The following is a 220,228-nucleotide window of genomic DNA, read 5'->3' as shown; positions in this document are numbered from 1 at the left end:
CGCGCGAGCAGGCGATTGCCCGCATGAAGCGCGCGCTGGAAGAGACGGTCATCCAGGGACCCAAAACCACCATCCCGCTGTACGTGAAGATCATGGACAACCCTTTCTACAAGCGCGGCGCGGTCATGACGAACTTCCTGAAGACGCGGATGGAAATGTAGGAGCCGATGGCAGATGGTCGGAGGCAGATGGCTGGGGGGCTCCCGGCGTCTGCCTCTGACCGTCTGGGGGCGCGGGATGCGTGGCTCTCGCGCCTGTGCGGGCGCTCCTGGCCGGAGGGGGTGCTGCTGGACGCGCTGAGCCTCTCCCCTACCCTGGACGTGCTGGATGTGGGCGCGGGGGACGGTCGGCTGGTGCGCGAGCTGGCGCGGCGGGGGCACGCGGGCCGGGTGGTGGGGGTCGATCCCACGCCGGGGCCGGACGTGCAGCCCGCGCACGCGGAGGCGCTCCCGTTCCCGGACGCGAGCTTCGACGTGGTGCTGTTCGCGCGGGTCCTGGCGCACCTGCCCGATCCGGCGCGGGCGCTGGCGGAGGCACGGCGCGTCCTGCGGCCCGGCGGACAGGTGTGGGCGGCGGCGCACGGTCCGGCGCACCTGCGGTCCACCTGGGCGGCCCTGGGGCAGTCCCTCCCACCGGGGGACGCGCCGCCGGAATCCGCGTCGACCGTCACCTGCCCGCTCACGGTGACCGCTGACGACGCCCGGTTCATGCTCGGCACGTATGCCAAAGAGGCGGAGGTTCCCCCCCACCTCTTCCCCGTTCAGGACGCCGCGCAGTTGCTGGTCTGGTGCCTGAACCCGTGAGGTCAGCTGGCCAGTCGGGTGCGCCACGCGGCCAATTCCGCCCCGGAGCGGCTGAGCGCATGCTGCGGGCATGCTTCCTGCCGACCTGCACCGGGCGCTGCGGCCCCTGCTTCCGGAACTTCATACGGATTCCGTTTGTTTCGCTGACAATCCGGGACTTCACCGGATTGCCAGCTCCACGTCCGGAACCCGCTTTGCTCCTTCTCGCATCCGCTCGGGTTGAAAGATTTTGCAAACCTTTCAACCGGAGTCCGTATCAGACCCAGCTGCTCGGGGAGTGCCGTCCGGACCCGCTGCGGCACCTGGACATTCAGGTGTCCGCGAAACCCAGCGGGATCGTCACGTTGACGGTGCGGGCCGCGCATGGCGGGGCGCGCTGGGGCCGCACGGCCAGCGTGGACCTGCACCCGCTGTGGTGCGGGGATCACCTGGAACTGCGGGCGGACGCGCCCGAGTACACGCTGGGCGCCACCTGAACTCATACGGATTCCGTTTGTTTCGTTAACAGATCGGAAAATCACCGATCTGCCAACTCCACGCTCGGAACCCGTTTGTCTCCTACTCGCTCCGCTCGGGTTGAAAGTTTTTGCAAACCTTTCAACCGGAGTCCTTATCAGCAGGAGGCCGCGACACCCCGGCTCTGGCGGTGTCGCGGCCCCCTGTCCGGCGTTACACGGGTGGGGTGGCGGCCAGCCGGTCGAGCACGCCGGGGTCTTCCAGGGTGCTGGTGTCGCCCTGGATGGCCTTTCCGGCGGCGATCTGCCGCAGGAAGCGGCGCATGATCTTCCCGCTGCGGGTCTTGGGGAGCGCGTCGGCGACGTAGATGGCGTCGGGGCGGGCGAGCGCGCCGATCTCGCGGCTGACGTGGGCGCGCAGTTCCTTGGGGTCGACCGTGAAGCCGCTCTGAGGGAGCACGAACGCGACGACGCTCTCGCCCTTCACGTCGTCGGGCTTGCCGACCACGGCGGCCTCGGCGACGCTGGCGTGGGCGACGAGGGCGGATTCGATCTCCATGGTGCCCAGGCGGTGGCCGCTGACGTTCAGGACGTCGTCCACGCGGCCGATGACGGTGACGTAGCCGTCGGCGTCGCGGCGGGCGCCGTCCCCGGCGAAGTACACGCCGTCGATCTCGCCCCAGTAGGTCTTGCGGTAGCGCTCGTCGTCGCCGTACACGGTGCGCAGCATGCTGGGCCAGGGGCGTTTGATGACGAGCAGGCCGCCGTCGTCGGGCCCGAGTTCCTCGCCCTGGTGGGTCATGATGGCGGGGTCCACGCCGAACATGGGGAGGCCCGCGCTGCCGGGTTTGCTGGCGTGCGCGCCGGGCAGGGTGGTGAGCATGATGCTGCCGGTCTCGGTCTGCCACCAGGTGTCCACGACGGGGCAGCGTTCGCCGCCGATGGTGCGCCAGTACCACATCCACGCTTCGGGATTGATGGGTTCCCCGACCGAACCGAGCAGGCGCAGGCTGCCCAGGTCGTACGCGGCGGGGATGGCGTCGCCCTGGCGCATGAAGGAGCGGATGGCGGTGGGCGCGGTGTACAGGATCGTGACGCGGTGCTTCTGGATCAGCTGCCAGAAGCGGCCCCAGTCGGGGTGGTTGGGCGCGCCCTCGTACATGAGGACGGTCGCGCCGTTCAGGAGGGGGCCGTACACGCTGTAGCTGTGGCCGGTGATCCAGCCGACGTCGGCGGTGCACCAGTAGATATCGTCGTCGCGCAGGTCGAAGATGGTCTGGGTGGTGAGGTACGTGCCGATCATGTACCCGCCGGTGGTGTGCTGCACGCCCTTGGGTTTGCCGGTGCTGCCCGAGGTGTACAGCACGAACAGCGGGTGTTCGCTGTCCACGGGCAGGGCGTCGTGCTCGTCGCTGGCGGCGTTCAGGGCGTCGTGCCACCAGACGTCGCGGCCCTCCTGCATGGGGGCGTCGCAGTCGGCGCGGCACACCACGAGGATCTTCTCCAGGCTGGGGGTGAGTCTGGCGGCCTCGTCGGCGTTCGCCTTGAGGTTCACGAGTGACCCGCGCCGCTGCCCGGCGTCGGCGGTGATCAGCACCTTGCTCTGCGCGTCGTTGATGCGGTCGGCCAGCGCGCTGACCGAGAACCCGCCGAACACCACGGAGTGCACCGCGCCGATGCGGGCGCAGGCGAGCATGGCGATGGCCGCCTCGGGCGTCAGGGGCAGGTAGAGGGTGACGCGGTCGCCGGGCTGCACGCCCAGGTCGGTCAGGGCGTTCGCGGCCTTCTTCACCTCGCGCAGGAGTTCAGCGTAGGTGTAGGTGCGGACCTCGCCGTCCTCGGCTTCCCAGATGATCGCGGTCTTGCCGCCCAGGCCGCGCGCGACGTTGCGGTCCAGGGCGTTGAAGGCGATGTTCGTCTGGCCGCCCACGAACCACTGCGCGTGGGGGGGCTGCCAGTCGAGCACCTGCGTCCAGGGGCTGAACCAGTGGAGTTCCCCGGCGACTTCCGACCAGAAGGTGTCGGGGTCGTCGAGGCTCTGGCGGTAGCGGCGCTCGTAGTCCTCGCGGGTCACGCGGGCCTGCGCGCGGAAGGCGGCGCTGGGCTCGATCACGCGGTTCTCGTGGAGCATCGCGTCGATATGGTCGCTGGCCGGGTGGTCGCTGGGCTGGGTGGGAGTCTGGGTCATGGGACACCTCCGGGTGGGTGGAGCGGGGGCCGCCGTCAGGGCGCCGGGCGCGGGTTCTGGGCTGTGGTTGTGTGTCCACTGTACTCGCGTGAAGGTGGGATTCCGGGTGGGCTGACTGCGCGGGTACCGCGGCGGTACTGCACCCGGTTCAAGCGGTCAGGTTCGGCCTTGACACGAGAAAGCGTCGTTGCGGAAAATCAACGCATGACCACGATCAGCAACTCACCGGGTGTCACGGCCGAGCAGGCGGCCGGACGGCTGGCCCGGCAGATCACCGCCGAGCGGGAGGCGCGCGGCTGGACGCAGGCGACCCTGGCGGGGCGCGCCGGGGTGTCGAAGGCCGCCGTGAGCCGCATCGAGCGCGGTGAGATGAGCCCCACCGCCGTCACGCTGCTGCGCCTCGCCGGGGCGTTCGACCTGACCCTGGCCGGTCTGCTCCTGCGCGCCGAGGGGGGTGGCGGGGGGCGCGAGCACGAACGCCTGTCGCGCGCCGCGCAGCAGCCCGGGTGGCGTGACCCCGACACCGGCTACACCCGCCGCCAGCTGTTCGCCGCGCCCACGCACCCGCTGGAGGCCGTGCAGGTCACCCTCCCGGCCGGGGCGAGCGTCACGCTGCCTGCCGGTTCATACGCGCACATTGTGCAGGTGCTGTGGGTGCAGTCGGGTGAACTGCGCCTGACCGAGCACCGCGCGCCCGACCTGACCTGGATGCTGGCGGAGGGCGACTGCCTGGGCTTCGGGACGCCCTGCGACGTGACCTTCGAGAATCCTGGCACTCAGCCCTGCACGTACGCCGTCTTTCTCGCCCGGAGGTAAGCCATGACCGACACCGTCCGTATCGAGCCGCTGGGTGACGCGCCCGCCACCCTGGACGCCCTGAGCGACCTGCTGATCGCCACCGTCGCCGCCGGGGGCTCGGTCAGTTTCATGCACCCTCTGGCCCCCACGCAGGCCCGCGCGTTCTGGGCGGGTTCGCTGACGGCCGCCGCGCGCGGCGAACGCGTCGTGCTGGGCGCGTGGCAGGGCGCGAGGCTGCTCTCGACCGTCACGCTGATCCTCGACTGCCCGCCCAACCAGCCGCACCGCGCCGAGATCGCCAAGATGATGACCGCCCCGGACGCGCGCGGGCGCGGGCTGGCCCTGACCCTGCTGCGCGAGGCCGAGGCCCTGGCCCGCACGCACGGCCGCACCCTGCTCGTGCTGGACACCGCCAGCGAGGGCGGCGCGTCGGGCCTGTACGAACGCGCCGGGTACATGTTCGCCGGGGAGATCCCAGGATACGCCCTGAAACCCCACGGGGGCCTGACCGGCACGCGCCTGTACTACCGGCGGCTCTGACCGCAGTGGGCCGGTGTGCCGGAGGGGGAGCCCACCGGACTCTGGCCCCCTCCCCCCCCCCGGCGCCGCGCGCCCGCCCCCCTTCCCGCGCGTGCGGGGCGGCCCGTACTGTGAGGTATGCCCACCGTCCTGCGCGCCGGGAGACCCTGATGGATCTCCCGCCCCACCTGCACCCCTTCGAGGCGCTGCTGCCCCAGGAACCCGGCCCGGCGCGGGTGGACGCGCTGCTGGCCCTGTCCGCCGATCCTCACCCCCTGCCGGAACAGGTGGCGCTGGCCGGGCAGGCCCGCGCGCTGGCCGCCAGCCTGAACGACCCCGCCCGCACCGCCCGCGCCGAACTGCGCCTGGGTACCCTGCAGGGCGGTCCGGAGGCGCTGGAGCAGGTCCGGTCGGCCGCCCGGCGGTTCGAGCAGCTGCGGGACGCGCCGCAGGAACTCGCCTGCGCGGTCCGCGAGGCGGCGCTGCTGGACGACCCGCTCGCGCGGCTCCCGGCGCTGCTGCGCGCCGCCGCGCTGGCCGCCGAGACCCCGCACCCCCTGACCGAACTGGCCGTGCAGGTGCAGCTGGGGACGCTGCTGCGCGACCTGGGCAGCGCCGCGCAGGCCGCCGCGGCGTTCACGCGCGCCACCGAACTGGCCGCCACGCACGACGCGCGCGCGCAGGCGACCGGGGCGCTGCTGGGCCTGGGTGAACTGCACCTGGACGCCGGGGACGCGCAGGCGGCGCTGGAGCCGCTGCGCGCGGCCGGGCACCTGACGCACGGCGAGGGCACCGCCGCGCAGGCCCGCGCGCTGGGCGGCCTGGGCCGCGCGTACGCCGCGCAGGGGGACCCGGCGCGCGCCGCGCGGTTCCTGGACGCGGCGCTGCCGCTGGCCGAACGTCACGGCGAGCCCGCGCTGCTCGCGGGCCTGCTGGACGCCCGCGCCGCCACGCACGACGCGCAGGGCCAGCCGGGCGAGGCGCACGCCCTGCTGCGCCGCAGCCTCACGCTGACCGAGCAGGACTCGCCCGGCGCGCACGGGCGGACGCTGCTGGCGCTGGCCGCGCACCTCGCCGCGCAGGGCCGCGCCGCGCCGGCGCGCGAGACGCTGGTCTGGGCGCTGCGCTTCGACCTGGACCACGGGCAGGGTGACCTGAGCGCCGCGGCGCACCTGGCACTGGCGGACCTCGCCGAGGCGCAGGGCGACCCGGCCGAGACGGCCGCGCAGCTGCGCGCCTGGGCGACCGGTCTGGACGCGCAGCGCCGCCGGGACGCCGCGGCGCGGGACGCGCAGGTGCAGGAGGCGACCTACGCCGCGCGTGAGGCGCTCGCGCAGCGCGCCGCGCGGCGAGACACGCTGCACCTCCTGGAGGGCACCGTGCAGGACGCCAGTACCCGCCTGGCCGCGATGCAGGTCATGCTGGAACGCTGGCGCGGCACGTCCATGCTGGACACCGAGAGCGGCGCGCACTCGCGGCCGTTCGGGCTGGAGGTCCTGACGCTGCACTTCAACCGCTGCGTGCGCCTGCGCGCCCCGCTGAGCCTCGCGGTGGTGGGGGTGGAGGTCCACGCGCCGCCCACCGACGGCCCGGCGGACCTGTTCGTCAGCAACGTCCTGAGTGCCGTGAGTCGCGTGCTGGAGGGGCAGGTGCGGGCGATGGACACGGTCGCGCGCTTCGACCGGTTCAAGTTCATGGTGATCTTCCCCGAGACGGCGCCGGACGGCGCGACGCACCCGCTGGAACGGGTGATCGAGCAGGTCCGCACGTACGACTGGGGCGTGCCGGGCATGCAGGGGGCGGTCAGCGTCGGGGTGGGGCTGGTGGGGCGCGGGTTCGTGCAGGGCGTGAACCTGCTGATCGACGCGGCGGACGCCGAGTACTACCGCGCGCGGCGGCAGGGGCCGAACACCCTGAGCATCACCCGGTAGCGGTCCCCGGCGCCCGCGCCAGCCGGGTCTGCACGCGACCTTCGAGCGCCAGCAGCAGCAGGGCGGCCAGGAGGGCCAGTCCGGCGATCACGACCCACATGCGGCCCGCGCCGAGCGATTGCAGCAGCGCGCCGCCCAGCAGCGGGGCCAGCAGGGTCGCGAGGCCCGCCATGCTCCCCACCAGGCCGATGTACGTGCCGCGCTGCGCGGGCGGGCCGAGTTCGCTGATGATCGTCTTGCTGATGCCGTACGCGATGATCTCCCCCACTGTCCAGACCGCCACGGCCAGCATGTGCGCCCACAGCGTGTGCGCCAGGGCGTGTCCCAGGAAGCCCGCGCCCAGCAGCGCGGCGCCCAGTGCCTGCCAGCGGGGGTGGCCGCTGCGGGCGATCAGGTGCCCCAGCGGCAGGCCCAGCAGGACGACCAGCGCGCCGTTCACGGCGAGCACCTGGCCGTACTGCGCGGCGCTGAAACCCTGCTGCGCGAACACCACGGCCAGCACCTTGTAACTCTGGTACGTCAGGCCGAACAGCAGCGAGAAGAGGCAGAACTGCCACAGCAGCGCGTCGCGCGGCAGCAGTCGGCGGGTCCGGGCGTCGCCCTGCGGCGCGGCGCGGGGCGCGCGCGGGTACAGCAGCGTCAGCAGCAGCGCGAACGCGGCCATGGTCGCGGCGTCCAGCCAGAACAGCAGCCGCAGGGACCGCCCGGCCAGCCAGCCGCCCAGCAGGGGCGCGGTGGCGGCCCCGACGTTGATCGCCCAGTACAGCAGGTTGTACGCGCGGGTCCGCTGCGCACCCTGCGTGAGTTCCGCGATGGCGGTACTCGCGGCGGGTTTGTACAGCGCGGACAGCAGCGAGAACCCCAGCACGCCCGCCGCCGTCCACCAGAACCCCTGCGCGAAGGACAGTGCCAGGATCATGACCGCGCCGCCGGTCAACGCCACGATCATGGTGAAGGCCGGGCCGCGCCGGTCGGTCAGCGGCCCGCTGAGGCCCTCGGACACGAAACGGCCCAGGCCCAGCATCGCCAGGATCACGCTGACCTGCGTGACGCCCAGGTGCGCGTGCGCGGTCAGGTAGAAGCCCAGCAGCGGCACCACGAACTCCCCCAGGCGGTTGATCAGCGTGCCCCACCACAGCACCCAGAACCCGGTCGGGTAGGCGGCGGCGCGGGTCGGGGCAGTCACGCGCGCCATGCTAGGTCAGGTCACGGGCGGGTGCATCCGCCACTCAGCGGAGGGACCCGGACGCGACTCGGCATCCGGGTCCCCTCTCGTGTGCGGGTCAGTCGTGCGCGGCGACGGTGCCGTCCACGCCGGCGCCGGTGTAGGCGCGGAACTGCATGTCCTCGAAGACGCGGTCGTCTTCGGGGGTGTGGCGGCGGGCGCCGATCAGGGTGCCCAGGTACGCGAACAGGAATCCGGCGGGGATGCTGATCAGGCCGGGGTTCTCCAGCGGGAAGATCGCGTTGGCCTGGATCAGGTGGCGGCCGGTGGTCAGGGTGTCCGGGTCGATCTTCATGATGTTGGGGCTGATGGCGATGAGCAGCAGCGTGAACAGGATGCCGCCCACGATGCCCCACATGGCGCCGGTGGCGTTGAACTTGCGCCAGAACAGCGTGAACAGGATGACCGGCAGGTTGGCGCTGGCGGCCAGTGCGAAGGCCAGCGCGACCAGGAACGCGACGTTCTGGGTTTTGGCGGCCAGGCCCAGCAGGATCGCGGCGACGCCCACGGCGACGGTGGCGAGGCGGGCGACGCGGAACTGGTCTTTCTCGCTGGCCTGTCCGCCTTTCAGGACGCCGTTGTAGATGTCGTGCGTGAAGCTGGTGCTGGCGCTGATGGTCAGGCCCGCGACGACTGCGAGGATGGTGGCGAAGGCGACGGCGGTGACGAACGCCAGGCCGAACTCGCCGCCCAGGGTGCCCGCCCCGCCGAAGAGGTTCTCGGCGAGCAGCGGCGCGGCCATGTTCCCGGCCTTGTTCGCGGCCTCGATGGCGTCCTTGCCGAGCAGGGCGTTGGCGGCGTTGCCCATGAAGGCGGTCATGACGTAGAACGCGCCGATCAGGGCCATGGCCCACACGACGCTCTTGCGGGCGTCCTGCGCGGTGGGGACGGTGAAGAAGCGCACGAGGATGTGCGGCAGGCCAGCGGTGCCGAGCACCAGCGCGAGGCACAGGCTGATCAGGTCGATGGGGTTCTTGTACTTCACGCCGGCGCCGAGGAATTCCGCGCCGTTCTTGGCTTCGACCTGTCCCAGCAGGTTCGAGAAGCTCCAGCCGAAGCGGTTCAGGATCAGGACGGTCATGACGATGGTGGCGAACATCAGCAGCATGGCCTTGATGATCTGCACCCAGGTGGTGGCGAGCATGCCGCCCACGACGACGTAGATGATCATCAGCACGCCGACGAGCGGAATGGCGAGGTCGGCGCTGATCGCACCCCGGGAGAGCAGGCTGATCAGGCTTCCGGCGCCGACGACCTGCGCGATCATGTAGAAGGTGCTGATCACGATGGTGCTGACGGCGGCATAGGTGCGCACGCGGGGGTCTTTCAGGCGGTACACGAGCATGTCGGCCAGGGTGTACTTGCCGAGGTTGCGCAGCGGTTCGGCGACGATGAACAGCACGGTCAGGTACGCGATGAACCACCCGACCGAGTACATGAAGCCGTCGTAGCCGTTCAGGGCGATCAGGCCGGTGATGCCCAGGAACGACGCGGCGCTCATGTAGTCCCCGGCGATGGCGATGCCGTTCTGACTGGCGCTGATGCGGCCGCCCGCGACGTAGAAGTCCCCGGCGCTGGTGTTGCGGCGGCTGGCCCAGAAGGTGACGGCCAGCGTGACGGCCACGATGATCGCGGCGAGTAGGAAGGTCACGCGCGGGCCTCCTGTGCTAGCCGGTCGAAGGTGCGGGCCTTGACGACGTAGAGGTACGCCATGACCCAGCCCATGATGAATTCCGCGAAGGCCAGGAGGTACCCGAAGGTGACGTTCCCCAGGACCTTCTGCGCCATCAGGGGTTTGTTGTACCCGGCCAGGACGGGCAGCAGGAAGTACAGCACCAGGAACGTGACCGTCATGGTGAGGGTGAAGGCGTTGCGCTGCGCGACCAGTTGCTGGTACGCGGCGTTACGCGCGGTGGGTGGGGCGCTGGATACCGTCATGACGACCTCCGGGAGTGGGGGTGCGGTCGGTCGCGGCCGGCCGCGCGGGGCTGGGTTGTGGACGTTGCGTTCAGGGTAGCCGGACGGTGGGGCGGCCGCAATGCACCGGGTTCAAGCTTTGCGTCCCTGTGAACGGTACAGCCGGGTGCGGGGCGGGCGAATGCGAGGCGCCCCGCCAAGTTCCCACCCGCCGCCCGCTATCCTGCGGGGTAATGCTCGACCTGCTGGGAAGGCCCCTGCGCGACCTGCGCATCAGCGTCACGGACCGCTGCAACCTGCGCTGCACGTACTGCATGCCGGCCGATGTGTTCGGACCGGACTACGCCTTCCTGCCGCGCGCCGAACTGCTGAGCTTCGAGGAGATCGAGCGGCTGGCGCGCGCGTTCGTGGCGCTGGGCGTGCGCAAGCTGCGCGTGACGGGCGGCGAGCCGACCCTGCGGCGCGACCTGCCCACCCTGATCGCGGCGCTGGCGGCCATTCCGGACGTGGAGGACGTGGCGATGACCACGAACGGCCTGCTGCTGCCGCGCGTGGCGGCGGACCTGAAGGCGGCGGGGCTGCGGCGGGTGACGGTCAGCATCGACAGCCTCGACCCAGAGGTCTTCGGGCGCATGAATGGCCTGGGGACTCATCCGCAGAAGGTCATGGACGGGATTGAGGCGGCCCTGAGTGCCGGGCTGGGCGTGAAGGTGAACACGGTGGTTCAGCGTGGCGTGAACGACGCGGGCCTGCGCGAGTTGTGGCTGGCGCTGCGTGAACTGGCGCCGGTGCGCTTCATCGAGTTCATGGACGTGGGGAATCACAACGGCTGGAATCTGGACAGCGTGGTGCCCAGCCGTGAGGTGCTGGCCCGACTGGGCGGGGAGGTGGGGGCCGCGCACTTCCAGCCGGTGCGAGCGGACTACCGGGGCGAGGTGGCCTCGCGCTACGCCGACCCGCAGGGCCGCGAGGTGGGGCTGATCAGTTCCGTGACGGCGCCGTTCTGCGGGGACTGCTCGCGGGCGCGCCTCTCGGCGGTGGGGGTGCTGTACACCTGTCTGTTCGCGTCGGGCGGGACGGATCTGCGCGCGGCGCTGCGGGGTGGGGCCTCGGACGCGGCGCTGCGGGACCTGATCGCGGGCGTGTGGGCGGGCCGGAACGACCGCTACAGCGAGGAGCGTGGCGAGGCCACGGCGGCCCTGCGTCCGAAGGTGGAGATGTCGCATATCGGCGGCTGACGCCTGTCAGATGACAGGTCAGGGGTGGCCTGGGCGTGCCTAACGCTCGTTGTCTCGGGTCGCGTGACAGCTAGACAAGCTTGTGTACTCTGGACACTAAACTTAAGATGACAGAAGGCACCGCCCGCCAGCGGAACGCCCGGAGGGATGCATGGCGAAGTACCCGCTCATCAAGACGACCCTGAAAGACCGCCTTCTCGGCGGCCACTACGCCGAGGGGCTTCCCCTGCCCAGCGAACCGCAGCTCGCCCGCGAATTCGAAGTCTCCCGCATGACCGCCCGCCGCGCCATCGACGAACTGGAACGCGAAGGCTACGTCTACCGCGTCCAGGGCGCCGGCACCTTCCCCACCGGCAAACGCTTCCGGCAGGGCATGTTCCGCGTCCGGCCCTTCAAGGAATGGGCCCGCCACCCCGACCACCGCACCACGGTCCTGCGCGCCATGCAGATCGAGGCCACCCCGGAAATCGCCATCGTGCTGCAGATCCAGCCCGGCGACCCCGTCATCTTCGTGCACCGCCTGCGCACCGCCGGGGACGAAGCCCTGGTGATCGAGAAGCGTTACATCAACGGCAACCTCGTCCCGAACCTGCTCGACCACAACCTGGGCGCCGAGAGCATCCACGAGATCATGATCGGCCTGGGCGTGCCCCTCCAGCGCGTCGAGCAGAACCTCGAGGCCGTGAACCTCCGCCAGGAGGAAGCCGACCTGCTGCGCGTGCCGCTGGGCACCGCCGCGTTCCTGCTGCGCCGCACCACCTACAGCGGCCAGAAACGCGCCAGCTACGTCAACTACTGGGTGCGCGGCGACCGCTACGCCTTCCAGGACACCTTCGAACCCTGACAATCTTCTGAAAACGGGCTGCCACGGATTCGTCCTGGCAGCCCGTTTTCAGCTGGCGCGGTGAGGCAGCTTGCGTCCATAAGACAAGTCAGCTTGACTTCTGGTCGAGCGTCCTTTACCTTTGAGTCAAGCAAGCTTGACCGGAAGACAAGGAGAACAGACATGAACACACTGACCCCCGCCACCACCCAGCTCCTCGCCAGCGTCGCCATCGCTGCCGCGCCCCTGACCCTGCTCGGCTCTGCGGCCAACCACCCGCACGCCGGCCTCATCACCCATCTGATCTACGGCCTGGCCCTGATCGTCGCCCTGATGCTGCTCATCGTCGCCGTTCTCCACGTCCGGCGCGACCTGCGCCAATGACCCGCACCCGCCGCCACGCCCGGCACCAGACCCTGCTGGCCACCCTGACCGGCGCGTGCGCTCTGGGCATCCTGGCAGCCCTCATGCTGGGCCCACGCGGACAGGTCAACCTGACCGCCACAGCCCTACTGGCCGCCATTCCCCTCCTGGACGCCGCGCGCCTCACCTTCCACTACCGCGACAGCGACGAGTACGGCCGTCATGTCCTGCTGACCGCTGCCGCCGTGGCCCTGGGTGTCACGTTGACCGCCCTGACCCTGACCGCCCTGATCAGCGCCGCCACGCCCCACGAAACCGTCCCAGCCACCGCCCTCGTCGGCCTGGCCTACCTGGGCTGGCTGACCCTGGTGGTCACACACGCCGCGCGCACCCGGCGCGACGCCCGTGACGACACGTGAACAACCGGCTGAAAGTCCTGCGTGCCGAACGCAACATGACCCAGGCCGCGCTGGCCGAGGCGCTGGACGTGTCACGCCAGACGATCAACGCACTGGAAACCGGAAAGTACGACCCGAGCCTGCCCCTGGCCTTCAAACTCGCGCGGCTGTTCGGCGTGCCCATCGAGGCCATCTTCCAGGACGACCCGGATCAGCCCTGAGGGCAGCAAAGAAGGCGCCACCCCCAAGGCTGGGGGTGGCGCCTTCGTGCTGGTCTTACTTGGCGTTCTTGGCGGCGTCCACGAGGGCCTTGAAGGCCTCGGGTTCGCGCGCGGCGATGTCGGCCAGGACCTTGCGGTTCAGGTCGATGTTCGCCTTCTTCAGGCCGCCGATGAAGGTGCTGTAGTTCATGCCGTGCAGGCGGGCGCCGGCGTTGATACGCTGGATCCACAGGCGGCGGAAGTCACGCTTCTTGTTGCGGCGATCGCGGTACTCGTAGGTCGCGGCGTTCAGCAGGGTCTGGAACGCGTTGCGGTACTGCTTGCTGCGGGAGCCCCAGAAGCCCTTGGCGCGCTTCAGGACCTTCTTGTGACGGCGGCGACGGATGATACCGGTTTTGGCGCGAGGCATCTACTTCACTTCCCCTTCGGCAGCATGAGTTTCATGCGGGCCCATTCACTCTTGGCGAGGACGAAGCCCTTGCCCTTGCCGCGGATTTCGTTGCCGCTCTTGCCGGTGTTCTGGTGGCGCTTGCCACTCTTGAACGCCATGACCTTGCCGGTTCCGGTGATCTTCACCCGGCGGCTGGCCGCTTTCAGTGTCTTCATCTTGGGCATGTGAGTGCCTCCTTCGTAGTCCGGTCGCTCGTCTGGGACGGCTTCCGTCTGGGGTTCGGGCCGCCTGGGCGGGCGCGTACGCGCCGCGATAGGCTGTTGGTCGCCCTGCCCCGCTTGACCAAGAGAGAATTCTACGCGAAAGCGCCAGGGCTGGTCAAGGCGCAGAGGCGGCAGGGGCGCCGAAGTCCAGCTGCGTGGACACCAGCCGCGCGCCGTGGCGTTCAAACAGGCGGCGCATGGCGTGATTGTCGGCTTCGGTGCCGCCCACGTGCGTACCGAAGGTCTGCGCGGCCAGATGCAGCAGGTGCGCGTGCAGTCGAGCCCCGAAGCCCTGGCCGCGCCGCGGGGGCAGGACGCCGATCAGGTCGATCCCGGCCGTGTCGGGCGGCCCGCTGGCTCCCAGGGCCGCCAGGGCCACCACCTCGCCCGCGTGGGTCAGGGCGTGCAGGGTCCAGTCCTCGCCCGGCGTCCAGTCCTCGCGGCCCAGCGCCGTCAGGGCCTCTGCCACGCCGGGGTCATGCACGGTCACGGGCTGAACGTGCGGATCGGCGGGGTACGCCCGGGCGCGGAGGTCGGTCGTCTCGTACACGACGTTCGTCTCCTGCAAGGTCCACCCGGCGGCCTCGGCCTCCTCGCGGCGGAGTGGGGCCTGGGTGGATACGAGGATCAGGCGGGGGGTCGCCGCGCGCAGTTCACGCAGGAAGGCGAGCAGCGCGTCGGCGGGCACGTCCTCCCGCAGCCGCGGCAGAAGGGGAATCTGCGGGCTGGAGGGACGCAGGCAGACGCCCTCCACCCCGCGGGGCGACCGCAGGAGGAGGAACTGCTCGGGGCGGAGCGCTCCGGCCTCGACCCGCGAGCGGGTGAAGGTCAGGCGCCGCCCGGCCTCGGCGGGATCGGGAATCAGGGCGACGACATCGGCCAGCGTGTCGTGCGTGGCCGCTTCAAGGGTGTAGGTGTTCACGTGGGGAACCTCGGCGTGAGCCGGGGCGTCCGCCGGTTATCAGGCGTGGGCCCCGGTGGGAACGATCAGTGCAGCAGGCAGGATTCGGTTCATGGGACCTCCGGGGAACAGCGGGAATACGGCACGCTAGCACCCCCGCAGTCTGTGGGGTGCCGCAGGTGCCCGCGTAGGCCAGAGGGCTTACCGGGAGCGGTCGCGCAGGTACTCGTCACGCACGCGGCGCAGCAGGTCCGCGCGGCTGGCGTCCGGGTGGCGGAGGCGCTGCGCGGTCACGCCCCGCTCGATGGCGCCGCGGTTGCCGCGGGTGAGGCGCAGGAGTTCCTCCTCCAGCGCCCGCTCGGCGCGCGGTCCACTGCCCCGCGGCCCCGATCGGACGCCGCGCAGGTGCCGCGTGACATGCAGCAGCGCCCACACGAACGCCGCCAGCAGCAGGATCAGCAGCAGCGCGTCCACGCGGGGCCTCAGCCCATCTTGATGAACATGGGGGGTTTCACGCCGATCATGCGGGCCATCAGCCACACCTGCCCCTTGTGGTGCGCCTCGTGCGTGATGATCGTGTCGATCAGCGCCGCGACCGGCATCTCGCGGCCCCCGAAGGCGGGCACGCGGCGCGACAGGTCCTCGTCACTCAGAGCGCTGATGGCGCTCAGGGCACGTTCCTGCGAGTCCCACAGGCGGCCGCGCGCCTCGGTCAGCGTGGCGCTCGGCTCCGGCATCGCGCCGGGCGCCTGGCCCTGCACCATGTTCAGGAAACGGTCGGCGCTGGCGGACAGGTGGTCGGACAGCCCGATGAAGCTCATGCCGCCGTCCCACGCGGCGAACGTGCCCTGATCCTCGGGGAGCTGCTCGAGGAGGTCGAGCAGGGCGGAACGGTGGGCCTGGAAGGTGCGGGCGAGGACGGCGCTGCGGTTCATGTCCGGCAGCATACCCACACCGCGCCGGGCGGGGCGAGTGGGCGGCGGGGGAACCCTCACGTTTCCTTCAGCGGGCCTCACGCAGCGTCAGCTGCCATGGCGAACAGTGGATGGCATGACCCTGCGCATCCTGCTGACCGCTGCCGTCCTGACGTCCTCGCTGGCCCAGGCGCAGACGACGATCTTCACCATCCCGGCCCTGCCCCCGAAGAGCAGCGCGGCCACGCCCACGCCCCCCGCGCCCACGCCGACCACCCCGGCGCCCGCCACGCCCACCACCCCGGCCAGCGGCAGCACCCTGCCCATGACCAACCCCATGCTGAGCACCGCGCACAGCGCCAATCTGAATGGCCCGGGCAGCCTGCGCGTCGGGCAGGCCACCACCTGGACCTTCACCCTGACCAACCAGGGCGAGCAGGCCATCGACCTCCAGCACGGGGCGTGCGACGTGCGCTTCGAGGTGCTCGACGCCGCCGGGAAGGTCGTGCGCGCCAACCCCACGAACACGGTGTGCACCATGCAGCTGGTCATCACGGACGTCGCGCCGGGCGAGACGATGGACGTGCAGGACATCCGCTGGGACGGCCGCGACAGCGCCGGGAAGGCTCTGCCCGCCGGGGAGTACACCATCCGCGCGGTGTTCAGCGGCGCCGGTGTGCGGATCATGGCCGAGGAGTTCCCCGTCACCATCGAGAACTGAGCCTGGCAGAAGGGGCGCGGCGTGCTGTGCCGCGCCTCCTCCCTGGTTCAGCCGCGCAGCCGGGCGAGTTTCACGCTGTCCCAGCGCTGGCCTGCCCACGCCCGCGCCTGCGGGATGCGGGCGCACTCGTGGAACCCCACGCGGGCCGCCGCGCGGATCATGCGCTCGTTGCCGCCCCAGGTGGTCAGCGTCAGCACGTGCGCGTCCGTCTCGGCGAACGTCGCTGCCGCCCACAGGTCCAGCGCCCGCGTGCCCAGGCCGCCGCCCCAGTGCCGCGGGTCGAAAATCAGGATGCCCAGGTCCCACCAGCCGCCGCCCGCCGGGGCTTCCTCGTGTCGGCTGACCTGCCCGATGCACACGCCGTCCAGCGCGATCACCCGCAGGTCGGGACTGACGGGGCGGGCCAGGGTCTGCGCGCAGTACGCCTCGAACGCCAGCGGCTCGCGCGGGGGCTGGCCGGTGTGGAAGTACGGGGCGTCCCAGCGCTGCCACTCGGGGTCCGGCTCGGCGTGCAGCCAGCGCCAGAGGACCGGCAGGTCGTCCGGGAGACGCCCACGCAGGGTCAGGTCGGGCAGGGTCGGATCGGGGGCATCGCGCATCGGCCCCCAGCGTAGCGGCGTGCCCCACCCGTGGGATGCGCCTTTTGCCGGATGCAACCCCGCCCGCGGGGGGCGCGTAATGGGGGGTATGAGTGATGGAACCCCCGGACCGCTGACGCCGCCCGACTCGATGCTGAAAGCGCCGGAGGCCGTCCCGAGCGTGCAGCCCGTGCAGGCGCCCGAGATGGTGCCCCTGTCGCCTGAAGACCGCGCGCGGCTGGAGGCGATGGCGCAGGCCTTCGCGCAGGACGTCCTGAGCGCGGGCGCGCACAGCCCGGAGTTCAAACGCAAACTGGACGCCGTGCATGAACTGGGCCTGCCCGAGCAGCGCGCCGCGGCGCAGAGCAGCAACCGCATGCTGGACCGCCCGCTGCGCGCCACGCGCGCCGGGGCGCTCACGGAGGGCAGCAACATCCTGCGCGGCCTGACCGACCTGCGCCGCACCGTCGAAGACCTCGACCCCAGCCGCGCCCCCACGCCGCGGCGCCTGTTCGGGAAGCTGCCCGGCGGGAAGAAGGTGCAGAACCACCTCGACCGCTACCAGAGCGCGCAGTCGCACCTGAACGGCATCCTGGAGGCGCTGTACCGCGGGCAGGACGAACTGCGGCGCGACAACGCCACCATCGAGACCGAGAAGGTCCACCTGTGGGACACCATGCAGAAACTCCGGCAGTACGCGCACGTCGGGAAGGCCGTGGACGAGGCCCTGACCCGCCGCCTGACCGAGTTGCAGGTCACCGACCCGGAGAAGGCCCGCATGGTCAGCGAGGAACTGCTGTTCGCGGTGCGTCAGCGCGTCACGGACCTCCTGACTCAGCTGGCCGTGAGTATCCAGGGGTACCTCGCGCTGGATCTGGTGCGGCGCAACAATATGGAACTCATCAAGGGCGTGGACCGCGCCACGACCACCACCGTCAGCGCCCTGAAGACCGCGCTGATGGTCTCGCAGGCGCTCGGGACGCAGCAGGCGGTGCTGGGACAGGTCACGGCCCTGAACGACACGACGGGGCGCATGATCGGCTCGACCGCGCAACTCCTGAAGCAGCAGAGCACCGAGATCCAGCGGCAGGCGGGCAGCGCCACCGTGGACCCGCAGATCATCCAGGCGGCGTTCCGGGACGTGTACGGCGCGCTGGATGCCATCAGCGCGTACCGCACGCAGGCGCTGGACCGCTTCCGCGAGACGATGACCGTGCTGGACAAGGAGGTCGCGCAGGCGCAGACGTACCTGGACCGCGAACGCCAGAACGCCGCGCGGGAAGTCGCGCAGGGCCTGAACGTCACCGAGAAAGGCGACCTGAAACTCTGAACGCGCTGAACACGCAGCGTCCCGCTGAGGCACTGGCACGGGAGGTGCTGGGGCCAGCGGCATGGTTCCTGGCGCGTGGCGCGACCTGCGAGGTGTTCACCGACGGCGCGCGGGTCCTGCGAGTGGCGCTGGACGACGAGGCGCGGTTGACCATGCAGGCCCAGGTGCAGCGGGCGCTGGGCGTCCCGGCGGTCCCCGTGCTGGATCAGGGGGCCGCACTGGATGGGCGGGCCTGGGTGCTGGAACCTCACCTGCATGGAGATGACATTCCCCCGGGTCCAGCGGGGTGGGGGGATCTGGGTCGCGCCCTGGCGGCCCTGCACGCGCGGCCCGGCACAGGCTGGGGGCGGGCTCATGGATCGTCCCGGGTCGCTGGTGGGCGAGGCCGACACGCCGACGGAAGGGGTACGCACGCGGCTACCGGACGTGTGGCCGCTGGGACCGACACCCTTGACCGATCAGGCGCTGGTGCGGGCCGATCCGGCACTCCTCGGGCCCATGCAGGAGCAGCGGGACGCGATCCTGACGGCCATCCGTGAACCGGCCGGGGCGCTGCATACCGACCTGCACGGCGGACAGCTCCTGTGGCGCGGCGGGCGACTGCTGGCGCTGCTGGACTTCGGGGACGCGGCGCGCGGCCCGCTCGCGTGGGACCTCGCGAGCGTGGCGTTCTTTCATGGCTGGGCGGTGGCCGACCACGTCGCGGGCGGCGCAGGCATCCGGATGGGTGCAGAGGCGGCGGCATTCGGGCTGCTACTGGCGCAGCATCGCGCCCGCCGCGCGCAGGACGAGCAGAAAAGGGCGCGCGCCGTGGCGTTCGCTTGGCACTGCATAGAGCAGCTGGGCCGGGTAAACCCAGGTTGAAGCCTCAGGTTTTCGAGGTGAAGGCGGCGTTCAGTGCTGGTCGGCGCGGACACTCTGGGTGTCGCTCATGTCGTCGGCGGGGCTGAAGGTGAGGCACTGGGCGGTCTGGCCGCTCATGCTGATCTCGACCTGTCCGGCGGTGCAATTCGTGTCGTCGTTGAAGCGGCAGGTGGTGGCGTCGCAGCGGCTGACCATGCTCTTGTCGTCGTCCATGTGAACCTCCGTGACCGTCAGCGTGCCTGCCCAGGCGTGGGTGGAACGTGAGGCGCGCTGCAAGGTGAAGGGAGACTTCAAAACCGCAGTGACCCGCTCCAATTACGTGGCGGCGAGGCTCAGAGAATGTGCCCATAGGGGTCGGGCCGCGAACCGCGCGGCGACCGCCCTCAGCCGCCCCTCACCGCCGGGACCGGCTCAGTTGAGCAGTGTGGCGCGGATGCCCTGGGCGCAGGCGACGCGATGCGCGACCTGCGCGGCGTCCAGTTCGCCGTGTTTGCGCAGTCCGGCGGCGATGACCTGCACCTCGCTCCAGGCGCGGCGAAGCCTCGCGCGGGCGCGGCCCTGCAGGACGCTCAGGTACGCGTCGAGGGTCTCGCGTTCGTCCGGGTCGGTCAGGGCGCAGTCCAGCAGCATGCGCGCGTCGCGTCCGGCGCTGGGGGCGGGCGTGCCGATCAGGGCGGCGGCCTCGCGGGCGGCCAGGGCGACCATGACGACGTCCTCGGCCAGGGCGCGGTTCAGGCGCAGCGCGGCGGGGTCGGGCGCGCAGGCATACGTGACGCCGCTCAGGGTGACCCGGTCCAGGCGCAGCGGCGCGCGGGGGTGGGTGTGCGCCAGGTAGGCCTCGGCGGCCCAGGTCAGGGCGGCGGCCGTGGGGTCGGGCGTGAGGGCGTCGGGCGCGTGGGGGGTGGGGTGGGGGCTGGTCATAATCCTGACTTCCGGACTCAGGATAGGCCGGGAGGCATGAGACGCATGACCCGCTGTCCAGAACAGTGGGACCCCGCCATCAGGCGCGCGGGGTCAGCCGCCCTTCGCCTCCACCTCGGCCTGCTTGGCGCCCCAGGCTTCCATCTTGGCTTCCAGCTGCACTTCCAGGTCGTGCGCGGCCTGCCCCAGCGCCACGAAGTCCGCGTCCGCCGGTGCGGCGCTCAGCGCGGCCTGCGCGGCCTCCAGTTCTCCCTCCAGACGGGCGATGTCGGCCTCGATGGCCTCCACCTCGCGCTTGAGGTGCCACAGGCCCTTGCCCTTCGGCGCGGCAGGTTTCGCGCTGACCTTCGGTGCGGCGGCCAGCGCCTCGGCCTCCAGTTCGGCGGCGGTGCGGTGCTTGGCCTTGTAGTCCTCCCAGCCGGGGTACTCGAAGAACTGCCCATCCTCGATCAGCCAGATGCGGTCCGCGAGGCCCTCGATGAACGCGCGGTCGTGACTGACCATCACCAGCGTGCCCGTGAAGTCGTCCAGCGCGGCCTCCAGCGCCTCGACCATCTCCATATCCAGGTGGTTGGTGGGCTCGTCCATGATCAGGAGGTTGTGGTCCTCCTGCGCGAGTTTCAGCAGCGCCAGCCGCGCCCGCTCGCCGCCCGAGAGGATGCGCGCCTGCTTGTCGTGCTGGTCGTACGGGAACATGAAGGTGCCCAGCAGGTCGTGCGCTTCCGGGTCCTTGTGGGTGTACGCGCGGGCCACGTCGTACAGCGTCTCGCTGGGTTCCACGCCGCGCAGCGCCTGATCGTAGTACCCCACCGTGACGCGCGCCCCGGTCAGGATGCGGGTGCGCGGGTCGTCGCCGGGTTCCAGGCCCAGCAGGGTGCGCAGGAAGGTGGTCTTCCCCGCCCCGTTGCGGCCGATGATCGCCACGCGCTCGCCCTGGCGGATCTGCACATTCACGTCCCGGAACAGCTGCCGCCCGCCGGGCAGCACCCGCGTGACGTGCCGGGCGTCCAGCACGACCTCGCCGCTCTCGGGCGCGTGGAAGGTGATGCGGGTGGTGCGCTGCTCGGGCGGCGGGGCGCTCGTGGCGCAGGCCTGCATGCGGTCCACGCGCGCCTGCATGGCCTTGGCCCGGCGGGCGAGCTTGCTCATGCCCAGACCCCAGATCTTCATGCGGTCCGCGCTGGCCTGCAGGGACGCGATCTGGCGGCTTTCCACCGCGAAACGCGCCGCCTGCTGCTCCAGCTCGGCGGCCAGCGTCTCGCGGAAGGTCGTGTAGTTCCCGGCGTACACCTTCATGGTCCCGCCGCGCAGGTACGCGGTCTCGCGGGTGACGGTGTCCAGGAACGCGCGGTCGTGGCTGATGACCAGCACCGCGCCGGGGTAGCGGCCCAGGAAGCCCTCCAGCCACTCGACCATCACGATGTCCAGGTGGTTGGTCGGCTCGTCCAGCAGCAGCACATCCGGGTTCTCCACGAGCAGCGCCGCCAGCCCCAGCCGCGTGCGCTCGCCGCCGCTGAGGCTGGCGGCCAGGTCGCTCTCGCGGCCCCGGAAGCCGAACGCCAGGGTCACGGCGTCCTTGCGGCTGCGCCGCTCGAAGCCCCCGCGCCGCTGGTAGTGCTCCAGCACGGCCTCGTGGTGCAGGATGCTCTCGGGCGTGCCGCTGCCCATCGCCTCGGCCGCCGCGTTCAGTTCCGCCTCCAGCTGATCGAGGTCGTGGAAGGCCGCGTCGAGCACGCTGTCCACCGTCGCGCCCGGCGGGAAGACCGGGTCCTGCTGTAATGAACGCACCCGCACGCCCGGCGCGCGCTTCACGACGCCCCCGTCCGGCAGCAGCTGCCCGGTCAGGAGTTTCAGCAGCGTGCTCTTCCCCGCCCCGTTGCGCCCCACGAGGCCCACGCGGTCGCCGGGCTGCACGGCGAAGGTCACGTCCTGCAGGACGGTCAGCGGTCCATATTCCTTACTGGCGTCCACGGCGGCAACAAGCACGCCCCGCAGTATAGGGCGGCGCCGGAAGACACACCGGCACCCGCGCGCGGCGCAGAAGATATGAATAATGTCAGATTTCTCTCTTACACTGTGGGGTGATGATGCGCGCGGCCCCCGTCCACCACGCCCTGACCCTCACGCTGCTGCTCGGCGCGACCGCACTGGCCGCCCCGGTGCTGGACAGCGCGCAGGGCAGCGTGGAACTCCAGCAGGAGGGCGGCACCTGGACGCCCCGCGCCGCGGGCGGCGAGATCACGCTGGGCCTGCGGACCGGCGCGGGCCGCGCCGAGATCCGTGACGGTGCCGGGCGCGTCACGGTCGGCAGCGCCTCGCGCCTGCGCCGCTACCTGGACGAGGTGGACCTGCAGCAGGGCCGCTTCTACCTGCGCGGCCCGGTCGCCGTGCACGTGCAGGGCCAGCACCTCGTGATGGACGGCGCGGGCAGCCTGCGCGTGGATCTCGACGGGCCGGTGCGGCGCGTCGCGGTTCTCGGCGGTCAGCTGCGCATCGACCGCAGTGGCCGCGTCACGACCGTGCGGGGCGGGCAGCAGCTCGACCTGCGCAGCGGGCAGCTCGGCGCGTTCCGCGAGACCGACCCCTGGTACGCCGCGCAGTTCCGCGGCGAGGGCAGCGCCAGCGTGCAGGCCACGCGCGGCGCGGTCACCCTGGGCCGAGCCGGGCAGGCGCGCGGCGCGGTCATCGGGGACACCCTGGAGATCGGCGCGACGCTGAACACCGGCGCGGGCGCCTGGGCCGAGGTGGGCTTCACGGGCGGCGGGTACCTGCGCCTGAACGAGCAGAGCGAACTGAGCGTCCTGAGCGTGGACCGCACCGACCGCGGCCGCGAGGTCCTGCTGAAACTCGCGCGCGGCACCGCCTGGAACGTCGTGCAGAAGGGCCAGGGCGGCTACCGGATCGACACGCCGGTCGTGAGTACCGCCGTGCGCGGCACGGTGTTCCGCGTGGACGCGGACGGGCTGGTCAAGGTGTTCGAGGGTCAGGTGGCACTGCCCAGCAGCGCCGATCAGGCGGTCAGCGCCGGGCAGCAGCGCAGCGAGGCGGGCACCGTGGGCACCCTCGTCCCGGACGCCACGGACCGCTTCAATCAGGCGCGGGACGCCGAACGGGCCCGCCCGCTGAGCCTCACGCTGCCCCGCGCGCCCCTGACCCTGAACGACCTGATCCTGAGTGCCCGCAGCCTCCCCGACGCGACCCTGAGCGCGCAGGTGGCCGGGCAGCGCGTCCCGCTGAACGCCGACGGCGACACCTTCCGCCTGGAGCGGCTGGCGGCGCCGCTACCCGAGGGCACCTACCCGGTGACCGTGACCGCCGAACGCTTCGGGCAGACGCTGACGCGCACCGTGACCGTCACCGTGGACCGCAGCGCCCCGCAGGTGGCGCTGCGCGCCGAGCGGCGCGGTCACCTGCTGCTCCTGAGCGGCGCCGTGACCGACGCTGTTCCCGGCGCGCTGACCGTCACCGTCCGCATCGGCCCGCGCAGCTACACCCGGCGCGTGACGTCCGGCGAACCGCTGAGCTGGGCGCTGCCCCTTGCCGACCCGACCGCGCCCGTGCAGGTGAGCGCCCGTGACGCCGCAGGAAACGAACGAGATGCCGCGCTCCGCTGAGCGGTCCCTGGCCCTGATCACCGCGCCCGTCGCGGCGCTGCTCGCGGCGCTGCTGGCCCTGCTGATGCCCGCCAATCCGCGCCTGGGCGACGCGCTGAACCGCGCCCTGCCGTCCGAGACCGACCGCCGGGTGGTGCTGGTCGGCATTGACGACGCGTCCCTGCGGGACTACGGCCGGGTCGGCACGTGGCCGCGCGAACTGTACGGGCAGGCGCTCGGCACGCTCGAGCAGGCCGGGGCGACCGCGGTCGGTATCGACGTGCTGCTGACCGACCCCAGCCAGAACGACGAGCGCCTGAAGGACGCGTTCAGCCGCGCGAACGTCGTGCTGGCCACCGCGCCCGGCGAGTCCACGCTGCTGGCCAGTCCCGAGTGGCGCTCCCCGACGGGCGTCAGCGCGCTGAACGTCAGCGGTGACGGGATCGTCCGCACGTTCCAGACCGCGTACCCGGACGCGGCCGGGACGCTGCAGCCCAGCTTCGCGCGGCAGCTGGCGGTCGCGGCGGGCAAGAGCGTGGACCTCAGCGATCAGCCGCGCGTGCTGCGCTACGCCGCGCCGGACCGGGACCGCCTGCCGGTCATTCCGTTCCGGGACGTCGTGAACGGCAACGTCCGCTACGGCGACATTCAGGGCAAGATCGTCCTGATCGGCCTGACCGCCAGCGGCACCGGCGTGGGCGGCGTGCGGGACGTGACGGGGCAGACCGTGCCCGGCACGGAACTGCAGCTGCGGGCGGTATCCAGCCTGCTCAGCGCGCCCTTCACGACGCTGCCCACCTGGCTGATCGCGCTGCTGTCGGCCGTTATCGCCGTCGCGGCGGTCCTGGCGCGCGGCCTGTGGGGCTTCGCGCTGGCGATGGCGGCGCTGCTGGCCGCCGCGCCCCTGTGGCTGGGGAACATCCTGCTGCCCGGCGTGACGCTGTCGCTGGCGGCGATCATCGGCACGGCGCTCGTCGCGGCGGAACGCTGGTGGAACCTGCGGACCCTGGCGCTGCGCGACCCGCTGACGGGCTTCGGGAACCGCGTGGCGTTCACGCGCGCGCTGGAGCAGCGCTGGGCGACCCGGCAGACCCGCCCGCTGGGGCTGCTGCTGGTGGACCTGAGCGGCTTCCGGAAGGTGAACGAGGTGTACGGTCCGCACGCCGGGGACGAGCTGCTGCGCGACCTGTCCGGGCGGATCATGCAGCAGAAGCGGCGCGGGGACCTGATCTTCCGCTGGGGTCCGGACGAGTTCGCCGTGCTGCTCGATCAGGCCAGCGCGCACGAGACGGCGGACGTCGCGCGGCGCGTGCAGGAGTCGCTGGACCGCATCAGTTACCGCGATCTGCCGCTGCGGGCCAGTGTCGGCGCGGCCCGCACCGGCGAGGACATCCAGACCCCGGTGGATCTGGTCGAGGCGGCCAGCCGCAGCCGCTACCGCGTGAAGTACCAGCGCGAGCAGCGGGGGTAGTGGGGAGTGGCGCATCCGCCAGACGACTTAGACTGCCATCTATATTGACAACTGCCTATATAGATGGCAATCTATGAATGTGCCTGATGGACCCCCGTTCGACCTGCTCCTGAGCCGCCTGCGCGCCCTGGGCGACCCCACGCGCCTGCGCATCGTGCAGCTCATCGGCCAGTCGGACCCCGACCACCCCCAGGCACGCCCGGACGCCGGCAGCACCCCCCCGATCAGCATCTCCGCCACCCTGGGCCTCACGCAGCCCACCATCAGCCACCACATGAAGGTCCTGATCGAGGTCGGCCTGATCACCTCCGAGAAGAAGGGCACCAAGGTCTACTACAGCCTGAACCCCGACGGGTTCCGCGACCTGACCACCTTCTTCGAACCGCTCGCGACCCCCTGCACCGAACCCGACCTGCCCTGAACGCTCCTCTGCTGCGCAGCTCTACGAGTCGCATCCGCCCGGATGGAACGGCTTCATAGGCTATTCCATCGGAGTCCCTCTCATCCTCCGGAGGACCGCATGCACGACCTGTACCTGAAGGAAGTCGTCGACGCCCGCACCGCCCAGTACGAACAGGTCCGCGACCAGCTGGCCCTGGAACAGCAGTTGCGCGCCGCCCAGCCGCAGCGTCCCACCCTGCGCGCCGCGCTGGCCACCCGTCTGCGCCGCCTCGCCGATCAGCTCGACCGGCCCGCCGCGCCCAGCTGCACCTGAACAGGACCCACCCCTCCCGGCTCCCCGCCGGGGACAGCGAGAGGCCCGACCTGATCCCGGTCGGGCCTCCTCGTCTGGTGCTTCCGGTCAGCGTCCGGCGAGCATCGCCCAGATGTCGGGGTGCGCCACGAACGCGTACCAGAGGTTCGGGAGCAGGCCCAGCACGGTGACGCCCGCCACGCCCAGCGCGACGGCCAGGGTGGTGGGGGGGCGCTGGCCGAGGCCGTACTCGCGCGCGGGGGTGCGGTCGGGCATGAACATCAGCATGGCGGGCCGCAGGTAGTACACCAGCGCGGCGACGCTGGTGAGCGCGGCGAGGATGCTGATCCAGGCGTAGCCGTTCTGGAAGGCCGCCTGGAACACGAGGTACTTCCCGAAGAAGCCCGCGAAGGGCGGCAGGCCCGCCAGCGAGGCGAGGCACACGGCCAGCGCGACGGCGTAGCCGGGGTGGCGGTAGTACAGGCCGCGCATGTCGGTGATGCTGAAGCCGTCCTCGCTGCGTTGCAGGGCGGCGACGATGGCGAGCGCGGCGGCGGTCATGAGGGTGTACACGAGCAGGTAGTACCCGAGGGCCGCGCCGCCCGCGGCGGGCGTGCCGAGCAGCGCCATGCCCAGGAAGCCGGTGTGCGCGACGGCCGAGTACGCCAGCATGCGTTTGAAGTTCATCTGGCGCACCGCGGCGAGGTTCCCGACGATCAGGGTCGCGGCGATCAGGACCGCCAGGACGGAGTGCCAGCCGGGGGCGTTTTCCAGCGCGCCGGAGAACACGCGGAGCATCCCGGCGAACGCGGCGACCTTCACGACGGTGCTCAGGAACAGGCTGACGCTGGTGGGCGCGCCGCCGTACACGTCGGGCGTCCACTGGTGGAAGGGTGCCAGGGCGACCTTGAAGCCGAAGCCGCAGAGCATCAGCAGCGCGCCGCCGACCAAGATGCCGGTGTTCTCGGGGTTCAGGGTGCTGGTCTTCTCGGCGATGACGGCGTAGTTCAGACTGCCGGTCGCGCCGTACACGAACGCCAGTCCGTAGATCAGCACGGCACTCCCGGCGGCGCCGAGCAGGAAGTACTTCAGGCCGCTTTCCTCCGCGCGGCGCGAGCCCTGCAGGGTGGCCAGGACGTAGCCGCTGAGGCTCATGATCTCCAGGCCGATCAGCATGACGATCAGGTCCCCACTGAAGGCGATCAGCAGGCAGCCGGTGACGGCGTACATGAGCATCGCGTCGAATTCGGGGAAGGACACGCGGGCGCGCCACGCGGTGTCCAGCGTGACGAGCAGCGTCATGAGGGTCCCGGCGAGGATCACGAAGCCCAGCAGCAGCGCGGCGTGGTCGGCCCGCAGGCTGCCGCCGAAGGCGGACAGGTCACGGTTCCACAGCCACCCGAGACTGACCGCCGACGCGATGACAGCGCCGATATTGATGAACGTCAGGGTGCGGCGCTGGACCCAGAAGCCCAGCAGGGTGCTGCTGATCGCCCCGGCCAGAATGAGCAGGACGGGCAGCAGGGGCAGGAGTTTCACATCGGGCGGCTGGAGCATGTCAGTTGCCTCCCAGGGCGCTCAGGACGGCGCGCACGGCGGGCTGCATGAGGTTCAGGGCGGGGGTGGAGTACACGCCGAACAGCACCAGGATCGCCAGCGGGATGCCCAGGATCAGCCACTCGGTGTGCACGAGGTCACGCACGCCGACGGACCCGGCGGGCCGCGCCTGCCAGAAGGTGTGCTGGAAGGCCGTCAGGGCGTACGCGGCGGCGGCGATGGTCGTGATGCCCGCGATGAAGGTCAGCCACGGGGACACCTGGTACGCGCCGAGCAGGATGCTGAACTCGCCGATGAAGCCCGCCAGACCCGGCACGGCGATGCTGGCGAACCACAGGGCCATGGTCAGGCCGCCCAGCGCGCCCGCCTGGGTCATGACGCCGCCCACGCGGGTGTCCAGGCTGCCGATGCGTTCCTGCAGCATGCCCACCGAGAGGAACAGCGCGCCGGTGTAGAGGTTCTGGAAGGCCAGCAGGTACATCGCGCCGATCACGGCCGTCTCGTTCAGGGAGAACACGCCGAGCGCGACGAAACCCATGTGACTGAGGCCCGCGTAGGCGAGCAGGCGTTTCCAGTCGGTCTGCCGGAACGCGATCCACGCGGCGTACAGTGCCGTGAACGCCGCGAGGCCCATCAGGATGGGGCGCAGTTCCAGGCTGGCGTCGGGGAACAGCGGGATGGCGAAGGTGAAGAGGCCGTACCCGCCGACCTTGTACAGGGTGCCCATGACGTCGGGCACGCCGCTGTCGTGGTTCTGCTCGTGGAAGTCCGGCAGCCACGCGTGCAGCGGCCACAGCGGCAGCTTGACGGCCATGGCGGTCAGGAAGCCCAGGTACAGCCACGTCTGCGCGCTGCCGGTCACGAGGTTCTGTTTCAGGTCGGTCATGGCGAAGCTGGGGCTGCCGCCCAGGTACCGCACGCCGATGATGCTGACCAGCATCAGCAGGCTGCCGAACAGCGTGTACGCGGCGAATTTCGTGAGGGCCGCCATGCGCCCCGACTTGCCGTACATGGCGAGCATCAGGAGGGCGGGAATCAGGGCGTCCTCGAAGAACACGTAGAACAGCATCAGGTCCTGCGCGGCGAAGATGCCGATCAGACCCGTCTCCATGGCGAGGATTAGCGACAGCATCGGACCGGGGTTGGGGATGCGGCGCGCGGCGTACAGGATCGCGATGAAGGACATCAGCGCCGTGACGAGCGCCAGCGCGAGGCTCACGCCACCCAGCTGCACGGAGTACGTGATGCCCAGCGGGGGAATCCAGTCCCAGCGGAACAGCTCCGAGCCGCCGCCGCGCCAGATGGCGAGGCCCGCGCCGAGCGTCAGGGCGGCGATGAAGCCCGCCACCTCATCCCGGAAGGTTTTAGGCGTGACGAGCAGCAGCAGGCTGCCCGCCAGGGGCAGGAAGATCATGAGGGTGGGGAGCCAGTCGGTGAAGGAGTTCATGCGCCGCTCCCGATGGTCTTGAGGGCCCAGTAGCCGATGATGGCGGCGGTGCCGAGCAGCATGCTGACGGCGTAGGCGCGCACGAAGCCGCTCTGCCACAGCGTGAACAGCCCGCCGGGGCCGCTGGCGTTGCGGGCGACGCCGCTGAGGGCGTCGTCGGTGCCGCGGTCCACGGTGTCCAGCGCGCCCGCGATGGCGCGGCTGGGGGCGGACACGACGTTGTCGTACAGCGCGTCGAGGTACAAGCTGTTGCGGCTGAGTTCACCCAGCGGCCCGGTCGCCAGGGCGCCGCGGCGGTGCGCCAGGAATGCCCAGCCCAGCCCGATCACGCCCGCGAGGACGGCGAAGACGGTCAGCATCCACTCGGTGCTGGCGGGAATCTCGTGCGCGTGGAGTGGGATCGCCCGGCCCAGGTACGAGTCGAAGGCATGCCCGCCACCCAGGAACGTGGGGATGTTCAGGAACCCGGCCAGGGTTGCCAGTGCGGCCAGCACGCCCAGCGGGATCTTCGTGAGGGTGTCCGCCTCGTGCGGGTGGCCGTGCCCGCGGTACGCGCCGCGCCACACCAGGAAGTACCAGCGGCCCATGTAGAACGCGGTGAGCAGCGCCACGCCCAGCCCGATCAGGTACAGCGGGAGGCTCTGCTCGTACGCGGCGGCCAGGATCGCGTCCTTGCTGAAGAAGCCGCTCCAGATGGGAATCCCGGCGATCGCCAGCACGCCCGCCACGGACACCAGATGCGTGAACGGCATGAACTTGTGCAGGCCGCCCATCTTCCGGACGTCCTGCTCCTCGTGCAGCGCGTGGATCACGGCGCCCGCCGCGAGGAACAGCAGCGCCTTGAAGAACGCGTGGGTCAGCAGGTGGAACACGCCCGCCGAGTAGGCGTGCAGGCCCACCGCGAGGAACATGTAGCCCAGCTGCGACACGGTGGAGTACGCCAGGATCTTCTTGATGTCCGACTGGTTCAGCGCGGACAGCGCGCCGTACAGCGCGGTCAGGCCGCCCACCCACGCCACCCACAGGCTGGCGTTCGGCGCGAGGTCGTACAGGAAGTGACTGCGCGCCACGAGGTACACGCCGGCCGTGACCATGGTCGCCGCGTGGATCAGCGCGGAGACGGGCGTGGGGCCCGCCATGGCGTCCGGCAGCCAGGTCGTCAGGGGCAGCTGGCCGCTCTTGCCGACCGCGCCGACCAGCAGGAACAGGCACGCGAGTTCGATGCCCGCCTGCGCCACCTGCGCGCCCTCGACCCGCTCGGCGAGTTCGGGGATGCTCAGGGTGCCGTACAGTTTGAACAGCAGGAACATGCCCAGCATGAAGCCCAGGTCCCCGATGCGGTTCATGATGAATGCCTTGCGCGCCGCGTTGGAGTTGCTGACGGCCTCGGCGTCGCTGGCGGCGCGGACCTGCGCGTCACTGGCCTCGCTGTTGCGGCCGTTGAACCAGAAGCCGATCAACAGGTACGACGCCATGCCCACGCCCTCCCAGCCGACGAACATCAGCGGGTACGAGTCGGCCAGCACCAGGATCAGCATCATCGCCACGAAGAAATTCAGGAACGCGAAGAAGCGCGTGAACTTCGGGTCGTGCCCCATGTACGAGATCGAGTACAGGTGAATCAGGAAGCCCACGCCCGTGATGATCAGCGCCATCAGCGCCGACAGTTGATCGAGCCAGAAGCCCACCGACAGGTTCGCGTTCAGCGCCATGTTCGGCAGCCACGCCCACAGCACTTCATGGGCGGGTGCGCCCTGGTTCAGGTAGCGGATGAAGGCGACGACGAACGCCGCGCCGACCATCCCGGTCGCCAGCCAGCCCCCCGTCTTTCCGGGGAACAGGCGGGGCAGCACCATCAGGGCCGTGAAGCCCAGCAGCGGCAGCAGGGGCAGCAGGTACAGAGCAGGAAGACTATCCACAGGTTGCCACTCAGCCTTTCAGTGCCGCGAGGTCGTCCACGTTCGTGGTCTCGCGTTTACGGAAGATCGCGACGATGATCGCCAGCCCGATCGCCACCTCGGCGGCGGCCAGCGTCATCACGATGAACACGGCCGTCTGCCCGGTCGGGTCGCCCCACGACCGCGCGAACGCCACCAGTGCGAGGTTCGCGGCGTTCAGCATCAGTTCCACCGACAGGAACACCATGATCGCCGTGCGGCGCGTCAGCAAGCCGATCATGCCCAGCGCGAACAGAATCCCGGACAGGGCCAGGTACGAGGTCGTGGGCACCATCAGGCACGCACCTCCCCTTCGCTCATGAGGGCCGGGGCGGCCCCGCGCGGCGCGGCGACCCGCTCCTCACGCGCGGCCCCCACCGGTTCCTCCAGTTCGTCCGGCACGCCGTCCGGCTGCGCCGCCGGGCGCTGCACGAGCGCCACCGCACCCACGATCGCCACGAGCAGCAGGATGCTCACCGCCTCGAAGGGCAGCAGGAAGCGGGTCAGGAGGGTCTCCCCCATCACCAGTGCGGAGCCGCCCCGCAGCGCCTCGGCACTCTCGGCCAGCGGACGCGGGTCCTTGTACGTGAAGGCCAGCACCACGAACGCCCCGGCCAGCAGCGTTCCGCCGATCCCGGCGAGTTCGCGCACGTACGGCACCGGGTCGCGTTCCGTGACCGGCTGGTTCGCGTTCAGGAGCATGATCACGAACAGGAACAGCACCATCACCGCGCCCGCGTACACGATCACCTGCGTCGCCGCCAGGAACGACGCGTTCAGCGTCGCGAACAGACCCGCCACGCACAACAGCGTCCCCACCAGCCCCAGCGACGCGTGCACCGCGTTCTTCGCGGCAATGGTGATCACGCCGCCCACGATCGCCAGCGCGCCCAGCAGGATGAACGCCAGCATCATGGGCGGCCTCCGGCGCTCACCAGTCGAAAGGTCGAAGGGTCAAAGGGTCCAGGGAGCGCAGGATTTCTCAGACACTGAGACCCTTGGACTGTCAGACGGTTCATCCAGACTCTCACTGGTACTTCACTCCTTCCAGTTCCGCGCGGGGCTGCCCGCCGTCGAGCTGGAAGCCCAGGCGGACGGGTTTACCCAATCGAGTGGCCTCGCGGCGCTGCGGGACGCTGCCGGTCACGCCGACGAGCATGTCTTCCTTGGCGTACACGAAGTCGCGGGAGCGGTAGTCGGCCATCTCGAACTCGTTGCCCAGCACGACCGCGCCGGTCGGGCAGGCTTCCTCGCACATGCCGCAGAAGATGCAGCGCAGCATGTTGATCTCGTACACCTTCGCGTAGCGCTCGCCGGGCGACACGGGCGCGGCCGGGTCGTTCTCGGCGGCCTCCACGTAGATGGCGTAGGCGGGGCAGGCGGCGGCGCACAGCGAGCAGCCGATGCACTTTTCCAGCCCGGTGCCGGGGTGGCGGGTCAGGATGTGCCGCCCGCGGAAGCGGGGTTGCAGCGTGGCGCGCTGTTCGGGATAACTGACAGTCACGGGCTTCTGGAACAGTTTCCCCAGCGTGACGCCCATGCCCTTGGCTATTTCAAGAACGCCCATGGTTGGCTCCTGTGGTGGGGTGAGGGGAGGCGCGCATCAGTCGCCTCCGGCGCGGACGATGTCGCCTTCGGGGCGGATGCTGGACTGGTTCCACAGGACGCGGACGCGGTCGCTCAGGACGAGCAGCGCGAGCACACCGGCGAGGCTGAGGACGCCCAGGAACCACAGGCCGCCGGAGCCGCGGAAGGCGAGGAACGCGGCGGTCATGACGGTGTTGGCCAGCGCCAGCGGGAGGACGAGTTTCCAGCCGAAACGCATCAGCTGGTCGTAGCGCAACCTCGGGAGGGTAGCGCGCACCCAGATGAACAGGAACAGGAAGAACGCGATCTTCACGATCAGCCAGATCAGTGGCCAGTCTGAAATGCCGGGGATCAGGCCGTTGAGGAACTGCGGGCCCTTCCAGCCGCCGAAGAACAGGGTGGCCATGACGGCGGACGCGGTGATCATGTTCACGTACTCGGCCATCTGGAACAGCGCCCATTTGATCGCGCTGTACTCGGTGAGGTACCCGGCGACGATCTCCTGCTCGGCTTCCGGCAGGTCGAACGGCGTGCGGTTGGTTTCCGCGAAGGACGAGATCAGGAACAGCACGAAGCCCAGCGACTGGAAGAGGATCATCGGGCCGTTCTGCGCCTGCCAGCCGACAATGCCGTGGAAGGAGGTCGTGCCGACGATCATCAGCAGGCCCAGCAGGCTGAGGCCCATGCCGAGTTCGTAGCTGATCATCTGCGCGCTTGACCGCAGGCCGCCCAGGATCGGGTACTTGCTGCCGGACGCCCAGCCGCCCAGGAAGATGCCGTACACGCCCATGCTGGTCAGGGCGAGCAGCGCGAGGATGCCGGTGTCGAGGTTGTACACCCAGGGGTTCTCGCCGAAGAGACTCCCGGCGGGACCGGCGGGCAGGCCCCCGAACGCGGTCAGGGCCATGCCGATGGCGACGATGGGCGCCAGGGTGTACACCAGCTTGTCGGCCAGGGTGACGGTCAGGTCTTCCTTGAAGATGCTCTTGATGGCGTCCGCGGCGGGTTGCAGCAGGCCCATGGGCCCCACGCGGTTCGGGCCGGGGCGCAGCTGCATGCGGCCCAGCAGGCGCCGCTCGATCAGGGTCATATACGCGAAGGTGGTCAGCAGCCCCAGGACGACCAGCACCGCCTTGAGCAGCGAGATGAGCAGGGTGGCGAGCCAGTCGGGCATCAGTCGTCCCCTCCGGGTTGAGGTGCCGCCGGTGCGACCGGCAGCGTCCAGCCGCCCTCCACGAGATCCTGGATGCGCTCCACCCAGTCGCGGTCCCGGGAACGCATGCGCTCGGTCCAGAGTTTCGGCGTGTGGGGCGCGGCGGGGGCCACGAACGTACGGGCGAAGCTGTGCAGCGCGCCGCCCGCCTGAATCCCGGCGGTGTTCACGCCCACCCGTTCGGTCAGCAGGGTCTGCGCGCCGCGCTGCCCGCGCGCAGGGGCCTTCACGCCCAGCGCCTCGGCCAGCGCGGTCAGGGTGCGGATCAGGTCGGCCGCCTCGCCGCTCTGGATCGCGGCGGGATTCAGGGGCAGCAGGCGACCTTCGAGGTTCTGGACGGTGCCGCGCTTCTCGTAGTTCGTCACGGCGGGCAGGACCACGTCTGCCAGCTGGGCGGTGGCGGTCAGGTGCGTGTCGTGCACGACCGTGAAGCCCACCGCGCGCGTGCCCAGGTCCAGACGGCTGATGAACGCGGCGGGCACCTCGCCCAGGCGCTCGATCCCCAGCCCGCCCGTGCGGGGCACGAGGTTCAGCGCGGCCAGCCCGTTACTGTTCGGCCCGGCGGGAATCGCGATGACCTTCGCCCCGGTGCGCGAGGCGAGGTCGGCCAGCAACGCCGCTGCCGAGCCGCTCGCGCCGCGCAGGGCATCCGCGCCCAGGATCAGCACGGGGCGCTCGGCGCTGTCCAGCAGGGCGCGCACGGCCTTCAGGTCGTCCGTGTCCGGGCGGGCGAGGCGGGTCAGGGCGTTCTCACCGTTCGCGCTGACGCGGTGCCCGGCGTGCCCCCACAGGCGCGACTCGCCGCCGATCACGGCCAGCCGCTCGGGCCTGCGGGCGGGGCGCTCCACGAGGCGCAGGTCGGCAATGGCGGTGCCGTGCGCGAACTCGGCGGGCAGCAGGCCGCCGCGCAGCATCTCCAGGATGCGGAGTTCCAGCACCGGCGCTTCCTCGCCCAGGTCCGCGCCCAGCACGACGACGGCGTCGGCGGTCGCCACGTCCGTCAGGGTGGCGGTCGGCGCGATGAACACCGAGTGACGCGGGAAGTGATCCACGTGCCGGGCGTTTAGCGCGTCCGCCAGGGCCGCCAGAGCCGCACCCTCCTCCAGCGTGGCGTCCGCACCCACGAACAGACCCAGGTCCGCCAGCGGCAGGCCCAGCAGGCCGCGGTTGATCGCGGTGATCGCCTCGTCCCACGTGGCGGGCACCAGCGCGCCGTCCTCATTGCGGATCAGGGGGGTGGTCAGGCGTTCCTCGCTGGCGAAGGGGTGACCGAAGCGGCCCGCGTCGCAGATCCACGCCTCGTTCACGTCGCGGTTCTCGCCCGCCACGATGCGTTCCAGGCGGCCGTTGCGGGCGTCCACCGTGATGCTGCACCCGACCGGGCACAGCGTGCAGGTGGTCGGCGTGTGGTCGTACTCCCAGTTGCGGCCCCGGAAGCGCGCCACGTTGTCCAGCAGCGCCCCCACCGGGCAGATGTCCGTGATGTTCCCACTGAAGCCCGTGGGCAGCCCGCCCTCCTCGGTGTCGATGAAGGTGTGCCCGCCGCGCTCGATGAAGTCCAGCACCTCCTGGCCCGGCACCTCCTCGAAGTACCGCACGCAGCGTTTGCAGTGAATGCAGCGCTCCTGATCCAGGATCACGAAGTCCGACAGCGGGTAGTGCTTCTCCGCGTGGCGGCGGTCGAAGCCGAAGCGGCTCGCGCCGTACCCGTACTCGAACGCACGGTCCTGGAGCTCGCACGCGCCGCCCTTATCGCAGGTGGGGCAGTCCAGCGGGTGGTTCAGCAGCGTGAACTCCATCATGCCCGCCTGCGCCTTCGCCACGACCTCCGACGTCTTCGCGGTGCGGATGTGCATGCCCTCGGTCGCCTGCATCGTGCAGGACGCCATGGGTTTGGGGAACCAGAAGATCTTCGGCGTGGCCGCGTCCCCCTCCCCTTCCATCACGAACGACCCGTCCGGATTCTTCCGGGGCGACCCGGATTCCACGAGGCACATGCGGCACGCGCCCACCGGCGAGAGGTACTTGTGCGCGCAGAAGTACGGCACGTCCCCGCCAGCCGAGAACACCGCGTCGATGGCGGACGTTCCGGCGGGCAGGTCGATGCCTACGCCGTCGACAGTGACTTTCACAGCGAACCTCCAGTCAACGTGGCGGCCAGTCGCGGCCAGCCCACGATCAGATCAAGCGTCGAGACGCCCAGCAGCAGCGCGAACAGCTGCCCCTGACTGCGCCCGACCAGCGCCGCCCCGCCCCGCACGGCGTCCGCGATGTCCCGGCCCGGCAGGGACCGGCGCGCGAGGTACCCGGCGGCGAAGTCCCGCAGGGTGTACAGCCAGAAGTCCGTGCGGGACAGCAGGAACACCGTCAGCACGAATGGCCGGGCGACCGCCGGGGTCAGGCCCAGCACGAGCAGCAGCCCCAGCCCCTCGGCCAGCAGGCGGGTGAACAGCGGCCCGGCCAGCGCGACCTTCACGCCCGGCCAGGAGTCCGTGTCGGCCAGGGTCGTGTGGGTGGTCGCCACGATCCACGCTCCGTTCCGGCGGCCCAGCAGCGTGAACCGCGCCGAGCGGTCCCCGTAGCGCCGCGCCATCAGGACGTGTCCCAGCTCGTGCAGGCACACGAACGTCACCAGTCCCGCCAGAACCTGCGCGGCGATCAGGACAGCACTCATGCGTCCTTCCAGCGCTTACGCGCGGGGTACAGGGGCTGCTGGGTGCCAGCCAGGGCGTCGTATTCCTCGCGGAACAGCTTGATGGAGCTCAGCACGGGGCCCAGGCACGCGTCGGCCAGCGCGCAGAAGCTGCGGCCGCCGATGTTGTCGCTCATGTCCAGGATGAGCTGCACGTCGCCGGGCTGCCCGCGTCCGGTGACGAGTTTCTGGTACATGCGGGTCATCCAGGAGCTGATGCCCTCGCGGCAGGGCGTGCATTTGCCGCAGCTCTCGTGGCCGTAGAAGCGCACGAGGTTCCAGGTGGCGTTCACGATGCAGTCCGCCTTAGGGATCAGGGTCACACCGCCGGTGCCGAGCATGCTTCCGGCGGCCGCGACGGATTCGTAGTCCATGGGCGTATCCAGGATCGCGTCCGTCCAGGGCAGCATGGGGCAGCTGCTCCCGCCGGGGATGATGGCCTTCATCTCCTCCAGGGGGCCGCCAGCCCAGTCGTAGATGAGTTCGCGGAAGGTGGTGCCGAGCGGCAGTTCGTACACGCCGGGCCGCGCGACGGGGCCGGAGATCTGGAAGAGTTTCATGCCCTTGCTCTTCTCGGTGCCCATGCCCGCGTGCCAGTCCGCGCCGTAGCGGAGGATCTGGGTGGCGGCGCAGAACGTCTCGACGTTGTTGATGGTGGTGGGTAGCCCGTACAGGCCCGCCGCTGCCGGGAAGGGCGGTTTGAGGCGCGGGTTGGCGCGCAGGCCCTCCAGCGAGTTCATCAGCGCGGTTTCCTCGCCGCAGATGTACGCCCCGGCGCCCCGGTGCACGTACAGCTGGAAGTCGAACCCGCTGCCCAGGATGTTCTGCCCGAGCAGTCCGGCCTCGCGCGCCTCGTGAATCGCGGCCCACATGCGTTCGGCGGCGTGCACGTACTCCCCGCGGATGTAGATGTAGCCCACCGAGGCGCGCATGGCGTAGCCTGCGATGATCATGCCCTCGATCAGCTGGTGCGGGTCCTCGCTCAGCAGGTAGCGGTCCTTGAAGCTGCCGGGTTCGGACTCGTCCGCGTTGCAGATGATGTAGTGCGGCTTGCCGTCCTTCAGGGGCATGAACGACCACTTCAGGCCGGTCGCGAAGCCCGCTCCTCCGCGCCCGCGCAGACCGGACTTCTTCACTTCCTCGATCACGGCGTCCGGGCCCATCGCGAAGGCGCGTTTCACCGGTTCGTACCCGCCGTTCCGGCGGTAGTAGTCGAGCGTCCAGCTGTCTGCCTGCCCGACGTGCGCGTACAGCGTCGGCGCGAAACGCGGGTCCTTCGCACTGGTGATCGGTTTGGGTGGTGTCGGTGCGGTGGCGGTCATGCCTCACCCCCGGCCTGTTCCGGCAGGCGGTGCAGGCCCGTCACGCTCGACCCGATCGCCTGACCGGTCGCCAGCACCTGCCGCCCGTCCGCGCCCACCGTCACCGGCACCGGGTTGTCCGGCAGCGGCTGAAGATCGTTTCGCAGCGACGCCAGAATCCGCGCGCACTTGCCCGGCCCCACGTTCTCGTAGTACCCGTCGTCGTTGATCTGCATCATCGGCGCGGTCCCGCACGAGCCCAGGCACTCGACCTTCTGCACGCTGAACCGCCCGTCCGCGCTGACCTCGCCCGGCTGCACGTCCAGCGTCTCCACGAGGTGATCCCACAGCTCGTCCGACCCGGCCAGCGCGCACATCAGCGTGGAGCACACCTGCAGGTGGTATTTGCCCGTGGGGAGCGTGTGGTACGTGGAGTAGAAGCTCATGACCGAGCGCACCTCGGTCGCGGTCGTGCCGCACAGCGCCGCGATCTCCGCCATGCGAGATTCGGACACGAAGCCTTCCGCGTCCTGCACCTCGCGCAGCAGCGGCATCAGCGCGCTGCGCCGCCCCTGCGGTGAATCCGGGTAACGGCTGAAGATATCCGCCACCAGTGGTTGTTTCTCAGCGAAGTAACTCAAGATATATCCCCTTATTCCACTTCGGTGTGCATGAATTGACCTTGGAAGTCGAGCCAGCCCTGTAATTCAACTGAGTCAGGAAGCAAACTTTCATAAGTGAGGATGTAGCCCCACAAACTGCTTTCATTCGTTGACGTAACCACCCAGCGCAACTTCATAGACTCATACAACGCTTCGAACCCAGGATTCTCGATGCCACACCAATTCGACCAGCGATCATCAACCACAAAGTCATGTGCCACAAGTGTTCTGTACCTGTTTTCAGAAGATTTGATCTGAGCAAAGACCTCCTGAATTTGCGCTAACTTCGACTCCAAGAGACTGCTCGCACGAATATCAAAGTCGACTTCCTCTCCGGCCACAAATTCAGTCGTGCGCCAGACTCCTGGCTCAACACGCTGAAAACCGAATGCGTTCACCGGTCCACGTCGCCCAGCACGGGGTCAATGGTTGCCAGGATCGTGATGAGGTCCGCGAACTGCGCGCCGACGCAGGCGTACTCGAGGGCCTGGAGGTTCACGAAGCTGGGCGCGCGGATCTTCACGCGGTACGGCATGCTGCCGCCGTCGCTGACGATGTAGTACCCGACCTCGCCGCGCGCACTCTCGACGGGGACGTACACCTCGCCGGTGGGCGGGTGGAAGCCTTCCGTGACGAGTTTGAAGTGGTGGATGACCGCTTCCATGCTCGTTTCGAGTTCGTGGCGGGGTGGGAGGCTGATCTTGCGGTTGGGGTCCTTGACCGGGCCGGGCTTGAGGCGCCTGAGGCCCTGGCGGACGATCTTGATGCTCTCGCCGAATTCGAGGAGGCGCATGTTGAAGCGCGCCAGACTGTCGCCGTCGGTGCTGGTGATGACGTTGAAGTCGTAGGTCTCGTAGCCGCAGTAGGGGTTGTCCTTGCGGTGGTCGAGGGGCACGCCGCTGGCGCGCAGGTTGGGTCCGGTGAGGCCCAGGTCGAGGGCGACCTCGGGCGGGATGACACCCACCCCTTTGGCGCGGTCGAGGAAGATGGGGTTCTGCGCGAACAGGGTGGTGTACTCGGTGACGCCGCGTTCCATCTGGTCGAGGAACTTCTCCACGCGGGGTGCCCAGTCGTCGGGAATGTCGCGGTACAGGCCGCCGACGCGGAAGTACCCCTGGTTCATGCGGTAGCCGCACACGGCCTCGAAGAGGTCCTGGAGGGCTTCCTTCTCGCGGAAGGCGTAGAAGAACGGCGTCAGGGCGCCCAGGTCGAGCAGGCCGGTCCCGACGAACACGAGGTGGCTGTGGATGCGCCCCAGTTCGTGCAGGATGACGCGCACGGTGGTGGCCCGCTCGGGCACGTCCGCCTGCAGCAGTTTCTCGACGCTGAGGACGTACGCGAGTTCATGCCCGAAGGAGTGCAGGTAGTCGGTGCGGGGCGCGTAGGTCACGCCCTGCTGGTACGTGCGGTTCTCGAAGGTCTTCTCGAAACCGGTGTGCAGGTACCCCATGTGCGGGGTGACCTTCACGACGTACTCGCCGTCCATGTCCACCACGAGCCGCAGCACGCCGTGCGTACTGGGGTGCTGCGGCCCGACGTTCAGGCTCATGATCTGCGTGTGCATCTGCCCCTCGGGCAGCGCGCCGGGACGTTCAGGTGCCGTGGTCACCGCGCACCTCCGGTGAGGGTGATGGGTGAAGGGTGATGGTTGATGGGGAGCGGCAGGACCTCGCGGGCCTGTTCCATCAACTGGTTTCTTTCCACCATCGACATCACTTGGGCCCTCCTTCCGGCATGACGGGCGGCAGGCGGTCCTCGCCGCGTCCCCGGCGGAGTTCGCCGCGGTACCCGGTGAGGCCCGCGTCGCGCCCGGTGAGGCCCGCGCGGAACGCGGCCGGGTCGAGGTGGCGGCCCTCGCGGAACAGGGTGGGCGTCTCGCCCAGCGGGAAGTCCTTGCGCAGCGGGTGCCCTTCGAGGTCGTCGGGCGTGAGGACCTTGCGCAGGTCGGGGTGCCCGGTGAAGGTGACGCCCATCAGGTCGTACACCTCGCGTTCCAGGTAGTTCGCGGCGCGCCAGATGGGGTACAGGCTGGGCAGCATCTCGCCGTCGTCCAGCCACACGCGCAGGAAGAGGCGGCGGTGGTCGCGCGGGTGGTAGATGTTGTGCAGCACCGCGAAGCGTTTGGGTCGGGCTTCGGTGTACGTGCTGTAGTCAATGCCGACGGTGTCCATCAGCATGAACCCGTGGTCCTTGAGGGCCTGCGCAGCGCGGTGCAGGTCGCCGGGCGTGACCAGGGCGGTGGGTTCAGCGGCGTGGTCCTCGGTCAGGCCCAGCTCGGCGATCAGGCCGGTCACGTCGCGGCTGGGCGCCGCCGGAATCACCGGGACCGGGGACGGGACGACCGGCGCGGCGCTGGTGCTGGACTGCGCGACGCCCTCGCGGCCCATGGGTTTCGCGTCTGCGGGTTTCAGCGGGTCCATGCGTCCACCATCGGCAGCTGCTGGCCCAGCCCGTCGAAGGCCTCGCCGCGCACCTTCTTCTGAAGCTGCATCACGGCGTAGATCAGCGCCTCGGGGCGCGGGGGGCAGCCGGGCACGAAGATGTCCACCGGCACGACGCTGTCCACGTTCTGCACGATCGCGTAGTTGTTGAACATGCCCCCACTGCTGGCGCAGGCGCCCATGCTGATCACCCACTTCGGGTCGGGCATCTGGTCGTACACGCGGCGCATGACCGGCGCCATCTTCTTGCTCAGGCGCCCCGCGACGATCATCACGTCCGCCTGCCGGGGCGACGCGCGAAACACCTCACTCCCGAAGCGCGCCAGGTCGTTGCGGCCGTCGGTGGAGCTCATCATCTCAATGGCGCAGCACGCCAGCCCGAACGTCGCGGGCCACAGGCTGTTACTCCGCCCCCACGCGACTAGCTTCTCCAGGCTGGAAAACAGGATCCCCTCGGACTCCAGTTCCTGCCAGTCCTTCTCGAACAGTTCCTTCAGTGGCATGGGCGCACCTCCGGTGCAGGTCTGAATGTCGAAAGGTCAAAGGGTCTCATGGAGGAAGCCAGCCGCGTCCCAGCGCTCAGACGTTTGGACGGTTCGACCGTTAGACGGCGATCGCAGCGAGTCCTCACGCCCACTCCAGCACCTTCTTCTTCAGGATGTAGACGTACCCGACGAGCAGCAGGAGCACGAAGGTGACGGCCTCGAAGAAGGCGAAGGGGATGAGTTTCTGGTACGCGACGGCCAGGGGGTAGAAGAAGGCGGTTTCGATGTCGAAGATGATGAACAGCATGGCCACGAGGTAGAAGTGCACCGGGAAGCGCTGGCCGGTGCCGACGCCGCCGCGTTCGGGGTCGTTGCCGCTTTCGTAGGCCATGAGTTTGGTGCGGCTGGCCTTTTTGGGGCCCAGCAGGGCGCTGGCGAGCACGGCGACGATGCCGATGCCGAGCGCGACGAGCAGCATGATGACGAAGTTGGCGTATTCGATGGTCGGTCTCCTTTCTGCGTCTGCGCCGCCCCTCACCACATACTGCTCGTGAAAAACGGCACTAGGATCTGGAAAAAAAGAGAAGTCCTGAAACGAACTGCACTTCATAAAACTGTTGGTACGCCCCTGTTTTATCACGGTTCACACGACACGCAGCCACGAACAGCCCACCACCCACCCGTCAGGCACAGGTATGGTCATCCCACATGCCCGCACCCCACCCGACCGCCGAGCAGGCCGCCCTCGCAGAACTCCGCTCACCGACCTGCGCCACCACCATCCAGTTTTTTGCTCCGCACGTTCTCGAATCCACCGACGGCGAACCACGCGTTCACGGCGTCCTGCTGGACGGTGACGTGCAGCAGGTGCACTTCAGGCCGCAGGGCGAGGACTATTTCCTCGTGGTCATGGTGCGCTCCACACCGGACGGCTGGGACATCCTGGGCGCGCGAGCTTCAGCGCGAGCGCGGGTGGCGTTGTCCATCGTCAGCGAGACCCTCAGCGCCGAAGACATCACCCGTGCCACCGGTCTGGACCCCACGGATGCCTGGAGCGTCGGGGACGAATGGACACGACCCGGCTTCAGCCCATCACGCCGGACGTTCACCCGCTGGACCCTCTGCCCCGAAGGTGACCGCCCCGGCGAGTTCGAGGACAAGCTGACCCGCCTGCTGGATCTGACGCAGGAGGCCGCGCCGCGCATCCGGACACTGGCTGATACCTGTGACGTCAGCGTGACGGTCGGGTACCGCGGTTACGCGGAACAGATGTGGGGCATACCGATCGAGCGGGAGGACCTGAGCCGACTGGCGGCGCTCGGCGCGGGCCTGGACATCGACCTGTACGCCGGTGGTCCAGCCCTGGCCGAGGTGCCCTGAGCGGCCGCCTCTCCCCTGCCCGATTACACCAGTTCGACGAAGTCGTCGTCCTCGGCGTCCTGCGCCAGCGGGAGCGTGAAGTAGAAGGTGGCGCCCTTGCCGCGTTCGGATTCGACCCAGATCTGCCCGCCGTGTTCCTCGACGGCCAGTTTGCAGAACGCGAGGCCCATGCCGGTGTCGAAGCGGCCATGCAGGGTCAGGCGGGACTGTTCGAACGCGGCGAACAGGTTGGGGATGTCGTCGGCGGGGATGCCTTCGCCGTCGTCGCGGACGGTGACCTGCACGGCGTCGGGGGTGCCCTTGACGACGACGAGGATCAGGCCGCCGGTGGTGGTGTGTTTCAGGGCGTTGCTGATCAGGTTCGCCAGGACGCGGCGCAGGATTTCCGGGTCGACGCTGGCGGGGCTCAGGTCGGGTTCGACCTCGACGCGGATGTGGCGGTCGCGCAGGCCGCTGCCGACGTCCCCGCGGGCGAGGTCGACGACCTCACGGAACATTGGAGTGAACATCAGTTCGCGTTTCAGGTTCATCTTGCCCGCCTGGATCTTGCGGACGTCGAGCATGTTCACGGTGAGGTGCAGCAGGTGCTGGGTCTCGTCGCGGGCGACCTTGAGCAGTTCGCGGTTGTCCTCGGGCACGCGGGGGTCGTCCTGCACGATCTCCAGCAGGCCCATGACGGCCGCGATGGGGTTTTTCAGGTCGTGGACGAGCATGTGGACCAGCTGGTCGCGGACGCGTTCCTCGTGCTCCCAGGTGTCCATGCGGCGCTGCAGGGTGGCGACGCGGCCCAGCGTGTCACGGAACTGTTGCGCGCGGCCCAGCAGCGCGCGGACCTGCAGCGCGAGGGCTTCGGGGGGCGTGACGTCGCTGATCAGGGCGTCGGCGCCCGCGCCGAGCATCTCGCCCAGGCCCTGGGAGCCGACGGCGAGCCAGTGGGTGCCGCCCAGTTCGGCGCGCTGGCGGAGCATGGGCAGCACCTGGTGCAGGGGCACGCCGTGGGTGTCGGTGTACAGCAGGGCGACGTCGGGGATGGTGACGTGCGATTCGCGCATCAGGAATTCGGCGTGGGGGGCGTGGACGACGTTCACGCGCGGCAGGTGGGCCCGCAGCGCGTGCGCGCGGGCTTCCTGGGACGTCACGACAAACACGGTGGGCGGTTCGGGAGTCGTCATGAACTGCTGTCCAGTCTACCCCGCGCGGGCGGGCGACCGTGACGCGCTTCCCTCTTGCGTGTGTGCGCGCGGCTCTAGACTGTGGGGATGCTGCCCGCCCGCTCTCCCTTCGCCCGTCTGGAGGGCTTCCTGCGGGACACGCTGGGGAGCGGGGCGACGCGCCTGCACGAGGAGTGGCCGCAGGACGCGCGGACGGTGGCGGCGTCGGGGCTGGGCTGGAGCGACGCGGTCACGCGGGGCTTCGGCTTCCCGGAGGTGTTCGCGCATCAGGCGCGCACGTACGAGCTGATGCGGGACGGGCGGCACGTGATCATCACGACGCCCACCGCGAGCGGCAAGACGGGCGCGTTCTTCCCCGGCGTGTTCGACCGGCTGGAACGCGACCCGCGCGCGACGGCGCTGTTCGTGTACCCGCTCGTGGCGCTGGGGCAGGATCAGCGGGACAAGCTGCTGGCCTTCCGCGAGCGCGGGGGATTCCCGTGGGAGGTGGCGGCGTTCCAGGGCAGCGCGCAGGGGTCGGTGGTGTTCCGGCCCGGCGTGCGGATGGTGACGGCCACGCCGGACAAGCTGCACTGGTCGCTGACGCAGCCGGGCGTGCGGGAGTTCCTGCGCAACCTCTCGTTTCTGGTGCTGGACGAGGCGCACACGTACCGGGGTGGGTTCGGGAGCGAGGTGGCGGGCATGCTGCGCCGCCTGCTGGCGCTGGCGCGGGCGCTGGGCGCGGACCCGCAGGTGATCCTGAGCACCGCGACCATCGGGAACCCGGCGGAGTTCGCGCGGGAACTGACGGGCGTGGACGCCGTGGAGGTCAGCGAGTCCGGCGCGGCGCGGCACGGCAAGCGGTTCGTGCTGGCGGATCACAGGGGGCAGCCGAGGCGCTTCTGGAACGCGGTGATGGACGCCAGCGAGCGGTACGACCTGAAGGTGCTGGCGTTTTTCCGGGGGCGGTCGCGGGCGGCGCGCCTGTACTCCACGTACCGGGCGCAGCCGCAGTACGCGCGCCGGGCGCACCTGTACATGGCGGGCACGAGTGACCGCGAGGGTCGCCTGTCGGAGTTCCGCCGCGCCAGGAGCGGGGTGATGTTCGCCACGAACGCGCTGGAGGCCGGGGTGGACATCGGGGATCTGGAGGTCGTGATCATCGACGGGTACCCGGGAAGCCGCATGGCGTTCCGGCAGATGGCGGGGCGGGCGGGGCGGATCGCGCCGGGGCTGGTGCTGTACCTCCCGGCGCTGAACGAGCAGGGCGTGCCGCAACCGGCGGACGCGTTCTACAGCAACGCGGGGAACTTCCTGGAACTGCTGACCGGCCCGATCGAGAAGGCGGTCGTGGAGGCGCACAACCCGTACCTGTCGCCCCGGCACGCGGCCCGCGCGAACGACGAGTTCCACGCCGCCGGACTGCCGGAACCGCACGAGGCGCAGCCCAGCCCGCGCTACTGGAACCTGCGCGGCGAGGGCAGCCTGAAGTTCGCGGTGGTCGAGGCCGCCGAGTGGGAACGGCACGGCGCGCGGGCACTGGACGCCCCGCTGGAGAGCCCCAGTCAGCACTACGCCCTGACCGAGAAGCACGAGGGCGCGGTGTTCACCCTGGACGGGCAGGGGTACAAGGTGCTGCGCTGGGAGGAGCACCCGGCGGGCACGGCGATCCTGGTCGAGAAGCACGACGCCGCGAACCTGTTCACGCGCGGTCTGTACGCCATCGAGGTCACCCCGGCCCGCATGGGCGAGTGGGAGCGGCGCGGCCCGCTGGCGTTCCGGCACGGCGAGGTCGTCATCCGGCGGCGCTACACCGGGTACCAGATGCTCCGGCAGGTGTTCGAGCGGGTCTGCGTCGGCTGCGACCGCGAACCCGGCGAGACCGAGCGCAGCTGCGCCCGCTGCGGGGGCCGCATCCAGGACCGCATGCAGGACCACAAGCTCTCCGAGCACCTGTACGAGCAGCCCACCGAACTGCCGCCCTTCCGCACGAGTGCGCTGGAGGTCGGCGTGGACCCGCGCGCCACCGAGCGGCCCACCGCCGTGGCGCACACCCTCAAGCACCTGCTGCAGAAGGTCACGCCCGAACGCGTGGCCTGCGACGAGAACGACCTGGCGGGCGCGTTCCGCGAGGGGCGCGACACGTACTTCTTCCTGTACGACGACTGGCTGGGCGGCCTGGGCGTGGCCCGGCGGGCGTTCGAGCACATGGACGACCTGCTGCAGCGGGCGCTGGACCTGACGAGCAAGGCGTGCTGTCAGCAGGCGCAGGGGTGTTTCGAGTGCATCGCGGTCAGCCGCTGCTTCTCGCCCACGCTGCCCAGCGGCGAGCGGCGCCCCACCGACAAGCTCGCCACCCGCGCGTTCCTCCAGAGCGTCCCGGGCCTGACCGTCCGCCCCGCCGAGGTCCCGGTGCCCGATACGGACGACCTCCCGCCCACGCGACCGGACAGCGCGCCGCTGCCGGACGTTCCGGCGCTGCCGCCCAGCTGGCCCACGCAGGCGCGCGAACTGCTGGACCTGCACGGCCTGTCCCTGCCGGAGGTCAGCGCCCGCCTGGGCATCCCCAGCCGCGAGTTGCAGCGCGCCGTGAGTACCACCCAGCCGCTGCGGCTGCGGCACCCGAAGTTCGGCGAGGGCGTGTTCATGCAGGGCTTCCATCAGGGCGAGCGGCGCGAGGTGCTGCTGTACTTCCCCGGTGTGGGCCAGAAGCGGCTGCTGCTGAAGTTCGCGGGCCTGACCGTCATCGAGGCGGCGCCCACACCCGTATCTTGACCTGCGGCGCCGGGCACCCCTATACTCGTACCCGCCTGAAACGCATGTTTCGGCAGCAGTACAGGGATATGGTGTAATGGCAGCACAACAGATTTTGGATCTGTTTGTCTAGGTTCGAATCCTAGTATCCCTGCCAGATTAGGCGGCCCCCGGAGCGATCCGGCGGGCCGCTTCTGCTGTCCCCTCTGACCCGGCCAGCTGAATTCTGATCGGCCGATCATGAGCCGGGCCACGTTCCAGCTCATGTTGAGTCAGCCTGCCTTCACCGCCCGTCAGGTGACCTTCCTTACCATTCAGGGCAGGACAACACCCCCGGTCTCCACGCACTCCCGCACGGCGAGAATCACCGCGCGGCGGAGATCCGGCCCGTCCCCTGGAGCCCCCCATGAAGAAGCCCGCCCTGCTGCTCGCCCTGACCGCTTCCATCCTCGGTGCCGCCACCCCCGCCCTTGCCGCGCCCAAGCTGAGCGCGCAGAGCATCATCGTGAACCCCGTCCCCACCGACCTGAGCGTGAAGGTCTGGGTGGACCGCGACACCAGCGGCGACCGCACCCCCGTGTACCGCGTCGGCGACCGCATCAGCATCGGCACCACCGTGAACGAGGACGCGTACGTGTACCTGTTCAACATCAACCCCGACGGCACCACCGACCAGATCCTCCCCAACCGCCTGAGCGGCAGCGCCTACGTCCGCGCCGGGCAGACCCGCACCTTCCCGGCCCAGGGGGACAACTTCGTGTTCAACATCAGCGGCCCGCGCGGCATCAACAAGGTCCTCGTGATCGCCAGCCGCACCCCGCTCGACCTCGACCAGCTCAGCAGCTACCGCCAGGGCGAGACCTTCGCCACCGTGCAGCCCAGGACCCAGGCGGGCTTCGCGCAGGCGCTGAGCATCGTCGTGAACCCCGTCGAGCAGCCTGTGCCCCAGCAGAACTGGACGAGCGACACCGTCCGCTACAGCGTCGGCCGCTAAGACCAGCACCCGGCAGCGCGCCCCCCGGTTCACACGGGGGGCGCGGTTTCGTCGGTCCCGTTTCCGTCCGTGCAGGCGCGGGGTCGCTGGTCGACTCCGCGCACATGTCCAGCCGTACCGACGCCGTTCAGGAGGCCGTCACGCACATCCAGGCGTGGCTGGCCCACGCTCCCCCGCCCGGCGAGGCGATCGTGCGGCAGGCCGTCGTGCTGCGGCTGCTGCACGCGGCGGGGTTCGACATCTGGAACCCGGCGGAGGTCGTGCCGGAGGAGACGAACGGCGCCGGGCACCGCGCGGACTTCCTGATCCGGGCGGGCAGCGGCACGTTCGCGCTGGAACTCAAGGGCATGACCGTCACGCTGGGCCCGCGGGACTACCAGCAGGTCGTCACGTACGCCGCCAGCGAGAAGACCCCCTGGGCGGTCCTCACGAACGGGCGGGTGTGGGCCGTGCTGGACCGCCTGCACCAGCCGGGCGGGACCTTCGAGGAACACGAGGTGCTGCGTCTGGAACTGGGCCGCGAGCCGCAACCGTTCGCGGATGATTTCGCGCTGCTGTTCGACCCGGCCGTGTGGCGTGCCGATGGGGCGCGGGCGGCGGTGGCGCGCGTGCAGGCGCAGCAGCAGCGCCGCCTGGACGAGGCGCGCATCCTGCGCGAGAAGACCCCGGTCGTGGCGGACGTGCAGCGGCAGTTCGGGATCGCGTCCTTCGCGCTGGCGGCGCAGGCGGCCGCCGAGATGAACCGCGTCATACGGATTCCGTTTGTTTCGTTAACAGATCGGAACTCCACCGATCTGTTAACTCCACGTCTGGAACCCGCTTCTCTCCCGCTCGCTCCGCTCGGGTTGAAAGATTGTGCAAACCTTTCAACCGGAGTCCGTATCACGCAGCAGGAACGGGACGTGCTGCTGGGCGCACAGACCCCTGCAGGCAGCGCAGAGGCGGCCGGGGGTGTGCGCTTCACGTTCCGCGCGCTGGGCTGCGCGGCGCAGGCCCTCTACCTGCCGGGCGGGACGTGGCGGCTGCTGGCGGGCAGTCAGTGTGCGGCGCGCCGCCGGGACGAGCCGGGCTGGCAGAAGTTCATGGCGCGGCGGGACGCCTGGGTGGCCGACGGAACGCTGCGCCCCCTGGACGACGCCCGGCTGGAACTCACCCGCGACCTGGACCTGAAATCCGCCTCGGAGGCCGCCGCGATGGTCTGCGTGCGGCCCGTGAACGGCTGGGACGCCTGGAAGGACGCGCAGGGCCGCCCGGCGCAGCACTGGCGCTGATCCTCAGCGGTTCGTGTCGCTGCTGTGGTCGTAGCGGCGGTAGATGAGTTTCTGCACGACCGCGTCGCCCAGTGCGGGGAACAGGCCTTCCAGCCATACGAGGGGGCGGTACAGGCGCGGGACGATGGTCTCGGCTTTCGGTTGCAGCAGGACGCGGGCCACGGCGCGGGCGACCACCTCGGGGCCGGGCATGGGGAGGCGGGCGCTGGCGGTCATCTCGCTTTTCACGAAGCCGGGGGCGACCAGACTGACGTGCACGCCGGTGCCGAGCAGTTCGCGCCGCAGCGCGAGGCTGAAGCCGCGAATGCCGAACTTGCTGGCGGAGTACATGCCGTTCGTCGCGGCGCGTCCGGCGACGGACCCGATGTTCAGGATGTGGCCGCTGCCACGCGCCTGAAATTCCGGCAGGACCAGCCGCGTCAGTTCGATGGGGGCTTCCACGTTCACGCGCAGGACGCGCAGGGGGTCGGTGTCGTCCCACCACCAACCCTTCTCGATGGTCACGCCCGCGTTGTTGATCAGGACGTCGATGTGCCCGAAGTGCGCGTGGGCCGCCGCGATGAGCGCGCGGCGCGAGGCGTCGTCGGTGACGTCGGTGGGGACGGCCAGCACGCGGGTACTACTGGGGTCCAGTTGCCGCGCCAGGGCGTGCAGGTCGTCGGCGCGGCGGGCGGCGATCACCAGCGCGTAGCCCAGGCTGGCGAGTTCCGTGGCGGTGGCCCGGCCGATCCCGCTGGACGCCCCGGTCAGGAGCACGACGGGCCGCGCGGTGGGGTGGCTGGGGGCAGGCTGGGTCATAGGGGTGATGGTATCCCCAAGGGCCACTCAGGTGCGCGTCAGCGGCGCGCCGGACACTGGGGGGATGATCCGCCGTCACCTGCCTCACGCGCTGCTGGGAGGCCTGCTGCTGGGCTCCGCCCTGGCCGCCACGTCCATTCCCAGCCTGCCCCCCTCGCCCGGCTTGCCTGCCCCCGTGTCCCCGGCGCCGCTGGAGGAGATTCCCCCCCTCTCGCCCCTGACCCCGGCGCCGCGCCCGGTCACGCCCGCGCCCCCCACCGTTCAGGCGGTGACGCCCGGCGATCCGCTGTTCCCGCAGCAGTGGAACCTCGCGCTGATCCGTATGCCGCAGGCGTGGGCGCTGGAACGCAGCGCGCCCGTGATGGTCGCCGTGCTGGACACAGGATTCGTGCGCAGCGCGGAACTGGGCGCGCGGGCCGTGAACGGCTACGACTTCGTCACGGACGCCGGGCGTGCCGGGGACGGCAGCGGGCGGGACGCGGACGCCAGCGCCGTCGGGACCTTCGCGTACCACGGCGAGGTGATCGCGAACCTGATCGGCGCGGCGCACGACGGGCGCGGCATGGCGGGCATCAACCCGGCGGCGAGGATCGTGCACGTGCGCGTGGCCGACACCGAGGGCACCATCACCGTGCCGGACCTCGTGGATGGCCTGAAGTGGGCGGCCGGGATTCCCGTGCCGGGCGCGCCCGCCAACCCGAACCCAGCGAAACTGCTGAACCTGAGCCTGTTCGCGGACTTCATTCCGCTGACCGGCTGCGACGCGCGCGTGCAGGCTGCCGTGGACGCCGTCACCGCGCGGGGCGCGCTGGTCATCGCGGGGGCTGCCAACGACGGCCAGGACGCCGGTGGGTACTCCCCTGCGGGGTGCCGGAACGTCCTGACCGTCACCAGCGTCAGCGAGGCTGGTCAGCGGCCCGCGTACGCGAACTGGGGCCGCAGCGTCGCCCTGGCCGCGCCCGGCGGCGACCCTGCGCGCGGCATTCCCACCGTCAGCGTCAGCGGACCCGGCGGGCAGCGCGCCCCGAACGGCACGAGTTTCGCCGCGCCGCACGCGACCGGCGTCGCCAGTCTGCTGCTGGGCGTCCGGCCGAAACTCAGCCCGGCGCTGCTGCGCTCGTACCTGACGGGCAGCGCCACGCCCTTCCCCGGCGGGCGCTGTGATCCGCAGCCGGGCCACACCTGCGGCGCGGGCACCCTGAACGCCGAAGGCGCCCTGAAACGTGCCCTGGCCTCCAGCCTCGGGAAATGAGATGAACGGTGAGGTGGGAGGTGACGCGGGACCACCGGCCCCCCACCCGCCCCGTACCCTGGGGGCATGAGGTTCCTGCGATGAACGCGCCCGCGTGGCGCATCTGGCTCGTGACCGCCCTGGTGATCGGCTGGGGCATCCTGACCATCCGTTTCGCCAGCAAGCAGGAGTGGCCCATGGCCCTGCTGTGCGTCGTCCTGCTCGTCAGCAACGGCGTCACCCTGTACCGCCTCACGAAGAACGGCAAGTAACCCGGTACAGCAGAAACCCCCGCGCGCGGCGGGGGCTTTTGTCTGTGGTGTGCCCGAAGGGATTCGAACCCCTGGCCTTCTGATCCGTAGTCAGACGCTCTATCCAGCTGAGCTACGGGCACGTCCTGTGTGGTGCGGAGCTTGTTGCTCAGCCGAAAGAGATTACAGGGTCGGGGCGGAAATTGCAAGTGGGCGTGAACGGGCCTGGGCAGGAGTGCTCAGGTGGGGTGAACACAGCGAACCCCCGCGCGCGGCGGGGGCTCTTGTCTGGTGTGCCCGAAGGGATTCGAACCCCTGGCCTTCTGATCCGTAGTCAGACGCTCTATCCAGCTGAGCTACGGGCACATCCTGTTGGCTGCATTCAACGTGTGGCGCGTTGAATGGTGGCGAAGAGGGAGGGATTCGAACCCTCGATACCTTGCGGTATACACCCTTAGCAGGGGTGCGGTTTCAGCCACTCACCCACCTCTCCAGTCCGGTTGTCATGTGTTGGCGAGGGGTGAGGGATTCGAACCCCCGGTAGGTTGCCCTACTACGGTTTTCAAGACCGTTGCCTTCAACCACTCGGCCAACCCCCCCTGCATGGCGGGGCGCGCCGTCGCTGAACTCAGGCGCGAGGGGAAGTATAAGAGGGGGGGCGCGTCCTGTCAAATGCCGGTCAGGGGCGGCGGCGCAACCACGTGAGGAGGGGCAGGGCCAGCAGGGGCAGCGCGGCCAGTGCCCAGCGGCCGGGGTGGGGGGCGCGGGCCTCGCCGCGCAGTAGGGCTTGCAGGGCGTCCTCGTGCGGGGTGTGGGGCGGCGCGGGGCGGGTGGCGGGCGGGAGGGTCAGGTCGGCGTGCAGGGTGTCCTCGCGGTACCGGTTTTCCAGGGGGTGGCCGCTGTGCGCGGCGCGGTCCAGTCCGGCCTGCCGCAGTTCGTCGGGGGTGCCGTCCGTGACCCAGGGGGTCAGGGCCAGGAAGCCGGGGCGCGGGTCGGTCAGGACGTAGCTGCGTAGGCCGGGGGCTTCCTCGGCGGGGCCGGTGATGCCGCTCTGCCCGTCGAAGGTCAGGTCGAGGAGGTTCCCGACGACCATGGGGTTCACGGCGTACGGGATCTGGCGCTGGGCGGTGACCTGCCAGCTGCTGTCCAGCCACGCGACGGGCTGGTCGCGCAGGTGCGCGGGGTCGGGTGGGAGGCCCTCCTTGGCCGTCCAGGGGGAGCCGTTCGCGTCGGGTTGCAGCAGGACGGTGCAGCCCTGCGCGGCGAGTGACCCGATGACGTCCGCGCGGAATGCGTCGAGGCTGATGGCGACGCCCAGGTCCCCGGCGGGCGTGGGAAACACCCGCAGGTCATTGAGGTGGCCGGGAGTGAGGTCCACACCTCCGGCCTCCTCGTCGGGCGTGAGGTGCACCTTGTCGGTCACGCCGATCAGGTCCCCGTGTGGGTCGAGCAGGACGGTCTGGTTCGTCAGGACGCCGGGCGCGCGGCGCAGGGTGTTCCCGTGGCGCGCATAGCGGGGCATGGGCGCGCTGCCGCAGCAGAGGTACACGCCGTACTCGCGGGCCAGGTCCCGGCAGGTGTGCAGGTACAGTTCGGTGTTCGCGTCGATGCCCGCCAGTTGCAGCGCGCGGATGGGCGACACCCGCTCGCGCAGCAGGACCGGCAGGGCGCGCGGCAGCCGCGCGAGGAACAGCGCCAGCGCCACCCGCTCGAAGGTCTGCAGGCGCAGCGCCCACCCGCCGCCGCGCAGCACGAGCGGCAGGCCGTTCAGTTCGGTCAGCACGACGAGGTTCACGCCGCCCGGCTTCAGGTGCGGGCGGGCCATGTCCAGCTGGGCGCGCATCCAGCGGCGGAACGCCTCGGGGGTCGTGAAGTCGCGCGCACTCCAGTGGGGTTGCACGGCGACCGCGCGGACGTGCCTCGGGGGCTGCGGGGTGGGGGCAGTCATGATCCGCAGCGTAGCGGGTGCGGCGGGGAACGCGGGGCGCGAATGCGTGAGGCGGGGTGGCTGCTCAGGTGTGTGGCTGCACAGCGGCCCGGCGCGGCCCCGCGCGGGTCCGTATGCTGGGGCATGCCTGCACCCTCCGGCCCGGACCTGCCGACCTTCGAGTGGCTGGGGGACGCCGCGCTGAACGTCCGCACGCCCCTGGCCCGCGAACTGTACGCCAGCCTGCGCGCCCACCCACTGCCGGGCGTGCAGGAGGCGGTGCCCGCGCTGGACCTGCTGACCCTGCTGCTGGACGCCCCCACGGCGGGCGAGGCGGTGCAGGAGACCGTGGCGGCCCGACTGGCGACCCTGACCCCGGCGCCGGGCGGGTCCGGGCGGCGGGTGGTGGTGCCCGTGACCTTCGGCGGCCCGGACCTGGACTGGTGCGCGGCGCACGCGGGCCTGGACCGCGCGGCCTTCGTGGCGGCGCTGTGCGCGGCGCAGCTGGAGGTGGCGTTCCTGGGCTTCACGCCGGGCTTCGCGTTCCTGACCGGCCTGCCCGAGCCGCTGCGGATGCCACGCCTGGACGCCCCGCGCGAGCGGGTCCCGGCGGGCAGCGTCGCGCTGGGCGGCCCGTGGGCGGGCGTGTACCCGCGTGAGACGCCGGGCGGCTGGCGGCTGGTGGGCCGCACCGCCATGAATTTCTTCGACCTGTCCCGCGCGGCCCCGGTGCCGTGGCAGCCCGGTGACCGCGTGCAGTTCGAGGCGCGCGCGTGACCGCCCCCCTGCCCCGGGCGTCCCGGCCGGTGGCCGGCGGGCCGCTTGCCACCGGCGCGACCGTCCTGCGTGCGGGCGTGCAGACCACCGTGCAGGACGCCGGGCGGCGCGTGCGGGCGCTGGGTGTCCCGGCGGGCGGCGCGGCGGACCCGGTCGCGCGGCGGCTGGCGAACGCCCTGGTGGGCAACGCGCCGGACGCGGCGGGCCTGGAGGTCACGCTGGGCGGCCCGACGGTCCTCTTTCACGAGGCGGCGCTGGTCAGTCTGTGCGGCGCGCCGTTCGACGCGACGCTGGACGGCGCGCCGCTGCCGCTGTGGCGGGCCGTTCCGGTGCAGACCGGGCAGACCCTGACGGTCGGCGGGACCGCGCGGGGCCTGCGGGCGTTCCTGGCGGTGCGCGGCGCCCTGCACGGGCACGAGGTGTTCGGCAGTCGCGCCACGGACCTGCGCGCGGGGTTCGGCGGGGTGCAGGGGCGGGCGCTGCGGCCCGGCGATCACCTGACGTGGTCTCCCCTGCCCGCGCAGGCGGCGCGGCGGGCGTTCATCGCGCCGGACCTCCGCACGCCCACCGGGCCCCACCACGAGTTGCGGGTGCTCGGCACAGGCGACCTGACGGCCGACCTGCGCGATTCGCTGCTGGCGCGGCCCTTCACGGTCAGTCCGCAGGCGGACCGCATGGGCGCCCGCCTGACCGAGTCCGTCGCGGCCCCGCGCGACCCGACGCGGCCCAGCGTCCCGAACGTGCCGGGCCTGCTGCAACTGCCGCCGGACGGCCGCCCGATCCTGCTGCTGCCCGACGCGGGCACGCACGGCGGGTACCCCACGCCGCTGGTCGTGATCACGGCGGACCTGCCCCGCCTGGGCCAGCTGCGCCCCGGCGACACCCTGACCCTGCGCGAAGTGACCCGCGAGGACGCCCACGCCGCGCACCTCGCGCAGGAACGGGCGCTGCGGCAGGCGGAGTGGATGCTGAGACAGGCAGTGGTGAGTGGGAAGTAGGGAGTGGGACAGACGCCGTTCCACTCCCTACTTCCTGCTTATTTCAGTGCGGCTTCCAGGGGCAGGTCGTGCCCGTGGGCGAGGGCGCGCAGGTCGTCCGGGGTGACGGGAGCGGGGGTCACGTCGGGCGTGAGGGGCTGGCCGCGCAGGTCGTTCGCGCGGCCGATGGTGACGCTCAGGCCCCGGTCACCGCTGATGGCGCCGATCACGGTGACGGTGTTCCCGACGCCGTAGCTGCGTTCCCCGGTCAGGATGGCCCCGGTCTGTGCGGCCAGTTGCGCGACGATCTCGGAGGCGCTGGCGGACCCCTCGTTCACGAGGATGGTCAGTCGGCCCGCCCAGCGGGCGGGGGTGCCGACGCCCAGGACCGGGCTGGTCGGGGCGCAGTTCACGCCCGCGAGCACCTGACCGTTCCGGTACGCGTAGGTGACGTCCTGCCCGTCCAGGGTCTCGATGGTCTCCCCGGCGCGGTCGCCGACCAGGGCGCCCGCCACGCCGATCGCCTCGGACAGCAGACCGCCGCCGTTGCCGCGCAGGTCGAGGATCAGGTGGGTCGCGTCCGCGCGCTGCGCGCCCCCGATCAGGGTGTGCACCTGCTGCGCGACGCCGGACGTGGCGAAGGTCGGCAGGCGCAGCAGCACGGTGCCAGGGGCGACGGTGCGCGCGTACGGCAGGGGCGCGCTGCTGAGGACCCGGGGCGTGACGGTCGTGCTGGCGGTCGTCTCGGCGCCCGCCTGCGCGCGGCGGTACGTGACGGTCACGGGTGCCCCGGCGGCGCTGGCCTGTCCCAGCAGCGTGCTCAGGCGCGCGGCATGCGCCGCGTCGCTGTCCCCGGGCTGGCGGGTCAGGGGCTGCCCGCCGATGCTCAGCAGGGTGTCGCCGCGCGTCAGTCCGGCCTGCGCGGCGGGCCACTCCGGGAACGCGTCGAGCAGCACCGCGCCGTCCTCGCCGGGCACCGCCGCCCAGCGCACGCCCAGGCGGGGCGTGGGGGTGGGCGCCGCGCTCAGGCTGTCCCGGAACGCCCTGAACCCGGCGGCGTCCAGGAAGTAGGTGTGCCCGTCGCGCACGCCGTCCACGTAGTCGTTCATGAACGCGTCGGTCTGCGCGCTCAGCGTGGCGGCGCGCAGGTTCCCGAACGCTGTGCGGGCGCCCGTCTCGGCCTGCTCGTGCAGCGCCTGGAGGTCCACGCCGGACTCGCCCCAGTAGCTGCCGTTGATGGCCTCGCGCACGTCCAGCAGCTGGTCGAACAGGCTGGGGGTCGCCTGGGCGCCCAGTGGCGCGGGGCGCAGGTTCACGCCCATCAGCCCGGCCGGGCCGCCCAGCGCGGACAGCCACGCGGGATTCAGGACGCAGCTGGGCCGCGCGGGCCGGGTGGCGCGCGGGACGGTGGGGACGTCGTCACCCGGGACGGGCGGCGCGGGCGTGGGCGTACAGGCGGCCAGCAGCAGCGGCAGCAGCAGGAGTCGGGCGCGGGTCACGCCTGCATTGTCACGCGGGCCGGGTGACTACACTGGAAGACATGACCAGTATCGACCTGAACGCCGACCTGGGCGAGGGCAGCGCGCACGAGGAGACCGTCATGGCCGTGGTGAGCAGCGCGAACATCGCCTGCGGCGGGCACGCCGGGGACGCCGGGACCATGCGGGACTCGCTGCGGCTCGCGGCGCGCTTCGGGGTGGCGGCCGGGGCACACCCGGGCTTCCCGGACCGCGAGGGCTTCGGGCGGCGCGAACTGCACTTCCCCCCGGACGAGGTCCGCGCGTTCGTGCGCGAGCAGATCGAGGCGCTCAAGGCCGTCGCGGCGCGCGAGGGGGTCCCGCTGCGGCACGTCAAGCCGCACGGGATGCTGTACAACATGGCCGTGCGGGACGAGACGCTGGCGCGCGCGGTGGCGCAGGCGGCCGCCGACAGTGGCGTGCCGCTGTACTTCGGGCTGGCGGGCGGCGGCAGCGTGATGCTGCGCGAGGCGCGCGCCGCCGGGCTGCGCGAGATCGGCGAGGGCTTCGCGGACCGCGGGTACGCCCCCGACGGGAGCCTGTGGCCGCGCGGACAGGCGGGCGCGCTGCTGCCCTTCGACGCCGCGACCGCGCAGGGCGTGCGGATCGCGCGGGACGGCGTGACGACCGCCGTGACCGGCGAGCCGGTCGCCGTGCCCGCCCGGACGCTGTGCCTGCACGGTGACGGCGCCGAGGCCGCCGAACTGGCCCGGACGCTGCGCGCGGCGCTGGAGGCGGCGGGGCTGCGCGTCGCCGCCCCCTGAATGCCTGCCCGGCCCGTCCCGCCGGGTGGCTCGGACCGGTCGCTCGGGCCGGGCCTGCGCGGGCGCAGCTGACCCGGCGGGCACTTCCTGTCAGGTCTGCGTGAGAGCCGCCGTGCTGCAATCGACCCTGAGATGCTGCCCGACTTCCGCCCCGGTTCCCTGAGTGCGTCCGCCCGCGAAGCCCGCGGCGGGGTGTTCCGCACCACCCTGGACCGCCGGGCGCTGAACCAGCGGGTGCTGGGCGGCGTGCTGATCGCCACGCTGCTCGCCGCGCTGTACCACCAGCACGACCCCTTCGAACGCGTGGCGCTGCCCGCCATGGCCGTCCTGCTGGGCGCGCTGCTGGCCACGCTGTCGTTCACGCGCGTGCCCCTGCTGGTCACGCAGACGGCCGGGCTGCTGGGCGGCTGGGTGTACCTGCTGGCCAAGGTCGCGTACGTGCTGTTCGTGATGGGTGACGCGGGCCTGCCGATGCTGCTGAATCTCGCGCCGTGGGGGGGGGTGCTGCTCGCCTCGCACCTGTGGACGCTGGGGCCGCAGGGCAGCGCGGGCCTGAACGTCGCGGCGCTGGGCAGCCTCGCGGCGCTGCTCGCCACGAAGGTCGCGCTGGACCCGGCGTCCGCGCAGGCGAACGTGACCGGCACCGTCCTCCAGATGCTGCTCGCGGGCGGCGTGCTGCTGCTCGGGCAGCGCGGCGCCGCGCACCGCATGACCGGCGACGTGCGCCGCGCCGTGCTCGGCCAGGACACCCCGGGCCTGGACGCCCTGACCGGCCTGCCCGACCGCGTCACGCTGGAACGCCAGCTGGAGGGCGCGTACCGCCAGTCCCCCGAGCATCTGGTCGTCGCCGCGATCGCCGTGGACCCCCAGGAGCCGCCCGACCTGAGCGGCCAGAACTTCCAGGTGCGGCTCTCCGCGCACGTGTCGCGCGTCCTGATGAGCACCGTGCGCGACCAGGACCTGCTGGGCTGCCTGGGGGACGGTGTGGCCGCGCTCGTCATGCGCGCCCCGGACGCCCGCTCGGCACGCGCCGCCTGCGAGCGGCTGCGCGTGCGGGTCGCGTCCCGCCCGCTGGACGGCGTGAACCCCACCGTGACCATCGGACTGGTGTACGCCGACGGGCAGCTGGAGCCGCAGGCGCTGCTGCGCGCCGCCGAGGACACCCTGGGCGCGGCGCGGCAGCTCGGCCCGAACCGGGTGCTGCTCGGCCCGGCCCGCCCGGACGGGAACGCGGAGAACCTCGACGCGCTGTTCGCCTGACCGGGCGGGCAGCGGCGCCCCTCCCGGCGCGCGGGCTTTTGCGGCACAATCGGGAGGCACTTGCCACCCGTCCGCTTCCGGCGGCAGAAAGGACCTCTGATGAAAAGCAAACAATGTCTGGTGATCGGCCTGGGCCGCTTCGGCACGGCCGTCGCGACCACCCTCTACGAGATGGGGCACGAGGTCGTCGCCATCGACCAGCACGAGGAGAACGTCGAGCGGGTCATGAACCTCGTGACGCACGCCGCGATCGTGGACGCCAGCGACGAGCGGGCCCTGCGCGCCCTGGGCGTCGGGGATTTCGACGTGGTGGTCGTGGCGATCGGCACGGACGTGCAGGCGAACATCCTGGCGACCATGAACGCCAAGAGCCTCGGCGCGCCGTACGTGGTCAGCAAGGCCATCGACGAGATGGCCCGACGCGTCCTGGAGCGCATCGGCGCGGACCTCGTCATCCGGCCCGAGCATGACATGGGCGTGCGGCTGGCGCGGCAGATCGCCACGCCGAACATCGTGGACACCCTGGACCTGGGCGGCGACTACGCCATCGTGGAGATCGAGGCGAACGAGCGCCTGAAGGGGACCCTGCGCGACCTGAACCTCACGGGGCGCTTCAACGTGCAGATCATCGCGATCAGCCGCGCCGGGAAGATCGAGGTGACCCCCCGCGCCGAGGACGAACTGCGGCCCCACGACAAGCTGGTCGTGATCGGCACCAGCCACGCCATCGACGACCTGCGCCGCTACCTGGGCGAGTGACGACCCGCCGGTCCGCGACACCCGACCCTGATTGACGCCCGGGTTGACGCCCGGGTTGACGCTCAGCGGTGGTTCAGTGCGACGACCATCGCGGCCAGCAGCGGCAGCAGCGCGCTGACGCCCCACACGACCATGGGGCGCGCCGCGCCGGGCCGCAGCAGGAACAGCAGCAGCAGGGCCGCGCAGGCCAGCGTGACGATCAGGTACAGGGCTCCCATGGCCGTCAGGATACTGCCGTCAGGGTCATCCCGGAGGCGTCACAGCAGGTGGACGGGACGCACGCGACACCACTGGCTTCCGCTTCTGTGTTCCGTCAGCGATCCGCGCGGGCCTGGGCGGCGTCCAGGGCGGCCTTCGCGCTCAGTTTGCCGGTGGTGGCCTGCGTGATGGCGTCCTCGATCAGGGCGGTCCACGCGGCGTACTCGGGCGTGGTGGGGCGCGGCACGGCCCGGCTGATCTGGGCGTGCGCGGCGCGCAGCTGTGGGTTCTTCGCGTACCAGTCGTCCAGCAGGGGCACGGCGGCGCGGCGCGGCGGGACGTACGCGGTGGTCTTCACCCAGTCAGCCAGCCGGGCGGGCTGCATGAGGTACTGCCAGAACGCCACGGCGCCCGCCTGCTCGGCGGCCGGGGTACCTTTCGGGATGGTCAGGGTCGCGCCGCCCAGCGGGACGGTGCACGCGCCCTCCTTCTCGCAGGGGAACGGGGCGACGCCCAGGTTGAAGAAGGGCAGCTTGCGCGCGTCGATCCAGTTGGCGACGCTGGCCAGCACGAAGGTGTTCTGCCCGCGTGCGAAGTCGAACGCGGCGCGGGTCGCCTCGTTCAGGGTGCGCGGCTGGGCCTGCCCGGCGGCGCTCATGCGGGCCAGCTGGGTCAGGGCGTCCACGGCGTCGGGGCTGTTCAGGCGGGGGCGTTCGCCGCCCGTCAGGGTGCCGCCGCGCGACAGGACGTTCGCCTCGAAGGTCCACGCGTCGGCCGCGGCGACCAGCGGGCGGCGGCCTCCGGTGGCCAGGGTGCGGCTGGCACCTTCGAGTTGCGCCCAGGTGTCGGGGGCGTTCAGGCCCGCTTTCTTCAGGGTGCCGGCGTTGTACATCAGGACGGGCACGCTGACGTTCCACGGGAGGCCGTAGGTGCGCTCGCCCAGCTGGCCGGTCTTCCACACGGCGGGGTAGATGTCGCCGCGCAGCGCGCCGGGCAGGTCGTCCACGCGGGCACTCAGGTCGGTGAGCTGCCCGGCCTGGGCCAGGGTGGGGAACTGCGTGAATTCCAGTTGGGCCAGGGCGGGCGCCGAGCCGCTGCGCAGCGCCGCCTGGAGTTTGGGCAGCAGTTCGCGGTAGTTGCCCTGGTTGATCGGGACGATCTCGTAGGCGGTCTGGCTGGCGTTGAAGTCGCGCGCGTAGGCCTGCACGGTTCCCTGGACGCCGCTCATGGCGTGCCAGAATTCCACGCGGACGGGCGCGGCGTGCGCGGCGGTGGCGAGCAGCAGGGCGGTCAGGGGCAGGGCGGAGGCGCGCATCGCGCGTCAGGATAGCGGGCCGGGCTGACCCGCGTCTGTTCCCGGCGGGCCCCGGTCAGGGCAGCACGGGGTACAGGTCCACGCGGCTGCCGGGGCGGACGTCGGTGCGGGCCGCGATGCCCACCACGGCGACGTTCCCGCTGCGGTCGTTCAGGCGGGTGATGAGCGGCACGAGTTCCCCGACGTCCAGGCCCTGCACGTACTCGCTGGGCACGCCGCGCGTGGTGAGGTCCAGCGTGACGTCCTGCACGAGTTCCCCGATCTGGTCCTGCATGCGGCGCAGGTCACCGAGCGTGACGGTCGAGCGGCGGATGACCTGCCCGGCGCGGTACAGGACGGCGTTGGCGCGCGCGTCGCAGCTCAGGTCGACCGGGAAGCCCACGGCGGCGTTCTGCGCGGCGCGGCACTGCACGAAGGCGCTGACGTTCAGGCCGCGCAGTTTGGTCTCCAGGGCGCCGCGCGCGGCGGGGGTCAGGCGCGCGGCGGGCGTGCCCCGGGCGCCGCGGGTGGCGGCGCTGCGCGCGGCGTCGAGCAGGAACTGGTCGAGGTTGCGCACGCCGGGCACCACCGCGGCGTACACGAGGTCGTTCCTGGGGTAGGCGAGGTCGGTGTTGCGCGTGGCGCTCAGTTCGGCGCGACTGCTGGAGTACTCGTCCTGCAGGCGGCCCAGCGTGGCGCGCAGGGCGTCGTTGCTGTCGCGCAGCTGCTGCTGCTGGAGTTGCAGGGCGCTCAGGTCGGCCAGGATGCGGGTGCGGTCGCGGGCGGCCTGGTCGCGGGCGGTGATCAGCGCGGCGCGTTCGCTGCTCAGGCGGTCGCGTTCGGCGCGCAGGGCATCGCGGGCCTGTTGCGCGGCGCGCTGCTGCGCCTGCGCGTCCTGCAGGGCCTGCCGGGCAGCGCTCAGGGCCTGCTGGGCGTCGCGCAGGGCGCGGTCGGCCTGCGCGCGGTCCCGGGCGAGCGTGTCGATCTGCGCGCGGGCCTGCTGCGCCTGCGTCTGGGCCTGCTGCGCGCGGGTCTGCGCGTCCCGGGCGCGGGTCTGGGCCTGCTGGGCCAGGGCCTGCTGCGCCTGCGCGCGGGCCTGCGCGGTCTCGGCGGCCGTCTGCGCGTCGCGCGCGCGGTCCTGGGCGCTGCGGGTCTCCTGTTCGGACAGCGCGATGCGCGCGCCGAGGTCCACGACCTGCGCGTCGAGGTTCTGCGCGCGGGCCTGACTGGCGGTCAGGGAGGTTTCGGCCGCCTGGAGTTTCGCGCGGGTCTGCGCGGCGCGCGCTTCCAGGGTGCGCTGCGCGGCGGTGAGTTCCTGCACGCGCTCTTCCAGGGTGCGGGCCTGCGCCTGCACGCGGGCCTGCGCGGCGCGGGCGTCGGTGAGGGCCGTCTGCGCGGCCTTCAGGGCGCTCTGGGCGGCCGCCTGCTGTTCACGCAGGCGCGCGGCCTCCTGCTGGGCGCGGTCGCGGTCGGCCTGCGCGGCGCGGATGTCTCCCCGCAGGGCCTCCAGCTGGGGGCGCAGCTGGTCGGCCTGCGCGATGGTGTTCACGGCGCTGCTGTTCAGGATCAGGAACGCCGCGAGGCTGGCGGCGCTGATGCCCATGCCGGACAGGACCGCCACGACCAGGGCGGTGGTCTTGGGGCGCATGCCGAACCAGCGCAGGTGCTTGCGTCCGGCCTTGCGGGCGATGGTGTCGGCGGCGTACGCGACGACCCCCGAGAGGATCACCACGAAGGGCAGGAACAGCCACAGCACCTAGCAGACTCCCCGGGTCACAGTTCGAAGTCGTCGCCGAGGTAGTGGGTGCGGGCGTCCTCGTCCTGCGCGAACTGGGCGGGGGTGCCCTCGAACTTCACCTCGCCGTCGTACATCAGGTACACGCGGTCGGTCAGGGCGATGGTCTCGCGGACGTTGTGGTCGGTGATGAACACGCCCAGGCCGCGGCGGTCGCGCAGGTCGCGGATCAGGCGCTGGATCTCGCGGATGCTCTTGGGGTCCACCCCGGTGAACGGTTCGTCCAGCAGCAGGTAGTCGGGGTCGGTGGTCAGCGCCCGGGCGAGTTCCAGGCGGCGGCGTTCCCCGCCGGACAGCTGGTACGCGAAGCTGCCCGCCAGGTGCGTCAGCCCGAATTCGGCCAGCAGGGCGTCGGCGCGGGCCTCCTGCTCGGCGCGCGGCAGGCCCTGGTATTCCAGGATGGCCAGCAGGTTGTCGCGGGCGGTCAGTTTGCGGAAGGCGCTGGGTTCCTGCGGCAGGTAGCCCAGGCCCAGGCGGGCGCGTTCGTGCATGGGCAGGCGGGTCAGGTCGCGCTCGCCCAGGGCGATGCGGCCCGCGCCGGGGCGGATGAAGCCGACCAGCATGTAGAAGGTGGTGGTCTTGCCCGCGCCGTTCGGGCCGAACAGCGCGACGATCTCGCCGGGCTGCACACGCAGGTTCACGTTCCGCACGACCGGGCGGCGCCCGTAGGTCTTGCCCAGGCCCTCGGCGTGCAGGTCCGGACGCCCAGGCGTGACAGCCGGTTGCAGCGTGGAGGTGGTCGCGGTCACGTCCGGCAGCGTATCACCCTGGGGGGGCGCGCCCCGTGAAAGAACGGTGATGCGCGGCCCTGCGGCGGAACTGACAGCCCGTCAGAAGAACGTGACAAATTCGACATTAAGGTAAGAGTCGGGGGACCGTCTGCACGTCAGAACGACCACGTCAGAAGCGGCAGCGCCGCCGCCCGACACCCCCTACACTCACCGGAGACTTTCATGACACGCGCCCGACTCGCCCGCCTCCTGCCAGCCCTGCTCCCCAGCCTGATGCTCAGCCTCGGCCTGCCGGCCGCCGCCCAGACCGTCTGCGCGCAACCCGCCGCGACCGGGAACGTCAGCGGCCTGACCGGGGTCGTGAACACCTACTTCCCCGGACCGGGCGCCGACACCACCCTGAGCGCCGGGACGACCGCCGTCACGTTCGGCACGGTCCGCCGGGGCGCGGCGCAGCCCGTCGCCGCCGGGGACCTGCTGCTGCTCATGCAGATGCAGGGCGCGGACATCGACGCGACGAACACCGACAGTTACGGGGACGGCGTGGCGGGCGGCGCGGGCAGCGGGCAGCTGACCAGCAACCTGTACGCCGGACGCTACGAGTTCGTGACCGTCACCGCCGTGACCGGCGCGGGCAGCGTCACGGTGCGCGGCCAGGGCGCGGGCGGCGGACTGGTGAACACCTACGTGAACCGCGCGGCGACCGCCACGCAGGGCGCCGCGCGTTACCAGGTGATCCGCGTGCCGCAGTACGGCAACCTGACGCTGGGCGCCGCGCCGGTCACGGCGGACGCCTGGGACGGCACGGACGGCGGCGTGGTCGTCCTGGACGTTGCCGGCACCCTGAACTGGAACGGGGGCAGCGTGAACGTGAACGCCCTGGGCTTCCGCGGCGGGGCGGGCCAGGGACTGGGCGGGGTGGGCACCGCGACCGGGTACACGAACCTCGACTACCGGAACCTGACCGCCGGAGCCACGCACGGCAACAAGGGCGAGGGCCTGGCGGGCACGCCACGCTTCGTGCTGGACCCCGCCACCTCCACGTTGCTCGACACGGGCGCCGAGGGGTACCCGAACGGCAGCCGCGCACGCGGCGCGCCCGGCAACGCGGGCGGCGGCGGCACCGACGGCGCCGTGAACGTCAACTCGCAGAACAGCGGCGGAGGCGGCGGCGCGAACGGCGGGGGCGGCGGACAGGGCGGCAACAGCTGGAGCAGCAAGCTCGCCATCGGCGGGTTCGGCGGGAAGGCCGCACCCGCCAGCCTGAGCGCCCTGTTCCTGGGGGGCGGGGGCGGCGCCGGGTCACGCAACAACGGCAGCGGCGTGCAGAGCAGCGGCGGCGCCGGCGGCGGGATCGTGATCATCCGCGCCGGGCAGACCAGCGGCAGCGGCAGCGTTACCGCGAACGGCGCGGCGGGACTGGGGGCCGACAACGACGGCGCGGGCGGCGGCGGGGCGGGCGGCACGGTGATCGTCATGACCGGCGGGAGCAGCCTGAGCGGCCTGACCGTCACCGCCAGCGGCGGGAACGGCGGGAACGCGTGGCCCGCGCAGGCCGCCGGGGCGAACAACGTGAACGCCCACGGACCGGGCGGCGGGGGCGGCGGGGGGATCGTGTACACGAACGTGTCCGGGGCCAGCGTCACGGCCGCGAACGGCGCGAACGGGACGTCCACGTCGTCGGTCGTGGCGTTCGGCGCGCAGCCGGGCGTGACGGGCACCATTCCCGGCGGCAGCCTGACCGGCCTGCCCGGCACCCGCGAGGGCGCCGCCTGCCCGGTCCTGAGCGTCAGCAAGTCCACGAGCACGCCCGCGGTGTGGCGCGGCGCGAAGGCCACGTACAGCGTCACGGTCACGAACTCGGGCGGGGCCAGCAGCACCGTGCGGGTGCAGGACACCCTCCCGGCGGGGTTCACGCTGAGCGGCACGCCGGTCGTCACCCCGGCGGCGGCGCGGGTCACGACCGCGGACGCCAGCACCGCGACCGCGCTGGACCTGAAGACCTTCCGGCTGGGGTACGGCGAGTCGCTGAACGTTACCTTCGACGCGCTGACGCCCACCGACCCGGCGCTGCGCGGCACGGTCTTCCAGAACAGCGCGGCGGCCAGCACCACGGACGCCGCCGGGAACGCCGTGACCGGCACGTACCTGGGCAGCAGCAGCGCCGCCGAGGACGTCCGCCTGCTGTTCCCCAGCCTGAAGGTCACGAAGGCCGTGCGCAACGTCACGCGCAGCACGGCGTTCGGCACGAGCGGCGGCGGGTACCCGGGCGACCGCCTGGAGTACTGCCTGACGTACCTGAACGACGGGGACGGTCCGCTGAACGGCGTGAACCTCACGGACAGCATCCCGGCGAACACGGCCGTCCTGACCGGCGCGTACGGGGCGGGCCTGGGCGTGCAGTTCACCCCGGCGTCCGGCACGGCCGTGACGTACACCAGCGCCGCCGACGCGGACGCCGGGCGGATCAGTCAGGCGGGCGGGCTGCTCGTGGCGCTGGGCAACGTGGCGCAGGGCGCGAGCGGCACCGCCTGCTTCCAGGTGAGCGTCCGCTGATACGGACTCCGATTGAATGGGCTGCAAAGCCCGCTGGGTCCGAGCGGATGCGACTCGTAGAGCTGCTCTGCAGAGGAGGAGAAAAACGGGTTCCGGGCGTGAAGTTGGCAGATCGGTGGTGTTCCGATCTGTGAACGAAACAGACGGAATCCGCATGAAGCGCCCGTCCGCGGCGGGCAGGCGCACGCGGGGCTAGACTGGGGGCATGTTGCTGACGATTGTCGTGCTGGATTCCGTGGGCGCGGGCGAACTGCCCGACGCCGCGAGCTTCGGGGATGCCGGGGCGCACACCCTGAACCACACCCTGAAGGCGGCGCCCGCGCGCCTGCCGAACCTGGCGGCGCTGGGCCTCGCGCAGGTGCCCACCATCGAGACCGGGGACGCGACCGTGCCCGCCGGACCCGCCGCCGGTGCGTTCGGTCGCCTGCGCGAGGTCAGCCCCGGCAAGGACACGAGCACCGGCCACTGGGAGTTCATGGGCATCCAGCTGGAGCACGCCTTCCAGGTGTTCCCGGACGGCTTCCCGCCCGCCGTGATGGACCGTTTCGACGCGGCGACCGGGCGCGGGCACCTGTGCAACAGGCCGTACAGCGGCACGGACGTCATCCGTGACTTCGGCCCGGAGCACATGACGACCGGCGCACCCATCGTGTACACCAGCGCGGACAGCGTGTTCCAGATCGCCGCGCACGAGGACGTCGTGCCGCTGGAGACGCTGTACGCGTGGTGCCGCGCCGCCCGCGAGATCCTGCAGGGCGAGTTCGCGGTGGCGCGCGTGATCGCCCGGCCGTTCCGGGGCGAGTTCCCGTTCGAGCGGGCGAACGAGCACCGCAAGGACTTCAGCCTCGTGCCGCCGCCCACGGTGCTGGACGCCGTGAAGGCCACCGGGCAGGCCGTGGTGGGCATCGGGAAGATCCCGGACATCTACGCGAATCAGGGCTTCACCGAGGAGATCCACACCGACGACAACGCCGACGGGATCGCCAAGACCCTGGCCCGCATGCGCCAGGCCGCGCAGGACGGCACCTCGGGTCTGATCTTCACGAACCTCGTGGATTTCGACAGCAAGTTCGGCCACCGCCGCGACCCCGAGGGGTACAGCGGCTGCCTCGCGGCGTTCGACGCGGCGCTGCCCGACCTGATCGCCGCCGTGCCCGAGGATGGCGCGCTGATCATCGTCAGTGACCACGGGAACGACCCCACCTGGAAGGGCTCGGACCACACCCGCGAGCACGGCCTGCTGCTGGTGCACAAGGGCGGCGCGGCGGGCGTGGACCTGGGCGACCGCGCCACCTTCGCGGACGTGGGCGCGACCGTCGCCGAGGCGCTGGGCGCGGCGTGGGACGGGCCGGGTGAGAGCTTCTGGACACAGCTGACCTGACCCCCGAGGCGTTCAGTCTGACCCTGTCGCTGGGCGGGCGCTACGCGGGCGAGCAGCAGTGGGCGCTGCACGGCGAACGCAGCGCCCTGGTGGCGCGCGTGCAGACCGATTTCGGCGGGGTGCTGCCCGGCGTGCGGCGCGTGCAGACCAGCCGCATGCACCCCCGCCTGCTGACCAGCCTCGGGTACGCCGAGGGCGACGGACGCGGCCGGCCCGGCTTCGAGGTGAGCTTCGACCGCCGCGTGGGCCTGATCACGCTGCGCCAGGGCCGCGACGAGGCCACGCAGCCCCTGACGACCGAGTACCACGACCCGGTCAGTCTGCTGCTGTGGCTGCGGCAGCTGACCGCGCAGGACGGCGGCGGCCCCGAGCGGACGCACGCCCAGCTGACCGGCGGGCGCGTCCTGATCCAGCGCCTCGCGGACGCCGAGGTGGACGGCACGCCGTGCAGCGGGTACTTCCTGCGGCCCGGCAACGCCTACGTGTACGTCGAGCAGGCCGCGCCGCACCGCCTGATGCGCCTGATCCAGCCGACCGATTTCGGTCCGGTCGAGGCGAACGCGCAGCCCGCCGGGCGCCGCACCGTGCAGGGCCGCGAACGCCGCCGCCGGGTGTGAGCCGGGATGAACATGACTCGATTCCCACGTGATCGCCGTCCGTTTTCCCCTCTCCCCCCGTGGGACTCGCAGAGCTGCTCCGCAGAGAGGGAGGGACTCGAAGAGCTGCGCAGCAGTGGAGCGGAGCGACGGAAGGCTGAGGGGGCCACCGGGCAGCCCTGACTGGTATGAAATCCCGTGACTCGCGTGTGAAGCCCGCTCCTGAGCCGTCCCTGCCGTCCGGCCTGCCCAGACCTGTGGGTGGGCCGCGCCGGGCGGCAGGTGCCACGATGGACCCCGGCCCGCCCCGCGTGTGGGGCGCCGCTTCCCCCACCCTCCTCTCCCCTGTCTACTGGAGTGACGATGCAAGTGCTGCAAGGCCAAGAGGCCCGGTCCGCCCTGACGCGGACGTTCAATGAGATTCCCGTTCCCGACGCCGTCCTGGCCCGTATCGAGGCGACCTTCGGCGAGGCGCTGAGTCCCGCGCAGGTCGTCGAGCGCATCCTGAGTGATGTCCGCGCGCGCGGGGACGACGCGCTGCGCGACTGGACCGAGCGGCTGGACGGCCACCGCCCCGCCGAGTTGCGCGTGCCGGAGGCGGAACTGGCCGCCGCGCAGGTCGCCCCGGACCTGCATGAGGCGATCCTCACGGCGATCCGGCGCGTGCGGGCCTTCTACGAGCAGCAGCCCGCGCACGGGTTCCTGAACCACGGCCCGGACGGCGCGCTGGGGCAGCTCGTGCGGCCGCTCTCGCGGGTGGGCGTGTACGTACCGGGCGGGCTGGCCCCGCTGATCAGCACGCTGATTCACACGGCGGTGCCCGCGCAGGTGGCGGGCGTGCCGGACATCGTGGTGACCACGCCGCCCGCGCGGGACGGGAGCGTGCACCCGGCCATCCTCGTCGCGGCGCGCGAACTGGGGATCACGCAGGTGTTCCGGGTGGGCGGCGCGCAGGCCATCGCGGCGCTGGCGTACGGCACGGCGAGCATCGGCGCGGTGGACAAGGTCGCGGGTCCCGGGAACCTGTTCGTGGTGATCGCCAAGCGGATGGTGTACGGCCAGACCGGCATCGAGAGCCTGCCCGGCCCGACCGAGACGCTGGTCGTGGCGGACGACAGCGCCGACCCGCGCTTCGTGGCGGCCGATCTGCTGGCGCAGGCGGAGCACAACGGCGCGGAACCCGTGCTCGTCTCCACCAGCCGCGAGCTGCTGATCCGGGTGCAGGCGGAACTCAGTGGGCAGCTGGAGGCCCTGCCGGAACCGAACCGCGGCTGGGCGCGCGACAGCGTGCAGGCCCGCATGAAGGTCATCCTGGCGGGCACGCTGGAGGAGGCCGTGGAGCTGGCGAACCTGTACGCCCCCGAGCACCTGTGCCTCCTAACCCGTGACCCGTGGAGCCTGCTGGGCCTCGTGCAGCGCGCCGGGGGCGTGTTCGTGGGCGAGGCGAGCATGGAGGCGCTGGGCGACTACGTGGCGGGCCCCAGTCACGTCATGCCGACCGGCGGCACGGCGCGCTTCATGAGCCCGGTGAACGTGCGGGACTTCCAGAACATCATCTCGGTGGTGGGCCTGAACGAGGGCGCGCTGCGCCGCATCGGTCCGGCCGGGGCGACCCTGGCCCGCGCCGAGGGCCTCGAGGCGCACGCCCGCGCGATCGAAAGCCGCCTCTCGTGAGTGCCGCCGCTGCCACGCCCGCCGCGCGCCTGACGCCGCTGGTGCTGCTGTGCCTGGGGCTGGTGTACGTCGTGTGGGGCAGCACGTACTTCGGGATCAAGGTCGCCATCGAGACGCTGCCGCCGCTGGGCATGCTCGCGGCGCGCTTCATGGTGGCCGGGGCGCTGCTGCTCCTCGTGCTGCGCGCCCGGGGCGCGGCGCTGCCCACCGCGCGCGAGTGGCGCTCCAGTGCCCTGGTCGGCACGCTGCTGCTGGGCGGCGGCACCGGGCTGGTCACGCTGGCCGAACGGGACGCGAGCAGCAGCGTCGCCGCCATGGTCATCGCGGTGTCCCCACTGTTCGCGGCGCTGTTCGCGCGCCTGTGGGGCGAGCGGACCGGCGGGCGCGAGTGGCTGGGCATCGGCGTGGGCCTGATCGGCATCGCGCTGCTGAACATCGGCGAACTGCACGCCACGCCGCTGGCAGCGCTGCTGCTGATCCTCGCGCCGCTGTGCTGGACGTTCGGCAGCCAGTGGTCCCGCCACCTGCCCCTCCCGCAGGGACTGATGGGCTCGGCGGCCGAGATGCTCACCGGGGGCGGCGTCCTCCTGCTCCTGAGCGTCCTGATGGGCGAACGCTGGGGCGCGCCCAGCGCCGCGAGCCTGTGGGCGCTGGCGTACCTCACGGTGTTCGGGAGTCTCGTGGCGTACAGCGCGTACATGTACCTCGTGGCGCACACCCGCCCCGCCCTGGCGACCAGCTACGCGTACGTGAACCCGGTCGTGGCTGTCCTGCTGGGCGTCGGCTTCGGCGGCGAGCAGCTGGGCCCGCTGGGCTGGGCGGCGCTGCTCGTGATCCTCACGGGCGTCGCGCTCGTCGCGTGGCCGCGCCGCGCCCCGGACGCGGAGGCCGTATGAGCGAGCCGCTCCAGTTCGAGGGGCATCAGCCCAGCGACCCGGTCAGTCTGGTCGTCCGCCGCCGCATCCGCCCCGGACAGGAGGCCGCGTACGAGACGCTGCTCGCCGAGGCGAACGCGCTGCTGGCCCGCCTGCCCGGCCACCGGGGCACCGGCGTGATCCGCCCCGTGCCGGGCGAGCAGGAGTACACGCTGCTCGCCCGCTTCGACACGCTGACGAGCGCCGCCGCCTGGGAACTGTCGCCCGAGCGGGCGGCGTGGCTGGACCGCATCGCGCCGCTGGTCGATGAGCACGTCAGTTTCGAGAAGCAGCCGGGCCTGGACTTCTGGTTCACGCCGCCGGCCGCCGCGACCCTGCGCCAGCCGCCCCGCTGGAAGATGGCCCTGCTGACCCTGGCGGCGCTGTACCCGGTGAGCGTCAGCACGTCCTGGCTGTTCGGCGAGGCCCTGAAACCCTGGCTGGGCCACTATCCCATGCCGATCCGCGCCATTCCGCAGATGATCGTGGTCGTGCTGCTCATGACCTACGTCGTGATGCCCGCCGTGACCCGCTGGGCGACGCCGTGGCTGCGCGGCGGACGGTAACGCCGCAGGCAGGGGCCCACCTCCAGGTCAGAGGTGGGCCCTGTGCTGCCGGGTTCAGTTCAGGCGCTTGTCCTTGGGGTTCACGCCGTACACGGCGCCCCAGGGTTTGTAGACGCTCTTGAGGGTGTCCTTGCTGACGACCTTCCCGCCGGCCTTGACGGTGCGGGTGATGACGCTGGTCATGCCCTGCATGGGCGTGTCGAGCAGGCGGCGGCCGCCGGGCGCGACGCGGTCGTCGGGGGTGTAGCTGGGGTCGGCGGGGGCCTTGAAGTTGGTGATGACGGGCTTGCTGATGTTCACGGTGCGGCCGGTGTTCGCGCCGAACACGTCGAAGCGCAGGGTCTGGGCGCGGGTGTCCCAGGCGGCCTGGATGAACAGGTGCTTGCCGGTGTCGTTCTTCATGCGCAGGTTCTTGCTGGGGGCGTACACGGTGGCCTCGAAGCCGACCGGGTCGTAGTACTTCACGCGGTGGCTGTGTTCGTGCCGTTCGGTGATGGGCAGGCCCGCCGCGTACAGCGCGCGGAAGATGGTGGTGCTGACCTGGCAGATGCCGCCGCCGTCCTCCTTGCTCAGGGTCCCGCCGCTGATCACGAAGCCCTTCACGAAGCCGGTGCTGGCGTCGATCTGCCCGATCTCCTCGTTGAAGTTGAATTCGTGGCCGGGCGCGATGAAGAAGTTGTCGAGTTTGCTCGCGCCGACGAGGATGTTCTTCTCGCGGAAGTCGGGGCTGCCCGCGTAGTTGCTCGTGCCGGTCGCGACGTGCCACAGGACGCCCCGCTGGGCGAGGAGTTTCACGCTGCGGTCGGGGACGGCGCGCTTGACGACCACCTGCGCGGTGTCCTTGCCGCTCAGGATGGCTTTCAGGAGGTTGGCCTTGGTGGCGGCGCGGTCCAGGGTCCAGCCGGTCTGGTCGGTGGCGACCCAGCTACCGTTTACGTTACGGAACACGGCGGGTTTGGGCTTGCGGGCGTCGATGGTCTTCTGCATCCGGTCGAGGATGGGCGTGATGGTGGTGCTCAGCCGCTTCACCTTGCGAGTCGCCTGCACGCCGGCGGCGGGCACCGCCCAGGATTTCACGATGTCCGTGGTCTTCAGCTCACCCTTGCGGATGGTGCTGACCTCGTCTTTCAGGATCAGTTTGAAGTCGGCCGCGTGGGCGGTGGCGACCAGGGCAAGGGTCAGGGTGGTCAGAAGACGCTTCACAGTTCTCAGCGTAGGCAGGGGCGCCTGACGGGCCGTGAGCGGAGGTTGCGGGAACCCTGACCTGCCTTTACGGTGCGCTTAGGGAACCAGGGGTTCCAGGCTGGCCAACCGGGCCCGCAGCGTCTCGGGATCCGGCGCGACGAGGTTCACGTGCCCCACCTTCCGCCCGTGGCGGTGGGCCTTGTGGTACAGGTGCACGCGCGTGCCCGGCGTGGCGTCAATCGCGGCCCAGTCGGGTTCCAGGGCCTGCCCGTCCGGGGCGTCCACGCCGACGACGTTCAGCATGGCGGTGGGGTGCAGCGGTGCCCAGTCGCTCAGGGGGAGGTCGAGCACGGCGCGCACCTGCGCCTCGAATTGGCTGAGGCCGCCGCCGTCCTGCGTGAGGTGCCCGCTGTTGTGCACGCGCGGCGCGACCTCGTTCACCAGCAGGTCCCCGCCGGGCAACTGGAAGAACTCCAGGGTGATCAGGCCCTCCAGCGCCCAGGCGTCCGCGACGGCGCGGGCCAGCTCGCGGGCGCGGGCCCCGGTGCCGTCCGGGACGTGGGCGGGGTACACGCTGGTGCGCAGGATGCCGTCCCGGTGCACGTTCTCGACGAGCGGCCCGAAGGCCACCTGCCCGGACGGTGTGCGCGCCACGGCGAGGCTCACCTCGCGCTCGAAGGTCACGAAGCCCTCCAGCACGCACGGCACGCGGCCCAGGTCATTCCAGGCGGCGCGCAGGTCGGCGTCCGTGTTCACGCGGGCCTGCCCCTTGCCGTCATAGCCGAGTTCGCTGGTCTTCAGGATGCCGCGCCCACCCACGCGCGCCAGGGCGCCGTCCAGGTCCCCCTCGGTCTCGATGATCTCGAAAGGCGCGGTGGTGGCCCCGGCCTCGCGCAGGGCCTGCTTCTCGCGGGCGCGGTGCTTGCTGCGGGCCAGCAGCGACCCCGCCGGGCGCACCGGCACGCGGCCCTCCAGCGCGGCGAGGGCCTCCACGGGAATGTTCTCGAATTCCAGCGTGACCGCGTCGCACGCGGCCAGCTCATCCAGCCCGGCCGGGTCGGTGTACGGGGCGTGCAGGTGGCGGGCGCACAGGCGCGCAGGGGCCTGCGCGTCGGGTTCCAGGACGGTCACGCGCACGCCCAGCGGCAGCGCGGCCAGCGCGAGCATCTGCGCCAGCTGCCCGCCCCCCAGGATGCCCAGCGTCAGGTCGCGGCCCAGCGTGGTGCCGGATGTAGGCGTATTCATGCCTCACCCGCCTGGGGGTGCCCGTCGAAGTGCGGGTCGTCCAGCACGCTCTGCGTCTGCGCGGCGCGGAAGGCGTCCAGCCGGGCACGCACGGCCTCGTCGGTCGTGGCGAGCATCGCGGCGGCGAACAGCGCGGCGTTCTTCGCGCCCGCCGCGCCGATCGCGAAGGTCGCCACGGGCACCCCGGCGGGCATCTGCACGATGCTCAGCAGGCTGTCCTGCCCGCTCAGGGCGCGGGACTGCACGGGCACGCCCAGCACCGGCACGCGCGTGAACGCCGCCAGCATGCCCGGCAGGTGCGCCGCGCCGCCCGCCCCCGCGATGATGCACGCGAAGTTCAGCCGCTCGGCGCGCGCACCGTACGTGGGCAGCAGCGCCGGGGTGCGGTGCGCGGACAGCACCCGCACCTCGTACGCCACGCCCAGGTCACGCAGGACGTCCAGCGCGCCCCCCATGGTCTCGAAATCGCTGCGGCTGCCCATGACCACGCCCACCCGGGGGGCGGCGTCGGTCACGGGGGTCGGGTCGGCGGCACTCGTCACGCCCCGCAGCTTACCGGGGTGCCCGGCCGCGCCGGGCGGGGCCGTCCAGAAAAGCGGCGCGGCCCAGGCATGGACCCGGGCCGCGCCGACAGGAACGGCTTCAGCTCTCTTCGCTGGCGTCGCGGTTCTCGCGGGCGCGGCCGTCGTCGGCGTCGTCACCGGACTCGATGAGCGCGTCAGGGCGCACGGCGGCGATCACGCCGCTGCCCGTGCCGGTCACCAGGGCGGGCACGACGGGCGCCTCCTCGGCGCGGCGGGCTTCACCTGTGGCGGGGCTGTTCACGACGTTGCCGCTCTCCTGCTCGATCTCCTCGACGCTCTTGCCCAGGGGCGCGTCCCCGTACCTGTTGTCGGTCATGCCGCCCAGTCTGGGCCGCGCGGGCGGGCGGCGGGGTGAGAGGCGCGCGCGGCGTCCCTTCACGTTGAGTGGCGCGGTTCCGCCGCGCCGGGCGCTGCCCGCTATGCTGTGACGCAGTGAAGCGCGCCGGACGTTCCGGGCGCCGAGGAAGGAGCCGATCATGACCCAGCCCAGTGACCGCGCCGCGCAGACCCTGCGTGACCTTGGATTGACCGACGCCCCCCTGAGCGCCCTGGAGCGCGAGGACGCCCTGTTCGTCCTGACGCCCGACACGCTGCTCTTTCAGGATGCGGGCGGCACGCGCCGCGTGACCCTGCGGGACCTGACCCGCATCCACAGCGATCAGGAGGGCACCCTGCGGGTCGAGACGCCCGCCGGGACGGCCCTGAGTGCCAGCCTGCTGGGCTTCGATCCGGGCGCGGTGCAGACCTTCTTCGGCGGGGTGCGCGACGCGACCGCCCGAGCCAAGGAGCAGCCGACCTCGCCGCTGCCGCAGCCGGACGCCGCGAAGACCTTCGCCCCGGCGCCCACCCCCGCGCCCGCTCCTGCCCGGGCCGCGACACCGGCGCCCCGAACGGCCGAGCCGCAGCCGGAACCGCAGCGTCCGGCCCCGCAGCCCGCGCACGCGCCCGAACCGCAGGTCCTCCAGTCCCCGGTGCACACCGACCCGGCCCCCACCCCGGTGCCGGACGCCCCGGCCCCGGCGGTGCAGGAGCGGCCCGCGCCCACGCCGGTCGTGATCTCCTCGTCGGCGTTCTCCCCCACCCGGCCCGACCCGAAGGGACCCGACCTGAGCAGGGCCCCGGAGGCCCGGCCCGCGCCCGCCCCGGCCACCACCTCGGCCCCCCCGGCGCCGGTCACGGCGGCCACGGTGACCCCGGTGGCCCCGACCCTGCGGGGTTCGGCGGGCGCGGCGGCGACCCTGGCGCGGCAGGCGGACCTCGCCTCGGGCCTGCCTGGGCGCCTGCGGGTGCTGGGTGTGGTGCTCTTCCTGGGCGCGGTGGCGCTGGCGGTCTTCCAGTTCACGGGCGGCGAGCGGACGGCGGGCCTGTGGACGCTGCTGGCGGGCGGCGTGGGCACGATCGCCCTGGTGAGCCTCGCGGACATCGCGCGCCTGCTCGTCAGCCTCGCACACGCGGTCGGGGACGGCTCCGGCGTGATGGACGTTGACTGACGGTGCCGTGCAGGACGCCCGTGACCTGCTGATCCGCGCGGTGGAGATCCCCTCGCTGTCCGGGCAGGAGGCCGAGGTCGCGGCGTTCCTGCAGGGCTGGATGGCCGCGCGCGGCTTCGAGGCCCGCGTGGACGAGGCCGGGAACGCGGTGGGCGAGCGGGGGCGCGGGCCGCTGACGGTGGCGCTGCTGGGCCACATGGACACCGTGCCGGGCGAGATTCCCGTGCGGGTGGACGACGCGGGCGTGCTGCACGGGCGCGGCAGCGTGGACGCCAAGGGGCCGCTGTGCGCGTTCATGGCAGCCGTGGCGACCCTGCCGGACGAGGCGCTGGCGGCGGCGCGGTTCGTGGTGATCTGTGCGACCGAGGAGGAGGCGCCCAGCAGCCGGGGCGCGCGCCACATCCGCACGGTGCTGACGCCGGACGTGGTCCTGATCGGCGAGCCGAGCGCCTGGGAGGGCCTGACCCTGGGGTACAAGGGGCGGCTGGTCGTGAAGGCGCAGGCGGTCAAGGAGAACTTCCACACCGCCGGGGACGGCAGCAGCGCCGGGGACGACCTGACCGAGGCGTGGTTCCGCGTGCGCGCCTGGGCGGCGGGGGCCGGGGAGTCGGGCGGCGTGTTCGGCGGCGTGCAGGCCACCATTCAGGACCTGGGGGCGGGCACGGACGGGCTGCACCAGCGGGCGTGGGGCACCTTCGGGCTGCGCCTGCCGGTCAGTGTGAGTCCCGCGCAGGCCGAAGACGAGATCCGCGCGGCGCTGGCCGACCTGGATGGCCTGGAGCTGACCTTCGTGGGGCACGAGACGGCGGTGCGGCACCCCAAGGACAACGCGCTGACGCGGGCGTTCCGCGTGGCGATCCGCGAGCAGGGCGGGAGTCCGGTGTTCAAGGTGAAGACCGGCACGAGCGACATGAACGTGGTCGCCGCCCACTGGCCGGTCCCGACCCTGGCGTACGGTCCGGGGGACAGCGCGCTGGACCACACGCCCGAGGAGCGGCTGGATCTGGCCGAGTACGACCGCGCGGTGGCGGTCCTGCGGGGCGCGCTGACGCGATTGGCGCTGGGCGCGGCCAAGGCGGATTAAAGAGACCTTCATGCGGGCCACCCGGCGCGGCCCGCATGATCGGGGGCGATGACCCCTCTGCCCTGTCCGCTCCTCCCGTCACGCCTGCGGGGGCGCTGACGTGGATCCCGTCACGCTGATCCTGATCCTGTTCGTGGTCGCGCTGGTGCTGTTCGCCACCGAGTGGCTCCCGGTGGACGTCACGGCGCTCGGCCTGCTCTCGGCGCTGCTGCTGTTCGGCCTGCTGAAGCCCAGGGAGGCCTTCGCGGGCTTCGGCAGTGACACGGTGCTCACGCTGGCGTCGCTGTTCATCCTGACGCGGGTGCTGCTGCGCGCCGGGGTGATCGAGTGGATCGGCGCGGCGCTGGCCCGCCGCTCGCGCAGCGCGACGGGCACCCTGCGGGCGCTGCTGGGCACCGTGGCGGGCGTCAGCGCCTTCACGAGCAACACCGCCACCACCGCCGTGTTCCTGCCGGTCGTGGCGGGCATGGCGCGGCGCGCGGGGATTCCCGCCAGCCGCGCGCTGATGCCGCTGGCGTTCGCGAGCATCCTGGGCGGCACGATCACCCTGATCGGCACGAGCACGAACCTCGTGGTGTCCGGGGCGCTGCCCGCCACGGGGCAGAAACCGCTGGGTTTCTTCGAACTGGCCTGGGTGGGCGTCCCGGTGGCGATCATGGGGCTGGCGTACCTGTTCTTCGTCGCGCCGCGCCTGCTGCCCGCGCGGGACGCGCAGCTGGAGGACTCGCTGCGCGCGTACCTCGCGGACCTGACCGTCGCGCCCGGCAGCGCGCTGGAGGGCGTCACGCTGCGGGAAAGCGGCCTGGGCCGCGACCACGGCCTGACCGTCGTCGCGGTGCGCCGCGGCGAGGACACCGTGTACGCCCCGCCCGCCAGCTTCCGGCTGCTGGAGGGCGACACCCTGACCGTCGAGGGACCCACCGAGCGCATCCTGGCCGGGAAGAACACGCTGGGCATCGTCAGCAAGAGCGAGCAGAAACTCCAGACCGGCGGGGACGTTCGGCTGGTCGAGGTGGTCGTGATGCCCGGGTCGCCGCTGCTGGGCCGTACGCTGCGCGAGGCCCGCTTCCGCGAACGCTACGGGGCGTCCGTGCTGGCCCTGCACCGCCGCGCCCGGCAGGTCGAGCGGCTGGGCCGCCTGCGGGTGCAGGTCGGGGACGTGCTGCTCGTGCAGGGCGGCGCCGAACGCATCGACGCGCTGGGCGACCATCTGGTCGTGCTGGGCGACCTGACCGAACGCCAGAGCGACCTGAAACGCGCCCCGCTGGCCGTGCTGCTGTTCGCGGGCGCGGTGCTGCTGGGCGGGCTGGGCGTCGTGCCGCTGGGCGTGGCGGTCGTGGTCGCCGTCGCCCTGAGTCTCGCGCTGCGCCTGATCACCCCCGAGGAGGCGTACGGCGCGGTCGAGTGGCCGGTCATCGTGCTCGTGGCCTGCATGCTGGCCTTCGGCACGGCGTTCGAGACGACCGGCGCCGCGAAGGTCCTGACCGGCGCGCTGTCCGGCGTGCTGGAACCCCTCGGACCGTACGGGCTGCTCGCGGCGCTGTTCGTGGTGACGGTCGCCCTGACGCAACCCATGAGCAACCAGGCGGCGGCCCTCGTCATGCTGCCCCTGGCCATCGGCACTGCCAAGGCGCTGGGCTACGACCCCCGGCCGTTCATCATCGGGATCACGGTCGCGGCCAGCAACTCCTTCATCACGCCGCTGGAACCGTCCTGCATGCTCGTGTACGGCCCGGGCCGCTACACCTTCCTGGATTTCGTGCGGGTCGGCGCGGGCCTGACCCTGCTGACCTTCGTGGTGTCGCTGCTGATCATCCCGCGCATCTGGCCGTTCTAGAACCCACGAATGCCAGCGGGGCACCACCTCTGACGTAGAGGGGTGCCCCGTTCAGGTGCCGCGCTCAGATGAACAGCGGCGCGTCGGGATCGTCGGGCAGCGGGCGGTCCTTGCGGGCCAGCAGGGCGGCGGCGGTGCCAATCCCGATGATCGCGCCCAGGGCAATCACGATCAGCGCCCAGGTCAGCGCGTGCGACGTGTCAGGATTGCGGTCTGAAGCCATGCGCGCAGGATACCAGCCTGCCGCCCGCGCGGTCCTTACACCGCGTTCAGGGTTCCGCGTGGGCGGACGGACCTCCGCTGGCAGGCGCGGGCAGATTGGCCGGTGCTCAGGCGGGGAGGGACCGGGCCGCCACCTGAAGCAAGCGGTCCCGCTGCCGCCCCCCCAGCCGGGTCTCGTCCCATTCGGCCGCCGCGAGGGCACGCAGCAGGATGTAGAACGCCACCAGCGTGTCCTCCTGCGCGTTCAGGGTCGCGTACCCGGCAGCACGCCCGGCAGCGTGGCGGGCTCGTGCAGGGCGATCACGGCGAGATCCATCAGGCCGTCACCCGAGCGCAGGTCCTCCACGTCGATCAGCGCGACCTGATCGTCGCCTGTCACCAGCAGGTGTTCGGGCTTTCCGTCGAACAGGATGGTCTGTCGCCCCCGTGAGGCCAGCAGCGGCTCCATGGTCCGCCACCAGCGGCTCAGCCGTCCGGCGGCGTCCTGCGGGGCCAGCCCGGTGCCCAGCCAGTACGTCAGGGCGTGCCGCAGCCAGCCCAGCATCCAGGCGTCCCAGGTCTGCTGCTGCGGTGGGGGCCGCTCGCCGGGCACGGCATGCAGCCGGGCGAGCAGCGCGCCTGCAGCCCGCTGGGCCGCCAGGGGACTCTCGCCTGTCAGGGGCAGTCCGTCCACCCACGGCAGCAGCAACCATGTCCAGCCGTCAGCGCCACGGGCCACGGGCGCCGCCACGGGAAAGCCTCGCGCCCGCAGGAACGTCCGCGCGGCCACCTCGCGGGTCAGGCCATCTCCGGCCTCCTCCAGCTTGAGGACGAACCGGCCTCCAGTGGTGGTCACCTGGAGTGCCAGTCGGTCAGGTCGCGACATCAGGACCCGGTGACCGTGGATGGGCGCCGCCAGGACTACTCCGGCCAGTCGCGCGGCGGTGTGGACGTTCATACCCGGTTGTATCCGGCATGAGGTCCGGCGCGCATGGGCCCAGTGGCCTACCGGGTCCTCACCGACCCTGCCTCTCAGGCCGGACCCGCGAGTCGTGTCATACGGATTCCGTCTGTGTCATACGGATTCCGTCTGTGTCATACGGACTCCGGTTGAAAGGTTGGCCAACCTTTCAACCCGAGCGGACGCGAGGAGGAGAAAAACGGGTTCCGGACGTGGAGTTGACAGATCGGTGGTGTTCCGGTCTGTCAATGAAACAAACGGAATCCGTATCAGTCGTCTCCGGCGGGTTTGTCGAGCTGGCGGGGCAGGCGCGTCCACAGGAGCAGCACGGCGATCAGGCCCAGGGCGGCCAGGGTGATCAGGCCCGCGCGGGGGCCGAGGATCCAGTCGCGGCTGATCAGGGTGCTGGCGATCAGGGCGCCGGGGGGGCCCATGCCGACGAGCACGAAGGAGTACAGGCTCATGACGCGGCCGCGCAGCGCGTCGGGGATGGTGAGCTGCACGGTGCTGTTGGCGCTGACGAGCAGGCTGAGCATGCCGAACCCGCACGCGGCGAGGACCGGGAAGGCCAGGGTGGGGCCGGGGGTGAGGGCCAGCAGGACGGCGCTGGCGATCAGGATGAGCGCGCCGAGGCGCAGGTTGCGCAGGGGGTTGGGGCGGCTGGCCTGCCAGAGTGCGCCGGCCATCGCGCCGATGCCGAACGCGGCGGACAGCGCGCCGAAGGTCGCCTCGCGCGCGCCGAAGACCACGCGGGCGTAGTAGGGGATGATCACGTTGAAGTTGATGATGGTGAGGCTCAGGGCGCCGACGAGCAGCATGACGTTGCGCACGGCGGGCGTGGCGCGCACGTAGCGCAGGCCTTCTTTCACGTCGCCGAGCATGCTGCCGCGCGGCCCGAAGTCGCGGGCCGGGAAGGGCAGCGTGGCGATCACGTACAGCACCACGAAGAACGACGCGACGTTCAGGTAGAAGGGCAGCGCCAGCCGCGAGATATTCTCGCTGTTGCCGCCCGCGAGCAGCGTGACGCCCAGCGCGGCGACCACGCCGAACAGCGCCTGACCCAGCGTGCGGCTCACGTTGAACGACAGGCTGTTCAGCGCCACGGCGTTCGGGACGTCGCTGCGGGGCACGAAGTCCACGACCATGCTCTGGCGGGCGGGCATGTCGAAGGCGTTCGCGGTGCCACTGATGAACGCGATCAGCATGACGAGCGGCAGAGTGACGGCGCCCAGATGCGTGGTGACGGCCAGTGCGGTGGCGGTGACCAGCAGGGTCAGCTGCGTGGCGAGCAGCACGCGGCGGCGCGGGACGCGGTCGATCACGGCCCCGGCGAACAGCGAGAGCAGCAGGCTGGGCAGGAACTGCGCGACCGTCACCCAGCCCAGCGCGGCGCTGCTGCCGCCGGACAGTTCCAGCACGAGGTACTGCTGCGCGGTGGCCTGCATCCACGAGCCGACCAGGGAGAGCAGCTGCGAGAACCAGTAGCGGCGGTAGTGGGGGTGTCGCAGGGCGCTGAAGGTGCGCGCGCCCCACGCCTGGGTGCGGGCGATCACCCGCCCACCATACGCCCGCGCCTGGCCCGGCCCATGTGGGCGTTCCCACTGGCGGGACTGCGCCCGGGGGGCGGGCCGGTCGGCGGGGGTGGTCTTGCAGGCCCGGGGGGGGCGTGTTACGGTGCGCGGAGTTCCCGCTGCTGTTCACCGGTTTCTCACGGTGCGCCCTGTTCTCATGCCTGATTTCCGCTCCCTGCCCGTCTGTCTGCTGCTCGGCGCGCTCCTCGTGGGCGGCGCGGACGCTCAGGCGGTCTTCACGGACGCCACCTCGGCGCCCCTGGCCGTAACGGGCGGGCCGGACACCGTCACGGTGCAGCCGGGCGACACGGCGTTCAGTCTGGCCCGCCGCGCGGGCCTGAGCGTCGCGGAGCTGCTGGCCCTGAACGGCCTGAGCAGCCCAGAGCTGCGGGTGGGGCAGGTGCTGCGCCTGCGCCTCCTGCCCGTCACGTATGCGGTGCAGCCCGGCGACACGCTGTACGCCCTGGCGCGCCGGTTCGGCGTGACGGTGGACGCCCTGAGTGCCGCCAGCGGCCTGACACCCGGCGCGTCCCTGCGGGCCGGGCAGGTCCTGACCCTCCCGGCGGGTGCGCTCGCGGCGCCGCTCTCCCCCACCCCGGCGCCAGCGGCAGCACCGGCCGGCGCGTCGCCCTTCCAGCCGGTCAGCCCCGCGCAGGTCACGCCGGTCCTCCAGCCGGTCAGTCCCATGCCGCGCTCGCAGACCCAGAGCAGTCCGCCCCAGGTCGCTCAGGCTCAGTCGGGGCAGTCCCTGCCCGGTCAGGCTCCGGGGGGGGCGCCCACCCTGGCGGGCGACTGGCGGACCGCCGCGCTGAGCCTGCTGAACACCCCGTACGTGTTCGGCGGCGTGACCCGCGCCGGGACAGACTGCAGCGGTCTGGTGCTGCAGGTGTTCACGCCGCTGGGCGTGACCCTGCCCCGCACGAGCGCCGAGCAGGCCCGCGCGGGGCTGGCCGTTCCGGGCGACGCGCTGGAGGCGGGCGATCTGGTGTTCTTCGATACCGAGGGCGCCGGACGCGTCTCGCACGTGGGCATCTACCTGGGCGAGGATCAGTTCATCAGCGCGAACTCGTACCAGGGGCGCGTGACGGTGGATCGCCTGCGTGCCGACCGGTACTGGGGGCCGCGGTTCGTCGGGGCGCGGCGCGTGCTGGGCCTGAACGCCCTGGCGCCCGCCCGCTGACCACCCCAAGCGCGATCTCTCCCCGGAGCACCGCTGGCAGCATTCAGAGGTCCTGAGGGAGTCCTTCAGGCCCGCCGAATCGGGCAGAGCGGACACCTGACAGCGGTTGTTTACCGCGGCCACACGCTCCTGCGCCCATGTCATACGGATTCCGGTTGAAAGGTTTGCAAAAACTTTCAACCCGAGCGGAGCGAGGAGGAGAAAAACGGTTTCCGGGCGTGGAGTTGGCAGATCGGTGATTTTCCGATCTGTTCAAGAAACAAACGGAAACCGTATCATACGGATGCCGTTTGTTTCTTGAACAGATCGGAACCCGTTGTTCTCCCACTCGCTCTGCTGCGCAGCTCTGCGAGTCCGCTCGAACCCAGTGGCTTTGTCAGCCATTCACTCGGAGCCCTTGTCACGCGGCTGGGCCGCGCCGCCCGGGGGTCCCTGGGCGTGGCGCGGCCTGCCGGGGTCAGGTGTCGTCGGCGACGGAGTCGTGTTCGAGGATGGAGCGGTACTGTTCGAGGTTCTCGCCCTCGCCGAGTTCGCGGGCGATCTTCTCGATGGCCAGCCGGACGACCTCGCTCTTGCTGATCAGGCGTTCGGGGCTGGACAGTTCGTAGGCGGTGCGGGTCAGCAGGGCGTCCTGCTCGTCGCTGATCACCACCTGGAGCCGTTTGCGTTCCTTCTTGGGCATGCCTCTCCTGAAACGGGGCCACGCCGCGCCGCCGCGGGGGGCGGCAGTGGTGTGGCCGAGTCCGTGCGGGCAGCGTAGCACGCTCCCCGAAGGCCCCTCAACATGAGCCGCACGTGACTCCAGGCGCACCCCGCCGCTCATCCAGCGTGCCGGGGTGGCCTGTATGGTCAGTATGGACGACCGGTGAGCAAGATGTGTAACATGCACCCATGCCGCGCACTGTCCGGCCCACTCCACCGACCCCCACGGCGCGCCCGGCGCGGCCCGCCTGCTGAAAGGAACCAAGATGCACCTGACCCCACTGCACGTCCAGGGCGGCCGCCCACTGAGCGGCCAGATCACCGTTCAGGGCAGCAAGAACGCCGCGCTGCCCGTCATCGTCGCCACCCTGCTGACCCGCGAGAAGGTCACGCTGCACGGCGTGCCGCGCCTGAGCGACGTCCGCACCATCCTGGACCTCATGGCGCACCTGGGCACGCACCACGCCTGGGTGGGCGAGAACAGCCTGGAGCTGCACACCCCGGAGATCCTGCATACCGACGCGCCCTACGCGCTGGTCAGCAAGATGCGCGCCAGTTTCATCGTGATGGGCGCCATCCTGGCCCGCGCCGGGCGCGCCACCGTGTCCATGCCCGGCGGCTGCGCCTGGGGGCCCCGCCCGGTCGACCAGCACGTCAAGGCGCTGCGTGCCCTGGGCGTGGACGTGCACGAGGACAACGGTAACTTCGACGCGCAGCGCACGGGCAGCCTCAGCGGGCAGTTCATCTTCGAACTGCTCACAGTGGGCGGCACGCACAACGCCATCCTGGCCGCCACCCTCGGTGACGGCGTGGTCACGCTGGAGAACGCCAGCATCGACACGGACGTCGTGGAACTCATCGAGTTCCTGAACCACCTGGGCGCCGATATCCAGGGGGCGGGCACGCACACCCTGACCATCCGGGGCGTCGCGGCGCTGCGCGGCGGGGAGTACCGCGTGATTCCCGACCGCATCGAGGCCGGGACGTTCATGCTGCTGGCCGCCGCGACCCGCAGCCGCTTCACCGTGAACAACGTCCGCACCGACCACCTGCGCGCCGTGATCGGCAAGCTGCAGGAGATCGGCGCCGACGTCACCGAGGACGGCCTGAGCGTCACGGTGGACGCCAGGGGGCGCGACCTGAAGCCCGTGAACATCACCACCCAGAGCTACCCGGGCTTCCCCACCGACCTGCAACCCCAGATGAGCGCGCTGCTGGCCACCATTCCCGGCACCAGCGTCGTGCAGGACCCCGTGTACCCCGACCGCCTGACGCACGTGGCCGAACTGCACCGCATGGGCGCGACCATCACGGTCAGCGGGTACACGCAGATCATCCAGGGCGGCGCGCTGCGTTCCGCGCCCGTGAAGGCCGCCGACCTGCGCGCGGGCGCGGCGCTGTTCATCGCGGGCCTCACCTGCGAGGGGGACACCGTCATCGACGGCGTGCAGTACCTCAACCGCGGCTACGAACGCCTCGCCGAGCGCCTCCAGGGCCTCGGGGCGCACGTCACGCAGCGAGAGGCGGAACTCGTCCCCGCCGCCGACTGAACAGCGCCCCAGAACGCCGCCCCGGGTGACCTGGGGCGGCGTTCTCCGTTGATGGCTGATGGCTGATGGCTGATGGTTGATGGTCAACAGCATCTGTGTGGCGCACCCGCCCGCGTCAAGGCCACCCACTCCCCACAACCCACTTCCCCCCTTCACATCACGCTGTCGCTCTCGCGCAGCAGCAGGGGCGCGGTGAACGCGGCGGGGCGCCAGTGGGTCTGGGCGTGGATGGCCTGTGGGGGGCAGGAGTGCAGGCAGGCCATGCAGCCGGTGCAGGCGCCGAGGTTCAGCAGGAGGTGCACGCCGCCGTCGGGTTGCAGGTCGCGGGTGATGGCGTCGGTCGGGCAGACGTTGGCGCAGACGGGGCAGTCGATGCAGGTGTCGTCCACGAGCGGCGCGGGCCAGGGGATGGCGGCGCCCTCGGGCGGGGTGGGTTTGAGGCTGCGGGCGCGCCACGTCCATTCCTGGGGGGTGCGGTCCTCGGGGACGCTCCAGTCCACGAACGGGAGGGGACTCTCGGGGATGCCCTGCGCGAGGTGCTGCTTGCCCACGCGGAACAGGGCGCCGAACGCGCCGCGCCGCGAGACGGTCAGGGAGCGACTGGCGTCCTCCGGCGTGGCGGGGCGGACGGTGACCTGCGCGGGTTTCCGGGTGGGGGCGCGCAGGGCCTGCGCGGTGTCCAGCACGCGTTCCAGCCGTTCGGGCACGTCGGGAGCGCCGACGGGGCACGCGGCGCAGTCCCCGTGGATGAGGGCCAGGGGCGCGCCCCACGCACCGGCGGCGGACAGCAGGGCCGGGGTGACGCGGCCCAGGCACGGCAGGCTGGGGCCGCCGGCGCCGCTGCGGGCGCAGGTGAGGCTGGCGTCCGGCGCGGCGCGCTGCGCGAGGTCCTGCTGGTCACGCACGCTCTGGAGGGCCGGTTCGAGGTTGTATTCCAGGGCGCCGCTGGGGCAGACCTGCACGCACAGGCCGCAGCCGGTGCAGAGGTCCGGGTCGATCTGGATGCTGCTGCCCAGCATGCCGAACGTGATGGCGTCGTGAGGGCAGGTGGTATGGCAGGCGTCGCAGCCGCCCACCGCCTGCCGTTCGAGGAGGCAGCGGGGCGCGGTGAAGCGCGGCACGTGGTTCCCGGCGTCGTCCAGCCGGGCGAGGACACCCTGAAGCATGCGCCGAGTCTACGCGCCGCGGGGCGGGTCGCGGCGCGTGGGAATCTTCATGGTGATGTACGCCACGCCCGCCAGTCCCACCAGCACCCACGCGACCTGTCCGATCAGGACGGGAATGCGCGGCAGGCTGAACGCCACCGCCACCGCGATGCAGGTGCAGGCGATCCACTTGGCCCGCAGCGGCATGCCCAGCCCCGCGCGGTAGTCGCGCACCAGCGCGCCCACGACGGGGCGGGAGAGCAGCCAAGCCTCCCAGCGGGGGTCGCCCCGTGAGAACGCGGCGGCGGCCAGCACGAACCACACGGTGCCGGGGAAGCCGGGGAGCAGCAGGCCCAGCACGCCCAGTCCGGTCAGCAGGAACCCGGCGGCCACCCACAGTGGGCGGCGGCGGGGCGGCGCCTCGGGACGCGGGGTGGGGTCGGGGGCGGTCATGCCCGGCAGCGTACCGCGTGGCGCGCCCCCGGGTGTCCCCGTCAGGCGGGGAGGATCAGGATGCCGTCCTCGTCGGCGTGGACGGCGTCGCCAGGGTGGATGGTCACGCCCGCGAAGCTGACGGGGACGTCGCGTTCACCGAGGCGCTCCTTGCCGCTGCGGCGCGGGTGGGCGGCCAGGGCGCGCACGCCGAGGTTCAACTGCGCCAGTTCGCTGGTGTCGCGCACGCAGCCGTTCACGATCACGCCCGCCCAGCCCCCCGCGACCGCCAGTTCGCCCAGTTCCCCGCCCAGCAGCGCGCAGTCCAGGTTCCCGCCGCCGTCCACGACGAGCACGCGGCCCTCGCCGGGCTGACCGAGCACCTCGCGCACCAGCGGGTTGTGGCCGGGCACGCGCAGGGTGACGGCCGGACCGTTGAAGCGCGGGCGGCCCCCGAACTCCCGGAAGATGGGCGCGAGGATGGGCGCGTCGGGCCGCAGGTCGCTGAGGTCCGTGACCGGCAGGTCCTCGGTGGGCAACGTCTCCGTGGACAGCTCCAGTTCGGGGGTGGTGTCACTGGTTGTGCGGGTCATGCCGCAGTACAGCAGCCCCCCGGCGGGCAGGGTGTTTACCGCGTGGGGGACGTTCCCGCGCCGGTGACGGGTTCCGGCCCGGCATCCAGGGGCGGCGTGACCGGGTGCGTGGGTTCGTGGTGGATGCGGCCCGCGTGCCCGCTGAGGAACGATCCGTCGTACCCGCGCCGCCACGCCATGAGTTCCGCCAGGATGCTCAGCGCGACCTCCTCGGGGGCCTCGGCGCCCAGGCGCAGGCCGATCGGGGAGCGCAGGCGTGACAGTTGCGTGGGCGTGAAGGTCACCCCCTCTGCGTCCAGGGCGCTCAGGAGGTCCAGCGCGCGGCTGCGCGGCCCCAGCACGCCCACGTACGGCGCGCCGGACTGCAGCGCGTGCGCGAGGCACACCCGGTCGCGGTCGATGTGGTGGTTCATGACGATCAGGTGCGCCCGCTCGCCCGGCGTGAAGGCGCCCAGATCCTCGGGGGCCAGGGCGTGCAGGGTCGCGCCGGGAAAGCGGCCGGGCGTGAGGTACGCGCCGCGCGGGTCGATGACGTGCACGTCGTAGCCCAGCGCGTGCGCCTGCGCCGCCAGGGGTATGGCGTCGTGCCCGGCGCCGTACAGCACGAGCTGCGGCGGCGGGGTGCTGACGTCCACGAACACCGCCGAGCCGTCCGGTGCGGTCAGGGTCGCGGCGCGCGGTTCCAGGTGCGTCAGGCGCTCGCGGGCGGCGGCCAGCGCGAAGGGCCGCAGGTCGGCCCGCAGGTCCCCCAGCGCCGCCCCGTCCGGGGTGACCAGCAGGCGCCCCGCGCCGGGGCTCAGGGGCACGATCAGCGCGGCCTTCTGCCCGGACTCCAGCGCCCCCAGCCACGCCGCCGTGACCGGGTCGTCCGGGTCCACGCGTTCCACGCGGACGTCCACGCTGCCGCCGCAGCCGATCCCCAGGCCCCAGGTGGCGTCCTCCGACAGGTCGTAGTGCGTCAGGGCGCTGTCGCCGGTGCGGATCACGTCCAGCGCGACCTCGACCACCTCGGCCTCCAGGCAGCCGCCGGACAGCATGCACACCTGCGCGCCGTCGTCGAGGATCAGCATGCGGGTGCCCTCGCGGCGGTAGGCGCTGCCCCGCACGCCCACGACAGTGGCGATCGCGGCGCGCTGGCCCCGGGCGTGGGCGGCGCGCAGGGCGCCCAGCAGCGCTCTGGTCTCGGCGGCGTTCATGATGCGTCCACTCTAGCAACGCGCAGGTTGGCAGAAGGTGGAGGGACACCCAAGCCGGGCCTCACCCCTGCCGCCCGCGCGGCGGTGCAGACTGGTGGGCATGCTCGACAACATTCTCAGCACCGTGAAGAAGGGCGCCGAGCGGGTACAGCGCCGCGGCGAGGAGGTCGCGTCCACCACGCGGCTGCGCGTGGAGATCTTCAGCCTGGGCCGTGAACTCGACGCGCTGTACGGCCGCCTGGGCCGCTCGTACCACGCCGGGGCCGACCAGGACGTCCTGAGAGGCGTGCAGGACGACATCCGCCGCGTCGAGGAGGAGATCCGCGCCCGTGAACGCCTGATCGAGGAACTCGGCGAACACGACGAGCCCGCCACGACCCCGGGCGCGCCCGCGGCGACGACGCCAGCCCCGTCCTCCGTCACGCCGGCGGCGCCCACGGCCCCCGTCACCACCCCCGTCGCGCCCGCCGCGGGCAGCAACTGGCCCACGTTCACGTCCAGCCCGGCCCGCACGGAACCCACCGTGCCCGCCAGCGTCCCCCACCCCACCCAGACCCCGGAGGTCCACATGAGCGACGACCGCACACCCACCACGCCCGACCCGACCGTGCAGCACAGCGACGAGAAGATCGTTCCCGGCGACGCCACCGCCAGCATGGGCAACGAGGCCGCGCGCGACAGCATGGCCCGCCACGACAACATGATCGAGGAAGGCAAGGCCGCCAGCCGCAACCCCGACCCGCTGGAGAAGTGACCGGGTGATGGGTGATGGTCAGCAGCGTCCGCGCGAAGACCCCACCCACTCCCTCCTCCCCACTTCCCCCTTACTTCGCGTCCCGCACGAACTGCGCGGGGCGTTTTTCCTTGAAGGCCGTCACGCCTTCCTCGTGTTCCCAGTGGTCCCCGGCGATCTGTTGCAGCGCGGCCTCCTGATCCAGGGCCTCGTCCAGGGTGCTGGTCTGCGCGAACACCAGTGCCTGCTTGGTCAGCTTCAGGGCGTTCGCGGGCCGCGCGGCGAGGCGTTCGGCGTAGGCCTGCACGTCCGCGCGGAAGGTGTCGTCGGGGAAGACCTGTTCGCACAGGCACAGGCGCAGCGCGTCGTCGGCGCGGACGCGTTCGGCCAGCGCCATGAGTTCGAAGGCGCGGTGGTACCCGACGAGGCGCGGCAGGAACCACGTGCTGCCCGAGTCCGGCACCAGCGCGATGTTCGAGAACACCTCGATCAGGCTGGCGCCCTGCGCCCACAACCGGATGTCCCCGGCCAGGGCGAGGCTGGCCCCGGCGCCCGCCGCGACGCCGTTCACGGCGCTGATCACGGGTTTGTTCAGCCTACGGATGGTGCGGATCAGGGGGTTGTAGGTGTGGTTCAGGTGCTCGGTGAAGGTCATGTCGCGGCCCGACACGTCCCCGAGGTCCTGCCCGGCGCAGAAGCCCCGCCCGGCCCCGGTGATGACGACCACGCGCACGCTGTCCTCCGCGTCGGCGCGGCGCAGGGCGTCCGTCAGGGCCAGCAGCAGGGCGTCGTTCGCGGCGTTCAGTTTGTCCGGGCGGTTCAGGGTCAGGGTGCGCACCCCGGCCTGGGTGGTTTCGGTGATCACGGCTTCGCTCATGCCCATCAGCCTAACGCGCGTTTGGCCGCCGGGGGCCGTTTGCTACACTCCGGCGCATGAGCGCTCCCACCCCCGACGACGCGCAGGGTCCAGCGCCGACCACCGTGCCGGTCACGCTGGCGCTGGACGTCAGCAAGCACCGCATCGGCTTCGCGGTCAGCGCCGGGCGGCTCGCCTTCGGGCGCGGCAGCGTGGACCGCAAGCGCCTCCCACTGGACCTGAAGGCCGTGCGGCTGAAGGTCGAGGAGACCGGCGCGCAGCAGCTCGTGCTGGGGCTGCCGCTGCGGACCGACGGCGCGCAGAGTCCCAGCGCGGACCGCGTGCAGGCCTTCGGGCGCGTCCTGACCGAGAAGGGCTACCGCGTGATCTACCAGGACGAACGCTTCACCACCCGCCGCGCCCGCGACCTCGGCGCGCAGGACGAGGACGAGGCGGCCGCCGTGCAGATCCTCGAACTGTACCTGCTGGGCCAGTAGCCCGAGAACGCCGACTCGGTGGTCCGGGCAGCGCCGCAGGGGCACCCCGGAGGCGGGGGGCCAGGGTACGGGTCACGGACATGGACGGTCGCCGGAGCCGCCGCCCCGTTCGTGGCACCCCGTGGGCCTGCTGACTGAGCCGGGTTCAATTTTGCCTATACTTCCGGCATTCACAGTGAACCGGTGGGCCCGGCGGTGAACCTGTCACCGCGTTCTCGGGCGCATCACGGAGGTGTTCATGCAGGGCAACATGATGGACGTTCAACTGACCGTGCCGACCATTCTGGAACGCATCCGCACGCAGTACGCCAGCCGCGAGGTCGTCAGTCTCCTCGTGGCGGGGCGCGACGAGCAGGGCAATCCCGTGCCGCACAAGCACCGCACCACGTACGGGCAGGTCGCCGACCGCGCCCGGCGCCTCGCGGGGGGCCTGCTGGGCCTGGGCCTCGGGAAGGGGGACCGGGTGGCGACGCTGGCCGTGAACTCCTTCCGGCACCTGGAGGCGTACCTGGGCGTGCCCAGCGCGGGGCTGGTGCTGCACACCGTGAACATCCGCCTGCACCCCGAGCAGATCGCCTGGATCCTGAACCACGCCGAGGACCGCGTGCTGCTCATCGAGAACGTGTTCGCCGCGATGATCCCCGCCCTGAAGGCCGCGTGCCCGCAGCTGGAGCACATCCTGGTGCTGGGGCCCACGCCGCAGCCCATCCCGCTGCCGGGCGTGCAGGACTACGACACCTTCGTGCAGGAGAGCGAGGCCCTGACCCGCTACCCCGACCTGGACGAGCGGGACGCGGCCGCCATGTGCTACACGAGCGGCACGACCGGCAACCCCAAGGGCGTCGTGTACACGCACCGCAGCACGGTGCTGCACTCGCTGGCCAGCGCCCCGAAGGACGCCCTGAACGTCGGTGAGGCCGACAGTGTCCTGCCGATCGTGCCGATGTTCCACGTGAACGCGTGGGGCCTACCGTACACCTGCGCGATGTACGGCGCCAAGCAGGTGTACGCCGGGGTGTTCGCGGACGGCCGCAGCGTCGCGACGCTCCTTCAGGACGAGGCGGTGACGATCACGGCGGGCGTGCCCACCATCTGGATGGGCCTGCTGGCCGAACTGGACCGCGCCGCGCAGGCCGGGCAGCCGTACGAACTGGGCGGCCTGGAACGCCTGATCGTGGGGGGCAGCGCCGCGCCCGAGGCGATGATCCGCGCCTTCCAGACCCGCCACAATCTGGCGCTGCTGCAGGCCTGGGGCATGACCGAGACGCACCCCCTGGGCACCGCCAGCGGCGTCCCGCACGGCGTGGACCCCAGCAGCGACGAGGGCTTCGCCCTGCGCGCCAAGCAGGGCCGCACCGTGCCGCTGATCGAACTGGACGTGCTGGACGACCAGGGCCAGCGCCTTCCGCACGACGGGAAGACCATGGGCCGCCTGATCATCCGCGGGCCGTGGGTGGCCAGCAGCTACTTCAAGGGCGAGGGCCAGAGCAACTTCTTCGACCTGGACGGCCAGCAGTGGTTCGACACGGGCGACATCGCCACGCTGGACGACCGCGGATACATGCACATCCAGGACCGCGCCAAGGACCTGATCAAGAGCGGCGGCGAGTGGATCAGCTCGGTGGACTTGGAAAACGCGATCATGGCCCACCCGGCCGTGAACCTGTGCGCCGTGATCGCCATGGACGACCCCAAGTGGGACGAGCGCCCACTGGCCGTCGTGACGCCCAGGCCCGGCCAGAGCGTCACGCACGACGAACTGATCAGCTTCATCGCGCCGCGCTTCGCGAAGTGGTGGCTGCCCGACGCGACCGTCCTGACCGACAGCATCCCCATCGGCGCGACCGGCAAGATCCTTAAGCGTGAGCTGCGCGACCAGTACCGCAGTTACAGCAGCACCCAGGGGCTCGTGACGCCCGCCGCGCCCGACCGCAGCGAGTGATTGGGGAGTAGGCAGTGGGGAGTGGGCTGGCGTGCATGACACGTCGGCCCGCTTCCTTTGGTGTGCAAGTCAAAGCAGAATTCAGGAGTATTGAAGGTGCCCTTCAATACTCCTGAACGAGCGGAGCGAGCACCTGACAACACCAGCGGTTGGAAGTGGAATTGAAGGGCGTGGTGTTGGCCCTTCAATGGAACTGGAAACCGCTGTCAGGGCCGACGTGTCACCTCCATCACGCACGACTCCACTGCCCACAACCCACTGCCTACAACCCCCTCGCCGTACACTTGCGGGCATGGCTGTTTCGGTGGATGGGCAGTGGGTGACGTTCTCGCCTCCGGCAGGTGCCGCAGGGCTGATCGGGGACGTGACGGACTGGCGCAAGCGGGAGCCGATCCCGGTGGTGGACGGCGCGCCGCTGCGCCTGAGGCTGCCGCGCGGGGCGTGGGTGGAGTACGCGTGGGTGGACGCGGCGGGTGAGGCGTTCGCGGACCCGGACAACGCGCAGCGGTCGCTGAATCCGTGGTGGCCGTACCCGCGCGCGGCAGTGGTGGGCGAGTACGCGCGGCACCCGCTGTGGCAGGCGCCGGACGCGACCCTGAAGGGCACGGCGCACCGCCTGACCTGGGAGGGCACGGTGTTTCCCGGGACGCGCCGGGTGATCGTGTACACCCCGCACGGGTACGCGGGCGGGCCGCTGCCGGTGTACTACGTGCAGGACGGCGTGGCGTTCTACCGCACGGGGAAGCTGGGGGACGTGATGGACCGCGCCGTGGAGGCCGGGCTGGCGCCGGGCGCGGCGTTTGCGTTCGTGGAGCCGGGCGACCGGAACGAGGAGTACTACCTGAACCCCCGCTACCTGGAGTTCCTGACGACCGAGGTCATGCCGCGCGTGGAGGGCGAACTGGTCACGGCGTCCGTGCGGGGCCTGTGGGGCGCGAGCCTGGGCGGCCTGATCAGCCTGTTCCTGGGCGCGCGGCACCCGGAGCTGTTCAGTCGCGTGGCGGCGCACAGCGGGGCGTTCATCGCGCGGCCCGGCGCGACCCGGGACGGGGTGATCGACACGACCACCGCCGGGGAGTGTCTGCTGGACGAACTGCTCGCGAATCCGCCCACGCACCTGACGACCAGCCTGGACACCGGGACGCTGGAGTGGCTGACCGGCCCGAACCGCCGCATGGCGGCCCTGTTCGCGGACCTGGGCCTGGAGCATCAGTACCGCGAGTACCCCAGCGGGCACAACTGGGTGACGTGGCGCGAGGCGCTGCCCGAGGCGTTCCTGTACCTCCAGGGCGGGTAAGGGAAAACCGGAGCTGGAGGATGAACGTTGCCCCCATCCTCCAGCCCTGCTGTGCGCCCTGCATCAGTCGGCGGCCTGGGCGGCGCCACGGGTGCGCCAGAGGCTGACGAGCACGCCGCCCGCGAGGATCGCCAGGGTCACGCCCAGGCTGATGGCCGGGTCGAGCTTGCCGTAGAACTGGTTGTAGAAGATCTTGCCGCCGATGAACACCAGCACCAGCGCCAGCGCGGGCTTCAGGGCGCTGAAGCGGTGAATCAGCGCGTCCAGCGCGAAGTACAGGGCGCGCAGGCCCAGGATCGCGAAGATGTTGCTGGTGTACACGATGAACGGGTCCTGCGTGATCGCGAAGATCGCGGGGATGCTGTCCACGGCGAACACCAGATCCGCGAACTCGACCATCAGCAGGGCCAGCAGCAGCGGCGTGGCGTGCACCCGGACGCGACCCTGCGCGTCGGGCTGGCGGGTCAGGAACTTCTGCCCGTCCAGGCGGGGACTGATCGGCATGACGCGCCGCAGGGCCCGCACGACCGGGTGGCGGTCCAGGTCGGGCGCCTGGTCGTGGCCGCCCTTCGTGAACAGCAGTTTCACGCCGGTCAGCAGCAGGAACGCGCCGAAAATCCACATGATCCAGTCGAACTGCGTGACGAGCGCCGCGCCCAGACCGATCATGATGCCGCGCAGGACGATGACGCCCAGGATGCCCCAGAACAGCACGCGGTGCTGGAGGTGCCGGGGGATGGCCAGCGCCGCGAAGATGATGCTGATCACGAACACGTTGTCGAGCGCCAGGGCCTTCTCGACGGCGAAGCCGGTCAGGTACGCCATGCCGCTCTCGGCACCCAGCGTGGACCAGATCCACGCGCCGAAGATCAGCGCCAGGACGATGTAGAAGGCACTCAGTTTCAGGCTGCTGGCGACGCTGATCGTCTGCTCCTCGCCCTGCTCGGCGGCGCGGCGGGCGCGGCGGCGCGTCAGGACGCCCAGGTCGAAGGCGAGCAGCGCGGCCACGACGGTCAGGAACATCAGCCACATCCAGGCGGGTGTGCCGAGCCAGGGGGTCATCAGGATCTCCACGGGGAACCTCCGGGGTCCACCCGTGCGGCGCGGCTCAATGCATGAAGACCGGCAGCGCGCACGTGGTGGCGACTGCCGGGTCTGGCCTTTTGCTGCTCCTGACCGGGTTCCCTTTGGGTTCCGGACTGACGATCAGGTGCTCCCTGTGCGGGCGGCGTACTCCCCCGGTATGACGATCAGGATGCCGCAGCCTCCCTCCTCCGCTGATGAGGGCAGTGTCAGGGGACGTTCATGGTTCAGGCAAGACGGCGACGGGCCTGCCTCCACGACTGGCGCAGAGACAGGCCCGGGACCTGAGAAGGTCAGGGGGTCTTCAGGGCGTACCCGATGCCGCGCACGGTGCGGATGATGCCGTACCCGTCGAGGTCGCGCAGCTTGGCGCGCATGTTCGCCATGTGCACGTCCACGACGTTGCTGTTGCTGGGCAGTTCGCCGTTCCAGACCTCGCGCTCGATCTCCTGGCGGGAGTACACGCGGCCCGGCTGGCGGGCCAGGAAGGTCAGCAGGTCGAATTCCTTCGGGGACAGGCGCACCTCGTGGCCGTTGTAATGGCACAGGCGTTTCTGCGGGTGGATCTCCAGCGGGCCGATGCTGATGACCTCGCCGTGCTGCTGGTGCCGCAGCTGGACCTTCACGCGCGCCACGAGTTCTTCCGGGTGGAAGGGCTTGGTCATGTAGTCGTCCGCGCCCGCTTCGAGCAGGTTCACCTTGCGGTCCACGGCGTCCATGGCGGTCAGGATGATGATCGGCACGCTGCTGGTCTTTCGCAGGCGGCGGGCGATCTCCGCGCCGTCGAAGTCCGGCAGGCCCAGGTCCAGGATGACCAGATCCGGGGTGTGCTCGCGGGCGGCGGTCAGGCCGGTCACGCCGTCGGGGGCGGCCAGCACGCGGTACCCGGCCTGTTCCAGTTCGTACTGCACCACGCGGGTGATGTCCGGGTTGTCCTCGATCAGCAGAATGCGTTGCTCCATGTGACTGTCTCGTCTCCTCAGCCCCGGCTGTCGGGGCGCTCGGGGCTCCCGGGGCGGGGGCCTTGCGCGGCGCGGGGGCCAAAGTGCGCCTCTGTACTTGCGGCCCATCGTAGGGTGCGCGGTGTCCAGTTGGGCAAATGCCGCTGTTTATGGTTCATTAACAGCCCGTCAGACTCCCGGGACGTGCACGGTGTCCACCTGAACGCCGTAGCGCAGGAGCACCGTCTTCAGGCGCTGCATGGCCCCGAGCGCCAGCTCCCGGTCGGCGGGGTGGAAGACCAGCGTCAGGCGGGCGCTGCGCCCGGACTGCGGAGGCTGCGCCTGCACCTGCAGGGGCCGCGCGAACGCCGGGTCGGTCCGCAGGTCGCGCAGGATCTGCGAGAAGGTGGGGCCGTCCACGCCCTCCAGGGTGAAGGCGATGCCCTGCACGCCGGGATCGCCCGGCGGCGAGGAGGAATCGGATGGGGTCATGCGCACAGGGTCGTGCATGCCGCACGTGGCGCGCAACCGTGCCCTGCATCCGCCGCGCCGCCGCGCCCGGCCCCTAGAATGGCGCGCATGACGGGCCTGAACGCAGACGATCACGACTTCACGGACTTCGGGGACGGGGACGTTCACTTCGAGCATCTGAACGGCGCGGACCTGCACTTCGAGGTGCAGGGCGACCCGACCACCGAGCCGCCGGTCGTGTTCCTGCACGGCGGCCCCGGGTACAACAGCTACTCCTTCCAGGCGCTGTTCGGCGAGCGCATCGAGCGCCCGGTCGTGTACCTCGACCAGCGCGGCTCGGGGCGCAGCGGCCCGCTGGAGGACACCGAGCAGGGCGCCGACACCCTGGACCTCGACACCCTGGTGGGCGACGTGGAGGCCCTGCGGGACTTCCTGGGGGCCGAGCAGATCATCCCGCTGGGGCACGGTTTCGGCGCGCTCGTGGCGCTGGAGTACGCCCGGCGTCATCCGACCCGCACGGCGCGCGTGATCGCCGTGAACCCCTGGGTGCACTTCCCCGACCTGGCCCGCACGCTGCTGGAGGAAGCCAGCGCGCGGCGCGGCGTGGCCTTCACGGATCCCGCCGACGACCTGCGCGCCGCCACGCCCGAGGGCGAGCACCCGCCCGTGGGCGGCGCGCGTATCGAGGCGGCGTTCGCGCTGCTGAACGCCCGCGACCTGCTGAACGCCCTGCAGTTCCGGGATCAGGCCAGCCGCATGCGCCTGGAATTCGCGGACGCCGAGGGGCAACTGATCGGCGGCGGCGAGGTGCAGGAGGCGCTCGTGAACCAGGGCCTGTGGGAATTCGAGTACCCGCAGTTCCTGACCGAACTGCGCCGACCGGTGTTCGTGATCACCGGCGCGCACGACCGCACCAGCTACCCCGAACAGGTGCAGTGGGTCGCGGACCTCGCCGACGCGGACGTGACGGTCCTCGACGCCGGGCATTACCCCTGGCTGGACGACGAGGACGCCTTCGCCGAGGCGCTGAACGACGCCCTGACCCGCTGATGCCCGGCGTGCACCGCCCCTCACCGGGGCGCGGCGGCACCTGCGGTCACGCGGCGCGGCCCCGGACCCCTATACTCCCCCCACACCCCATGACCGCCGCCCCCGCCCTGCCCCGCCGCCGGAGTCACCCGTGAAAGGGTTGATCCTGGCCGCCGGCCGCGGCAGTCGCCTGCTGCCGATCAGCGCCACGCGCCCCAAGCACGCCGTGCCGGTCGCGGGCGTGCCGATCATCGCGCGGGCCGTGCAGGCGCTGCGGGACGCGGGCGTGCAGGACATCGGGATCGTGACCAGCCCGTCCAGCGAGCAGGACCTGCGCGACGCCACGCAGCACAGCGGGCACCTGACGTTCATCCGGCAGTACGATCCGCTCGGCACCGGGCACGCCGTCCTGACCGCCCGGCATTTCCTGGAGGGCAGCCCGACGCTGCTGTACCTGGGCGACAACCTCTTCGAGGACAGCCTGACGCCCATGCTGAGCGCCCTGCGCTACGGGGACGCCGCGATCGGCGTGAAGGAAGTCCCGAACCCGCAGGCGTACGGCGTGGCGGTCGTGAAGACCGGGCGCCTGCTGCGGCTCGTGGAGAAACCCCGCACGCCCGAGAGCAACCTCGCCGCGTGCGGCGTGTTCAGCTTCAAACCCGCCCTGATCGACATCCTGGAGGACCTGCCGCACAGCACCCGCGGCGAGATCGAGTTCCCGCAGGCCCTCACGGCGCTCCTCGCGCGCGGCGGGCAGGTGCGCGCCGTGGAGTTCAAGGGCTTCTGGAGTGACGCGGGCGCGCCCGACGATCTGCTGAGCGCGAACACCCATTACCTCGCGCAGCTGCGGCCCCGAGTGGACGGCCGGGTGGAACGCAGCACCGTCAGCGGCCCGGTCGTGATCGAGGCGGGCGCGCTGGTCGAGGACAGCGTCATCCAGGGCCCGGTGTGGATCGGGCCGCACGCCGTGGTGCGCGGCGCGACCCTCGGGCCGTTCGTGAGTGTGGGCGCGCACGCCCGCGTGGACAGCGCCCAGGTGACCGGCACGCTGATCGACGAGTTCGCGCGCGTCCTGCACCCCACCCGGCCCATCCACCGCAGCCTGATCGGCCGCCACGCGCTCGTCACGGCGCCCAGCGACACCGGACTGCAGATGGTCATCGGGGACCGCAGCGTCATGCGCATGTGACCCGGCCGCAGCGTCATGCGCACGTGACCCGGCCGCAGCGCCATGCACACGTGACCCGGCCGCGCCGTCCCGGCTGACCCTTGAGCGTCCCCACACCCGCACCCCTCCGGCGCGGGCGTACGCTACGGGGCATGACCCAACCTGACGGGACGGCCCCCACGCCCCCAGCGTCCGCACCGGCGGGCGAGGTGCTGATCAGCGGCCTGGACACCGGCCCGCACGCCGGGGACCGGGAGAACCTCTCCCCCACCGACAGCCACGCCCGGTTCCTGCCCAGAGACCACCCGGCCCAGGAACCCACCGACGAGGACGGCTGAAGGCGGCCCCGCGCACCCCTGCGCTAGAATGCTCCCTGCACGCGCCCCCGACCTACCGAGTGGGCGCAGTTTCACGCAAGGAGACGTTGAACATGGCCGGTCACAGCAAGTGGTCTCAGATCAAGCGCAAGAAGGGTGCCAACGACAGTAAACGCAGCGCGATGTACAGCAAACACATCCGCGCCATTCAGGCCGCCGTCCGTTCCGGCGGCACCGGCGACCCCGCCGGGAACCTCAGCCTGAAAAACGCCATCGCCGCCGCGAAGGCCGCCACCGTCCCCGTGGACAACATCGACAACGCCATCAAACGCGCCGTCGGCGCGGGCGAGGGCGCGGCCGACTACAAGGAACAGACCTACGAGGGCTACGGCCCCGGCGGCACCGCCATCTTCATCGAGACGCTGACCGACAACGTCAACCGCACCGTCGCCGACATCCGCGCCGTGTTCAACAAACGCGGCGGCAGCCTCGGCACCAGCGGCAGCGTGGCGTGGCAGTTCGAGAAGAAAGGCGTCCTGCTGCTCACCGACACCAGCGAACAGGCGCAGGAAACCGCCATCGAACACGGCGCCGAGGACATCCAGGAATCCGACGAGGGCCTGGAAATCAGCACCGGGCCCGCCGACCTGTACGCCGTGCAGGACGCCCTGACCGCCGCCGGGTTCGCCATCGAGAGCGCCCAGATCACCATGATCCCCAGCAACACCGTCGCCGTGAACAGCGACGACGCGAAGAAACTCATGACCCTGATCGACGCCCTCGAGGACCTCGACGACGTTCAGAACGTCTACAGCAACGCCGACCTCCCCGACGAGGAATAAAGGTCGATCGTTGAAAGTTGATGGGTGATAGAGGTGCGTCCTCCATCACCTTTCAACTTTCGACCATCAACCCTCCAGCACCAGGGCCTGGGCGTTCCCGCCGAGGCGGTCCCAGAGGGTGAAGGCGGCGCGGGCGCCGGGGCGGATGATGCCCTCATCAATCCAGCCGGCGGCCAGGGCGGGGCCGCGCGTGTGGGCCCACAGGACGTCGTGTTCGGTCAGGGCCTGTTCGGGGGCGAGGCGCGCTCCGCTGTCGTCCACGCGGGTGATCGCGGCGGCGAAGTTCGCGCGGTACTCGGGCGGGGCGACCGGGGCGTCACTGCCGAACGCGAGGATCGCCCCGGCGTCCCGCAGGGACCGGAAGGCGTAACTGAGGCCCTCCAGGTGCGGCATGAGGTCGCGGATCATGGGACCGTCCGCCTGGAGGTGGATGGGCTGCACGCTGGCGGTCAGGCCCCGGAAGCGCGGGAGGTCCTCGGCGCGCAGGTGCTGGGCGTGTTCGACGCGCAGGCGGATGCCGCGCGCCTCGGCATGGGGGCGCAGGCGGTCGTAGGCGTTCAGGACCTCGGTGTTCGCGCGGTCCCCGATGGCGTGCGTGACGGGCGTCAGGCCCAGCTCGATCGCCTCGCGGCCCAGCTCCGCGATGAGGTCCGGCGGGTCCAGCGGCATGCCGGTGCCGGAGCCGTCCGCGAAGCCGGGCGCGTGCAGCCACGCGGTGCGGCTGCCGAGCGCGCCATCCGCGAAGAACTTCACCCCGCCCCACTGGAACAGGCCACCGGGCGCGCGGGCCAGTCCCAGGGCGCGGGCGTGCCCCAGCCGGTCGTGCGGCAGGCACGCCCACACCCGCAGCGGCAACTCGCCCTGCTGCGCCAGCGTCTGGATGGCCCGGGGCGCCTCGGGCGACTCGAAGGCCATGGTGTGGGCACTCACGTACCCGCGCGCCGCCAGATCCGCCGCGCCCGCCCGCGCCGCCGCGAGGTACTCCGCCCCGGTCGGTTCCGGAATCACGCGCGCCACGAGATCCGACGCGTGCTCCAGCAGGCAGCCCAGGGGCCGCACGATCCGCCCACCCTCCGGGTCCGGCGTGCCCTCGTGAATCCCGGCCAGCCGCAGCGCCGCGCTGTTCGCCCAGCTCAGGTGCAGGTCCCGCGAGTACAGCAGCACCGGATGGTGCGGACTCACCTCGTCCAGCAGCGCCGCCGTCGGGTACTCCCCCAGTCCCAGCTCCGACAGCAGGAAACCCCCACCGCGAATCCAGGTGCCGGGCGGCGTGTTCATCACCTGCTGCGCCACGCGCGCCTGCACCTCCGCCACACTCCGCGCGCCGTGCAGGCCCACCTGCGACAGCGAGAACCCGTACGTCACGAGGTGAATGTGCGCCTCCGCCAGCCCCGGCGTGAGCAGCGCGTCCCGGTGATCCAGCACCCGCGCGCCCGGCGCCAGCGCCGCCACGTCCTCGCGCGAGCCCACCGCCAGCACGCGCCCGCCCCCCACCAGCACCGCGCCCACCTCGGGCCGCGCGTCATCCAGCGTCACCACGCGCGCCAGCACCACCGTCAGATCCTGAGTTCCCATGCCCGCCCAGCCTACGCCACCCAACCCGGACGGGGGGCACGCACCCCAAACCACCCCCGGGGCACGCACGCGCCTGTTAGACTCAACGCATGCCCCGCATCCTCGTGGTGGATGACGACGCCGCCATCCTCAAGCTTGTCAGCGTGATCCTCTCCCGCGCCGGGCACGAGGTGCGCACCAGCACCCACCCCGTCGAAGCCCTCGACCTCCTGAAAGTCTTCACGCCGGACCTCGTCATCAGCGACGTCGTCATGCCCTACATGACCGGCCTGGAATTCCTGGAGAAAATCCGCGCCAACGAACAGATGGCCAGCCTCCCGTTCATGCTGCTCTCCAGCCACGCCGAACGCGGCGACGTCCGGCGCGGCATGAACCTCGGCGCGGACGACTACCTGCCCAAACCCTTCACGCCCCAGGACCTCACCAGCGCCATCGACGCCCGACTGCGCCGCGCCGGACTGAACCAGCAGAACGAAAACCAGATGCAGGCCAAAGGCCTCGGCACCGCCCAGGTCATCTGGAAAGGCAGCACCGTCACCTGGGTCAGCCGCAAAGCCCTCGAACTGTTCTTCTACCTCCTAGAACACAAGGAAGTCACCAGCTGGGAAGCCGCCGAAGCCCTCTGGCCCGAAAAGGACGAAGCGCGCGCCAGCAGCCTCTTCCACACCACCCTCCACCGCCTGCGCCGCTCTCTGAGCAACGAATCCGTCGTCAGCACCAACCGCCGCTACGCCCTGGCCAGCGACCTGAACCCCGAATACGACGTGCAACGCTTCGAACTGCTCGCCGCGCAGGCCGAACAGGGCAGCCTGGGCCTCGAAGAACTCCGCGAACTCGTCGCGCAGTACGGCAACTACCTCCCCGGCACCGACAGCCCCTGGGCCGACGACGTCCGCGCCCGCCTCGAACAGAAACAACTCACCCTGCTCGGCATCGCCGCCCGCGCCGCCACCGCCGCCGGACGCGACCGCGACGCCGCCCAGTTCCACCAGCGCGCCCTGGCCATCGACCCCATGAGCGAACACGACTGGCAGGGCCTCGCCAAAGCCCTCGACACCATCGGCGACCCCCGCGCCCGCCTCGCCGCCCAACGCGAAGCCTGGTGGGCCGTCGACCTCGACTGACACGCACCACACCAGCAGGCCCGGCACACCCGTGACCGGGCCTTCCACATGTGCGGCACCACCCCACCCGACCACCCGGTACGCTAACTGAACCGGAGGTCACATGTTCGACACCAGAGAGCCCCTCACCGGCAAACCACCCCAACCCAGAACCCCCACCCCACCCACACCCCGCCCCCTCAAAGCAGGCACCCAGACCTGGCAACGCACCTTCCGCGGCGCCGCCAACGGCATCACCTTCCAACTCCGCATCATCCGCCAACCCAACGGCCACCTCACCGCCCGCTACCAGGCCACCCCCGGCCAGAGCAGCGGCTGGCACCTCGAAGGGCAACTCCGCGACGACAACACCTTCACCCTGAAAGGCACCCAGAACAACGCCGAATTTCAGGGGAAAATCAGCCCAGACGGCAAAACCGTCACCAGCAACTTCACGAATCAGACTTCATCTGGTGCGTTCCAAGCCCCAAATCTGACCCTTTCAGCTATTCCAGTTGCACTTCCCCGGCCACGAACGCCTGCTGCAGGTGCGGTTCAAACACCTTCCGCCGAAAATCCCGAACATGAAACGCAGACTTCACACATAGATAGATCCAGCATCCCACAAAATACAATCGCTTCCCTTAACTCTTCAAACTATACGCCAAAAACAATGAGCAAGAGAGATAGGCACGAAGTATTTTTCAACATTGTTAAATCATTTCGGAGCTTGGGGGTTGCACACCCAGAACTGATTGCCGCCCAGTGGGCTACTGAGTCCGGATGGGGTCGATCACATTCAGGAAAGAATAATGTATTTGGGATCAAGGAATTTGACCCGAGCAAGCCAAGAACTTTTGCACCCACAAAGGAATGGGACCCAAAACTAAAACGACTAGTCGATAAAATGGAGCCTTTTGCCGATTACAAGGATTATGCAGACGCATTTATAGCTCGCGCAAATTTTACTATAAATAATCCAAGATATGCCAAGGCTGGATATTTTGAAGCTAAAAATTTGAGAGAGGCCGCCTATGCCATAGATAGGGCCGGGTATGCCAACACAGGCAAACCAGGATCATATGCAGAAAGCCTAATCGCGATTATGAGAGGGTGTGGAATTGATGTTGAGAAGGAAGCATCTATCTCTACAATCACTCCTCAAACACACACACCAGAAGAGGGAACACAAAACGCGCATTCTTCAACGCCTCCAGATCAACTAGACAAACTCATCAATCTCAAATCATATAAAAAGATCTATACCATAAAAGAAATAAATTTGGCTCGCTCATTAATAGTTAAAATACTAGATAGTAAGATTAAAGGAGATTTATTTGAAATACTTCAATCTAAGATACCCTATCGCAATCAGAGAAATAATCAATCGATCGGACTGCAGTCCGATCGCTGGTCATACAAAGGCAAAGATGGAAAAACCCATTGGGTAGTTTACACTGGCAAACCCATAGGCGATATCATGTGCAATTTAACTTCCCTCACAATGGTTTTGGAGACATTAGGGATTGAGAATCCGTCCGATGGCCAGTATGAAGATTTTTTAGAGAACGTAAGACGTAAAAATAGCCTACCGCCTAGAACAACCGAGGGCGGTTGGGCAGGCGTGGCCCGACAACTTAAAGCGCGTAAAGTAGTTCGTAAGGATAATTTTAGAGGTGATTATAATGTGTGGAAGGATGAGATTCTTGCGTATTTGAGAAATGGTAATGGAGTTATGATGAGTCTAAACGGCCACATCATCAGACTGCAATCAATAACAAGCAACGGCATTACGGTAGACGACCCTTACGGCAAACTGCCCAGTCTTTTAAATTACAACCCAGGTAATGTTACTGGAAGCTACAATGGAAACCTTAATACAAGAACCAAGGAGGCGGGAATCGGTGAGGATGCAGTTTTTCCCTGGAGTCAGGTTAGCAAATTTACATTTCTTTGGATTGCCGCATTTGAAAGGAAGTAAATGAAAAATTTTACCGTTATCTTGTTGATATCTACCCAGTACTCAATTAGCAATGCAGCCAGCATAGACTCCGTATGGCAGTATCTACCCCTATATGCCCTACCTACTTTGAAGTACGACCCCGAAATAAAAAAGTTGCAGACTTTAACACCATTATCCAGAGCTAAATTACTTAACTCACCGAACAGTATAGTAGATCACAAAAACCAGTATGCGATTCTCGACCTTACCGAAGGCGGCTACCTAGAATTCACCGTCTGGAATGGGAAAGGTGGACTTGGTGCAGTGGGCCTGAACCGTTACCGTGGGGATGAGGACGTACAGGCGCTGTATCTGTTTGATTCCGCGTTTAAGTTGCGAAACATCACCAACATGCTGCGGGTTTCTCCTATAGATGCTGGGACGTTCTATAAAAAGATAACGGGGGTCAGTCCGAAGGGGCCGGTGCGGACGGCTGTGAATCTGCCGAGGTTCGGGACGAGCATCGTGATCTCCCTGAAACCAGATGACTCCCGGCTGCTGGCAAAGTGTACGGTTTTAGCGAACAACGACTACACGTGTGGGGATCGTCTGGACGTGTTGAAGCTGGTGTGGACTGGCTCGGGGTTCAAACGGGTTCCGTTGCGGTAACGTTCTGTCGGCTTGCGCCTGGGCGTTCTGCCTGGGCGCGTTTTGCTGTCTGGGTAGGCCAGTCGGCGTGCGCCCGGGCCGGCTGTTTCGCGGGGTGCCCGGTCTGGGTGGGCGCGCTAGACTTTGCGTTATGACGGTTTCGCTGACGACGGCGCAGATTCGGGAGAAGTACCTGCAGTTCTTCGAGGGGAAGGGGCACCTGCGGTTGCCGAGTTACAGCACGGTCGCGCCGGATCCGACGACGCTGTTCACGGTGGCGGGCATGCAGCCGTTCAAGGATCAGTTCATGGGTGCCCCGGCGGTGTTTGATGGCGTGGCGAACAGGCGCGTGACGACGGCGCAGAAGTGCCTGCGGATCGGGGATATCGAGAACGTGGGCCGGACGTTGCGGCACTGCTCGCTGCTGGAGATGCTGGGGAACTTCTCCTTCGGGGATTACTTCAAGCAGGAGTCGCTGACGTGGGCGTGGGAGTTCCTGACCAGCCCGGAGTGGCTGGGGCTGGACCGCGCGCGGCTGTACGTGACGATCTACGAGGAGGACGAGGAGGCGTTCCGCATCTGGACCGAGGTGAACGGTCTGCCGGCGGATCACATCCTGCGGTTCGGGGCGGATGAGAACTTCTGGCCGGCGGACGCGCCGAAGGAGGGGCCGAACGGGCCGTGCGGGCCGTGCAGCGAGATCTTCTATGATCGCGGTCCGAAGTACGGGAATGACACCTGGGCGGAGTACGCCGAGACGCGTGAGAGTGCGCGGTTCCTGGAGATCTGGAACAACGTGTTCCCGCAGTTCGACCGTCAGGATCCGCTGCCGGACGGCACGCCGGTCCTGAAGGACCTGCCGTTCAAGAACATCGATACCGGCATGGGCCTGGAGCGCATCGCGACCGTGGTGCAGGACGTGTACGACTTCTACAGCAACGACGTGTTCGCACCGATCGTGGCGAAGGTCGCCGAGATGAGCGGGCAGGCGTACGACGGGCCGCAGAGCGTGTCCCACCGTGTGGTGGCCGAGCACATCCGCAGCGTGAGCATGGTGATCGCGGACGGCAGTGTGCCCAGCAATACGGGGCGCGGGTACGTGGTGCGGAAGATCCTGCGCCGCGCCTGCCGTCACGCGTACCTGCTGGGTCTGCGCGAGCCGAGCCTGTTCAAGCTGGTGCCGATCGTGGCCGAGCGCATGGGCGATGCTTACCCCGAATTGCGCGAGAACCTCGCGAAGATCGGGGCGACGGTCCAGTCCGAGGAGGAGCGGTTCCTGAAGACGCTGGAGGGCGGCATTCAGCGGCTGGGTGGGTTGCTGTCGGGCATGGAGCGCGGCGCGGTGCTGTCCGGTCAGGACGCGTTCGTGCTGTACGACACGTACGGTTTCCCGGTGGATCTGACGAAGGAGATCGCGGAGGAGTACGGCATCACGGTGGATGAGGCCGGGTACGCGGAGAGCCTGGAGAACGCGCAGGAGATCGCGCGGGCCGGGAGCAAGTACGGCAAGAGTGAACTGTTCGGCGGGAATCAGGAGGCGCTGGAGGGTCTGCCCCGCACGGAGTTCGTGGGGTACGACGAGCTGAGCGTGGACGCGGACGTGGTGGCGCTGGTGGGCGCGGGCGAGCGCCTGAGTCACCTGCCCGCCGGGTCGGAGGCGACGGTGGTGCTGTCCCGCACGCCGTTCTACGCCGAGGGTGGCGGTGAGGTGGGTGACACGGGTCGCCTGGAGTGGGAGGGCGGCGCGGGGGTCGTGCGTGACACCCGCAAGACGCCGCAGGGCGTGTTCCTGCATGACGTGCTGGTCGAGGAGGGCGAGCTGCGCGAGGGCGTCCGCGTGCGGGGCGTGGTGTCCGGCGAGCGCCGCGCGACCGAGCGGCACCACACGGCGACGCACCTGCTGCACGCGGCGCTGCGGGCGGTGCTGGGGGATGGCGTGGCGCAGAAGGGGTCGCTGGTCGCCCCGGATCGCCTGCGCTTCGACTTCTCGCACGGGGCGGCCCTGACGGCGCCGGAGATCGCGGCGGTGGAACTGCTGGTGAGCCGCTGGGTGAGTGCGAACTTCCCCGTGACGTGGCAGGAAATGCCCATCGCGGACGCGAAGGCGGCGGGCGCGACCGCGCTGTTCGGCGAGAAGTACGGCGAGACCGTGCGCGTCGTGCGCGTGGGTGGCAGCGTGGAGTACGCCGGGCAGTCCGTGAGCAGCATGGAACTGTGCGGCGGGGCGCACGTGCGCCGCACCGGGGACATCGGCGCGTTCGTGATCCTGGGGGATGAGAACGTGGCGGCCGGGGTGCGCCGCATCGAGGCGCTGGCTGGGGACGCCGCGACCGCGTGGGTGCGCGAGCGTCTGAACGCCGCCGCGAAGGTTGCCAGCCTCCTGAATACGGGCGTGGACGGCCTGGAAGCCCGCGTGAGCGGCCTCCAGGCGCAGCTGAAGGCAGCCGAGAAGGACATCGCGGCGGTCAAGCGGCAGCTGGCTGAGGCGCAGATGGGCGGCGGCAGTGGTGGCGCCGCGCAGACGCGCGAGCTGGGCGGCTTCAGGGTCGCCGCGCTGAAACTCGCGGGCCTGGAAGGCAACGAGCTGCGTGGCGCGGCCGACAGGCTCCTCGACCAGAGCGGCGCGGACATGGTCGTCGTCGCGGGCGAGAAGGGCCTCGTCGTGAAGGTCACGAAGGACGCCGTGACCCGCGGCGCGCACGCCGGGCAGCTGATCGGCAAACTCGCCGCCGCGGGTGGCGGCAAGGGCGGCGGCCGTCCCGACATGGCGCAGGCGGGCGTGACCGACGCCGACGCCGCGCTGGGCGCGCTGGACACCGCGTTCTGACAGCGGTTTCCAGTTGCATTGAAGGGCCAACAGCACGCCCTTCAATTCCACTTCCAACCACTGTCCTTCAGGCGCTCGCTCCGCTCGATTCATAGGCATCGAGGTATACCCTCAATGCCTCTGAATTCTGCTGTGAACTGAACAGCATACCAGCAGAGGCGGGGGCGTGATGCTCCCGCCTCTGCCCTGTCGGGTTACCGGAGTTGTTCGAGGATGGTGGGGTCCTGGATCTGGCGGTCCTGGGCGAGCAGGAGGGCCTTGCTGATGACCTCGGCGGTGCGGGGATCGGGGTCGGCGAAGGGCAGGAAGAGGCGCCCCTGGTGCCCGTTGTGGACGGGGATGATGCACAGGTACCCGCCGGGCTGGCGGTGGACGGTGCCGCTGCCGAGGTGCAGGGTGTAGCGGGCGTGGTGGCCTTCGATCAGGGCGTGGTCGTTCTGGATGCGGACGTTGGTGAGCTTGAGGAGGCGCAGGGTCTCGCGCAGCAGGGCGGCGCGCATCCCGGTGGTGCTCTGGGTGGCTTCGGGGTCGACGCCGCCGACGTGGGCGACGGAGACGATCAGGTCGAGGTCGCGCAGCGTCTCGCTCAGGAGGCGAGGGGGCACCTCGGACAGGGGCAGGGGTTCGGTGGCGTCGCGGCGGATGAAGTACGCGGCGTTGACCGGGGTCCCCTCGACCTCGTTCGGGGTGCCGGAGCCGACGCTGGTGTCGAGCCAGACGTTGATGCCCTCGGCGTGCCAGGTCTTGCGGACGCCTTCCTCGGGGACGGTGATCCAGCCGCGCGTTTTCAGGAGGGCGGCGGCCTTGCCGGGCTGGACGTGCTGGTCGGCGTAGCGGGTGACGCGCCGCGCGTCCCGCTCAGGCGCAGTGAGGGGGTAGTACTCGCGGAACACCTGCTTGAAGGGCTGCGTGACGTGGCGGTCCATGACCTGCGCCTGGAAGGTGGGCCAGTGCCCGCTGGTGAAGAGGTCGTGCGGGTGCGCGAGGCGCAGGGCGTGCTCGCCTATGGACTGCGGCCCGCCGGGCGTGTCGAGGGTGTCGCCGGTCCACCAGCCGAGGTGCGTCTCGTTCATGACCCACACGAGGCTGCGCAGCATGGGCGCGATGACCGGGTGCGCGGCGAGCTCCGTGAGTTCCTGCGGCTGGAGGTGGTCGCCGCGGATCATGGTCTCCTCCAGCGCGGCGCGCATGCGCTTTCTCGTGGCGCTCAGTTCTTTCGCGGCGGCCTGGAGGGCCTGCACGTCCGGGCGTTTCTTCAGGGCGGGCGGCAGGGCCTTGAGGACCCTGTCGCCGCGGGTGACGGTCAGGCTGGCCTCGCCGTCCGGGCCGAGGTGAATGCCCACGCGGAGGTCGCCCTCGGTGACGGCTGCCGTCCAGTCGGGGGCGGTGCGGGCCTCCATGGCCCACATCAGGCGCTGCGGGTCGGCGTACCCGGCGCTGCGGGCGAGGTTGAGCAGGCCGATGTCCGCCGCGCGGCGTTCACTGGCCTGCCGCTGCGCGCCGAACTGCCGCGCGCCGACGCGGAAGTCGCTGATGAGGCGGTAGCGGCCCTCCAGTTCCCGCGCGGCCTTCCCCCTGGCGCGGGCGAGGGGCAGCAGGCCCAGGGCGCGCACGGCGTCCTGGTTGCGTTTCTCGGTGATGCGGGTGGTCAGGTCGTCTTCCTTCAGTTCGCCCAGGATGGCGCGGGCGTACGTCTCGGCGCGTTTGTGTCCGCCGCTTGAGGAGGCGTACTTGGCGGCGTCCAGCAGCGCGCTGAACCTCGCCCCGCCGAGTGCCTTGAAGGTCTGGCGGAACCACGCGACGTCCACGGCGCCCTCGGTCAGGTCGGCGGGGCTCAGGGGGGTACGCTCGCCGATCTCGGCCTCCCAGGCGTCACGGACCTCCTGCGGGACGCTCCAGTTGCTGTCGCGGGTGTGGGCGTGCAGCCAGTACACGCCGTCCTTCAGGCCGCGCCAGCCCAGCGCGCCCGCGACCAGCGGCGCCCACTGCGGGGCGAACATGGCGAGGTCCAGCAGGCGGGTGTCCGGGAGGCCCAGCGCGGTGGCCTGCACGCGGAAGGACTCGGGCGTGTCCCCTGGCTGTGGGAACGCCACGCGGATCAGGTGGCTGAAGGTCACGTCGCGGCTCTCGTTGTGGCCCTGGTAGCCGCGCTTGAGGGGATTCTTCCCCAGGCCCGCCAGCAGCCGCAGGGCCAGGTCCGCGCCGTGGACGCTGCGCAGCGCCAGGGCGGGCGCGGTGGCGGGCGTCTCCAGGTCGCCGCGGGCCAGTTCGACCTCCAGCACCCGGTCGCGGACGCGGTTCACGGCGGCCTCCCAGTCGGGGTGGGTGGGCCACTCGGGTTTCAGGGTGCGGCGGGTGTACTGCGACAGGTCGGAAAAATCGTTGCCGTAGGAGTACCGGCCGCGTTCCGGGCGTGGGCCGATCAGCATATCCAGCAGGTCGTCGGTGGTCGCCCAGCCCTGCGCGGACGCGTGCAGCAGCAGGGGCGTGTTCACCCGCTGGCGGGGCAGGTTCGGGTAGCCCGCGCCGCGGTGCAGGTGCAGGTTCCAGAAGCGCCGCTGCTGCGCGGGCGTCCAGGCGCGCCAGTCGCCCTGCGGCATGACCGGGTTCAGCAGGTCGCGGGGGTCCTCCTGCCACCAGGAGCGCAGCGGGTCGGTCTGCATCTGCACGTCGCGCGGCAGGTACGCCAGCGCGGTCTCCCAGGCGTCCAGGGCGAGGTCCGTGTCCAGGGGCGTGGCGTACGCGCCATGCAGGGCGTCCACGATCACGCGCGCCAGGTCCGGGTGTTCCAGCCGCAGGGTGACCAGCGGTCCCAGCGTGCGGTGCAGGGTGCGGCGCAGCAGGTCCTGCCGGATCTCGGCGGCGCTGCGGGCCGCCTGATGCTCGGCGAGGTCGTCCGCGTCCGCGTCGGCGAGCAGGTCGTCCAGCCCTTCCTGATCGAGGCCCAGCAGGTCCAGCACGGCCGTGTCGAGTTCGGCCGTGTCGAGTTCGGCCGCATCGAGTTCGGCAGTGTCGGGCGCGGCAGTGTCGGGCGCGGCGGGCTGCGCGCCGTTGCCGTCCAGCTCGTCCTGAAGTTCCGCGTCGGTGGTCTGCGTGCGGTTCACGAAGTGGTTCAGCGCCCAGTGCAGCCGGGTCAGGTCGCCGTCCTGCGCGTCCGGGCGACCCTGCCACCAGCCGGTCCAGACATCCCACAGCGGCATGGGCTGTCCGTCCCGGCCCGGGCGGAGCTGCCAGGGGCGCACGTTGCCCAGCAGCACCGTCTCCTGGCCGTCCCAGCCGGGGCCGGTCAGCGGGGTCTCGCGGTGGGCGACGAGCAGGGCGTCCAGGTCGCGCAGCAGGGCCGCGCCGCGCGTCACGTCCGCGGGGTAGTCGCGCTCCCGGGGCTGCGGCGCCTGCGGCCGGGTGAGGCGCGCGGGGTCGAACAGGCCAAGGCCGTCCTCCAGGGTCAGTTGCGTGCCGGGGTCGGTCAGGCGGGCCAGCAGGGTCGCCTCGGTGACGTTCTTCGCGCCGAAGTCGGCGGGCGGCGTGCCCCCGGTCTCGATCAGGAGTTGCAGGCCCGCCTGCCGCTGATCGGTGTTCGGGCCGCTCAGCAGGGCGGCGGCGCTGCGCTGCGCCTGCGCGGGGTCACTGGCGAGCAGGCGGATCAGGCCGCGGCGCAGGTCGGCACTCTTGCGTTTCAGCAGGCCGTGCACGGCCTCGACCTCGGTGGGGTCGGGCGTGAAGTGCGCCATGACGGTCACGGCTTCCTGTGACACGCTGCTGTTGCGGTCCTGCAGCAGCGTCAGGAGCAGCGCGCGGGTGGGTGCGTCCAGCGGGTTCGCCGCCGCGTGGTCCTTCAGGCTGCGCAGCAACGAGGTCTTGCCGTACACGCTCAGCCCACCCAGGTGCGGGGTCAGGGCCGTGAAGGGCCGCTCGCCGCGCAGAGCGGGCAGGGCGTCGAGGGCGTCGGCGTGGGCGGGCACGTGACCCAGCCAGGGGAACAGCAGCGGGTCGTGCCGGGCGCTGTCCGGGAGGCGCAGGGCGTACGCCTCGAACTCCTCGAAGGTGAACAGATGCGGCTGGCTGCCCCAGCGGTTCACGGCGCTCCCCGCCAGCACGGCCACGCGCAGGTCGGCGTCGGTCAGTAGGGCGCGGCGGTCGTCGTCGGTCAGCAGCTCGGCGGCCGTCAGGAACTGCGCGGCGGCCATGCGGCGGGCCGGGTCGGTGTCCGTCAGGACCGTGCGGGCCAGTTCGGCGGCCTGCACGGCGTCGCACATGCCCAGCGTGAACAGCGCGAGGTACGCGTCCACCCCCTCGCCGCCCTGCACGGCCTCCCGCGCGGCCTCGGGTTCTTCCAGGAAGGTCAGCGCGCGGGTGAGGTGCGCCCGGACGACCTTCAGGTCGGTCACGTCGTAGTTCAGGCCGAACCACACGCACGCGGCGCGCAAGGTGGCGGCGAAGCGCAGCAGGTCCTCCCCCAGGATCAGGCGCAGCGTGCGGGTGAAGGCGTCCGCGCTGGCCTCGTCCACGGTCTCCAGGATCACCTGCCGCAGCCCCTCCTGGCGCTGCGCGGCGAGCAGCAGGCCCTCGGCGAGCGTCCAGGCGTCCTCTCTGGTGCTGCTCAGCAGGGCCAGGGGCACGTGGCGGCCCATGCGGGCGACCGGGTGCTGCGTGCCCGCCGTGTCGCGCAGGATCTGGTAGACCTCCTCGTCCCCGTCGCTGATCGCCTGACCCAGCAGCAGGCCCAGCCCCTGGGATTCCCAGGGGTTCAGGAGGCCCGCGTGCACCGCGAACCACGAGGCGGGCTGGGGGTAGTCGCGGGTGGTGTGCCACGCCTGCCACAGCCAGTGCGCGGCGTGCGCGGCGGCCAGCCGGTGGCCGGGGGCGCGGAAGGCGCGGCGGGCGTAGCCCAGCGGGTACGGGTGGCGGGTCAGCAGGGCATCCAGCGTGCGGGCCGCGAGCGCCGGGAACTGCGGGAACAGCGCGGCGGCCAGGGCTTCGCGGTCGGCCGGGGTGCTGGCGTGCAGGGCGTCCGTCAGTTCGTCCTGAAGGCGCTGGCGTTCCTGATGATCACGCCCGCCCTTCACGTGCGCCCCGATCAGGGTGGCCCACGGGGCGGGCAGGGCCGCCACGCGCGTGTCGAAGCCGGGTTTCCAGGGCTGCTGGAAGGTCCGCAGGTGGTCCTGAATGTCCATGGTCAGCCGCCTGCCAGGGCGGTCAGGCGCAGCAGCAGCAGGGTGCTGTCTGGGCGCAGGGTGACGGGGGCCGAGAGGTCGGTCAGCTGCTCGTCGTCGAGGAACACGTAGTACAGCCCGTCGCGGAAGGCGGTCAGGGCGGTGCGGACAGCGTCCTCGGGCGCGACGGTCGCGGCGCGGTCCTGCGGGGCAATAGCCACGCGGCCGGTCAGGGCGGCGTCCGCCAGTTCCCGTTCGGTCAGGACGCGCAGGACGCCCACGCCTGATTGCCGCTCGTGGTACGCGGCGAGTTCGTGTTCGACGAGCGCGGTCAGCAGACTCTCCAGGGTGTGGGTGTCGCCGGTCAGGGCGATGGGGCGGCGTTCGAAGGGCGTGCGGCGGCCCAGGAGTTTCGTTTCGACGATCATGCGGGGGTGACCTCCCGTGGAGTGGGGGCGGAGGGGAATGGTGCTTTGTTCACCTTCGACTCTACCCTGCCCAGGAAGTTATGTAAAGGGCGTAATTGATCGGCGGGTTTTCACCTTTCATGGGTACGCCGACCAGCTGCCCGGCCCACCCCGCACCCCGGCATGACGACCGACGTGGGCGTGGACCTCCAGCGGGACCGACGACACGGCCCGGAACCCCGCGGTCAGTCCGGGCGACTCAGGCGGATCAGGGCCAGCTGCCCGGCGGCGAACCACGCGCACAGCAGGGTCAGCAGGGCCGCGCCGCCCACTGCCAGCAGGGTCAGGCGCGTGGACAGGGCGCGCAGCTGCGCCTGCCACCCCTGCACCTGCGCGCGGGCGTCGGCCAGGGCGGGCCACGCGCCGCGGTCCTCCAGCGCCCTGCGCCAGTCGTGGGCGGCGTCGGCGCTGCGGGTCAGGGTGCCATCCGGGAACAGCGTGGTCAGCAGCGGCACGGTCCGGGCGACCTCGCTGAGGCGTTCCAGGGTACGGGCGGCCTCCAGCGCCTCAGGGCGGGCCAGGACGTCCAGCGGCGCGAGGGTCCCCTGCACGCTCGCCAGCTCCCCGTCCAGCCGCGTCAGGGTCGCCTGCGCGTCCCGCAGCGTCGCCCGCGCCGGGGCGAGCGTCGCCCAGACGCCCAGCCACGCGCCCAGCGTGAGCAGCCCCGCCAGCCACAGCCCGGTCAGGCCCAGGCGCCGCGCCGCCCGGTCCCGCCGCCGGACGGAAGGCGGAGTGGTGTCGTGGCGATCCTGCCCCCTCACAGGCCCAGGTCTCTACGCTGCGCGCGGGTCAGGCCTCCCACGACGAGCGCGTGACTGCCCACGATCAGCTCACGGATCAACTCCGGCGGCACGCGGCCGTCCAGCGTCACGGTCACCCAGTGCCGTTTGTTCAGGTGGTACCCGGGCGTGATCGCGTCGTGCGCGGCGCGCAGCTCGTCGCCCCGTTCGGGCCGCACCTTCACGGACACGGTCACGGGGTCGGCCTGCACGTCGGTCAGGGCGTACATCTTCCCCGCCCCGGCGGGACCGACCTTGAACACCAGGGTCGTGGCGCCAAACGGGAACGTCTCGCGCGAGTGCGGCAGCGCGGCGCACAGGGCGCGCAGGTCGGCGATGGACTGCATAGGCCCAGCCTACGGCTCATCCGGACTCCGGTGGACTGGTCTGGAAAAACCGTTCCATCCGGGCGGACGCGAGTGGGAGGGCACCCGATTCCGGGCGTGGAGCTGGCCGTCCGGTGGTGTGCCGGATGGTCACCGAAACGGACGGCAGCCGTGTCAGCTCTCGCTGGGGTCGTCCAGGTGCTCGGCGCCGGCCAGCGCCTCGTTCGCCTCGGCGCGGCTGGCGTCCCCGCCGCCGATCAGCGTCGCGATCTCCTGCGCGTTCAGGCCGTCCGTGCTGGGCGTGGGAACGGGCGGGGCGTCCGGGAGGGTGTCCGGCATGGGGCCCGGCCCGGCGTGGGTGTCCGGCGCGGTGGGCGGCGTGTGGGGGGCCAGGGTGGGGTTTACGGGCAGCGTGTCGTCCGGGGTCATGCTCCAGCGTGGCGCGGCGGTGCGTGGGGCGGCTGATGATTCGCTCAAGAAGCCGTGATGAACTGCCCCGGATGCGCCGTCTCGTGCTCCTGCTGCCGCTGCTGCTCTCGGCAGCTCCCCTGCCGCCGCCTGCCCAGCCGGTGCGGCTGGCGATCCTGGGGGACTTCAACGGCCCGTACGGCAGCACGACATACCCCGCGCCGCTGGCCCGCAGCGTGGCGCGCATCGTGAACGAGTGGCGGCCCGACGCGGTGCTCTCGCCCGGCGACCTGATCGGCGCGCAGAAGGCCAGTCTGGGGGACGCGCAGGTGCGGGCCATGTGGGCGGCCTTCGACCGGGACGTGCGTGCGCCCCTGAGCCGCGCGGGCATTCCGTTCGCGTTCACGCTGGGCAACCACGACGCCAGCCCCCGCAGTCCCCGTGACCGGCGCGAGGCCGCCACGTACTGGGCCGCGCACGTGCCCCCGCTGGCGTTCGTGGACCGCGCGGCGTTCCCGTTCCGGTTCAGTGTCACGCTGGGTGGCGGCGCGGTGTTCATCGCGTCGCTGGACGCGAGTGGGCCGGACGTCTCCGCAGGGCAGCGGGCGTGGCTGGCCGCGCAGCTGGCCTCACCGGTCGCGCGGGCGGCGGGCGCGCGGCTGGTCGTGGGGCACCTGCCGCTGGCCGGGGTGAGCGCCGAGAAGAACCGCTCCGGCGAGGTCCTGCGCGAGGCGGGCGCGCTGCGGCAGGTCATGGAGGCCGGGGGCGTGCTGGCCTACGTGCACGGTCACCACGCGGCGTTCTACCCGGCGCGGCTGGGCCGCCTGAACGTCCTGTCCGCCGGGGGCATCGGCGGGCGGGACTACGTGGGGCATCCGGGCACGGCGCGCAGCACGGTGACGCTGCTGACCGTGTGGCCCACGCAGGGCCGCGCGACCTTCGAGACGGTGGACGCCGCGACCGGCCAGCCCGTGGACCCGGCGAGCCTCCCGGCGCGGCTGGACGGCCTGAACGGCCCACTCGTGCGCGTGACCGACTTCCGGTAGGACGAGCGGAGGCCGCGCACCCGCAAGGTGGCGGCCTCCGGACGGGTGGGTTTTACAGCTCGGCGGCGTCGTCGAGTCCGGTGTCGTCCAGATCCTCGAGGTCGGGCGCACCGGCCTGCGCGGGGGTGCTCTGGGGGCGCACGAAGCGCATGTAGTCCAGCCAGGGGGGCGTGTGGCCCAGCTGGCGGATCATCAGGGCGATCTGCGCGGTGTGGCGCACCTCGTGGGTCATGACGTTCCACATCAGCTGGTCCAGGGTGACGGTGTCGCTGGCGGGGTCATCCTGCACGAGTTTCACGCTGCGGTTCAGGTCAGGTTCGCTGTCCAGGAACGCGCAGGTGCGGCGGGTGACCTCGCGGCTGTAGTCGAGGATCCACGCGAGGTCGTACTGCTGCGCCTGGGGCCGCACCCAGTCGTGCGGGTACAGGCCCTGCACGCCGTCCCCGAGGACGATGCCGTGCACCCAGTGGTCTTCGACGTCCGTGACGTGCAGCAGCAGGTCCTTGATCGAGTGGAAGCGGTCAGCGTCCTCGATCAGGTTGCGGTCCAGGTCGGCCTGCGGCAGGGCGCGCAGGTAGTTCCAGAGCTGCTCTCGCGCGGCGGTCAGGTAGGCGTAGTACTCGCGGACGTTCATGAATGACTCACAGCATACTCCGCCGGGCGGGCCGGGGTGACGTCGGGACCGTCCTCACCCAGCAGGGGGGCCAGGACCCGGCGGACATCGGCCGCAGTAAGCACCTGCGTGAGGTCCTGGCGGAGCTCCGGGAAGTCCGGCAGGTACTGCGGGAGGACCTTGCGCAGCGGGCGCAGCGTCAGGCGGCCCGTGTCGTCGTCGTAGAAGCGTTCCTGCAGTTCGGCGTGCCGCAGGGCGGTCCGGGCGCGCTGCCAGGCGCCGGGCCAGGCGTCCTCGCCGGTCGCCAGGGCGCGGAAGATCCAGGGGTTCCCGACCGCGCCGCGCCCGATCATCACGGCGGCCACGCCCATGCGCCGGCGTTCGCGGGCCAGTTCGGGCGTGGTGATGTCCCCACTGCCCACCACGGGGACCTTCACGGCGGCGGCCACGCGCGCGATCGCGTCCCAGTCGGCCTGCCCGGTGTACCGCTGGGCGCTGGTGCGGCCGTGCACGGTGATCAGGGCGGCCCCGGCGGCCTCCAGGCCCTGCGCGACCTCCACGCTGCGGTCGTGGTCCCAGCCCAGGCGGATCTTCGCGCTGACGTCCAGGGTGGTTGCCGAGCGCATGGCCCGCACGAGATCGTACGCCGTCTCGGGTGTCTGCAGGAGGCACGCGCCGCCCTTCCCGCGGATCTTGGGGACGGGGCAGCCCATGTTCAGGTCGATCGCCGCCGGGCTGAACCACGTCCCTACGCGGTCCACCGCGCCCGCCAGGACGTCCGGTTCGGCGCCGAACAGCTGCACCACGCGGCCCTGCTCGCCGGGGTAGGGGCGGCCGAGGTTCAGTTTCTCGGTGTCCCCGCCGCCCATCAGGCCGCGCGCGCTGATCATCTCGCTGACGGTCCACAGGGCGCCCTGCTCGGCGGCCAGCTGCCGCATGGGCGCGTCGCTGTACCCCGCCATGGGGGCGAGCACCGCGCCGGGGCGCTGCAGGCGGGACTGGTAGAAGCCGGGGCCGTTCATCCCGGCAGGGTAGCGCACCCCCCCTCCCCGGCGGGTGAAGCGCGCCTGAAGTCCACCCGGCGGCGGGATTCATGGCGTGCGGGGCGGGGTTCGGGTATGCTCGGGTCAGTCCGGTTTCCTGCGTCTGCATCCTTCTCGCCCACCTTCGCCGGACGGGGGAGGCCTCTACTTTGAACGTCACGCCGCTGGCGCTGCATCACGCGCCGCTGCTTCACCAGCTGTACCGGGCCGCGCCCGGTTACTTCGCCCTGCTGGGCACCCGCCTCCCCTCCCAGAAGGACGTCGAACGGGACGTCGAGATCGCGCTGCTGGACCCCAGGCGCAGCCTCGAACTGCTGTACGACGACCACGGCGAACTGTTCGGCAGCCTGGACTGCAAGCACGACTACCCGGAACCCGGGGACCTGACCATCAACCTGCTGCTGATCCGCGAGGACCGCCAGTCGCAGGGCCTGGGCGAGCAGGTCGTGCGGCACCTCGAGGACCGCGTGCCGGGCGGCACCACGCGCATCCTGGCCAGCGTACTGGGCGAGAATCCGCGCGGGGCGCGCTTCTGGGAGCGGCTGGGCTACACCTTCACGATGGACGCCCGCCCGGTCATGAGTTGGTACGCGCGTCCCCTGACGCCGCCACGCACGCAACCGGCCAGCGGTGTGCCCATCGCCAGCGACTGACTGTCCCCTCGGCCGCCCCCGGCAGGACTTGCGCGGCATGGGGGGGCGTGCTACTATCCCTCTCGCGCCGGAAACGGCCGCCACAGCAATATTCGGCAGTAGCTCAGTGGCAGAGCATCCGACTGTTAATCGGACGGTCGTTGGTTCGACCCCAACCTGCCGAGCCAGATCAGAACCCCCTCTTCGGAGGGGGTTTCTTCGTTGTCGCCCGTCCGCAGGCGTGGTCCGCGCCCGGCGACCTTTCAGGGCCGCGTGTTCTGCTAGCGGTCGCCTTTCATTTCGCAGGGCTGGCGGGCCGTGCAGTTGGCACCTGCCGGGGGAACTGCGGGGCCGATGTGTGCCAAAGCCGATTGACACCCCTCGGGGCGCATGCCAGCATGAACGGCACGCACAACTTGAACTGTGTTCAGCGAATCTCAGGGCACCGGGCCCGGGCGCGCTGAATGAGCGGGAGGTCGTATGAAGAAACGGTTCCTCTTCCCCACCCTGCTCGCCCTGGCGGGCAGCTCCGCGCTGGCCGACAAGGTCGTGAGCATCGGGTACTCCGGCCCCCTGTCCGGCGGCGCGGCGTTCTACGGCAAGGACGTCCAGAGCGGCATCGACATGGCCATCGCCGAACTGAACCGCTCGGGCGTGACCGTCAAGGGCGAGAAGGTCACGTTCAAGCTGGTCGCGCTGGACGACCGCTATCTGCCGAACGAGACCGCCACGAACGTCAAACGCCTAACCAGCCAGGGCATCGACGTGATCTTCGTGCCGCACGCCGGGGGCATCCTGACCGTGCAGCCCCTGACCACCCGCGACCCGGAATTCCTGCTCGTGGCGTACTCCAGCGAACCGAAGATCCTCGAGTCCCGCAACCCGCTGACGTTCATGCTCCCGCCCCGCTACGATAACTACCTGCAGCCCTTCGCCGCCACGCAGATGAAGGCCTTCGGCAAGCGCCTGGGCCTGATCGGCACGACCAGCGCGTACGGCAAGCAGTGGACGGACGCGATCAGCGACGAGTGGAAGAAGCAGGGCGGCACGGTCCTGTCGAACAACGGCGTGGACTACAACACCACCGTGGACTACTCCAGCGCCGTCACGAAGGCCCTGGCGGAGAAACCCGACGTGCTGTTCATCGGCGGGCCCAGCCAGCCCACCGCGCTGGTCGTGAAGGCCGCGCGCGAGCAGGGCTTCAAGGGCGGGTTCATCGTGATGGACCAGGCGAAGTTCGAGCAGATGGACCAGGTCATCCCGCGCAACTACCTGGACGGCAGCGTGGGCGTGCTGCCCACCAAGGAGTTCCCGGGCACACAGGTGTTCGTGACGCTGTACCAGCGCCTGTACAAGAAGGTGCCCACCAGCGAGGCCGCGCTGAACTACATGGGCATGAACATCATCGCCAAGGCCATGGAACTCGCCGGGACGACCGACGACCCCCAGGCGATCCGCGCGCAGCTGAACGCCGCCTCGAAGGCGCTGCCGCAGAGCAAGACGGTGTACAAGCTGTTCGGCGTGACCGAGAAGGGCCACGTGGACGCGGAATTCGTGGTGGCCAGCGTCAAGGGCGGGCAGTACACCCGCCTGCGCCTGATCAAGACGTTCAAGTAAGCGCCGGGCGGACCTTCAAGAACCGATCACTGTGCGCGCCGGGCGAACGTGTGCCCGGCGCGCCGTTTCATAAGGGCTCCGGTTGAAAGGTTTGCAAAAACTTTCAACCCGAGCGGATGCGAGTGGGAGCAAAACGGGTTCCGGGCGTGGAGTTGACAACCCGGTGATGTTCCGGGTTGTCAACGAAACAGACGGAATCCGTATCACACGGCCATTTCAAGCGGTCAACCGGGGAGGAACGGGTTTTGTCGACGGTGCTGCAACAACTGTTCAACGCGCTGGCGCTGGGGGGCGTGTACGCCCTGGTGGCGCTGGGGCTGACGCTGGTGTACGGCGTGATGCGCGTCCCGAACTTCGCGCACGGCGGGCTGTACATGCTGGGCGCGTACCTGACGTACGCGGCGCTGACGGGTCTGAAGGTGGGGTTCCTGCCCGCGCTGCTGCTGTCGGCGCTGGGCGTGGCGCTGCTCGCCGCGCTGATGGAACGCGTGATCTTCCATCCGCTGCGGAACGCCCCGCACGTGCACCCGATGATCGCGGCGATCGGGGTGCTGTTCTTCCTGGAGGCGCTGATCTCGCACCCGCGGGTGTTCGGGCCGGATTTCAAGCAGATCGCCGAGCCGCTGCCCGGCATCGTGAACCTGGGCGGCGTGACGCTGACGTGGCAGCGGCTGCTGATCATCGCGGCGAGCGTGCTGGTGATGCTGGGCCTGAACTACTTCCTGAAACGCACCCTGACCGGCGCGACCATCGAGGCCATGAGCCAGAACCGCGAGGGCGCGCGGCTGGTGGGCATCAACACCAACCGGGTGGGGATGCTGACCTTCGCGATCAGCGGGGCGCTCGCCGCGACCGCCGCGAGCCTGATCGCACCGATCAACGCGGTGACGCCGGGCATGGGTGAGGTCATGAACCTGAAGGTGTTCGCGATCATCATCCTGGGCGGCATGGGCAGCGTGCCGGGCGCGATCGTGGGCGCGTTCCTGCTGGCGTTCACGGAGGTGTTCGGAGGGTTCTACATCAGCCTCGACTTCGCGGACGTGATCGGCTTCGCGATGCTGGTGCTCGTGCTCGCGCTGCGCCCGCAGGGGCTGTTCAGGAAGGGCACGTGAGCCGGTTCGTGTGGCCCGCGCTGTTCGTGCTGGCGGCCGCCGTGCCGTTCCTGCATCCCAGCGGGTACCTGCTGGACGTCGGCGTGAACATCATGCTGTGGGCGGTCCTCGCGTACGGCCTGAACGTCATGCTGGGGTACACGGGACTGCTGCCGCTGGCGCACGCGGGCTTCTTCGGAATCGGGGCGTACACGACCGGCATCCTGACCCTGAAGGCCGGGTGGAGTTTCTGGCTGGCGTGGCCCGCCGGGACCCTGCTGGCCGCGCTGGCGGGGCTGCTGCTGGGGCTGGTGGCGTTCCGCACGCGCGGGGACGCCTTCTCGATCTTCACGCTGGGCGTGGGCGTGATCATCACGCTGGTCATCAACAAGTGGGACGACCTGACCGGCGGGAACGACGGCCTGAACGGCATCCCCGCCCCCGCCGGGCTGGAGGAGGCCTCGCGCGCCATCGGCCTGAAACTGTCCGGGGGCTTCTACCTGCTGGCCCTGCTGACGCTGGCGCTGACGGTGCTGATCGTGGCGCGCGCCCGCGCGAGCAGTTTCGGGCTGTCCCTGCTCGCCATCCGCGGTGGCGAGGACCTCGCGCGCAGCGCGGGCGTGAACGTGTACACCCACAAGCTGCGCGCCATGATGCTCTCGACGGCGCTGGCCGGACTGGCGGGCGGGCTGTACGCCACGTACGTGGGCTTCCTGGGTTCGGCGGTGACCGGGCCGACCACGACCTTCACGGTGCTGCTGTACCTGCTCGTCGGGGGCCTGGGGACGCTGGCGGGACCGCTGCTGGGCACGGCATTGATCTACAGCCTCACCCAGACGCTCAAGGGGCTGCAGGACTACCAGTACATCGTGTTCGGGCCGCTGCTGGTGCTGCTCGTGATGTACGCCCCGCACGGCCTGGCGGGCCTGTGGACGCGACTGCGCGCCAATCGCCCGGCCCGCGCGGCGAAGACCAAGGAGGTCAGCGGTGCTTGACGTCGAGAACCTGGGCATCCGCTTCGGCGGGCTGCACGCCGTGCGGGACGTGACCGCCAGCATCCCCGCCGGGCAGATCACCGCGATCATCGGGCCGAACGGGGCGGGCAAGAGCACGTTCTTCAACCTGATCAGCGGCTTCTACCGCCCCACCACGGGCGCTGTCCGTTTCCAGGGCGAGGACCTGACCCGCCGCCCCACCCACGAGGTCGTCGCGCGCGGCGTGGCCCGCACCTTCCAGACGACCACCATCTACCGGGAACTGAGCGTCCTGGAGAACGCCATGATCGGCCACCGCGTCCGCACGCGCGCCGGGCTGCTCGACGCGCTGCTGCGCACGCCCCGCGAACGGCGCGACGCGCAGGGGAGCCGCGACGGCGCGCTGCGCGCCCTGGAACGCGTGGGGCTGGTCCGGCAGGCGCACCTGCCCGCCGGGGCCCTGACGCAGGAGGGCCAGAAGCGCGTGGGGATCGCCATGGCGCTCGCCAGCGAACCGAAACTGCTGCTGCTGGACGAACCAGCCGCCGGGATGAACCCCGAGGAGACCGTGAACCTCATGGCCCTGATCCGCGACCTGGTCGCGGGCGGCCTGACCGTCGCGCTGGTCGAGCACAAGATGAGCCTCGTGATGGGCCTCGCGGATCACATCCTGGTGCTGCACCACGGGCAGCTGATCGCGCAGGGCACCCCGGCCCAGGTCAGCCGCGACCCGACCGTGATCGAGGCGTACCTGGGCTCGCACGCGCACGGCGGGCAGATGGGCCAGGGCGCGCAGGGCGGGGAGGCCGCACATGCTTGAGATCCGCGACCTGACCGTCCGCTACGGCGCCTTCACGGCGCTGCACGCCCTGAACCTCAGCGTGCAGCGCGGCGAGATCGTCGTGCTGCTCGGCGCGAACGGCGCGGGCAAGAGCACCCTCTTCCGCACCCTGAGCGGCCTGCACCGCCCCGCGGGCGGCAGCGCCACCTGGAACGGCACGAGCCTCACCACCGGCCGCCCGGAGCAGAACGTCGCCAGCGGGGTCGCGCAGTGCCCCGAGGGTCGCCTGCTGTTCCCGGAACTGAGCGTCGAGAAGAACCTGCGCCTCGGCGCGTTCGTGCACCGCCGCGACCCGGCCGGAACCGCCCGCGAACTGGACCGCGCGTACGACCTCTTCCCCGCTCTGGTCGAGAAACGGCACGCGCCCGCCGGGAGCCTCTCGGGCGGGCAGCAGCAGATGGTCGCCATCGCCCGCGCGCTCATGGCGCGCCCGCAACTGCTGCTGCTGGACGAACCCAGCCTGGGCCTCGCGCCGCTGGTCGTCGAGCAGGTGTTCAGCGCCGTGCAGCGCGTCAACGAGACCGGCGTGACCGTCCTGCTGGCCGAACAGAACGCCTTCGCGGCGCTGAGCATCGCCCACCGCGGCTACGTCCTCGAAGGCGGGCGCCTGACACTGGAAGGCACCCAGCAGGCCCTGATGACCGACGACCGCGTCCGCAGCGCCTATCTGGGCGTGTAGACGGGTCCTGGAGGACGGAGGCCGGGTGATCGCCCGGCCTCCACGCCTGTGCTCAGCGGGTGCTTACACCGCTCCGCTACACTGGGTCTCAGTCGCCCCACACGGGGCAGCGGCGTTCCGTTCCGTGCCTGGGGGCCACATCACCCCACCCACTGCACGCCACGCCGCTGCAGGTCTGGGTTACTCGCTCCGCTCGGGTCAGGTTCCTCCGGGAACAGCGCCCGGCAGCACCCTGACCACCCGTGGGCCGCACTCCGGACGAGAGCACCGCCGTACCCGGTCACGACAAGACGGCGAGACACTGGAGGTGTCCCGTATGGCATGGACTCTGCTCATCATCGCCGGACTGCTCGAAGTCGGCTGGGCCATCGGCCTGAAGTACACCGAAGGCTTCACCCGTCCCGTCCCCACCGCCCTGACCCTGCTGAGCATGGTCGCCAGCATGGGCCTGCTGGGCCTCGCCGCCAGGACCCTCCCGATCGGCACCGCGTACGGCGTGTGGGTCGGCATCGGCGCGGTCGGCGCGGCCATCCTGGGCATCGTGCTGTTCCACGAGAGCGTCACGCCCGCCCGCATCGCGTTCATGGTCCTGATGATCGTGTCCATCATCGGCCTGAAAGCCACCAGCGGCCACTGACCCACACCAAGTGCAGGGGGCAGAGGATTCACTCCTCCGCCCCCTTGCCGTTCGAGCGTTCAGCCCGCGGTGCCGACGGCCTCGCGGACGTGCGTGAAGCCGTCGCGGGCGAGCAGGCGGGCGAGGCCGGTGTTCAGGTCGCGGACGAGGCCGGGCCCTTCGAAGATCAGGGCGGAGTACACCTCGGTCAGGGTGGCCCCGGCGCGGATGCGGTTGTACGCGTCCTGCGCGGTGAAGATGCCGCCCACGCCGACGATGGGGACGCGCCCGCCGGTCTGCCGGTACGCGGCGCGCACCAGTTCGGTGGCGCGGCGCGTGAGGGGACGACCGCTCAGGCCGCCCGTTTCCTCCTGGTTGGCGTGGGTCAGGCCGTCGCGGGAGAGGGTGGTGTTGCTGATGATCAGGCCCGACGCGCCCGCAGTGACGGCGGCGTCCACGCTGGCCTCGAAGTCGGCGGGGTGCAGGTCCGGGGCGAGCTTCACGAGGACCGGCGGGGCCTTCAGGGTCCGCACGCGCTGCGCCTCGACTTCCTGCATCACCTCGCGCACCAGGGCGCCCAGGTCGTCCGCGCCCTGCAACGCGCGCAGGCCGGGCGTGTTGGGACTGCTGACGTTCACCACGAAGGCGTCGGCGACGTCCTGCAGCGCGGCAACGCAGCGGCGGTAGTCCTGCGCGGCGTCCTCGTTCGCGGTGACCTTGTTCTTCCCGATGTTCACCCACACCGGCGCGGGCCGCGCGCCCAGCGCGCCCAGGCGGGCGTGCAGGTCGGTCATCCCGGCGTTGTTGAACCCCATGCGGTTGATCAGCGCGCCGTCCTGCGGCAGGCGGAACAGGCGCGGGCGGTCGTTGCCGGGCTGCGGCAGGGGCGTGACGGTCCCGACCTCCAGGAAGCCGAAGCCCAGCGCGGTGAACGCCGGGACGGCCACGCCGTTCTTGTCCAGGCCCGCCGCGAGACCCACCGGGGACGCGAACCGTTGCCCCCACAGGGTCTGCTCCAGCATGGGGGACGCGGGCGCCGTCACGCGCCGCGCCAGGGCGGGCCAGGCGGGCACGCGGGACGCGGCGTCCATCAGGCCGATCGTGAGGTGGTGGGCGTCCTCCGCGTCCAGGCGGAACAGCAGCGGCTTGATCAGCGAACGGTACACGGCCTTCAGGATAGAGGATGGGCAAAAGTCGATGGTTGACGGACGCGCGGTTCCATCAACCATCAACTGTTCACCATCACCCCAGATGCGGGTAGCTGGGGTCGATCTGCACGAGGCGGGCGTGCTGCTGGCGGTTGCTGTCCTCGATCAGGTCCGCGAGGGTGGTGCCGCCCAGCACGTCGCGCAGCGCGGCGTCCACGCGGTACCAGAGGCTCTGGGTGCCGCACACGTTCTGACTGTCGCACACGTGGTCGTCCTCGACGCAGGACACGGGGGCGATGCTGCCCTCCATGGCGGTCACCACGTCATACGCGCTGATGTCCCGCGCGGCCCGCGCGAGGCGGTAGCCGCCGTGCGCGCCGCGGATGCTCTTGATGAACCCGGCGCGGCGCAGGTTGCTGGCGATCTGCTCCAGGTAGTGCTGGCTGATGCCCTGGCGTTCGGCGACGTCCTTGAGGGGCACGGCGCTGCCGTCGCCACGCGCGATCTCGATCAGGGCGCGCAGGCCGTACTGAGCTTTGGTCGACACCCACATGGACCGCATTCTACCCCGCAATTCCGGGCGGAGTGTAAGGAATTCAGGAGTTATTGAGAAGCATTCTCAGCAACCGACAGCGGGGCGTCCCCGGGCGTGACAGACTCGGGCATGCCGGTCACCCTCCAGTCCTTCCAGCCGGGTCACGCCGCTGCCCTGCGCGCCCTGACGCTTCCCGCCGCGCAGGCCGACTTCACCACCCACCCGGCCGAGCTGCTGGACAGCGTGCCGGGCGACCCGCAACGGCAGCTGATCACGGTGCTGCGCGGGGGCGAGGTCGCCGGGGCCTTCGTGCTGGCGGTCGGGGCGTCCCGCGACCGGTACCTGACGGCCCCCGACCCGGACGCGGTGGCCCTGTCGTCCCTGAGCGTGGACGCGGCGCAGCAGGGGCGCGGCGTGGGCACGGCCGCCATGCGGGCCCTGCCGGGACTCGTGCGGGCGCTGTACCCGCAGGCGCGGCGGGTGATCCTGGTCGTGAACCAGCGCAATCCCGGCGCGCGGCGCGTGTACGAGAAGGCGGGCTTTCAGGTGACCGCCACCCGCGAGGGCCGCATCGGGCCGCAGTGGGTCATGACGCTGCCGCTGGACTGACACGGCTTTATAAGCCATTCAATCGGAGTCCGTATGAACGCCCCTGCAACGCCTCCGCAACGCCTGCCCGCCTACGCTGCCGGGCATGACGACTTCCTGTGTCCGCCGCGCGCTGCTGACCGTGGCGCTGCTCGCCCCGCTGACTGCCGCGCCCGCGTACGCCGACTGTTTCCTGATCGTCTGTGGTCTGGAGGCCGAGGGGACGCTGGCGACGAACGGGCAGGTGGACGGGGTGTACCGCGAGGTGTTCGGGCGAGGCTCGACCCTTCAGGAGCGGAGTGACTGGGCGAAGCGGGGGTTCCGGGACGACGGGCTGAGCGGCGCGCAGCAGGGGCAGTTGCGGGCGGCGCTGCTGGGGCAACTGCACGGCAGCGCGGCGCAGCTGGCGGAGGTGGTCACGCGCGTCACGCAGACGTCCATGGGGGTGCGGCTCAGTCCGAACAATCCGTTCTTCAAGCTGCTGACGAAACTCAGCCAGCAGCCGGAGAGCACGTACGCCAGTCTGGTGGCGTTCACGCGGACGTATCTGCAGGACGCGCAGGTGGGCGGGGTGCGCGCGGCGCTGATCGAGCGGGCGTACCTGGACAGCCTGGGCCGGGCACCGTCGGGTGGGGACACGGCGTACTGGCAGGCGCAGATCGTGAAGACCGGCGCGAACTACGCGGACATCCTGCAGGCCGCCGGGGAATGGGTGCTGTCGGCGGGGAACGAGGCGGAGTTCGCGGCGATGATCCGCCGGGCCTTTAAGCTGAGCGGGCGGCCCCAGCCGACCATGGACAAGGTCGCGCAGATCCGCGTGAAGAGCGGGACGACGCTGCGGTCGTTCGCGGGCTGGAAGGCGTTCATTCAGGCGTTCTGAGCGTCTGCGCGGCGAGCAGTGCCTCGGCCTGCGCCAGGGCGTCCGGGGTGTCCACGTCCAGCAGGAGCCGCGCGGGGAAGGTCAGGGTGACGGCCTGCGCGGCGTGCGCGCGGATCAGGTCGCGGGGGCCGTGGTCGGCGTCCGGGGTGTCCTGCACGGCGCGCAGAAGGTCCGCGCGGAACAGGTGTGGGGGCGCCCGGACCGGTTCCGCGCCGGGGTCGGCGTAACGGGCGAGGACGACCGGCGCGCCGCTCTCGCGGAACGCGGCGATCAGCGCGGCGTGCTGCGCGCCGCCCAGCAGCGGCATGTCCGCCAGCGCGAAGTTCACGGCGGCCAGCCCGCCGTCCAGGCCGCCCGGCAGCGCGGCGACGGCGGCGCGGAAGGAACTGCCCAGGCCGCGCGTGGGGTCGGGGTTCACCACGAACGTGAACGGCAGTCCCGTCAGGGCCGCGCGGATGCCGTCCCCGACCGTGCCGGGCGGGATGACGCACAGCAGCGCGTCGTGCCCGCCGTCCGCGAGGGCCTGCGCGGCGTGCCGGACCAGCGGCTGCCCTGCCAGCGGCGCGAGCTGTTTGGGGCGGCCCATGCGGGTGCTGCGCCCGGCGGCGAGCAGCACGCCGACGACCGGCGCGTGGGGTGGGGTGGGCATGGTCTGCATGGTAGGCCAATCTTTCTGCAACCGGGCGCGGCTTACACTGGGCAGCGTCATTCCATCAGTTCAGGGGCCGCCGCGTGGGCGGCGCTCTGTCAGGAGGTCAGGTCATGAAACTCAGTTACTCAGGTCAGGAGAAGGTGCAGGCGCCGCCCGCCGCCGTGTGGGCGTTCGTTCAGGATCCCGAGCGGGTGGCGCGCTGCCTGCCGGACGTGCAGGAGGTCGTCGTGCACGACCAGACGCACATGGACGCCACCGTGCAGGTGGGCGTGGGCATGGTGCGCGGGAAGTTCAAGTTCAAGATCGAGGTGCTGCCCGACGCGGCCGCGAACCGCGTGAACGTGAAGGTGCAGGGCGGCGGGCTGGGCAGCGTCGTGGACCTGACGGCGGGCGCGAACGTCGTGGACAACGGGGACGGCACGACCACCCTGGACTGGACGGGGGACGCGACCATGCGCGGCCCGGTGGCGACGGTGGGCGGGCGGCTGCTGGACTCGCAGGCGCAGAAGCTGATCTCGAAGACCTTCGAGAACATGAGCGCGAACGTGGGCGCGTCCGCCGGGACGCTGGCGTAGGGCGCGTGAGCGGCGACCGGCGTCACGCGGGGCACGTCGCCCCGGGGACGCCGGTCGTGCCGTCAGCGGTCGGCCGGGCCGGGCAGCGCCTGCGGGGCGCGGGTGGGCGCGGCGCTCACCACGCCGTGCGGCGAGACGGCCAGCACCCCGGCCTCCGCGAGGGTCCAGATGGCGCGGTGGACGCTCATCTCGCCTGCGGCGTCCCCGCCGGGCGCCAGGCGGTCGAGCAGCTGCGTGTACCGCAGTTCGCCGGGCACGCCACCGGCCCAGGGGGTGACGTCCAGCACGGCGCGCAGCACCTGCCGCTGCGCCGGGGTGTGGGCGCTGCTCATCAGGGTGCGCCGGGCGTCCTCCTGGCGGGTGCGGGCCTCGCGGGCCGCGCGGCGCTGCTCGAGCAGGGCGAGCACCTCGGGGTTCTGCTCGCCGCGGCGTTCGGTGATCAGGCGTTCCAGGCGTTCGTCGGCGCGCTGCGAGGCGCGGTCGCGCAGGTCGCGGGCGCGGGCACGCAGTCCGGCGCGGGCCTCGTGGACGGGTTCACTCAGGGCCTGCACGGTGCGGCGGGCGACCTGCGCGGCGTCGCGGGCGGGGTCGGCGTCCGGGTCGGTCAGGGCGCGGCCCAGGCGGATCAGGGTGGTCAGGGTTCGGCGCTCGCTCATGGGGACTCCGGTGCCCCGGCAGGGGCGGGTGAGGTCAGCTTAGCGGGCCGGGCGGCGCGGACGCGTCCGCCGAAAGGTGCGGTGAAGTCCGGCCCGGACGCACGGCAGGCAGGGACGCCTGAACCCCAGTACGGGGCGGCGTCCCTGCCGGTTGCGCTGACGGTCCTGACTGTTGACCCGGTTTCAGGCGGCCCGGTTTCAGGCGGCCTGGGGCAGGTCGTGGTCGCCCAGCGGGGCAGCGGCGCGCGCGGCGGGCGTGGGCCACAGTGCGCCCAGCGCGAGGCTGATCAGGCTGGTGGCGGACACGGCCAGCCACAGCAGGCCCGCGGCGGTCGGGTCGAGCAGGACGGTCAGGACGATCAGCGCGGTGGCGATGGCGCCGTGCGCGGTCACGGCGGGCAGCAGGCTGCGTCCGGCGCGGTGCGCCTGCGCGAAGCGGTGCCCGAAGTGCAGGCCGGAGGTCAGGGCGATCAGGGTGCACAGGAGCAGGGGCAGCGTCATGCCGTTCAGGGTAGGCGCGCGCCTCTCACCGGAGCGTCACGTGGCGGGCGCGGCCCGGACATTAAGATGAGCGGAGGCGGGCTGTTTTTCCGCCCCAGGAGCGCAGATCATGACTTGTAAGAACGGCTGTCAGAGTTCCGGGTGGGTCTCATGATCCCGGCGGTGAAGGACCTTCAGGCGGCGTTCCAGGCGCGCGGGTACGTGGCGGGGGACGCGCTGGCGACGGCGCTGCGGCTGGTGGTGGGGCTGGGCAAGCCGCTGCTGCTGGAGGGTCCGGCGGGCGTCGGGAAGACCGAGGCGGCCAAGACCCTGGCGGACGTGCTGGGCACCCGCCTGATCCGGCTGCAGTGCTACGAGGGTCTGGACGCGCAGTCGGCGCTGTACGAGTGGAACTACGCGCGGCAGCTGCTGCACCTGCGCGCGGCGGAACTGCGTGGCGAGGCGGTGGGCGACGACGACCTGTACGGCGAGACGTTCCTGATGCCCCGGCCGCTGCTGCAGGCGATCCGCGAGCCGAGGTCGGCCGTGCTGCTCATCGACGAGATCGACCGGGCGGACGACGCCTTCGAGGCGTTCCTGCTGGAACTGCTCGCCGAGTGGCAGATCACCGTGCCGGAACTGGGGACCCTGCCGGCGGTCAGTCGCCCGCACGTGATCCTCACGAGCAACCGCTCGCGGGAACTGAGTGACGCGCTGCGCCGCCGCTGCCTGTACCACTGGACGGAGTACCCCAGCCGCGCGCAGGAACTGCAGATCGTGCTGTCGCGCCTGCCGGGCATCAACGAGACGCTGGCGCGGCAGGTGACGGACGCCGTGCACGCGCTGCGGGCGCTGCCGCTGGGCAAGACGCCGGGCGTCGCCGAGACGCTCGACTGGGCCGCGGCGCTGGTCAGCCTGCACGCCGATCACCTGGACGCCGAGGCCCTGCACGCGACGCTGGGCGCGGTGCTGAAGCTGCGGGAGGATCAGCTGCTGGCCGCGCCGACGTTGCAGGGGGTGGCGGCGCAGGCGCAGGCGCGTGGCTGAGAGCGCCAGGTCCGAGGTCGCGGGCACGCCCGCCGCGCTGGCCGCGCAGGTGACGACCTTCGCGGGGCGGCTGCGGCGCCGCCACGGGTTCCTGATCGGCCCCGGGGAGGTCCGGGACGCGCTGCGCGCCCTGGAACTCGTGGACCTGCTGTCGCGGCGCGAACTGCGCGGGGCGCTGCGGGCGGTGCTGACCGCCGGGCCCGAGCAGGGCCGCCTGTTCGACCTGGAATTCAACGCGTTCTTCCGCGCCGGGGGGCAGCCGCAGCCCGAGTTGCCGCCCCTGCTGCCCGAGACGCCCGCCCCCGCTGAGCCCGACCCGGACGGGGACCAAGCGGACCAGCCGGACCGGGAGCAGGGCGACCCGGAGACGCGGACGGAGCAGGCGCCGAGCCCGCAGGCGGGGAGCGATCCGGGCGGCGAACTCCCGGACGGGGAGGCCCTGCAGGACGGGCAGGACAGCGAGGGCGACGAGCAGGACGCCCCGGTCATGCAGGCGCGGGTCAGTCCGAACGCCGCGCCGGGCGAGGCGCTGCGCGTGGACGCCGGGGACCTGGGGGGGCTGCTGCGCGCCGCGACGGGCCTGATCCGCGCGCTGGAACTGGGCCGCGCCCGGCGCCTGCGGCCACTGCCGCGCGGCTCGAAGCTGGACGCCCGGCGCACCCTGCACGCCGCCGCGCGCACCGCCGGGGACGCCGTGCACCTGCGCTGGCTGGGCCGACCCCGGCGCGCGCCGCGCTTCCTGCTCGTGCTGGACGGCAGCCGCTCGATGGGCCGGGATGGGGCGCTGCTGCTGCGGTTCGCGCAGGCGCTGCACCTGCGCTCGCGGCGGGTGGAGGTCTACGCGTTCAGCACCGGCCTGACCCGCCTGACCCCGCTGATCCGGGGCGCGGCGCCGGGGCAGCCGCTGGCCCTGCCGGACCTGGGGGACGCCTGGGGCGGCGGCACCCGCATCGGGGAGAACCTGCTGCGCCTGGCGCGGGACGAGCGGGGCCGTGTGAACCGCGACACGGTCGTGCTGATCCTGAGTGACGGGCTGGACACCGGCGACCCGGCGCTGGTGGGCCGCGCGCTGCGGGACCTGCGGCGCCGCTCGGCGGGCGTGGTGTGGCTCTCGCCGCTGGCGGCCACGCCCGGGTACCGCCCGGTGCAGCGGGCGATCGCGGCGGCGCTGCCGCACCTGGACGCGCTGCTCCCGGCGGGCGGCCCGGAGGACCTGCACGCGCTGGGACGTCGTCTGCGTGCGGCGCGGCTCACGCGCGGCGCGGCCGTGGCGAGCCCCGACCCGGGCGGGGTGCGTTCATGAACGGCGCGCGCCCGGTGTCCGGCGCCTCCCCCGTTCAGGGGCAGTCGGGGCCGAACCGGTGTCCAGGCGCGGCCCGGCGAACCTGAAGACGCCTTCACCGGGCGGGGCGGTAAGGGCCGGGTGAGGCCCGGCGCGCTGCAATGCACGCATGCGTTCCCTCACCGCACTCCTGACCGCGCCGCTCCTCACGGCGGCGCTGCTGGCCTCCTGCGGGGCCGGACCCGCCACGCCCGCCGCGGGCGCCCCGACCACCCCGCCCACCACCGCGCCCGCCAGCCTGACCGTCCGCCTGGAGACCCTGGCGGTCACGGGGGCGCTGAACGTGCCGGGCACGCTGCGCGTGAACGGGCGCGGCCCGGCGGACCTGACCGTCACCGCTCACACGCAGGGCGCGCCGGTCAGCGTCACCCTGAACGCCAGCGGGGGCGACACGCTGATCGGCGTGACGGGCACGGGCGCGGCGCGCGGGCCGGTCACGCTGAGCGTGCAGGCCGGCGCGGCGCGCGCCAGCGTGACCCTGCCGCTGCTGCGCGCCAGCGCGGCGCCCATCACGGGCGGCACGTACCAGGCGGGCGGAGCGGTCCCCTGGCAGGGCGGGGTGCTGCTGCGCGCCGTGGCGAACGCAGGCGCGGACGCCCGCCACGCCCTGATGGGCAGCGCCGGGGCCGAGGTCACCGCCCTGCCCTTTCCCGTGAGCGGGCTGGACACCATCACCGGGCACGCCGTCGCGCCCGACGGCAGCGTGTGGGTGGCGGTGCGCGGCGCGACCGCCGCGGGCAGCGAACTGATCCGCCGCGCGCCGGACGGCACCCTGACCCGCGTCCCGGCGGGCACCACCGAGACCCTCAGCAGCCTGGGCGTCACGCCGGACGGGCGCGTGTGGGCGGTGGTGTACGGGCAGGCGCGACTGCTGAGCGCCGCGCCGGACGGCACGCGCGGCGAACTGCCGCTGGGCAGCGTCCCGGACGCCCTGACGGTCGGCGCGGACGGCGCGCTGCTCCTCACGCGGCGCGGGGACAGCCCGGCGGTGCTGCGCGTGGACCCGGCCAGCGGCGCGGTCCGCACGTACCCGGTCGGCACGCCCGGCGTGAGTGTCCCCGCCGCGCCCACGCCCGCCCCGGACGGCACGCTGCTGTTCACAGAGACCCGCGCGGGCGGCGCGTGGCGGCTCGATCCGCGCAGCGGCGCCCAGGTGGCCCTGCCCCTCCCGGCGGGCGCGCGGGCGGGCGCGCTGGCCGCCGCGCCGGACGGCAGCGTGTGGGTCAGCGATCCGTCGGCCGGGACGCTGCTGCGCGTCGCGGACGGCGCGGCGGCGCAGGTGACCCTGGGCGGCGCGGCCCGCGCGCTGACCGTCACGCCGGACGGCCGGGTGTGGTTCGAACTGGGCGGGCAGCTGATCACCCTGGACTGAGGCTGGAACAGCGTGAGGCCGCCCCGGGTTCAATCCGGGTCGGCCTCAGCTGCGACTGGTCACACGGGTTCCGTTTGTTTCGTGAACAGATCGGAACACCACCGATCTGTCAACTCCACGTCCGGAACCCGTTTTGCTCCTCCTCGCGCTGCTCGGATTGAACGGCTTTGCAAGCCATTCAATCGGAGTCGGTACTACAGGTCGCGGCGGCTGAAGCGCCACATGGCGCCCGCCAGTCCCAGCCCGGCCAGGGCGGCGGCCCAGACGACCAGCAGCGGGTCGACCGGCACGGAGCTGGTGAAGGGGTTGGCGCCGCGGCTGACCTCGCCGACCTGCCGCATGATCTCCGGCTGGAGGTGGTAGCTGGCGCCCAGCCACAGGGCGTTGGTGGGCATCAGGGCGTTCGCGACGCGGCCCAGGGTGGTCAGGGTGGGCGTGTCGGCCAGCGTGCCGATGGCGCTGAGGATCCCGCCGGTGAAGCCCACGCCGTACAGCACGAACACGCCGATGCCGTTGGCGAGCGTGGTGAACAGCGTGCTGCCCAGCACCGTCAGTGAGGTGAGGACCGTGACGGCCAGCAGCAGCAGGGCCGCGGCGGGCAGCGCCTCGGGCGGGGTGTAGCCGGTGATCAGGCGCACGCCACCGAGCAGTCCGGCGGCGAGCAGCGCGACGTACGCGACGTTCACGGCCGTGAAGCCCAGCCAGCGGCCCGCGACGAGCTGCGCGCGGCTGACCGGGCGGGCGATGACGCTCTGCATGACGCCGTTCTCGATGTCGCCGCTGACCGCGCCGACGGTGGACAGCACGCCCATCAGGGAGCCCAGGAAGTACACGAGGTACATGCCGAACAGCGCGCTGAACATGACGGGCAGGTTCGCGGCGCCCGTGGGGCTGCGCCCGTCCAGTCCGGCGTCGACCGCGCGCTGGTCGAGCGTGAGTTCCAGGCGGTACACGCCGAACAGGAAGAACCCCAGGAACAGCGCGGAGAGGACCAGCAGGACGCTCACGAGGCGTTTGCGGGTCGCCTCGCGCAGCGAGAGTTCCGCGATCAGCAGGACGTTACGCACGGGGAACCTCCGCGCCGCTGCGGGCGGCTTCCGGGGTGTCCTCGATCAGGTCGAGGAACATGGTTTCCAGGTCGGGGCGGCGGGGCGTCAGGGCGTACAGGCGCGCGCCGGCGGCGTGCACGGCGTCCGCCACGGCGGGAATCTGGTCGTCGTGGGTGAGCCACAGTTCCACGTCGGCGCGGCCCGGCGTGTTCGTGTCGGTGCGGCGGACCTCGCCCAGCCGCGCGAGGGTGTCGAGCAGTCCGCCGGGCAGGGTGTCCACGCGGAGGTCCACGGGCAGGACGCCGCCCATCAGTTCGCGCATGCTGCCCTGCGTCAGGACCCGGCCCCGCTTCACGAACGCCACGCGGTCGCACACCTGTTCCACCTCGCTGAGCAGGTGGGAGTTCAGGAACACGGCCGTGCCCTGCGCGCGCAGCCGCTCGATGATCTCGCGCACCTCGATCCGCCCGATGGGGTCCAGGGCGCTGGTGGGTTCATCCAGGAACACGAGCTCCGGGCGGGCCAGGATCGCCCCGGCCAGCCCGGCGCGCTGCAGCATGCCCTTGCTGTACCCGCCGAGCGTCTCGTGGCCGCGCCCGCCCAGCCCGACCTCGTCCAGCACCGCGGGAATGCGGGTGCGGCGCTCGGCGGCGCTCAGGCCCGCCAGCCTCCCGTGGAAGTCCAGGAATTCGTGGCCGGTCATCCAGGTCTGGAAGCGGAACTGTTCGGGCAGGAAGCCCAGCCGGGCGCGCACGGCCGGGTCGCTCGGGTGCCCGCCGAGCACGCGCACCTCGCCGCCGCTGGGGTGCACGAGGCCCAGCAGCATCTTCACGGTGGTGCTCTTGCCCGCGCCGTTGGGGCCCAGGAAGCCGAAGACCTCGCCGCGCGGGACGGTCAGGGTCAGGCCGTCCACGACCGCCCGGCCCCGGTACGTCTTGCGCAGGTCGCGCGTGTCGATCGCCGCTTCGCTCATGCCGCCCAGCATAGGCGCGCCGCTGCCGGGCGGGCGTCCTCCTTTTGGCGGCCGGTCGCGGGCGGGCCGCTGCACCGCCGCCGCACCGCCACTGCACCGTCACTGGCCGGTCGCGGGCGGGCCGGGCCGGGGGCACAGCCCACCCCCCCAGTTCCCCCAGTGTGTGGTGAGGGATAGCCCCGCCTTCCCCGCCCACTTTCAGGGAGAATGCACCCCAGATGCCTGCCTGCCCCACGAGGGACCACCTGGACGTGCTGCTGCCCGCCGACACGCCCGCCGACCTGACCGCGCGCCTGCGGGCCGCGCCGGACGGCGAGGCGCGCGCGCTGGCGCTCGTGGCCGTGGCGCGCCACACCCGCGAGACCACCCTGAGCGGCGCGCAGGCCCTTGGCGAGGCGGCCCTGAGCGAGGCGCTGCGCGCCGCGTCCCCGCGCGCCGCCGTGGAGGCCCTGCTGGGCCTGAGTTTCGTGTCCGCCAGCCTGGGGCAGCAGGAGCGGGCGCTGGACACCGTGGCGCGCGCGCAGGCCATGCTGGAGGAACACAGCCTGACGGACCTGCTGTCGGCCGTGCTGAATACCCGCGCCCTGACCCGCCTGACCGGCGGGGACGTCACGGGCGCCCGCCAGGACCTGCAGGACGCCGTGGACCTCGCGCGGCACGCCCGGCACGCCGGGGATCAGGGCAACGCGCTGGTGAACATGGCGTGGCTGGCGTGCAGCGCCGGGGACCCCAAGGACGCCCTGCACCACCTGAACCTGCTCGAGGAACTGATCCACGCCCTGCCGGACGAACCGCAGACCGAGGAGTTCATCCTGTGCCTGCACGAGGGCCGCGCGCACGCGTACGCGCTGCTGGCCCGGCAGGCGCAGGAACTGGGCCGGGACGACGCGCAGCGGCAGGCCGCGCAGCAGGGCCTGATGGTGCTGCGCGCCGCCCGCGCCGCGCTGCAGGCGACCCCCAGCCTGACGAGCGAACTGCTGTGCGCCGCGCACGAGTCCACGCTGCTGCGCCTGCACGGGGACCTGAGCGGCGCCGAACGGCTCGCGCGGCGCGCGGCGCAACTGAACGCCGTCCTGAAGCAGCAGCTGTACATCGAGCCGCAGCTGTGCCTCGCGGAGCTGCTGCAGTCGCGCGGGGAGTTCGACGCGGCGCTCGCGCAGTACGCGGCGGCGCTGGACATCGCGCGGCGTCAGCACCGGCACCTGGACATCCAGCGGCTGCTGAGCGCCGTCGGGGCGCTGCACGAACGGCAGGGTCGCCTGCGCGAGGCGCTGGACGTGACCCGCGAGGCGCTGCACGCCGCGAACACCGCCATGGACCGCGTGAACGGCGCCGCCGCCCGCCACCTGCAGCTGGACCGCGAACTGCGGCAGGCCCGCGCGGACGCGAGTTCCTGGCAGGACCGGCTGCGGCAGGCCGAGGTGCAGGCCCGGCAGGACCCGCTGACCGGGCTGCTCAACCGCCGCGGACTGGAAGAGGGCCTGCAGGCGCTGCAGTTCCCCGGGGACGCCGGTCCGCGCCCGGCCGACTGGGCGCTGCTGGCGGTGGTGTTCGTGGACGTCGATCACTTCAAGCACGTGAACGACCGGCACTCGCACGCGGTGGGTGATCAGGTGCTGCGCGCCGTGGGGAGCCTGCTGGCGTCGCAGGTGCGGGCCGGGGACCTGCTGGGCCGCTACGGCGGCGAGGAGTTCGTGCTGGTCACCCCGGTCCGCACGCGCGGGCGGGCGCACGGTCTGGCGGAGGCGTGCCGCCGCGCGGTGGAGGGCCACGACTGGTCGGGCCTGCTGCCGGACATGCGCCTGACGGCCAGCGTGGGGTACGCGGTGACCAGCCCGGACCGGTTGCCGCAGGCGCTGCGGGTCGCGGACGATCACCTGTACCGCGCGAAGAACGCCGGGCGCAACCGCGTCTCGCCCGCCGCACCCTGACCCGCCCAGTCGCCCGCTGCACCCTGACCCGGCCCAGTCGCCCGCTGCACCCTGACCCGGCCCAGTCGCCCGCCGCGCCCCGAGCTGAGGGCGGCCGCGCTACACTCCGCGGTGGATGCCGCTGGAACCGGGAACGCAACTCGCCGCGCGTTACGACCTGCTGGCCCTGCTGGGCGAGGGCGGCAGCGCCCGCGTGTTCCGCGCCCACGATCAGCTGCTGGGCCGCGAGGTCGCCGTGAAGGTCCAGCACGCCCACGTGCCCGACAGTGACCGCGAACGCTTCCTGCGCGAGGTCCGCACCCTGGCCCGCCTGACGCACCCGGGCGTGATTCCCGTGCTGGACCTGGGCACCGACCCGGAGGCCGGGCGGCCCTTCTTCACCATGCCGCTGATGACCGGCGGCCCGGTCACGGCGCTGGGCCCGCTGGAGGACGCTCCGCTGCCCCTGGCGAGGTTCCTGACGGCGGCGGCCGCCGCGTCGCGGGCCCTGCACTTCATTCACGCTCGCGGCATCACGCACCGCGACCTGACCCCCGGCAACGTCCTGCTGGACGACGCGTGGATGCCCCGCATCATGGATTTCGGGCTGGTGGCGCTGACCGAGCAGACCCGCCACCTCACCCGCAGCGGCGTGACCCTGGGCACCCCCGCGTACATGGCGCCCGAGCAGGCGCGCGGCGTGGGCGTCGGCCCGCTGAGCGACCTGTACGCGCTGGGCGCCGTGCTGTACCGCGTGGCGTGCGGCAGCCCCCCCTTCGTGGGCGACAGCGACCAGAGCGTCCTGTACCAGCACGTGTACGAGGCCGCCCCAGACCCGCGCGACCTGAACCCCGCCGTGCCGGACGCCGTGGCGCGCGTCCTCTTGAGCCTCCTCGCGAAGAAACCCGAGGACCGCCCCCCCAGCGGCGAGGCCCTGGCGCACCTGTGGGCGCTGGGGCGGCGCGACATCTGGACGTCGCACGCCCGCGGGCAGTACCGGGGCGGCCGCACCCGCAGCGGCGAGCACCCCGACGGCCCCGCCCAGGTGGCGACCCTGCGCGAGGCCTGGAGCGTGCCGCTGCCCGGCGAGGTCACCTGGCCCGCCGCCGTCATGGGCGACGGCGATCTGGTCGCGGTGGGCACGCGCGGCGGGCAGCTGGTCCTCACGCACGCCTCCGGCCGACCGTTCGCCACGTACGCCGCGCGGGACGAGGTCACCGCGCCCGCCACCTTCCACGGCGGACACGTCCTGTTCGGCGCGTGGGACGGCACGCTGCGCCGCGTGGACCTCATGAGCGGCGCGCAGGTGTGGCAGCACAAGGCCCGCGCGGAACTCACGGGCGCCCCGACCCTCTGGCACGACCAGGTGCTCGCCAGCAGCCGCGACGGCCACCTGTACGCCCTGGACGCCCGCAGCGGCGACCTGAAATGGGCCTACCGCACCGGCGGGCCCGTCGCCGCCAGCCCCCTGGTGTGGGCGGGCGCGGCCCTGGTCAGCGACGAGAACGGCTGGCTGCATGCCCTGGACGCCCGCAGCGGCCACGGCCTGTGGAAGGTCGAGGTGGGCACCATGCACGGCACGCCCGCCCTGATCCCCACCGCGCCGGGCACCGCCACGCTGGTCGTCGCCACCTGGGAAGGCGAGGTGCACGCCCTGACCCTGCGTGCGACCACCGGCCGGGTCAGCGTGGACCCCGACCCGATCCTCTGGACGTACGACCTGGAAGACGAGGTGTGGGCCTCCCCCGCCCTCACCCTGTCCGGCGCGCCGGGCGGCACCGCCATCCTCGCCGGGTGGGGCGGCGAGGTCCGCGCGCTGGGCCTGAAAGACGGCGAGGACCTCTGGACGCACCGCATGCAGGGCCGCGTCACCGCCAGCCCCGTCATCAGCGCCGGACTGGTCTTCCTCGCCTCAGAGGACGGGGAACTGTGCGCGCTGGACGTCCGCAGCGGCGCCGTCCGCTGGACCCACCAGGAGAGCACCGGCGTGCAGGCCACCCCCCTGGCCGCCGACGGCACCCTGTACGTCGCGTTCATGAACGGCACCCTGCGCGCCTACCGCGCCCGCACCACCTGACCACCCCCTGACCCCCGGCACCCCGGTGCGGGGCAGGCATGACATTTGCTTTAACCGGCGCGCCTACACTGGACTCAGTTGAACGCCGCCTCCCCCGGGCGGCCCCCAGGAGGAACGAACCCCATGCCCAACATCGGACCCGCTGAACTGCTGGTGATTCTGCTCGTCGCACTGGTCGTCTTCGGCCCCCGCAAACTCCCCGAACTCGGCAAGAGCCTCGGCGCGGGCCTGCGCGAATTCCGCAGGAGCACCCAGAGCCTGAAAGACGACTTCGAAGGCAGCGTGCGCGACACGCCCCCCGGCCCCGCCCCCGTGCAGACCATCCACGCCCCCGCCCAGGCCGTCGCCGCCGCACCCCAGCCCGCACCGGCCCCCGCCGTCACCGCCCAGCCCGCCCCGCAACCCGTCACGGCCGAAGCGGTCACCGCGCAACCCGTCACCGCCGACACTGTCGCCGTTCCCGCCAAAGAACAGGCGTAATCGATCACCGACGCCCCCCGGACAGCCGCTCATGTGGCGCTGTCGGGGGGGACACTCTTGTTAGCCTGCGGGCCACATGTGACGTTCTGGGAGTCGGTGAGTGCTGGTAAGGGTGCAGAGCACGGCGCTGTTCGGGGTGGACGCGGGGACGATGGAGATCCAGGTAGACGTCTCACCGGGCCTGCCTGCGTTCACGATTCCCGGCTCGGTCCACCAGATCATCCGCAGGCGGGACGTGGATAAGGAAAAACGCCCCCATCCCAGCGCAGGCAAGGGTGGGGGCATAAGGTTTAGTTGAGGCGCTGGGCGCTGTCCTCGCCGTCCTCGTCAGGAGTAGGAACGACGGGAGCAGACTCATCAGAAGGTGCGTAAAGTGGAGCCAGTTCCACAGTGGACCGTGTGATGTCCAATGCCTGGATGTCAGACCCTGACAAAAAATTAGTAATTAGGCGCTTATCACCAGTAATGAAGCCGTCAATTCCCATCACTTGTGCTTGGACCACCATCATTAGATCCACAACCAATGCCGTCCTATCCGGCTTCTTCTGATCGTATATCCAATGATGTTTTTTAGCCGCTTCTGGATACGCTGCAGCGTGCCTGAAGTCGTAACTTAACAATCTCGCGCCCGTCATATCAATGACGACTTCAATATCGCCGCGAAATTGATACTCGCTTACGGCAAGGGTTGAAATATACAGAGTAGTGCTGGGGTTTTTTATTAGTCCGAAGTAGCCAAGAGCGTGAGCATGGAACTTACCAGTAGTGTCCATGAGTTGGATCATAAACGAGGTATCCAGCATAACTCGCTTGGGTATTTTAATGCTCATTCAGCCCCCCGACGCAATTCCTCTAACCACTTCATAGAGTCGCCACCAGCCCATTTAGGACCCTCAATGGCGATAGCCTCTTCGAGAGACGTCTCACCACTGGCTCTAATGGCGCGCACGAACTTCAGGGCTCCAAGCTGTGGTGGATTCTCAAGCAGAATTGGGCCTTCAACCTCGAAGTTGTAGTACTGATACAGCTGTAAGCTTCGGATGCTCCGCTGATCGATATCGATCCGAACCCGGCCGTATTCTTCGGTTTCGACATGGATATTGGGATTCTTGCCGCCCATGTTAAATAGGAAGCCATAGATCATCATGCTTGTATGAATCCATTTTCTCTGTGTGATAGTCAGAGAAGCACCACGCTCTGGCGTTATCCGAGTCAATTCAGATTGATCTTCGTAGACTGAATACGTGAGGCCGCTTTGTGATGCCGCCCGCTCCAGGGTGCGAACAAACTCGGCATAGGGGTCAGATTCAGACAGGGTGCGTTCGCGCGTGCTGCGTCCCAGCACGACAGCAGCATCAGTTGGCAAATGCGCTTCTACGCATACAGAGCCTTCGACCAAGCTGACCGAAGTTTGGTCAGCCATGTTAGATGTGCGCGCCAGCAGTTTTTTAAGAGCCTCAAAGGAGGTGGTCATGGCAGCCAGAGGGACGTTGGAAAGGCTAACCTTGCGCCCGTCAAATTCCCCTTCTACTCGGATCTTTAGGGTCTCCATGACAGCACCTCCTTTTGCTTGAGTTGACATGGAAGGGTCATACCACACTCTTGAGCGTCTCCCCGTCCCAAGGCCTCAAGCTTATCCAAGTCATTATGTTTTTGTCTAACCGATTTGCCACAATTACGCCAGCCGGGTCAGCGTTGTCCGTACCTTACCCGCCCGGGAACAGCCGCTTGAAGGCCATCTCGACGAGCAGGACCGCGAAGGGGCTGTCCGGCTGTATGCGCAGCCACTGGGCAATGGGGGAGGCGAACTCGCGCACCAGGTACTGCACGACCGCCAGGACGAACGCGGCGCGGGCTGTGCCTGCGAGGACCGGCTTGAGTTCCTGAGCAGCCTGCACCGCGGCTTCCAGCAGCGCGCCGACCTCGGTCCACGTCGCGCCGTCGCGCAGGGCCTGCGCCTTGCTGACGAGGTTGGGCAGGTGCTTGTCGAGCCAGGGCTGGACGGTAGGCGCGTCGAGGGCAGCGCCGGAGCGGGTGGCGGTGCTTGATCCGTCTCTCCCCCATTCACCACCCCCATTGCTGCGCTGATGTGCGGTCCGTTGGGGGTTCCGGGCTTGTTAGCCTGCGGGTCACATGTGGCGTTCTGGGGGTCGGTGAGTGCTGGCGCGGGTGCGGAGCGCGGCGTTGTTCGGGGTGGACGCGGTGCCGGTGGAGGTCGAGGTGGACGTCTCGCCGGGCCTGCCGGCGTTCACGGTGGTGGGCCTGCCGGATCAGTCGGTCAGTGAGGCGCGGGAGCGGGTGCGGGCGGCGGTGCGGAACGCGGGTCTGCCGTTTCCGGCGGCGCGGATCACGGTGAATCTGGCTCCGGCGGATCTGCGCAAGGAGGGGCCGTTGTACGACCTGCCGATCGCGCTGGGGGTGCTGGCGGCGCAGGAGGTGGTGCCGCTCTCGGCGCTGGCGGGGACGCTGGTGGCGGGTGAGCTGGCGCTGGACGGGTCGTTGCGGCCGGTGGCGGGCGCGGTGAATCTGGCGCTCCTGGCGGGGTCGCTGGGCGCGGAGGTGCTGCTGCCGGAGGGGAATGCTTCAGAGGCGGCGATGATTGAGGACGCGCGGGTGTTCGGGGCGGCGTCGCTGCTGGACGCGGTGCGGCACCTGACGGGGCAGGCGGTGCTGGAGGTGACGCCGCCGCCGGTGCCGGACGCGCCGGATGGCGAGGCGCTGCTGGATCTGGCGGACCTGAAGGGCCAGTCGGGGGCGCGGCGGGCGCTGGAGGTCGCGCTGGCGGGGGGGCATAACCTGCTGCTGGTGGGCTCGCCGGGGAGTGGGAAGACGATGCTGGCGCGCCGCGCGCCGGGGCTGCTGCCGCCGCTGACGCGGGCGGAGGCGCTGGAGGTGACGCGCATCCACTCGGCGGCGGGCCTGCTGACGGCGCGGGGGCGCCTGAGCGTGCAGCCGCCGTACCGCGCGCCGCACCACACCGTGTCGGACGCGGGCCTGATCGGGGGTGGGGGCGTGCCCCGTCCGGGCGAGGTGAGTCTGGCCCACCGGGGGCTGCTCTTTCTCGATGAATTCCCGGAGTTCAGCCGCAAGGCGCTGGAAACATTGCGGCAGCCGCTGGAGGACGGGCACGTGACGATCAGTCGCGCGCGGGCCAGCGTGCAGTACCCGGCGCGCTTCCAGCTCGTCGCGGCGATGAACCCCTGCCCGTGCGGGCATCACGGCGACCCGGAGAAGGCGTGTGCGTGCACACCGGCCGAGCGGACGCGCTATGCGGCGCGCCTGAGTGGGCCGCTGCTGGACCGCATCGACCTGCTGGTCCGGGTACCCCGTCTGACCGTGGATGAGTTGACCCGCGCGCCGGAGCCGGAGGGGTCGGGGCCGGTGCGGGCGCGCATCCTGGCGGCGCGGGCGCGGATGCTGGCGCGGCAGGGCGCGCGGAACGCGGACCTGAACGGGCAGGCGCTGCGGCGCGCCGCGCCGCTGGCGGCCGGACCGGAGAATTTCGCGCGGGCGGCGGCGCGGCAGCTGGGCCTGACCGGGCGGGGGTTCGACCGGGTGCTGCGCGTGGCGCGGACCGTGGCGGACCTGGCGGGCAGTGACGACATCCGCGAGGCGCACCTGGCCGAGGCGGTGACGTACCGTCCGCGTGACCTGGGGAGCGGCTGACCGGTACCCTGACCGGCGTGAGTGCCTCGTCTGTCCCGGATTACGAGTGGTTGTTCGCCCGCACCCGTGCGGGGCGTGAGCGGGGGCCGGGTGCGGCCCGGGCGTTGCTGGACGCGCTGGGCCGTCCGGACACGCGGTTCCGGAGCGTGCGGGTGGTGGGCACGAACGGGAAGGGCAGCACCTGCGCGATGCTGGACGCGGGGCTGCGCGCGGCGGGGGTGCGCGCGGGGCGGTTCACGAGTCCGCACCTGACGCACTTCGAGGAGCGGGTGCGGGTGGACGGCGACCCGATCCCGCCCGCGGAGACGGCGGCGTTCATCGCGTGGGCGCGCGCGCACGGGGGGGACGCGGCGTTCTTCGATCTGACGCTGGCGCTCTCGGGGCGGGTGTTCGCGGCGCGGGGGGTGGAGGTCGCGGTGATGGAGGCCGGGGTGGGCGGCGCGACGGACGCGACGCAGGCGCTGGAGAACGTGGCGGCGGTGGCGTTGACGAACGTGGCGCTCGATCACGTGGGCGTGCTGGGGGGAACGGTGACGCAGATCGCGCGGGACAAGGCGGGCGCGGCCCGGCCCGGCGTGCCGCTGCTGACCACCGCCGCAGGGGAGGCACTGGACGTGATCGCGGAGGTCGCGGCGGGGGTGGGGGCGCCGCTGCTGACGCCGGACACGCACCCGGATCTGTTCGCGCTACCGCACCCGCCGAGGCTGGAGGGGCCGCATCAGGCACGGAATGCCGCGCTGGCCGCCGCGACGCTGCGCACGCTGGGATACGGGGCGGGCGTGGAGGGCGCGCTGGCCGCCACGCATCCGGGCCGCCTGGAACGCTTCGAGGTGGACGGGCGGACGGTCCTCGTGGATGGCGCGCACAATCCGCACGCGGCGCAGGCGCTGGCCGTGGCGGTGCCGCATGCGGACGTGCTGCTGTTCGGGAACCTCGCGCGCAAGGACACGGGGGCGACCCTCGCGCCGCTGCTGGCAGTGGCGGCGCGGCGGGTGTTCACCGCGCCCGGCGACCTCGCCACGCCCCCGCAGGACCTGGCCGCGCAGCACGGCGGGGACGCCGTTCCCGACCCCGCGCTGGCGCTGGCGCACGCACTGGACCTCACGCCGCCCGGCGGGACGCTGCTGGTCGCCGGGAGCCTGTATCTGGCCGGGCAGACCCGCGTGCTGCTGGGGGGCGCTTGACAGGTTTCGGGTGCGCCCTTATACTTCTTCTCGCTCTGGATCGTTAGCTCAATTGGCAGAGCAGCTGACTCTTAATCAGCGGGTTGTAGGTTCGATTCCTACACGATCCACCACACCGAGAAGCCCCCGCCCCGCGCGGGGGTTTTTCCTGTCGCCTCTCCCCCGCCTGTCGGCGCGCGGGCCGCGCGCTGCTCCGGGCGCGTACACTGGCCTCTATGTTGCTGTACGGGCGGAATCCGGTGCTGGAAGCGTTGCAGGACGGACGGGTGTCCGAGGTGCTGGTCGCGCGTGGGGTGGAAGAGGCGTTCGTGGCGCAGCTCAAGGCCACGGGTGTGCGGATGAAGTTCGCGCCGCGCATCGAACTCGATCAGCTGGCGGGCACGACGCAGCATCAGGGCGTCCTGGCCGAGGTGGAGGACCTGGAGTGGGCGTCGGTGGACGACATCCTGGATCTCGCCGAGAAGCGCGGCGAGGACCTGCTGATCGTGCTGCTGGACGGCATCACGGATCCGCGGAATTTCGGGGCGATCATCCGCAGCGCGGAGGTGCTGGGCGCGCACGGTGTGGTCGTCGAGGAGCGCCGCAGCGCGCCGCTGTCGCCGGTCGTGGCGAAGACGGCGGCGGGGGCCACGAGTTACCTGCCGGTCGCGCAGACGAAGAACCTGCCGCGCCTGATGGACGCCCTGAAGAAGGACGGGGTGTGGGTGTACGGCGCGGCGGGCGAGGCGGCGCAGGACGTCCGGAAGGTGGATTTCAGCGGGAAGGTGGCGCTGGTGATCGGCGCGGAGGGCGAGGGCATGCGCCGCCTGGTCCGTGAGAAGTGCGACGCGCTGGTCAGCATTCCGGTGCGTGGGCGGGTGCAGAGCCTGAACGCGTCGGTCGCGGCGGGCATCCTGCTGTTCGAGGCGTCGCGGGGCCGCGCGTGAGTGACCGCCGGGTGGAGGTCCTGCGCGGTGAGCAGCTGACGCTGGAGGTCCTGCCGGAGGTGGGGGCCAGCGTGCTGAACCTGCGCGCAACCTCGGGCCGCCCGGTCCTGCGCCCCGTCGAACTGGGGGGCGTGGAGACGAGCAGCCAGTGCGCGAGCTTCACGCTGATTCCGTTCAGCAACCGCGTGCGCGACGCGAAATTCGTGTTCGGGGACCGTGAGATCCAGTTGCGCCCGAACACGAAGGACGGACTGGCACAGCACGGCGACGTCCGCAACCGCCCCTGGCACGCCGAGCGGGTGGACGACACGCACCTTCGCTGCACCTTCGACTCGCGCGAGTTCGCGGACGTGAACTGGCCGTGGGCGTTCACGGCGGGCATCGAGTACCGCCTGCACGGGCCGCACCTGGACATGACGCTGACCCTCACGAACGAGGACACCAGCGACATGCCCGCAGGGATGGGGCTGCACCCGTACTTCGCGCGCGTGCAACCGGACCTGCCGGGCGTGGACCCGGCCCTGACGGTGGGCGCGGAACTGATCTACGACACGGACGAGCGCGTCCTGACGGTCGGCGCGGCCCGCGATCTGCACCCCGACGAGGACTACCGCACGCCTACTCCGGTGGGGGGGCGGGAGATCAACACGACGTACACGGCGTGGGACGGCGTGGCGCGGCTGGACTGGGGCGCGCGGGCACTGACGGTCACGGCGGACAACGTGTACTCGCATCTGGTGGTGTTCACCGCGCCGGACGGCAGCCTCGCGCTGGAGCCCGTGTCACACGCGACGGACGCGTTCAACCTAGCGGGGCAGGGCGTGCCGGGCGTGGACCTGCGGGTGCTGTCGCCGGGGCAGACGCTGGCCGGGACCGTGCGCCTGACCCTCGAAGGCGACTGGTAGGCCTCTCCCCTACCCGGTGGCGAGCAGTGCCCCGCGTCCGTCGCGCAGTTCGAACTCGTGGCGGTCGCGGGCCTGCATCCAGCGCAGGGCTTCGAGCAGGTCGTCGGTTTCCTTCAGGACCTCGGGGGCGTCCGGGTCGCCGGTCCACACCACGCGGTAGGCGCGCGGCGGGGCGGGCGGCGTCCAGCGCTGTCCCTCATCTTCTTTCACGAATGCTCTCGACATCCCTCCAGTCTGGCGGGCGCGGCTGAAGCGCCGGTGGGTGGAGGGTAACCTCTGCTTTACTCCTGCAGGTCGGGCACGCTGGCTTTCGGCACGAGCGTGATGCGCGCCTGCCGTTCCTGATCGTCCCGCAGGTAGGTCAGGGTGACGGTGTCGCCCACCTTCGCGCGGCGAATCGCGGTGATGACCTCGTTCGCGTCGCGGGTCCGCTGGCCGTTCACGCGCAGGATCACGTCGCCCAGGCCCGTCAGGCTGCCCTGCCTGTCGAAGGTACTGCCGCGCAACCCGGCCTGCTCGGCGGGGCTGCGGCGGGCGACCTCGCGGACGATCGCGCCGGGCGGGTCGGTCTGCCCGCTGTGGACCGAGTCGAAGATCAGGCCCACGACCGGCACGTCGTTCGTGATCCCGGCGCGCAGGTCGCTGATCAGGTCGTTGCCCTCCACGACCGGCACGGCGTAGCTGCGCCGCGTCTGCCCGCTGCCGTCCAGGCTGATGTAACTGACCACCCCGATCGCCTGCCCGTTCCCGTCGATGATCGGCCCGCCACTGTCCCCCGGCGCGAGGGGCGCCGTCATCTCCAGCGTGCCCTGCGGGAAGTCCGCGCGGCCCGCCTCGGCGTTCAGGCGCAGCAGCCTGCCCCGGCGGGGTTGCAGGAAGTCGCCGCCGCTGTTCCCGATGGCCAGCACCGTCTCGCCCGGGCGGGGCGCGCGGGTCGTGAGGTTCAGGAACGGGAAGTTCGTGCCGCGCCCGTTGACCTGCAGGAGCGCCACGTCCGCGGAGGCGTCGAAGGCCACGACCCGCGCGCCATAGCTGCGGCCCGAGAGGGTACTCACCTGGAACAGCTGCCCGCCGCTGACGACGTGGTACGCGGTCAGGAGCTGCCCGCCCGCGCTGATGAAGAAGCCGGTGCCGATCCCGCCGGTATTGCGCTCGGTGTTCACGCTCTCCACGCGGACGGTGGCGGGGCGGGACTTGTCGAACAGCGCGCGGGCGTCCTCCGGCAGGGTGACGGGCGGCGTGGGCGCCTGCGTGTCCACGCGGGGCGCCACGTTCACGCGCGGCAGGAACGGCACGTCCGCCTCTGGCAGCAGGTACGCCGCCAGCGCGAGGATCAGCAGGACAGGAAGCCAGGGCGAGGCGCGCACGCCGTCAGTCTAGGGCGCCCCGCACGCGGGGACGGTGGCAGAGGGAACCGAACAGGCCGGGTGATGCCCTAGGCTGGGCGTCATGCGTTTCTGGCTGTTGAAATCGGAGCCCGACGTGTTCGGCTTCGCGGATCTGGTGCGGGTGGGGCGGGAGCCGTGGAATGGCGTGCGGAACTATCAGGCGCGGAATGTCCTGCGCGAGATGCGCGAGGGGGACCTGTGTCTCTTCTACCACTCGAACGCGAAGCCGGTGGGCGTGGCGGGCGTGGCGCGGGTGTGCCGCGCGGCGTACGCGGATGACCTGCAGTTCGACCCCGGGAGCAGGTATTTCGATCCGAAGTCCACGGTGGAGGCGCCGCGCTGGAGCATGGTGGACGTGGAGCCGCTGATCGCGTTTCCGCAGGTAGTGTCGCTGGAGGCGCTGCGGGGGCTGCCGGAATGGGACGGCTCGGCCCTGACGCGCAAGGGCTCGCGCCTGAGCGTGCTGCCCGTGGAGGCCGGGGCGTTCTGGGCGACGCTGGACGCGGCGGGCCTGAGCCTGGAGGAGGTGGCGGGCCTGGGTTGACAGGGTGTGATACGGATTCCGTTTGTTTCGTTAACAGATCGGAACACCACCGATCTGTCAACTCCACGTCCGAAACTCGCTTCTCTCCTGCTCGCTCCGCTCGGGTTGAAAGATTTTGCAAACCTTTCAACCGGAGTCCGTATGAGTCTGGCGGGGGTGGGGTTTTGACAGGATTCCTGGGTGGTGGGTATGGTGGTGAGGTTCGACACAACCCACCTGTCTTCATATGATCTTGAGATGTTTTTCATGGCCGCTCTACCGGCTGTGACCTTAACGTCAGATAAAGAAAAGGAGAATCCACCTATGGAACTACTTCTGGCTGGTCTGGTCATCGTGGTATCCCTGCTCCTCGCGGCGTGGCAGGAGCGTCCCGGCAGAGTGCGCCGTCACCGCCGCTGAGCGTGGCCGCCCTGGCCACCCCGGCGCCGCCCGTCGCTCCACCGGGACAAGATGCTGGGCTGTCCCCTGCGGCACGGGACGGTTTTTCTGGACCGCGTTCAAACCCACGGGCAGGACCATGACACCCCGCTACGCTGCACGGTGATGTCTGCTCTCTGGCCCGGTCGCCGTCCCACCCTGTTCTCCCGTCTGGCACTGACCGCCATGCGCCTGGTGGGCTGGCGGCCCGTGCTCGCCCCGCCGCCCGGACCAAAGTTCGTCGGTGCCGTCGCCCCCCACACGCACAACGCGGATTTCTGGCCGGGGCTGTTCTTCATGTGGTCCACCCGCTCCCCCGTGCGGTTCGTGGCGAAACACCAGCTGTTCACGTTCCCGCTGGGCCTGTTCATGCGCGCGGTGGGGGGCCTGCCGGTGGACCGCCGCCGCGCCGGGGGGAACTTCGTGGACGGCGTGGTCACCCTGATCGACCGTGAACCGGAGATCATGCTGGTCGTCGCGCCCGAAGGCACCCGCAGCCGCGGGGAGTACTGGCGAACCGGGTTCTACTACATGGCGCTGGAGGCAGGCGTGCCCATCGGCGTGACCGTCCTGGACTGGGGCCGCAAGCAGGTGGGCGTGATCGGGTACGTGACCCCCACCGGGGATATCGAGGCGGACTTCGCCCTGATCCGCGAGATGCTCCGGGACGTGCGCGGCCACACCCCTGCGAACGAGACCCCGGCGGTGCCGCGCCCCGCGTCGGCGGGCGGCCCCAGTAAGAGCTGAGCACCGACGCCGGGACGTCACCTGCCCCGTCGTCTGACCTGCAAAGACACGCCCCCTGTCCGCGGGGTGGGGGGGTGTTACCGTGAGGTCATGACCAGCACCGCCGAACCCACCACCGCCCGTGACACGGCCCTGTTTGACCTGATCGCCCAGGAGGCCGAGCGGCAGCGCCTCGGCCTGGAACTGATTGCTTCCGAGAACTTCACGTCGGCGGCGGTGCGCGAGGCGCAGGGCAGCATCGTGACGAACAAGTACGCCGAGGGCTACCCCGGCAAGCGCTGGTACGGCGGCTGCGAGGTCGTCGACCGTATCGAGCAGCTGGCCATCGACCGCGTCCGGGAACTGTTCGGCGCGGCCTGGGCGAACGTGCAGCCGCACTCGGGCAGCAGCGCGAACCTCGCGGTGTACAACGCACTGATCGAGCCGGGCTCCGTGGTGCTGGGCATGGACCTCAGCCACGGCGGACACCTGACGCACGGGAATCCCGTGAACTTCTCCGGGCTGCGCTACCGGATCGTCAGTTACAAGGTGAACCCCGACACCGAACTGATCGACATGGAGGAAGTCCGCCGGCTGGCGCACGAGCACCAGCCGAAGATGATCATCGCGGGGGCCAGCGCCTACAGCCGCACCATCGACTTCAAGGCGTTCCGCGAGATCGCCGACGAGGTGGGCGCGATCCTGTTCGCGGACGTGGCGCACATAGCGGGCCTGATCGCGGGCGGCGTGCACCCGAACGCGCTGCCGCACGCGCACGTGGTCGCCAGCACCACCCACAAGACCCTGCGCGGGCCGCGCGGCGGGATCATCCTGTCCAACGACCCGGAACTGGGCGCCAAGATCGACCGGGCCGTGTTCCCCGGCTACCAGGGCGGGCCGCTGGAGCACGTGATCGCCGCGAAGGCCGTCGCGTTCGGCGAGTGCCTGACCGACGAGTTCAGGGCGTACGCCGCGCAGATCATCCGCAACGCGCAGGCGCTGGCGAAAGCCTTCCAGGACAAGGGCTACCGCGTGGTGTCCGGCGGGACCGACAACCACCTGTTCGTGCTCGACCTGCGCCCCCAGGGCCTGAACGGCACCAAGGCCACGCGCCTGCTCGACGCGAACCACATCACGATCAGCAAGAGCACCCTGCCGTACGACACCGAGAAGATCCTGCACGGCGGCGGCATCCGCATCGGCACGCCCGCCGTCACCACGCGCGGCATGACGGAAGCCGACATGCTGACCGTCGCGGACCTGATCGACCGCGCCCTGAAAGGCGAGGACGTCAAGGCCGAGGTCCACTCCTTCGCGGGCGGCTTCCCGATTCCCTGAACCGGGTTCACGCAGTGGGGGCGCATGGGGGGTGCAGCGGCACTCCCCTCACCCTTTTATGTGAACTTTTACACGCCCGCGTGCGATAGTGAAGGTCCGATGGACACCGGCCCGCTCCCCAGTGATCTCACCCTGCACCTGACGCAGGTGGGCCTCACGGCCAGCAGCCTGCCCGGCGCGCTGAACCCGGTCCTCCAGACCATCACGGGCCACACCAGCGCCAGCGCCGCCGCGTACTACCAGCGCCGCGACCACCCCGCCTCCAGCCGCGCCGTCCTGACCACCGAACCCAGCTACCCCGCGCGGATCAGCCGCGGCCCCGCCCCGCTGCCCACCCTCCCGCCGGACCTGCTGCGCCGCCTGACGCACGAACCGGACCTGCTGAACCTGCCCGCCACCGCGCACCACCCCGCGCTGCTGGCCGCGCCCATCCGCGAGCGGGGCGGCGAGCTGCTGGGCGCCCTGCTCATGACCCGGCCCGACAGCGGCCCGTGGCGCCCCGGGGACTGCCACCTGCTGCGCACCCTGGCCGGGCTGGTCACGCTGGTCGCCGCGCGCCTGCACGCCGAGGAACGCGAACGCGACGCGCACGAACACGCCCTGCGCGCCCTGAGTCTCGCGCTGGAAGCCCGCGACCACGACCTGCGCGGCCACACCGACCGCGTCACGCAACTCGCCACGCTGGTCGGGCAGGCCATGCACCTCGCGCCCGACGCGCTGGGCGCCCTGCGCTGGGGCGCGTACCTGCACGACATCGGCAAACTGACCCTCCCAGACGACGTCCTGCACCACCCCGGGCCACTCACGCCCGCCATGCGCGAACGCATGCGCCAGCACGTCGACGAGGGCCTGAACCTCGCCCGGCAGCTGCCGTTCCTGCCGCCCGAGGCGCTGGACGTCATCGCCGCGCACCACGAACGCTGGGACGGCAGCGGCTACCCGCGCGGCCGCAGCGGCACCGCCATTCCCCTGACCGCCCGGATCTTCGCCGCGTGCGACGTGTTCGACGCCCTGACCAGCCCCCGCGCGTACAAGGCCGCCTGGACGCCCGGCGACGCCCTGCACTTCGTGCAGCAGGGCAGCGGCACGCACTTCGACCCACAGGTCGTGCAGGCCCTCACGCAGGTCCTCGGGCACCACGCCGCGTAAGCAGAAAACATAGTCAGGATAGCCTATTCCGCCCACACACAATCAGTGGTACGGTAGTCCATGCCACCCGAACACCTCCTCCAGGCCTACGCCGACGCCGTCCACGCCCGCGACGCCGAGGCCCTGCTCGCCCTGTACCACCCCCACGTCACCGTGTACGACATGTGGGAACACTGGCAGTACGACGGCCAGCAGCAGTGGCGCGGCATGATCGAGAGCTGGTTCGCCAGCCTGGGCGACGAACGGGTGCAGGTCACCTTCGACGACATCCGCACCCACGTCACACCCGACATGGCCCTCGTGCACGCCTTCGTCACCTACGCGGGCCTCAGCGCCAGCGGCGAACGCCTGCGCACCATGAACAACCGCATCACCCTCACCCTGACCCGCAGTGGCGACGGCTGGCTGATCCTCCACGAACACAGCAGCGCCCCCGCCGAATTCAGCAGCGGCAAGGTCAACCTCCACCGACCAGCCTGATCAGGCCACCTACACTGCAGTCGTGAATCGCCTTGAGCTGAACGATCCCCGCTGGGCCGAACTGCACGGTGGATACCGCACACCAGAACACTTCACGGAACTGCTGCGGGACCTGTCCGGCGCGCCGACACCTGAACTCTGGGACGCCCTGCACCACCAGGGTGACGTTGATCTGGGTTCCTACGCCAGCCTCCCGTATCTGCTGGACGCGGCGGAGAATGCCGAGCCGGAGGACCGTACCGATTGGATTCTCCTGAGCGCACTGATCCTGGCCCTGCGACACACGGAGCGGAATCCGGAGCCTCCCACATGGCTGAGCGAACAACTCGCCGAAAGTGAAACCCGTCTCCTCCCCCTCGCCCTGAGTGCGCTGACGGTCACAGACGACTTGGATGAGGACACGCTGGCTGGGCTGCTTGGGGCCGTGGCCGTCGCGCGGGGTCAGGCACCGTTGGGGCGGGTCTTTCTGGACTGGCAACCCGAGGGGATCTGCGAGGCCTGCGGAGAGACGGTGACGGTCGCCGGATACGACGCCTGAAGCCCCCGCAAGAGAAGGCCGCGCCTCTCCCCTGCCTGGGGCGGCGCGGCCTTCTGGTCTTGTTTTCAGCGGGGCAGCACCGAGGTGCCCATGAGGTGCTGGTCGATGGCGCGGGCGGCCTGGCGGCCCTCGCGGATGGCCCACACGACGAGGCTCTGGCCGCGGCGCATGTCCCCGGCGGCAAAGACGCCCTGCACGTTGGTGTGGTAGCCGCCCTCGTCGGTGTGGGCGTGGGCGTTGCCGCGCGCGTCCTTCTGAATGCCGAAGGCGTCGATGACGCTGCCGACGGGGCTGACGAAGCCCATGGCGAGCAGGACGAGGTCGGCCTTGTGGATTTCCTCGCTGCCGGGGATTTCGGTCAGCTGTCCGTCCTTGAATTCCATGCGGACGGTCTTGACGCCCGTGACCTTGCCGCCCTTGCCGATGAATTCCTTGGTGGCGATGGCGAATTCACGCACGGCGCCTTCCTCGTGGCTGGTGCTGGTGCGGAGTTTCATGGGCCAGTAGGGCCACACGAGGGGTTTGTTCTCCTGTTCGGGCGGCTGGGGCATCACCTCGAACTGGGTCACGCTGGCGGCGCCGTGGCGGTTGCTGGTGCCGACGCAGTCGCTGCCGGTGTCGCCCCCGCCGATCACGATGACGTGCTTGCCGTCGGCGCGCAGCTGCTTCTTGAGTTTGTCGCCGGCGTTCACGCGGTTCTGCTGCGGCAGGAACTCCATGGCGAAGTGAATGCCGTCCAGGTCGCGTCCGGGAGCGGGCAGGTCGCGGGGCTGCTCGGCGCCGCCCGCGAGGAGCACGGCGTCGAATTCGGCTTTCAGTTCGTCGGGCGTGACGGTCTGCTTGCTGAGGTTCGTGACCCGGCTGGCGTCGGGCCACGCACCCACCAGCACGCCGGTGCGGAAGGTGACGCCCTCGGCCTGCATCTGTTCGACGCGGCGGTCGATGTGGTGCTTGTCCATCTTGAAGTCGGGGATGCCGTAGCGCATCAGGCCACCCACACGGTCGTTCTTCTCGAACACGTTCACGTCGTGCCCGGCGCGGGCGAGCTGCTGCGCGGCGGCCAGTCCGGCGGGGCCGGAGCCGATCACGGCGACTTTCTTCCCGGTCTTCACGGCGGGGGGTTGCGGCGTGACCCAGCCTTCCTGCCAGCCGCGTTCGATGATGCTCAGCTCGATGCTCTTGATGCCGACCGCGTCGCCGTTGATGTTCAGGGTGCAGGCGGCCTCGCAGGGCGCGGGGCAGATGCGGCCCGTGAACTCGGGGAAGTTGTTCGTGGAGTGCAGGGTGTCCAGCGCGCTGCGCCAGTCGTCCTGGTACACGAGGTTGTTGAAGTCCGGGATGATGTTCCCGACGGGGCAGCCGTTGTTGCAGAACGGAATGCCGCAGTCCATGCAGCGGGTCGCCTGGAGGCGGGCGGCGTCGGGCGCCAGGGGGAGCAGGAACTCGTGGTAGTGCTTGAGGCGCGCGTCGACCGGGGCGTACTGGTCCTTGATGCGCGGCTGGTCGAGGAAGCCGGTGATCTTGCTCATGCGTGCTCCGGTGGTGGGCAGCGCCCGCCGCCTGGGTTGGGCGGGCGCTGGGAGGGGGCTTCGACGGAACTCATCCGATTCCACACCATGTCAGAAGGGCGCTGCCATGCTGTTCCATCTCCTGAGTCCCGTCCAGACTCGTACTCGCATCCGCTCGGCTCCGTTCAGCACGGCACTGAACGGAGCGGAGTGTTACTTGGTCAGCGTGCCCTGCGCCGCCACGGGGTTGCCGGGCTGCGCGGTCTGCATGCTGGTGGTGTCGGCGGCCTGGACCGTTCCGGCCTGGGCGCGTTCGCGCAGGGCGCGCTGGTACTCCTTCGGGAAGACCTTGACGAAGCGTTTCAGGGTGTTGTCCCAGTCGTCGAGCAGTTCGCTGGCGCGCTGCGAGCCGGTCCACTTGTGGTGGCTTTCCAGCAGGCGGCGCAGGTGCGCCTCGTCGCTCTGGCCCAGGTGCAGGGCGCCGCCCGTCTGGGCGAGCTGCTGGTCCTCGGGCAGCAGGGGGTGCAGGTCCACCATGCTGGTGTTGCAGCGCTTCTCGAAGCTGCCGTCCACGTCGTACACGTACGCGACGCCGCCGCTCATGCCCGCCGCGAAGTTGCGGCCGGTCTGGCCGAGCACGACGACGGTGCCGCCGGTCATGTACTCGCAGCCGTGGTCGCCGGTGCCTTCCACGACGGCCTCGGCGCCGCTGAGGCGCACGGCGAAGCGTTCGCCCGCCACGCCCCGGAAGAAGGCCTCGCCGCTGGTCGCGCCGTACAGGACGGTGTTCCCGACGATGATGTTCTCCTCGGCCCGGCCGCGGAATTCGATGCTGGGGCGCACGGCCACGCGGCCGCCGGAGAGGCCCTTGCCAGTGTAGTCGTTCGCGTCGCCGATCAGGTACAGGGTCAGGCCGGGGGCGAGGAACGCGCCGAAACTCTGCCCGCCGGTGCCTTCCATCTGGATGAACACGGTGTTGTCCGGCAGCCCCTCGGGGCGCACGCGGGTCAGTTCGCCGGACAGCATCGCGCCGACGGTGCGGTTGACGTTGCGGACGTCCTGCAGGAAGTGCACCTTCTCGCCCTTCTCGAAGGCGGGGCGGCACTTCTCGATCAGCTGCAGGTCGAGCGCGCCGCTCAGGCCGTGGTCCTGGGTGTGGAGGTGGCGCACGCCGACTTCCCCGGGCACCTCGGGGCGGTAGAAGACGCGGCTGAAGTCCAGGCCCTGCGCCTTCCAGTGCTCGATGCCCTTTTTCGTGTCGAGCAGGTCGGCGCGGCCGATCAGGTCGTCGAAGGAGCGGATACCCAGGCTGGCCATGATGGCGCGGACTTCCTCGGCGATGAAGAAGAAGAAGTTGATGACGTGCTCGGGTTTGCCCTGGAAGCGGGCGCGCAGCACCGGGTCCTGCGTGGCGACCCCCACGGGGCAGGTGTTCAGGTGGCACTTGCGCATCATGATGCAGCCCTGCGCGACAAGCGGCGCGGTGGCGAAACCGAACTCGTCGGCGCCGAGCAGCGCGGCGATCACGACGTCACGGCCGGTCTTGAGCTGCCCGTCGGTCTGCACGCGCACGCGGTCGCGCAGGCGGTTCAGGACGAGGGTCTGCTGCGTCTCCGCGAGGCCCAGTTCCCACGGGCTACCGGCGTGCTTGATGGAACTCCAGGGGCTGGCCCCGGTGCCGCCGTCGTGTCCGGCGATCACGATGTGGTCCGCCTTGGCCTTCGCGACCCCGGCGGCGATGGTGCCGACGCCGACCTCGGAGACGAGTTTCACGCTGATGTCCGCGCGGGGGTTGACGTTCTTCAGGTCGTGGATGAGCTGCGCGAGGTCCTCGATGGAGTAGATGTCGTGGTGCGGGGGCGGGCTGATCAGGCCCACGCCGGGGACACTGTGGCGCAGGAAGCCGATGTACTCGCTGACCTTCCCGCCGGGCAGCTGGCCGCCCTCGCCGGGCTTGGCGCCCTGGGCCATCTTGATCTGGATCTGGTCGGCGCTCGTCAGGTAGTTCGTGGTGACGCCGAAGCGGCCCGAGGCGACCTGCTTGATCTTGCTGCGCAGGGAGTCGCCGGGTTCCAGCGGGTAGTCCACTTCAACCCTGCTCTCGCCGAGGATGCTGGCGAGGGTGTGGCCCTCCCCGAGGGTCTCGCCGCGCATCTCGCGTTCGTAGCGGGCGGGGTCTTCCCCACCCTCGCCGGTGTTGCTCTTGCCGCCGATGCGGTTCATGGCGACGGCCAGGGTGGTGTGCGCCTCGGTGCTGATCGAGCCGAGGCTCATGGCGCCCGTGGCGAAGCGCTTGACGATCTCGCTGGCGCTTTCCACCTCGTCCAGCGGGACGGGGGTCACGCCGTCGGTCTTGAATTCGAACAGGCCGCGCAGGGTCATGTGCCGCCTGCTCTGGTCGTTGATGATCCGGGCGTACTCCTCATAGGTGGCGTAGTTGCCGCTGCGCACCGAGTGCTGCAGTTTGGCGATCGAGTCCGGCGTCCACATGTGCTCCTCGCCGCGCACGCGCCAGGCGTACTCGCCGCCCGCGTCGAGGTTCTGGGCCAGCACGGGATCATCGCTGAACGCGCCACGGTGGTTGCGCAGGGCTTCTTCCGCCACCTCGAAGATGCCGATCCCGCCGACCTGGGTGGGCGTGCCATAGAAATACTTCTGCACGAAGTCGGTCTTCAGGCCGACCGCCTCGAACAGCTGCGCGCCGCAGTAGCTCATGTACGTGCTGACGCCCATCTTCGACATGATCTTGCTCAGGCCCTTGCCGATCGCCTTGATGTAGTTGTAGATGGCCTTGTGCGCGTCGATGCCGGCCAGGGCGGGCATGCCGGGCACGTCGGTGTGCAGGTTGATCAGCGTTTCCAGCGCGAGGTACGGGTGGATGGCCTCGGCGCCGTACCCGGCGAGCGCGGCGAAGTGGTGGACCTCGCGGGCGTCGCCGGTCTCGACGACCAGACCGACCTTCATGCGCAGCCCCGCCTTCACGAGGTGGTGGTGGATGCTGCTCAGGGCCAGCAGGCTGGGAATCGCGACGCGTTCGCGGTCCACGCGGCGGTCACTGATGACGATGATGTTGTGGCCGCTCTCGATGGCGTCCACCGCCCAGGCGTTGATGGTCGCCAGTTTGGCTTCCACGCCGCGCGCACCCCACTCGGCGGGGTAGGTGATGTCGAGGTCGTACGCCTTGAACTTCCCGCGGGTGTGTTCCTCGATGTTGCGCACGCGGGCCATGTCGTCGAAGTCCAGGATGGGCTGCTCGACTTCCAGGCGCAGCTGCGGGTTCACGGCGTTGATGTCCAGCAGGTTCGGGCGCGGCCCCACGAACGACACGAGGCTCATGACGACCGACTCGCGGATCGGGTCGATGGGCGGGTTCGTGACCTGCGCGAACAGCTGCCGGAAGTAGTTGAACAGCGGCTTGTTCTTGCCGGACAGCACGGCCAGCGGGCTGTCGTTGCCCATGCTGCCGATGCCTTCCTCGCCGGTCAGGGCCATGGGGCCCATCAGGAACTTCAGGTCCTCCTGGGTGTACCCGAAGGCCTGCTGGCGGTCCAGCAGCGACTCGCGGAACTGCCCGACGGTGCCGGTCTCCTCGCTGTCGTCCAGGCGGAAGCGGGTGTTCTCCACCCACTGCGCGTAGGGCTTGGCGGACGCGAACTGGTTCTTCAGTTCGTCGTCCTCGATGATGCGGCCCTGCTCGAAGTCGATCAGGAACATCCGGCCGGGTTGCAGGCGCCACTTCTTGACGATCTTGCTCTCGGGGACGGGCAGCACGCCGGATTCGCTGGCCAGGATGACCAGGTCGTTGCGGGTCTGCACGTAGCGGGCGGGGCGCAGGCCGTTGCGGTCCAGGGTCGCGCCGACCTGACGGCCGTCGGTGAAGACCATCGCGGCCGGGCCGTCCCAGGGTTCCATCATGCTGGCGTGGTACTCGTAGAACGCGCGGCGGCGGGGGTCGAGGTGCTCGTTCTGCTCCCAGGCCTCGGGGATCATCATCATGGCGGCGTGCGCCATGGGGTACCCGGCCAGCGTCAGGAGTTCCAGGGCGTTGTCGAAGGTGGCGGTGTCGCTCTCGCCCTCGAAGGAGATCGGGTAGAGCTTCTTCAGGTCGTCGCCCAGCACGGGCGAGGCCATGATGCCCTCGCGGGCGCGCATCCAGTTGAAGTTCCCCTTGACGGTGTTGATCTCGCCGTTGTGCGCGACCATGCGGTAGGGGTGCGCCAGCGGCCACTCGGGGAAGGTGTTCGTGGAAAAACGCTGGTGGACCAGGGCCAGGGCGGACACGACGCGGTCGTCCTGCAGGTCGAGGTAGTACTCGCCGACCTGCGTGGCGAGCAGCAGGCCCTTGTAGATGACCGTGCGGCAGGACATGCTGGGCACGTAGTACTCGGCGCCGTGCGTGAAGTTCAGCGCGCGGATGGCGTTGCTGGCCCGGCGGCGGATGACGTACAGCTTGCGTTCCAGCGCGTCCGGGACCAGCGTGTCGGGCCCGGCGCCGATGAACACCTGCCGGATGACGGGTTCCTTCTCGCGCACGGCGGGGCTCATGGGCATCTCGCGGTTGACGGGCACGTCGCGCCAGCCGATCACGACCTGACCCTCGGCGACGATGGCGCGTTCGAGTTCCTGCTCGCAGGCGCGGCGGGAGGCGATCTCCTTGGGCAGGAAGATCATGCCGACGCCGTAATCGCCGGGCGGGGGCAGGGTCACGCCCTGCTGCGCGAACTCGGCGCGGTAGAACTCGTCGGGAATCTGGATCAGGATGCCCGCGCCGTCGCCCATCAGGGGGTCGGCGCCGACCGCGCCGCGGTGGTCGAGGTTCTCGAGGATCTTCAGGCCCTGCTGGACGATCGCGTGGTTCTTGCGGCCCTTGATGTGGGCGACGAAGCCCACGCCGCAGGCGTCGTGCTCGGCGGCGCTGTACAGGCCCTGCTCACGGGCGAGTTTGAGTTCCGCGCCGCTCGCGGGGGTTCCAGGGGTGTGCGGCGCCTCAGCCGGCGTCACCCGGTTGTCTGTTCTGTTCATGTTGACGCTCCCATCTCGCTCGTGACTCGCATCCGCCTGCGGGGTGCAGGCTGCTGAGATCACGATACAGACGGACGCATGTCTATGCAGGGTCGTTGTTTATAACGGGTCCAAAGGTGGCCCGCATCATTTTCCGACCAAAGTGCATGATTTGAGCGAAAACCGGCAACAAATGACAGCTGTTCATGTCATCTGCGCAATGGGCTCGCGTCACCGGGCGGCCGCAGTCACTCACCCGCGCAGTGCGCTCCGCTCTGTATCAATCATCTGGAAGCGCTGCCATACACAAAATACGGCGCCCCGCAAGCCCCCATCCCACCCTGCGCGGTCAGGCGGGCGACAGCTGGAACAGCGCGATCTCCGGTTCACACAGGTTCCGGACGGGCAGGCCACTCAGGCCCAGGCCCCGACTCACGTACGCAGGGGTGTCATGGGCGCCCGTGACCCAGCCCATCGCGTACCGCTGCCCGAAGGCACTGGGAACCTGTAACGCACCGACCACCGGCAACCTCACCTGTCCGCCGTGCGTGTGCCCGCACAGCACCAGTCCCGCCGGACGCGGCAGCGCAGGCAGCAGATCCGGGTTGTGCGTGACGAGCAGCGTCGCCCGCGCGCCCGCGCCCGCCAGCGCCGCCGTCACGTCCGGCTGCCCGAACCACAGGTCGTCCGTACCGCCCACCCACAGGTCGGCGCGCAGGGACCGACCCTCATCGCGCAGGACCGTCACGCCCGCGCCTGCCAGCTGCCCCGCGAAGCGTTCGCGGCGCGCCGCCCAGTCCGCCCGGACCGGGCCGTAATGACGGCTGGCGTACCGTCCGAAACTCCCGTAGTCGTGGTTGCCCCACACCGAGAACGTCCCCAGCGGCGCCCGCAGCCGCGCCAGCTGCCGCAGCAGCCCGGGCGGCACGTCGTTCAGCCGAGCGTCGAGCAGATCGCCCCCGAGCAGGACCACGTCCGCGCGCAGGTCGTTCGCGGCGTCCACCCACGCCGCCACGCTGCCGTCCCCGATGAACAGCCCGTGGTGCAGGTCCGTCAGGAACGCGGCGCGCAGCGGCGAGCGCAACCCCGGTAGGGCGCGGGCGTGGCGGGTCACCCCGAAGCGGTATCCCTGCGCCACGCCCACCCCGCCGCCCAGCGCCAGGGCGCCGCCCCCGCCGAGCAGGGACCGCAGGACCGCGCGCCTCGTGACCATGAAGCGCACCCTACACCGGCGGCCCCAGCACGGGTCGTCCGCCGGAAGGTGCAGGCGCTAGACTGCCCCGCATGAACGTGCCGCCTGAACTGCTGGTCATCGACGTGCTCGACGAGGACGCGGGCCTCGCTGACGTGGAGGACAGCCGCGGCCGCACCTACCAGCTGCCCGCCGAATGGCTCCCGGACGCCAGCGACGGCGCCGGGTACCGCGTCACTCTTGAAGGCGGCCACGTGACGTTCACGCCCGACGGGAGCGCCGCCGCGCAGCTGCGCGAACGCAGCAAGCAGACCCTGCTGGACTTCAGCGATGAACACGACGGCGAGCACGACGGCGACACCCCGGAGGACCGCGCTTGACCCGGCAGGTGCTGATCATCCCGGACCTGCATGGCCGACCCGACCTGCTGCGCGCCGCGCTGCACCAGTACCCGGACGCCCACTACCTGTCCCTGGGCGACGCGATCGACCGCGGGCCGCGCTCCATGCCGGTCGTGGAGACCCTGATGGACCTGCACCGCGCCGGGCGCGCCACGCTCCTGATGGGCAACCACGAACGCATGATGCAGGAGGGCGTGAAGTACTACCGCCAGTACCTCGGCACGCACGACCTCGGGGACTACCGCCGCGCCATGGAGGGCTTCCAGTGGTGGATGCGCGCCGGGGGCGAGACGGTCCGCGCCGAGCTGGGCAGCCTCACCCTGGAGAAGTTCCCGCCGCTGCTGGAGGAGTACCTGGGTGTCCTGCGGCGCGTCGTGTACGTCACCGCCGACGGCGAGATCCACGACCACCCGCCCAGCCACCCCAGCGTGCTCGTGTCGCACGCCGCGCCGCCCGTCAAGCACCCGCAGCACCCCAACCCGCTGTCGGCGGCGCTGTGGCTGCGGCCCTTCGAGGGGCCCTTCCCGCTGCCCGAGGGCGTCACGTACTCGGTGCACGGGCACACGCCCGTCCCGATCCCCTGCCGCCTGGGCCGCCACCTGTACCTGGACCTGGGCGCGTACGACACGGGACGGCTGGCGATCGCCGAGGTGAACGTGCACGGCCTGCCGACCGTGACAGTGCTGTGCGGGCGCGGTGATCCCACGCGGGGCCGCAAGTACGCCCGCTTCGGCGAGCCGGTCCCGGTCCGCCCGGTGGACCTGCCCGGCGCGCCCCCCCGGTAAGCGCCCCAGGTCAGCGCCGCCCCGGTCTGCGCGGGCTGTCGTCAACGGTGCGGACACTGTTCAAACGCCAGAGGGGACAGGCACGGAAAACGTCGTCCATGACGCCATGCCTGCCCACCCCCTCCCGGCCACCCCCATCAAGGGGGAGGAGTCAACACGGCGTGTTCATCGCTGGTCCGCCCTGAAGGGATGAACCTCTCCGCCCCACCCTCATACGCCCCTCCTCTGCCGCGCAGCTCTACGAGTCGCATCCGCTCGGACCCGGCGGCTTTATAAGCCATCCAATCGGTATCGGTATCAGCCCAGGGGCTTCAAGTCGTCCTGCCGGTCGGACAGCCACTGCGGCTGCCCGTCACGCACCACGACGTCCTCCTCCAGTCCGATGAAGCCGTGGCCGGGCACCATGACGCCCAGTTCCAGGGTGTACACCTCGTCCGCGCGGACGGGTCCCTCGACGGTCTGCCCGTAGCGGGGCCAGCGGGGGCCCAGCAGGGTGCCGCCGTCGTGCGTGGCGCGGCCCAGGCCGTGACCCAGCGCGTGCTGGTACTCGGGGTACCCGGCGGCGACCAGCGCGGCGCGCGCGGCGGCGTCCACGGCGTGACCGGGCGTGCCGGGGCGCAGGGCGTCCGCCCCCGCCTGGATGGCGTTCCAGCAGGCGCGGAAGGCGGCCTGCACCTCCCTGGGCACCGGGGTGCCGTCGGGCAGGCGGTACACCCGCTGGATGTCCGAGCAGTACCCGTGGTTCAGGCGCACGCCGTAGTCGATGTGCAGCAGCGATCCGGGGCGCAGGGCGTGGTCGCCGGGCGGCGCGTGCGAGGGGCGGCTGTCCGGGCCGATGTGCACGTTCGGGCAGGCGTCCCAGCCCCAGGAGGGCTCGGCGCCGTCGCGGCGGCACAGGCCGTGCAGGAACGCCGCGACGTCCCGTTCCGTCCAGCCGGGGCGGGCGGCGGCGGCCATCTCGCGCAGGTGCGCCTCGGCCAGGTCGACCGCCTCCCGGATCGCGGCGTGCTCCTCGGGCGTCTTGACGGACCGGAGCTGGCCCAGCAACGGCGCGGCGCTGTCCCACTCCAGATCGGGCAGGTCCGCGCCAGTCAGGTCTGGGCCGGGTTCCAGCCAGCCGCGCACCCGGCGTTCCAGGCCCGACGTCAGGCCGTCGCACAGCGGGTCGTCCTCGCTGATGTTCAGCAGCACCCGCCGCGCGGCCAGGCGCGTCACCTCGGCCCGCAGCAGGGCGCGCAGGTCGGCGTCGTAGCCGTGCACGGTCCAGCCGGGCGGCACGGCGTCCGCGTCGAAGCGGCCCACGATCGCCACCGCCTCGCTGCGGGTCAGCAGGAAGAGGCTGTCCCAGGTGACGTCCACGCCCGCCACGAGCGTCAGGGCCGGTTCCGGGCGCACGCCGGACTCGCGCGCGGCGATCAGCCAGACCTCGCCGTCCCGGAGCAGGGCCTGCGCCTGCCGCCGCTTGCCGTCCTGAAGGGCGTTCACTGCCGTGTTGGGGGCCATGCGCCAGGATACCGGTAGCATGGGCGGCATGCCGGTTCTGTTCGTGCATGGCGTGGCCGTCCGCGAGGAGGGCGACCTGGGCTGGGAGGACCTGCACCGCGCGACGCAGGGCGTGGACTGGCCCGGCGTGCAGCGCCTGCTGCGCGAGCACGTCGCCCCCACACTGAACCCGGACGCGCCGGACGCGGTGCACGTCGAGCGGGTGTACTGGGGGGACCTGGGCGCGCACTTCACGCAGGGTGGGCAGTTCCGCGCGGCGCGCGAGCGCGAGGTCGCCCCGGAACCCGACCCGCTGGCGCTGGACGGGGACGCGCTGGGCGAGGCGCTGGAACGCCGCCTGCGCGCCGCGCATCCAGTCGCGGAGTGGCCGGGCGTGATCCGCGTGGCGTGGGGCGTGGCGCGCGACGCGCGGGTGCGGGCGCTGCTGGCGGACCTGCCGCCCGCCGAACGCTGGGGCCTGCTGGACGCGGCGGCGCAGGCGCGCCTGCCGGGCCGGACGCGGCGGCTGGAACCGCACCTGCCGCCCGGCCTGATGCGGGCGCGGCGGCGGAACGTGAAGCGCGCCATGCGCGAGGTGCGCCGCCCGCTGGAGGCGTTCGTGCCGCTGTTCATGGGGGACGTCTTGGCGTACCTGAACGGGCGCGGCACGCCCGAGGCGCCCGGCGCGATTCCGCAGCGGGTCCTGGCCGGGCTGCGCGCGGCGCACGCGGCCCGCACCCACCCGCACGAGCCGCTGGTGGTCCTGACGCACTCGATGGGCGGGCAGCTGATCTTCGACGCGCTGCACGCGTTCCTGCCCGCCGATCCGGACGGCGCGGGGGTGCGGGTGGACTTCTGGTGCGCGTGCGCCAGTCAGGTGGGCGCGTTCCACGAACTGGGCTTCACGCTGGGCGGCCCGACCCCCGACCCTCACGCGGGGGGACGGCTGGGGTACTTCTGGAACGTGTGGGCGTACACGGACCTGCTGAGTTTCCGCGCGCAGGGCATCGCGCCCGGCGCGCACGACACGGCCTTCCCGCTGTCCGGGCTGGTCCGGTCGGATCATCTGGCGTACCTGCAACAGCCGGACTTCTACCGCACCCTGGCGGCGAAGGTCGCGGTGCACGCGGGGCCGCGTGAGCCCTCAGACACCCCGCTAGAATCCGGCGCGTGAACGCGAGCCCGACCTCCTCCCCTGCCCTGCCCATGCTCAGTCCGGCGGAGGTGCTGCGGCGGGTGCGCGCGGCGGGCCTGCCGGGCGCAGTGCTGCTGGAATCGCTGGGTCCGGTCGTGGCGTACGGCGCGCAGTCGTTCCTGAGTGCCGCGCCGGTGCGGGTCACGCCCGACCTGCCGGACCGGCCCGCGGGCGGCGCGGTGTTCCCGGCGTGGCTGGGTGGCCTGAAGTACGAGGCGGCTCGGACCTTCGGGCTGGCCGCTCACGCGCCCCGGGGCGAGGCGATGTGGTGGGGCGAGTACCCGTCGGGCCTCGTGTGGGACCGCGCGGCGGGCACCCTGAGCGTGGTGGGCGAGCCGCACCTGGACTGGGCGGCGCTGCTGGGAGCGCCGCTGCCGCCCGAGCCGACCCTGAGCGTGGGGGCGTTCGGCGCGGACGACGTGGACTACCCGGCGGGCGTGCGGGCCGTGCAGGAGCTGATCCGCGCGGGCGAGGTGTATCAGGTGAACCTCTCGCGCGGCGTGCGGGCGGCCGCGCAGGGGGACCCGCTGGCCGCGTACCTGCGCCTGCGCGACGTGAACCCCAGTCCGTTCATGGCCTTCGCGGACCTGGGGTCGGAGGTCGTGGTGTCGTGCAGTCCGGAACGGCTGGTCCGCTGGGCCGGGGACGACCTGAGCGCGCGGCCCATCGCCGGGACCCGCCGACGCGGCGACACGCCCGAGGAGGACGCGGCGTTCGAGGCGGAACTGCGCGCCAGTCCGAAGGAGGTCGCGGAGCACACCATGCTGGTGGACCTCGTGCGGCACGACCTGGGTCGCGTGGCCGCGCCGGGCAGCGTGACCGTGCCGGACCTGATGCTCGTCGAGCGGTACAGCCACGTGATGCACCTCGTGTCCGAGGTCCAGGCCCGCGCGCGCACTGGGGTGACGCTGCGGGACGTGCTGGCCGCCACCTTCCCCGGCGGGACGATCACCGGCGCCCCGAAGGAGCGCGTGATGGAGGTCACCCGCGACCTCGAACCCGGCCCGCGCGGCTGGTACACCGGCGGGCTGGGCATCGTCAGCGGGCCGCTGGTGGACGTGAACATCCTGATCCGCACCGCCGCGTTCACCCGCACGGAGGGCGGCTGGACGGTGGAGGTCCGCGCGGGCGGCGGCACCGTCATCGACGCCGACCCTGCCTGCGAGGCACAGGAAACCGTGCACAAGGCGCAGGCGCTCCTGAGCGTCCTGGCGGGCATGCCGGGCCGCCCCGCGCAGCCGCCGCAGCCCCCGGTGCCCGGCACGCCCTGGGCGCCACCGCCCGCCACGTCCCGCACGGGCGCGCGGGTGCTGCTGCTGGACAACCGCGACTCGTTCACGTGGAACCTCGCGCACGACCTGCTCGCGCTGGGGGCAAAGGTGGACGTGCGCGGCCAGCACGAGGGCCTCGAGGACCTGCTCGGCACGAACCCCGACGCCGTGCTCGTCGGCCCCGGCCCCGGCACGCCCGACACCAGCGGGGTCACGCTGGCCCTGACCCGCGCGTGCCTGGACCGGCGCATTCCGCTGCTGGGCGTGTGCCTGGGGCATCAGGCGCTCGGGCAGGTGCTCGGCGGGCGGGTGGAACGCGCCCAGCCCGTCCATGGCCGACCCGAGCACGCCCGGCACGACGGCACCGGCCTCTTCCGGAACGTGCCGCCGGACGCGCCGTTCGGGCGGTATCACTCGCTGGTCGTGCGCGGCCTGCCCCCCGAACTGGTCACCGCGACCAGCCGGGACGGCGAGGTCATGGCCCTGGCCGTCCCCGGCGTTCCCGCGTGGGGCGTGCAGTTCCACCCGGAGAGCGTCCTGAGTCCAGCCGGCCGCACCCTGCTGGGCAACTGGCTGCGCCTGAGCCAGGAGTGGCCGCAGCCGTGACCGAGTTGCCCAGCACTCTGAACGACCCAGCCTGGAACGACCCCGCGTGGCTGCACGGCGCGACCGCCTTCACCACCGTCCGCACCCGCCACGGGCAGCCGCTGCTGTGGGCCGCGCACATCGAGCGGCTGCGCGTCACCTGCGACTTCCTGGGCCTCCCCAATCCCGACCCCACCCCACCTACGCTGGACCCGCACCCCTGGGGGCTGCTGCGCGTCACCGTCACCGCCCACGGCACCCTGCACACCCACCGGCCCCTCACGCCCGGCCCCCGCCCCCAGTCGGGCGTCAGCGTGCGCGTCACCGACCTGCAGATCCACCCGCAACTCGGCGCGCACAAGACCGGGAACTACCTCCCATACCGCCTCGCCGCCACGCAGGCCCACCCGCACTTCGAAGGCTGGCTTCAGGACATAGGCGGGCACGTCGTGGACGGCAGCCGCACCTCCCCGCTGCTGGAGATCGGCGGGGACCTCGTCGTTCCCGAAGGCGGGCTGCCCTCCGTCACCCGCGCCGCGTACCTCACGGGCCGCCCGCACGACACGCGGCCCGTCCACACCCGCCAACTCGCCCACGTCACCCGCGCGTGGCTGTGCGGCAGCGGCACCGGCCTCGTCCCCATCCGCCGCATTGACGGCCACACCGACGACCTGCCCACCCACTGGCCCGCACCGGACGATCCCGTCCTCGGCTGGCCGGACGGGGACTGAAGGTCTAAGGGTCCGAAGGTCTAAGCGTCTAAGGGCTGTCCAGCACGCACGCCTCAGCCGCTCGGACCCTTGGACCCTCGACCTCAATTCAGGTCGGGCCGCCCACCTGGGGGCCCACGTACCCGGCGTCCTCACCGTCGCCGATGCCCTGCATGGCGCGGTTCAAGCGGTCCTGCCGGCGAGCGGCGACGAACATCACGGCGAGCAGCGGCACGAACACACCCAGCATCATCAGACCCATGACTGCCTCCTGCCCGCAGGGTACACCGGCCGCGTCAGGCTGGTGTGCGCAGATCGTCAGTCCTGTGGATCGGCATCTGGTTCCGTCCAGGCGAGGATCGCGGTCGGCAGGAAGGGCAGGGTGAGCAGGACCAGCAGCATGAATCCCTGGACGGCGTCGATGCGGTCATGCAGGGCGCTCGTGTTGATGCCGAACAGCACCACGAGTTCAGCGGCGATCAGCACGGTCAGAGCCAGGGCGCGGTACGCGGCGCTGTTCGCCTGCGCGACCCGCAGGACCTGCCGTTCGTCCAGGTCGCGCGTGTGGCCCTGTGGGAGGCCCAGGCGGGCCGGGAAGGCCAGGTGCAGGACACCGTACAGGGACGCCGCGGCAGCGAGCAGCAGGAGGATCAGCAGAGGGGCGCGCAGTTCGGGTGGGGTGGCGTCGAACGTGCCGATCAGGCGCAGCAGGAAGATGGTCCCGGCGGTGAGGAGTCCAGCGGCGTACACGATCACGATGTGGCGGCGGCGGGTCTGGGTGGGCAGCGGGCGGGGGGCGGTCAGGGCGTTCATGTGGGGCCTCCGTACACGGTCTCGCTGAGTGGCGTGAAGGGCGTGCGGCTGAAGATCGCCTCGATGGGCAGGCCGAAGTACTCGCTGAGGCGGAAGGCGAGGTCGAGGCTGGGGGCGTATTCGCCGCGTTCGAGATAGCCGATGGTCTGGTAGTTCACGTCGACCGCGGCGGCGAGATCCTGGCGGCTGAGGCCCCGTTCGGCGCGCAGGACGGGCAGGCGGTTGTGGAGGGGTGCGGGCGTGGGCCGCCGGTTCGTTTTGGCAACCATGCTGCGTATTGTTGTATTTCTACAACATTTTGTCAATATGCTCCTTCATCACCTGCCCGGCTGAGGATCACGCCCTGCAACTCGTCGAGTTCGTACCCGCAGGCCTCGTAGAACGCCCGCGCCTCCTCGCTGTCTGCCGCGACCCACACGCTGCCGATCCCGTGCCCCCGCATCTGGGCGTGCAGGGCGTCCACCAGGGCGCGGCCCACGCCCCGACGCCGCCAGGACCGGCGCACGCCGATCTCCTCGAACATCACGTCCAGCGGCTCGCCGTGACGGCGGCGGTGCACGTACGCCATCAGGAAGCCCACCGGATTGCCGCCTGCGTCCTCGGCGTGCCAGTGCCACACGCCCGGGTCACTCAGGTATGCCCGGGCGGCGTCCGGGGTCAGGGGTGGGCTGGGCGGTTCGTCCGTGAAGTCGGTCTCGTCCCGCGCGACCTGCGCCAGTGCAGGCCCGTCCTCAGGTCCGAGGCGGCGGATCGTGAATGAGGTCATGGGTCATCATGCACCCGCCGGGGGCGCGGGCACCTGAGGCAGCGCGGCGTGCAGGCGGCCCGTAGCGTGCGGGCATGACCTGGCCTGAAGACACCATCCGCCCGACCACCGCGCCCACGTCCCGCAAAGCCCCGAATCTGGCTGTGGGGTACCTGCTGAACGTGCTGCTGCCCGGCGCGGGGTTCACGTACATCGGGCTGGTGGGCTGGCACGTCGGGTGGGTCGGTATCCTGCTGGCGCTGAACCTGACGGGGGCGTTTCTGGTGGGCCTGACGACCGTTCCCGTGTTCGGGGTGCTGCCGCTGGTGGGCTTCGTTGCCCTGCTGGTGCACTTCGGGCAGGCGTACGCCCGGCGGGCCGCGCAGCAGTTCCGTCCGGATCTGGAGGCCGGGGTGAAGATCGGTCTGATCGCCGGTCACGCGGTCCTGAACGTCGCTGCGGTGGGTCTGCTGGCGGCGGTGCTGATGCCGGGCCTGCTGGAGGCGCGTGAGCGGGCCAGCGCGGCGGGTGAGCGGGCGGCGGCCATGTCGGCGTACACCATGGTAATCGCGGCGCAGTCGGGCGGCACGCTGCGTGACGGGCCGTGCCCGTTGGAGAACGTGAACTACCGCGACCGGATCGCGACCTGCACCGTGTCGGGTGCGGCGACGACCGATCCGCAGGTGACGGTGACCTTCACGAACGGGAGGACCGTGCAGCTGCCCTGAGCGTCCCTGCGGCGCGGTCCGTTCCCGGTGGGGGCGGGCCGCTTCTGCGTGCGGGGTGACGCTCCGGGAGCGGGGTGGCGTGCGAGACTGCGCGGGATGCCGGATTTCGACGTGATCGTGATGGGCGCAGGCCACAACGCGCTGGTGACCGCCGCGTACGCCGCGAAGGCGGGCCTACGGGTGGGCGTGTTCGAGCGGCGGCACATCGTCGGCGGGGCCGTGAGCACCGAGGAACTCGTGCCGGGGTACCGCTTCGATTACGGCGGGAGCGCACACATCCTGATCCGCATGACGCCCGTGGTGCGGGAACTGGAACTCACGCGGCACGGCCTGCACTACCTGGAGGTCGACCCGATGTTCCACGCGTCGGACGGGGAGACGCCGTGGTTCATCCACCGCGACGCGGGGCGCACCGCGCGGGAACTGGAAGCCCTGTTCCCCGGTCAGGGCGAGGCGTACACGAAATTTCTGGACGACTGGACGCCCTTTGCGCGCTCCGTGGCGGACCTGTTCAACTCCGCGCCAGGACCGCTGGACATGGGCAAGATGGTCGTCAGCAGCGGGAAGGGCAAGGACTGGATGGAGCAACTGCCCCGCATTCTGCGCCCGTACGGGGACGTGGCGCGGGAGTACTTCACCGAGGAGCGGGTGCGCGCCCCGCTGGTGTGGATGGCGGCGCAGAGCGGGCCGCCCCCCAGTGACCCGCTGAGTGCACCGTTCCTGCTGTGGCACCCCCTGTACCACGAGGGCGGCGTGGCGCGGCCCAAGGGCGGCAGCGGCGGCCTGACGAAAGCCCTGAAGCGCGCCATCGAATCCGACGGCGGGCAGGTGTTCGTGAACGCCCCCGTGAAGGACATTCTGGTGAAGGACGGCAAGGCGCAGGGCGTGCGACTGGCCAGCGGTGAGACGTACACCGCGCGGGCCGTCGTGTCCGGCACGCACGTCCTCACCACGGCGGGCGCGCTGCCCGACGAGTACGTCCCGCCCGCCGCGCGGCAGGTCCGGGTCGGGAACGGCTTCGGGATGATCCTCCGCCTCGCCCTGAGCGAGAAGGTCAAGTACCGGAACCACACCGAACCGGACAGCCGCGTCGGCCTGGGCCTGCTGATCAAAAACGAGGGGCAGCTCATGAAAGGCTACGGCGAGTACCTCGCGGGCGAACCCACCAGCGACCCGCCGCTGATCGCCATGAGCTTCAGCGCCGTGGACGACTCGCTGGCCCCTCCGGGCGGGGACGTGCTGTGGCTGTGGGCGCAGTACTACCCCTACGAACTGAGCAGCGGCTCCTGGGAAACCCGCACCGCCGAAGCCCGCGAGAACATCCTCAACGCCTTCGAACACTACGCGCCCGGCACCCGCGACACCATCGTCGGGGAACTCGTCCAGACGCCGCAGTGGCTGGAAACGAACCTCGGCCTGCACCGCGGGAACGTCATGCACCTCGAAATGAGCTTCGACCAGATGTTCTCCTTCCGCCCCTGGATGAAGGCCAGCCAGTACCGCTGGCCCGGCGTGCAGGGCCTCTACCTCACAGGTGCGAGCACCCACCCCGGCGGCGGCATCATGGGCGCCTCGGGCCGCAACGCCGCGCAGGTCCTCGTGAAAGACCTGACGCGCCGCCGCTGGCGGTGAGGCAGTTGATGGTTGATAGAGGATGGAGGATGGATTGTCTTGCTCCCTCTCCCCCCGTGGGCCTCGTAGAGCTCCGCAGGAGCGAGGGTCGGGGCGAGGGGGCGCGTCCGCCGCGCTCCCGCCTGATTCACCGGAGGCGTCCTTGATCCGCCGTATGGGTGCAGGCGTTGCGGTCCTGCGGGGTGAGGAGGTGCTGCTGGTTCGCCGGGGCGATAACGCCCTGTGGGACGTGCCGGGCGGCGGCGCGGACGCCGGGGAGTCACGCGAGGACACCGCGCGGCGAGAACTGCGCGAGGAGACGGGCCTGAGCGTGGGCGCGCTGCGCTCCCTGGGCGTGTTTCCACACCGGCACACGTACCCGGACGGGAACGTGGTCGCCTGGGAGACGCACGTGTTCACGGCGGACTTCGCGGGTGGGGTGCCGCGCGCCTCGGATGACGCGGCGGAGGTCCGCTGGTGGCCCCTCTCAGCCCTGCCGGTGGACGTGTCCGGCGCGACCCGCGCGTACTTCGCGGCGTTGACGGCGGTGCGGGCGTGAGGGTGTCCCTCTCCCACACCGTGTGGCGGGCCGGCTTGGCGTTCGCGGCGCTGGGCGTGGCGTTCCTGGGGGCGCTGCTGGTCATGTCCGGTCTGGCGGTGGGCTGGGCGCTGATCGCGCTGGGGCTGCCGCTGGCGGGCGTGCTGGCGCTGGCGGGGGACGCGCTGGGCCGGGACTTCGCGGGGGTGCTGGCGTCGCGCTTCGCGGGGCTGCTGGCGGTGACGCGCCCATGGATGTGGTTCGTGGCGCTGTACGTGGCGCTGAAGATCCCGGTGCCGCTGTGGCCGGACGGCTTTCCGGTGCTGGGGCTGGCGAGCACGGGCGCGCTGTTCGTGGCGGCGCTGCTGTTCGTGTGGGAGCGCGAGAACGCCTGGAAGGCGGGGCTGATGGCGCTGGTGGCGTTCGTGCTGGGCCTGGGCGTGGAGGTGCTGGGGAGCCGCACCGGGATTCCGTTCGGGCTGTACTCGTACGCGACCGCGCCGGGGCCGCTGCTGCTGAGCGTGCCGCTGATCGTGCCGCTGGGCTGGTTCGCGCTGACGCTGACCGCCACGAGCCTCTCGGGCGGGCGGCCCTGGCTGGCGGGGCTGCTGATGCTGCTGTGGGACGTGGGCCTGGAGCCGCTGATGACCGCGCAGCGCTACTGGCTCTGGAGTGATCCGCTGCCGCTGTGGGCGGGCGCGCCGGTGCAGAACTTCCTGGGCTGGTGGGGGGTGGGGTGGCTGATCTCGTGGGCGTTCACGGGCCTCGCCCCGCGGCTGTTCGGGCTACGGCGGGAGGAGTGGGCGTGGGCGCTGCCGTGGCAGGCACGGGACTTCCCGCCCCACCGGGGGCCGAGCCTGAGCCTGCTGCCGGGCCGCGCGGCGCGGGGCGCTGATTTCCGCGTGGTGTACCCCATTGAGGCGTTCTTTCTGCCGGGCGGGCTGGTGCTGGTGGGCCGGTTCGTTGAGGCCGGGGTGACGCTGGCGGCGATGCTGGGGGGCCTGTGGCTGGCGCGGCGGGTGACGCGCTTTGACCGCCCCTGACATCCCGCAGCGGCACGCCTGGGCGACCGGGCTGCTGTCCCTGAGCGTCCGCCGCAGCGTGCGGGGCTCTCTGGGCGGGGTGTGGGTGCGCGGCCCACTGCCGGGCGGCGGGGCGGTGCTCGCCCCGAACCATCACAGCTGGTGGGACGGGTACGTGCTGCGCGAGGTGGCCCTGGCGTGCAGCCAGCCGTTCAGCGTGCTGATGACGGGACGGCAGCTGGCCCGCTTTCCGTTCCTGCGGCGGGTGGGGGCGCTGCGTGCGGACGAGGTGAGGGCCGGGGTGCGCCGCGCCCGCGCGGGCTGGCTGGTGGTCTTCCCCGAGGGCGAACTGCACCCGGCGGGGCCGCTGCGGGGCGTGCAGCCGGGCGCGGCGTGGATCGCGCGGCATGCCGGGGTGCCGCTGGTGCCGGTGGCGCTGCGGGTGGTGCTGCGCGGCGCGCAGTTCCCGGAGGCGTTTGTGCGCGTCGGGCCGCCGGTCGCCGCCGCTGAGCTGCCGGGTGCCCTGGCGGCGCTGCTGGCCGAACTGGACGCCGACCTGCTGGGCAGCGACCCGGAGGCCCCGCTGGCCGGGTACCTGCGGCTGGTGCCGGGCCGCGCGAGCCGCTCGGACCGGGTGGACTGGCCGTCGCGGCTGCTGGCGTGGCTGACCGGGGACCGCGCATGAGCTCACGTCCTGAACCGGACTGGGCGCGGGCGTACCGCACGGTCACCGCCGTGTGGCTGCTCGGCAAGGCGCTGACGCTGGCGGTGAACGCCGTGACCTTCCCCCGCCTGCGCCCCGCCCCCGTGCCGCCGGGGGGGCCGCGCGTGTCCATCCTGATTCCCGCGCGGAACGAGGCGGCGAACCTCCCCGTCACGCTGCCCGGCGTGCTCGCGCAGGGCGCGCACGAGGTCCTCGTGCTGGACGACCGCAGCGACGACGGCACGGGCGACGTGGCCCGCCGCCTGGGCGCGCGCGTCATTCCCGGCGTGGCGCGGCCAGACAGCTGGCACGGCAAGCCCTGGGCGTGCCAGCAGCTCCTGCGGGCCGCGAGTGGCGACGTCCTGATCTTCACGGACGCGGACGTCACGTGGCATCCGGGCGCGCTGGGCGGCCTGCTGCGCGAACTGCACGCGTCGGGCGCGGACCTGCTGAGCGTGCAGCCGCGCCAGTCGAACGTCACGCCCGGCGAGCGGCTGCTCACGCCGCTGGTGGACGCCGCCGTGCTGTCGTACTTCCCGTTCCCGCTGCTGCGCATGACCCCGCCACACCCGCTGGCGACCATCGCGAACGGGCAGGTCATGGCGTACCGCCGCGCCGCGCTGACCCGCGTGGGCGGGTACGCCGCCGTGCGCGATCAGGTGCTGGAGGACACCGTCATGGCGCGCAAGTTGGGCCAGCTGGGCCTGCGGGTCTCCACCGTGATGGGGCAGGAGTGCATCGGCGTGCGGATGTACCGCTCGTACCCGGACTCCGTGGCGGGCTTCGGGAAGAACGCCCTGCCCATCCACCTGAACTCGCGGGCGTTCATGCTGGCCAGCGTGGCGCTGCACGTCGCGGGGCACACGATGCCGTGGCTGCTGCCCCTCCCGAACCGCAATGCGCTGCGGGCCGCGAGCCTGCTGGAACGCCTGGCCGTGAACCTCATCGCGGGCCGCCGCACGCCCGCCGATCTGGCCGAGGGGCTGCTGGGGCCGGTCACGCCGCTGCTGGCCCTGCCGGTCATGGCGCGCGCCCTGCGCCGCCGCGTGAGCTGGAAGGGCCGCCAGTACAGACAGTGATGCCACACCGACAGTGGACCCCTTTCCTGAATGCGCGGCAGGCGGGACTTCATGAGCGGCTCAGGGCCCGGGCGGAGGCTCGGGGCATGTCCCGCACGCGTGTCCGTCTGGCCGCCGCCATCGTCCTGTCCTCTGTTCCCCTGGCGTCCGCGGCGGGCTTCACCGAGGCGTCGTTCGCACAGGTCGGCGCGGGCGTCTGGAAGCCGGTGCGCTTCTGGTGCGATGCGCCGGGGCGGGTGCTGGCGCTGTCCAGCACGGGGGCCGGGGCGGGCACGCTGACGCAGTGGGTGGGTGGCGTGCGCTCGCAGGTGCCCGTGACGGTCGGTGCGGACGATCCGGGCGCGGGGCAGGTGTACACGCCGCTGACCTTCGCGGGCCGCACGGCCCCGGCGCCGGGGTTCTTCGTGCACAGCAGCAACGTGGAGAACGTGCAGGATCCCGCCTACCGCCTGACGCACGTGAACGAGTTCCGGGTGCCCGCCGGGTCGTTCGGGTGCCGGTACGTGCCGCAGGCGGCGGTGCTGGCCTCCACCGCGAAGCACAGCGTGCTCGTGTGGGAAGCCGGTGGGCGGGTCACGTACGCCAGCCGCAACCGCGACGGCACGCCGGGCGTCACGATTACGGGCGGCACGCGCACCACGCGGGATGGCCGGGCCGAGTACCGCTGGAACCGGGGCGGGTACGGCTACGTCCTGGTCGTCGGTCCGGTCGGGCGCGCGGGCGGCGAGTTGCGCGTGGAGCGCGCCGGGCGGGTCCTCAGCCGCGAATCGCTGCTGGCGTACTCGGTCAGCACGCCCCGCTGAGCGTGCCGGAGCGTGTCGTTTCCGACCCTGCGGGGCGTGGGGGGTGCTCTATGCTCTGCCTCGTGACCCGTTCAACCATCAGCCCGCAGGGGGCGCGGCCGTGAGGCGCACGCCGCAGCACGTCGCGGTGATCGGCGCGGGCTTCGCGGGGCTGGCGGCGGCGCTGCGGCTGGCCCGGGCGGGCGCGAGGGTGACGGTGCTGGACGCCCTGGACGGCCCGGGCGGGAAGGCCGCGCTGGGCCTGACCGAGTTCTCCAGCGGGCCGACCGTGGTGACGATGCCGCAGGTGTTCCGCGCGCTGCACGCCCGCCTGGACCTGCCCCTGCCGGAGCTGAGCGCGGCGCGGCCCACCACGACGTACCACGCGCCGGGCGGGCGGCTGTTCGCGCCCGAGGCGCTGCACGTGGCGGGCAGCCTGGAGCCCACGCTGGCGCAGCTGTCCCGCGTCGAGGGGCGGCGCTACGCGGCGCTACTCGCCTCGTCACGGCGCATGTACCTGGACGCGCAGGACACGTTCCTGTTCGCGCCGCCGCCCGGCCCGGCCCGGCTGGCCCGCTACGCGCTGACGCGGGGGCGGCGGGCCGCGCCGCTGTCGCCGCTGCACCGCCACGTGCGGTCCGGGCCGTTCATGACGCCGTTCTGGCTGCGCTTCGCGACGTACCTGGGCGCCGATCCGTACCGCGCACCCGCCGTGCTGCACAACATCGCGTGGGTGGAACTCGGGTACGGCGTGTGGCACCTGCGCGGCGGCCTGCTGGATCTGGCCCGCACCCTGCACGCGCAGGCCGAGGCCCTGGGCGTGCGCTTCGAGTTCGGGACGCGCGTCACCAGCCTCAGCGCACACGGGGGCCTGATCCTCGGCGCGCACACCAGTCAGGGCGCGTTCGCGGCGGACGCGTGGGTCAGCGCCGCCGACCGGGCGTTAACGCTCTCCTGGCTGGGCAGCGCGGAGAAACCCACCCCGCGCGGCGTGAGCGGCTTCGCGCTGCAACTCCAGCTCTCGGAGGACCGGGGGCAGGCGCACCACATCTTCTGGCCCGCCGAGTACGCCCGCGAGTGGCGGGACATCCGCGCCGGGGACCTCCCGCGCGACCCGACGCTGTACCTGCACCTGGACGGCACGCGGGCGTTCCTGCTCGTGAACGCCCCGCCCGATCCCGGCGTCACCGACCGCCCCGAGGAGTACGGCGCGTGGCTGCTGGCCCGCCTTCAGGAGCGGCTGCGGGACACGCCGGGCGGCCCGCTGCCCGTCGCGGACTGGCGGGCCCTGTCCCCGGCGGAGTATGCCCGCACCGCGAAGGGCGGCGCGCTGTACGGCCGCGCCCCGCACGGCCTGACCGGCAGCCTCCGCCCCGGCTGGCAGCTGCCGCACGCGCGGAATCTGGTGCAGGTGGGCGGCACCGTCCACCCCGGCGGCGGCGTGCCCCTGAGCGTCCTGAGCGGCTGGAACGGCGCCGGGCAGCTGCTGGGCCTGCCCTTCGATGACCTCGATGGCCGTCAGGTACCGCAGGGAACGGAGGTGTGGCCATTCGGGCTCTGAGCACGCTGCCCGAGCCGCCGACCCGTCCGGGGAACGGGCACCTGCAGGACTGGGCGCTCTCGCCGCTGCCGCTGATCGAGGAGGGCGCGGCGCGGGCGCGCGCGGCGGGTGGGGACGTGTTCCGGTTGCGGCTGGGCCTCCCGGCGGTGGTGGGGGTGGGGGCGGCGTGGAACCGGGCGGTACTGACGGACCTGGGCACGTTCCGCAGTGCGGGGAGCCTGTCGCGGATCGTGCCGTACCTGTCGGGCGGGGTGATCCTGTCGGACGCGCCGGGGCACGCGGGGCGGCGCTCGCTGATGAATCCGGGGCTCGGGCGGGCGCACCTGCTGGCCCTGCAGGCGCGGACGCGGGCGGCCCTGCCGGGCGTGCCGGTGGGGGAGTTCGATGCGCTGGCCTGGGCGGACGGCGCGGTGCTGCGCCTGCTGAACGCGGCGTACTTCAGTGGGGCGTTCGATGAGGGGCTGCTCCACGCGTTCCTGGCGCCGCTGCGCCGTCCGTTCCCGGTGCCCGCCATTCCGCGTCCGCTGCTGTTCGCTCGGGTGGACGCGGAGGTGCGCCGCCTCGCGCACGCGCGACTGCGGGAGCGCGGGCACGACGACCTGCTGGCGGTGCTGGCCCCCCTGCCGGGCGGGCTGGAGGAGGTGCGGGTGTCGCTGGCCGCCGCGCACGACACGACCACGCACGCGCTGGCGTACGCGATCTGGTTCCTGGCGCGGCACCCGCAGTGGCACGCGCCCGAGCACCACGCGGCGGTGCTCAGGGAGGTGCTGCGCCTGTACCCGCCGGGCTGGATGGGCAGCCGCCGCCTGAGCCGCGACCTCGACTGGCACGGGCTACGGCTGCCGCGCGGGGCGCTGGCGCTGTACTCCCCGTACCTGTCCGGGCGGGACCCGGCGGTGTGGGACCGCCCCGCCGAGTTCGATCCGGGCCGCTGGGCGCACAAACCCCCGGCCTGGGCGTACCTGCCGTTCGGGGGCGGCGAGCGGCTGTGCCTGGGCATGCACCTCGCGCAGCTGCTCATTCACGACGCGCTGGCGGCGCTGCCGCCTCTGCATGCGGTGCGGGGCGACGCGACGCCGCTGCCGGGATTGACCCTCGGGCCGCGTGGGCCGCTGATCGTGACCGCTGCGGGTGATGCCCGGTCAGTGGCCCCCGGTCCGCGTTAACCTGCCGGGAATGACCGCGCCCGAGCCTGCCCCTGTCCTGCCGCCCGATCTGGCTCCGCCCGCGCCGGAGCCAGCGCGCGACACCGGGCCGGTGCGGGACCGGGCACTCCTGCCGGACGTGCTGCGCGGCGTGGCGCTCCTGGGCATCCTGATCGTGAACATGCAGGACTTCGCGGGGTTCCTGGAGTGGCAGCAGGTGGGCGTGGACCGCGCCGCGCAGGTCGTCACGGACGTCTTCGCGAACGGGCGGTTCATCTCGATCTTCGCGATGCTGTTCGGGTGGGGTGCGGCGGGCATCCTGGCGCGGCGGGGCGCAGGCGTGTTCCTGCGGCGGCACGCGGCGCTGCTGGTGGTGGGGGCGCTGCATTACGCGCTGGTGTGGCACGGGGACATCATCAGCAACTACACGACGCTGGCGCTGGCGCTGCTGCTCGTGGCGCGGCTGTCCGCGCGGGCGCTGCTGGGCACCGCCGGTGCGCTGGGCGCGTGGTGGCTGGGACTGGCGCTGCTGGAGGCCGCCGCGACCGCCAGCCGCACCGGGCCGCGCTTCGCGTTCCTGCCGGACCTGCTGCCCACGTACGCGGCGAACGTGCAGGAGCGCGCCGCGGAGTTCTGGCCGCTGCTGCTGCAGGGCAACCTGTTCAACGGCCCGTGGCTGGTGGCGCTGTTCTGCCTGGGCGCCGCCGCTGGAAAGGCAGGGCTGCTGACCCGCCCGGAGGAGCACCGGCCCCTGCTGCGGCGGCTGGCGGTGGGGGGGCTGGGCGTGGGGTTGCCGCTGGGGGCGCTGCTGGCGTACCTGAACACCCGCGCCGATTACGCGGCGGGGACGCTGGCGCTGCCGGTCCGCATGGCGGGGGGGCTGGCGGGCGCGCTGGGGTACGTGGGCGTGCTGGGGCTGCTGGCCGCGTCGGGTCGGCTGGGCGCGTGGCGTTTCTTCGCGGCGAGCGGGCGGATGGCCATGACGAACTACCTCACGCAGAGCGTGATCATGACGCTGATCTTCTACCCGTACGGACTGCATCAGGGGTTCGGCTGGGTGTCGGGCGTCCCGGCGGCCGGGGCGGGCGAGGCGTTCCCGTACAGCGGCGAGTTCGCGGCGTGGGGCGCGGCGCAGACGCTGGCGCTGGCGCTGCTCGTGGGGCTGGCGCAGCTGCCGCTGAGCGCGTGGTGGCTCGCGCGTTTCGGGCGGGGGCCGGTGGAGTCGCTGGTGCGCCGGGTGGCGTACGGGCCTGCGGCCCGGCAGAATCGTGGGCATGACTGACTCGAAGCCGCTGCGGGTGCTGGCGCTGTGCCTGGGGAACATCTGCCGCAGTCCGCTGGCCGAGGCGCTGCTGCGCCGTGAACTGGAGGCCGCGGGCGTCCCGGCGGTCGTGGACAGCGCCGGGACGGGCGCGTGGCATGTGGGCGAACTGGCGGACGCGCGCAGCCGGGAGGTCGCGGCCCGCCACGGCCTGACCCTGGACGGCCGGGCGCGGCAGCTGGACGCCGCGGATTATGACGAGCAGGACGTGATCCTGGCGATGGACGCCTCGAACCTGTTCGACGCGCGTCGCCTGAGTCCGCCGAACGCGGAGGCGCGCCTGACGCTGATGCGGGCGTTCGATCCGCTCGCGCCGGGCGCGGACGTGCCGGACCCGTACTACGGCGGCGCGGACGGCTTCGAGGCGATGTACGAGATGCTGGAACGCAGCGCGCGGGAGTTCGCTCGGCGGGCGGCGGCGGGGGCACTGGGGGGGTAACCGGGTGGGAGGTCCGTGAGAATCGCGCGCTAGACTGCGGGGCATGGATAACCGCACGAACCTGGACGACTACCTCGCGGGGCTGGGCATCAGCGACGCGGACGAGAGCGAGCTGCCGCCGCCCGCTCCCGACGCCACCCCCAGCGCCCCCACGCTGGAAGCCGCGCCGGAAGACCCTCGCGCGGCGCTGGAACGCTTCCTGCAGGGCCTCGTGACCCGCATCGACCCGGACCTGTCCGTGACGGTCCGCGAGGCCGAGGACGCCCTGGAAGCCGAGATCACCGGTGAGCACGCCGCGCGCCTCGCCGGGCGCGACGGGCGCACGCTGGGCGCGATCGAGGTGCTGGCATACACGGTCCTCGCCAAGCAGGAGGGCCGCGGGCACCTGCGCGTCCGCGTGGACGTGGGCGGCTTCCGTAAGCGGCAGGCCGACACGCTGACGAAACTCGCCGAGCGGCTCGCGGTGCAGGTCGCCAAGAGCGGCGAACCGCACGAGCTGCAGCCCATGCCGCCCGCCGAACGCCGCGTGATCCACATCGCGCTGAAGGAACACCCGGACGTCATGAGCGAGTCCGTGGGCGAGGGCGCCGCCCGGCGCCTGATCATCAAACCCCGGCACGGGTGAGACATGACGCTGCGTGACCTGCTCCGGCGGGGCGCGGCGCAGCTGGGCGCGGCGGGCGTTCCCTCTCCGGAGGTGGACGCCCGCGCGCTGCTGCTGCACGCCCTAAACCTGTCGCCTGTGTCCCTCCTGACCCGCGCCGCGTCGGAGGTCGCCCCGGCGGACGAGGCGCACTTCGAGGCGCTGATCGCGCGGCGCGCGGCGCGGGTGCCCCTCCAGTACCTGCTGGGCGAGGTGGAGTGGGGCGGCGTTCGATTGCGCTGCGACGCCCGCGCCCTGGTGCCCCGCCCGGAGACCGAGTGGCTGCTGCACCTGACCCTGGAGGCCCTCGCGCCCCTGCCCGCGCCGCGCGTGCTGGACGTGGGCACCGGGACGGGCGCGCTGGCGCTGGGCGTGAAGGCCGCCCGCAGCGGCGCGCAGGTCAGCGCGACCGACCTCAGCCCGGAGGCCCTGACACTGGCCCGTGAGAACGCCGCGCTGAACGGGCTGGACGTCACGTGGGTGCAGGCCGACCTGCTGACGGGCGTGCCGGGCCCCTTCGACCTGATCGTCAGCAACCCCCCGTACCTGCCCGACACGGACCGCGAGGACGTGCAGCCGGAGGTCACCCACGACCCGGAACTCGCGCTGTACGGCGGGCCGGACGGCCTGACCCTGGCGCGGCGGCTGGCGGCGCAGGCGACCGGCGTGCTCGTGCCGGGGGGGCGGCTGCTGCTGGAACTCGACCCGCGCAACGCGACAACTTTCGCCGCCGAGCTGCGCGCCCAGGGCTGGGCGGCAGGCACGGCAGCGGATCTGACGGGCCGGGAACGCTTCGTGGTCGCGCAGTGGGGGCAACGCTGAATCAGCTCTGGGCGTCGAGCTGCCCGCCCCGTTTCCGCGCCAGGGCGTCGCGCATGGCGCTCAGGCGCGCGCCGTGCAGGGGGTAGAAACTCAGGATCGCCAGGGCCAGCAGCGCGCCCGTGATGGGCGGGACGGTCATGAAGAAGCGGAAGCCGTCCGCGACCGCGCCGGGCTGCACGGTCAGTGTGGGGTCGTAGCCGCTGGCGCGGGTGACGGCCCCGAACACCTGGGAGGTCAGGGCGGTGCTGAGGGTGGTGATGAAGCCCGCCATGCCGTAGTACATGCCCTCGCGGCGCTGCCCGCTGCGGAGTTCGTCGTCGTCGATGACGTCCGCGAGGATCACGTCGCCCATCAGGATCAGGCCCGCGAGGGCCGCGCCGAACAGCACGGTGGTGATCGCGGCGCCCACCAGCGAGTTCACGAGGGCCAGCGGGATCAGCGAGACGGCGGTCAGGCCGAAGGCGAGCATCAGCGTGCCGCGCGGGCCCAGGCGCGGTGCGATGAAGGTCCGCCAGGGGTACAGGGCCAGTCCGGCGGTCACGAACGCCCCGGCGAGCAGGATGGTGGTGGCGGCGCCGCCCTCGATCCCGAGGCTGTAGCGGACGTAGAAGCCCATCCCGGCGGCCAGGGTGCCGGTCGCGAAGAAGCGCATGGTGAGGGCCGCGACGACGATCAGGAACGCGCGGTGCGTGAACGTGGCGCGCAGCGCGGTGAGGAAGCCCAGTTCACGCCCGGCGCTGCCGGGCCGTTCGAACAGGCCGCCCAGCCCGGTGAAGATCGCGGCGGCGGCCAGCGCGGCGAACACCCAGGCCATGGCGGTCCAGCCGATCATCCCGGCCAGCAGGGGCGGCAGCGCCAGCCCCACGAGCAGACCGAAGATCTGCACGGCGTTCATGCGCCACGCGACGTCGGTGCGTTCGCGGTAGGTGCGGAACATTTCGGGCAGCAGCGCCAGGTAGCCGGTGCCGACGGCGGTGGCGAACCCCTCCCACAGGATGAACATCACCACGAAGTACACGAGCAGCGCGACCGGCTGGTCGGTGCCGCTGAACGGCGCACTGAACAGCAGGCCGAACAGCAGCAGGCTGGGCAGCGCCCCGAAGCGCACGTACGGGATGCGGCGGCCCCAGCGGCTGCGGGTGCGGTCGCTCAGGAAGCCGATCAGGGGGTTGTTCGCGGCGTTGTACAGCGCGAAGATCGTCATGGCGGTCGCGGCCCAGCCAGGGTTCAGTTTCAGGTGGTCCACGTAGTACAGCAGCAGGAAGCTGGTGGTCTGCGCGGGGATGGTCAGCCCGAAGTTCATGATCGCGTACCGCCAGCGCTGCGCGGTGGTGGTGTCGGGCGTCAGGTCGGCGGACCCGGCGGTGGGCACGGTCACGCCGGCTCCCGCAGGGTGCGTTGCAGCGCGCGGTACGTGGTGGTCTTCACGCCGCTGCGCGCGAGCACCGCCGGGAAGTCCGGCGAGAGGAACGCGGCGTGGTTCGCCACGCGGCCCGCCCAGTCGCCGCAGATGGCGCGCAGTTCGGGCGTGTCCCGCGCGGGGTGCAGGATGAAGTGCGTCAGACCCGCCGGGAGGCCCGTGAGGATCTCCTCGATCAGCGGCAGGTGGTCGCCGCCCACGTGCAGCGGCAGCATCACGAGGTGATCCACGAGCGGCACGCCCCGCGCCGCCAGCGTGCGGGTCAGCGCGGCCATCTGCGCCGCCTCGGCTTCACCCAGCCCGTGCGAGCGCCAACCGGCCTCGTCCAGGCGGGGCAGCATCGGCACGATCCCGCGGGGCAGGGCGGCGTCCAGGCACGCCTGGAGGAACTTGGGGTGCGCGGCGGCGCCCATGTGCGCGTCCACGTGCGAGACCTCGATGCCCCAGTCCAGGGCGCGGCTCACCTGCGCGTCCAGTTCGGTGCGCGCGGCGGCCGGGTCCGCCTGGGCCTGCACGGCCTCCACGCTGGCGTGCATGAAGCCCTGCGGGTCGATCAGGCCGCTGGCGGGGTCGCGGGTGCTGACGGGCGCCCAGCGGTAGGCGCGCCACTCGCTGTTCAGGGTCAGGTGCACGCCCAGGTCCGCGCCGGGCAGGTCGCGGGCCAGGTCGGCCGCGGCGGGCGCCCACGCGCAGGGCGTCATCACCGAGGCGCTGCCCAGCGTCCCGGCGCGGAACAGGTCGGCGCAGCCGCTGACGGTCGCCTCGCACATGCCCAGGTCGTCGGCGTGGAAGATCACGACCCGGTCGCCGGGACTGAACCCCAGGGCAGCCAGGGCCGGATTGAAGGAAGCGGTGGTCATGACGGTCTCCTTGAAAGGGGCGGCTGGACTGGACGGTGCCCCCAGCATGCCACGCCCCCGCGCCCCGCGCGACGAAAAACCCGCCCCGGGGCAGGGGGCGGGCGTCCGTTGCAGCTCGCTCGGTTCAATCGTCGGCGGCGCTGGAGTCCGTGCGGGGCACCTCGGGGTTCTCGATGAACTCGGTCGGGTCGATCGCGTCGAAGCCGATCTCCTTCTCGTAGTCCTGGATCTTCACGTGCAGGCGGCGCACGTCGCCCTCGACGGCGCCGTAGTCGAAGGTGTCCCAGATGGCGGTCGTCTTGAAGTTCCCGCCGTCGAAGTCCGGCACCTCGCGCGTCCGGCGGATGCCTTCCTCCAGCGCCTTGCGGCTCTCGATGCCGAGGTTCCGGAACGCGACCTGCATCACGTCGCGCTGGAAGTCGCGCGGGCCGTAGATCCCGGCGCGGTACACCGTCTCGAAGAAGTGCTCCCAGTTCGGCACGAGCTGCGCGGCGGGCATGCTGAACTGGCTGATCACGTTCTTAATGGCGCTCAGGGTCTGCTCGGGGTAGTAGTACAGGTACATGCGCACGCCTTCCAGGAAGAAGTTGTAGTGCGCGGCCTCGTCCACCGCGATGGTCTGCGCGACCTTCGCCAGCACCGGGTCGGAGACGCCTTTCAGGTGCGGCTTCTCGCTCTTGCCCTGGGCGATCTTCATCATGTTCAGGTAGTTCAGCTGCGTGGCGCGCTCCTGGAACACGGTGTACACGAGGTTGTGGATCGCGTCCGGGAACGGCAGTTCCCACGTCTGGGATTTCAGGCGGTCCTTGTACTCCTCGACCCACTGCGGGCTGCGCTGGCCGCTGAACAGCACGGCGTTCTCCCAGGCGTCCGCGTGTTTTTCCTCCTCGCTGCCCCAGCGGAGCTGGAAGTGCGAGCGGCCGTGGCTGCGCCGCACGAGGTGCACGAGGTTACTCGTGAAATCCGGCGCGTACTGCTCGACGGCGAAGAAGCCTTCGAGGACCGTGATGACCTCGGGCGGCAGGTTCTTGTTCAGGCTCCGCCAGTCGAAGCTGCGGTCCGGGTTCCAGTTGCGGGTCTCCTGGCTGCGGGCGGTGTACCAGCGGTACAGACCCAGGAAGCCGCGTTCGATCAGGCGGTCCTTCTCGCGGTTGCTGAGCAGCCCGGCGGGGGTGCGGGGGCGCTCGTTGAGCATGTTGGGGGGCATCACATCGGCCATGGGTTTTCCTCCTCGGATGGCGCGCCGCCTTGCCGCGTGGGAAGCTGCGCGGGGCAGACGGCGGGGACGGTACCCGGTCAGGCTACGCCCGTCCCCGGCCCAGCAGGCGCATCACGGGACTCGGTTCAACATGAGAAACCGTGTCGGGCTGCGCCGCGCATGCCGGGGCGCGCCCGGTACACTGCCGGGCATGAGCCTCGTCGGACAGCCCGCCCCGGACTTCACCCTCCCCGCCTCCACGGGCGAGCAGATCACCCTGAGCAGCTACCGCGACCAGCAGCACGTCGTGCTGGTGTTCTACCCGCTGGACTTCAGCCCGGTGTGCTCCATGCAGCTGCCCGAGTACTCCGGCCGTCAGGACGACTTCGCGGACGCGGGCGCCGTGGTGCTGGGCGTGAACCGCGACAGCGTGCACGCGCACAAGGCCTGGGCGGCCGAGTACGGCATCGAGGTGCCGCTGCTGGCCGACATGAAACTCGACGTGGCCCGCTCGTACGGCGTCGCCATCGACGACCGCGGCATCAGCGGCCGCGCCGTGTTCCTGATCGACCGGAAGGGCGTGGTGCGCTACCAGCACGTCGAGGAGAAGACCGGGGACTACACCGTGCGTCCCGAGGCGGTCCTCGCGAAGATCCGCGAACTCTGATGGCCCCGCACGTCCTGAGTTTCATCAACCTCAAGGGCGGCGTCGCCAAGACCACCGCGACCGTCCAGCTGGCCGACACGCTGGCGTTCATGAAGCAGAAACGCGTGCTGGTCCTCGACCTGGACCCGCAGACGAACGCCACCCTCGCACTGATCGGCGAGCAACGCTGGGAAGAAGCGGACGAGGCCGGGCAGACCCTCGCGCACCTGTTCCTGGACCTGCTGCGCGGCGACGGCACCTTCACCTTCGACGCCACGCGCGCCATCCTGCGCGGCGTCAGCAACCTCAACCGCGTCCCGCCCGAGATGATCGACCAGCTGCCCGAAGGCACGCGGTACGGCCGGGTGGACCTCCTGCCCAGCTCCATCCGGTTGATCGACGTGCAGGACCGCATGCAGGACATCGCGGGCCGCTCGCACTACTCGGTCGGCCCCATGGAAGCCGTGAAGAAGTTCGTCGCGCCGGCCTTCAGCTCGTACGACTACGTCCTGATCGACTGCCCGCCCAACCTGGGCTTCGTCACGCAGAACGGCCTGGAAGTCAGCGACCACTACCTGATCCCCACCATTCCCGACCGACTGAGCACCTACGGCATCCCACAGATCGCCACGCGCATCGCTCAGATCCGCCGCGCCCGCGACCTCAGACTGCGCTGCCTGGGCGTCCTGATCACCAAGTACCAGAGTCAGAGCGCCCAGCACCGCCAGGGCCTCCAGCGCCTCCCGGAGGACCTCAGGCGCGCCTTCGACGCCACCGGGGAGGGCACGCCGCCCATCCTCACCACGGTCCTCCCGCAGACGAACGCCAGCGCCGAGGCCATGACCAGCGACCGCACCCCCGCCAACTACCGCGAGAAGTACGGCAGCGGCGTCGTCGCCGGGCAGGGCGCGTACAAGTACGGCCTGGACCTCGCCGACGAGATCGAGGACCTCCTGAGCGGCCAGCCCCGCACACCCAGCCCCTTCAGCCAGTGGGCCCAGGACATGAGCAACCGCTGAACCGTTACCATGCCTGAACGCCCGGAGCTCTCGCTGACCCCAGACGACGTGTGGAACGGCGACGGCAAGGGCGACCAGCGGATCGCGGAGCTACTGATCGCGATTCACGCTCTCCAGGCCAGCCATACCGCTGCAGAAGCGCAGGAACTGTACGGGAAGATCGACAACGTCGCGGTCATCCAGGGCTCGCTGTACCCGGCTGGCCCGAAGGTGCTGCCCGTGCTGCTCGCTGGACTGGGCTCCGCCACTCCGGCAGGCCGTCCCCTGCTCCTCGACGCGATCCACGAGATCGCCAGTGGCTCACCCAGCCACCGGCTGTCCATCCACGAACGGGAACACATCCAGATGAACCTGATTCAGAGCGTGGACGCGGTGCGTGCTGTCCTGATCGAGATGCTGTTCCACGGCAGCGACCACGAAGCGCACACCGCCGCGGACCTCCTGGCGTTGATCTTCACCGCGCCGCAGCGGTTCGTCATGCCGCCTCTGATCGACCCACAGGAATTTCAGGATCTTCTGACGGCCCTGAGCAGCCAGCCTGCACGGCAGCACCACCTCGCCAGAAACGTCGGTCTGACCGTTCCCAGATAAACGAAGGCGAATCCCTTCTTACAGCGTCAGTGGGTCGACCAGCAGGGCATCCTCCGCCTCGAAGGCCTCGGCGTAGCGGACGCGGGCCATGGTGCCCCAGTACGTCATGCGGGCGCGGCGGCGCTCCACGATCTCCGGCGTGACCGTCTCCGAGATGGCCGCGCCGGAGAACTGACTCTCGTGCGCCAGCACCGACTGCGCCCACACGTCCTGCACGTCCGCCACGTCGATCAGCACGTTCGGGGTGATGTCCGCGTTCCCCTGGTACAGCAGCACCCGCCCCACTCGGTGAGGGTCGCCCGGCAGGTCCGCCTTCGCCAGCTGCGCCAGATGCACCGCGCGCTTGCTCAGGTGATACGACCCGAAGTGATCCGGGTGCCGGTCCCGGTGGTGCGGAACGACCAGCACCCGGGGCCGCACGGCGCGCAGGACCGCCGCCAGGGCGTGCGCGCCCTCCAGCGTGTCCCGCAGCTCCCCGTCCGGCAGGCCCAGCTGCCCACGCCACGCCAGCCCCATGATCCCGGCCGCCCGCGCGCACTCCGCCACGCGCACCTCCGGCGAACCCTGCGTGCCTCGCTCCCCGCGCGACAGTTCCAGGATGCCTACCGCGCGGCCCGCCCGCGCCAGGCGGATCAAGGTGCCGCCTGCGCCGATCTCCGCGTCATCCGGGTGCGGGGCCAGCACCAGCCACTCCAGCGGCTGCACCCGCCCATGAATCGTCTCGAACACCGTCAGCGCGTCACTCATGGCCCGCAGCATAGGCCCCCGCCCCGCCCGGCCCGCGCGCCTTGACACCCCCCGCCCCCCTCCCTATACTTTTTGAGCTTCCCGTAGGAAGCCCCGACCCGTAGTCCGCCAGTGTAGCTCAGGGGTAGAGCAACTGATTCGTAATCAGTAGGTCGTCGGTTCAAATCCGACCTCTGGCTCCAGGTGAAAAGCCTCCGCTTCGGCGGGGGTTTGTTCGTTTACAGGTCGGCCACCATGTCCACGCGGTGCAGGCCGGGGCCGTAGCCGTCGGGGGTGCGCTTCACCTCGCGGAAGCCCAGGCGGGCGTAGAACGGCGCGGTGTGCTGGCTGGTGTCCAGCGTGGCGTGCGGGACGCCCAGGGCGCGCAGGCGGTCCAGGCGGGCCCGGGCGAGGGTGTGGCCGTGGCCCTGCCGCTGCCGGGCGGGGTGCACCATGCCCCACGCGAATCCGGCGGGGCGGGTGGGGTCGGGGCTGAACCACAGGCCGCCGCAGGCGATGATGTCGCCCTGGTCTTCCATGACGAGGTACTCGGCGGGGCCTTCCTGACCGTCCAGCCATCCCTCGAAGTCGGGGCGTTCTTCGGGCAGGAAGGAGTGGGGGGTGTTCGCGTCGAACAGGTGCAGGCACGCGGCCCGGTCGCCGGGCTGGTAGGGGCGCAGGGTGGGCATGGGGTCACTGTGCCATGCCGTTGTGCTTTGGGGTCGTAGAGTGGGCGGATGCGGGAAGGTCTGGGGTTGGCGGTGCTGGGCGGGCTGGACGTGCCGGTGTCGGCGCGGCTGTCGCCCCTGCTGGCGGACGCCCTGGCGGGGCTGGAGGCGGACCGGGTGGACGTGGCGTACGTGCGGTCGGCGGCGTTCCGGGCGAACGTGATACAGGCGAACCGCGCAGCGGAGATCGCGGAATCCGACGGGAAGCTGGCGCTGATCGCGCGGGCGCTGGCGGGCTGCGCGCGGCTGCACCCCTCCCCCACCCCGGACCGCTTCCAGGCCCTGCGGATCGTGGAGGGCCTGTCCGCGCGGGAGATGGACGCGCTGGGCGAGGTATTCGACCTGCTCGATCCCATCGAGCCGTTCGCGGACGCGCTGCCCCTGCGCGGCAGTGTGCCGCTGGGCTGGTCGCGGCTGGAGTTCGAGGGGGCGCTGGGTGGACTGGCGGGCCTGGGCCTGCTGACCCGCGAGGACCGATCCGATAGCCGGGGCGACCCGGAGCGGGTGTGGGTCCTGACGCCCCTGGCGCGCGGCGTGGCGACCCTGTGCGGCTTCTTCGGTGACGCCCTGTGAGCGGCCGCTGATCTTCCGCTGGACTGAGCGGGGCGCAGGCGGCAGAGTGACGGCATGACGGAACCGGGCGGGGATCTGAACGGGCGGGTGCATCTGGAGCGGCTGGTGGCGTACCGGGCGGACGGGTCGGTGTCGCCGGTCGTGGTGGCGGGTCGCCTGTCGCCGGACGGGGTGTTCGGGTGGGAGGGGCAGCCAGGGCCGCCGGTGGATGGCGCGGGCGTGCAGGAGGGCGTGGCGTTCGCGGCCTCGCTGGTGTCGGCGCTGGGGGGCCTGACCGAGTCGAGTGACACGGACGCGCCCTTCGTGCCGTTCGTCCTGCCGCGCGCGTTCACGCCCGAGGAACTGGCGCACGTCGACTGGCTGGGGCTGCTGCCCCTGCCGACCGGGGAGGTCGAGGTGGAGGTCGTCCCGTCCGCGTTCCGGCTCGCGGAGCGCCTGTCGCGGCGGGAGGCCGAGGGGAACGCGGCGGACTTCTACGCGCCGGGTGAGCCGGAGGCGATCCGCGCGGCGGCGGCGCTGTTCGCGTCGGGTGCGGACGGGCGGCTGGTGACGGTCACGGCGGGCCGTGTGGCGCTGCTGCTGATCGACGTGGTGCGCCTGCCGCGCGGCGCGTGGGCGGGCGTGGCGACCCTGCGGATCGATACGTGACCGGCGACCGCGTGCGCGCGAACGAGGCGCTGTTCGACGCGGTGGCGGAGCGGTATGACGCGGTGGGCTTCCTGGCGCAGGCAGCCCGCTTCGTGGCGGACGCGGCGGCCGTGCAGCCGGGCGAGGCGGTGCTGGACGTGATGACCGGCACGGGCGCGGTGGCGGCGGAGGTCATGGGCCGCGCGGGCCGCGTGGTGGGGGTGGACGTGTCGGCGGGCATGCTGACGCTGGCCCGCGCGCGGGTGCCGGGCGCGGCGTTCGTGCGGGTGGACGCGGCGGCGTTGCCGTTCCCGGACGGTGCGTTCGACGTGGCGGTGTGCGCGGCGGGCGTGTTCTTCCTGCCGGACATGCCGGGCGGCGTGCGCGAGTGGGCGCGGGTGGTGCGGCCCGGCGGGCGGGTGGTGGTGTCGTCGTTCGGGGCGGGACTGCTGGGGCCGCTGCCGGGCCTGTGGCGCACCCGACTCGCCACGGTAGGCCTGAAGCCGGGCGCGCCGCCGCTGGGTCGCCTGCCCACCCCGGAGGCCCTGGCGGAGGTGCTGCGCGCGGCGGGTCTGACGGACGTGCAGGCGACCCTGCATCCGCTGACGTACACCCTGCCGGACGTCGGGGCGCGCTGGGCCGATATCCGCGCGGGGCTGGAGGGGGTGCCGCTGGCCTCCCTGCCCCCGCAGGAGGTGGCGGCGCTGGAGGCCGCGCACCACGCCGAACTGGCACCGCTGTTCGGTGAGGGGCCGCTGACTGTGCCGCTGCCCGTCATCGTCGCGTGCGGGCACGTCGATATCGTCTGACGGATGAAACGGCCCGCGTGGGAATCGCGTACTGTGGGGCATGACCAACCCGGACGACAAGCAACCCGACGCCTCCAGCAACGCGCCGTCCTGGGTGGACGAGGTCCTCGGCGGGTCCAGCGCCAGCCCGGCCCCCAGCCCGACCGCTGCCCCCACCGCTGCGCCGAAGCCTGCCGGGGCGGACGACCTGCGCATCCCGGACGCCGCCCCGCGTGCCGCCGCGCCCTCCTGGGTGGACGAGGTCGCGGGCGCCGCGCCCGCCACCCCGGCCCCCCGCCCGGCCGAGCCCGCGCCCGCTCCGTCGTGGGTGGACGCTGCCGTGGGCACCTCCGGCACGACCGCTGGCACACCCGTCAGCACGCCGCCCAGCCCTGCCGCGCCGTCCTGGGTGGATCAGGCGGCCGGGAGCAGCGCCGCGCACACCCCGCAGCCCCAGCCTGCGCATCACGTGCCGCCCGCCCCGGTCGCCCCGACGGTCGTGCCCCCGCCGCGCCCCCCGGCGGACGACGACTGGGTGGCGCGCGCCACGGGCGGCGCGAAGAACCCCAGCATCCCGCAGGGGCCCGCCCCCATGCACCACGCGCCCAGTCAGAGTGGGAACTTCGACGATCTGGAACGGCAGGCGCGGCAGGCCATCAACCAGTTCACGCAGGGCGTCCAGAGCGGCGACGTGGCCCAGAAGAAACTCATCGCGGGCCTCCTGGCGATCTTCCTGGGCGGCCTGGGCGTCCACAAGTTCTACCTGGGCAACACCCAGCCCGGCGTGATCATGCTCGCCGCGACCATCGGCGGGTGGTTCCTGGGCATCATCGGATCGTTCATCATCGTCGGCGCGGTGTTCTTCCTCGTGCCGTTCCTGGTCGGCCTCCTCGGTCTCGTCGAGGGCATCATCTACCTCACCAAGAGCGACGCGGACTTCCAGCGCGAGTACATCACCGGCAAGAAAGCCTGGCTGTAAGGGGTTGATAGGAGAAGGTTGATGGTTGATAGAGGGGAGATCCTTCCATCAACCATCAACTTTCGACCTTCGACGTTACAACGCCTGTTCGATGTCGGCCTGGAGGTCGCGCAGGGCTTCCACGCCGACGCTCATGCGGATGGTGGTGGGGGTGACGCCGGCGGCGTGGCGGGCGGGTTCGGGCACTCGGCCGTGCGTGGTCGTCCAGGGGTGCACGACGAGCGTGCGGACGTCCCCGAGGTTCGGGGCGATGCGCAGGACGCGCACGCGGGACAGGAACGCGCTGGGGTCCGGCACCTCGAACGTCAGGACCGCGCCCTGACCGCCGCGCAGGTACGTCTGCGCGAGGTGGTGGTGCGGGTGGCTGCTCAGGCCGGGGTAGCTGACCTTCCCGACCTTCGGGTGCGCCTCCAGCCACTGGGCGAGGGCGAGGGCGGTGGCGCTCTCGCGTTCCAGGCGCAGCGCGAGGGTCTCCAGGCCCTGGGCGATCAGGAACGCGCTGTGCGGCGCGAGGGTCATGCCGAGCTGGTGCGCGCCGAACCAGCGCTGCCGCCACGCCAGGGCCGCGTCGCCCCGCACGCTGAGGATGCTCTGCTCGCCGCCGTCCGTGTAGATCGGGTTGCGGGTCAGGTCATGCCCGGTGCCGACCGTGACCGCGCCGCCCAGGACGCTGCCGTGCCCCCCGGCCCATTTCGTCAGGGACTGGCTGACGATGTCCGCGCCGTGCTCCAGCGGGCGACACAGGAAGCCGACACCCCCGCAGGTGTTGTCGATCGCCAGCAGCGCCCCGTGCTCGTGGGCGATATCAGCGAACGCGCGGATGTCCGCGATATCCCCGGCGGGATTACTGATCATTTCGGCCCACACCAGCCGCGTGTTCGGCTGCATGGCGGCCCGCACGGCGTCCGGGGTGTTGTCCACGAGCGTCGCCGTGATGCCCATCAAGGGCAGGATGTTGCTCAGCATCCCGGTCGTCCCGCCGAACAGGCTGCTGGCCGACACGACGTGATCCCCCGCGCGGCACACGCTGAGGATCGCCGTGAGGGTCGCCGCCTGCCCGCTCGCCACCGCCACGGTCGCCGCGCCGCCCTCCAGGGTCGTGATGCGGTCCTCCAGTGCGCGCACCGTCGGGTTCTGCAGGCGGGCGTAACTCAGGCCGGTGTTCTGCTGGAATTCCAGTTGCGCCTCCTCCAGCGTGTCGAACTGGAACGCGGCCGCCGCGTGGATCGGGAAACCGATGGTCTGCCCCAGCCCACGCGGAATGCTGCTGTGCACCGCAGTCGTCTCATACGTCCACCCCTGGGGGTGCGTGGTGTCGGCCGGCGTGTCGCTCATGCCCCCACGCTACGCCGCGCCGCCCGGGCACGCGCGGGCCATGTCCGACCCGCCCGGATGCAGGCCGGTGGGGTGTGCGTCACATGCGGACGACAGACGAATGAAGGTTCCCTAAGGTGACGGTGTGAAACGTACCACTGCCCTGCTGACCGTCGGCGCCCTGCTGCTCGCCTCCTGCGACCGGACCGGCCGCACCCCCACCGATCCTGCCCAGCAGGAACCCGCTGCGCCCGTCGTCGGGAAGAGCCTCGACCTGCAGAAGGCCCCCGAGACCGCCGCCGCCGCCGCGCAGCAGTTCAACACCCTGACGAACCCGGCCAACCCGGACCTGGACCCTGACCTGAAGACCCTGATGGGGCTGTTCATGCCGCAGAGCGGCCCCATGAGCCTCAGCCTGGACCGCCCCACCCAGATCGGCCGTCAGCTGCTGGGCCGCGTGACGGGCCGCAGCCAGCTGAGCAGTCAGAGCGTCGTGGTGGGCATCCGTGAGGCCCTGCCCACCGGGACCGTGACCCTCAAGACCGACGGGACCGTCAGCGAGTCCGCCACCCCCACCGACGGCGCGGTCATGATCAACGAGGCCACCGGCGTGCGCGTCGAGGCGAAGTGGCGCGTGAACGGCGCACCCACCGTCTGGGTGGACAGCGGCACGCGTTACGACTCCATGCAGAACACCTGGGTGCCCGTGCAGACCGAGGTCCCCACCAACGCCAGCGGCACCATCACCGAGAAGGGCACCGCCCGCGCCGGGGCGACCTTCACCATGACGCCCGGGGGCTGCCTGAACACCTTCGGTCCCGACGCGCTGAAGCTGAACGCCTGGGCGGGCCGTCAGACGAACGCGCCCCTGAGCATGAACCTGGAGTACAACTGGGGCGCGCAGGGCCTGAAACTCAAGGCCGACGCCAAGCACACCACCACGAAGAACACGGGCAGCGTCAGCGTGGACTTCAGCCTGGACGGCGCCACCGCGAACCGCTGCACGGACACCCTGACCTTCACGCCCAGCGGCGCGACCCTGACGGCCGACCTGACCCTGCCCAACCACAAGGTCGCCAGCGCCGTGTACCTGCGTGACGTGAAGAACATCGTGATCAGCGACGCCGAACTGAAGAAGGAGAACTTCTTCCGGAACGTCAGCGGCACCCTGAACGCCGCCCTGAGCTACAACGACAGCAACGTCCTGACCGCCAGCGGCTCCATCGCCGACGGGAACGACATGGACTTCGCGCCCGGCGATCAGGTGACGGTGAAGTACGTCCGCGACGGCAAACTGATCGAGAAGAAGCTGCCCGACGCCCTGAAGGACCTGAGCACCCTGCTGCCCCAGTAAAACTTCCCTCGTTCCGGACGCACCCGCCCATCCCGGCGGGTGCGTCCCTGCCGTGCGGCCGCATGCGCTAGTGTGACCCATGCACATTCAGGGGATGAACTGGGGCATGGTCGAGGACCTGCTGACCCGCGAGGACCGCTGCGTCCTCCCGCTGGGCTGCACCGAGCAGCACGCGACCCTCAGCCTCGCGACCGACACGCTGCTGGCCGAACGGGTCGCGCGTGAGGCCGCCGACGGCAGCGGCGTCCCGGTGTTCCCCGCCCTGCCGTACGGCATCACGCCCACGTTCGCGGCGTACCCGGGCACCCTCAGCCTGCGGGTGAGCACGTACCTGAATCTGCTCGACGACCTGCTGAGCGGCCTGCACGAACAGGGCTTCCGGCGCATCCTGATCGTGAACGGACACGGCGGGAACACGCCCGGGCAGGGCTGGCTGGGCGAGTGGCTGGCCCGCCACCCGGACGCGCGCGTGCAGTGGCACAACTGGTGGAACGCCCCCCGCACCTGGGCCGCCGTGCAGCGCGTGGACCCCCTGGCCAGCCACGCCAGCTGGATGGAGAACTTCCCCTGGACCCGCCTGGACGGCGTCCCGGCCCCCGAGGAGCGCAAACCCATGGTGGACGTCGCCGCGCTGCGCCAGCTGCCCCCCGCGAAGGTGCGCGAGGTGCTGGGCGACGGCAACTACGGCGGCCTGCACCGCCGCCCCGACCGCGAGATGCAGCTCATCTGGCAGGAAGCCGTCGCCGAGACCCGCGCGCTGCTGGACAGCGGCTGGGCCTGATCAGGACTCCGGTTGAAAGGTTTGCAAAAACTTTCAACTCGAGCAGAGCGAGGAGGAGAGAAACGGGTTCCGGACGTGGAGTTGACAGATCGGTGGTGTTCCGATCTGTCAACGAAACAAACGGAATCCGCATGACGGGCACGGGGCACGGGCCGCAGTCTCCCCCACCCGCGCCCCGCACTGCCCGCTTACCCGATCTGCCGCAGCAGGTTCACGGTCTCGATCATCGCCAGCACCGCCTCGGCGCCCTTGTTCCCGGCCTTGATCCCGGCGCGGTTCAGGGCCTGCTCGACCGTGTCCGTCGTCAGCACGCCGAACGCCACCGGCACCCCCGTGTGCAGACTGGTGTTCAGGATGCCGTTCGCCGCGCCGCCCGCCACGAAATCGTAGTGGTCCGTATCGCCCTTGATGACGGCCCCCAGGCACACCACCGCGTCATACTTCCCGGACTCCGCGAGTTTGCGCGCGATCAGCGGCACCTCGTAGCTGCCCGGCGCCAGGAAGTGGTCCAGGTTCTCGGTCTTCCCGCCGTGCTGCACGAACGCCAGCTCCGCCCCCTCCACCAGACGGTCCACGATCAGGTGATTCCAGCGGGTACTGACAACAGCGAACTTCAGGTCGGTGGCGAGCAGATTGGCTTCAATTCGGTTCATGGTGATTCTCCTTGTGGGTGATGGACGGTGAACCTGCGGGCAGACCCCTCTGCCCTTCGGGCACCTCCCCTCAAGGGGAGGCATGGGCATGTTGGTGTCCTTGGCTCCCCGTTAAGGGGAGCTGGCCGCGCAGCGGACTGAGGGGTTCTCAGTCGCCGCTGCCGTCGGTGCCGAGGTGGCCGAGTTTGGCGGCTTTGGTGCTGAGGTACGCGGTGTTGTGTTCGTTGTGCCCGACGTGCAGGGGCACGCGTTCGACGACTTCCAGGCCGAAGCCGCCCAGGGAGTGCAGTTTGCGGGGGTTGTTCGTCAGGACGCGCAGTTGCCGCGCGCCCAGGAGGTGGAGCATCTGCGCGCCGATGCCGAAGTCGCGGGCGTCGGCGGGGAACCCCAGTTGCAGGTTCGCCTCGACGGTATCGGCACCGCCGTCCTGGAGGTGGTACGCGCGGATCTTGTTCAGCAGGCCGATGCCGCGCCCTTCCTGGCGGAGGTACACGAGGACGCCGCGGCCCTCGGCGGCGATGGCCTGCATGGCCGCGTCGCGTTGCGGTCCGCAGTCGCAGCGCAGGCTGTGGAAGCCATCCCCGGTGAGGCATTCGCTGTGCACGCGCACCAGCATCGGCTCGGGCGTGATTTCACCCATGACGAGCGCGACGTGCTCAGCGCCGGTCAGGGAATCCTCGAAGCCGACGAGGCGGAACTCGCCGTGCTCGGTGGGCAACTGCGCTTCCGCGACGAGCTGCATAAAGGGGTCGTGTTCCAGGCGGTAGGCGATCAGCGCCTCGATGCTGCCGACCTTCAGCCCGTGCCGCTCACCGAACGCGAGGAGGTCCGGGAGGCGGCTCATCTCGCCGTCGTCGCCCATGATCTCGCAGATCACGCCGACCGGCGCGAAGCCCGCCAGCCGGGCGAGGTCACAGCCCGCCTCGGTGTGCCCGGCGCGGCGCAGCACCCCGCCGGGCCGCGCGACGAGCGGGAAGATGTGGCCGGGGCGGCGGAAATCGGCGGGTTTCGCCGCGTCGTCCATCAGGGCGGCAATCGTGGCGGCGCGGTCGAAGGCGCTGATGCCGGTGCTGTTGCTCACGTGATCCACGCTGACGGTGAACGCCGTGCCGTTCGGGTCGGTGCTGCTCCCCACCATGGGCGTCAGGTCCAGCGCCCGGGCGCGGTCCGGGGTGAGGGTCACGCAGATCAGGCCGCGGCCCTCGCGCGCCATGAAATTCACCCACTCGGGCGTGGCCGTGGCGGCGGGCATCAGCAGGTCGCCCTCGTTCTCTCGGTTCTCGTCGTCCACCAGGATCACGGGCCGCCCGGCCCGCAGTTCCGCGAGCAGTTCAGGGATGGACGCCAGGGTCACAGCACGCCTCCTTCCACGATCGGCGAGTCTGAGGGTCCAAGCATCTGAGAGTCCGAGGAAAAACCCGCCCCCTCAATCCGCCCCTTCGACCCTTCAGACTTCAGACCCTCAGACCCTTCGACCCTTTGACCCGCCTCCCAGTCACGCATCAGGATCAGCCGTTCCACGTACTTGGCCATCTGGTCGGCCTCCAGGTTCACTTTCGTGCCCGCCGCCCAGGTGTGCAGGGTGGTGACCTCAAGCGTGTGCGGCACGAGCCACAGCGTGAACTCGTCCGGGCGGAGGTCCGCGCGGCTGCCCGCCGGGCCGCCCGCGTCCACGACGGTCAGGCTCACGCCGTCCACCGTGACGCTGCCCTTCGGCACGAGGTAGCGCGCGAGGTGCGGCGCGGCGCGCACCGTCATGGTGTATGCGCCGGGCTGGGCGTCCACGCGCAGGATCTCGCCCACGCCGTCCACGTGCCCGCTCACGACGTGCCCGCCGAACCGGGCCTGAGCGGTCATGGCGCGCTCCAGGTTCACCTTCGTGCCCTCGCGCCAGTGCGGGGCGGTCTTGGCCAGCGTCTCGCGGCTGAGGTCCACGGTGAAGCCCGCCGCGTCCCAGGTGGTCACGGTCAGGCAGGTGCCGTTCACGGCGATGCTCTCGCCCAGTTCCACGTCGGCCCACATGCGCGCGGGCTGGATGGTGACGGTCAGGTTCCCCTCGTTCTCGGTGGTGCGGGCGATGACGCCCACCTGTTCGATGATTCCAGTAAACATGTGTTGACCTCGGGTGGAGGCAGGAGCGCACTCGCCCCCCCTCCACGGGGAAGGAAGGCTCAGACGCGCGGGATGCCCTGCAGCAGGCCGGTGATCAGGACGTCCGGGCCGAGGGTCTCGACCGTCACGTCCCGCAGTTCCCGCGCCTCGTGCATGGGGCGCGCGGGGCCGGTCAGGGGACTCAGGCCCGCGCCGAGGAGTTTCGGGGAGAGAAAGACCCGCACCTCGTCCACCAGCCCCTGCGCGAAGAAGGCACTCAGGAGGGTCGGACCGCCCTCGAGCAGCACGCTGCTGATGCCCAGGTCCGCCAGTCCACTCAGGGCGTCCGGCAGCGACCCGGCGCGCTGGACGGTGATCCCGGCGTCCTCGTGCGCGGCCACGTCGGCGTGCGGGGCAGTCACGAGCACCGCGCCGTCGCGCCACGCGCGGGCCTGCGGATCGCTCGACGCGCGGCGGTCGAACACCACCGGGCGCGAGTCACGCCCGCCCGGCACGCCGCGCGTCGTCAGGGCCGGATCGTCCAGCACCAGCGTGCCGCTGCCGACCGCGATGGCGTCCAGCTCGTCACGCCAGCGCATGGTGCGCTCTCGGGCCTCCGGGCCGCTGACGGCGCCGTTGCCCTCGTTCAGCGCCGCCACCTTCCCGTCGAGGGTCATGGCGTACTTCGCCACCACCCACGGGCGGCCCCGCACCACGACGCTGCGGAAGCCCGCCTGCTGCCGCACGGCCCCGGCTTCCAGGACGCCCACCGTGACCTCGATCCCGGCGTCCCGGAGCCGCTGCACGCCGCGCCCCGCCACCAGCGGGTTCGGGTCCAGCGCCGCCACGACCACCCGCTGCACGCCCGCCGCGATCAGCGCGTCCGCGCAGGGCGGCGTGCGCCCGTGATGACTGCACGGTTCCAGCGTCACGTAAGCGGTGGCGCCACGCGCCCGCTCGCCCGCGTCCCGCAGGGCGAACACCTCCGCGTGCGGCTCACCGGCCCTCGGGTGGAAGCCTCGCCCCACCAATTCATTGCCCTGCACGATCACGCAGCCCACGGGGGGATTCGGCGCGGTGCGGCCCAGTCCTCTGGCAGCCTCCGCCAGCGCGAGCGTCATGAACCGCTCGTCCACCGGCAGTGCCGCCGCCACCCCTGCGGGTGGAGCATTCACTTCATACATGGTCTGTCGCCGCCCGCCGGGGTGGCAGGGCAGCGTTCCTCCTTCTCTCATCCGGACTGAATGGGCCGCAGGCTCAGGGACGGCCCCTCGCCTTTCTTGATCCGCCTGAGCGTCTCTATGCGCCATAACACCGTCGGCTCTGGATTCCCACCAGATCGGGCCTGCGCGTGGTGCAATCTGCACAGGCTTCGCGGGCTGAGGCTCACGCCATCACCGCCGGTAGGGAATTCCACCCCACCCCGAAGGAAGTCGGCCCACCCGGGAGCGGGCCACCCTGAACGTAGCACCCTCCCGCCCCGGGACTGTGGGGGAGATCAGACACCTGCCGGGGGACAATCCGCCACGCGCCATGACGTCTGCTGAATGCAGCAACGCACCCTCTCCCCCTTTCCGCGCCGCTGGAGGCCACCCCATGACAACGATCCTCGTGACCGGAGGCAGCGGCGTACTGGGCCGCGCCCTCCTGCCTGCCCTGGAGGGCCGCGCGGACGTGCGCGTCCTGTCCCGCCACGCCGACCCCCGACCCGCGTTCCGGCAGGGTGACCTGCAGACCGGCGCGGGCCTCGCGGACGCGCTGCGCGGCGTGGACACCGTCATTCACGCGGCCAGCCAGCCGTCGCGGCCCCAGGCGGACGTCGAGATGACCGGCGTGCTCCTCGCGGCGGCGCGGGCGGCGGGCGTGCGGCACGTCGTGTACGTCAGCATCGTGGGGTGTGACTGGGTGCGGGCGTTCCCGTACTACCGTGCCAAGACCCAGGCCGAGGCGCTGGTCGCGGCGGGCGGCGTGCCGTTCACGGTGGTGCGCGCCACGCAGTTCCATGAGTTCGTGGCGTTCATGCTCTCGCGCCTGACCCGCGCGCCGCTGCTGCCCCTGCCGGGCCTGCCCCTCCAGCCGGTGGACGTCCACGCCGCCGCCGCGCAGATCGCTCAGGTCGCGCTGGGGGCCCCGCAGGGCCGCGCGCCGGACATCGTCGGCCCGCAGGTTATCCCCCTGCCGGAACTGGCCCGCAGCTGGGCCGACGCGACCGGCGCACGCACCCGCGTCCTGCCCGTCCCCGCCGCGCGGCGCTTCACGCCCCTCACCGGCCCCGACCTGAGCGGCGTGGGCCGCACCTGGGCGCAGTGGCTCACGCAGGAGGCCACGCGCCCCAACCCCTACGCGGGCTGAGCCGGGCGGGGCGGCTGGTCGGCATTCAGGTCCGCCAGTTCCGTCTCCTGCCCCACGTGCCAGATGAACACCCGTCCGGCGCGGGCGATCAGCAGCCGCCCCCGACGGTCGAGGTCGGCCCAGGTGGCACCCTCCAGATCGGGTGCCGGGCCTTCCGCCAGCCAGCGGTACCGGACGAAGCGGCGGTACTGCGCCATGCTGAAGTTCAGTTCCAGCATCTCTTTGCGAAGGGTGAACGATTCTGCCTCGCCCATGCCATACCAGCGGGCCGGTTCGCGCACGACATGCCACCCGGTGCGCGGCAAGGTCTGCCGCAGTGCCACGAGCGGATCAAACTGAAACGAAGGCACCACAGTGAAAGCCGTTGGTCGAATCAGGGCCTCCGCCCCGACAACGTTGATCGTCCGTCCATCCAGAAAGACACCGCCCACATCGCCCGCCAGAGCGCTCCATAAGCCAAGTGCCCGCACCGAGGGTGGCCGAGAGAGCCCCGTCCAGCCGTCCATGGTCACGCCGTAGCGTTCCATTGCCAGCGCCCGCTGCCGCGGCGATAAGTTCTGCGCGGCGTACAGCAGGTGCTCGCCGTCGGGCGAGAGGTCGCTCATCCACTCGTACAGTCGTCCCTGGAACCACGATCCGGGCGTGAGGCGATCGGTGGCGGTGTCCCACAGGTACACGCGCGTCCACTGCGAGGGGCCGCGCCGGAACAGCACCACGCGGTCGGCCTCACTGGCGAGCAGGCCCCAGATTCGCGCCGGGACGAGTCCTTTCTTCATTCCAGCAGGGCGGCGAGTCCACGTGACGCGACGTCCCGGACGACGTAGGTCATCTGGTGCGAGATCTCGGTCTCGGTGGGGTTGATCTCGATGGCGATTCCGCCGCGCCGCAGGGTTTCGGCGGCCAGTCCGGCGGCGGGGTACACGGCGCCGCTCGTGCCGATCACCAGCGCGACCTGTGCGGCGGCGAAGGCGTCCTGCGCGGCTTCCAGGGCATCCTCGGGGAGGTACTCGCCGAACCAGACGACGTTGGGGCGCATGCGGTTCCCGAGCGGGGAGGTGGGCGGCGTGACCAGTTCAGCGGGCGCGGCGAGGGGGAACGTCTGCCCCGTGACCTCGTCCCGGCCGCTGAGGAGGTTGCCGTGCAGTTCCACGACCTGCCCGCCGTGCGTGCCGCTGCCCGCGCGGTGGTGCAGGCCGTCCACGTTCTGCGTGGCGAGGAAGAACCCCGGCCCCTTCTGCGCCTCCAGCCGCGCCAGCAGGTCGTGCGCGCCGTTCGGCTGCGCGGCGAGCACGTCGCGGTAACGGCCCGCGTACCACTCCCACACCATCTGGGGGTCGCGGCGGTACGCGGGCGGACTGGCGAGGTCCTCGGGCCGGAAGCGTGCCCAGTGCCCGGTCTGCGCGTCCCGGAAGGTGGGGATGCCGCTCTCGGCGCTGACGCCCGCGCCGGTCAGCACGGCGACGCGGATGGCGGCTTGCAGGGCGGCGCGGGCAGCAGAGAGATCCATACAGGCAGGGTAGCCCGCAGCAGGAAAGCATGCCCCCACAGATCACCTAAGCCCAGCCGAGGCCCCCTGACCAAAAGTCGATCAGCGGACCGCACCGCCCACCCACGCCCTGACCGCAGACCACCACCGGCCGTCGTGCGCGAAGCGCGCGGGCCTTCCACCGGTGCGGCAGGATGGCGTCGAGGCCGGACCCGTCACCGCCCACTGCGAGCACGCCGCAGCAGTAAAAACTCTTGCCCAGTGCCAACGTAAGCCCCCCCGTCCCCCCTGGGGATGGGGGCTGGGGGGTGGGGCAACCACGCACGAAACAACCCAAAAACAAAAAACCCGCCTTCTTCGGCGGTGATAAGAAAATGATACCCCGGTATGCAGGCCGCGTCAACCCCTGCCGGGCGACCTGATTTCTGCCGTCCAGCACGAAAAAGACTGGACTGCACGTTCGGGCTTTATGCACGGGCTGTCGTCCGCGTATCGGCCAGGTGGCGCAGGCCATCCGGCTGGGGGCGCGGTAGGCTGCGCGGGATGACACAGCATGAGACGTGGGTGGCGCTGCGGGCGCACTGGCAGGAATTGGCGGACCTGGGTGGGATCGGGGCGCTGCTGGGGTGGGATCAGAGTACGTACCTGCCGCGTGGGGGGTCGGCGGGGCGGGCGCGGCAGCGGGCGCTGCTGTCGGGTGTGCGGCACGCGCGGGCGACGGACGTGGGGTATGGGCGGCTGCTGGATGCGGCGGGCGCGCTGGACCTGGGGCCGGTGGAGGCGCGGATGCTGGCGGTGGCGCGGCGGGAGTTCGAGCGGGCGACGCGCCTGCCGGGGGTGTTCGTGCGGGCGGCGGCACAGCATGCCGGGGAGAGTTACGCGGCGTGGGTGGAGGCGCGGCCCGCGAACGACTGGGCGCGGATGGTGCCGCTGCTAGAGCGGACGCTGGACCTGAGCGTGCAGCGCGCGGGTTTCTTCCCGGAGTTCTCGGACCCGATGGATTTCTTCGTGGACGCGTCGGATGAGGGCATGACGGCCGCGCAGGTGGACGCGGTGTTCGCGGAGTTGCGCGTGGCGCTGGTGCCGCTGGTGGACGCGGTGGTGGCGGCCCCGGCGCCCCGGATGGATTTCCTGGCGCGCGAGTACCCGATTGCGACTCAGTTGCGGCTGGGCGAGGAGGTCGGGGCGCTGTACGGGTACGATTTCGCGCGGGGGCGGCAGGATCTGACGGCGCATCCGTTCATGACTCGGCTGGGTGCGCGGGACGTGCGGATCACGACGCGGGCGCAGCTGGCGGACCCGACGGACGCGCTGTACTCCACGCTGCACGAGGTCGGACACGCGCTGTACGAGCAGGGGGTCGCGGAGGACCTGCTGGATACGCCGCTGGGCGGCGGGGTGAGTGCCGGGGTGCACGAGAGCCAGTCGCGGCTGTGGGAGAACCTGGTGGGGCGTTCGCGGGCGTTCTGGGCGGGGCAGTTCGGGCGGTTCCGGGACGCGTTCCCCGAACAGCTGGCCGACGTGACCGAGGAGGAGATGTTCCGCGCGGTGAACGTGGTGCGCCGCAGCCTGATCCGCACGGACGCCGACGAGCTGACGTACAACCTGCACGTGATCACGCGCTACGAGCTGGAGCGGCAGCTGCTGGGCGGCTCGCTGGCGGTCCGCGATCTGGCGGACGCATGGCACGCGGCGTACGAGGCGAACCTGGGGCTGCGCGCCCCGAGTCACGTGGACGGGGTGTTGCAGGACGTGCACTGGTTCAGCGGCGGGATCGGCGGGGTGTTCCAGGGGTACACGCTGGGGAACGTGCTGAGCGCGCAGTTCTACGCGGCGGCGCAGGCGGCGAACCCGGACCTGGACGGGGACATCGCGCGGGGCGAGTTCGGGCGCCTGCATGGCTGGCTGCGTGAGCACGTGTACGCGCCGGGGCGGACGTTCACGCCGAACGAACTGGTGCAGCGCGCGACCGGGCAGGGCATGACCGCCGCGCCTTACCTGGCGTATCTGCGTGGGAAGTACACGGACCTGTACGGCCTGTAATACGGCCTCCGATTGAACGGCTTGCAAAGCCATTCAATCCGAGCGGAGCGAGGAGGAGAAAAATGGGTTCCGGGCGTGGAGTTGGCAGATCGGTGGTGTTCCGATCTGTCAACGAAACAGACGGAATCCGTATAAGGGACCGCATGGAGCAGCGGCGCCCGGATCAACTCCAGGCGCCGCTGTGGTGGGTGGTTTAGAGGCCGAAGTGGACGCGGTTCTTCTCGATGAAGCTTTCCTCGCCGCCGGGGACGTCCTCTTCGGGGAAGATGGCGCTGACGGGGCAGGCGGGGACGCACGCGCCGCAGTCGATGCACTCGTCGGGGTGGATCAGGAACTGGTCGCCGCCGTCGTAGATGCATTCCACCGGGCAGACTTCCGTGCAGGCCTGGTCCTTGACGCCGATGCAGGGGCTAACGATCACGTGAGGCATGAGGGACAGTATGCACACCGGCCACCCCGGGCGCAAGGGCGGGAATGGACAGGATTTTTAGCGTTCAGCGCGAGAAAACCGAGCATTTACGTCAGGATTGGCACGCGGTTCAGTGACCGGGCGGGGTGCCGCGCAGCTGCGCGTCGGCCAGGGTGAGGTCGGCGTCCTTGTCCACGTCGGTGCCCACGGCGGCGTGCGGGGTGATCAGCGCGCGGGCCTTGACGCCCAGCAGCCCGGAGACCTTCTCCTCCAGCCGCTGCACGCTCAGGCGGCCGGTGAGGAGGCGCAGCAGGACGTCCCAGCCGATCAGCCCGGCGAGTTTCAGGGGGGCCTTGCGGGCGGCGAGCACCTCGCGCAGGCGCGGCAGGAACTGCCCGATCAATGCCGGGTCCAGCAGGAAGAGGTTCCCGCCGGTGAACGTGCCGTCCTTCAGGCGGGCGTAGGTGCGTTTCACGCCGGGGTACGCGGCCTCGCAGACCTCGCGCCGCACGACGGGGTACACCAGCCCGGCGTCGGTGGGGGCGCTGTCGAGCACGTCCCGGACCTCCTCCGGGCGCAGCATGGGCACGTCGGCGGTGACGACCAGCACCCGCTCGCCCGGGGCGAGGCCCAGGTCGCGCAGGGCCTCCACCCCGGCTTCGAGGTTGCTGAGCAGGGTGCCGTGGTCGGTCACGCGGATGTCGATCAGCGGGTCGAGGTCGGGCGTGGTGGGGCCGACGTACGCCACGCGGCCCACGCGGTCGCTGCCGCGCAGGGCCCGCAGGACGTGCAGGGCCATCGGGGCGCCCGCGACGGGAATCAGGGGTTTGACGTTCACGCCGTGCGCGGCGGCGAAGGGGTCGCCGGGGTCCCCGCCGCCCAGCACGACGGCACTCCAGCGCGGCACTGAACTGTTCATTGCCGCACAGAGTAGCAGACCGCCCCACCTATCCCGGCAGGTGCAGCGTCACGCGGAAGCCCGCGCCGGGCGCGCTCTCAATGTCCAGCGTCCCGCCGTGCAGGCCCGCGACGTGCCGCGCGAGCGCCAGCCCCAGCCCGTGCCCGCCGGTGCCGGACGCGTCGGCGGTGCGGCTGGCGTCGGGGCGGTAGAAGGCCTCGCCCAGGCGGGCCAGGGTGGCGGCGTCCACGCCGGGGCCGTCGTCCTGCACGGTCACGGCCGCGCCGCCCGGCACCGCCCGCACCTGCACGAGCACGGTCGCGCCCGGCGCGTGCCGCACGGCGTTCGTGGTGAGGTTCCAGATCGCCTGCCCCAGCAGCACCCGGTCCCCGGACACCGTGACGGCCTCCGCACCGTCGAGGTCCACGTCGGCCAGTGGGTCGAGTTCACGGGCGCGGTCCACGGCGTCCGCCGCGAGGTCCCGCAGCGGCACCGGCGCGCGCTGCACCGCCGCCGGGTCCCGCGCCAGCAGCAGCAGGTGGTTCGCCAGGGTGGACAGCCGCGTGATGTCCGTGCCGATCTCCCGCAGGTCCGCGCGGTAGCGCTCGGCGTCGCGGTCGCGGGCCAGGGTCCCCTCGACCCGCGCGGTCAGCGCCGCCAGCGGGGAGCGCAGGTCGTGCGCGGCAGCCCGCAGGAAACCCTGCTCGCGGTCCCGGGCGTCCGCGAGGTGCGCGAAGCTGTGCTGGAGCGTCAGCGCCAGCCGCGCCAGTTCGTCCCCGTCACCCGCGCCGGGCAGGGGGCGGCGCAGGTCCCCGCCCTCCCCGATGGCGTGCGCGGCGCCCTCCAGCGCCCGCACGGGCCGCAGCAGCCGCCCGGCGACCACCCACCCCACCAGCAGGGACAGCAGCAAAGCCAGCGGCACCAGCGCGACCAGCGCACGCAGGAACGCCTCACGCGCCTCGCGCAGCGAACGGGCGTCCACCGCGATCTGCAGGGATGCGCCACGCAGGGGCCGCTCCAGGATCAGGTGCGTGCCCGTCAGGTGCAGCCCCGGCCCGAGGGCCACGGGTACCCCGGACGGGAAGCTGGGCGTGCCGACCGACGCGAGCCCGCCCGACTGCCGGGCGATCACGCGCAGGTCCACGCCCCGGCGGTCCACGTCGTCCGCGATGCGTTCCAGGTCCGCCTGCGAGATGCTCACGCGCGCCGCGCCCAGCAGCGACCCCAGCGGATCGTCGTCCGGGCGGGGCCGCAGCAGCCCCTCCACGCGGCCCTGCACGGCCCCCAGCACACTCATGACCCGCTGCTCCTGCGCCTGCCGCAGGAACCCGTTCACGGACCAGTACAGCCCCCCCGCAACCAGCAGCACCGCCACGCCGGTCGCCAGGGCCGCCCACAGCGCCAGCCGCGCCCGCAACGTCAACCGCATCGCTTCTCCCCTGCCCGGCTCAGCGTTCCACGCGGTAGCCGCGTCCCCGCTCGGACGTGATCGCCTCGGGCGCCAGTTTGCGGCGCACGTAGCGCACGTACACGTCCACGATCCGCGCCTCGCCGTCGAATTCCGGCCCCCACACGCGGTCGATCAGGTCCTCGCGGGTGAACCAGCGTTCCGGGGCCTGCGACAGGACCTCCAGCAGCGCGTACTCGCGGCCCGTCACGGCCACCTCCGCGCCGTCCCAGGTGACGGTGCGCGCCACGGTGTCCAGCGTGCCGCGCCCCTGCGCGAACGCCACGCGCGGCGCGCCCGACCCCCGCTCACGGCGCGACAGGGCCCGCAGGGTCGCCAGCAGTTCCGGCACCGCGAACGGCTTGACCAGATACGCGTCCCCGCCCAGGTCCAGGCCCTCCACCCGGTCGCTCAGCTCGCCGCGCGCCGTGAGGAACAGGATCGCGGACTCCACACCCTGCTCGCGCAATTCCCGCGCCACGGCGAAACCGTCCATGCCGGGCAGCATCACGTCCAGGATCACCAGCGGGTATTCGCCCAGCGCGGCCTGTTCCAGCCCCTCCGGGCCGGTCTGCGCCCAGGTGACGGCGTACCCGGCCTCGCGCAGGGCCTCTGCGGTGGGCTGCGCGATGCGGGCGTCGTCCTCCACGAGCAGCAGTCTCATGAACCTCAGTGTAAGCGGGCCGGTTAACGGCACGTAAAACCGCCCCCACCGGAGCGGCAGGGGCGGACGGGAAAGCGGCGTTCAGCGCAGGGTGAAGGGCAGGGTGTTCAGGTTCAGCGCCTGGGTGGCTGCCGTCCGGTTGACCCATTTGAGGTTGCTGGCAAACCCGTTGGTCATGACAGCGGTCGTCGTGGACGTGGTCAGGTCGGTCGTGGCCTTGATGGTCAGCCAGTTCCACCCCTTGGTGAAGCTCACGTTGATGTCCGCAATGGACGTGAGGCCAGTAAATTTGCATTCCTGTTTACCGCTCAACTTGACGGCGCGGTCCACGTAGATCAGCTCGCCCATCGTCGTGGTCGTACCAGCGGCGTCCATCAGCATCACGCTGACGTCCTTGGTGGCGTCGGTGCGGAAGGTCGCGGTGGCGCTGCGCATGCCCTTGTCGCTGACCTTGACCGTGCTGGTGCAACCGGTGGGCTGGGTCTCTTCGGTGTAGGGGCTCAGTTCGCTGTCCTTGGGGGTGGGCAGGCTGGCGAAGCTGAACTTGCCGTCCGCGGCCAGGGTGGCTTCGCCTTCCTTGACGGTGGTCTTGGCGGTGTAGTCGTACAGGTCGAGCATGACCTTGCCCGCGCCGCCGCTCCAGGCGGTGTAGGTGGTGGTGGCGTTGCCGTTGGCGTCGTAGGTCACCTTGGCGTCCATCAGGGTGCCGCCCGCGGTGGTGACGGGTTTGGGGGCGCGGTTGAACAGGCCGCAGGAACCCAGGGCGAGGGGCGCGAGGAGCAGCAGGGGAGCAAGTTTCTTCATACGACGCTCATGCTAGTGATTCCCGATCTGGTTCGCCGGTCAGATGCGCTTGACAATCAGCTCCCCAGGGCGCGCCAGATCGTCCAGCCGAGCAGGCTGAGCAGGGTCAGGACCGTCAGTGCGGCGGCGGGGATCAGCCAGGGCAGGCGGCGCTGGACGCTCAGGCTGCGGGTCTGTGCCTGCGTCAGGACGGGGGCGGGGAGGGTGCGGGCGGCCAGGGCGAGCAGCGTCGGGACGATCAGGATGTCGTCGGCGACGCCCAGGATGGGGGTCAGGTCGGGCAGGAGGTCCAGGGGCAGCAGGGCGTAGGCCAGCGCCAGCGCGGCCATGAGTTTCGCGCCCGCGGGCGTGCGGCGGTCGGTCAGGGCGAACAGCAGGGCCAGCGCGTCGCGCCATACGGCCCGGACTCGGGTGATCACGTCCGCAGGTACGGGTCAGGTGACGTCCGGGTTCCGGGGTGGGTCGCCCGCGTCGGGGGGTGGCGTGGGGGGGGTGCCGGTGTCGATGCGGCGGCGTTCCATCTTGCCCCACTGTCCGGCGCGCAGCGGGCCGGTCAGGGTCGCCCAGAAGCGGATCAGGAGGGTCCACTGCCGGAAGCCGAGGTTGTCCAGCAGCGCGAAGCCCAGCAGCCGCAGGCGGTCGCCGGGCCGGGAGATGCGCTGCCGGAGGAACACCTCGACGCTCTGGGCACTGAAGGAGATCAGGGTGCCGTACGCGATGGCCAGCAGGAAGAACAGCGCCACGAACGGCGCGCTGAACTTGCCCGTGACGACCAGGACGACGGCCAGGGCGTAGCCGGTGAGTTCGATGACGGGCGCGAGCGCCTCGAAGAACACGTAGTACGGCATGGAGATCATCCCGATGCGGCCGTAGCGGGGGTTCAGGAACATGCGGCGGTGCTTCCAGAGGGCCTCGATCAGGCCGCGCTGCCAGCGGTCGCGCTGGCGCCGCAGGAGGTTCCAGGTGTCGGGCACCTGCGTCCAGCAGATCGGGTCGATGACGTACGTGATGGCGTACGGGCGGCGCTGCTCGCGCGCGTGGCGGTGCAGCCGCACGATGAGTTCCATGTCCTCGCCGACGGTGTCGTGCGCGTACCCGCCCACCTGCAGGGCCACGTCGCGGCGGAACAGGCCGAACGCGCCGGAGATGATCAGCAGCAGCCCGTACGCGCTGAGGGTGGTGCGGCCCACCAGGAACGCGCGGATGTACTCCACGATCTGGAAGCGTTCGACGGCCGTGCCCGGCAGGTGCAGGTCCACGATCCGCCCGCCTTGGAACACGGCGCCGTTCAGGGGGCGGACGGTGCCGCCCACGACGAGCAGGTCGTCGTCGTCCGCGAAGCGCCGCGCGACGCGCAGCAGGGCCTCCTCGTCCAGGAGACTGTCGGCGTCCAGCGCGCAGAACAGCGGGTAGCGGGCGTACTGCATGGCGACGTTCAGCGAGTCGGCCTTCCCGCCGTTGTCCTTGTCGATGACGATCAGGCGGTCCTCGCGGGCGCTGCGGTACGTGCCGCGCACGGGTCTGGTGGGGATGGTCAGCGGGACGACCATCTGCGCGGGGTGCAGGTCGAACGTGGCGTTCAGGACGTCCAGGGTCCGGTCGCGGCTGCCGTCGTTCACGACGATCACCTCGAACTGCGGGTAGCGGAGGTTCAGGAAGGACCGGACGCTGGCCTCGATGGTCGCCTCCTCGTTGTAGGCGGGCACGAGCAGCGAGATGGGTTTGTGCGTCTGCCCCAGCAGCAGCGCGTCGAAGCGCAGGGTCTGGTGGCGGCGCATGCTGCGCGCCAGTTCCCGCACCGTGGTCGTCAGGCCGATGGCGTACCCCACGTTCATCAGCGCGAAGTACACCAGGAACAGGAACTCGACGACCGTGAGGTTCATGCGATGAGGTCATTCTGCGGCAGCGCGGCGCGCGCCACGTCACGCGCGAAGCGGTCCGGGTGCCGCGCGGCCGCCTCACGCAGCGCCGCGCGGCCCTCGCCGCTCGCGTGCAGGGACCGGGCGGCGTGGTGCCGCACCCACCAGTTCGGGTCGCCCAGCAGTCGCCACAGCGTCCGCACCGGCGGGTGCGGGAAGGTGCCCAGCGCCTGGGCACTCATGGCCCGCACCGGCCACGCCGCGTCGCGGCTGAGCTGCCACACCTCGCGCCGCAGCGGCGGGGCGTCCAGGCGCCCGGCGGCGTACAGCCGCAGCGCGCCCGCCCGCACGCCCGGACTCGCGTCGCGCAGCAGGTCCGGCACCAGGTCCGCGTAGCGGGGCGGGTCGAGTCGGCCCGCGGTGTCCACGGCCAGTTCCCGCCAGGGGTCGCGCGGGTCGGCGGCCAGGGCGCGCACCAGCGGCTCGGCCTGCGGTCCCAGCAGGCACAGCGCCTCGCGGACCTGCTGCGTCGAGAACAGGCCCGACGTGAGAACCGGCAGGAGGGGCGGGGCCGCCCAGCCGGGCCGGGCGAGTCGGGTCACGCCCAGCAGCGCCAGCAGCCGCAGTGACGTGCTGGCGTCGTCCAGCAGCGCCACGAACACCGGCAGGCTGCGGTCGTCGCGCAGGGTCACCAGTCGTTCCAGCGCCAGGGTGCGGTCCGTGCTGGTGCGTCCAGTCCGGGCGACGCGTTCGTCGTGGGCGCGCAGGCCCAGCGTGTCGTACAGCGCCGCGAGGCGCGCGCCGTCCGCGTCACCGACCTCCTCCCGCAGGTGCAGCAGGGCGCGCGCGCCGGTCACGTCCAGGGTCGCGGGCGGGTCCGCCCCGGCCAGGAAGGCGGTCAGGTGCGCCTCCCAGGCGCGCGCCTGCGCGGTCACCTGCGCGTCGCGACGGGCCGTGACGGTCACGTACAGCAGTTGCGTGACCGTCAGCAGCACCAGGGTCAGCGTCACGACGCCCAGCACGAACAGCACCACCAGCAGGGACCGCGTGAACGACTGCGCGAACAGGTTCAGGAACAGCAGGTACGTGAACACAATCATCGTGACGGTCAGGGTCACGCTGATGCCCAGCGCCATGCCGGTGAACGGCAGCAGCTGGAATTCGCGCCACATGGGCTGCACGCGGCTCCAGCCCGCAGGCCGGTTCACGGGCGTTACTGCCCGTCAGCCATGACCTGCACCGCACTCAGGCTCTCCTGGAGCTGCTGCAGGTCGGCGCGGCCCGGATCGATCGCCAGCGCCTCGCGGTTGAGGGTCAGGGCCTCGGCGGCGCAGCCCTGCGCCCGCGCCACGAGCGCCAGGCCGTACCAGGCGTCCGCGTAGCGGGGGCTGCGGTCCAGGACCGCCTGGAAGTCCCGCCGGGCCGCGGCGTACTGCCCGGTCTGGTAGCGCGCGAAGCCCCGCACGACCAGGGCGTCGGCGTCCACGAGCAGGCCCTCGCGCGCGGCGCCCGCGAGCAGGTCGTCGGCCCGCTGGAACTGCCCCTGCCGGTAGGCGCTCGCGGCGGCCGTGGTCGTCTGCGCCGCCAGGGGCTGCGTGGCCAGACCCAGCGCCGTGGTGACCAGGGCGCTGCCCAGCAGCACCAGCAGGTTCCAGCGGCCCAGCGTGTGGCGACCCAGTCTCATGCCCGCAGGCTAGGGGGCGCCCTCTGAATGGATTCTGACAGCACGCCCCCGCTGGCCGGTCGGGGGCGTGCTATGCTGCCAGGGTCAGCTGCCTCCGGGCAGCTCTGGAGGATCAGCAGAACCCGGCTCGCCCCGCGCGAGCCTACGTGTACCGCGAGGACACGTTCACCAGACCCGGGAACCCGCACGCAACCGAACAGCCCTCCCCCGCCCCGCGCGGGCCGAGCGCCGTTGCCTGCCACCCCCGAGTCTGCGCTGATCCGCCGGACCCGGACGGGTTCCCTACACCCTGACGGTGTGTTACAGTACTTGCTTGGTGACCCGCCGAGCGGGTGCAGCAGGCCAAGGCCGCCCAGGGCAGCGATCCCTCGGGCGCGCGGCAGGAGGAAACACCATGTTTGCAATCATTCAGACCGGCGGGAAGCAGTACCGCGTGCAGGAAGGCGACGTCATCCGCGTCGAGAGCCTGAAAGGCGAGGCGGGCGACAAGCTCGACCTGACCCCCATCTTCGTGGGCGGCGACCAGACCGTCTTCGGCGACGCCGCCGGCAAGTTCACCGTGAACGCCGAAGTCGTCGAGCACGGCCGTGGCGAGAAGATCTACGTGCGCAAGTACAAGAGCGGCATCCAGTACCGCCGCCGCACGGGCCACCGCCAGGACTACACCGCGATCAAGATCCTGGGCATCAAGGGCTAAGGGAGGATACCGACATGGCACACAAGAAAGGCGTAGGTTCGTCCAAGAACGGACGTGACAGCCAGCCCAAGTACCTGGGCGTGAAGAAGTTCGGCGGCGAGCAGGTCCTGGCCGGGAACATCCTCGTCCGTCAGCGCGGCACCAAGTTCAAGGCCGGCCCGAACGTGGGCATGGGCCGCGACCACACCCTCTTCGCCCTGGAGAGCGGCAAGGTCGTGTTCAGCAACCGTGGCAACAAGGGCCGCTTCATCAGCATCGAAGTGCCCACCGCCGCCGCCGCTGACTGATCAGCGCGGCAGGTTTTTTCGCGGGAGCGCCTCAGCCCGGTTGACGGGTCAGGCGCTCCTTTGCTGCTGCCCCCACGCGGGGCGGCGTCGTACAGTGGCACCCAGCAGTGGTGCCGGGCGGGGACGCACACGCGCCTTGCCCCAAGGGAGGTGAGGCCAGTGGCGTTTCGTGACGTCCTGAATATCGAGGTGGCCGCCGGGAACGGCGGGGACGGCAGCATGTCCTTCCACCGCGCGAAGTACATGGAAAAAGGTGGCCCGGACGGCGGGCACGGCGGGCGGGGTGGCAGCATCATCCTGCGTGCCATCGAGGGCGTCGAGTCGCTGGAGCGTCTGGTGGGCCGCCGCAAGTTCAAGGCCCCGAACGGCGCGTACGGCGAGGGTCGCCTGCGTCAGGGTGGTGACGGCGAGGACATCTTCATCGACGTGCCGGTCGGCACGACCGCGTTCGACGAGGCGACCGGGAAGGTCATCGCGGATCTCGTGCGGGTCGGGCAGGAGAAGGTCATCGCGCGCGGCGGCTTCGGCGGGCGCGGGAACAGCACCTTCGTGAGCAGCACCCGTCAGGCGCCGCGTTTCGCGGAGCTGGGCACGCCCGGCCAGAAACGCCGCGTGCGGCTGGAGCTGCGCCTGATCGCGGACGTGGGTCTGGTGGGCTACCCGAACGCCGGGAAGAGCAGCCTGCTCGCGGCGCTGTCCCGCGCGAACCCGGCCATCGCGGACTACCCGTTCACGACCCTGTCACCGATCCTGGGCGTCGTGGACCGTGTGGACGCGAACGGCACGCCGGTCGACGAGCGCTTCACGCTGGCGGACATCCCCGGCATCATCGAGGGCGCCAGCGAGGGCAAGGGCCTGGGCCTGGAGTTCCTGCGGCACATCAGCCGCACGCGCCTGCTCGTGTACGTGCTGGACGTGACCCGCAACCCGGTCGAGGAGCTGCGTCAGTTGCAGGCCGAGCTGCGCGCCTACGACCCGACGCTGCTGGATCAGGTCTCGCTGATCGCGCTGAACAAGGTGGAGCTGACCGACGAGGATCTCGCGGCGATGGTCGTGGATGAACTCGCGGAGTTCGGCCTGCCCGTCATGCAGGTCAGCGCCAAGGGCGGCGAGGGCCTGCCGGAACTGCGCGAGGCGGTCTTCCAGATGCTCCCGGACCGCGAACTGTGGGCGCAGAACAACGCGCTGGAGATCGAATCCGACACCGTGCGCGAGGAACCCCTGCGCATCGAGTTCCGCATCGATCCGGCCGCCCGGGGCGTGGGCATCATCAACGACGGTCAGCCCGAGCGGGTCTGGGCGGTGTACGGTGGGGGCTTCGAGGAACGCATCGTGCGCTTCTCGCGCTTCATGGACGAGGCCGCCGAGTACCTGGGCAACGTCTTCAAGCGTCAGGGCCTGTACAACGCCCTGAAACGCGCCGGCGCGCGCGAGGGCGACACCGTGGAGATCGGGACGTTCCGCTTCGAGTACTTCGACGACGAGCAGCAGCACTGAGCTTCCGCTGAACGGTGACGGCCCCACAGCGAATGTGGGGCCGTTCGTCTTGCTGTGTGCCGGGTGGTCAGCGGGTCTCGCCGTACGCGCCGCTGCACGACGCGCCGCGTTCCGGGGCGGTCGCGCCCTGCTCGTACTTGTCCAGGAAGGCCTTCAGGCGGCTGTCGTCGGCCTTGTCGACCTTCAGCTGCGCGCCCCACGCACTCGCGGCGACCGGGGTGTCCAGGCCCTCGTAGGGGCTGAGGATGGTGTACGGGCGGCCCTCGACGAGGGTCTTCAGGGCAGCGACCTGCGCGGCGTCCAGGTCCGGGCGGTAGGTGATCCACACCGCGCCGTGCTCCAGGCTGTGCACGGCGTACTCGTTGTACAGCGGGCGGTCGTACACGCCGCAGTTCTGCCACATGGCGTTGTGCGGGCCGCCCGCCGGGGGGTTCTCGGCGTACACCAGCGAGCCGCTGCGGTGGTCGCCACCGGCGTACGTGAAGGTCTGGACGCCCTCGATGGACTTGGAGCCGCAGGCGGTCAGGACGAGCAGGAGCAGGGGCAGCGCGCGTTTCATGGACCTTCAGAGTAGCTGCTCCGCATGAAAACGCCCAGGGCTGTTCCGCCCGCCTGTCCCCTACTCGCCCGCCTCGGCCTGCGCGCCGCGCGTGGGGGCCGCGTCGAAGCCGGGCGGGAGGCCCCGCGGGAAGCCGGGGCCGGTCAGGTCCACGGGCTGCCGGTCGGGCATCAGGTCCCCCTTCAGGCCGTGTGCGTCCAGGACGGGCAGGAAGGCCGCCATGACGTCCGGTTCGCCGTGCACCAGCCACACGTGCGGGGTGCCGGTCGTGCTCAGGAAGGCCAGCAGGTCGTCCTGGTCGGCGTGCGCGGAGAAGCCCCCGATGGTGTGCACGTGGGCTTTCACGGCGATCTCCTCGCCCATGATGCGGACGTGGTCGGCGCCGGTCACGATCCGCCCACCCAGGCTGCTGGGGGACTGGTAGGACACGCTGATCAGGCTGGTGCTGGGTTTCCACAGGTGGTGCTTGAGGTGGTGCTGGATGCGCCCGCCGGTCATCATGCCGTTGCCCGCCAGGATGATCGCCGGGCCGTCGTACCGGTTGATACGCTGCGACTCGGCGCTGGTGGGCACCACGTGCAGCGTGCTGGGCCGGAAGGGATCCTCGCCGGCCTGCAGGGCGTCGCGGACCTCGGGGATGAGTTCGTCGCCGAACTCGAAGTACTCGTGCGTGGCGCGCGCCGCCATCGGGGAATCCAGGAACACCGGGATGCGCGGGACCTCCCCGGCGTCCATCAGGCTCTTGATGGTGTGCAGGATCGTCTGCGTGCGTTCGATGGCGAAGCTGGGAATCAGGATCTTCCCGCCCTGCCGCACCGAGTCGCGCAGCGCGTCGCGGAATTCGGCCAGGGTGGCGGGCCAGGGGCGGTGCGTGCGGTTGGCGTAGGTGGTCTCGATGACCACGGCGTCCGCGTGGGGTGGGGGCGTGAAGTCCAGTTGCAGGCCGCTCTCGCGGTTGCCCAGGTCGCCGCTCATGATCAGGCGACCCTCACTGCTCTCGATCAGGAGGTACGCGCTGCCCAGGATGTGTCCGGCCCGCTCGGGCGTGACCTTCAGGCCCGCCACGCGGGTGGTCTCCCCGAACGTCAGGTGGGGGCGCAGCAGCGCCAGCGCGCGGTGCACGTCCTCCTCCTCGTACAGGGGCGGGGGCACCTGCTCGTCGGGAATCCCCTGGCGGCGGGCGCGGCGCAGGTCGTGCCGGTAGCCGTCCACCTGCAGCCGCGCGCTGTCGAGCAGCACCGTCTCCGCGAGGCCCGCCGTGGGCGCCGTGCAGTACACCGGCCCGCGGTAGCCGAGTTTCGCCAGGAGCGGCAGGCGTCCAACGTGGTCGAGGTGCGCGTGCGTGAGGATCACGGCGTCCAGGCCCGGGACGTCGAACCCGAAGGGCTCGCGGTTGCGGGCTTCCAGGTCGTCGTTCCCCTGGAACAGCCCGCAGTCGATGAGGACCTGCCGACCGCCGGAGGTCAGGAGGTGCATGCTGCCGGTGACGGTCAGGGCCGCGCCGAAGCTCTGGAGTTGCATGCTTCGGAGTGTACCCGCCGCGCCCGGGGGCACCCCGCCGAGCCTCAAGGTCCGCTGAAGGTCGCGGGGGCGGGATTCACGCCGGGTCGCGTCAGATTTCCGTGGGCGCGGCGGGTCATGCTGTGGGGGGATGCCCCGGAATGACGCCGCCATCAGCCGCGTGGAGCGGGTCCGCCGCCGCGCGTACCTGACCGCGGCCGGCGGGGCGGTCGCCGCGCACGTGTTCATCGTGGCCGAGCAGCTGCTGCGGCGAGACTGGGCGAACGCGGCGGCCTTCACGCTGGGCATGCTGGTATCGGCGTGGGTGGTGGTCGCGCTGGCGTGGCTGCGCTGGCCCACCGCGCGCCTGAGCGGCCTGATCGTCGCGGTGGTGACCGTGTCCACCACCGCCGAGTTCGTGCCGCTGCTGCGCGCCCCGGAGATCGGCACCGGGTCGTTCCTGTCGTTCCTGATCATGGTCGCGCTGTGGTTCGGGCTGCTGCCGCTGCGCGCAGCGGTACCGGCCACGCTGGTGGCGTACCTGCTGTTCGCGGGACTGGCGGCGTCGCGGCCCACGCACGACCTGAGCCTGCTGGCGTACCTGGCGTGCACGACCATCGTGATCGGCATGGCGAGCAGTTTCGGGCAGCAGATCACGGCGTTCCAGCAGGACGCCGTGACGTTCGAGCAGGCGGCCCTGACCGACCCGCTGACCGAGCTGCCCAACCGCCGCGCGGCACTGGAGCGCCTGCGGCACCTGCACGCGCTCGTGCAGCGCGGTGAGCACGCGGGCTTCACGCTGGTCCTGCTGGACCTGGACCACTTCAAGCAGGTGAACGACACGCGCGGGCACGCGGTGGGCGACGAGGTGCTGCGCGCGCTGGGCCCGGCGCTGCGGCAGGTGCTGCGTGCCGACGCGCTGCTGGCCCGCTGGGGCGGCGAGGAGTTCGTGCTGGTCATCCCCGGGACGGGCGCGCAGGAGGCCCGGGTGGTCACCGCCCGCCTGGACGGGCTGAGCCTGCGCCTGCCGGTCCCGCTGCCCGAGATGACGTTCAGCGCCGGGGCGGTCCTGGCGCACGAGGCGGACAGCGTGGCCGGGCTGCTGGACCTCGCCGACCGGCGGCTGTACGCCGCCAAACGCGCCGGTCGGCGGCAGTTGCGCTGGGACGCGGCCGGCGGGTCCCAGCACGCCAGCTGAGCGGCCGTCTTCACCCGATCTTCATGCGCTCCGGGCGGGAGGTGGGCGCGGGTGTAGGTTCAAAGACATGACCCACTCCCCTGACCTGCACGGCACCACCGGCTTCCAGCGCGTCCTGGTGGGCGTGGACTTCTCGGCGTCCTCGGCGGCGGCGCTGGCACTGGCCCGCGCGCGGTTTCCCGGCGCGACCCGGCGACTGGTGCACGTCACGGACGCCCGCGTGACCGCCGCGCCGGACCTGATGGGCGGCGTGACCCCCGCCCTGCCCGACCCGACGCTGCTGCACACGCTGGAAAGCGCGGACGGTCAGCGCCTGACCCGCGAAGTGCAGCCCGGCGAGGAACAGGAACTCATGGTCGGCGACCCCGTGACCGGCCTGCTGGACGCCGCCCGCGCGTGGGGCGCCGACCTGATCGTGGTAGGCACGCACGCGCAGGGCGCCATCGAGCACTTCTTCGTGGGCAGCACCGCCGAGAAGATCGTGGCCCGCAGCCCCATCCCGGTCCTGACCGTCCGGGCAGGTCAGTGACGTGAAGGTCGGTGTGGTGGGTGCCGGGCTGGTCGGCGCGACCGCCGCGTACGCCCTGACGCTGCGCGGCTCGTGCAGCGAACTGCTCCTGACGGACCTGGACGGGGACCGCGCCCGCGCCGAGGCGCAGGACATCGCGCACGCCGCGCCCGTCAGCCACGGCGCGCGCGTCCGCAGCGGCCCGCTGGAGGACCTGCACGGCAGCGGCGTGGTGATCGTCGCGGCAGGCGCCAACCAGAAACCCGGCGAGTCCCGCCTGGATCTCGCGCAGAAGAACGCCGCGATCTTCCGCGACCTGATCCCCCGCGTGGCCGCCGCGGCGCCCGGCGCCGCCCTGCTGATCGCCACGAACCCCGTGGACGTCCTGACGGACCTGAGCGTCACCCTGGCCCCGGACCACGCCGTGATCGGCTCGGGCACCGTGCTGGACTCCGCGCGGTTCAGGCACCTGATCGCCGCGCACGCCGGGGTGGACGCCACGCACGTCCACGGCTACGTCCTCGGCGAGCACGGCGACAGCGAGGTCGTCGCCTGGAGTACCGCCACCGTCGCCGGGCTGCCCGTCGCGGCGTTCATGGACGCCCGGGACCTCCCGTGGACGCCCGGGATCCGCGCGCAGATCGAACGGGACACGCGGGAGGCCGCCGCGCAGATCATCGGCGGGAAACGCGCCACGTACTACGGGATCGGCGCGGCCCTGGCGCGCATCACCGAGCGCATCCTGGGCGACCGCCGCGCCGTCCTGACCGTCAGCGCCCCCACCCCCGCGTTCGGCGTGAGCCTCAGCGTGCCACGCATCCTGGGCCGCACCGGGGTGCTGGACACCGTCCTGCCCGCCCTGACCCCGGACGAGCAGGACGCCCTGCACCGCAGCGCCGAGGTGCTCCGGAAGGCCCGCCAGGCCCTGGACACCTGACCCCCCGCCGGGACGACCTCATACGGATTCCGTTTGTTCCGTTAACAGATCGGAACACCACCGATCTGTTAACTCCACGTCCGGAACCCGTTGCTCTCCTCCTCGCATCCGCTCGGATTGAATGGTCTTCGCAGCCCATTCAATCGGAGTCCGTATCAGGGGCGCGGCGGGGTCGTCGGTGCTACGGGGGTCGTCGGTGCGGCGGGATTCGTCGGTGCGGCGGACGTGGCCGCCCCACTCCCCTCCTCACCGTCGACGAATTCGCCGGTGATGGTGCCGCCCTCGGCCTTCTCGGCGTACACCTCGTTCCGGTCGAGGTCGTACACGATCACCCCGGCGCGCAGCGTGTCGCCGCCCTGCACGCTCTCGGCGGGCTGCTCGGCGGTGCCGTACAGCCGCGCGACGTTGCGGGTGTCGTCGTACTCGACCCTCGCGGCGCGGCTGGTGCGGCCCCCGCTGGACTTCAGTTCGACGTTCCCGACCAGGGTGGTCTTCTCGTCGTCCACGCTGACCTCGATGCGGTCACTCTTCCCGGTCAGGGGGTCCCTATCGCTGCTGCGCCTGAAGGTCACCGGCCCGTCAATGCGGGCGATCCCGTCGGCGCTGTCGTACACCAGCTTCTGCCCTTTCAGTTCCGTGCGGCCCTGCGTGACGACCACGGTGTCCGGCGCGGCCCGGGGCGTGGCCTCGACGGCGCAGCGGCTCAGGCGGTCCGTCTTCCCCTCGGGAGCCTCGTCCAAGAAGCGGGCGGCTCCGGCGCTGGCCTCCACGCGCCCGTCACTGCCCTCCTGCCCCTCTTTGGGGGGCAACTGGGTGACGACCGCCAGCGGCACGCGGATCACGTTCTTGTCGATGGTGATCTGCACGCCACCCGCACCGGTCTCGCTGAAGACGGCGATGTTCGGGGCGTCCTCCGGCTCGCCGTCCTGCGGGCCGCAGATCGCGAAGACGCCGGTCGTATCGCTGGTGCCGGACTTCACGATGACGATCTGGCGATCCTTGCCGTCCTTCTCGCTGCGGCGCACGAGCGTCAGGCTGGATTGCTCCGCCTGGGCCTCACCGAACTCCGTGGCGGGCACGTCCTGATCGGGTGCACCACCCGGCGTCTGTCCCTGCGCGGGCGGCTGGGTGGGATTCTGCTGCGCCAGGGCGATCGTCAGGACGCTCCCGCCACAGAGCAGCGCGGTCAGGAACGCGGCAGTCAGGCGGGAGCGGGGCATACCAGGGAGTTTACTTCTCGCCGGTGAGCTTGAACTGATCGGTGGGGATCTTGTACGCCGAGTTCAGGGCGCGCACGCGGGCCAGGTCGGTGCGCTGCTCCAGGTAGCCGCTGGCCGGGGCCTTGACGGTCACCTTGCTCTTGCTGTCCACGCTGACGGCGTTCCCGACGACGTACGCGACATTCTTCCTGTCGTCGTAGTACACGGCGTCCCCGGTGGTGGTGGTGGTGCCCTGCACGAGTTTCACGCCCCCGCGCACGTACAGCGTCTTGGTCTTGGTGAGCGCGCGGACTTCCTGCCCGGTGATGATCAGTTCCTTCTGGCTGCCCCTGGCGGCGCGGGTGAGGCTGGGCGTGCCGGTCAGGAGGGCCAGTTCGCGCTGCTCGTCGAACACGAGCTTGTCGGCCTTGCCGCTCTGGGTGCCGTTGGAGAGGGTCACGCCGCCCGTGCTGGTGGAGCGGTCGTTGTCCACGTCGAGGCTCATCTGCGCGGCCTTGATGGTCACGGTGTCCCCGTCGGTCTTGTCGGGCGTGAAGGTGGCGCTGGCGCTGCCGTTCAGGACGCCCTGCCCGGTGGCCTCGCTGTACGCGAGGGCGTTCCCGGTGGCGGTCAGGCGGCCGCGGGTGACCTTGACGTTCCCGGTGAAGTCAGTGGTGCGCTTGCCTTTCGCCTCGATCAGCGCGGTGCCCTTGGGGGCGGTTAGGACGGCCTGGGAGGCCTCGATGTTCAGGGTGCTGACCTTGGCCTTGACGGGGTTTCCGGTGAAGGTCAGGGGTCCGTTGCGGACGTCGCCACGCGGGGCGCCCTCGATGGTGATGAGGCGTTTGCCCGCGTCGGTCTGGGCGAGGACGGGGGCGGTCAGGGCGAGGAGGGCCAGCAGTGAGGTCGTTTTCTTCATGGGGGTCTCCTTGACGGGATCAGGTGAGGGGGACGCGCTTGCCGTCGCGGCAGGTCTCGGTCGGGTCAAGCGGAACGGAGTATCTGGAATTCGGCGAGGAATCCAGGATGCTGAAGCCGAAGGTCATCTTCAGGTCGCGGATGGTGCCGGTCAGGCTGGTGGAGTCGATCTTCGCTTCCGTCGCGCTGAAGCCCTGGCCCTGTTCGATCTTCACGGGGGTCTGCTCGGTGCCCCTCAGGTCGATGTCGGCACACTGCTGCACCAGGGTGATGCGGGCCTGACGGGTGGTCATGGTGTCCTGCGCGTCGATGGTCAGCTCCGGGGTGGCCAGGGTGGCGTCCAGAATCTCGCGGCCCGTGAAGCGGCCCTGCACCTGTTCTTTCAGGAGCCGTTGTCCTTCGGTGATGCCGGTCAGGGTGGTCAGGCCGTTCAGGGGGTCGTTGCGTACGTCGGCGGCCCTGAAACTCCAGGTGGCGTTGACGTCGCCGGACGGGTACAGGCGGAGCTGCACGCCGCTGAGCCGCGCGCCGGACTGGCTGGCGTCGAGGCCCGGGGTGGGCAGCAGGGCGAAGATCAGGGCGAACGCCATGATGCCCAGCAGCGCGTACAAACCGACTTTCTGCACGGGTCGCACTTTAGCGCGCGGGTCTCATGAGAGTGATGGGGCGCAGGTGGGAGCCGCGGCGGCGCGGCGCTAGGCTGGGCGGCATGATCGATTCGCACACGCACCTGGATTACATCGACGACCCGGCGGGCGCGCGCGGCGAGCTGGGCCTGAGTGCCATGGTCTGCATCGGCGCGAGCCCCGAGCACGCGCGGAACGCGGTGGCGCTGGCCGAGCAGTTCGGGGACGTGTTCGCGACGGTGGGTCTGCACCCCACCGATACGGACGAGGACAGTCCGGAGGCCCGCGCGCAGATCGAGGCGCTCGCCGGGCACCCGCGCGTGGTCGGCAT

The 220,228-nt window shown here is 71.2% G+C and carries 221 protein-coding genes, 8 tRNA genes, 1 pseudogene and 2 riboswitches (2 of these 232 only partly in view); of the genes and pseudogenes, 119 read left to right on the top strand and 111 right to left on the bottom strand.

Annotated features, from left to right (window positions below):
- From accC to DEIGR_RS20760, 3 genes are all read left to right on the top strand, one after another.
- On the top strand, positions 1-161 hold the final stretch of the coding sequence (gene accC, locus DEIGR_RS03185) for an acetyl-CoA carboxylase biotin carboxylase subunit (protein ID WP_058975214.1). 1,177 nt of this gene lie to the left of the window's left edge; the window shows 161 of its 1,338 coding nt (coding positions 1,178-1,338); its start codon lies off the left edge, out of view; the stop codon is at positions 159-161.
- A 120-nt stretch (positions 162-281) separates the two neighbouring features.
- A complete protein-coding gene (locus tag DEIGR_RS03180) occupies positions 282-803 on the top strand; it encodes a class I SAM-dependent methyltransferase (RefSeq protein ID WP_236704642.1) in 522 nt (173 codons plus the stop codon).
- Positions 804-1,117: 314 nt separating this feature from the next.
- Positions 1,118-1,279: a hypothetical protein gene (locus DEIGR_RS20760; protein WP_160329906.1), complete on the top strand. Its 162-nt coding sequence runs from the start codon at positions 1,118-1,120 to the stop codon at positions 1,277-1,279.
- Positions 1,280-1,472: 193 nt separating this feature from the next.
- Here the strand turns inward: DEIGR_RS20760 and acs are convergent, their stop codons facing one another.
- Positions 1,473-3,446: an acetate--CoA ligase gene (gene acs, locus DEIGR_RS03175; RefSeq protein ID WP_153013604.1), complete on the bottom strand. Its 1,974-nt coding sequence runs from the start codon at positions 3,444-3,446 to the stop codon at positions 1,473-1,475.
- A gap of 204 nt (positions 3,447-3,650) precedes the next feature.
- On the opposite strand from acs, the gene DEIGR_RS03170 reads away from it, so the two are divergent.
- The 3 genes from DEIGR_RS03170 to DEIGR_RS03160 all read left to right on the top strand — a co-directional run bounded on the left by DEIGR_RS03170 (position 3,651) and on the right by DEIGR_RS03160 (position 6,694).
- On the top strand, positions 3,651-4,262 hold the full coding sequence (locus DEIGR_RS03170) for a helix-turn-helix domain-containing protein (protein ID WP_058975208.1): 612 nt from the start codon (positions 3,651-3,653) through the stop codon (positions 4,260-4,262).
- 3 nt (positions 4,263-4,265) lie between these two features.
- Positions 4,266-4,784, top strand: coding sequence for a GNAT family N-acetyltransferase (locus DEIGR_RS03165; protein ID WP_058975206.1), 519 nt, complete (start codon positions 4,266-4,268; stop codon positions 4,782-4,784).
- A gap of 149 nt (positions 4,785-4,933) precedes the next feature.
- Positions 4,934-6,694: a tetratricopeptide repeat-containing diguanylate cyclase gene (locus DEIGR_RS03160; protein ID WP_058975204.1), complete on the top strand. Its 1,761-nt coding sequence runs from the start codon at positions 4,934-4,936 to the stop codon at positions 6,692-6,694.
- On the opposite strand, the gene DEIGR_RS03155 is transcribed toward DEIGR_RS03160, so the two are convergent.
- From DEIGR_RS03155 to DEIGR_RS03145, 3 genes are all read right to left on the bottom strand, one after another.
- Positions 6,684-7,880, bottom strand: a complete 1,197-nt coding sequence (locus DEIGR_RS03155) for an MFS transporter (RefSeq protein WP_236704641.1) — start codon at positions 7,878-7,880, stop codon at positions 6,684-6,686. The two genes, DEIGR_RS03160 and DEIGR_RS03155, sit on opposite strands and share 11 nt — an antisense overlap.
- A 97-nt stretch (positions 7,881-7,977) precedes the next feature.
- On the bottom strand, positions 7,978-9,570 hold the full coding sequence (locus DEIGR_RS03150) for a solute symporter family protein (protein ID WP_058975200.1): 1,593 nt from the start codon (positions 9,568-9,570) through the stop codon (positions 7,978-7,980).
- On the bottom strand, positions 9,567-9,857 hold the full coding sequence (locus DEIGR_RS03145) for a DUF485 domain-containing protein (protein ID WP_058975199.1): 291 nt from the start codon (positions 9,855-9,857) through the stop codon (positions 9,567-9,569). Before DEIGR_RS03145 ends, DEIGR_RS03150 begins: the two co-directional genes overlap by 4 nt.
- A 212-nt stretch (positions 9,858-10,069) precedes the next feature.
- Between DEIGR_RS03145 and moaA the strand changes: the two genes are divergently transcribed.
- From moaA to DEIGR_RS03120, 5 genes are all read left to right on the top strand, one after another.
- On the top strand, positions 10,070-11,074 hold the full coding sequence (gene moaA / locus DEIGR_RS03140) for a GTP 3',8-cyclase MoaA (protein WP_058975197.1): 1,005 nt from the start codon (positions 10,070-10,072) through the stop codon (positions 11,072-11,074).
- A 151-nt stretch (positions 11,075-11,225) separates the two neighbouring features.
- Positions 11,226-11,918 (top strand): GntR family transcriptional regulator, encoded by a 693-nt coding sequence (locus DEIGR_RS03135; protein ID WP_046843282.1) that lies wholly within the window; start codon positions 11,226-11,228, stop codon positions 11,916-11,918.
- Between the two features lie 162 nt (positions 11,919-12,080).
- Entirely contained in the window at positions 12,081-12,281 is a 201-nt protein-coding gene (locus DEIGR_RS03130) for a hypothetical protein (protein WP_058975195.1), read from the top strand.
- Positions 12,278-12,679: a hypothetical protein gene (locus DEIGR_RS03125; RefSeq protein WP_058975193.1), complete on the top strand. Its 402-nt coding sequence runs from the start codon at positions 12,278-12,280 to the stop codon at positions 12,677-12,679. Before DEIGR_RS03130 ends, DEIGR_RS03125 begins: the two co-directional genes overlap by 4 nt.
- Positions 12,676-12,879 carry a helix-turn-helix transcriptional regulator gene (locus DEIGR_RS03120; protein ID WP_058975191.1) on the top strand — a complete coding sequence of 68 codons (204 nt, stop codon included), beginning with the start codon at positions 12,676-12,678 and terminating at the stop codon, positions 12,877-12,879. Before DEIGR_RS03125 ends, DEIGR_RS03120 begins: the two co-directional genes overlap by 4 nt.
- Before the next feature lie 55 nt (positions 12,880-12,934).
- Here the strand turns inward: DEIGR_RS03120 and rplT are convergent, their stop codons facing one another.
- The 5 genes from rplT to DEIGR_RS03095 all read right to left on the bottom strand — a co-directional run bounded on the left by rplT (position 12,935) and on the right by DEIGR_RS03095 (position 15,369).
- Positions 12,935-13,288: a 50S ribosomal protein L20 gene (gene rplT / locus DEIGR_RS03115; protein WP_046843283.1), complete on the bottom strand. Its 354-nt coding sequence runs from the start codon at positions 13,286-13,288 to the stop codon at positions 12,935-12,937.
- A gap of 5 nt (positions 13,289-13,293) precedes the next feature.
- Positions 13,294-13,494, bottom strand: a complete 201-nt coding sequence (rpmI, locus tag DEIGR_RS03110) for a 50S ribosomal protein L35 (protein WP_046843284.1) — start codon at positions 13,492-13,494, stop codon at positions 13,294-13,296.
- 154 nt (positions 13,495-13,648) lie between these two features.
- Positions 13,649-14,455 (bottom strand): GNAT family N-acetyltransferase, encoded by an 807-nt coding sequence (locus tag DEIGR_RS03105; protein ID WP_058975190.1) that lies wholly within the window; start codon positions 14,453-14,455, stop codon positions 13,649-13,651.
- A gap of 180 nt (positions 14,456-14,635) precedes the next feature.
- On the bottom strand, positions 14,636-14,908 hold the full coding sequence (locus tag DEIGR_RS03100; RefSeq protein WP_058975187.1) for a hypothetical protein: 273 nt from the start codon (positions 14,906-14,908) through the stop codon (positions 14,636-14,638).
- 8 nt (positions 14,909-14,916) lie between these two features.
- Positions 14,917-15,369, bottom strand: coding sequence for a DinB family protein (locus DEIGR_RS03095; protein WP_058975185.1), 453 nt, complete (start codon positions 15,367-15,369; stop codon positions 14,917-14,919).
- 115 nt (positions 15,370-15,484) lie between these two features.
- Here DEIGR_RS03095 and DEIGR_RS03090 point away from each other — a divergent pair, with 115 nt between their 5' ends.
- Positions 15,485-16,069 carry a FlgD immunoglobulin-like domain containing protein gene (locus DEIGR_RS03090; protein ID WP_058975183.1) on the top strand — a complete coding sequence of 195 codons (585 nt, stop codon included), beginning with the start codon at positions 15,485-15,487 and terminating at the stop codon, positions 16,067-16,069.
- A gap of 47 nt (positions 16,070-16,116) precedes the next feature.
- Here the strand turns inward: DEIGR_RS03090 and DEIGR_RS03085 are convergent, their stop codons facing one another.
- The gene (locus DEIGR_RS03085; RefSeq protein WP_058975181.1) at positions 16,117-16,668 is read right to left on the bottom strand and encodes a GNAT family N-acetyltransferase; all 552 of its coding nucleotides are present in this window, start codon (positions 16,666-16,668) and stop codon (positions 16,117-16,119) included.
- 88 nt (positions 16,669-16,756) lie between these two features.
- Here DEIGR_RS03085 and DEIGR_RS03080 point away from each other — a divergent pair, with 88 nt between their 5' ends.
- Together DEIGR_RS03080 and DEIGR_RS03075 are read left to right on the top strand one after the other, a co-directional pair.
- On the top strand, positions 16,757-17,977 hold the full coding sequence (locus tag DEIGR_RS03080; RefSeq protein ID WP_058975179.1) for a toxic anion resistance protein: 1,221 nt from the start codon (positions 16,757-16,759) through the stop codon (positions 17,975-17,977).
- 354 nt (positions 17,978-18,331) lie between these two features.
- On the top strand, positions 18,332-18,841 hold the full coding sequence (locus tag DEIGR_RS03075; protein WP_160329905.1) for a phosphotransferase: 510 nt from the start codon (positions 18,332-18,334) through the stop codon (positions 18,839-18,841).
- 30 nt (positions 18,842-18,871) lie between these two features.
- Here DEIGR_RS03075 and DEIGR_RS03070 read toward each other — a convergent pair whose 3' ends face one another.
- The 3 genes from DEIGR_RS03070 to DEIGR_RS03060 form a co-directional block, all read right to left on the bottom strand.
- Entirely contained in the window at positions 18,872-19,054 is a 183-nt protein-coding gene (locus tag DEIGR_RS03070; protein ID WP_058975174.1) for a DUF1540 domain-containing protein, read from the bottom strand.
- Positions 19,055-19,252: 198 nt separating this feature from the next.
- A complete protein-coding gene (locus DEIGR_RS03065; RefSeq protein ID WP_058975172.1) occupies positions 19,253-19,762 on the bottom strand; it encodes a hypothetical protein in 510 nt (169 codons plus the stop codon).
- Positions 19,763-19,855: 93 nt separating this feature from the next.
- Positions 19,856-21,748, bottom strand: a complete 1,893-nt coding sequence (locus DEIGR_RS03060) for an ABC-F family ATP-binding cassette domain-containing protein (RefSeq protein WP_058975170.1) — start codon at positions 21,746-21,748, stop codon at positions 19,856-19,858.
- 98 nt (positions 21,749-21,846) lie between these two features.
- Between DEIGR_RS03060 and DEIGR_RS03055 the strand changes: the two genes are divergently transcribed.
- The 4 genes from DEIGR_RS03055 (at position 21,847) to DEIGR_RS03040 (ending at position 25,541) form a co-directional block, all read left to right on the top strand.
- Positions 21,847-23,376, top strand: a complete 1,530-nt coding sequence (locus DEIGR_RS03055) for a FecR family protein (protein ID WP_058975168.1) — start codon at positions 21,847-21,849, stop codon at positions 23,374-23,376.
- Positions 23,336-24,826, top strand: a complete 1,491-nt coding sequence (locus DEIGR_RS03050; RefSeq protein WP_236704640.1) for a sensor domain-containing diguanylate cyclase — start codon at positions 23,336-23,338, stop codon at positions 24,824-24,826. Before DEIGR_RS03055 ends, DEIGR_RS03050 begins: the two co-directional genes overlap by 41 nt.
- A 79-nt stretch (positions 24,827-24,905) precedes the next feature.
- Positions 24,906-25,247: an ArsR/SmtB family transcription factor gene (locus tag DEIGR_RS03045; RefSeq protein ID WP_160329904.1), complete on the top strand. Its 342-nt coding sequence runs from the start codon at positions 24,906-24,908 to the stop codon at positions 25,245-25,247.
- A 99-nt stretch (positions 25,248-25,346) separates the two neighbouring features.
- Positions 25,347-25,541 (top strand): hypothetical protein, encoded by a 195-nt coding sequence (locus DEIGR_RS03040; RefSeq protein ID WP_058975163.1) that lies wholly within the window; start codon positions 25,347-25,349, stop codon positions 25,539-25,541.
- Between the two features lie 87 nt (positions 25,542-25,628).
- Here DEIGR_RS03040 and DEIGR_RS03035 read toward each other — a convergent pair whose 3' ends face one another.
- From DEIGR_RS03035 to DEIGR_RS02965, 16 genes are all read right to left on the bottom strand, one after another.
- Positions 25,629-27,077, bottom strand: coding sequence for an NADH-quinone oxidoreductase subunit N (locus DEIGR_RS03035; protein ID WP_058975162.1), 1,449 nt, complete (start codon positions 27,075-27,077; stop codon positions 25,629-25,631).
- Between the two features lies 1 nt (position 27,078).
- The gene (locus DEIGR_RS03030; RefSeq protein ID WP_058975160.1) at positions 27,079-28,524 is read right to left on the bottom strand and encodes an NADH-quinone oxidoreductase subunit M; all 1,446 of its coding nucleotides are present in this window, start codon (positions 28,522-28,524) and stop codon (positions 27,079-27,081) included.
- On the bottom strand, positions 28,521-30,443 hold the full coding sequence (gene nuoL / locus DEIGR_RS03025) for an NADH-quinone oxidoreductase subunit L (protein WP_269083786.1): 1,923 nt from the start codon (positions 30,441-30,443) through the stop codon (positions 28,521-28,523). Before nuoL ends, DEIGR_RS03030 begins: the two co-directional genes overlap by 4 nt.
- 10 nt (positions 30,444-30,453) lie before the next feature.
- The gene (gene nuoK / locus DEIGR_RS03020) at positions 30,454-30,756 is read right to left on the bottom strand and encodes an NADH-quinone oxidoreductase subunit NuoK (RefSeq protein ID WP_058975158.1); all 303 of its coding nucleotides are present in this window, start codon (positions 30,754-30,756) and stop codon (positions 30,454-30,456) included.
- Positions 30,756-31,376, bottom strand: coding sequence for an NADH-quinone oxidoreductase subunit J (locus tag DEIGR_RS03015; protein WP_058975156.1), 621 nt, complete (start codon positions 31,374-31,376; stop codon positions 30,756-30,758). Before DEIGR_RS03015 ends, nuoK begins: the two co-directional genes overlap by 1 nt.
- A gap of 112 nt (positions 31,377-31,488) precedes the next feature.
- Positions 31,489-32,028, bottom strand: a complete 540-nt coding sequence (gene nuoI, locus DEIGR_RS03010; protein WP_058975153.1) for an NADH-quinone oxidoreductase subunit NuoI — start codon at positions 32,026-32,028, stop codon at positions 31,489-31,491.
- 36 nt (positions 32,029-32,064) lie between these two features.
- Positions 32,065-33,222 (bottom strand): NADH-quinone oxidoreductase subunit NuoH, encoded by a 1,158-nt coding sequence (nuoH, locus tag DEIGR_RS03005; RefSeq protein WP_058975152.1) that lies wholly within the window; start codon positions 33,220-33,222, stop codon positions 32,065-32,067.
- On the bottom strand, positions 33,222-35,393 hold the full coding sequence (gene nuoG, locus DEIGR_RS03000) for an NADH-quinone oxidoreductase subunit NuoG (protein WP_058975149.1): 2,172 nt from the start codon (positions 35,391-35,393) through the stop codon (positions 33,222-33,224). Before nuoG ends, nuoH begins: the two co-directional genes overlap by 1 nt.
- On the bottom strand, positions 35,390-35,935 hold the full coding sequence (locus DEIGR_RS02995; RefSeq protein WP_058975147.1) for a zinc metalloprotease: 546 nt from the start codon (positions 35,933-35,935) through the stop codon (positions 35,390-35,392). Before DEIGR_RS02995 ends, nuoG begins: the two co-directional genes overlap by 4 nt.
- Positions 35,932-37,275, bottom strand: coding sequence for an NADH-quinone oxidoreductase subunit NuoF (gene nuoF, locus DEIGR_RS02990; RefSeq protein WP_058975145.1), 1,344 nt, complete (start codon positions 37,273-37,275; stop codon positions 35,932-35,934). The genes DEIGR_RS02995 and nuoF overlap by 4 nt, the downstream gene beginning before the upstream one ends.
- A complete protein-coding gene (nuoE, locus tag DEIGR_RS02985; protein ID WP_046843306.1) occupies positions 37,272-37,895 on the bottom strand; it encodes an NADH-quinone oxidoreductase subunit NuoE in 624 nt (207 codons plus the stop codon). Before nuoE ends, nuoF begins: the two co-directional genes overlap by 4 nt.
- Before the next feature lie 11 nt (positions 37,896-37,906).
- Entirely contained in the window at positions 37,907-38,314 is a 408-nt protein-coding gene (locus DEIGR_RS20255; RefSeq protein WP_153013603.1) for a hypothetical protein, read from the bottom strand.
- Positions 38,311-39,480: an NADH dehydrogenase (quinone) subunit D gene (nuoD, locus tag DEIGR_RS02980; RefSeq protein ID WP_058978509.1), complete on the bottom strand. Its 1,170-nt coding sequence runs from the start codon at positions 39,478-39,480 to the stop codon at positions 38,311-38,313. Before nuoD ends, DEIGR_RS20255 begins: the two co-directional genes overlap by 4 nt.
- A 148-nt stretch (positions 39,481-39,628) precedes the next feature.
- The gene (locus tag DEIGR_RS02975) at positions 39,629-40,336 is read right to left on the bottom strand and encodes an NADH-quinone oxidoreductase subunit C (protein WP_322787149.1); all 708 of its coding nucleotides are present in this window, start codon (positions 40,334-40,336) and stop codon (positions 39,629-39,631) included.
- On the bottom strand, positions 40,324-40,860 hold the full coding sequence (locus tag DEIGR_RS02970) for a NuoB/complex I 20 kDa subunit family protein (protein WP_046843307.1): 537 nt from the start codon (positions 40,858-40,860) through the stop codon (positions 40,324-40,326). The genes DEIGR_RS02975 and DEIGR_RS02970 overlap by 13 nt, the downstream gene beginning before the upstream one ends.
- Positions 40,861-40,984: 124 nt before the next feature.
- Positions 40,985-41,320 (bottom strand): NADH-quinone oxidoreductase subunit A, encoded by a 336-nt coding sequence (locus tag DEIGR_RS02965; RefSeq protein WP_058975141.1) that lies wholly within the window; start codon positions 41,318-41,320, stop codon positions 40,985-40,987.
- A gap of 230 nt (positions 41,321-41,550) precedes the next feature.
- Here DEIGR_RS02965 and DEIGR_RS02960 point away from each other — a divergent pair, with 230 nt between their 5' ends.
- Entirely contained in the window at positions 41,551-42,222 is a 672-nt protein-coding gene (locus DEIGR_RS02960; protein ID WP_058975139.1) for a DUF4279 domain-containing protein, read from the top strand.
- A 23-nt stretch (positions 42,223-42,245) separates the two neighbouring features.
- Here DEIGR_RS02960 and DEIGR_RS02955 read toward each other — a convergent pair whose 3' ends face one another.
- Positions 42,246-43,394, bottom strand: a complete 1,149-nt coding sequence (locus DEIGR_RS02955; RefSeq protein ID WP_058975137.1) for a sensor histidine kinase — start codon at positions 43,392-43,394, stop codon at positions 42,246-42,248.
- A gap of 87 nt (positions 43,395-43,481) precedes the next feature.
- Here DEIGR_RS02955 and DEIGR_RS02950 point away from each other — a divergent pair, with 87 nt between their 5' ends.
- The 4 genes from DEIGR_RS02950 to DEIGR_RS02935 all read left to right on the top strand — a co-directional run bounded on the left by DEIGR_RS02950 (position 43,482) and on the right by DEIGR_RS02935 (position 48,392).
- A complete protein-coding gene (locus DEIGR_RS02950; RefSeq protein ID WP_058975135.1) occupies positions 43,482-46,148 on the top strand; it encodes a DEAD/DEAH box helicase in 2,667 nt (888 codons plus the stop codon).
- A gap of 62 nt (positions 46,149-46,210) precedes the next feature.
- Positions 46,211-46,284 (top strand) — tRNA-Gln (locus DEIGR_RS02945).
- Positions 46,285-46,533: 249 nt separating this feature from the next.
- Positions 46,534-47,121: a DUF4384 domain-containing protein gene (locus tag DEIGR_RS02940; protein ID WP_058975133.1), complete on the top strand. Its 588-nt coding sequence runs from the start codon at positions 46,534-46,536 to the stop codon at positions 47,119-47,121.
- Between the two features lie 104 nt (positions 47,122-47,225).
- Entirely contained in the window at positions 47,226-48,392 is a 1,167-nt protein-coding gene (locus tag DEIGR_RS02935) for a DUF4357 domain-containing protein (protein WP_058975131.1), read from the top strand.
- A gap of 3 nt (positions 48,393-48,395) precedes the next feature.
- Here DEIGR_RS02935 and DEIGR_RS02930 read toward each other — a convergent pair whose 3' ends face one another.
- Positions 48,396-49,190: an SDR family NAD(P)-dependent oxidoreductase gene (locus tag DEIGR_RS02930; protein ID WP_058975129.1), complete on the bottom strand. Its 795-nt coding sequence runs from the start codon at positions 49,188-49,190 to the stop codon at positions 48,396-48,398.
- Positions 49,191-49,254: 64 nt separating this feature from the next.
- On the opposite strand from DEIGR_RS02930, the gene DEIGR_RS02925 reads away from it, so the two are divergent.
- Positions 49,255-50,442 carry a S8 family serine peptidase gene (locus DEIGR_RS02925; protein WP_058975127.1) on the top strand — a complete coding sequence of 396 codons (1,188 nt, stop codon included), beginning with the start codon at positions 49,255-49,257 and terminating at the stop codon, positions 50,440-50,442.
- A gap of 80 nt (positions 50,443-50,522) precedes the next feature.
- The gene (locus DEIGR_RS21055; RefSeq protein WP_169796847.1) at positions 50,523-50,693 is read left to right on the top strand and encodes a hypothetical protein; all 171 of its coding nucleotides are present in this window, start codon (positions 50,523-50,525) and stop codon (positions 50,691-50,693) included.
- A gap of 45 nt (positions 50,694-50,738) precedes the next feature.
- On the opposite strand, the gene DEIGR_RS02920 is transcribed toward DEIGR_RS21055, so the two are convergent.
- The 5 genes from DEIGR_RS02920 to DEIGR_RS02900 form a co-directional block, all read right to left on the bottom strand.
- A tRNA-Arg gene (locus tag DEIGR_RS02920) sits at positions 50,739-50,815 on the bottom strand.
- Between the two features lie 146 nt (positions 50,816-50,961).
- A tRNA-Arg gene (locus tag DEIGR_RS02915) sits at positions 50,962-51,038 on the bottom strand.
- A gap of 39 nt (positions 51,039-51,077) precedes the next feature.
- Positions 51,078-51,165: transfer RNA gene (locus tag DEIGR_RS02910), tRNA-Ser, on the bottom strand.
- 18 nt (positions 51,166-51,183) lie between these two features.
- A tRNA-Ser gene (locus DEIGR_RS02905) sits at positions 51,184-51,271 on the bottom strand.
- An 80-nt stretch (positions 51,272-51,351) separates the two neighbouring features.
- A complete protein-coding gene (locus tag DEIGR_RS02900) occupies positions 51,352-52,620 on the bottom strand; it encodes a nitrilase-related carbon-nitrogen hydrolase (RefSeq protein WP_058975125.1) in 1,269 nt (422 codons plus the stop codon).
- A 123-nt stretch (positions 52,621-52,743) separates the two neighbouring features.
- On the opposite strand from DEIGR_RS02900, the gene DEIGR_RS02895 reads away from it, so the two are divergent.
- Positions 52,744-53,376: a 5-oxoprolinase subunit B family protein gene (locus DEIGR_RS02895; protein ID WP_058975123.1), complete on the top strand. Its 633-nt coding sequence runs from the start codon at positions 52,744-52,746 to the stop codon at positions 53,374-53,376.
- Positions 53,373-54,374 (top strand): 5-oxoprolinase subunit C family protein, encoded by a 1,002-nt coding sequence (locus tag DEIGR_RS02890; protein WP_236704638.1) that lies wholly within the window; start codon positions 53,373-53,375, stop codon positions 54,372-54,374. The genes DEIGR_RS02895 and DEIGR_RS02890 overlap by 4 nt, the downstream gene beginning before the upstream one ends.
- A 38-nt stretch (positions 54,375-54,412) precedes the next feature.
- Here DEIGR_RS02890 and DEIGR_RS02885 read toward each other — a convergent pair whose 3' ends face one another.
- Positions 54,413-55,852 (bottom strand): S41 family peptidase, encoded by a 1,440-nt coding sequence (locus DEIGR_RS02885; protein ID WP_058975121.1) that lies wholly within the window; start codon positions 55,850-55,852, stop codon positions 54,413-54,415.
- Between the two features lie 41 nt (positions 55,853-55,893).
- Between DEIGR_RS02885 and pxpA the strand changes: the two genes are divergently transcribed.
- The 3 genes from pxpA (at position 55,894) to DEIGR_RS02870 (ending at position 58,653) form a co-directional block, all read left to right on the top strand.
- Positions 55,894-56,634: a 5-oxoprolinase subunit PxpA gene (gene pxpA / locus DEIGR_RS02880; RefSeq protein ID WP_058975119.1), complete on the top strand. Its 741-nt coding sequence runs from the start codon at positions 55,894-55,896 to the stop codon at positions 56,632-56,634.
- Positions 56,635-56,766: 132 nt separating this feature from the next.
- Positions 56,767-57,894 carry a diguanylate cyclase domain-containing protein gene (locus tag DEIGR_RS02875; RefSeq protein ID WP_058975117.1) on the top strand — a complete coding sequence of 376 codons (1,128 nt, stop codon included), beginning with the start codon at positions 56,767-56,769 and terminating at the stop codon, positions 57,892-57,894.
- Positions 57,895-57,993: 99 nt separating this feature from the next.
- Positions 57,994-58,653: a potassium channel family protein gene (locus DEIGR_RS02870; protein WP_058975115.1), complete on the top strand. Its 660-nt coding sequence runs from the start codon at positions 57,994-57,996 to the stop codon at positions 58,651-58,653.
- 62 nt (positions 58,654-58,715) lie between these two features.
- On the opposite strand, the gene DEIGR_RS20755 is transcribed toward DEIGR_RS02870, so the two are convergent.
- The 4 genes from DEIGR_RS20755 to lptB form a co-directional block, all read right to left on the bottom strand.
- Positions 58,716-58,871: a hypothetical protein gene (locus DEIGR_RS20755; protein WP_160329903.1), complete on the bottom strand. Its 156-nt coding sequence runs from the start codon at positions 58,869-58,871 to the stop codon at positions 58,716-58,718.
- Between the two features lie 95 nt (positions 58,872-58,966).
- Entirely contained in the window at positions 58,967-60,166 is a 1,200-nt protein-coding gene (locus DEIGR_RS02865) for an ABC transporter substrate-binding protein (RefSeq protein WP_058975113.1), read from the bottom strand.
- Positions 60,167-60,221: 55 nt separating this feature from the next.
- Positions 60,222-61,901, bottom strand: a complete 1,680-nt coding sequence (locus DEIGR_RS02860) for a DUF3084 domain-containing protein (protein WP_058975111.1) — start codon at positions 61,899-61,901, stop codon at positions 60,222-60,224.
- A 17-nt stretch (positions 61,902-61,918) separates the two neighbouring features.
- Positions 61,919-62,689 (bottom strand): LPS export ABC transporter ATP-binding protein, encoded by a 771-nt coding sequence (lptB, locus tag DEIGR_RS02855; RefSeq protein ID WP_058975109.1) that lies wholly within the window; start codon positions 62,687-62,689, stop codon positions 61,919-61,921.
- A 204-nt stretch (positions 62,690-62,893) separates the two neighbouring features.
- On the opposite strand from lptB, the gene DEIGR_RS02850 reads away from it, so the two are divergent.
- From DEIGR_RS02850 to DEIGR_RS02825, 6 genes are all read left to right on the top strand, one after another.
- Complete coding sequence (locus DEIGR_RS02850) at positions 62,894-65,227, top strand: DUF11 domain-containing protein (protein WP_058975107.1); 2,334 nt, start codon at positions 62,894-62,896, stop codon at positions 65,225-65,227.
- Positions 65,228-65,432: 205 nt separating this feature from the next.
- Positions 65,433-66,608, top strand: coding sequence for a phosphopentomutase (locus tag DEIGR_RS02845; RefSeq protein ID WP_058975105.1), 1,176 nt, complete (start codon positions 65,433-65,435; stop codon positions 66,606-66,608).
- Between the two features lie 17 nt (positions 66,609-66,625).
- Positions 66,626-67,225, top strand: coding sequence for a hypothetical protein (locus DEIGR_RS02840; protein ID WP_236704777.1), 600 nt, complete (start codon positions 66,626-66,628; stop codon positions 67,223-67,225).
- Between the two features lie 342 nt (positions 67,226-67,567).
- Positions 67,568-68,878 carry a histidinol dehydrogenase gene (gene hisD, locus DEIGR_RS02835; RefSeq protein WP_058975100.1) on the top strand — a complete coding sequence of 437 codons (1,311 nt, stop codon included), beginning with the start codon at positions 67,568-67,570 and terminating at the stop codon, positions 68,876-68,878.
- Positions 68,875-69,774, top strand: coding sequence for a drug/metabolite exporter YedA (yedA, locus tag DEIGR_RS02830; protein WP_058975099.1), 900 nt, complete (start codon positions 68,875-68,877; stop codon positions 69,772-69,774). The genes hisD and yedA overlap by 4 nt, the downstream gene beginning before the upstream one ends.
- Complete coding sequence (locus DEIGR_RS02825) at positions 69,771-70,358, top strand: antibiotic biosynthesis monooxygenase (protein WP_058978506.1); 588 nt, start codon at positions 69,771-69,773, stop codon at positions 70,356-70,358. Before yedA ends, DEIGR_RS02825 begins: the two co-directional genes overlap by 4 nt.
- Positions 70,359-70,412: 54 nt before the next feature.
- Here the strand turns inward: DEIGR_RS02825 and DEIGR_RS02820 are convergent, their stop codons facing one another.
- The 4 genes from DEIGR_RS02820 to DEIGR_RS02805 form a co-directional block, all read right to left on the bottom strand.
- Entirely contained in the window at positions 70,413-71,561 is a 1,149-nt protein-coding gene (locus DEIGR_RS02820) for a VanW family protein (RefSeq protein WP_058975096.1), read from the bottom strand.
- A 78-nt stretch (positions 71,562-71,639) separates the two neighbouring features.
- Positions 71,640-72,788, bottom strand: coding sequence for a 5-(carboxyamino)imidazole ribonucleotide synthase (gene purK, locus DEIGR_RS02815; RefSeq protein WP_058975095.1), 1,149 nt, complete (start codon positions 72,786-72,788; stop codon positions 71,640-71,642).
- The gene (purE, locus tag DEIGR_RS02810; RefSeq protein WP_269083801.1) at positions 72,785-73,282 is read right to left on the bottom strand and encodes a 5-(carboxyamino)imidazole ribonucleotide mutase; all 498 of its coding nucleotides are present in this window, start codon (positions 73,280-73,282) and stop codon (positions 72,785-72,787) included. The genes purK and purE overlap by 4 nt, the downstream gene beginning before the upstream one ends.
- Before the next feature lie 148 nt (positions 73,283-73,430).
- Positions 73,431-73,688, bottom strand: a complete 258-nt coding sequence (locus tag DEIGR_RS02805; protein ID WP_058975093.1) for a hypothetical protein — start codon at positions 73,686-73,688, stop codon at positions 73,431-73,433.
- A gap of 160 nt (positions 73,689-73,848) precedes the next feature.
- Between DEIGR_RS02805 and DEIGR_RS20750 the strand changes: the two genes are divergently transcribed.
- The 3 genes from DEIGR_RS20750 (at position 73,849) to DEIGR_RS02790 (ending at position 77,783) form a co-directional block, all read left to right on the top strand.
- The gene (locus tag DEIGR_RS20750) at positions 73,849-74,862 is read left to right on the top strand and encodes a hypothetical protein (RefSeq protein ID WP_058975091.1); all 1,014 of its coding nucleotides are present in this window, start codon (positions 73,849-73,851) and stop codon (positions 74,860-74,862) included.
- Entirely contained in the window at positions 74,855-75,946 is a 1,092-nt protein-coding gene (locus tag DEIGR_RS02795) for a [LysW]-lysine hydrolase (RefSeq protein ID WP_058975089.1), read from the top strand. The genes DEIGR_RS20750 and DEIGR_RS02795 overlap by 8 nt, the downstream gene beginning before the upstream one ends.
- A 100-nt stretch (positions 75,947-76,046) precedes the next feature.
- The gene (locus tag DEIGR_RS02790) at positions 76,047-77,783 is read left to right on the top strand and encodes an SLC13 family permease (RefSeq protein ID WP_058975087.1); all 1,737 of its coding nucleotides are present in this window, start codon (positions 76,047-76,049) and stop codon (positions 77,781-77,783) included.
- A gap of 64 nt (positions 77,784-77,847) precedes the next feature.
- On the opposite strand, the gene DEIGR_RS21050 is transcribed toward DEIGR_RS02790, so the two are convergent.
- The 3 genes from DEIGR_RS21050 to DEIGR_RS02780 form a co-directional block, all read right to left on the bottom strand.
- On the bottom strand, positions 77,848-78,006 hold the full coding sequence (locus tag DEIGR_RS21050; RefSeq protein ID WP_169796846.1) for a hypothetical protein: 159 nt from the start codon (positions 78,004-78,006) through the stop codon (positions 77,848-77,850).
- A gap of 243 nt (positions 78,007-78,249) precedes the next feature.
- Entirely contained in the window at positions 78,250-78,942 is a 693-nt protein-coding gene (locus DEIGR_RS02785; RefSeq protein WP_058975084.1) for an aminoglycoside phosphotransferase family protein, read from the bottom strand.
- A gap of 272 nt (positions 78,943-79,214) precedes the next feature.
- The gene (locus tag DEIGR_RS02780; protein WP_058975080.1) at positions 79,215-80,498 is read right to left on the bottom strand and encodes an MFS transporter; all 1,284 of its coding nucleotides are present in this window, start codon (positions 80,496-80,498) and stop codon (positions 79,215-79,217) included.
- A gap of 175 nt (positions 80,499-80,673) precedes the next feature.
- Between DEIGR_RS02780 and DEIGR_RS02775 the strand changes: the two genes are divergently transcribed.
- Positions 80,674-81,696, top strand: a complete 1,023-nt coding sequence (locus tag DEIGR_RS02775; RefSeq protein WP_083523907.1) for a C40 family peptidase — start codon at positions 80,674-80,676, stop codon at positions 81,694-81,696.
- Positions 81,697-82,153: 457 nt separating this feature from the next.
- Here DEIGR_RS02775 and DEIGR_RS02770 read toward each other — a convergent pair whose 3' ends face one another.
- Positions 82,154-82,378 carry a hypothetical protein gene (locus DEIGR_RS02770; RefSeq protein ID WP_046843349.1) on the bottom strand — a complete coding sequence of 75 codons (225 nt, stop codon included), beginning with the start codon at positions 82,376-82,378 and terminating at the stop codon, positions 82,154-82,156.
- A 286-nt stretch (positions 82,379-82,664) separates the two neighbouring features.
- On the opposite strand from DEIGR_RS02770, the gene murA reads away from it, so the two are divergent.
- Complete coding sequence (gene murA / locus DEIGR_RS02765; RefSeq protein ID WP_058975079.1) at positions 82,665-83,948, top strand: UDP-N-acetylglucosamine 1-carboxyvinyltransferase; 1,284 nt, start codon at positions 82,665-82,667, stop codon at positions 83,946-83,948.
- Positions 83,949-84,100: 152 nt separating this feature from the next.
- On the opposite strand, the gene DEIGR_RS02760 is transcribed toward murA, so the two are convergent.
- From DEIGR_RS02760 to DEIGR_RS02745, 4 genes are read right to left on the bottom strand one after another with little or no spacing between them, the layout of a single operon-like run.
- Positions 84,101-85,114, bottom strand: a complete 1,014-nt coding sequence (locus DEIGR_RS02760) for a 4Fe-4S binding protein (RefSeq protein WP_058975077.1) — start codon at positions 85,112-85,114, stop codon at positions 84,101-84,103.
- 9 nt (positions 85,115-85,123) lie between these two features.
- Positions 85,124-85,546 (bottom strand): YbaN family protein, encoded by a 423-nt coding sequence (locus tag DEIGR_RS02755; protein ID WP_058975075.1) that lies wholly within the window; start codon positions 85,544-85,546, stop codon positions 85,124-85,126.
- A 41-nt stretch (positions 85,547-85,587) separates the two neighbouring features.
- Positions 85,588-86,118, bottom strand: a complete 531-nt coding sequence (rraA, locus tag DEIGR_RS02750; protein ID WP_083523906.1) for a ribonuclease E activity regulator RraA — start codon at positions 86,116-86,118, stop codon at positions 85,588-85,590.
- Positions 86,119-86,153: 35 nt separating this feature from the next.
- On the bottom strand, positions 86,154-87,314 hold the full coding sequence (locus DEIGR_RS02745; RefSeq protein ID WP_058975073.1) for an XdhC family protein: 1,161 nt from the start codon (positions 87,312-87,314) through the stop codon (positions 86,154-86,156).
- Positions 87,315-87,414: 100 nt separating this feature from the next.
- Here DEIGR_RS02745 and DEIGR_RS02740 point away from each other — a divergent pair, with 100 nt between their 5' ends.
- Entirely contained in the window at positions 87,415-88,068 is a 654-nt protein-coding gene (locus DEIGR_RS02740) for a hypothetical protein (protein ID WP_058975071.1), read from the top strand.
- 70 nt (positions 88,069-88,138) lie between these two features.
- On the opposite strand, the gene DEIGR_RS02735 is transcribed toward DEIGR_RS02740, so the two are convergent.
- Positions 88,139-88,924 (bottom strand): enoyl-CoA hydratase-related protein, encoded by a 786-nt coding sequence (locus tag DEIGR_RS02735; RefSeq protein ID WP_058975069.1) that lies wholly within the window; start codon positions 88,922-88,924, stop codon positions 88,139-88,141.
- A gap of 56 nt (positions 88,925-88,980) precedes the next feature.
- Between DEIGR_RS02735 and ruvX the strand changes: the two genes are divergently transcribed.
- The 3 genes from ruvX (at position 88,981) to DEIGR_RS02720 (ending at position 92,639) form a co-directional block, all read left to right on the top strand.
- The gene (gene ruvX, locus DEIGR_RS02730; RefSeq protein WP_058975067.1) at positions 88,981-89,400 is read left to right on the top strand and encodes a Holliday junction resolvase RuvX; all 420 of its coding nucleotides are present in this window, start codon (positions 88,981-88,983) and stop codon (positions 89,398-89,400) included.
- Positions 89,401-89,638: 238 nt separating this feature from the next.
- Positions 89,639-91,342, top strand: coding sequence for a long-chain fatty acid--CoA ligase (locus DEIGR_RS02725; RefSeq protein ID WP_058978502.1), 1,704 nt, complete (start codon positions 89,639-89,641; stop codon positions 91,340-91,342).
- A gap of 292 nt (positions 91,343-91,634) precedes the next feature.
- The gene (locus DEIGR_RS02720; RefSeq protein WP_058975064.1) at positions 91,635-92,639 is read left to right on the top strand and encodes an alpha/beta hydrolase; all 1,005 of its coding nucleotides are present in this window, start codon (positions 91,635-91,637) and stop codon (positions 92,637-92,639) included.
- Positions 92,640-92,702: 63 nt separating this feature from the next.
- Here the strand turns inward: DEIGR_RS02720 and DEIGR_RS02715 are convergent, their stop codons facing one another.
- From DEIGR_RS02715 to DEIGR_RS02705, 3 genes are all read right to left on the bottom strand, one after another.
- On the bottom strand, positions 92,703-93,701 hold the full coding sequence (locus DEIGR_RS02715; protein WP_058978501.1) for a TerC family protein: 999 nt from the start codon (positions 93,699-93,701) through the stop codon (positions 92,703-92,705).
- A gap of 314 nt (positions 93,702-94,015) precedes the next feature.
- The gene (locus DEIGR_RS02710) at positions 94,016-94,684 is read right to left on the bottom strand and encodes a response regulator transcription factor (RefSeq protein WP_046843357.1); all 669 of its coding nucleotides are present in this window, start codon (positions 94,682-94,684) and stop codon (positions 94,016-94,018) included.
- A gap of 168 nt (positions 94,685-94,852) precedes the next feature.
- A complete protein-coding gene (locus tag DEIGR_RS02705; RefSeq protein WP_058975062.1) occupies positions 94,853-95,155 on the bottom strand; it encodes a hypothetical protein in 303 nt (100 codons plus the stop codon).
- Positions 95,156-95,242: 87 nt separating this feature from the next.
- Here DEIGR_RS02705 and DEIGR_RS02700 point away from each other — a divergent pair, with 87 nt between their 5' ends.
- The 4 genes from DEIGR_RS02700 to DEIGR_RS02685 all read left to right on the top strand — a co-directional run bounded on the left by DEIGR_RS02700 (position 95,243) and on the right by DEIGR_RS02685 (position 98,490).
- Entirely contained in the window at positions 95,243-96,184 is a 942-nt protein-coding gene (locus DEIGR_RS02700; protein ID WP_058975060.1) for an alpha/beta fold hydrolase, read from the top strand.
- A 130-nt stretch (positions 96,185-96,314) separates the two neighbouring features.
- A complete protein-coding gene (locus DEIGR_RS02695) occupies positions 96,315-97,352 on the top strand; it encodes a sugar phosphate nucleotidyltransferase (protein ID WP_058975058.1) in 1,038 nt (345 codons plus the stop codon).
- 131 nt (positions 97,353-97,483) lie between these two features.
- Positions 97,484-97,669 carry a hypothetical protein gene (locus DEIGR_RS02690; RefSeq protein WP_046843361.1) on the top strand — a complete coding sequence of 62 codons (186 nt, stop codon included), beginning with the start codon at positions 97,484-97,486 and terminating at the stop codon, positions 97,667-97,669.
- Positions 97,670-97,761: 92 nt separating this feature from the next.
- The gene (locus DEIGR_RS02685) at positions 97,762-98,490 is read left to right on the top strand and encodes a YebC/PmpR family DNA-binding transcriptional regulator (RefSeq protein ID WP_058978500.1); all 729 of its coding nucleotides are present in this window, start codon (positions 97,762-97,764) and stop codon (positions 98,488-98,490) included.
- 66 nt (positions 98,491-98,556) lie between these two features.
- Here the strand turns inward: DEIGR_RS02685 and DEIGR_RS02680 are convergent, their stop codons facing one another.
- A complete protein-coding gene (locus DEIGR_RS02680; protein ID WP_058975057.1) occupies positions 98,557-100,065 on the bottom strand; it encodes an amidohydrolase in 1,509 nt (502 codons plus the stop codon).
- Positions 100,066-100,154: 89 nt separating this feature from the next.
- On the opposite strand from DEIGR_RS02680, the gene DEIGR_RS02675 reads away from it, so the two are divergent.
- The 4 genes from DEIGR_RS02675 to alaS all read left to right on the top strand — a co-directional run bounded on the left by DEIGR_RS02675 (position 100,155) and on the right by alaS (position 106,585).
- A complete protein-coding gene (locus tag DEIGR_RS02675; protein ID WP_058975055.1) occupies positions 100,155-101,189 on the top strand; it encodes a response regulator in 1,035 nt (344 codons plus the stop codon).
- 103 nt (positions 101,190-101,292) lie between these two features.
- Positions 101,293-103,149: a glucosaminidase domain-containing protein gene (locus DEIGR_RS19560; protein ID WP_083524105.1), complete on the top strand. Its 1,857-nt coding sequence runs from the start codon at positions 101,293-101,295 to the stop codon at positions 103,147-103,149.
- A gap of 108 nt (positions 103,150-103,257) precedes the next feature.
- Complete coding sequence (locus DEIGR_RS20250) at positions 103,258-103,779, top strand: hypothetical protein (RefSeq protein WP_153013601.1); 522 nt, start codon at positions 103,258-103,260, stop codon at positions 103,777-103,779.
- A gap of 130 nt (positions 103,780-103,909) precedes the next feature.
- A complete protein-coding gene (alaS, locus tag DEIGR_RS02670; RefSeq protein ID WP_083523905.1) occupies positions 103,910-106,585 on the top strand; it encodes an alanine--tRNA ligase in 2,676 nt (891 codons plus the stop codon).
- A 194-nt stretch (positions 106,586-106,779) separates the two neighbouring features.
- Here the strand turns inward: alaS and DEIGR_RS21045 are convergent, their stop codons facing one another.
- The 5 genes from DEIGR_RS21045 to DEIGR_RS02645 all read right to left on the bottom strand — a co-directional run bounded on the left by DEIGR_RS21045 (position 106,780) and on the right by DEIGR_RS02645 (position 113,739).
- On the bottom strand, positions 106,780-111,759 hold the full coding sequence (locus DEIGR_RS21045) for a DUF4132 domain-containing protein (protein ID WP_058975053.1): 4,980 nt from the start codon (positions 111,757-111,759) through the stop codon (positions 106,780-106,782).
- A 2-nt stretch (positions 111,760-111,761) separates the two neighbouring features.
- A complete protein-coding gene (locus DEIGR_RS02660) occupies positions 111,762-112,166 on the bottom strand; it encodes a hypothetical protein (RefSeq protein WP_236704637.1) in 405 nt (134 codons plus the stop codon).
- Positions 112,167-112,390: 224 nt separating this feature from the next.
- Entirely contained in the window at positions 112,391-112,966 is a 576-nt protein-coding gene (locus DEIGR_RS02655; protein ID WP_058975051.1) for a hypothetical protein, read from the bottom strand.
- Positions 112,963-113,331, bottom strand: coding sequence for an MmcQ/YjbR family DNA-binding protein (locus DEIGR_RS02650; protein ID WP_058975049.1), 369 nt, complete (start codon positions 113,329-113,331; stop codon positions 112,963-112,965). The genes DEIGR_RS02655 and DEIGR_RS02650 overlap by 4 nt, the downstream gene beginning before the upstream one ends.
- Before the next feature lie 153 nt (positions 113,332-113,484).
- On the bottom strand, positions 113,485-113,739 hold the full coding sequence (locus DEIGR_RS02645; protein ID WP_058975047.1) for a hypothetical protein: 255 nt from the start codon (positions 113,737-113,739) through the stop codon (positions 113,485-113,487).
- A gap of 71 nt (positions 113,740-113,810) precedes the next feature.
- Here DEIGR_RS02645 and DEIGR_RS02640 point away from each other — a divergent pair, with 71 nt between their 5' ends.
- Positions 113,811-114,764 carry a metallophosphoesterase family protein gene (locus DEIGR_RS02640; protein ID WP_058975045.1) on the top strand — a complete coding sequence of 318 codons (954 nt, stop codon included), beginning with the start codon at positions 113,811-113,813 and terminating at the stop codon, positions 114,762-114,764.
- Positions 114,765-114,816: 52 nt separating this feature from the next.
- Here DEIGR_RS02640 and DEIGR_RS02635 read toward each other — a convergent pair whose 3' ends face one another.
- Entirely contained in the window at positions 114,817-115,398 is a 582-nt protein-coding gene (locus DEIGR_RS02635; RefSeq protein WP_058975043.1) for a DinB family protein, read from the bottom strand.
- The gene (locus tag DEIGR_RS02630; protein WP_058975041.1) at positions 115,395-116,399 is read right to left on the bottom strand and encodes a tRNA dihydrouridine synthase; all 1,005 of its coding nucleotides are present in this window, start codon (positions 116,397-116,399) and stop codon (positions 115,395-115,397) included. The genes DEIGR_RS02635 and DEIGR_RS02630 overlap by 4 nt, the downstream gene beginning before the upstream one ends.
- Positions 116,400-116,569: 170 nt before the next feature.
- On the opposite strand from DEIGR_RS02630, the gene DEIGR_RS02625 reads away from it, so the two are divergent.
- From DEIGR_RS02625 to sugE, 8 genes are all read left to right on the top strand, one after another.
- A complete protein-coding gene (locus DEIGR_RS02625; RefSeq protein WP_058975039.1) occupies positions 116,570-117,073 on the top strand; it encodes a GNAT family N-acetyltransferase in 504 nt (167 codons plus the stop codon).
- A 92-nt stretch (positions 117,074-117,165) separates the two neighbouring features.
- A tRNA-Asn gene (locus DEIGR_RS02620) sits at positions 117,166-117,240 on the top strand.
- Between the two features lie 292 nt (positions 117,241-117,532).
- Positions 117,533-118,669 carry an ABC transporter substrate-binding protein gene (locus tag DEIGR_RS02615; RefSeq protein ID WP_058975036.1) on the top strand — a complete coding sequence of 379 codons (1,137 nt, stop codon included), beginning with the start codon at positions 117,533-117,535 and terminating at the stop codon, positions 118,667-118,669.
- A gap of 245 nt (positions 118,670-118,914) precedes the next feature.
- Positions 118,915-119,781, top strand: a complete 867-nt coding sequence (locus DEIGR_RS02610) for a branched-chain amino acid ABC transporter permease (RefSeq protein ID WP_058975034.1) — start codon at positions 118,915-118,917, stop codon at positions 119,779-119,781.
- Positions 119,778-120,755, top strand: a complete 978-nt coding sequence (locus DEIGR_RS02605; RefSeq protein WP_058975032.1) for a branched-chain amino acid ABC transporter permease — start codon at positions 119,778-119,780, stop codon at positions 120,753-120,755. Before DEIGR_RS02610 ends, DEIGR_RS02605 begins: the two co-directional genes overlap by 4 nt.
- Positions 120,748-121,554, top strand: coding sequence for an ABC transporter ATP-binding protein (locus DEIGR_RS02600; protein WP_058975030.1), 807 nt, complete (start codon positions 120,748-120,750; stop codon positions 121,552-121,554). Before DEIGR_RS02605 ends, DEIGR_RS02600 begins: the two co-directional genes overlap by 8 nt.
- A complete protein-coding gene (locus tag DEIGR_RS02595) occupies positions 121,547-122,254 on the top strand; it encodes an ABC transporter ATP-binding protein (protein WP_058975028.1) in 708 nt (235 codons plus the stop codon). The genes DEIGR_RS02600 and DEIGR_RS02595 overlap by 8 nt, the downstream gene beginning before the upstream one ends.
- A gap of 237 nt (positions 122,255-122,491) precedes the next feature.
- Positions 122,492-122,553: riboswitch (guanidine-III (ykkC-III) riboswitch) on the top strand.
- A 17-nt stretch (positions 122,554-122,570) separates the two neighbouring features.
- A complete protein-coding gene (sugE, locus tag DEIGR_RS02590; RefSeq protein ID WP_058975027.1) occupies positions 122,571-122,891 on the top strand; it encodes a quaternary ammonium compound efflux SMR transporter SugE in 321 nt (106 codons plus the stop codon).
- A 59-nt stretch (positions 122,892-122,950) separates the two neighbouring features.
- Here sugE and DEIGR_RS02585 read toward each other — a convergent pair whose 3' ends face one another.
- On the bottom strand, positions 122,951-124,036 hold the full coding sequence (locus tag DEIGR_RS02585; RefSeq protein ID WP_058975025.1) for a quinone-dependent dihydroorotate dehydrogenase: 1,086 nt from the start codon (positions 124,034-124,036) through the stop codon (positions 122,951-122,953).
- Positions 124,037-124,112: 76 nt separating this feature from the next.
- Complete coding sequence (locus tag DEIGR_RS02580; protein WP_058975023.1) at positions 124,113-124,571, bottom strand: RrF2 family transcriptional regulator; 459 nt, start codon at positions 124,569-124,571, stop codon at positions 124,113-124,115.
- A 111-nt stretch (positions 124,572-124,682) separates the two neighbouring features.
- Between DEIGR_RS02580 and DEIGR_RS02575 the strand changes: the two genes are divergently transcribed.
- Both DEIGR_RS02575 and DEIGR_RS02570 read left to right on the top strand, forming a co-directional pair.
- Positions 124,683-125,162, top strand: a complete 480-nt coding sequence (locus tag DEIGR_RS02575) for a GNAT family N-acetyltransferase (protein WP_058975021.1) — start codon at positions 124,683-124,685, stop codon at positions 125,160-125,162.
- Positions 125,163-125,247: 85 nt separating this feature from the next.
- Complete coding sequence (locus DEIGR_RS02570) at positions 125,248-126,021, top strand: hypothetical protein (RefSeq protein WP_058975019.1); 774 nt, start codon at positions 125,248-125,250, stop codon at positions 126,019-126,021.
- Here DEIGR_RS02570 and DEIGR_RS02565 read toward each other — a convergent pair.
- Positions 126,005-126,670, bottom strand: coding sequence for a nucleotidyltransferase family protein (locus DEIGR_RS02565; RefSeq protein WP_058975017.1), 666 nt, complete (start codon positions 126,668-126,670; stop codon positions 126,005-126,007). The two genes, DEIGR_RS02570 and DEIGR_RS02565, sit on opposite strands and share 17 nt — an antisense overlap.
- A 113-nt stretch (positions 126,671-126,783) precedes the next feature.
- Between DEIGR_RS02565 and DEIGR_RS02560 the strand changes: the two genes are divergently transcribed.
- Entirely contained in the window at positions 126,784-127,248 is a 465-nt protein-coding gene (locus DEIGR_RS02560; protein WP_058975015.1) for an SRPBCC family protein, read from the top strand.
- Between the two features lie 62 nt (positions 127,249-127,310).
- Here DEIGR_RS02560 and DEIGR_RS02555 read toward each other — a convergent pair whose 3' ends face one another.
- Both DEIGR_RS02555 and DEIGR_RS02550 read right to left on the bottom strand, forming a co-directional pair.
- Positions 127,311-127,904, bottom strand: coding sequence for a hypothetical protein (locus DEIGR_RS02555; protein WP_058975013.1), 594 nt, complete (start codon positions 127,902-127,904; stop codon positions 127,311-127,313).
- Positions 127,905-128,102: 198 nt separating this feature from the next.
- Positions 128,103-128,405, bottom strand: coding sequence for a hypothetical protein (locus DEIGR_RS02550; RefSeq protein WP_058975011.1), 303 nt, complete (start codon positions 128,403-128,405; stop codon positions 128,103-128,105).
- 162 nt (positions 128,406-128,567) lie between these two features.
- Between DEIGR_RS02550 and DEIGR_RS02545 the strand changes: the two genes are divergently transcribed.
- The 3 genes from DEIGR_RS02545 to DEIGR_RS02535 all read left to right on the top strand — a co-directional run bounded on the left by DEIGR_RS02545 (position 128,568) and on the right by DEIGR_RS02535 (position 132,145).
- Entirely contained in the window at positions 128,568-129,431 is an 864-nt protein-coding gene (locus tag DEIGR_RS02545) for an AAA family ATPase (RefSeq protein WP_229782255.1), read from the top strand.
- The gene (locus tag DEIGR_RS02540) at positions 129,424-130,734 is read left to right on the top strand and encodes a vWA domain-containing protein (protein WP_236704636.1); all 1,311 of its coding nucleotides are present in this window, start codon (positions 129,424-129,426) and stop codon (positions 130,732-130,734) included. The genes DEIGR_RS02545 and DEIGR_RS02540 overlap by 8 nt, the downstream gene beginning before the upstream one ends.
- 148 nt (positions 130,735-130,882) lie before the next feature.
- Positions 130,883-132,145: a Vgb family protein gene (locus tag DEIGR_RS02535; RefSeq protein WP_058975007.1), complete on the top strand. Its 1,263-nt coding sequence runs from the start codon at positions 130,883-130,885 to the stop codon at positions 132,143-132,145.
- 194 nt (positions 132,146-132,339) lie between these two features.
- Here DEIGR_RS02535 and DEIGR_RS02530 read toward each other — a convergent pair whose 3' ends face one another.
- On the bottom strand, positions 132,340-133,212 hold the full coding sequence (locus tag DEIGR_RS02530; RefSeq protein ID WP_058975005.1) for an ABC transporter permease: 873 nt from the start codon (positions 133,210-133,212) through the stop codon (positions 132,340-132,342).
- Complete coding sequence (locus DEIGR_RS02525; protein WP_083523904.1) at positions 133,205-134,167, bottom strand: ABC transporter ATP-binding protein; 963 nt, start codon at positions 134,165-134,167, stop codon at positions 133,205-133,207. Before DEIGR_RS02525 ends, DEIGR_RS02530 begins: the two co-directional genes overlap by 8 nt.
- Before the next feature lie 218 nt (positions 134,168-134,385).
- Here DEIGR_RS02525 and DEIGR_RS02520 point away from each other — a divergent pair, with 218 nt between their 5' ends.
- The 3 genes from DEIGR_RS02520 (at position 134,386) to tatA (ending at position 138,634) form a co-directional block, all read left to right on the top strand.
- Positions 134,386-136,098, top strand: coding sequence for a GGDEF domain-containing protein (locus tag DEIGR_RS02520; RefSeq protein ID WP_058975000.1), 1,713 nt, complete (start codon positions 134,386-134,388; stop codon positions 136,096-136,098).
- Between the two features lie 115 nt (positions 136,099-136,213).
- Positions 136,214-138,154 carry a serine/threonine-protein kinase gene (locus DEIGR_RS02515; protein ID WP_058974999.1) on the top strand — a complete coding sequence of 647 codons (1,941 nt, stop codon included), beginning with the start codon at positions 136,214-136,216 and terminating at the stop codon, positions 138,152-138,154.
- Positions 138,155-138,277: 123 nt separating this feature from the next.
- Positions 138,278-138,634, top strand: a complete 357-nt coding sequence (gene tatA / locus DEIGR_RS02510) for a twin-arginine translocase TatA/TatE family subunit (protein ID WP_058974997.1) — start codon at positions 138,278-138,280, stop codon at positions 138,632-138,634.
- Positions 138,635-138,924: 290 nt separating this feature from the next.
- On the opposite strand, the gene DEIGR_RS20240 is transcribed toward tatA, so the two are convergent.
- The 3 genes from DEIGR_RS20240 to DEIGR_RS21120 all read right to left on the bottom strand — a co-directional run bounded on the left by DEIGR_RS20240 (position 138,925) and on the right by DEIGR_RS21120 (position 140,532).
- The gene (locus tag DEIGR_RS20240; protein ID WP_153013599.1) at positions 138,925-139,407 is read right to left on the bottom strand and encodes a hypothetical protein; all 483 of its coding nucleotides are present in this window, start codon (positions 139,405-139,407) and stop codon (positions 138,925-138,927) included.
- A 53-nt stretch (positions 139,408-139,460) separates the two neighbouring features.
- Complete coding sequence (locus DEIGR_RS20235; protein WP_153013598.1) at positions 139,461-140,186, bottom strand: hypothetical protein; 726 nt, start codon at positions 140,184-140,186, stop codon at positions 139,461-139,463.
- Between the two features lie 154 nt (positions 140,187-140,340).
- Positions 140,341-140,532: a hypothetical protein gene (locus DEIGR_RS21120; RefSeq protein ID WP_174518659.1), complete on the bottom strand. Its 192-nt coding sequence runs from the start codon at positions 140,530-140,532 to the stop codon at positions 140,341-140,343.
- A gap of 259 nt (positions 140,533-140,791) precedes the next feature.
- Here DEIGR_RS21120 and DEIGR_RS02495 point away from each other — a divergent pair, with 259 nt between their 5' ends.
- The 5 genes from DEIGR_RS02495 to DEIGR_RS02475 all read left to right on the top strand — a co-directional run bounded on the left by DEIGR_RS02495 (position 140,792) and on the right by DEIGR_RS02475 (position 145,315).
- Entirely contained in the window at positions 140,792-142,300 is a 1,509-nt protein-coding gene (locus DEIGR_RS02495) for a YifB family Mg chelatase-like AAA ATPase (RefSeq protein WP_058974993.1), read from the top strand.
- 8 nt (positions 142,301-142,308) lie between these two features.
- Positions 142,309-143,484, top strand: coding sequence for a glutamate ligase domain-containing protein (locus DEIGR_RS02490; RefSeq protein WP_058974991.1), 1,176 nt, complete (start codon positions 142,309-142,311; stop codon positions 143,482-143,484).
- A gap of 37 nt (positions 143,485-143,521) precedes the next feature.
- Positions 143,522-143,597, top strand: a tRNA-Lys gene (locus DEIGR_RS02485).
- 102 nt (positions 143,598-143,699) lie between these two features.
- Positions 143,700-144,410: a 23S rRNA (guanosine(2251)-2'-O)-methyltransferase RlmB gene (gene rlmB, locus DEIGR_RS02480; RefSeq protein WP_046843396.1), complete on the top strand. Its 711-nt coding sequence runs from the start codon at positions 143,700-143,702 to the stop codon at positions 144,408-144,410.
- Positions 144,407-145,315: an aldose 1-epimerase gene (locus DEIGR_RS02475; RefSeq protein WP_058974989.1), complete on the top strand. Its 909-nt coding sequence runs from the start codon at positions 144,407-144,409 to the stop codon at positions 145,313-145,315. Before rlmB ends, DEIGR_RS02475 begins: the two co-directional genes overlap by 4 nt.
- Positions 145,316-145,324: 9 nt before the next feature.
- Here the strand turns inward: DEIGR_RS02475 and DEIGR_RS02470 are convergent, their stop codons facing one another.
- Together DEIGR_RS02470 and DEIGR_RS02465 are read right to left on the bottom strand one after the other, a co-directional pair.
- Positions 145,325-145,540 (bottom strand): hypothetical protein, encoded by a 216-nt coding sequence (locus tag DEIGR_RS02470; RefSeq protein ID WP_058974987.1) that lies wholly within the window; start codon positions 145,538-145,540, stop codon positions 145,325-145,327.
- Between the two features lie 56 nt (positions 145,541-145,596).
- Complete coding sequence (locus tag DEIGR_RS02465) at positions 145,597-146,682, bottom strand: S1C family serine protease (protein WP_058974985.1); 1,086 nt, start codon at positions 146,680-146,682, stop codon at positions 145,597-145,599.
- An 82-nt stretch (positions 146,683-146,764) separates the two neighbouring features.
- Here DEIGR_RS02465 and DEIGR_RS02460 point away from each other — a divergent pair, with 82 nt between their 5' ends.
- The 6 genes from DEIGR_RS02460 (at position 146,765) to DEIGR_RS02435 (ending at position 151,895) form a co-directional block, all read left to right on the top strand.
- Positions 146,765-147,247 (top strand): EVE domain-containing protein, encoded by a 483-nt coding sequence (locus DEIGR_RS02460; RefSeq protein ID WP_058974983.1) that lies wholly within the window; start codon positions 146,765-146,767, stop codon positions 147,245-147,247.
- Between the two features lie 543 nt (positions 147,248-147,790).
- Positions 147,791-148,411 (top strand): 1-acyl-sn-glycerol-3-phosphate acyltransferase, encoded by a 621-nt coding sequence (locus DEIGR_RS02455; protein WP_058974981.1) that lies wholly within the window; start codon positions 147,791-147,793, stop codon positions 148,409-148,411.
- A 90-nt stretch (positions 148,412-148,501) separates the two neighbouring features.
- A complete protein-coding gene (gene glyA, locus DEIGR_RS02450; RefSeq protein WP_058974979.1) occupies positions 148,502-149,728 on the top strand; it encodes a serine hydroxymethyltransferase in 1,227 nt (408 codons plus the stop codon).
- Between the two features lie 99 nt (positions 149,729-149,827).
- A complete protein-coding gene (locus tag DEIGR_RS02445; protein WP_058974977.1) occupies positions 149,828-150,877 on the top strand; it encodes an HD-GYP domain-containing protein in 1,050 nt (349 codons plus the stop codon).
- Between the two features lie 60 nt (positions 150,878-150,937).
- Complete coding sequence (locus tag DEIGR_RS02440) at positions 150,938-151,357, top strand: YybH family protein (RefSeq protein WP_058974976.1); 420 nt, start codon at positions 150,938-150,940, stop codon at positions 151,355-151,357.
- A gap of 22 nt (positions 151,358-151,379) precedes the next feature.
- A complete protein-coding gene (locus tag DEIGR_RS02435; RefSeq protein WP_058974974.1) occupies positions 151,380-151,895 on the top strand; it encodes a hypothetical protein in 516 nt (171 codons plus the stop codon).
- A gap of 65 nt (positions 151,896-151,960) precedes the next feature.
- On the opposite strand, the gene DEIGR_RS02430 is transcribed toward DEIGR_RS02435, so the two are convergent.
- The 3 genes from DEIGR_RS02430 to DEIGR_RS02420 form a co-directional block, all read right to left on the bottom strand.
- Positions 151,961-153,424 carry a glutamate synthase subunit beta gene (locus tag DEIGR_RS02430; RefSeq protein WP_058974972.1) on the bottom strand — a complete coding sequence of 488 codons (1,464 nt, stop codon included), beginning with the start codon at positions 153,422-153,424 and terminating at the stop codon, positions 151,961-151,963.
- Positions 153,425-153,616: 192 nt separating this feature from the next.
- On the bottom strand, positions 153,617-158,425 hold the full coding sequence (locus tag DEIGR_RS02425) for a glutamate synthase-related protein (RefSeq protein ID WP_058974970.1): 4,809 nt from the start codon (positions 158,423-158,425) through the stop codon (positions 153,617-153,619).
- 328 nt (positions 158,426-158,753) lie between these two features.
- Positions 158,754-159,617, bottom strand: a complete 864-nt coding sequence (locus DEIGR_RS02420) for a metallophosphoesterase (RefSeq protein ID WP_058974968.1) — start codon at positions 159,615-159,617, stop codon at positions 158,754-158,756.
- Positions 159,618-159,688: 71 nt separating this feature from the next.
- On the opposite strand from DEIGR_RS02420, the gene DEIGR_RS02415 reads away from it, so the two are divergent.
- A complete protein-coding gene (locus DEIGR_RS02415; protein WP_058974966.1) occupies positions 159,689-159,976 on the top strand; it encodes a hypothetical protein in 288 nt (95 codons plus the stop codon).
- Positions 159,973-160,782 carry a metallophosphoesterase gene (locus DEIGR_RS02410; RefSeq protein WP_058974963.1) on the top strand — a complete coding sequence of 270 codons (810 nt, stop codon included), beginning with the start codon at positions 159,973-159,975 and terminating at the stop codon, positions 160,780-160,782. Before DEIGR_RS02415 ends, DEIGR_RS02410 begins: the two co-directional genes overlap by 4 nt.
- A 297-nt stretch (positions 160,783-161,079) precedes the next feature.
- On the opposite strand, the gene DEIGR_RS02405 is transcribed toward DEIGR_RS02410, so the two are convergent.
- Positions 161,080-162,285, bottom strand: coding sequence for a M24 family metallopeptidase (locus tag DEIGR_RS02405; RefSeq protein WP_058974961.1), 1,206 nt, complete (start codon positions 162,283-162,285; stop codon positions 161,080-161,082).
- 28 nt (positions 162,286-162,313) lie between these two features.
- Between DEIGR_RS02405 and DEIGR_RS21040 the strand changes: the two genes are divergently transcribed.
- The 3 genes from DEIGR_RS21040 to DEIGR_RS02390 are packed head-to-tail and all read left to right on the top strand — an operon-like array spanning position 162,314 to position 166,046.
- Entirely contained in the window at positions 162,314-163,438 is a 1,125-nt protein-coding gene (locus DEIGR_RS21040) for a hypothetical protein (protein ID WP_058974959.1), read from the top strand.
- A 32-nt stretch (positions 163,439-163,470) separates the two neighbouring features.
- Positions 163,471-165,336 (top strand): chorismate-binding protein, encoded by a 1,866-nt coding sequence (locus DEIGR_RS02395; protein ID WP_058978496.1) that lies wholly within the window; start codon positions 163,471-163,473, stop codon positions 165,334-165,336.
- Entirely contained in the window at positions 165,333-166,046 is a 714-nt protein-coding gene (locus DEIGR_RS02390; protein WP_236704635.1) for an aminotransferase class IV, read from the top strand. Before DEIGR_RS02395 ends, DEIGR_RS02390 begins: the two co-directional genes overlap by 4 nt.
- 88 nt (positions 166,047-166,134) lie before the next feature.
- Here the strand turns inward: DEIGR_RS02390 and DEIGR_RS21035 are convergent, their stop codons facing one another.
- Genes DEIGR_RS21035 through DEIGR_RS02375 form a run of 4 tightly spaced genes read right to left on the bottom strand, consistent with a single transcriptional unit; the run spans position 166,135 to position 167,604 of the window.
- Complete coding sequence (locus DEIGR_RS21035) at positions 166,135-166,287, bottom strand: hypothetical protein (protein ID WP_169796844.1); 153 nt, start codon at positions 166,285-166,287, stop codon at positions 166,135-166,137.
- 56 nt (positions 166,288-166,343) lie between these two features.
- Positions 166,344-166,838: a hypothetical protein gene (locus DEIGR_RS02385; RefSeq protein WP_058974957.1), complete on the bottom strand. Its 495-nt coding sequence runs from the start codon at positions 166,836-166,838 to the stop codon at positions 166,344-166,346.
- Complete coding sequence (locus DEIGR_RS02380; protein WP_058974955.1) at positions 166,835-167,107, bottom strand: helix-turn-helix transcriptional regulator; 273 nt, start codon at positions 167,105-167,107, stop codon at positions 166,835-166,837. The genes DEIGR_RS02385 and DEIGR_RS02380 overlap by 4 nt, the downstream gene beginning before the upstream one ends.
- Before the next feature lie 32 nt (positions 167,108-167,139).
- Complete coding sequence (locus tag DEIGR_RS02375; protein WP_058974953.1) at positions 167,140-167,604, bottom strand: GNAT family N-acetyltransferase; 465 nt, start codon at positions 167,602-167,604, stop codon at positions 167,140-167,142.
- Between the two features lie 74 nt (positions 167,605-167,678).
- Between DEIGR_RS02375 and DEIGR_RS02370 the strand changes: the two genes are divergently transcribed.
- The 13 genes from DEIGR_RS02370 to prmC all read left to right on the top strand — a co-directional run bounded on the left by DEIGR_RS02370 (position 167,679) and on the right by prmC (position 179,977).
- Positions 167,679-168,311, top strand: a complete 633-nt coding sequence (locus tag DEIGR_RS02370) for a hypothetical protein (protein WP_058974951.1) — start codon at positions 167,679-167,681, stop codon at positions 168,309-168,311.
- Between the two features lie 96 nt (positions 168,312-168,407).
- Entirely contained in the window at positions 168,408-169,943 is a 1,536-nt protein-coding gene (locus tag DEIGR_RS02365) for a phytoene desaturase family protein (protein ID WP_058974949.1), read from the top strand.
- A gap of 142 nt (positions 169,944-170,085) precedes the next feature.
- Positions 170,086-170,481 (top strand): NUDIX domain-containing protein, encoded by a 396-nt coding sequence (locus DEIGR_RS02360; protein ID WP_236704634.1) that lies wholly within the window; start codon positions 170,086-170,088, stop codon positions 170,479-170,481.
- Positions 170,478-171,503 (top strand): carotenoid biosynthesis protein, encoded by a 1,026-nt coding sequence (locus DEIGR_RS02355; protein ID WP_305791236.1) that lies wholly within the window; start codon positions 170,478-170,480, stop codon positions 171,501-171,503. The genes DEIGR_RS02360 and DEIGR_RS02355 overlap by 4 nt, the downstream gene beginning before the upstream one ends.
- Positions 171,490-172,167 (top strand): lysophospholipid acyltransferase family protein, encoded by a 678-nt coding sequence (locus tag DEIGR_RS02350; RefSeq protein WP_236704633.1) that lies wholly within the window; start codon positions 171,490-171,492, stop codon positions 172,165-172,167. The genes DEIGR_RS02355 and DEIGR_RS02350 overlap by 14 nt, the downstream gene beginning before the upstream one ends.
- Positions 172,164-173,264, top strand: a complete 1,101-nt coding sequence (locus DEIGR_RS02345; RefSeq protein ID WP_058978493.1) for a glycosyltransferase — start codon at positions 172,164-172,166, stop codon at positions 173,262-173,264. The genes DEIGR_RS02350 and DEIGR_RS02345 overlap by 4 nt, the downstream gene beginning before the upstream one ends.
- Positions 173,265-173,350: 86 nt before the next feature.
- Entirely contained in the window at positions 173,351-174,067 is a 717-nt protein-coding gene (locus DEIGR_RS21220; protein WP_058974942.1) for a hypothetical protein, read from the top strand.
- A 100-nt stretch (positions 174,068-174,167) separates the two neighbouring features.
- Positions 174,168-175,607: a phytoene desaturase family protein gene (locus DEIGR_RS02335; RefSeq protein WP_058974940.1), complete on the top strand. Its 1,440-nt coding sequence runs from the start codon at positions 174,168-174,170 to the stop codon at positions 175,605-175,607.
- Positions 175,595-176,773: a cytochrome P450 gene (locus DEIGR_RS02330; protein WP_058978492.1), complete on the top strand. Its 1,179-nt coding sequence runs from the start codon at positions 175,595-175,597 to the stop codon at positions 176,771-176,773. The genes DEIGR_RS02335 and DEIGR_RS02330 overlap by 13 nt, the downstream gene beginning before the upstream one ends.
- A 10-nt stretch (positions 176,774-176,783) precedes the next feature.
- Positions 176,784-178,034 (top strand): DUF418 domain-containing protein, encoded by a 1,251-nt coding sequence (locus DEIGR_RS02325; RefSeq protein WP_058974938.1) that lies wholly within the window; start codon positions 176,784-176,786, stop codon positions 178,032-178,034.
- Positions 178,027-178,512 (top strand): low molecular weight protein-tyrosine-phosphatase, encoded by a 486-nt coding sequence (locus tag DEIGR_RS02320; RefSeq protein ID WP_058974936.1) that lies wholly within the window; start codon positions 178,027-178,029, stop codon positions 178,510-178,512. Before DEIGR_RS02325 ends, DEIGR_RS02320 begins: the two co-directional genes overlap by 8 nt.
- A 43-nt stretch (positions 178,513-178,555) precedes the next feature.
- Entirely contained in the window at positions 178,556-179,137 is a 582-nt protein-coding gene (locus DEIGR_RS02315; RefSeq protein ID WP_058974934.1) for a Jag family protein, read from the top strand.
- 3 nt (positions 179,138-179,140) lie between these two features.
- Positions 179,141-179,977, top strand: a complete 837-nt coding sequence (gene prmC / locus DEIGR_RS02310) for a peptide chain release factor N(5)-glutamine methyltransferase (protein ID WP_058974933.1) — start codon at positions 179,141-179,143, stop codon at positions 179,975-179,977.
- Between the two features lies 1 nt (position 179,978).
- Here prmC and DEIGR_RS02305 read toward each other — a convergent pair whose 3' ends face one another.
- From DEIGR_RS02305 to DEIGR_RS02295, 3 genes are all read right to left on the bottom strand, one after another.
- The gene (locus tag DEIGR_RS02305; protein WP_236704632.1) at positions 179,979-181,355 is read right to left on the bottom strand and encodes an MFS transporter; all 1,377 of its coding nucleotides are present in this window, start codon (positions 181,353-181,355) and stop codon (positions 179,979-179,981) included.
- On the bottom strand, positions 181,352-182,257 hold the full coding sequence (locus tag DEIGR_RS02300; RefSeq protein ID WP_058974932.1) for a polysaccharide deacetylase family protein: 906 nt from the start codon (positions 182,255-182,257) through the stop codon (positions 181,352-181,354). Before DEIGR_RS02300 ends, DEIGR_RS02305 begins: the two co-directional genes overlap by 4 nt.
- Before the next feature lie 124 nt (positions 182,258-182,381).
- The gene (locus DEIGR_RS02295; protein WP_058974931.1) at positions 182,382-183,476 is read right to left on the bottom strand and encodes an acyl-ACP desaturase; all 1,095 of its coding nucleotides are present in this window, start codon (positions 183,474-183,476) and stop codon (positions 182,382-182,384) included.
- Between the two features lie 190 nt (positions 183,477-183,666).
- Between DEIGR_RS02295 and DEIGR_RS02290 the strand changes: the two genes are divergently transcribed.
- The 3 genes from DEIGR_RS02290 to DEIGR_RS02280 are packed head-to-tail and all read left to right on the top strand — an operon-like array spanning position 183,667 to position 185,711.
- Entirely contained in the window at positions 183,667-184,122 is a 456-nt protein-coding gene (locus DEIGR_RS02290) for a peroxiredoxin (protein WP_058974930.1), read from the top strand.
- A complete protein-coding gene (locus DEIGR_RS02285; protein ID WP_083523903.1) occupies positions 184,122-185,120 on the top strand; it encodes a ParA family protein in 999 nt (332 codons plus the stop codon). Before DEIGR_RS02290 ends, DEIGR_RS02285 begins: the two co-directional genes overlap by 1 nt.
- Before the next feature lie 9 nt (positions 185,121-185,129).
- Positions 185,130-185,711, top strand: a complete 582-nt coding sequence (locus DEIGR_RS02280; protein ID WP_058974929.1) for a hypothetical protein — start codon at positions 185,130-185,132, stop codon at positions 185,709-185,711.
- An 18-nt stretch (positions 185,712-185,729) separates the two neighbouring features.
- Here DEIGR_RS02280 and DEIGR_RS02275 read toward each other — a convergent pair whose 3' ends face one another.
- Positions 185,730-186,458 carry a PIG-L family deacetylase gene (locus DEIGR_RS02275; protein ID WP_058974927.1) on the bottom strand — a complete coding sequence of 243 codons (729 nt, stop codon included), beginning with the start codon at positions 186,456-186,458 and terminating at the stop codon, positions 185,730-185,732.
- A 107-nt stretch (positions 186,459-186,565) separates the two neighbouring features.
- Here DEIGR_RS02275 and DEIGR_RS02270 point away from each other — a divergent pair.
- Positions 186,566-186,640 (top strand) — tRNA-Thr (locus DEIGR_RS02270).
- A 36-nt stretch (positions 186,641-186,676) separates the two neighbouring features.
- On the opposite strand, the gene DEIGR_RS02265 is transcribed toward DEIGR_RS02270, so the two are convergent.
- A complete protein-coding gene (locus tag DEIGR_RS02265; protein WP_058974926.1) occupies positions 186,677-187,126 on the bottom strand; it encodes a GNAT family N-acetyltransferase in 450 nt (149 codons plus the stop codon).
- 48 nt (positions 187,127-187,174) lie between these two features.
- On the opposite strand from DEIGR_RS02265, the gene DEIGR_RS02260 reads away from it, so the two are divergent.
- From DEIGR_RS02260 to DEIGR_RS21215, 4 genes are read left to right on the top strand one after another with little or no spacing between them, the layout of a single operon-like run.
- The gene (locus tag DEIGR_RS02260; protein ID WP_058974925.1) at positions 187,175-187,738 is read left to right on the top strand and encodes a hypothetical protein; all 564 of its coding nucleotides are present in this window, start codon (positions 187,175-187,177) and stop codon (positions 187,736-187,738) included.
- Positions 187,739-187,792: 54 nt separating this feature from the next.
- Complete coding sequence (locus tag DEIGR_RS02255) at positions 187,793-188,386, top strand: hypothetical protein (RefSeq protein WP_058974923.1); 594 nt, start codon at positions 187,793-187,795, stop codon at positions 188,384-188,386.
- Complete coding sequence (locus tag DEIGR_RS02250) at positions 188,383-189,174, top strand: class I SAM-dependent methyltransferase (RefSeq protein ID WP_058974919.1); 792 nt, start codon at positions 188,383-188,385, stop codon at positions 189,172-189,174. The genes DEIGR_RS02255 and DEIGR_RS02250 overlap by 4 nt, the downstream gene beginning before the upstream one ends.
- Positions 189,175-189,214: 40 nt before the next feature.
- Positions 189,215-190,132 carry a TM2 domain-containing protein gene (locus DEIGR_RS21215; RefSeq protein ID WP_058974917.1) on the top strand — a complete coding sequence of 306 codons (918 nt, stop codon included), beginning with the start codon at positions 189,215-189,217 and terminating at the stop codon, positions 190,130-190,132.
- A gap of 75 nt (positions 190,133-190,207) precedes the next feature.
- Here the strand turns inward: DEIGR_RS21215 and DEIGR_RS02240 are convergent, their stop codons facing one another.
- The gene (locus DEIGR_RS02240) at positions 190,208-191,467 is read right to left on the bottom strand and encodes an aminotransferase class V-fold PLP-dependent enzyme (protein ID WP_058974915.1); all 1,260 of its coding nucleotides are present in this window, start codon (positions 191,465-191,467) and stop codon (positions 190,208-190,210) included.
- Positions 191,468-191,591: 124 nt separating this feature from the next.
- Here DEIGR_RS02240 and DEIGR_RS02235 point away from each other — a divergent pair, with 124 nt between their 5' ends.
- On the top strand, positions 191,592-192,800 hold the full coding sequence (locus tag DEIGR_RS02235) for a hypothetical protein (RefSeq protein ID WP_058974913.1): 1,209 nt from the start codon (positions 191,592-191,594) through the stop codon (positions 192,798-192,800).
- A 94-nt stretch (positions 192,801-192,894) separates the two neighbouring features.
- The gene (locus DEIGR_RS02230) at positions 192,895-193,581 is read left to right on the top strand and encodes a creatininase family protein (protein WP_201785743.1); all 687 of its coding nucleotides are present in this window, start codon (positions 192,895-192,897) and stop codon (positions 193,579-193,581) included.
- A 188-nt stretch (positions 193,582-193,769) separates the two neighbouring features.
- On the opposite strand, the gene ribH is transcribed toward DEIGR_RS02230, so the two are convergent.
- The 4 genes and pseudogenes from ribH to ribD all read right to left on the bottom strand — a co-directional run bounded on the left by ribH (position 193,770) and on the right by ribD (position 197,446).
- Positions 193,770-194,234 carry a 6,7-dimethyl-8-ribityllumazine synthase gene (gene ribH / locus DEIGR_RS02225; RefSeq protein WP_046843441.1) on the bottom strand — a complete coding sequence of 155 codons (465 nt, stop codon included), beginning with the start codon at positions 194,232-194,234 and terminating at the stop codon, positions 193,770-193,772.
- A 148-nt stretch (positions 194,235-194,382) separates the two neighbouring features.
- Complete coding sequence (locus DEIGR_RS02220; protein ID WP_058974909.1) at positions 194,383-195,588, bottom strand: bifunctional 3,4-dihydroxy-2-butanone-4-phosphate synthase/GTP cyclohydrolase II; 1,206 nt, start codon at positions 195,586-195,588, stop codon at positions 194,383-194,385.
- 137 nt (positions 195,589-195,725) lie between these two features.
- Positions 195,726-196,346, bottom strand: a pseudogene (locus DEIGR_RS02215) (riboflavin synthase); the annotation flags it as partial.
- A 59-nt stretch (positions 196,347-196,405) separates the two neighbouring features.
- A complete protein-coding gene (gene ribD / locus DEIGR_RS02210) occupies positions 196,406-197,446 on the bottom strand; it encodes a bifunctional diaminohydroxyphosphoribosylaminopyrimidine deaminase/5-amino-6-(5-phosphoribosylamino)uracil reductase RibD (protein WP_058978490.1) in 1,041 nt (346 codons plus the stop codon).
- 102 nt (positions 197,447-197,548) lie between these two features.
- Positions 197,549-197,756, bottom strand: a riboswitch (FMN riboswitch).
- Between the two features lie 165 nt (positions 197,757-197,921).
- Between ribD and DEIGR_RS02205 the strand changes: the two genes are divergently transcribed.
- Entirely contained in the window at positions 197,922-198,677 is a 756-nt protein-coding gene (locus DEIGR_RS02205) for an SDR family oxidoreductase (protein ID WP_058974907.1), read from the top strand.
- On the opposite strand, the gene DEIGR_RS02200 is transcribed toward DEIGR_RS02205, so the two are convergent.
- Positions 198,665-199,453 (bottom strand): hypothetical protein, encoded by a 789-nt coding sequence (locus DEIGR_RS02200; RefSeq protein ID WP_058974905.1) that lies wholly within the window; start codon positions 199,451-199,453, stop codon positions 198,665-198,667. The two genes, DEIGR_RS02205 and DEIGR_RS02200, sit on opposite strands and share 13 nt — an antisense overlap.
- Positions 199,450-200,184, bottom strand: a complete 735-nt coding sequence (locus tag DEIGR_RS02195; RefSeq protein WP_058974903.1) for a Sir2 family NAD-dependent protein deacetylase — start codon at positions 200,182-200,184, stop codon at positions 199,450-199,452. Before DEIGR_RS02195 ends, DEIGR_RS02200 begins: the two co-directional genes overlap by 4 nt.
- Before the next feature lie 522 nt (positions 200,185-200,706).
- Between DEIGR_RS02195 and DEIGR_RS02190 the strand changes: the two genes are divergently transcribed.
- The gene (locus DEIGR_RS02190; RefSeq protein ID WP_058974900.1) at positions 200,707-202,206 is read left to right on the top strand and encodes a carboxypeptidase M32; all 1,500 of its coding nucleotides are present in this window, start codon (positions 200,707-200,709) and stop codon (positions 202,204-202,206) included.
- A 193-nt stretch (positions 202,207-202,399) separates the two neighbouring features.
- Here DEIGR_RS02190 and DEIGR_RS02185 read toward each other — a convergent pair whose 3' ends face one another.
- The 9 genes from DEIGR_RS02185 to DEIGR_RS02145 form a co-directional block, all read right to left on the bottom strand.
- Entirely contained in the window at positions 202,400-202,636 is a 237-nt protein-coding gene (locus tag DEIGR_RS02185; RefSeq protein ID WP_046843451.1) for a ferredoxin, read from the bottom strand.
- A 109-nt stretch (positions 202,637-202,745) separates the two neighbouring features.
- A complete protein-coding gene (locus DEIGR_RS02180; RefSeq protein ID WP_058974898.1) occupies positions 202,746-203,534 on the bottom strand; it encodes an NTP transferase domain-containing protein in 789 nt (262 codons plus the stop codon).
- A 28-nt stretch (positions 203,535-203,562) separates the two neighbouring features.
- On the bottom strand, positions 203,563-204,942 hold the full coding sequence (locus tag DEIGR_RS02175) for a sensor histidine kinase (RefSeq protein WP_058974896.1): 1,380 nt from the start codon (positions 204,940-204,942) through the stop codon (positions 203,563-203,565).
- Between the two features lie 19 nt (positions 204,943-204,961).
- Complete coding sequence (locus DEIGR_RS02170) at positions 204,962-205,624, bottom strand: response regulator transcription factor (RefSeq protein ID WP_058974894.1); 663 nt, start codon at positions 205,622-205,624, stop codon at positions 204,962-204,964.
- Between the two features lie 81 nt (positions 205,625-205,705).
- On the bottom strand, positions 205,706-206,428 hold the full coding sequence (locus tag DEIGR_RS02165; RefSeq protein WP_058974892.1) for a hypothetical protein: 723 nt from the start codon (positions 206,426-206,428) through the stop codon (positions 205,706-205,708).
- A gap of 56 nt (positions 206,429-206,484) precedes the next feature.
- Positions 206,485-206,847, bottom strand: a complete 363-nt coding sequence (locus DEIGR_RS02160; RefSeq protein WP_058974890.1) for a DUF1232 domain-containing protein — start codon at positions 206,845-206,847, stop codon at positions 206,485-206,487.
- Between the two features lie 15 nt (positions 206,848-206,862).
- Positions 206,863-208,311, bottom strand: coding sequence for a glycosyltransferase family 2 protein (locus DEIGR_RS02155; protein WP_083523900.1), 1,449 nt, complete (start codon positions 208,309-208,311; stop codon positions 206,863-206,865).
- Complete coding sequence (locus DEIGR_RS02150) at positions 208,308-209,495, bottom strand: HEAT repeat domain-containing protein (protein WP_058974888.1); 1,188 nt, start codon at positions 209,493-209,495, stop codon at positions 208,308-208,310. The genes DEIGR_RS02155 and DEIGR_RS02150 overlap by 4 nt, the downstream gene beginning before the upstream one ends.
- 5 nt (positions 209,496-209,500) lie before the next feature.
- Positions 209,501-209,971 (bottom strand): tetratricopeptide repeat protein, encoded by a 471-nt coding sequence (locus DEIGR_RS02145; protein ID WP_058974886.1) that lies wholly within the window; start codon positions 209,969-209,971, stop codon positions 209,501-209,503.
- A gap of 394 nt (positions 209,972-210,365) precedes the next feature.
- Between DEIGR_RS02145 and rplU the strand changes: the two genes are divergently transcribed.
- From rplU to obgE, 3 genes are all read left to right on the top strand, one after another.
- Positions 210,366-210,668: a 50S ribosomal protein L21 gene (rplU, locus tag DEIGR_RS02140; protein WP_046843459.1), complete on the top strand. Its 303-nt coding sequence runs from the start codon at positions 210,366-210,368 to the stop codon at positions 210,666-210,668.
- A 14-nt stretch (positions 210,669-210,682) separates the two neighbouring features.
- Positions 210,683-210,955 (top strand): 50S ribosomal protein L27, encoded by a 273-nt coding sequence (gene rpmA, locus DEIGR_RS02135; protein ID WP_046843460.1) that lies wholly within the window; start codon positions 210,683-210,685, stop codon positions 210,953-210,955.
- A 159-nt stretch (positions 210,956-211,114) separates the two neighbouring features.
- Entirely contained in the window at positions 211,115-212,452 is a 1,338-nt protein-coding gene (obgE, locus tag DEIGR_RS02130; RefSeq protein ID WP_058974884.1) for a GTPase ObgE, read from the top strand.
- 67 nt (positions 212,453-212,519) lie between these two features.
- On the opposite strand, the gene DEIGR_RS02125 is transcribed toward obgE, so the two are convergent.
- The gene (locus DEIGR_RS02125; protein WP_058974883.1) at positions 212,520-213,011 is read right to left on the bottom strand and encodes a DUF3105 domain-containing protein; all 492 of its coding nucleotides are present in this window, start codon (positions 213,009-213,011) and stop codon (positions 212,520-212,522) included.
- A gap of 60 nt (positions 213,012-213,071) precedes the next feature.
- A complete protein-coding gene (locus tag DEIGR_RS02120; protein ID WP_058974881.1) occupies positions 213,072-214,532 on the bottom strand; it encodes an MBL fold metallo-hydrolase RNA specificity domain-containing protein in 1,461 nt (486 codons plus the stop codon).
- Between the two features lie 130 nt (positions 214,533-214,662).
- Between DEIGR_RS02120 and DEIGR_RS02115 the strand changes: the two genes are divergently transcribed.
- The 3 genes from DEIGR_RS02115 (at position 214,663) to DEIGR_RS02105 (ending at position 217,154) form a co-directional block, all read left to right on the top strand.
- On the top strand, positions 214,663-215,709 hold the full coding sequence (locus DEIGR_RS02115; RefSeq protein WP_058974880.1) for a GGDEF domain-containing protein: 1,047 nt from the start codon (positions 214,663-214,665) through the stop codon (positions 215,707-215,709).
- Between the two features lie 67 nt (positions 215,710-215,776).
- Positions 215,777-216,238 carry a universal stress protein gene (locus DEIGR_RS02110; RefSeq protein WP_058974878.1) on the top strand — a complete coding sequence of 154 codons (462 nt, stop codon included), beginning with the start codon at positions 215,777-215,779 and terminating at the stop codon, positions 216,236-216,238.
- Between the two features lies 1 nt (position 216,239).
- Positions 216,240-217,154: a lactate/malate family dehydrogenase gene (locus DEIGR_RS02105; RefSeq protein ID WP_058974876.1), complete on the top strand. Its 915-nt coding sequence runs from the start codon at positions 216,240-216,242 to the stop codon at positions 217,152-217,154.
- Positions 217,155-217,309: 155 nt separating this feature from the next.
- Here the strand turns inward: DEIGR_RS02105 and DEIGR_RS02100 are convergent, their stop codons facing one another.
- The 3 genes from DEIGR_RS02100 to DEIGR_RS02090 are packed head-to-tail and all read right to left on the bottom strand — an operon-like array spanning position 217,310 to position 219,897.
- Entirely contained in the window at positions 217,310-218,374 is a 1,065-nt protein-coding gene (locus tag DEIGR_RS02100) for an LptA/OstA family protein (protein WP_058974875.1), read from the bottom strand.
- A gap of 10 nt (positions 218,375-218,384) precedes the next feature.
- Positions 218,385-219,272, bottom strand: coding sequence for an LptA/OstA family protein (locus DEIGR_RS02095; RefSeq protein WP_058974873.1), 888 nt, complete (start codon positions 219,270-219,272; stop codon positions 218,385-218,387).
- 19 nt (positions 219,273-219,291) lie between these two features.
- Complete coding sequence (locus tag DEIGR_RS02090) at positions 219,292-219,897, bottom strand: hypothetical protein (RefSeq protein WP_058974872.1); 606 nt, start codon at positions 219,895-219,897, stop codon at positions 219,292-219,294.
- A gap of 83 nt (positions 219,898-219,980) precedes the next feature.
- Between DEIGR_RS02090 and DEIGR_RS02085 the strand changes: the two genes are divergently transcribed.
- Positions 219,981-220,228: the 5' portion of a TatD family hydrolase gene (locus DEIGR_RS02085; RefSeq protein WP_058974870.1), read on the top strand. The gene runs 523 nt beyond the window's last position; the window shows 248 of its 771 coding nt (coding positions 1-248); it begins with the start codon at positions 219,981-219,983; its stop codon lies beyond the right edge, outside the window.

The sequence above is a fragment of the Deinococcus grandis genome (assembly GCF_001485435.1).
GTDB lineage: Bacteria > Deinococcota > Deinococci > Deinococcales > Deinococcaceae > Deinococcus > Deinococcus grandis.
The sequence above is the reverse complement of the archived record's forward strand: the minus strand, read 5'-3'. Positions and strand labels throughout refer to the sequence as shown.

Excerpts from the sequence above, each read along its gene's own strand:
- acs (WP_153013604.1), bottom strand. The coding sequence starts at position 3,446 with ATGACCCAGACTCCCACCCAGCCCAGCGACCACCCGGCCAGCGACCAT.
- DEIGR_RS03170 (WP_058975208.1), top strand. The coding sequence starts at position 3,651 with ATGACCACGATCAGCAACTCACCGGGTGTCACGGCCGAGCAGGCGGCC.
- DEIGR_RS03165 (WP_058975206.1), top strand. The coding sequence starts at position 4,266 with ATGACCGACACCGTCCGTATCGAGCCGCTGGGTGACGCGCCCGCCACC.
- DEIGR_RS03160 (WP_058975204.1), top strand. The coding sequence starts at position 4,934 with ATGGATCTCCCGCCCCACCTGCACCCCTTCGAGGCGCTGCTGCCCCAG.
- DEIGR_RS03145 (WP_058975199.1), bottom strand. The coding sequence starts at position 9,857 with ATGACGGTATCCAGCGCCCCACCCACCGCGCGTAACGCCGCGTACCAG.
- moaA (WP_058975197.1), top strand. The coding sequence starts at position 10,070 with ATGCTCGACCTGCTGGGAAGGCCCCTGCGCGACCTGCGCATCAGCGTC.
- DEIGR_RS03135 (WP_046843282.1), top strand. The coding sequence starts at position 11,226 with ATGGCGAAGTACCCGCTCATCAAGACGACCCTGAAAGACCGCCTTCTC.
- DEIGR_RS03130 (WP_058975195.1), top strand. The coding sequence starts at position 12,081 with ATGAACACACTGACCCCCGCCACCACCCAGCTCCTCGCCAGCGTCGCC.
- DEIGR_RS03125 (WP_058975193.1), top strand. The coding sequence starts at position 12,278 with ATGACCCGCACCCGCCGCCACGCCCGGCACCAGACCCTGCTGGCCACC.
- rplT (WP_046843283.1), bottom strand. The coding sequence starts at position 13,288 with ATGCCTCGCGCCAAAACCGGTATCATCCGTCGCCGCCGTCACAAGAAG.
- rpmI (WP_046843284.1), bottom strand. The coding sequence starts at position 13,494 with ATGCCCAAGATGAAGACACTGAAAGCGGCCAGCCGCCGGGTGAAGATC.
- DEIGR_RS03095 (WP_058975185.1), bottom strand. The coding sequence starts at position 15,369 with ATGAACCGCAGCGCCGTCCTCGCCCGCACCTTCCAGGCCCACCGTTCC.
- DEIGR_RS03090 (WP_058975183.1), top strand. The coding sequence starts at position 15,485 with ATGACCCTGCGCATCCTGCTGACCGCTGCCGTCCTGACGTCCTCGCTG.
- DEIGR_RS03085 (WP_058975181.1), bottom strand. The coding sequence starts at position 16,668 with ATGCGCGATGCCCCCGATCCGACCCTGCCCGACCTGACCCTGCGTGGG.
- DEIGR_RS03080 (WP_058975179.1), top strand. The coding sequence starts at position 16,757 with ATGAGTGATGGAACCCCCGGACCGCTGACGCCGCCCGACTCGATGCTG.
- DEIGR_RS03075 (WP_160329905.1), top strand. The coding sequence starts at position 18,332 with ATGGATCGTCCCGGGTCGCTGGTGGGCGAGGCCGACACGCCGACGGAA.
- DEIGR_RS03070 (WP_058975174.1), bottom strand. The coding sequence starts at position 19,054 with ATGGACGACGACAAGAGCATGGTCAGCCGCTGCGACGCCACCACCTGC.
- DEIGR_RS03065 (WP_058975172.1), bottom strand. The coding sequence starts at position 19,762 with ATGACCAGCCCCCACCCCACCCCCCACGCGCCCGACGCCCTCACGCCC.
- DEIGR_RS03055 (WP_058975168.1), top strand. The coding sequence starts at position 21,847 with ATGATGCGCGCGGCCCCCGTCCACCACGCCCTGACCCTCACGCTGCTG.
- DEIGR_RS03040 (WP_058975163.1), top strand. The coding sequence starts at position 25,347 with ATGCACGACCTGTACCTGAAGGAAGTCGTCGACGCCCGCACCGCCCAG.
- DEIGR_RS03035 (WP_058975162.1), bottom strand. The coding sequence starts at position 27,077 with ATGCTCCAGCCGCCCGATGTGAAACTCCTGCCCCTGCTGCCCGTCCTG.
- DEIGR_RS03030 (WP_058975160.1), bottom strand. The coding sequence starts at position 28,524 with ATGAACTCCTTCACCGACTGGCTCCCCACCCTCATGATCTTCCTGCCC.
- nuoK (WP_058975158.1), bottom strand. The coding sequence starts at position 30,756 with ATGGTGCCCACGACCTCGTACCTGGCCCTGTCCGGGATTCTGTTCGCG.
- DEIGR_RS03015 (WP_058975156.1), bottom strand. The coding sequence starts at position 31,376 with ATGATGCTGGCGTTCATCCTGCTGGGCGCGCTGGCGATCGTGGGCGGC.
- nuoI (WP_058975153.1), bottom strand. The coding sequence starts at position 32,028 with ATGGGCGTTCTTGAAATAGCCAAGGGCATGGGCGTCACGCTGGGGAAA.
- nuoH (WP_058975152.1), bottom strand. The coding sequence starts at position 33,222 with ATGCCCGACTGGCTCGCCACCCTGCTCATCTCGCTGCTCAAGGCGGTG.
- DEIGR_RS02995 (WP_058975147.1), bottom strand. The coding sequence starts at position 35,935 with ATGAGTGCTGTCCTGATCGCCGCGCAGGTTCTGGCGGGACTGGTGACG.
- nuoF (WP_058975145.1), bottom strand. The coding sequence starts at position 37,275 with ATGACCGCCACCGCACCGACACCACCCAAACCGATCACCAGTGCGAAG.
- nuoD (WP_058978509.1), bottom strand. The coding sequence starts at position 39,480 with ATGCACACGCAGATCATGAGCCTGAACGTCGGGCCGCAGCACCCCAGT.
- DEIGR_RS02975 (WP_322787149.1), bottom strand. The coding sequence starts at position 40,336 with ATGGACCCGCTGAAACCCGCAGACGCGAAACCCATGGGCCGCGAGGGC.
- DEIGR_RS02970 (WP_046843307.1), bottom strand. The coding sequence starts at position 40,860 with ATGCCACTGAAGGAACTGTTCGAGAAGGACTGGCAGGAACTGGAGTCC.
- DEIGR_RS02965 (WP_058975141.1), bottom strand. The coding sequence starts at position 41,320 with ATGCTGCTCGTCGCGCTCGGCATCGGCATCGTCGCCGTGCTCGCCAGC.
- DEIGR_RS02960 (WP_058975139.1), top strand. The coding sequence starts at position 41,551 with ATGCCCGCACCCCACCCGACCGCCGAGCAGGCCGCCCTCGCAGAACTC.
- DEIGR_RS02955 (WP_058975137.1), bottom strand. The coding sequence starts at position 43,394 with ATGACGACTCCCGAACCGCCCACCGTGTTTGTCGTGACGTCCCAGGAA.
- DEIGR_RS02950 (WP_058975135.1), top strand. The coding sequence starts at position 43,482 with ATGCTGCCCGCCCGCTCTCCCTTCGCCCGTCTGGAGGGCTTCCTGCGG.
- DEIGR_RS02940 (WP_058975133.1), top strand. The coding sequence starts at position 46,534 with ATGAAGAAGCCCGCCCTGCTGCTCGCCCTGACCGCTTCCATCCTCGGT.
- DEIGR_RS02935 (WP_058975131.1), top strand. The coding sequence starts at position 47,226 with ATGTCCAGCCGTACCGACGCCGTTCAGGAGGCCGTCACGCACATCCAG.
- DEIGR_RS02930 (WP_058975129.1), bottom strand. The coding sequence starts at position 49,190 with ATGACCCAGCCTGCCCCCAGCCACCCCACCGCGCGGCCCGTCGTGCTC.
- DEIGR_RS02925 (WP_058975127.1), top strand. The coding sequence starts at position 49,255 with ATGATCCGCCGTCACCTGCCTCACGCGCTGCTGGGAGGCCTGCTGCTG.
- DEIGR_RS21055 (WP_169796847.1), top strand. The coding sequence starts at position 50,523 with ATGAACGCGCCCGCGTGGCGCATCTGGCTCGTGACCGCCCTGGTGATC.
- DEIGR_RS02900 (WP_058975125.1), bottom strand. The coding sequence starts at position 52,620 with ATGACTGCCCCCACCCCGCAGCCCCCGAGGCACGTCCGCGCGGTCGCC.
- DEIGR_RS02895 (WP_058975123.1), top strand. The coding sequence starts at position 52,744 with ATGCCTGCACCCTCCGGCCCGGACCTGCCGACCTTCGAGTGGCTGGGG.
- pxpA (WP_058975119.1), top strand. The coding sequence starts at position 55,894 with ATGACCAGTATCGACCTGAACGCCGACCTGGGCGAGGGCAGCGCGCAC.
- DEIGR_RS02875 (WP_058975117.1), top strand. The coding sequence starts at position 56,767 with ATGCTGCCCGACTTCCGCCCCGGTTCCCTGAGTGCGTCCGCCCGCGAA.
- DEIGR_RS02870 (WP_058975115.1), top strand. The coding sequence starts at position 57,994 with ATGAAAAGCAAACAATGTCTGGTGATCGGCCTGGGCCGCTTCGGCACG.
- DEIGR_RS20755 (WP_160329903.1), bottom strand. The coding sequence starts at position 58,871 with ATGGGAGCCCTGTACCTGATCGTCACGCTGGCCTGCGCGGCCCTGCTG.
- DEIGR_RS02865 (WP_058975113.1), bottom strand. The coding sequence starts at position 60,166 with ATGCGCGCCTCCGCCCTGCCCCTGACCGCCCTGCTGCTCGCCACCGCC.
- DEIGR_RS02850 (WP_058975107.1), top strand. The coding sequence starts at position 62,894 with ATGACACGCGCCCGACTCGCCCGCCTCCTGCCAGCCCTGCTCCCCAGC.
- DEIGR_RS02845 (WP_058975105.1), top strand. The coding sequence starts at position 65,433 with ATGTTGCTGACGATTGTCGTGCTGGATTCCGTGGGCGCGGGCGAACTG.
- hisD (WP_058975100.1), top strand. The coding sequence starts at position 67,568 with ATGCAAGTGCTGCAAGGCCAAGAGGCCCGGTCCGCCCTGACGCGGACG.
- DEIGR_RS02825 (WP_058978506.1), top strand. The coding sequence starts at position 69,771 with ATGAGCGAGCCGCTCCAGTTCGAGGGGCATCAGCCCAGCGACCCGGTC.
- purK (WP_058975095.1), bottom strand. The coding sequence starts at position 72,788 with ATGAATACGCCTACATCCGGCACCACGCTGGGCCGCGACCTGACGCTG.
- DEIGR_RS02805 (WP_058975093.1), bottom strand. The coding sequence starts at position 73,688 with ATGACCGACAACAGGTACGGGGACGCGCCCCTGGGCAAGAGCGTCGAG.
- DEIGR_RS20750 (WP_058975091.1), top strand. The coding sequence starts at position 73,849 with ATGACCCAGCCCAGTGACCGCGCCGCGCAGACCCTGCGTGACCTTGGA.
- DEIGR_RS21050 (WP_169796846.1), bottom strand. The coding sequence starts at position 78,006 with ATGGCTTCAGACCGCAATCCTGACACGTCGCACGCGCTGACCTGGGCG.
- DEIGR_RS02785 (WP_058975084.1), bottom strand. The coding sequence starts at position 78,942 with ATGAACGTCCACACCGCCGCGCGACTGGCCGGAGTAGTCCTGGCGGCG.
- DEIGR_RS02775 (WP_083523907.1), top strand. The coding sequence starts at position 80,674 with ATGCCTGATTTCCGCTCCCTGCCCGTCTGTCTGCTGCTCGGCGCGCTC.
- DEIGR_RS02770 (WP_046843349.1), bottom strand. The coding sequence starts at position 82,378 with ATGCCCAAGAAGGAACGCAAACGGCTCCAGGTGGTGATCAGCGACGAG.
- murA (WP_058975079.1), top strand. The coding sequence starts at position 82,665 with ATGCACCTGACCCCACTGCACGTCCAGGGCGGCCGCCCACTGAGCGGC.
- DEIGR_RS02760 (WP_058975077.1), bottom strand. The coding sequence starts at position 85,114 with ATGCTTCAGGGTGTCCTCGCCCGGCTGGACGACGCCGGGAACCACGTG.
- DEIGR_RS02755 (WP_058975075.1), bottom strand. The coding sequence starts at position 85,546 with ATGACCGCCCCCGACCCCACCCCGCGTCCCGAGGCGCCGCCCCGCCGC.
- rraA (WP_083523906.1), bottom strand. The coding sequence starts at position 86,118 with ATGACCCGCACAACCAGTGACACCACCCCCGAACTGGAGCTGTCCACG.
- DEIGR_RS02745 (WP_058975073.1), bottom strand. The coding sequence starts at position 87,314 with ATGAACGCCGCCGAGACCAGAGCGCTGCTGGGCGCCCTGCGCGCCGCC.
- DEIGR_RS02740 (WP_058975071.1), top strand. The coding sequence starts at position 87,415 with ATGCTCGACAACATTCTCAGCACCGTGAAGAAGGGCGCCGAGCGGGTA.
- DEIGR_RS02735 (WP_058975069.1), bottom strand. The coding sequence starts at position 88,924 with ATGAGCGAAGCCGTGATCACCGAAACCACCCAGGCCGGGGTGCGCACC.
- ruvX (WP_058975067.1), top strand. The coding sequence starts at position 88,981 with ATGAGCGCTCCCACCCCCGACGACGCGCAGGGTCCAGCGCCGACCACC.
- DEIGR_RS02725 (WP_058978502.1), top strand. The coding sequence starts at position 89,639 with ATGCAGGGCAACATGATGGACGTTCAACTGACCGTGCCGACCATTCTG.
- DEIGR_RS02720 (WP_058975064.1), top strand. The coding sequence starts at position 91,635 with ATGGCTGTTTCGGTGGATGGGCAGTGGGTGACGTTCTCGCCTCCGGCA.
- DEIGR_RS02715 (WP_058978501.1), bottom strand. The coding sequence starts at position 93,701 with ATGACCCCCTGGCTCGGCACACCCGCCTGGATGTGGCTGATGTTCCTG.
- DEIGR_RS02710 (WP_046843357.1), bottom strand. The coding sequence starts at position 94,684 with ATGGAGCAACGCATTCTGCTGATCGAGGACAACCCGGACATCACCCGC.
- DEIGR_RS02705 (WP_058975062.1), bottom strand. The coding sequence starts at position 95,155 with ATGACCCCATCCGATTCCTCCTCGCCGCCGGGCGATCCCGGCGTGCAG.
- DEIGR_RS02700 (WP_058975060.1), top strand. The coding sequence starts at position 95,243 with ATGACGGGCCTGAACGCAGACGATCACGACTTCACGGACTTCGGGGAC.
- DEIGR_RS02690 (WP_046843361.1), top strand. The coding sequence starts at position 97,484 with ATGACCCAACCTGACGGGACGGCCCCCACGCCCCCAGCGTCCGCACCG.
- DEIGR_RS02685 (WP_058978500.1), top strand. The coding sequence starts at position 97,762 with ATGGCCGGTCACAGCAAGTGGTCTCAGATCAAGCGCAAGAAGGGTGCC.
- DEIGR_RS02680 (WP_058975057.1), bottom strand. The coding sequence starts at position 100,065 with ATGGGAACTCAGGATCTGACGGTGGTGCTGGCGCGCGTGGTGACGCTG.
- DEIGR_RS02675 (WP_058975055.1), top strand. The coding sequence starts at position 100,155 with ATGCCCCGCATCCTCGTGGTGGATGACGACGCCGCCATCCTCAAGCTT.
- DEIGR_RS19560 (WP_083524105.1), top strand. The coding sequence starts at position 101,293 with ATGTTCGACACCAGAGAGCCCCTCACCGGCAAACCACCCCAACCCAGA.
- alaS (WP_083523905.1), top strand. The coding sequence starts at position 103,910 with ATGACGGTTTCGCTGACGACGGCGCAGATTCGGGAGAAGTACCTGCAG.
- DEIGR_RS21045 (WP_058975053.1), bottom strand. The coding sequence starts at position 111,759 with ATGGACATTCAGGACCACCTGCGGACCTTCCAGCAGCCCTGGAAACCC.
- DEIGR_RS02660 (WP_236704637.1), bottom strand. The coding sequence starts at position 112,166 with ATGATCGTCGAAACGAAACTCCTGGGCCGCCGCACGCCCTTCGAACGC.
- DEIGR_RS02650 (WP_058975049.1), bottom strand. The coding sequence starts at position 113,331 with ATGCAGTCCATCGCCGACCTGCGCGCCCTGTGCGCCGCGCTGCCGCAC.
- DEIGR_RS02645 (WP_058975047.1), bottom strand. The coding sequence starts at position 113,739 with ATGACCCCGGACGACACGCTGCCCGTAAACCCCACCCTGGCCCCCCAC.
- DEIGR_RS02640 (WP_058975045.1), top strand. The coding sequence starts at position 113,811 with ATGCGCCGTCTCGTGCTCCTGCTGCCGCTGCTGCTCTCGGCAGCTCCC.
- DEIGR_RS02635 (WP_058975043.1), bottom strand. The coding sequence starts at position 115,398 with ATGAACGTCCGCGAGTACTACGCCTACCTGACCGCCGCGCGAGAGCAG.
- DEIGR_RS02630 (WP_058975041.1), bottom strand. The coding sequence starts at position 116,399 with ATGAACGGCCCCGGCTTCTACCAGTCCCGCCTGCAGCGCCCCGGCGCG.
- DEIGR_RS02615 (WP_058975036.1), top strand. The coding sequence starts at position 117,533 with ATGAAGAAACGGTTCCTCTTCCCCACCCTGCTCGCCCTGGCGGGCAGC.
- DEIGR_RS02595 (WP_058975028.1), top strand. The coding sequence starts at position 121,547 with ATGCTTGAGATCCGCGACCTGACCGTCCGCTACGGCGCCTTCACGGCG.
- sugE (WP_058975027.1), top strand. The coding sequence starts at position 122,571 with ATGGCATGGACTCTGCTCATCATCGCCGGACTGCTCGAAGTCGGCTGG.
- DEIGR_RS02580 (WP_058975023.1), bottom strand. The coding sequence starts at position 124,571 with ATGTGGGTGTCGACCAAAGCTCAGTACGGCCTGCGCGCCCTGATCGAG.
- DEIGR_RS02575 (WP_058975021.1), top strand. The coding sequence starts at position 124,683 with ATGCCGGTCACCCTCCAGTCCTTCCAGCCGGGTCACGCCGCTGCCCTG.
- DEIGR_RS02570 (WP_058975019.1), top strand. The coding sequence starts at position 125,248 with ATGACGACTTCCTGTGTCCGCCGCGCGCTGCTGACCGTGGCGCTGCTC.
- DEIGR_RS02565 (WP_058975017.1), bottom strand. The coding sequence starts at position 126,670 with ATGCCCACCCCACCCCACGCGCCGGTCGTCGGCGTGCTGCTCGCCGCC.
- DEIGR_RS02560 (WP_058975015.1), top strand. The coding sequence starts at position 126,784 with ATGAAACTCAGTTACTCAGGTCAGGAGAAGGTGCAGGCGCCGCCCGCC.
- DEIGR_RS02555 (WP_058975013.1), bottom strand. The coding sequence starts at position 127,904 with ATGAGCGAGCGCCGAACCCTGACCACCCTGATCCGCCTGGGCCGCGCC.
- DEIGR_RS02550 (WP_058975011.1), bottom strand. The coding sequence starts at position 128,405 with ATGACGCTGCCCCTGCTCCTGTGCACCCTGATCGCCCTGACCTCCGGC.
- DEIGR_RS02535 (WP_058975007.1), top strand. The coding sequence starts at position 130,883 with ATGCGTTCCCTCACCGCACTCCTGACCGCGCCGCTCCTCACGGCGGCG.
- DEIGR_RS02525 (WP_083523904.1), bottom strand. The coding sequence starts at position 134,167 with ATGAGCGAAGCGGCGATCGACACGCGCGACCTGCGCAAGACGTACCGG.
- DEIGR_RS02520 (WP_058975000.1), top strand. The coding sequence starts at position 134,386 with ATGCCTGCCTGCCCCACGAGGGACCACCTGGACGTGCTGCTGCCCGCC.
- DEIGR_RS02515 (WP_058974999.1), top strand. The coding sequence starts at position 136,214 with ATGCCGCTGGAACCGGGAACGCAACTCGCCGCGCGTTACGACCTGCTG.
- tatA (WP_058974997.1), top strand. The coding sequence starts at position 138,278 with ATGCCCAACATCGGACCCGCTGAACTGCTGGTGATTCTGCTCGTCGCA.
- DEIGR_RS20240 (WP_153013599.1), bottom strand. The coding sequence starts at position 139,407 with ATGGACACTACTGGTAAGTTCCATGCTCACGCTCTTGGCTACTTCGGA.
- DEIGR_RS20235 (WP_153013598.1), bottom strand. The coding sequence starts at position 140,186 with ATGGAGACCCTAAAGATCCGAGTAGAAGGGGAATTTGACGGGCGCAAG.
- rlmB (WP_046843396.1), top strand. The coding sequence starts at position 143,700 with ATGTTGCTGTACGGGCGGAATCCGGTGCTGGAAGCGTTGCAGGACGGA.
- DEIGR_RS02470 (WP_058974987.1), bottom strand. The coding sequence starts at position 145,540 with ATGTCGAGAGCATTCGTGAAAGAAGATGAGGGACAGCGCTGGACGCCG.
- DEIGR_RS02460 (WP_058974983.1), top strand. The coding sequence starts at position 146,765 with ATGCGTTTCTGGCTGTTGAAATCGGAGCCCGACGTGTTCGGCTTCGCG.
- DEIGR_RS02455 (WP_058974981.1), top strand. The coding sequence starts at position 147,791 with ATGTCTGCTCTCTGGCCCGGTCGCCGTCCCACCCTGTTCTCCCGTCTG.
- glyA (WP_058974979.1), top strand. The coding sequence starts at position 148,502 with ATGACCAGCACCGCCGAACCCACCACCGCCCGTGACACGGCCCTGTTT.
- DEIGR_RS02445 (WP_058974977.1), top strand. The coding sequence starts at position 149,828 with ATGGACACCGGCCCGCTCCCCAGTGATCTCACCCTGCACCTGACGCAG.
- DEIGR_RS02440 (WP_058974976.1), top strand. The coding sequence starts at position 150,938 with ATGCCACCCGAACACCTCCTCCAGGCCTACGCCGACGCCGTCCACGCC.
- DEIGR_RS02430 (WP_058974972.1), bottom strand. The coding sequence starts at position 153,424 with ATGAGCAAGATCACCGGCTTCCTCGACCAGCCGCGCATCAAGGACCAG.
- DEIGR_RS02425 (WP_058974970.1), bottom strand. The coding sequence starts at position 158,425 with ATGAACAGAACAGACAACCGGGTGACGCCGGCTGAGGCGCCGCACACC.
- DEIGR_RS02420 (WP_058974968.1), bottom strand. The coding sequence starts at position 159,617 with ATGGTCACGAGGCGCGCGGTCCTGCGGTCCCTGCTCGGCGGGGGCGGC.
- DEIGR_RS02415 (WP_058974966.1), top strand. The coding sequence starts at position 159,689 with ATGAACGTGCCGCCTGAACTGCTGGTCATCGACGTGCTCGACGAGGAC.
- DEIGR_RS02405 (WP_058974961.1), bottom strand. The coding sequence starts at position 162,285 with ATGGCCCCCAACACGGCAGTGAACGCCCTTCAGGACGGCAAGCGGCGG.
- DEIGR_RS21040 (WP_058974959.1), top strand. The coding sequence starts at position 162,314 with ATGCCGGTTCTGTTCGTGCATGGCGTGGCCGTCCGCGAGGAGGGCGAC.
- DEIGR_RS02395 (WP_058978496.1), top strand. The coding sequence starts at position 163,471 with ATGCTCAGTCCGGCGGAGGTGCTGCGGCGGGTGCGCGCGGCGGGCCTG.
- DEIGR_RS21035 (WP_169796844.1), bottom strand. The coding sequence starts at position 166,287 with ATGGGTCTGATGATGCTGGGTGTGTTCGTGCCGCTGCTCGCCGTGATG.
- DEIGR_RS02385 (WP_058974957.1), bottom strand. The coding sequence starts at position 166,838 with ATGAACGCCCTGACCGCCCCCCGCCCGCTGCCCACCCAGACCCGCCGC.
- DEIGR_RS02380 (WP_058974955.1), bottom strand. The coding sequence starts at position 167,107 with ATGGTTGCCAAAACGAACCGGCGGCCCACGCCCGCACCCCTCCACAAC.
- DEIGR_RS02375 (WP_058974953.1), bottom strand. The coding sequence starts at position 167,604 with ATGACCTCATTCACGATCCGCCGCCTCGGACCTGAGGACGGGCCTGCA.
- DEIGR_RS02370 (WP_058974951.1), top strand. The coding sequence starts at position 167,679 with ATGACCTGGCCTGAAGACACCATCCGCCCGACCACCGCGCCCACGTCC.
- DEIGR_RS02365 (WP_058974949.1), top strand. The coding sequence starts at position 168,408 with ATGCCGGATTTCGACGTGATCGTGATGGGCGCAGGCCACAACGCGCTG.
- DEIGR_RS02345 (WP_058978493.1), top strand. The coding sequence starts at position 172,164 with ATGAGCTCACGTCCTGAACCGGACTGGGCGCGGGCGTACCGCACGGTC.
- DEIGR_RS21220 (WP_058974942.1), top strand. The coding sequence starts at position 173,351 with ATGTCCCGCACGCGTGTCCGTCTGGCCGCCGCCATCGTCCTGTCCTCT.
- DEIGR_RS02325 (WP_058974938.1), top strand. The coding sequence starts at position 176,784 with ATGACCGCGCCCGAGCCTGCCCCTGTCCTGCCGCCCGATCTGGCTCCG.
- DEIGR_RS02320 (WP_058974936.1), top strand. The coding sequence starts at position 178,027 with ATGACTGACTCGAAGCCGCTGCGGGTGCTGGCGCTGTGCCTGGGGAAC.
- DEIGR_RS02315 (WP_058974934.1), top strand. The coding sequence starts at position 178,556 with ATGGATAACCGCACGAACCTGGACGACTACCTCGCGGGGCTGGGCATC.
- prmC (WP_058974933.1), top strand. The coding sequence starts at position 179,141 with ATGACGCTGCGTGACCTGCTCCGGCGGGGCGCGGCGCAGCTGGGCGCG.
- DEIGR_RS02300 (WP_058974932.1), bottom strand. The coding sequence starts at position 182,257 with ATGACCACCGCTTCCTTCAATCCGGCCCTGGCTGCCCTGGGGTTCAGT.
- DEIGR_RS02295 (WP_058974931.1), bottom strand. The coding sequence starts at position 183,476 with ATGGCCGATGTGATGCCCCCCAACATGCTCAACGAGCGCCCCCGCACC.
- DEIGR_RS02290 (WP_058974930.1), top strand. The coding sequence starts at position 183,667 with ATGAGCCTCGTCGGACAGCCCGCCCCGGACTTCACCCTCCCCGCCTCC.
- DEIGR_RS02285 (WP_083523903.1), top strand. The coding sequence starts at position 184,122 with ATGGCCCCGCACGTCCTGAGTTTCATCAACCTCAAGGGCGGCGTCGCC.
- DEIGR_RS02280 (WP_058974929.1), top strand. The coding sequence starts at position 185,130 with ATGCCTGAACGCCCGGAGCTCTCGCTGACCCCAGACGACGTGTGGAAC.
- DEIGR_RS02275 (WP_058974927.1), bottom strand. The coding sequence starts at position 186,458 with ATGAGTGACGCGCTGACGGTGTTCGAGACGATTCATGGGCGGGTGCAG.
- DEIGR_RS02265 (WP_058974926.1), bottom strand. The coding sequence starts at position 187,126 with ATGCCCACCCTGCGCCCCTACCAGCCCGGCGACCGGGCCGCGTGCCTG.
- DEIGR_RS02260 (WP_058974925.1), top strand. The coding sequence starts at position 187,175 with ATGCGGGAAGGTCTGGGGTTGGCGGTGCTGGGCGGGCTGGACGTGCCG.
- DEIGR_RS02255 (WP_058974923.1), top strand. The coding sequence starts at position 187,793 with ATGACGGAACCGGGCGGGGATCTGAACGGGCGGGTGCATCTGGAGCGG.
- DEIGR_RS21215 (WP_058974917.1), top strand. The coding sequence starts at position 189,215 with ATGACCAACCCGGACGACAAGCAACCCGACGCCTCCAGCAACGCGCCG.
- DEIGR_RS02240 (WP_058974915.1), bottom strand. The coding sequence starts at position 191,467 with ATGAGCGACACGCCGGCCGACACCACGCACCCCCAGGGGTGGACGTAT.
- DEIGR_RS02230 (WP_201785743.1), top strand. The coding sequence starts at position 192,895 with ATGAACTGGGGCATGGTCGAGGACCTGCTGACCCGCGAGGACCGCTGC.
- ribH (WP_046843441.1), bottom strand. The coding sequence starts at position 194,234 with ATGAACCGAATTGAAGCCAATCTGCTCGCCACCGACCTGAAGTTCGCT.
- ribD (WP_058978490.1), bottom strand. The coding sequence starts at position 197,446 with ATGACGCTCGCGCTGGCGGAGGCTGCCAGAGGACTGGGCCGCACCGCG.
- DEIGR_RS02205 (WP_058974907.1), top strand. The coding sequence starts at position 197,922 with ATGACAACGATCCTCGTGACCGGAGGCAGCGGCGTACTGGGCCGCGCC.
- DEIGR_RS02200 (WP_058974905.1), bottom strand. The coding sequence starts at position 199,453 with ATGAAGAAAGGACTCGTCCCGGCGCGAATCTGGGGCCTGCTCGCCAGT.
- DEIGR_RS02195 (WP_058974903.1), bottom strand. The coding sequence starts at position 200,184 with ATGGATCTCTCTGCTGCCCGCGCCGCCCTGCAAGCCGCCATCCGCGTC.
- DEIGR_RS02190 (WP_058974900.1), top strand. The coding sequence starts at position 200,707 with ATGACACAGCATGAGACGTGGGTGGCGCTGCGGGCGCACTGGCAGGAA.
- DEIGR_RS02185 (WP_046843451.1), bottom strand. The coding sequence starts at position 202,636 with ATGCCTCACGTGATCGTTAGCCCCTGCATCGGCGTCAAGGACCAGGCC.
- DEIGR_RS02180 (WP_058974898.1), bottom strand. The coding sequence starts at position 203,534 with ATGAACAGTTCAGTGCCGCGCTGGAGTGCCGTCGTGCTGGGCGGCGGG.
- DEIGR_RS02175 (WP_058974896.1), bottom strand. The coding sequence starts at position 204,942 with ATGCGGTTGACGTTGCGGGCGCGGCTGGCGCTGTGGGCGGCCCTGGCG.
- DEIGR_RS02170 (WP_058974894.1), bottom strand. The coding sequence starts at position 205,624 with ATGAGACTGCTGCTCGTGGAGGACGACGCCCGCATCGCGCAGCCCACC.
- DEIGR_RS02165 (WP_058974892.1), bottom strand. The coding sequence starts at position 206,428 with ATGAAGAAACTTGCTCCCCTGCTGCTCCTCGCGCCCCTCGCCCTGGGT.
- DEIGR_RS02155 (WP_083523900.1), bottom strand. The coding sequence starts at position 208,311 with ATGAACCTCACGGTCGTCGAGTTCCTGTTCCTGGTGTACTTCGCGCTG.
- DEIGR_RS02145 (WP_058974886.1), bottom strand. The coding sequence starts at position 209,971 with ATGAGACTGGGTCGCCACACGCTGGGCCGCTGGAACCTGCTGGTGCTG.
- rplU (WP_046843459.1), top strand. The coding sequence starts at position 210,366 with ATGTTTGCAATCATTCAGACCGGCGGGAAGCAGTACCGCGTGCAGGAA.
- rpmA (WP_046843460.1), top strand. The coding sequence starts at position 210,683 with ATGGCACACAAGAAAGGCGTAGGTTCGTCCAAGAACGGACGTGACAGC.
- DEIGR_RS02125 (WP_058974883.1), bottom strand. The coding sequence starts at position 213,011 with ATGAAACGCGCGCTGCCCCTGCTCCTGCTCGTCCTGACCGCCTGCGGC.
- DEIGR_RS02120 (WP_058974881.1), bottom strand. The coding sequence starts at position 214,532 with ATGCAACTCCAGAGCTTCGGCGCGGCCCTGACCGTCACCGGCAGCATG.
- DEIGR_RS02115 (WP_058974880.1), top strand. The coding sequence starts at position 214,663 with ATGCCCCGGAATGACGCCGCCATCAGCCGCGTGGAGCGGGTCCGCCGC.
- DEIGR_RS02110 (WP_058974878.1), top strand. The coding sequence starts at position 215,777 with ATGACCCACTCCCCTGACCTGCACGGCACCACCGGCTTCCAGCGCGTC.
- DEIGR_RS02100 (WP_058974875.1), bottom strand. The coding sequence starts at position 218,374 with ATGCCCCGCTCCCGCCTGACTGCCGCGTTCCTGACCGCGCTGCTCTGT.
- DEIGR_RS02095 (WP_058974873.1), bottom strand. The coding sequence starts at position 219,272 with ATGAAGAAAACGACCTCACTGCTGGCCCTCCTCGCCCTGACCGCCCCC.